This window comes from Streptomyces sp. CNQ329 (assembly GCF_000482585.1).
Window position 1 is genome coordinate 346030 of record NZ_AXVU01000001.1, and the last position, 229142, is coordinate 575171.

A 229142-nucleotide genomic window follows, 5' to 3' on the forward strand; every position below is an offset into this window, starting at 1 on the left:
ACGCGCAGTTCAAGCTGGCCATCCACCCGGCCGCCGAGATGCCGGCCACCGGAAGCTGAAGTCCCGGGCGGGCGGCGGCCGTACGCCCCGGCTCAGCCGGCGAGCCCCAGTACCGGCCGCAGCCCGCCCGGGCGTTCGCCGGGCGGCAGGTGGTCCACCGGGAAGTAGCCGCACCCCAGCGCCGTGGCGCCGCCGTCGGCGCGGCGGTCGTCGCCGGCCATCAGGACGTCCTGCGGCGTCCGGCGTAGCGCACGATCGCGGCCTCGTCGGCGTCGAGCCCCGCGGCCCGGAGCACGGCGCGCAGCCGGCGCTCCGCGGGCTCGATGCGAAACAGCGTCCCGGAGAAGTCGAAGAGCACGGCCCCGGGGCTCATGCGCGTACCTCCGCCGTCTCGTCGCGCACGGACGGCTCCACCGCGCCGTACGCCGCCGCCGTGATCACGGCGACCGCCGCGCCTATCAGGGTGCCGCCGACCACGTCGCTCATCCAGTGGACCCCGAGCCACACCCGGGTGAAGGACACGCCCACAGCCGAGACGACCGCCGCCGTCCACGCGGCGTACCGCCATCTCGCGGGCACACCGGCCGCGCGGCCGAGGCCCCACAGCAGCAGCCCGCAGACCAGCGCGACGGTCATGGCGTGCCCGGAGGGGAAGGCGGCGTGCGAGGCGGAGTCCACCGGGTCGCTCCACTCGGGCCGGTCACGGCCCACCGCGGCCTTCAGGCCGTACTGCAGCGCCCAGCCCACCGCGACCGCGCCGGCCAGCCACAGCGGGAGCAGGCGGGCACCGCGCCACAGCAGCCACAGGATCACGGCCAGGATCAGCAGGCGCATCGTCGAGGTGTCCCAGACCCAGTCCGTCAGCACCCGGTTCGCCCTGGTCCAGCCGGGGTGGGAGACGGCGGCGGAGTGCAGCCGCCGCGCGATCCGGCCGTCGGCGTCCGTCAGCGGCTGCCAGGAGACGGCCACCAGCACCGTGAGCAGGACGCTCAGCGCGGCGAGCACGACGGCGGTGAGGCGCAGGACGGGGGACGGGGGGCGCGGGGCGGCTGCTGTCACGCGGCGACCCTACGCGAGCGCGCTGAGCCCGGGGCCGAATGCGACGAGGAGGGGTACGGCAGGCGCCGCGAGCGCGGCGACGGTCAGCCGCAGCCGGCGGGCCGGGGTGAACCGCGGCGCCGCCGCCAGCAGCCGGTCGACGCGCTGCGGCAGGTGGGCGTGGTGGCCGTGACCGGGACCGAACACGCCGCGTTCCTCGTTGAGTTCGACCAGCGCGGTGGCGAACGTCATGCGCCCGAAGCGGCGCGAGGCGACGTCGTCCGCAGCCAGTTCGCACAGCCGGTGCACCTCGTCGCGGAAGGCCCGGAAGACCGGGATGCGCGGCACGCCCGCGAGGGCGCCCGCGCAGTGCTGCAGCCAGTGGTGGCGGGCCCGGCTGTGCCCCTGTTCGTGGGCGAGCACCGCGTCGAGCTGGCGCTTCTTCAGCCGGCGCAGCGCGGCCGTGGTGATGATGAGCTGGGCGGCCTGCCCGCCGGGCAGCCACCACGCGTCCGGCCGCTCGCCCTCCAGCACCACCAGCCGCTCGGTGCCGGTGTCCTCGCCGGGCAGCAGCGGCGCCCGCCGGCGCAGCTCCTCACGGCGCCGGCGGCGCTGCGCGCGGGCGGTGCAGACCTCGCGGACGAACATCACGGCCGTCCACAGTCCGCCCGCCGCCAGCGCCAGGGCGAGCACCGCGGCCCACGTGGCACCGGTCGTGTCGCCGTAGGCGTCGCGCACCGCGGCCGGCGCCGGGGCGAAGACCCCGCTGTGCACCTGCGCCCAGGCCACGGCGGCGCTCAGCGACATGGCGAGCCCGCAGCACAGCAGCACGGCGGCGACGACGCACTGCCACACCCACAGGGCGAGCACCGGCTCACGGTCCGCCCACGCGGCGCGGGTCAGCACCCGGGGCGCGACCGCGGCGGTGAGGGCGGCGAAGGCGAGCAGCGTGAGCGGGATCACCATGTGATCAGCGTACGGAGCCGGGCCGCCGGCCGGTACGTGTCCGCCCGTGAAGTGACGGACGACACCGGGGAGTCAGAGGGCGAGGAGCATCGCGACCATGCCCACCCCCATGCACACCCGGCACGCACCCGCCAGCTCCGGACGCACGGCCCAGCCGCCGCCGGCGCCCGCCCCGCCCACGACCGCTCCCGGCCGTCCCCCGGCCCCCGCGGCCAGAGGCCGCAGCCCTCCGTACAGCACGTAGAGCACGAAGTACGCCAGCAGCCCCGCGGTGACGGCCGGCAGCCCGGCGGCGGCGCCGTGCCCGCCGTGCTGCGCCGCACCCATGGCCACCGCCATGTACACCATCGCCAGCGCCCCGATCGCGTGGTGCAGGTGGTGCCCCGCGCTGCGCAGCGGCAGGACGGCCCGCACGAACGCGGCCCCGAAGACCACGGCGAACACCCCTGCCGTCCACGCGGCCGGCCCCGGGAGCCCGGCGGGCAGCGCCATCGCGGCCATCCCCAGGCCCATGAGCGCGTCCCCGGCGGCGGCGCGCCGCTCCTCGGCGGCGACGGCCCGCATCCGTAACAGACACAGCCCGGCGACGCCCGCGCCCAGCGCGGTCAGCAGCAGGCCGGCGAGCGGCGGTCCGTGCATCCGCGGGCCCTCTCGGACGACGACGGCGGCGGCCCCGCGTCACGACTGCGGAGTCCGGCCGGCGCCGGTCCGCGCGCAGAGCGCTGTGACGGAGGGCTGCCCGCGCCGCCGCGCCCGCACGCGAGCGCACAGGCGCAAGGGGTGGGCGCAGGGGAGCGCGCGCGGTGGCTCAGGCGGTGAAGCGCACCGAGTGCTTCATCCCGGGGAAGTCCGTCACCACGCCCTGCAGCCGGAGGCCGCGGGCGAGCTTCAGCTCCTCGGGGGTGTTGACGGTCCAGGCGATGACTTGTAGTCCCGCCTCGTGCGCCCGGTCGGCCAGCTCCAGCGTCAGCCGGCGGATGTTCAGCGACAGCATTCCCGCACCGGTCTCGTGGGCGCGTTCGACCACCCCGAGCCCGTAGTGGCTGGCGACCAGCACCCGCGGCACGTCGGGCAGCAACTGCCGCATCTCCACCAGCGCCTCGTCGTGGAACGACAGCACCTCGACGCGGCCGAGAAGGTCGTGCGCGGTCATGGCCTCGGCGAGGGCCTTCGCCGCGGCGACGTCCTTGATCTCGACCTGCAGCCGGCCCTTCACGGCCTTGACGACCTCATCGAAGGTCGGGACGCGCTCGCCCTGGCCGGCGTCGAGCTCGCGCAGCTCGGCGAGCGTGAAGTCCGCGATGGGGCCCTGGCCGTCCGTCGTGCGGTCCACGTCCGGGTCGTGCATGACGACCAGGTGGCCGTCCTTGCTCAGATGCAGGTCGAGCTCGATGGCGTCCATGCCCTCGCGATCCGCCCGAACGAAGGAGCGGATCGTGTTCTCCGGCTCGACGCCCATCAACCCGCGGTGACCGATGGTCAGAAATGACACTGCGCTCTCGCCCTCCGTCGGCGGTCCGTCACAGACTGGCGCAAAGCCTAGGCCAATTCGGGGAGATCGACACCGGTCGTGCGCGGTCCGCACGGCGGGTTCCGGCGGAGTGGCGGCCGGGGGCACCCGTACGTGGGAGGGCGTCACCGCGCGGCTGCACCGACCCCCGCAAGGCGGGGGGAACGGGAAGGGCCAGGGTCTAAACCATCCTCTGCCGGAGAATTTGCGCTCTATGCCCGTGGAGTGCGTAAGGTTTCCCGGCGCCCGCTTGAGAGAGACGGGTCGCCGACGATACGGTGGTCAAACGGGAAGTTCTCAACGTAGGAGTGGTCCATGACGGAAATTCTTGCTTCCGCGACCGCGGAAGGTGACGTTCTGTCCGCCGCGGACGCCCCGCGCGCAGTCGAGCACCCTGCCTGGGCGAGGCTGAAGGCCGCCGTCGAGGAGATCCGTCCCTGGCAGTCGAAGGACGGCTCGGTCGACTTCGAGGCCGAGGGCGCCCCGGCGCGTCCCGCCGCCGAGGACGCCGTCGAGCGGGTCGCCGCAGCGGTACGAGAGCTGTCCCCCCTGCTGCCGCACGACGCCGCCTACCACGATGCCGTCGTCGCCGACCTGCGCCGGTGGGCCGCCGACGGCTTCGGCGTGCCCGACTTCCTGGACTCGGTTCTCGCCTTCCATCCCGCGGACCACCGCGCCGACGGGCTGCAGCACCTCGTCGTCTTCCCCATGTACACGCAGAACGGCAACCCGGACCGCAACATCGAGGCCGTCGTCATCCGCGTGGTATGGCCCGACTGGCTCGCCGAGCTGGAGCGCACCCGCTACGACAACCCCATGTTCCTCGGTATCACGTTCGAGGACTTCACCTCCGGATACGACACGAACTCCGCCGTGCTCTTCCCCGAGACCATCGCCATGCGCGAGGTTCCGCCGCGCTTCACCTGGGGCGCCATCTTCTGCGACCGCGAGGCCGCCCGCTTCCGCCACGTCAGCGCCGCGGCCATCGGGGCCACCGGCCTGGAGCTGCCCGAAGAAGCCCGCGGACTGCTCACCGACCAGGAGCGCGCCCAGCAGACGTTCGTGCTGTGGGACATGATCCACGACCGCACGCACAGCCACGGCGACCTGCCGTTCGACCCCTTCATGATCAAGCAGCGGCAGCCGTTCTGGATGTACGGCATAGAGGAGCTGCGCTGCGACCTCACCGCCTTCCATGAGGCCGGCAAGCTCGCCGCCGACGGCTTCCCGCAGGGCCGCGACGTGCAGTACACGGTGCTGATGGACCGGCTGTTCCGCTTCCCCGTCACCGGCGAGCGCAACCGCAACTACGACGGCCTGGGCGGGCAGCTCCTCTTCGCGTACCTGCACAAGCACGACGCGCTGCGCTGGACCGACAACCGGCTGTCCGTCGACTGGGACCGGGCCCGCGAGGTCACCGGCCGGCTGCGCAACGAGATCGAGACGCTGTACCGCGAGGGCATCGACCGCCCGAAGCTGGTCCACTGGTTCAAGGCGTACGACCTGGTCTCCACCTACCTCGCCCCGCACCCCGGCTCCACCTGGGCCAAGGGTCCCGACGCGCTCGATCTGACCAAACCGCCGCGGAAGCTCGTGGACGACGTGCTGCCCGACGAGTTTCCCCTCAGCATGTTCTATGAGGCCCTTGCCAAGAAGCTGCGCAAGGTGATCGAGTCGACGCGGGGCATCACGGCCGGGAGCGCCGAGCTGGCGGACGCCGCGTGACGGACCCCGCGGTCGGCAGGACAGCCGAGGAGGAGATCGTCATGAGTCCCGGGGCACACGGCAGTAACCCGGACGGCCCGCTCGCCGGCGCCGTCGTGGCCGTCGCGGGCGCCGGCGGGCCGGCGGGACGGGCGGCGCTGTGCCGCCTCGCCCGCGCCGGCGCCACCGTCGTCGGCTGCGACGCGGATGCCGAGCGCCTGGCCGAGGCCGTCGCCGCGGCGCGGGCGGCGGGCGGCGGCACGGCGACGGTCACCGGCGACACCGTCGACCTTCTCGACCCGCAGGCCGCGCGGGTCTGGGCCGAGCGCATCGAGAAGGACCACGGCCGCGTCGACGGCCTGGTCCACCTCGTCGGCGGCTGGCGCGGCTCGCGATCCTTCGCCACCACCGATCTGGCCGACTGGGCGGCGCTGCACGACCTGCTTCTGCGTACGGTGCAGCACACCTCCCTCGCCTTCGACGAGCCGCTGCGCCGCAGCGACCGCGGCCGCTACGTCCTCGTCAGCGCCGCCGGCGCCAGCCAGCCCACCGCGGGCAACGCCGCGTACGCCGCCGCCAAGGCCGGTGCCGAGGCGTGGACCCTGGCCATGGCCGACGGCTTCCGCAAGGCCGGGGAGGCCGAAGGGCTGGACCGGCCCGCCGCGGCGGCCGTCATCCTGGTGGTCAAGGCGCTGGTGAACGACGCGATGCGGGAGGCGAAGCCGAACGCCAAGTTCGCGGGCTTCACCGACGTGGACGACCTTGCCGACACCATCGCGGAGGTCTGGGACAGGCCCGCGCAGGAACTGAACGGAACACGCCTGTGGCTCACCGCCCAGCCATGACCACGACGACCACACCGGCCGGGGAAGAGCCCGCCGGGCAGCCGCAGCGCACGGACGCCAAGCGCCGCCACGACCCGGCGGTGCGCGGCTTCGCCAGTGACAACTACGCCGGGGCGCACCCGGAGATCCTCGCCGCGCTCGCCCTCGCCAACGGCGGCCACCAGGTCAGCTACGGCGAGGACGACTACACCGCCCACCTGCAGCACGTCTTCCGCGGCCACTTCGGCATGGACGCCGAGGTCTACCCGGTCTTCAACGGCACCGGGGCCAACGTCGTCGCGCTGCAGGCCGTCACCGACCGCTGGGGCGCGGTGATCTGCGCGGACACCGCCCACATCCACGTCGACGAGTGCGGCGCCCCCGAGCGGGTCGGCGGGCTGAAGCTGCTGCCCGTGCCGACCCCCGACGGCAAACTCACGCCCGAGCTGATCGACCGCGAGGCGCGCGGCTGGGACGACGAGCACCGCGCCATGCCGCAGGTCGTCTCGATCACCCAGGCCACCGAGTACGGCACGGTCTACACCCCGGCGGAGATCCGCGCCATCTGCGACCACGCGCATCGCCACGGCATGCGCGTCCACCTGGACGGCGCCCGGATAGCCAACGCGGCGGCGGCTCTGGACGTGCCGATGCGTGCGTTCACCAACGTCGCCGGCGTCGACATCCTCTCCTTCGGCGGCACGAAGAACGGCATGCTCCTCGGCGAGGCCGTCGTCGTGCTCGACCCCGGCGCCGTACGCGCCATGAAGCACCTGCGCAAGCTGTCGATGCAACTCGCCTCCAAGATGCGCTTCGTCTCGGCCCAGTTCGAGGCGCTCCTCGCCAAGGACCTCTGGCTGCGCAACGCCCGCCACGCCAACGCGATGGCCCGCCGCCTCGCCGACGGCGTACGCGGCATCGACGGCGTGGAGGTGCTGCACCCCGTGCAGGCCAACGGAGTTTTCGCCCGGCTGCCGCACGATGTGTCCCTGGCGCTGCAGAAGGACTTCCGCTTCTACTTCTGGGACGAGGCGGACGGCGTGGTGCGATGGATGTGCTCCTTCGACACCACGGAGGAGGACGTCGACACCTTCGCCGCCGCCGTCGCGGAGGAAATGCGCAGGACGTAACCGCCGCATGCCTATACGCTCCTGCGCATGGAACTCCAGCAGGAGCGGCCCGATCTGTCCGCCTACCTCGCCGCCGACGCGGTCGTCGACCACGAGCACCCGCTCGTGGCCGGGACCGCGCACCGGCTGCGCGAGGTGGCGGAGGATCCGGAGGCGTACGCCAAGGGCGCCTACGAGTTCGTACGGGACACGATCCCGCACTCCAACGACGCCGGGGACCTGCGCGTCACCTGCCGCGCCTCGGACGTGCTGAAGGCCCGCACCGGGATCTGCTATGCCAAGGCCCACGCCCTCGTCGCCCTGCTGCGCGCCCAGGGCATCCCCGCCGGCTTCTGCTACCAGCACCTCGGCGTGCTGCACGGCCTGGTCGCGGTGCGGCTGCCCGGACGCGGATGGGCCCGCCAGGACCCGCGCGGCAACAAACCGGGAGTCGACGCCCAGTTCCGCCTCGACCGCGAGCAACTGGCCTTCGTCCCCGACCCGTCCGCCGGCGAGCGCGACGACCCGCTGGTCCGCGCGTCGCCCCACCCGGCTACCCTCGAAGCGCTCCGCACGGCCGCGGACCGCCGCCACCTGGACCGCATCCTCCCCACCGCCCCGCCGACGGGCCGAAGCCTCCCGCCGCCGAACCGCAGAAGGACCGCATGACCCTCCGCACCCACATCGCCGACGACGTACGCGCCCTCGCCCCCGGCTTCGCCCACGTCGCCGTCCTCGCCCGCGGCCTCGTCGGCGGCCCCAGCGACGCCGCCGGTGAGGCACTCCTCGACGACGCCGCCCGCCGCCTCGCCGCGCGCCTCGGCGACACCCCGCCGCAGCAGGACCCGCACATGCAGGCATGGCGGGCCGCGTACGCCGCCTTCGGCGCCAAGCCGTCCAAGTTCCGCAACTCCGCCGAGGCGCTGGCCCGCCGCGCCCTCACCGACGCCGGCCTGCCGCGCATCAACCGGCTGGTCGACATCTACAACGCCGTCAGCGTCGCCCACCTCGTCCCCGTCGGCGGCGAGGACACCGACCGCATCGACGGCGACATGCACCTCGTCCGCGCCACCGGCGAGGAGCGCTTCGACGGCGAGCACCCCGAACCCGGCGAGGTCGTCTGGTGCGACGGCACGGGCGTCACCTGCCGCCGCTGGAACTGGCGCCAGGGCGTGCGCACCCGGCTCACCGAGGAGTCCGAGAACGCGCTGTTCCTGCTGGAGCGGCAGGAGCCCATGTCGTACGGGGAGCTGACCGCGGCGGCGCAGGAACTGGCCGAGGCGCTGCAGAAGAGTTCGCCGGGCGCCGACATCGAGATCCGCGACCCGGCCTGAGGCCCGCCGCCGCCCCCGGCCACCCCGGCGCCGAGCCGAGGGCGAGGCGAGGCGGGGGTCACGGCGGTGCCGGGGGTACGTCTGCGGCCCGGCCCGCCCGCGCTCAGAACCCCGGCGCCGGCGCGCCGCCCAAGGGCGCGGGCTGCCACCAGTCGTCCTCCGGCCCGCGCGGGCGATCCGGGTACGCGCGCTGCGCGGCCTCCAGCAGCTCCTGTATCCGGTTCTTGAGCCGCTCCGTGAGCTTCTCCGCGTCCTCGTGCGCCCCGTCGGCGGGCGCGCCCGCCGCCCCGTCCACGGTCGGTACCGGCGCACCCAGGCGCATCGTGATCGGCAGGTGGTTCCGCCCGAAGTCGCGGGGCCGGCCCTTGGTCCAGATCCGCTGCGTCCCCCACACCGCCATCGGCAGCAGCGGCACCCCCGCCTGCTGCGCCAGCCGCGCGGCGCCCGACTTGAACGACTTCAGCCTGAACGACTGCGAGATCGTCGCCTCCGGGAAGACCCCGACGACCTCGCCGGCGCGCAGCGCCCGCAGCGCGTGCGAGAACGCCTGCGCGCCCTGGGCGCGGTCGACCGGAATGTGTTTCATCGCGCGCAGCAGCGGGCCGGCGACGCGGTGGCGGAAGACCGGCTCCTTGGTCATGAAGCGCACGAACCGCTTCGACGGCCGGGCCGCGTAGCCGCAGAAGACGAAGTCCAGATAGCTGATGTGGTTGCTCACCAGGACCGCGCCGCCGCGGCGGGGCACATGCTCCTGGCCCGTCATGTCGATGCGCAGGTCCATCGCCTTGAAGGCGGTCTTGCAGATGCCGACGACGGGCGGGTACACGAGGTCTGCCATGCCGGGGTGGTCCCTTCTCCGGCCCGGAGGGTCAGGGGCTCCCGGCGGAAGTGACGCGTGCGTAGGTACGAACTTCCCGATCGTGCCCGACGGGCGCGCCCCGCGCCAGACCCACCCCTTCGGCGTGACGGGATCTTGCCATCAACCCGCTGCGGTGCTGCATGCTGGGGAGCATGGCGGACGGCACGGCGGAGCAGGCGGCGGGACGGCCGGCGGAGCGGCTGACGGCGGCGGACCTGGACGGGGCGTCGCTGGGGGAGCGTGCCACGCTCGTGCAGTTCTCCAGCGCTTTCTGCCGCCCCTGCGCGGCCACCCGGCGGATCCTCGCGGACGTCGCCGGCATGGTCGCGGGCGTGGTGTACGCGGACGTCGACGCCGAGAGCCACCTCGGGCTCGTCCGGAGGCTGGCGGTCGAACGGACGCCGACCGTACTCGTGCTGGACGCGGACGGCCGGGTGGTGCGCCGCGCCGCGGGCCTGCCGCGCAAGGCCGACGTCATCGCTGCGATCGGCGCCGCGGTGCCGGGAGAGCCGGGAGAGCCCGGGCACGTGGCGCACGTAGGAAATGTCACAGCCGAGCGGCCTTGAACGAGGGTGCACGGACCGGTGTACTGGCGAGTAATAAACTGGACGGCGACCACCGGATCCGCCCGGTGGCAGCCGCCGATGGCGCCTATGCTGCCAGCACGGCAGTGTCTCGATACGAAGCGGTGGGAGAGCCGGCGTGACCCTGAGGATCGTTGTCTGTGTGAAGTACGTGCCCGACGCCACCGGCGACCGGCACTTCTCCGATGACCTGACCACCGACCGCGAGGCCGTGGACGGCCTGCTGTCGGAGCTGGACGAGTACGCGGTCGAACAGGCCCTGCAGATCTCCGAGGACGCGGACGACGCGGAGATCACGGTGCTGACCGTGGGCCCCGAGGACGCGCGCGACGCCCTGCGCAAGGGCCTGTCCATGGGCGCCGACAAGGCCGTGCACGTCGAGGACGACGATCTGCACGGGACCGATGTGATGGGCACCTCGCTGGTCCTCGCCAAGGCCGTCGAGCACGTCGGCTACGACCTCGTCGTCTGCGGCATGGCCTCCACCGACGGCACCATGGGCGTGCTGCCGGCGATCCTCGCCGAGCGCCTGGGCGTCCCCCAGGTCACCCAGCTCTCCACCGTCGCCGTCGCCGACGGCAAGGTCACCGGCCGCCGCGACGGCGACGCCGCCAGCGAGCAACTGGAGGCGGCGCTGCCGGCCGTCGTGTCCGTCACCGACCAGTCGGGCGAGGCCCGTTACCCCTCGTTCAAGGGCATCATGGCGGCGAAGAAGAAGCCGGTGGAGACGCTGGACCTGGACGACCTGGGCATCGACGCCGAGGAGGTCGGCCTGGCGGGCGCCTGGACGAAGGTCGAGGACGCCACGAAGCGCCCGCCGCGCACCGCCGGCACGATCGTCAAGGACGAGGGCGAGGGCGGCAGGCAGCTCGCCGAGTTCCTCGCGGGCCAGAAGTTCATCTGAGCGCCCGTCTCCCGTCCGCCGTCCCGCCTTTCGCCCTCGTATCGCAGGAGAACGAGATCCATGACTGAAGTCCTCGTCTACGTCGACCACGTCGACGGCGCCGTGCGCAAGCCGACGCTGGAGCTGCTGGCCCTCGCCCGCCGGATCGGCGAGCCGGTCGCCGTCCACCTGGGCGCCGGCGTCGACGCCGCCGCGCCCGTGCTCGCGGAGCACGGCGCGGTGCGCGTGCTGACCGCCGATGCCGCCGAGTTCGCCGACTACCTCGTCGTGCCGAAGGTCGACGCGCTGAAGGCCGCGTACGACGCCGTGCAGCCCGCCGCCGTGCTGCTGCCGTCGTCGGTGGAGTGCAAGGAGATCGGCGCCCGCCTCGCGGTGCGGATCGGCTCCGGCATCATCACCGACGCCGTGGACGTCGAGGCCGGCGACGACGGCCCGGTCACCACCCAGGCCGTGTTCGCCGCCGCGTTCACCACCCGCTCCCGCGTCTCGCGCGGCACCCCCGTCATCACCGTCAAGCCCAACTCCGCCGCTCCCGAGGCGGCCCCGGTCGAGAGCGCCGTGGAGCAGTTGACGTTCGGCTTCGGCGAGTCCGCGGCCGGTACGAAGGTCGTGGGCCGGACTCCGCGCGAGTCGACCGGCCGCCCGGAGCTGACCGAGGCGGCGATCGTCGTCTCCGGCGGCCGCGGCGTGAACGGCGCCGAGAACTTCCGCATCATCGAGGAACTGGCCGACTCCCTCGGCGCGGCCGTCGGCGCCTCCCGGGCGGCGGTGGACGCGGGCTGGTACCCACACTCGCACCAGGTCGGCCAGACCGGCAAGACCGTCTCGCCGCAGCTCTACATCGCGGCCGGCATCTCGGGCGCGATCCAGCACCGGGCCGGTATGCAGACGTCGAAGACGATCGTGGCCGTGAACAAGGACAGCGAGGCGCCGATCTTCGACCTCGTGGACTACGGCGTGGTCGGCGACCTGTTCGCGGTCGTCCCGCAGCTCACCGGGGAGGTCGAGGCCCGCAAGGGCTGAGCGGCGGGACGGCTCGACCCGCTCGCCGTATCTGCCGCCGTACCCACCGCCGTTCGGAAGGGCCCGCCGCGCCGCGGGCCCTTTCGTGTGCGCAGACACGCGGGCAGGCGGCGGGACGCACCCGGGGGGCCGGGGGCACGGCGCGGGACGCGCCGTGGTTGCGGGGCTGCGCCGCGTGGGAGGATGCGGCGCATGAGCGGGAGCGGTGGCACGAGTCCGTACGCCTGGCTGCCGCGGGACGCGCGGGAGTGGAGCCCGCCGCACAGCGGGCTGCCGAGCACCTGGCCGCGGTTCACGGTGGCGTACGCCCTGCTGGTGCTGTTGCGGATCACCGGGGGCGTGCCGGTGCCGTGGCTGCTCGGGGCGGCGGCGGTCGTGGGCGCGGCGAGCGTGGCGGGGTACTGGCTGCGCCGGCGCGGCCTCCGGCCGCGGGGCGGCAGGTGGGTGGTCGCGGGGCCGGGCGCCGTGTCGCTGGTGGTGCCGGGCGGTGCGGCGGGGGCGGCGGTGCGTACGACGGTTGCGCGCGGGGGCCGGATCCTCGGCGGGGCGGAGGCGGCGGCCGCGGTGCGCGGGGCGGAGGCGCTGCTGCGCGCGGCGGACCGGGATCCGGCGGCGCTGACGGCGGTCGGGCAGGGGCCGGAGCGGGACGGCGGGGTGCTGTACGTCGTGTACGACGAGGGCTCCGCGTTCGTGCTCCGTGCCGGCGCCGGCGGTGCGCCGCGCGCGGACCGGCCGGCCGGAAAGCCGGAACGGGGCACCGGCGGCCGGCAGCGCGCACTCCTCGCCGGCGTGGCCGGGGACCTGGGCACCGCGGTGCCGCCGGATGACGGCACGGGCGGCGCGGGTGACCCCGGTGACGTACCGGACGCGGCGACTCCGGCCGGGCGTGCCGCCGCATCCCTGGCGGCGTCGGCCGCCGCGGCGGCCGGGCCTCCGCTGCCCGGCACCGACCCCGGCGTACGCCCGCTGCCCTGGCCGTCGCGGCACACCACCGCCGCCGCGGCGGACAGTGCGCTGCTCCTGGTGACGTTCGCCGTGCCGGTCGCGCTCTGGCTCGCCCGGGCGGCGGGTGCCTGGTCCTGAGGCTCCGGGCCGGACGGGGTGCCGTCGGCGCGCCGGGGGCCGGGTTCGGCTTGCCGGGGTTCGCGGCCTGCCCGGTGCCGCCGGGTGTGACCGCTCGCCGTCCATTGACGCGCTCGGGACGCCCGGCTAGGTTCATTTCAACATTTTGTTGAATGCCGGGAGGGTGCATGGTGGCGCAGGACGACTCGGCCGCGACCTCGATCGGCGCCCCCGTGCGGGCCCGGATCGCCGTCTCCCTCGCGGCCGTCGACGCCGAACTCGCCCGCCGGTACCCCGGCGACCCCGGCACCCGTCAGCCCGTGCACACCGTCTATGTCCCCGCCGACGCCTTCGGCGCCCATACCGTGCGCGCATGGGGCCGGCAGGCCCTCGACGCGCTCGACGCGCACGCCCCCGACGCCGCCGCCCTCGCCGCCGCGCTGGGGCTGCCCGAGGGCGCGGCGGCGCAGGTGTACGACCGGGTGCGTGCCAAGCTCGCGCGCGAGCCGGTCGAGGACCTGCGCATCGACTTCGAGGACGGCTACGGCCCCCGCCCCGACGACGAGGAGGACGCCGCTGCCGTCGCCGCCGCCCGCGTCCTGGCGGACGCCGTCGCCGACGGCAGCGCGCCGCCGTACGCCGGCATCCGCGCCAAATGCCTGGAAGCCTCCGTCCGCGACCGCGGCATCCGCACGCTCGACCTCTTCCTCACCGCGCTGCTGCGGGCGTGCGGCGGGGTGCTGCCGGACGGCCTGGTGCTGACGCTGCCGAAGGTCACGTACCCCGAGCAGGTGAGCGCGATGGCCGCGCTGCTCGGGGAGTTCGAAAGGGTGCACGGACTCGCGGCCGGGCGGCTGGGCTTCGAGATCCAGATCGAGACGACGCAGGCGGTCCTCGGCGCGGACGGCCGCGCCACCGTCGCGCGGATGATCGACGCGGCCGGCGGCCGGGCGACCGGACTGCATTACGGGACGTTCGACTACAGCGCGGCGTGCGGGGTGAGTGCGGACCACCAGTCGCCGGACCACCCGGTGGCGGACCATGCGAAGGCCGTGATGCAGGTGGCCGCGGCGGGCACGGGCGTACGGCTGTCCGACGGGTCGACGAACGTGCTCCCCGTGGGCGGCACGGCGCAGGTGCACGCGGCCTGGCGGCTGCACTACGGGCTGGTGCGGCGGTCGCTGGCGCGCGCGTACTACCAGGGATGGGACATGCACCCGGCCCACCTGCCGACACGGTACGCGGCGGTGTACACGTTCTGCCGGGAGCCACTGGACACGGCGTGTGCCCGGCTGGCCGCCTACACGGGGCGCGCCGGCGCGGCCGGCGGCGTCCTCGACGAGCCGGCGACGGCGCGGGCCCTCGCCGGCCACCTGCTCCGTGGCCTGGACTGCGGGGCGGTCGACGAGGCGGAGGTCACCGGCCGGACGGGCCTGGGGCGTACGGAACTCGACGCGCTGGCAGGGCGCCCGCCGCAGCCGTGAGGTGACGTGACCGCCGGGCGGCGGGGACCGGGGCGGTCACGGGGTCGCCGCCCGGAGCAGGCCGCGGCGGGCGAAGCCGGCGTAGAGGTCCCGTATCCCCGCCTCCCACGGGGGCGCCTGCTCGCTGGTGGTGACGGTGTTGCGCAGGGTGCCCAGGAGCGGGGTGGAGATCTCCACCAGATCGCCCTCGCGGTGGGTGAAACCGCTGCCGGGGGCGCCGCGGTCGGCGGTGGGTGCGAAGAGCGTCCCGGTGAAGAGCACGACGCCGTCGGGGTACTGGTGGCGGCGGTTGACGGCCTGGGCGACCAGGGTCTCCAGCGGACGGCTGATGCGCGCCATGTCGGAGGAGTCGCTGAGGACGAAGCCGTCCTCACCCCGCACCGACAGGGCGATCGTCGCGTCCCGTACGGAGTCGGCGGTGAAGCCGTCCTCGGTGAGGCGGACGAACGGGCCGAGTGCGGTGGAGGCGTTGTTGTCCTTCGCCTGGGGCAGCAGCAGGGCGCTGCGGCCCTCGACGTCGCGGAGGTTCACGTCGTTGCCGAGGGTGATGCCGGCGATCCGGCCGTCGGAGGCGACGACGAGGACCAGCTCGGGCTCGGGGTTGTTCCACCGGGAGACCTCGGCCACGCCGACCCGTGCCCCGTATCCGACGGCGGAGAGCACCGGGCCCTTCGTGAAAATCTCTGCGTCGGGCCCGAGGCCGACCTCCAGGTACTGCGACCACAGACCCTGCTCGCGCAGCCACGCCAGCAGCTCGACGGCCTCCGGGCTGCCGGCCCGTACCGTCTCCAGCCGGGTGCCCAGCCGGGCGCCGATCCGCGCGCGGATCTCGTCCGCCGCGGCGGCGGCTCCGCCGGCGCGCTCTTCGATGACCCGCTCCATCATGCTGTCCGCGAACGTGACCCCGGCCGCCTTGAGGACCTGGAGGTCCACCGGCGCCAGCAGCCGCGCCTTGCCGGTGTCCTCGCCGGCGGTGGCGGCGAGGACGGCGGCGAGCGGCCAGCTCCGCGCGCCCGCCGCGCCGCGCACGCGGGCGGCGGCGTCGGGGTGCTCCAGCAGGTCCGAGACGGTCGGCCCGAGGTGGGTGACGTCGACGAGGTCGTCGCCGCGGACGGTGACCAGGCTCGGGCCGCCGTCCGCGGGATCGAGGAGGCGGCCGACCAGCAGGGCGGCGTCCGCGTCTGTGGGAAGGACGTCGGCGGGGGAGGAGGGGATTTCACGGGAGGCCATGGGGATGCGGCCTTTCTGTGCGCGTGGCGGCGTGCTCGTACTGACTTCGCATGATGATCGGAACAACGCCGCCGGGGAAGGGTGCGACCGCCCCGGGCGTCAGACCGCCGGCGGGCGTTCGCCCGAGCCGCGGGCTATCAGCCGGGTCGGCAGCACCAGCCGTTCCGGGTCGGCCGCGGCGCCGTCGAGTCGCTGGAAGAGCCGGGCCGCCGCGCGCCGCCCCAGCTCCGCGGGGTCCTGGGCGACGACGGTGATCCCGGGGGAGAGCAGGTCGGCCAGCTCGAAGTCGTCGAAGCCGACGAGCGCCGCCGACCGGCCGCCGGCCGTCAGCGTCCGCACGGCGGTGACGGTGACCCGGTTGTTGCCGGTGAACAGGGCGGTCACCGGATCGGGCCCCGAGGTCATCCGCACACACTCCGCCGCCACCCGCGCCGGCTCCGTGCTGCCCAGCGAGGTCCACGCCCCGGCCACCGGCAGTCCGGCGTCCTCCATCGCCGCCCGGTAGCCGCGCAGCCGCTCGGCGGCGGTGTGGATGCGGGGGTGGTCGCCGATGAAGCCGATCCGGCGGTGCCCGTATCCGGCGAGGTGCTCGACCGCCCGGCGGGCGCCGCCGTAGTTGTCGGACAGCACGGTGTCGGCGCTGATCAGCCCCGGCGGCCGGTCGACGAAGACGGTGGCCACCCCGGCGGCCAGTTCGGGTTCCAGATAGCGGTGGTCGGTGCTCGCGGGCACGACCACCAGCCCGTCCACGCGGCGCGCGCAGAGCGCGAGCACCAGCTCCTCCTCGCGCGCGGGGTCCTCGCCGCTGGAGCCGTGGACGAGCAGCGAGCCGTGCGCGCGGGCGACCTCCTCGACGGCCCCGCTGAGCGGCGCGTAGAACGGGTCGGCCAGGTCCTCCAGCACCAGCCCGACGGTGGCCGTGCGGCCCTTGCGCAGGATGCGGGCGCTGTCGTTGCGGCGGAAGCCGAGCGCGTCGATGGCCTCCCGTACCCGCCGCTCCGTCTCCTGCGTCACGCCCGGCTCGCCGTTGACCACCCGGGAGACGGTCTTGAGGCCGACGCCGGCGCGGGCGGCGACGTCCTTCATCGTGGGACGGCTGCCGTAGCGAGGCCGCTGCGGGCCGCGGAGGTGATCGGGCACGCGCCCGATGATAGGGGCTAGACAACGTTGTCACGATAGGGGCAGACTGACCGCGCACCGCATCCGCCGCCCGCCCCGGCCCCCAGGAGACGCCACGATGGTCGCCGCCCAGCCGACCGAGCTCGTCGCCGCCCTCGACATCGGCGGTACGAAGACGGCCGCGGCCCTGGTCGACGCCGGCGGGCGGCTTCTCGCGCGGACTCAGCGGCCCACGCCCGCCGCCGCGGACGGTGCGACGATCGCGGCAGCCGTGACCGGCGTGCTGCGCGACCTGGCCGCCGCCGACCCCGCAAGCTGGTTCCGCACGACCGCCGTGGGCATCGGCAGCGCCGGCCCCGTGGACGCCTCCGTGGGCACCGTCAGCCCCGTCAACATCCCCGGATGGCGCGACTACCCGCTGGTGGCCGCCGTGCGCGAGGCCGTCGGCGGGCTGCCCGTGGTGCTCGTCGGCGACGGCGTCGCCATGGCCGCCGGCGAGCACTGGCAGGGCGCCGCCCGCGGCCGGTCCGCGGCGTTGTGCATGGTCGTCTCCACCGGCGTCGGCGGCGGTCTCGTCCTCGACGGGCGCCCGTATCCGGGGCCCACGGGCAACTCCGGGCACATCGGCCACATATCGGTCGACCTCGACGGTGACCCGTGCCCCTGCGGCGGGCGCGGCTGCGTGGAGCGGATCGCCTCCGGGCCCAACATCGCCCGCCGTGCCCTCGCCGCCGGCTGGACCCCGGGCCCGGACGGCGACGACACCGCCGCCGGCGTCGCCGCGGCTGCCCGTGCCGGCGACCCCGTGGCCCTCGCCTCCTTCGACCGGGCCGCCAGGGCGCTGGCCGCGGGCATCGCCGCCACCGCGACGCTGGTCGAGATCGAGGCCGCGGTGATCGGCGGCGGCGTGGCGGCGGCCGGGGAGCTGCTCTTCGCCCCGGTACGGCAGCACCTGAAGGCGTACGCCGCGCTGTCGTACGCCTCCGGCGTGGCGGTGGTCCCGGCACATCTCGGTACGGACGCGGGTCTGATCGGCGCCGCCGCGGCGGCGGCGCAGGAGCTGGGCCTGCGGCGGTTCACCGCGACCGGCTGACGGCCGGGAGCGGTGCGGGGCAGCGGCCCGGCGCGTACGGCAGCGGGTGCTGCCGGGCCGGTGCCCCGTGGGCGGGTGCGGCGCCGCGTGCGTCAGGCGCGGCGGCGCACCCGCCCTCCTCCGGCGCGGTGGGCGGGCGGGGCGTCAGCAGGTGAACTGCGCGTCCGCCCAGTCGGCGTGGTCGTAGTCCACGCCGTCGCCGCCGTCCGTGACGACGAGCCGTACGGTCTCGGCCTCGGCGATGTCCGCGGACAGCGGCTGCGCCGGCTTGTCGTTCGTCAGCACGCCGGAGTCCGCGACCTTGGCGCCGTCCGCCCAGACCTCGAAGGACACCGAGCCGTTGGTCCCGGATTCGTCGTCCAGCCCGACCCGGGCACTGAACGTCTCGCACTCCTCACCGGCGTAGAACCCGACGTCGCTGGCGGCGTGCACGCCCAGGCCCTTGGCGAACGTCTCGCCGCCGATCGTCAGCGGCTTGCCGTCGCCGGCCTGCTGCTCGCCGACGCTGGTGTCCCGCTCCACCGGGCCCCAGCCGTTGCCGGCCTCCAGCCACTCCCAGTCGCTCGCATACGTCGTCCCCGCGGGCGGGCTCGCGACCACGTACGCGGCGCCCGCCGAGGTCAGCGACACCGCCTGGCCCGACGGCCCGGCGTAGTCGGCGGTCAGGGAGAACTCCTGGCGGCCCGTGCCGGCGTCCCCGGGCGCGGTGAGCCGCCACGTCGTGGTCAGCGTGCCGCCGGGCCCGAGCTTCTTCGCGGTGGTGGGGGAGCCGGTCTCCGCCTGCCAGCCGTCGGGGGCGTCGAGGGCCACGGTGACGTTCTTCGCCGGGGTGATGCCGGTGTTGCGGAACGTCGTGGTCACCTCGGCCTCGTCCCCCGCCTCGACGTACGGCGAGGAGTCGGCGCCGAACTCGGCGGCCGGCGGGTGGGAGCCGGCGCCGTCATCGGGCCAGACGCGGTAGAGCACGGTGCCGTGCGCGGGCACCGACGCGGAGATCCCGCCGCCGGTGTTGTAGTCCGCGTGCTGCCACAGGTCGCGCAACCGGTAGCCGTCCGCGGCCGGCAGTCCGACGGCCTCGGCGGTGGTGGAGATGCGCTGCGGCGCGTTCGACTCGTTGAACAGGGCCACGGCGCGGCTGCCGTCCGCCATCTCCTTGGCGACGACCCAGCGGCCGTCCTCGGAGGTGACCACGGCGCCCTGCCTGCCCAGCGGGTCCTGGTCGACGGCGATGACGTCCTTGTTGCCCAGGATCTCGAACGTCGCATCGTCGGCCGTGCGCAGATCGGAGCCGATGAGCAGCGGTGCCGCCATGACCGACCACATCGAGAAGTGCGTGCGGTATTCGGTGTCGGTCATGCCGCCGTTGCCGACCTCCAGCATGTCCGGGTCGTTCCAGTGGCCCGGGCCGGCGTACTCGGCGAGCGGCAGGTTCTGCTTCATGATCCCGAGCATGCTCGACCAGTTGTCGCTGATGTCACCGGTGGTACGCCACAGGTGGCCGACGTCCGCGGCCCACTCCCACGGCTTGTTCTGGCCCCATTCGCAGATGCTGTAGACGATGGGCCGGCCGGTGGTCTCGGAGGCGGCCTGCAGCGCGTCGCGCATCTTGGTGTAGCGCTCGACGGCGTCGACACCCTGGTTGTTGCAGTTGTCGTACTTGAGGTAGTCGATGCCCCACTCGGCGAACTGCATCGCGTCGCTCTCCTCGTGCCCGAGGGCACCGGGGAAGCCGGCGGTGTTGCAGGTCTTGGTGCCGGCGCTGGTGTAGATGCCGATCTTCAGGCCCTTGGAGTGGACGTAGTCGGCCACCGCCTTGATCCCGTCGGGGAAGCGCACCGGGTCGGGGACGAGCTTGCCGTTCGCGTCGCGCTCCGGGAGGGCCCAGCAGTCGTCGAGGTTCACGTACTCGTAGCCGGCGTCCTTCAGGCCCCGTTCGACGAAGATGTCGGCGATGCCCTTGACCATCTCGTGGTCGAACTCGGCCCGGCAGTGGGTGGAGTTCCAGTTGTTGAAGCCCATGGGCGGGGTCTTCGCCAGCCCGTCGGGCAGCCGGAGCTCCGGCTGTGCCGCCGGCTTCGCGGCGGAGGCCGCGTCCTGCGGCTGGGTTCCCGTGGGGGCCGCCGCGCTCGGCCCGGAGAGGGCCGCGCACAGCGCGGCGGCGCCCACGGCGCCGACCACCGCGCGCGCGTACGGTCTGGCGGCTCTTCGTGCGGATGACAGTTTCCGCATCGGATCCACTCCTCTGGCTGGGGGGTGTTGCGGACGTGTTGGGTCATGGACGCGTTACCCGAGCGTTTACGGTAGAGCTTGTTGGCTTCTGTCGGAAGAGATGCGGTAACAGTTGACCCGACAGTCGGTCAAAACCCTTGACAGTGCCGGTGGGTGGAGGTGTGATCCCACAATCTTCGTTCGGTTGTGTTTGGTTAACACTCCACGGAAGGGGAGCGATGAGCGCCTCATCTTCTGCCCGCAGGACTGCAGGCCGCCCCACCACCGCACCACCGATGACGCGCCGGAGTCTGCTGCGAGGAGCCGCTCTCGGCGCCGGCGCCGTCACCCTCCCGGCCCTGCTCGCCGCCTGCGGAAGCGGCCCGGGCGGGGACGGCAAGACCGTGACGCTGGGATCCAACGCCTCCGACGAGGTGCCCCGCAAGGCGTTCCAGGACGCGTTCGACCTTTTTGAGAAGAAATCGACGAAAAAGGTCGAGGTCAACACCGTCGACCACAACACGTTCCAGGAGAACATCAACCGCTATCTGCAGGGCCAGCCCGACGACGTGTTCATGTGGTTCGCCGGCTACCGCATGCAGTTCTTCGCCGAGCGCGGGCTGCTGACCGAGATCAGCGACCTGTGGAAGGGCTTCGACGGGTTCTCCGGCGCGCTGAAGGACCAGTCCACCGGCGCCGACGGCAAGCAGTACTTCGTGCCGTACTACTACTATCCGTGGGCGGTCTTCTACCGGAAGAGCGTCTTCGAGCAGAGCGGGTACGAGATACCGACGACGTTCGACCAGTACACCGCCCTGGCCAAGCAGATGCAGAAGGACGGCCTGGTCCCGTTCGCCTTCGGCGACAAGGACGGCTGGCCGGCCATGGGCACGTTCGACTACCTCAACATGCGCGCCAACGGATACGAGTTCCACAAGTCGCTGATGGCCGGCGAGGAGTCCTGGACCGACCCCCGGGTGCACGAGGTCTTCGACCTGTGGCGCGGCCTCATGCCGTACCACGACAAGGGCGCCAACGGCCGTACCTGGCAGGAGGCGGCGCAGTCGCTGGCGCAGAAGGAGACCGGCATGGCCGTCTTCGGCCTGCCGCAGCCCGGCCAGCAGTTCTCCGAGGCCGACCGCGAGGACCTCGACTTCTTCGCGTTCCCGGAGATAGCGCCCGAGCACGGCCAGGACGCGGTCGAGGCGCCCATCGACGGCTTCCTGATGTCCTCCAAGGTCAAGAACGAGGAGGGCGCGCGGGAGCTGCTGAAGTTCCTCGCCACCCCGGCCGCCGAGGATGCGTATCTGAAGTCGGATCCCAACAACGTCGCCGTGCACTCCGGCGCCGACACCTCCGCCTACACGACGCTGCAGAAGAAGGCGGCGGAGATGGTGGCGGACGCCAAACAGATCTCCCAGTTCCTCGACCGGGACACCCGCCCGGACTTCGCCTCGACGGTCATGATCAAGGCCCTGCAGGACTTCATCAACGACCCCGACGACATCGACGGCCTGCTCAAGGGCATCGAGAGCCAGAAGAAGACCATCTTCACCGAAGGCCAGGAGTAGCCCGCCGTGCCGCTCGTCACCCACGCGCGGCGCACCCGACGGCGGGGCCCGCGGCGGTTCACCGCCCGCGACCTCGCTGTCATCGGCGTGCTGCTGGGCTTCACCATCCTGCTGGACCTGTTCATCATCTGGGGGCCGACCGTCGCCTCCATCACCCTTTCCTTCTCCTCCTGGGACGGTCTGTCCGACCTGAGCTGGGTCGGCGGCGACAACTACGACACCCTCGCCGGCGGCGACTACCCGCCGTTCTGGCCCGCGGTGCGCAACAACCTGCTGTGGATCGCCTTCCTGGGGCTGGTGGCCACGCCCTTCGGGCTGCTGCTCGCGATCGTCATCGACCGCGGCGTGCGCTTCTCGCGCTTCTACCAGTCCACGATCTACCTGCCTGTGGTGCTCTCCCTCGCCGTCGTCGGCTTTATCGCCCAACTGATCTTCTCCCGCGACCAGGGCGCGCTGAACGCCATCCTGGGCAACGAGAACAACCCCACCGACTGGCTCGGCGACCGCGACCTGAACATCTGGATGGTGCTGCTGGCGGCCGGCTGGCGGCACACCGGCTACGTGATGATCCTCTATCTGGCCGGACTCAAGGCGGTGGCACCCGAACTGAAGGAGGCCGCCGCCATCGACGGGGCGAACGAGCGGCAGACCTTCCTGCGCGTGGTCTTCCCCACGATGCGGCCGGTGAATGTCGTCGTCCTCGTCATCACCGTCATCGAGGCACTCCGGGCCTTCGACATCGTCTACGCCATCAACAAGGGCAGAAACGGCCTGGAACTGCTCTCCGTGCTCGTCACCGACAACATCATCGGCGAGGCCAGCCGCATCGGCTTCGGCTCCGCCATCGCCGTGGTGCTGCTCACCGTCTCCCTGGGATTCATCGTGACGTATCTGGTGCAGGAGATGCGCGGGGAGGAGCACCGATGACCGCCGACGTGCCCACCTCGACCGCCCCGCGCCCCGCAGCCGCGCCGGCCCGGGAGCCGGACCGGGCCGCCGGGAGGCGGCCGCGCCGCGGCCGGTTCGGCGTGCACCTCTTCCTCGGCGGGGTCTCGCTGGCCTTCCTGGCACCGCTGCTGCTCGCGGTGTACGCCTCGCTGCGCCCGTACGAGGAGACCGCCGAGCACGGCTACTTCTCCCTTCCCCGCACGCTGTCCTTCGACTACTACCGGCAGGCGTTCTCCGACTCGGAGATGAGCAAGTACTTCGTCAACTCGCTCATCATCGCGGTGCCCGGCGTGCTCATCGTGCTGTTCCTGGCGTCGTTCGCCGCCTTCGTGCTGGCCCGGTTGCGCATCCGCGGCGGGTTCTTCCTGCTCATCCTCTTCACCGCGGGCAACCTGCTGCCACAGCAGGTCATCGTCACGCCGCTGTACGTGATGTTCAACCGCATCGAGCTGCCGTACTGGATGTCCGAGTCGATGACGATGTACGACTCGTACTGGGCGGTCATCTCCGTCAACGTCGGCTTCCAGCTCGGCTTCTGCATCTTCGTGCTGGCGAACTTCATGCGCGCGATGCCCACCGAGATCCTGGAGGCCGCCGTCGTCGACGGTGCCGGGGTGTGGACCCAGTACTGGCGGATCACCCTGCCCCTGTGCCGTCCGGCGCTGGCGGCGCTGGGGACGCTGCAGTTCACCTGGATGTACAACGACTTCCTGTGGGCGCTGGTCTTCATCTCCGACGGCGACAAGCTCCCGATCACCTCGGCGCTCAACAACCTGCGCGGGCAGTTCTTCACCGACTACAACCTGCTCGCCGCCGGATCCGTACTGGTCGCGCTGCCGACGGTCATCGTCTTCCTGCTGCTGCAGCGCCACTTCATCGCCGGGCTGACGCTCGGCTCCATGAAGGGGTGAGGCAACGGGACCCGGGACGGCGACCCGCCGGAGGGAGAGGCGACGGCGGCCCGGGGGGAGCCGTCGGTCAGCCCTTCTGACCTCCGGACCGGGCCGCCGAACCCGGCCCGCGTGAAGCGGGTAGGTGAGTGTCAGCCTGCCCGGGCGGGGGCGTGCGGTGGAGGGGCCGAACGGTCCCCTGCCGGACCCCGTACGGCCCGGTTGGACCGGGCCGTACAGGCGTACGCGCGCGCCGGCCACCGCTTCGTCCGCGACCCGGCGTGATTGCGCCGGGTCGCGGCGCTGTGACGTAGCCCGGTGGCCAAAGTCCTCGCACGGAGTTTCCCCGGGAGCAGGAAGCGGGCAACTCTCTGGGGGCGGCTGAGAGGGGGAACATGTGATCGTCTGGCTGAACGGCGCATGGGATACGGGTCTGCGCCGCGTCGCGCACGAGCTGGTGGAGCTGACGCCGGGGAGCATCCTCTACGACCCGGAGCTGACGGGCGGACACCTGCGCGCGCTGCTCCCGCAGAAGCGCCTGGACGAGGTCGGCGACGAGCGGGAGCTGCCGTCGTGGCGCCGGCTGGTGATGGAGACGGCGGCCGCGCTGATGGCGGAGGCGGACGGTCCGCTGGTGGTGCCGGCGGCGCTGCAACGCCAGGAGCACCGCGACGAGATCTTCGGAAGGCTGGCCTCGCGCGGCTTCGAAGTGCGGCATTTGCTGGTCTCGTTTGACGAAACGATCCTGCATGCCGACTCCTTCCCGAACTGGCTCACCTGCGACGCCCATCTCGTCGACGCCGCAGGTCACACGCCCCGCGAGGCCGCCGAGGAGATCGCGTCCCGCCTGCGTGCCGGGGCCGGATACTGCGACATCGTGCAGAACTCCGAACCCACCGGCGAGACGCTCGCCGCCGGGGTACTGCTCTTCGACGAGGACGACCGGGTGCTCCTCGTCGACCCCACGTACAAGCCGGGCTGGGAGTTCCCCGGCGGCGTGGTCGAGGCCGGCGAGGCGCCGGCGCGCGGCGGGGTCCGGGAGGTGGCGGAGGAGCTGGGGCTGAGCCTGCGGCGGGCGCCCCGGCTGCTGGTGGTGGACTGGGAACCGCCCCGCCCGCCCGAGTACGGCGGGCTGAGGCTGCTCTACGACGGCGGGCGGCTGGGTCCCGCGGAGGCGGCCGGCGTGCTGCTGCCGGGACCGGAACTGCGCGCCTGGCGGTTCGTCACGGAGGACGAGGCGGGCGGGCTGCTGCCGTCGGTGCGGTACAGCCGGCTGCGCTGGGCCCTGCGGGCCCGGCGGCGGGGGGCGGCGGTCTACCTGGAGGGCGGCGCGCCGGTCGCGGACGGGGCGTAGCGCGAGGGGGAGGCGCGGGACGCGACGGGAGACGGCGGCAACCCAATCGGCCCTGCTCGTGCCCCATTCGGCAGTCGGTGAGTGCGTGTCGGTGCCTCCGGCTGCATAGCGTCTCTGCTAGCGGCGGCCCACGTCGTCGCGTCCCCCCACGTCAGGAGCAGACGAGCCATGCGGATGATCACCACGGTGCTGGCCGCCGCGGCCGTCGGTGCCGTCGCCGCCGGTCTCACGGCGACGGTGGCGACGGCGCAGTCCCACGAGGACGACAACACCTCCTTCGGCTTCACCGTCAGCCCCAGGACCGTCACACCGGGCGGCAGGGTCGATCTGACCGTGACCGGGTGCGACAAGGAGGCCACGGCCTCGTCGGGAGTCTTCGACAAGACGACCCTCGGCATGGGCGGCGGCACCCAGAGCGCGCAGGTGAGGGTTGACCTGGACGCCAAGCCGGGCGCCGTCTTCGACGTGACGTTCACCTGCGGCGCCGAGTCCGGCACCGCGCCGCTGACGATCGTCGCCGGGGCGGCTGCCGGCGCCACGTCCGGGCCGTCGCAGGAGCCGGGCAAGGAGGCCGCCCCACCGGCCCGGCCGGCGCAGCCCGGCAAGGAGACCGTACGACCGGTCCGGCCGGCGCCGGTGAAGCCGACCCGGCCGGCCCGCGGCGGGCTGGGCGGCTCCCAGGAGGACCACACCGCGATGCTCTCCGGCGGCGCCGGTCTCACGGCCGCCGGAGCGTTCGGCGGTGTCCTGCTCCTGCGGCGCCGTGCGCTGCCCGGACGCGACTGACCCCGCGGCACGGACACCGATCCGCATCGCGCGTAACGACCCGGGGCCCCGGAACCGCGGGGCGGTACGCCGCAGGCCGCACCCCGGCCTTCCCGTACCCCGCGCGGTTGCCCACGCAGAAACGGTCCGCACCATGCCCGAGCAACGCCTCATCGACCCCTACGCGACGATGCCCTACGGCATGACTCCGCACGGCACGCCGCCGCACGACACGTCCGGCCGCGGGCCCGCCCCGAACGGCACCGCACCCGGCGGTCCGCCCCCGGACCCGGGCGAGGACGGGGGCGGTGGGAGCGTGGCCGCCGCCCTGCGCGACAGGTTCGCCGCGGGCTTCGTCATCTGCGTGATGCTTCTGGGCATCGGCATGATCCACACCGCGCTCACCGGCGGCTTCGGCCCGCCGCAGCCCTCGGCGAAGAGCGCCCTGGCCGGCGGCGGCCCGCGGGCGCACCCGCCGCTGCCCGCCTCGACGCCCACCGCGATCCGCATCCCCGCCATCGGCGTCGACGCCCGGCTGACCGGCGTGGGGCTGGACCCGGACGGCTGGCTCGCGGCGCCGCCCCCGGATGCGCGCAGCCTCGCCGGCTGGTACCGGGACGCGGCCACCCCGGGCGCCGCCGGCACCGCCGTCGTCACCGGGCACGTCGACGACGCGGCGGGACCGTCCGTCTTCTACCGCCTCGGGGGCCTGAAGCGCGGCGATGTCGTCGCGGTGGACCGCAAGGACGGCCGCACGGCGCAGTTCACCGTCTACGCCGTCGAGGTGTTCGACGCCGACGCCTTCCCCAGCCGGCGCGTCTACGGCGACACCGACCGCGCCGAACTGCGCGTGCTCACCTGCGGGGGCGGCTACCGTGACGCGGGCGGCAACCCCGGCTACCAGGGCAACGTCGTCGTCTTCGCCCGGCTCACGAACGGCGGCTGACGGCCGCACCCGGTCCGGCTCACCGCAACCGCCCTCCGGCCGGGCCGCGCCGGCCCGCGGACTCAGTCCGTGCGCCCGGCCGCGTACGTGTGCAGGAACAGCGCCTCGGCGAACGACAGCCGCTCCAGCTCCTCCGGCGACACGCTCTCGTTCACCGCGTGGATCTGCGCCTCCGGCTCGGAGAGCCCGATCAGCAGTATCTCCGCCCGCGGGTACAGCTCGGCCAGGGTGTTGCACAGCGGGATCGTGCCGCCCTGGCCGGCGACCTGCATCTCCTCTCCCGGGTACGCCGCGCGCATCGCCTCGGCCATCGCGCGGTACGCGGGGCTGGTGACGTCGGCGCGGAACGGTTCGCCCGAGCCGTACGGCTCGGTGGTCACCCGTACGCCCCAGGGCGCGTGTGCCTCGAAGTGCGCGGTCAGCCGCTCCGTGGCCTCCGTCGCGTCGTGGCCGGGCGGCAGCCGCAGGCTCACCAGGGCCGCGGCGGTGGCCTGCACCGACGGCGTGGCTTCGGCCACCGAGGGGACGTCCATGCCGACCACCGTCACCGCGGGGCTCGACCAGATGCGGTCCGCGACGCTTCCCGAGCCGATCAGCTCCACGCCGTCCAGCACCTTGGCGTCGCGGCGGAAGGTCTCCTCCTCATACGCCAGGCCGTCCCACCGGGTGCCGGGCGCCAGGCCGTCGACGGTGGTCGAGCCGTCGGGGCCGCGCAGGGAGTCGAGGATGCGGATGAGCGCGGCGAGGGCGTCGGGGGCGGCGCCGCCGAACTGGCCCGAGTGCAGGTTCCCCGCCAGCGCGTCGACCTGCACGCGGAGCATCGTCATGCCGCGCAGGGTGGCCGTGACGGTGGGCAGCCCGACGCGGAAGTTGCCGACGTCGCCGATGACGATCGTGTCGGCCGCCAGCAACTCCGGGTGCTGCTCGGCGTACTGCTGCAGACCGCCGGTGCCCTGCTCCTCCGAGCCCTCCACGATGACCTTGACCGAGACCGGCACGCCGCCGTTCTCGCGCAGTGCGCGCAGTGCGGTCAGGTGCATGAGGACGCCGCCCTTGCAGTCCGCGGCGCCGCGCCCGTACCACCGGCCGTCGCGCTCGGTCAGCTCGAAGGGCGGGCTGACCCACGCCGATTCGTCGAGCGGCGGCTGTACGTCGTAGTGGGCGTAGAGCAGCACGGTGGGGGCGCCGGCCGGGCCCGGGAGATACCCGTACACCGAACGGGTGCCGTCCGGGGTGTCGAGCAACCGGACGTCCGTGAAGCCTTCGGCGGTCAGCGCGTCCGCGACCCAACGCGCGGCGGCGTCGGACTCGCCCGGCGGGAAGCGCTCCGGATCGATGAGTGCGACCGAGCGGTAGGAGACCAGCTCGGCGAGCTCGGTACGGGCGCGCGGCAGCAGGCCGGCGACGGTGCCGGCGAGCCGATCGGTGTCCATGGGAACGCTCCTCGGGGCAACTGCGTTGTGTCCTGCGGTGTCGGGTCCCGGGATCGGGGCGAGCGGTGACGATCATCGCACAGCGGTGCGTCGTTCTAGGATGCGGCAGGTGGGCGCCCTCGGGTGGGGGCGGCCGGAAACAGGAGCAGAGAGCCAACGTGACCAGCGAGAACGAGGCGGGCAACGAAGCGGGCGAGGCGGCGGACGGCCGTTCGCCCGGCGACGCGCGGGACGCGGCGGGGGACGGGACGCCGGATCCGGCGCCGGAGGACGCCGCGGCCGGCGAAGCCGGTGCCGACGCCGGTGAAGAGACGGGTGCCGCGGCCGTGGAAGAGGGCGGCGGGCAGACCGGAGGCGAGGCCGGCGGGGACCCGGGCGTCTGGGACGTCGTCGTGATCGGCGCGGGGCCGGCCGGGGCCTCCGCGGCGTACGCCGCCGCCGGTCAGGGCCGGCGCGTCCTGCTCCTGGAACGCTCCGAACTGCCCCGGTACAAGACCTGTGGCGGCGGCATCATCGGGCTGTCCCGCGACGCGCTCCCGGACGGCGTCGAACTGCCCCTGCGCGATCGGGTCAACGCCGTGACGTTCACCCTGCGCGGACGGCTCGGCCGCACGCGCCGCTCCCGCCGCATCCTCTTCGGACTCGTCAACCGCGCCGAGCTGGACGCCCGGCTCGCCGAGGCCGCCCAGCGCGCCGGCGCGCGCCTGCGTACCGGCGTGACCGTCGCCCGCGTCGAACAGCACGGACCCGACGTGCCGGACCGGCGCACGGTCGCCGTGCATCTCGCGGGCGGTGAGAAGGTGCTGGCCCGCGCGGTGGTCGGCGCGGACGGCAGTGCGGGGCGGACCAGCAGCCACGTCGGGGTGGAGCTGGAGCAGGTCGACCTGGGGCTGGAGGCGGAGATCCCGGTGCCGCCGGAGGTCGCCGACGACTGGCGCGGCCGGGTGCTCCTCGACTGGGGCCCGTTGCCGGGGAGTTACGGGTGGGTCTTCCCCAAGGGCGACACGCTGACCGTCGGCGTGATCTCCGCACGCGGCGACGGCGCCGCGACGAAGCGGTATCTGGAGGAGTTCACGGCCCGGCTGGGGCTGGCGGGCTTCGAGCCGAGCCTGTCGTCGGGGCATCTCACGCGCTGCCGCGCGCACAATTCGCCGCTCTCCCGCGGCCGGGTCGTGGTCTGCGGCGACGCCGCCGGGCTGCTGGAGCCGTGGACCCGTGAGGGCATCTCGTACGCGCTGCGCTCCGGACGGCTCGCGGGGGAGTGGGCGGTGCGGATCGCCGAGGCGCAGGACGCGGTGGACGCCCGCCGCCAGGCGCTCAACTACGCCTTCGCCGTCAAGGCCGGCCTCGGCGTGGAGATGGCGGTCGGACGGCGCATGCTGGCGGCCTTCGAGCGGCACCCCGGGGTGTTCCACGCGGCGCTGACCGGATTCCGGCCGGCGTGGCACATGTTCACGAAGGTCACGCAGGGGACGACGACGCTCGGCGAGATCGTCCGCACCCACCCGGTGGCCCACCGGGCGCTGACGCTGCTGGACCGGAAGGGCGCGCTCAGCGGGTCTCGGTGAGGCGGAAGACCGGATGGTCGGGGGCGGCGGCGAGGAGTTCCTCGTCGGAGGAGGTGGCCGTCACGCCCTGGAAGTACTGGTTGACCTCCCAGCCCCAGCGCTGGAGATAACTGCGCAGCACGGGCACGGCGACGGCGGGCGGCAGCTCCTCGGCGGTGAAGGCGCGCACCTTGCGCCCCACGCGCAGCTCGCCGCCGCCGGCGGCGCGCATGTTTCGTACCCACTGGGAGTGGCCGCGGGCGGAGACGAGGTACTGGTCGCCGTCGTGCCGGTGGGGATTGACGGGCAGGCGCAGCATCCTGCCCGACTTGCGGCCGCGCACGGACAGCTCCGCGCTGCCCATGACGCTGACGCCGTGGCGCGCGAGCCAGCCCACCACCTTGTTGAACCGCGAGGCGAGGGGACCTGCCTTGAGGTAGTAGGGCTGTGTGGTCATCGGGACCTCCCGGTGTGAGCGCCGATCCGAACCGAGAGCAGTGCTCTCTCCAGGGCAAGTGTGCCTCAGGGGGTGGATCGATGCAAGAGCGCTGCTCTCGGTTCTGTGCATCGATCTCCTTTGTGTGCACTGCTCTCCCAATGGCAGACTGACGTTCATGACGAGGGTCACAGGAGCCAGGGAGCGCGCCCGCATCGAGATCGCGGAGAGCATCAGGGCCGAGGCCAGGCGCCAGCTCGCCGACGCGGGCGCCGCCCGCCTCTCGCTGCGCGCCGTCGCCCGCGAGCTGGGCATGGTCTCCTCCGCGCTCTACCGCTACTACCCCAGCCGTGACGACCTCCTCACCGCGCTGATCATCGACGCCTACGACGCCGTCGGCGCCGCCGCGGAGCGCGCCGTCGCCGCGGCGCCCGCCGCCGACCCGGTCGCCCGCTGGACCGCCGCCTGCCGGGCCGTACGCCGCTGGGCACTGGCCCACCCGCACGAGTACGCCCTCATCTACGGCTCCCCCGTCCCCGGCTACGCCGCCCCCGAGACCACGACCGACCCCGCCTCCCGCGTCGCCCGCGCCCTGATCGGCGTAGCGGAGGACGCCGCCGACGCCGGGCTGTTCGACCCCGCGACCGTTGAGTCCGCCGCCGTGCTCCGCGACGCCGAGCAGGTGATAGGCCGCCTGGGCATGCGGCTGCAACCCGCGGGGATGGCGCGCCTGATCGCCGCCTGGTCGCAGCTCTTCGGACTCGTCGGCTTCGAGGTGTTCGGCCAGTTCCACGACGTCGTCCACGCCCGCGAGGAGTTCTTCGACGGAGCCGCTGCGGACCTGGGCCGCGCCATCGGCCTGCGCACTCCCGCCGCGTAGCCGTCCCCCGCCCCGCCCCCGCCGCCCGCACGGTCCCGGACCGGCCCCGGGCCCGCGCCCTGCCGGCTCCCGTCCGCCGATCCCTCCACCACTGCCGGCCCCTCGCCCCGCTGAGCAGGTACTCCACCGGGAGTACGCCGGGTGTCCGCGTACGGCTGACGCCCGGGGGCGCCCCCGCCCGTTAGCGTTTCAGCCATGCGACGCGGAGGACGCCCGTGGTGGGGGCGGGACGAGGAGGCCGGCGGCCGGCGGTGGCCGCCGTTCGGCGGACCCCACGCCCTCCGCGGCGGCCCCGCCGGTCCGGACGACCTCGACGCCCCCGACGGCAGCCCGCTGCCGGGCATGCTCGGCCGGCTCTCCAGCCGCGACCGCCTGCCCTGGCGCTCCACGCTCTTCCTGACCTTCTTCATGGTCGCCGGCACCCGCGGCGCCGCCCAGGCCACCGACCGTGTCGATCCCTTCCCCGGCGCCCTCGGGTTCCTCTTCGCCGCCGCCGCCCTCCTTCTGCTGCGGCACCGCTACCCGCGCACCGCCGCCTTCGGCACCGTCGCCGTCTGTCTCGGCTACCTGGCCGCGGGCTTCCCCTACGGGCCGATCTTCCTCAGCGCCGCCGTCGCCTGCTTCGCGGCGATCTCGGCGGGGGAGCGGCACGCCGTCTGGGGGGCGCTCGCGCTGCTCTTCGCCGGCCACATCGCGTACACCTCGCTGCTCTACCGCTGGCTGCCGCCGGGCGACGACGGCGGCGGCCACTGGGGGCAGGTGCTGTTCGTCCTCGCCTGGGTGCTGGCGGTCGTCGCGGGCGGCGAGCTGATGCGTACGCGCCGCGAGCAGCGGGCCGCGCTACGGGCGGAGCGTGAGCAGGCCAGGCGCCGCCGCGCCGACGAGGAGCGGCTGCGCATCGCCCGCGAGCTGCACGACGTCCTGGCGCACAGCATCTCCGTGATCAACGTCCAGGCCGGTGTCGGCCTCGCGCTCCTCGACCAGCAGCCCGAGAAGGCCCGCGAGGCGCTCACCACCATCAAGTCCGCCAGCAAGGAGGCGCTCGGCGAGGTCCGCCAGGTGCTCGACGCGCTGCGCACCCCCGGGGGCGCGCCGCGCTCGCCCGCCCCCGGCCTGGACCGGCTCGGCGAGCTGAAGGAGCAGGCCGCCGCGGCCGGTCTGACCGTGGACGTCACCGTCGGGGGCGACCGCACCCCGCTGCCGCCGGGTACCGAACTGGCCGCGTTCCGCATCGTCCAGGAGGCGCTGACCAACGTCGTCCGCCACTCCGGCTCGCGCACCGCCCGGGTCCTGGTCCGCCACGGGCCCGGCGAGCTGGAGCTGTGCGTCGACGACGACGGCCCCGCCACCGCGAGCGGCCTCACCGGCGGCGGCAACGGCCTGGTCGGCATGCGCGAGCGCGCCTCCGCGCTCGGCGGGACCGTCGAGGCGGCCACCCGCCCCGACGGCGGCTTCCGGGTGCGGGCCCGCCTCCCGCTCCCGGCGGATACCGTGAACACCGGCCGCGGGACCCGCGACCGCGACACCCCGGAGGAGCGCTAGTGATCCGCGTGATGCTCGCCGACGACCAGGTGCTCGTACGGGCCGGCTTCAGCGCCCTGCTCAACGCCCAGGAGGACGTGGAGGTGTGCGGCGAGGCGGCCAACGGCGAACAGGCCGTGGCCCTCGTGCGCGAACAGCGCCCGGAGGTCGTCCTCATGGACATCCGGATGCCGGTCCTCGACGGCCTGGAGGCCACCCGCCGGATCACCGGCGACCCGGACCTGGCGGGCGTGAAGGTCGTCATGCTCACCACCTTCGAGCTGGACGAGTACGTCTTCGAGGCGATCCGCTCCGGCGCCTCCGGCTTCCTGGTCAAGGACACCGAGCCGGAGGAACTGGTGCGCGCGGTACGGGCCGTGGTCGACGGCGACGCGCTGCTCTCCCCGGGCGTCACCCGCCGGCTGATCTCCGAATTCGCCGCCCGTTCCAAGGAGCCCGCGGCGGCAGCGGCGCTGGACGGGCTGACCGAGCGGGAGCGGGAGGTCATGGCGCTGGTGGGCATGGGGCTGTCCAACGAGGAGATCGCCCGGAGGCTGGTGGTCAGCCCGCTGACCGCCAAGACGCACGTGAGCCGGACCATGGTCAAGCTGGGGGTACGCGACCGGGCGCAACTGGTGGTGCAGGCGTACGAATCGGGGCTGGTCCGCCCCGGCTGGCTCGGCTGAGCCCGCACCGGTCCCGCCCCACCCCCACCGCAGACGCCGCCCCTCTTTCCCGTCACGCCGGGGGCCCACCCCCGGCCCAGGCCGCGGGCCGGGCCGCCGCCGTGCCCAGCCCCGCCGGCGGCCCGCCCGGCAGCCCCGGCCCGCCCGCGTCCTCCGCCAGCTCCGCGGCCCCGTACCGCCGGACGTGCAGGTGCCAGTTGCGGATCCCCGCCATCCAGTTCCGCAGGTCCGCTACGTACTCCGCCACCGCCGTGCGCACCTCCTCCGGCGCCTCGAAGTCCGGGTACAGCACCGGCGGCCCGGCCGCCGCCACGTGCTCGAACTGCCGCAACCGCCCCGCCGCGAGGTCGTGCACGATCCGCACCGCCGCCGGGTAGCCGACGCCGAAGAAGTTCTCCACCACCAGCACCGCGTTGTGCACGTCGCCCTCGTACTCGATCTCCTTCTGGTAGGAGAACAGGTCGTTGAGCAGGCAGGCGTAGTCGGCGGCCGAGTCCTGCAGCGCGCGCAGCGGCCCGCTCGCGTGCACCTCGGGCGGCAGCGTCTCCGCGCGGCGCAGCCGGCACACCTCCATCGTCAGGGCGGCACCGAAGGTCTCCCGGCGCACCTCGACGTAGTCGACGGGGTCGGGGATGCGGTTCTGCACCCGGTTCGCCAGCTCCCACAGCCAGGAGTCGAGCATGGCGTCCACCGTGGCCCGGAAGGGCGCCCGACGCTCCGGCACCATGCGCGCGGCGGTCCGCCGCCACAGGTCGGCCAGCCCGCGCTCCAGCGCGTTGACGGGCGCGGGCGCCGGGGTTCGGTCGTCCAGCGGCATGCACAGCTTCAGCCGGTCGTTGGCGGCCCGCGCCCCGGCCAGGTCGCGGGCCCGGCCGAAGACGGCGGGGTAGTAGTCGTCCGCGTAGGTGCCCCAGGTCAGCCACTGGGTGACGACCACCAGATCCGCCTCGTCGGCGTCGGGGGCCAGCCCCGCGGCGCAGAGCGCGAAGTCGAAACCGCGCAGCCGCCGGGCGTCCCAGACGTGCGATCCCGGCACCCCCGGCTGGGGCTGGAGGAAACCCGTCCGGCGCGCCCATGCCCGCGTCCGGCTCCTGGCCGCGTCGAGGTGCGGGGACAGGCGCAGCCCGTACGGCATGGGCAGCTCCGGCACCAGGGACGGGCCGACCCGCCGGTGCGGCAGGTGCGCGTACGAGCGCAGCCGCATGGCCCCGGTCGCGTTGAGCGGCCCGCGCACGCCCGCCGCCGGCTCCGCGGGCGTGCCCGGCGCGGCGGCCCGGGCGCCTTCGTTCATGTACCGGCTGGAGCGCAGGTGCCACTCGTGGCCGCCGGACTGCCAGTCCTGCAACCCCTTGGCGTACGCCACCACACGCGCGCACTCCGCCGGCGTCACCTCCTCCTCGGCGAAGAGCGCGGGAAGTTCGGTGAGCGCGGTGTGCTCGAACTGCTGCATCCGCGAGGTCAGCAGGTCGTTGACGCGCTCGGCGGCCTCCTGGGTGCCGCAGCCGAGGAACGTCTCCAGCACCAGGACGCCGTTGCTCAGCTCTCCCTCGTCCTCGACCTCGCGCTGGTACGAGAAGAGGTCGTTGCGCAGGTGCACGGCGTCGGCGAAGGTGTCGCGCAGCACCCGCAGCGGCCGGGATGCGGCCACCCGGTCCGGCACCTCTGCCGCGGCGGCGTACTCCACCAGCCCCGCGGACCACGGCGCCCCACCGACCTTGCGCCGCATCTCGACGTACTCGACGGGGTTGGCCACCCGCCCTTCGTCGATGTTGGCCAGCTCCCACAGCGACTCGTCGAGCAGGTTGACCGTGCTCCGCGCGAACCGCCGCCGCCACCCCGCCGACATCGCGGGTACGGTCCGCGCCCACAGGTCCGCGAGCCCCGCCTCGACGGGGTTGCGCGGCTCCGGCATCTCCACGCCGGACGTCTCCACCGGCATGAACGCCGGCAGCCGGTCCAGATATGCCGTGGCGCCGGCCCGGTCGCGGTCGCGTTTGAAGACCTCCACGAAGTGGTCGTCGAAGAAGAACACCCACACGTACCAGTCCGTGACCAGCGACAGCACGTCCGCGGAGCACTCGGGGTGGGTGTATGCGCACAGCAGCGCGTAGTCGTGCGCGTCGAGGTCGGCGGTGTCCCAGATCCCCGAGCCCTCCAGCATCCCCATCCCGCGCGCCCACGCCCGCGCGTGCGTCCGCGCCTGCTCGACGTGCGGGTTGAGCCGTGCGGGCCACGGCAGGTAGAAGGTCGGCAGTTCGAACGGCTGCTTAGGCGGCATCCGCCCCTCCCCGGTCTCGTTCGCGTCCAGCGCCCGGGGCAGCACTACCCCCGGCGTCAGGGCGGCACCCCGGGATACACCCGCAGGGGTGATGCATCGGCCGCGCGTGCGGTCGGGTGCGAGCGGCGCACGCGGGCGTACGGGCCGCGCGTCGATCCCCGTGCCGTCGTGCGGGCCCGGACCGCTGCTCTTCGACCGCGAACCCGACCTGGTGTGGGGCCTGATCGCGTCGCTGTTCCCGGGGATGTTCCTGCCGCTGCCGACCAACCTGCCGCCAGCGCCGGTGTGGGCGAAGCCGCTGCGCATCCGGCCTGGCCAACGCCCCGTTCGGGGTCACGGTCCACGCCGTCATCGCGCTGATCCTGCTCCGGCCCTGGCCGGGCGGCTGGTCACCGGCGGCGCGGGACGAGCCCGACGCGGATCACGAACGTCATGGCCCCGGCCGGGCCCTCTCATGCGCCGGAGGGTAGACGTACGACCCCGTGTTCAATCCGTTGCACACCGGCCGTCACATGGCGCTCACGGGCTGGTACGGTGCCATGCCATGGCAACGGGGAGCGCCGAAGGCGCGGTCGTTTCTCAATGGCGGGAGATCCGCGCGGTGCACGCGCGGGCTGTGGGTGAGTTGGACCGTGAGCTGCATCGATACGGCATCGGGGCCAGCGACTTCGAGGTGCTGGACGTGCTGCTGGGCATGGCGGCCTCCGGGGACAGGGCGAGCCTGAGGGTCCAGGAGCTGGCGGACCGGGTGCACCTGAGCCAGAGCGCGCTGTCCCGGCTCGTGGGCAGGCTGGAGAAACACGGCCTGGTGACCCGCGGCATGTGCCCCGAGGACCGCAGGGGCGTGCAGGTGTGCGTCACCGACGCGGGCCGTACGCTGCACGCCGAGGCCCTGCCGGTGCAGCGGGCGGTGCTCGCCCGCACCGTCGGCGTCAGGTGACCGGCTGACCCGGTACGGCCCCTCAACTGCCGCGCGGGCTCCCGGTGCGCTGCACGGCCTGCATGGCGTACGCGATGAGCGCCGCCGCCCCGGCGAGCAGCGCGACCGTGCTCAGCGCGGTGCGCAGAGAGAACCAGTCGGCGAGGAAGCCGATCGCCGGCGGGCCGAGGAGCATGCCGCCGTAGCCGAGGGTGGACGCGGCGGCGACACCGTTCGGGCCCGCCAGTTCGCCGGCGCGGCCGATGGCGATGGGGAAGATGTTGGCCAGGCCGAGCCCGGTGAGGGCGAAGCCGGCCAGGGCCCCCCAGACGGACGGGGAGAAGGAGCCGAGCAGCATGCCGGCGCAGGCGGTCGCGCCGCCGGCCACCAAGGCGCGGTTCTGGCCGAGCCGTACCAGCAGCGCGGTGCCGGAGAGCCGGCCGGCGGTCATGGCGAGGGCGAAGACGGAGTAGCCGGCGGCGGCCAGAGCCGGGCCGGCGTCCAGCGACTCCTTGAGGTGCAGCGCGCTCCAGTCGGCCATGGCGCCTTCGCCGTACGCGGTGCACAGGGCGACGAGCCCGAGCACGGCGACGAGCAACCGGATGCGCCCGGCCGGCAGGTCCGCCGCGGCCGGGTCCGGACCGCGCGTCGCGCCGCGCCCGTCGGCGGAGTCCGGCGTGAGGGGTGGGGGCGGCGGCTTGGGGACCGGGAGGGCGAGGAGCGCGGGCCCGGCGAAGGCGGTGACGGCGAGCCCGAGAAGGGCGAGGAGCAGCAGGTGCCGGGTGGGGGAGAGGTGGCCGGCGAGGAGCGCGCCGAGTCCGGCGCCGAGCATCCCGCCGAGGCTGAACGCCGCGTGGAAGCTGGGCATCACCGGCCGCCGCAGGGCGGCCACCAGGTCGACCGCCGCGCTGTTCATGGCGACGTTGATGGAGCCGAACGCGGCGCCGAAGACCAGCAGGACCAGGCCGAGCGCGAGGGCGGAGCGGGTCAGCGGCGGCAGCGACACCCCGGCCGAGAGCAGCACGGCGGTGGCCACGGTGACGGCGTGGGCTCCGTAGCGGCGGATGAGCCCGCCGGTGAGCACCATGGTCGCCACCCCGCCCGCGGACACGCCCAGCAGGGCCAGGCCCAGGGCGCTGGGCGAGGCGCCGGTCTGGTCCTTGATGTCCGGGATACGGACGACCCAGCCGGCGAAGACGAAGCCGTCGAGGGCGAAGAAGACGGTCAGGACGGTACGGAGGCGGGCGAGCCGGCCTCCCGCGGGCCCGCCGGGCACGGGGGTGCCACGCAGGGACCGGGGGAGCGCCGCCCGTATTTTGTTTAGCGTCGGCACAAAGACAGAATAGGAGCGTGACGCCGACTCGTACAAGGCCCGCGCGACCCGAGAGAGGCCGGAGCGCGCTGGGGCCCGCGCTGGAGCTCGTCCACACCGGCCGGGCGCCCACCCGCGCCGTGCTCACCGCCGAGCTGGGCGTGACCCGCGCCACCGCGGGTGCTGTCGCGGCGGAGCTGGAGGCTCTGGGCCTCATCACCGTCGACTCCCGGCCCGCCGCCGCCGGGCACCAGGGCCGGCCCTCGCACGGGCTCTCGGTGAACCCCGAGGGCCCCGTGGTGCTCGCCGCGCAGGTGCACGCGGACGGCTTCCGCGCGGCTCTCGTCGGACTCGGCGGCCGCATCGTCGCCACCGCCCCCGGCTGCGGTACGGTCCCGGCCGACCCCGCGCACGTACTCGCGGCCGTCGTCGAGGAGGGCGCGAAGCTGCTGCGTGCCACCGGGCGGCCGTGCGTGGGCGCGGGCCTGGCCGTGCCGTCCGCGGTCGCCGAGCCGGACGGCGAAGCGCTCAACCCGCTGCACCTCGCCTGGCCCGCGGGCGCGCCCGTACGCCGCATCTTCCACGAGTGCCTGACCGGCTCCGGCATCGAATTCGCCGCCGCCCCCCGGGCGTTCACCGGCAACGACGTCAACCTCGCCGCCCTGGCCGAGCACCGCCACGGTGCCGGCCGCGGCTCCGCGCACCTGCTGTGCGTGGCCACCGGCCACCGCGGCGTCGGCGGGGCACTCGTCCTCGACGGGCGGCTGCACACCGGCAGCGCGGGACTCGCCCTGGAGGTCGGCCACCTGACCGTCAACCCCGACGAGGGCCTGCCCTGCCACTGCGGCAGCCGGGGCTGTCTCGACGTCGAGACCGACCCGCTGGCGCTGCTGACGGCCGCCGGCCGGGCCCCGGGCCCCGAGGTCTCGCTGCTGCAGCAGGCGCGCGAGCTGGTACGCGACGAGTACGCGGACCCAGCGGTCGCCGCGGCCGTCGCCCTGGTCGTGGACCGCCTCGGCCTCGGGCTCGCGGGCCTGGTCAACATCCTCAACCCCGACCGCATCATCCTCGGCGGACTGCACCAGGTCCTGCTGGGTGCGGCCCCCGAGCGGCTGCGCGCCGTGGTGGCGGACCGCAGCCTGTGGGGCCGCAGCGGGGGCGTACCGGTCCTGGAGTGCACGCTCGACCACAACAGCCTGGTCGGCGCGGCCGAACTCGCCTGGCAGCCGGTGCTCGACGACCCCCTCGGCGTGCTGGCGGGCTGAGCGCGGGCGGACCGCCGTTGCCGTGGACCGATGATGTCCGGGCCCGGCGCGGCGGCCCCACCGTCGGACTCGGCTCGGCGGCCGTACCACTGCGAGAGAAGGCCCCCCTGGCGAAGCTGCTGTACTCGGCCACCATGTCGCTCGACGCTCCAGCCGGATCCGGGCGCCGCCGGGGCGGTCGGAGAGCCGGACGCCGCCCCCGCCCCCGGTCGCGAGCGTCCGGGGGCCGGACCGCCGTCCGGTCCCCGGCGCCCGCGCCGGTGGGGGGGTGCCGCCCGCCCGGCCGGCCGGGTGCCGGGTCCGGCGCGGCCGGGCGGTGCGGCTACGGAACCGCCGCCAGGCTGCGGGGAAGCGAGCGGACCCGATGCCGCACAGTCAACTCGCCACCCCTGTCCACCGGGAGGGCGCACACGCCACGACTGCGGGCGCGCACTTCACACCCCGTGTGAAAGGCCCTCGGTTACGCTGGCGAACACCCTGCTCGCGGGAGGGCACATGGAGCCCAACACCCTGCTCGACGCGGCGCTCGACGAAGCCGGGATCTCCCACGCCGGGCTCGCCGCGCACGTCAACCGGGCCGGCGCGGCCCGCGGTCTGCGGCTGCGCTACGAGCACACCGCCGTCGCCCGCTGGCTCAAGGGCCAGCGACCACGCGGCCAGGTGCCCGACCTCATCTGCGAGGTGCTCGCCGAGCGGCTCGACCGCCCGGTCACCCTGGACGACATCGGCTTCGGCGCCGCCGGCGGCCCCTCGGCCGCCGCACCGCTCGCCCGCTTCGTCGAGCGGGCCACCGCGCTGTGGCGCTCCGACGAACAGCAGCACCCGCACGTCGTCGGCGCCCGCGCGCTCACCGGCACCCCGGCCGTCATCCCGGTCTGGGAGTGGGAGAACCCGCCGGAGGACGGGGACGTCTCCCGTACGGGCCCGGTGCACGTCAGCGAGGCCGACGTCACCACCCTCCAGGCCGCGCGCGTCCACTACGAGCAGATGTACCGCAAGGCCGGCGGCATGGCGACCCGCGCCCGCGTCGTGCGCTTCCTCAACTCCGAGGCGGCGCCGCTGCTGCGCGGCTCGTACGGCGACGGCCTCGGCCGCCGGCTGCACCGGGCCACCGGCGGCCTCGTCGCCGTCGCCGGCATCTGCGCGTACGACTCGGATGCCCTCGGTCTCTCCCAGCGCTACTTCCATCAGGCGCTGCGGCTGGCGAAGGCCAGCGGGGACCGGGGCTTCGGCGCGTACGTCATCGCCATGCTCGTCAACCAGTCGCTGTTCCTCAGGGAGTACCGCCAGGCGGTGGCGTTCGCGGAGGCCGCGCTGCGGGCCGCGGACGAGGACGTCAGCCCCGCGCTGGCGGCCGACCTCTACGCGATGCAGGCCAAGGCGTACGCCTTCCTCGGCGACCGCTCGGGCGCCCTGGCCTGCATCCGCCGCGCCGAATCCGCTGCCGGGCGGATCAGCACACGCCAGGAGCCGGCCGAGACGGACTACGTCCAGCCGGGGCTGGTCAACGTGCAGGTCGCCGAGGCACTGTTACGCATCGGGGACCTGCGTGCCGCCCGCGAACAGGCGGCGACCGCCGTGCACCGGCCCGCACACGACCGGGGGCGGGTGCACCGGCTGGCGATACTGAGCCACGTCGAGCTGCGCCAGGGGGACGCCGAGGAGGCGGCGCAGTCGGCGCTGGAAATGGCACGAGCGGCCAGAGGGATGGAATCGCAGCGGCTGCGGGACAGGTTGCGCGCGGTCCGTCGCCATCTGACCGAGACCGGCGGAGGGGGGACCGCCGAGGCGGCAGAGCTGATCGACGCAGCGTTGCGCGTTCCGCTCTGAGGCGGGGGCCGTCACCGCCACTGGACGGCGACAAGGGGGATGGTACGTGCGATGGAGGAATCTCAGGGAGCACACCGTGTACGAAAACCGCTGGTTCCGCGTCAACCTGGCCGACGTGGAACTCCCGGACGGGCGCCACCTTGACCACTATCTGATCCGCCTGCGACCCGTCGCCGTGGCGACCGCGGTCAACGAGGCGAACGAGGTGCTGCTGCTGTGGCGGCACCGTTTCATCACCGACGTCTACGGATGGGAGCTGGCCGCCGGGGTGGTGGAGGACGGGGAGGATCCCGCGGCCGCCGCCGCCCGCGAGATGGAGGAGGAGACCGGCTGGCGGCCCGGCCCGCTCACGCACCTGATGACCGTCGAGCCGTCCAACGGCCTGACGGACGCCCGGCACCTCATGTACTACGCCACGGAGGCGGTGCAGATCGGCGATCCCGAGGACGACTTCGAGTCCGACAGACGCGAGTGGGTGCCCCTGAAGGGGGTGCCCGACATGGTCGGCCGCGGGGAGGTGCCCGCGGCGAACATGGCCGCCGCGCTGCTGATGCTCCATCACCTCCGCCTCGGCGCCTGACCCGCTCACGCCCGTCCGCCGGTCCCGCCACGGCGGGACCGGCGGACGGTGCTCGATGGCCCGGTACGCCGCTCAGCGGCCCAGGGCCTGCCATAACGCCAGTGCCATCGCCGCCGCGCCGGTCAGCGCGGCGATCGACGGCAGTGGCCAGCGCGAGTGCTCCAGCGAGGTGACGCGTGCCGTCAGCTCGTCGATCTCCCGCTCCATCTGCTGACTGCGCTGCGACAGCAGCGCGAGCCGCCCGTCGATGCGGGCCAGGCCCACATCGAGGGAACGCCGGATCTCGGCGAGCTCGGACACGACCGCACTCGTGTCGGGTTCGGTGGCCACGGTCTGCTCTCCTTTGTCCCGTCCGTGCCCCCGCGTCCATCACCCATACAAACGCCACCAGGGGGGCGCGCGGCAGCGTGTGGAGGGTGCATGTGCACGTGCATCGGACGCGCCCCGTGTGAATTCGTCACGCACGGTGATGGCGAGGGCCGCACGAACCGGCCGTCACCCCCCGGAACCCGGCGGGAAGCAGCCGGAGACCGCCCGCGTACTCCGCCGGGAGCAGGCCAGGTGCCGCTGGCCGTACGACGACCAGGACCCCCTCGCGGCGGGAGTCTCGATGGCATCGGCACCACGGCAACCATCGAGGAGTTGAGACCGATGAACACGCTGGCGCACTGGGACGACGGCGGACCCGGACCCTGGATACTGCTCTTTCCGCTCATGTGGGCGCTGGTCATCGGCGGCCTGGTCTTCTTCGTCCGCCGCGTCGTCCGGGGTGGCCGGGGCGGCCCCTGGCAGCGGTTCCGGGGCGGCCCCGGCCACGGCGAGCAGTCGCCGATCGCGGTCCTCGGCCGGCGCTTCGCGGCCGGTGAGATCGACGAGGACGAGTACTGGCGCCGGCTGTCCGTGCTGAACGAGGAGTTCGGCCGCCACGCCGAGGGCAAGGGCGGTGCGGCATGACGCCCCCGGCCACCGCTCCCGTGCTCACCGGCTCGGCGGCCCGCGTCGTCGACGCGGTCAAGGTCTACGGCAGCGGTGACACCGAGGTCCGGGCGCTCGACGGCGTCGGCGTCACCTTCCCGGCCGGGCGGTTCACGGCCATCATGGGCCCCTCCGGGTCCGGGAAGTCGACGCTGATGCACTGCGCCGCCGGTCTCGACACGCTCACCGCGGGCGCCGCCTTCATCGGCGACACCGAGCTGGGCGCGCTCGACGACAAGCGGCTGACGATGCTGCGCCGCGACCGGATCGGCTTCGTCTTCCAGGCGTTCAACCTGCTGCCGACGCTGACCGTCGCGGAGAACATCACGCTGCCGATGGACCTCGCGGGACGCCGCGGCGACCCCGCCTGGGTCGGCTCGCTGATCGATGTGGTCGGCCTGCGCGACCGGCTGCACCACCGGCCCGCCGAGCTCTCCGGCGGCCAGCAGCAGCGCGTCGCCGTGGCCCGCGCCTTCGCCGGCCGGCCCGACGTGGTCTTCGCCGACGAGCCGACCGGGAACCTCGATTCGCGCTCCGGCGCCGAGGTCCTGGGCCTGCTCGCCGACACCGTGCGCGAACTGGGCCGCACCGTCGTCATGGTCACCCACGACCCGGTCGCCGCGGCCTACGCCGACGAGGTGGTCTTCCTCGCCGACGGCCGCCTCGTCGACCGCATGGCTTCGCCCACCGCGGACCGCGTGCTGGACCGCATGCAGCGCTTCGTGGGCGAGACCGCCCGTACGGACCGTTCGCCGGACACCACCGCGGAGAGGAGGAGCCCGTCATGAGCGGCACCCGCGCGTCGCTGCGGCTGAGCATGGCCGGACTGCGCATGCACAAGCGGCGGTTCGCCGGCACCTTCTTCGCCGTGCTCCTCGGCGTGGCGTTCCTCGGGGGCACCCTCGTCATGGGGGACACCCTCAGGTCCAGCTTCGACGCCATGTTCGGCCGCGCCACCGGCGGTACGGACGCGGTGGTGCGCGGCGACGACATGATCACCACCCCCGGCGAGTCCTTCGGCACCCGCCGGACCGTCCCGGCCCGGCTCGCGGACGAGATCGCACAGATGCCGGGCGTCGCCGCGGCCGAGCCCCGGATCGAGGGCCCCGGGCAACTCCTCGACAAGGACGGCGAGCCGGTGGGCGGCGGGGGCCCTCCGACCCTGGCCGGAAACTGGATCGCCGACGAGGACCTGAACTCGTATCAGATCGCCGAGGGCCGCGCCCCCGAGCGCTCCGGCGAGGCGGTCGTCAACCGGGGCGCGGCGAAGGACGCCGGCCTCGGGATCGGCGACACCACGACCGTGCGCACCCCCGACCCGCTGAAGGTGACGATCGTCGGCATCTCCACCTTCGGTGGTGAGGACGCCATGGGCCGGACCACCTTCACGGCGCTGACCCGGGCCGACGCGGAGAAGTATCTGACGGCCCAGCCCGGCCGGGCCACCGGCATCCAGGTGCGCGCGGGCCCGGGGGTGAGCCAGTCCGAGCTGGTCGCGTCCCTGTCGCCCGTCCTGCCCGACGGCATCGAGGCCGTCACCGGACAGGAGGTCACCGAGGAGAACCAGGACCAGATCGCCGGTCAGTTCCTCAGCGGCTTCACCGCCGGCCTGCTCGGCTTCGCGGGCGTGGCCATGCTGGTCGCGACGTTCAGCATCTACAACACCTTTGCGATCGTCGTCGCCCAGCGCACCCGGGACAACGCCCTGCTGCGGGCGCTCGGCGCCACCCGGCGCCAGGTCGTCGGCCAGACCATGGCCGAGGCACTGGCCGTCGCCGTGCTCGCCTCGCTCGTCGGCCTCGCCGGGGGCGTGGGGATCGCGGCCGGGCTGCAGGCGCTGTTCCCGGCGGTCGGCTTCCCGTTCCCCGACGGCGATCTGGTGATCAGCGGGCTGTCACTCGCGCTGCCGTTCGTCACCGGCGTCGTGGTGTGTCTGGCCTCCGCGCTGGCGCCCGCCGTCCGCGCCGGCCGCACCTCCCCGCTGGCGGCGCTGCGCGAGACGGCGGTGGACGACTCCGGCTCCTCGCGGGTGCGCGCCGTCGTCGGCGGCGCGCTCACCGCCGCGGGCGCCGCGCTGACGGTGTACGGAGCCTCCGCCGGTCCGTCGGTGGTGCTGACCGTCGCCGGCGCGCTGGTCACCCTCGCCGCGTTCGTGGTGCTGGGCCCGGTGGCGTCCTCGTACGCCGTACGGATCCTCGGCGCCCCGCTGCGCCGCATGAACGGCCGCCTGGCCCGCCGCAACGCGCTGCGCAGTCCGAAGCGCACGGCGGCCACCGCGACCGCACTGATGATCGGCGTCGCCGTGGTGTCCCTCTTCACCGTCTTCGGCGCCTCGCTGAAGTCCACGATGGACCAGACCGTCTCGCGCGCCTTCGCCGGCGACGTGGCGGTGCGGGTGCCGGCGTTCGGGCCGGAGAGCGGCGCGCTGAGCCCGAAGGTCGCCCCGGCGGTCGCGAAGCTGCCGGAGGTGGAGCACGCGCTCGGCCTGGGCACCGGCGTGGCCCGGGTGGCCGACGGGGGCGGCGCCCGGGCCGGGGGCCGCGGGGGAGGCCGTGCCCTGACCCTCACCGATCCCGCACGGATGGGCGACGTGCTGGACCTCGGTGCCGTCCGGGGCAGCCTGACGGACCTGGGCACGGACGGAGTCGCGGTCTCCGCGAGCGAGGCGGACGACCACGGCTGGAAGGTCGGCAGCACCGCGGACTTCACCTTCACCGACGGCGAGCGGCAGTCCTTCACCGTACGGGCCGTGTACGACCGGGCGGACCTGGCCGGCGACTACGTCCTCACCCGTGAGGCGTGGGAGCCGCACCGGATGCAGGACTCCGACTCCCTGGTGGCCGTCGCCTTCAAGGACGGCGTGGCCGAGGAGGACGGCAAGGCCGCGGTGGAGGCCGTCGCCGAGCGGTACGGCAACCCGGAGGTGCAGACGCGGGACGAGTTCGCCGAGTCCTCGGCGGCCGGCGTCGACATGATGCTGACGCTGGTGTACGCGCTGCTGGCACTCGCCGTGCTCATCGCCCTGCTGGGCATCGCCAACACCCTGACCCTCGCCGTGCACGAGCGGACCCGCGAACTGGGCCTGCTGCGCGCGGTCGGCCAGACCCGGGCGCAGCTTCGCGCGATGGTCCGCTGGGAGTCGGTGCTCGTGGCCGCCTTCGGCACGGCGGGCGGGCTGACGCTCGGCGCGTTCCTCGGCTGGGCCATGACGAAGGCCACGGACTCCTCCGGAGACGGGGTGTTCACGGTGCCGCCGGTGCAGTTGGCGATCGTGGCCCTGGTCGGCCTCACGGCAGGAGCCCTGGCGGCCTGGCGCCCGTCCCGGCGTGCGGCACGGCTGGACGTTCTGGGCGCGATCGCCACGGAGTGACCCGCGGCCGGCGTGATCCGGTGACCGGTGGCCCCGTCCGGCTCCCTGGGGAGCGGGGCGGGGCACGGCGCTGCGCGGGCGGCGGCCCGCACGGACCCGGTCCGGCGAGGACGGCGCAGGGTCGTGTCCCGCGGCACGAGGGCCCCGGGAACGGAGGCACCGGCACCGGGACGCGTCAGGGCGCGGCAGGTGCCGGTCAGACGCAGCATCGGCCCGCCGGGCCGGCCCCGGCTCCGCGGAGCGCGTGCCTCAGCCGAAGTTCGTCGTGCCGCGCGCGGCGCGTACCGCTTCGAGGAAGCGGCCCGCCGCCTTCGCGCCGGACTCCTCGTCCCTGCCCCGTTCGCCCGTCAGCGTCAGGACGTACTGCCTGCCGTTGACCGACGCCAGTGCCCGGTCGCCGCGGCCGAACCACGGCCGCGCCGCACGCACGTCCTTCACCGGGGCGCTGTCGATCTGGGTGCCGTAGCTGGTGAGCAACTCCAGCCGGCCGTCCTTGATATGCACCTGTCCCGCCCGGGTCAGCGAGCGCAACCAGCGCCCTATCCGCACCCCGCGAGCCGTGTACTCCGTCTCCGCCACGCCGACCCTCCTCGGCTCCCCCACAGCGCTCCCCCTGGAGCGATGAGCGCGCATGGGCGGCACCGCCTGCACGCGCGGGCGGCACCAGCACTCCTGCCAGTGTGCCCACGACCGGCCGAGGTGGCCAGAGGCCATGCATATGATCGGGGCGTGAGCGCCAGCGCACCACCCCCGGCCGCCGCGCCCGGCGGCGCCCGCCCGACCCTCGACGTCGACCGCAGCGACCCCGGCGCGCGCGCCTGGCTCAAGGAGGCCGTCCGCAAGGTGCAGGCCGACGCCAACCGCACCGCGGACACCCACCTGCTCCGGTTCCCGCTGCCCGAGAGCTGGGGCATCGACCTGTATCTCAAGGACGAGTCCACCCATCCGACCGGCAGTCTCAAGCACCGCCTCGCGCGCTCGCTCTTCCTCTACGGGCTGTGCAACGGCTGGATCCGCCGCGGCAAGCCCGTCATCGAGGCGTCCTCCGGCTCCACCGCCGTCTCCGAGGCGTACTTCGCCGACCTGATCGGCGTGCCCTTCATCGCCGTGATGCCGCGCACCACCAGCAGGGAGAAGACCCGCCTCATCGAGTTGCACGGCGGCACCTGCCACTTGGTGGACGACCCGCGGACGGTGTACGAGGAGTCCGCCCGGCTGGCCGAGGAGACCGGCGGCCACTACATGGACCAGTTCACCTACGCCGAGCGGGCGACGGACTGGCGTGGCAACAACAACATCGCCGAGTCGATCTACACCCAGCTCCGCCTGGAGCGCTACCCCGAGCCAGCCTGGATCGTCGCCACCGCGGGCACCGGCGGCACGTCGGCCACCATCGCCCGCTACGTGCGCTACCTCCAGTACGACACCCGCGTCTGCGTCGCCGATCCGGAGAACTCCTGTTTCTTCGACGGCTGGGAGAGCGGCGACCCGGGCGCCACCGCCGAGCACGGCTCACGCATCGAGGGCATCGGCCGCCCCCGCATGGAGCCCAGCTTCCTGCCCGCGGCCATCGACCGGATGATGAAGGTCCCCGACGCGGCCACCGTCGCGGCGGTACGCGCCCTGGAGCGGGCCGTCGGCCGCCGCGCGGGCGGCTCGACCGGCACCGGGCTGTGGAGCGCGCTGAAGATCGTCGGGGAGATGGTGGCGGAGGGCCGCCACGGCAGCGTCGTCACGCTGATCTGCGATCCGGGCGACCGCTACCTCGACAAGTACTACTCCGACGACTGGCTCGCCGGGCAGGGCCTGGACATCGGCCCGTACGCCGCGCACCTCGACGCCTTCCTCGCCACCGGCCGCTGGGCCTGCTGACGGCCCCGCCGCTCAGCCCTCCGCCGGCTCCTGCGGCTCGCCCGCGACCACGACCTCCGGCAGGTGCTCCGCCATCTCCGCGCGCGCCTGCGGGCGCACCCCCGGATCGGTGACCAGCGCGTCCACCGCGTCCAGCGAGGCGAAGGAACTCAGGCCCACCGTGCCCCACTTGGTGTGGTCCGCGACCACCACGACCCGCCGCGCGGCCCGCACCAGATGCCGGTTCGTCTCCGCCTCGGCCAGGTTCGGCGTCGAGAGCCCCGCCTGCACCGATATACCGTGCACCCCGATGAACAGCACGTCGAAGTGGAGCGTGCGGATCGCCTGGTCGGTCACCGGGCCGACCAGCGAGTCCGACGGCGTACGCACCCCGCCGGTCAGCACCACCGTCGCGCCGCGCGCCCCCGGCTGCTGCGCCGCGTAGAACACGTCGGCGACGCGCACCGAGTTGGTCACGACGGTCAGGTCCGGAACCTCCACCAGATGCCGGGCCAGTGCGAACGTCGTCGTCCCGCCGGAGAGCGCGATGGCCGCGCCCGGCGCCACCATCTGCGCCGCCGCGCGGGCGATCTCCTCCTTCGCGCCCGTCTCCCGGGACGACTTGGCCTCGAAGCCCGGCTCGTGCGTGCTCGCCTCGGCCAGCGGGACCGCACCGCCGTGCACCTTCTCCACGACCCCCTGGCGCGCGAGCGCGTCGAGGTCGCGCCTGATGGTCATGTCCGAGACGTTCAGCCGGCGCGTCAGCTCGTTCACCCGCACCCCGCCGCGGCGCCGGACCTCGTCCAGGATGAGGGCCCGGCGCTGCTCCGCGAGCAGGTTCTGGTTGTCGCTCACGCCGTCCGCCCTTCGTCCCGGGGTCGCCTGTCCCGGTCATCCTCCCATGCGTATACGACACGCGGCTGGGGGTGTTCGCCCACCGGGGCGCCGTCCGCGTCACGATTCTGCTTCGCCTCCCGCGCGGGAGGCTGCGCCGGACGGCCGATCCCTGGATGCTGGTCACCGGTACTCGACGCGGGACGGCACGGGGGGCGAGGGGCATGCAGCCGGAGGCGCTGAGCGCCAAGGGGCGCACACCGCAGGGCGGGACGGGCGGACCGGCCGGCGACGACCGTACGGCGCCGCAGCCGGCGCTGGAGTTACTGGTCCACGGCGTGGGCGGGGCGACTCCGCAGGAGATGCTGGGGGACCCGCGCACGGAGCTGGTCACCGGTGACGGTACGGCCGGCATCCACCGCCGTACGGACGACGTGCGGGCGGAGGAAGCGGCGGGGAAGGAGCGCGGGCAGAGCGGCGGATCCGGGGCGGAGCCGGTGCAGGAGGCGTACTGCTGGTCCAACCTCACCTCCGGCAACGGTGCTCGCGCGCTGTGGCTGGTCCTGCTCCCCTTCATGATCGCCAACCTCGTGCACTGGATGCGTCCCGCGGCCCCGTCCGGGCACCGCGCGCACCGCGCCTACGACGTGCTCGTGCGCATCTTCGCCCTCACCCTCACCGTGCAGCTCGTGCTGGCGGCCGGCGAGGTGACGCTCGATCTGCTGGCCTGGCAGTGCGCGGGCAGCGCGCACTGCGTCGCCGACAAGTCGTGGCTCGGCTTCATGTCCGCCGGCTCCGGCGGCTGGTTCGGGGCGCCCGGCCGGCGGCTCGCGCTGGGCGCGCTGGTGCCCGTGCTGCTGACGGCGTTGCTGTGGTGGCTGTCGCGGCGCACCTGGAGCATCTACGAGTCGGCCAAGCCCTCGCCGCGTACCGGCGGCGCCCCCGGTGCCGTCTCCGGCGAGCAGTCCGCGCTGGCGCTGCCCGGCTTCTGGTACGGGCGCCGGCTGGTGGCCCGGCTGCGCGCGGCGCACACCGCCACGGGCCTGCTCGCCGTCGCCTCCGCGCTCGTCGCCGTCACCGCCGCGGCCGACGAGGACGCCGGCGGCGGGCTGCGGGCCGCCGGCTGGGTGCTCGTCGCCCTGATCACGGCCGGCTGGATCGCCGTCGTCGCCCTGGTGTGCCGCTCGGGCCGGACCGAGGCGGAGCCGGACATGGGAGAGGACCGCCGCGCCGTACGGGCCCTGCCCCTCGGCTCGCTCGCCCTGCTGGCGGCGGTGCTCGTGCACACCGCCTGGTCCCGCCCCGACTGGACCTCCTCCGGCCGGCTGCCCGGCACGTCGGTCTTCGGCGGCCTGGCCGTGGCGCAGGGCGCGCTCGCCGCCGGGCTCGCGGTCACCGGATGGCTCCTCCAGCGGCGCGCCGCCGGGGAGCCGCCCGCGCTGCGCGGCCTCGCGGGCGCGTGCGTCGCGCTGCTGGCCAGCGCCGTGGCCGGGGTCTTCTCCGGGGGCGTCGCCCAGCGCGTCGCCGACTGGCTGGACCGCGGCGCCACCCCCGGCGAGAACGGCCCGCTCGCGGGCCCGCCCGTGGTGCTGTCCTGGCAGGCCACGGCGATACCGCTGATCGTCCTGCTCGTGCTGCTGCTGGCGCTGGCAGGCGCCTGGCGGACGTGGGTGCAGCGCCGCCGGATCACCACCGAGGTCGCCGGGCTCTACCCCACCGAGCACCGGTACACCGAGGACAACGACCCGCGCACCGGCCGCATCGCCGGCGCCATCGCCCGCGCCCGGCTCACCGACGACGCGCCCCCCGCGATCGGCGCCGCCGCGCTGGCCACCCTGGTCCTCGGCGCGGGCGCCGTACTCGGCGCCTGGCTCACCGGCGAGGTCCCCGGCGAGGCCGCCGCCGGCGCCCCCGACCCGCTGCCCGGACTGGCCCGGACCGGGCAGGCACTCGGTTCCTGGATGATGGGCGCCGGGGTCGTCCTGCTGCTGGCCATGGGCCGGCAGGCGTACCGGGACCCCAAGTCGCGCCGTACGATCGGGATCCTCTGGGACGTCGGCACCTTCTGGCCGCGCGCCGCCCACCCCTTCGCGCCCCCCTGCTACGCCGAGCGCGCCGTGCCCGACCTCGCCTGGCGGACCAGCACCTGGACCACCCGCACCGGCGGCTGCCTGGTCATCTCCGGGCACTCCCAGGGCAGCGTGCTCGCCGCCGCCGCGGTCTGGCAGCTCGACCCGGACATCCGCGGCCGGGTCGCGCTGCTGACGTACGGATCCCCGCTGCGCCGGCTCTACGGGCGCTGGTTCCCGGCGTACTTCGGCGACCGGGCGCTGGCCGGACTCGACGACCAGACGCACGCCTGGCGCAACCTGTGGCGGCTGACCGACCCGATCGGCGGCCCGGTGCGGCCCACGCCCCCCGACGGGCGGCCCAGCGACGTCGACCGCAAGCCGCTCAAGGACCCGCTGGCCTTCGAGCGCACGCCGGAACACCCGCTGCCCGCCGCGATCAACGCGCACTCCGACTACCAGGCCGACCCGGCCTTCGCCGTCGAACGCGCCGAACTGCTCGCCCGCGTCGCCGTCGTCCCGGCCCTACCCGCGGAGAAGTGGCCGCGGCAGGTGCCGCGGCCCGCGGGGGAGCCGGACGCGCGGACCGGTACGGGCGCGGCGGGTCAGGGCAGCGCCGGGATGTCGTCCGCGTAGAGGAGCGTCAGCTCGTCGGTCGTGGGGTCCGGAAGCTGGGCCACCCGGCCGGCGTGCCGCTCCACCATCGCCTCGAACGTCTGCCGCGCGGTACGGCCGTTGCCGAAGCCGGCGCCCTTGGGGATCACCGTGAAGTACTTCAGCAGCGCCTCGTCCGTGCCGTCGCCGAGGCGGTACTCGTGCTCCTCGGCCTGCTGCGTGACTATGCGCAGCAGTTCCTCCGCGGTGTAGTCGCCGAAGGTGATGGTGCGTGAGAAGCGCGAGGCGACCCCGGGGTTGACGGCGAGGAACCGCTCCATCTCCGTGGTGTAGCCGGCGGCGATGACCACGACCGACTCGCGGTGGTCCTCCATCAGCTTCACCAGCGTGTCGATGGCCTCGCGGCCGAAGTCGCGGCCGGAGTCCTCGGGCGCCAGCGCGTACGCCTCGTCGATGAACAGCACACCGCCGTGGGCCCGTTCGAACGCCTGCTGGGTGCGGATCGCCGTCGAGCCGATGTGCTCCCCGACCAGGTCCACCCTGGAGACCTCGACCAGATGCCCGCGCTCCAGCACGCCGAGCGAGGAGAGGATCTCGCCGTACATCCGCGCCACCGTCGTCTTGCCGGTGCCGGGAGAGCCGGTGAAGACCAGGTGGCGGCGGACCGACGCGGCCTTCAGGCCCGCCTGCCGGCGCCGCCGGCCGACCTCGATCATGTCGGTCAGGGCCCGTACCTCGCGCTTGACGTTCTCCAGCCCGACCAGCGCATCCAGCTCGGCCAGCACCTCCCGGGCGGGCCGGGCCACCGGCTGGACCTCGGCGGCCGGCCGCGCGGCACCCGCCGCACCCGCCGGCTGCGGCGCGAACGCGCCGAGCAGGCCGTCCGGTTCCGGCTCGGTGCGGGCGGCGGGCACGGTGGGGCGGGCGCTCGCCGTCTCCGCGCTCTCGTCGCTCGTGCAGTCCTCCACGACGGGGCCGCCGCCGGAGCCCTCCGGGGCGGAGGGGCCCGCGTCCGCGAACTCGTAACCGCCGCGCGCGCAGCGCTCCGTACGGCACCGGGTCAGGGCCGTACGGCAGCCGTCGATGACATGGAAGCCGTAACCGAGGCTGCCGGTGACCCGGCAGCCGGTGAAGGAACCGCGCCCCGCGGCCGAGACGTACACCCCGGCCTCGGTGGGCGAGGTGATCGTGCAGCCCTCGACGGCGGGGTCGGCGCCCTTGGTGACGATGATCCCCGAGGCGACGGAGTCGACCGTGGTGTCCCGCACCGTGCCGCCGCTGCCGTGGTCGCGGAACCACGCGCCCGTCGCCGCGTCCCGGATCCGGCACTGCTCCAGAGCCACCGTGGCGCCGTCGCTCACCGACACCGCCGTGCCGCGCACCTGCGCGAGGTCGGTGTCGCTCGCCTCCACCGCCGAGCCGCGGTCGAGCACGACCAGCGCGTCCGGCACGTCGTGGACCCGGCAGGACGTGAACGCCGCGGCGGCGCCGTCGCTCACCCAGACCGCGGGATAGTCGCCGGTGCTGTCGTGGACCTCGCACTGCGCCGCCTCGGCGCGCGTGCCCGCGTCCCACACCGACAGACCGTTGCGGCCGAACCGGCGCACCGTCACCCGGGTCAGCCGCGCCTGCGCGCGCGAGCGCAGGTCGACGGCGTTCTCCGGGACGTCGTGGACCTCGCAGTCGGTGAGCTTGACGACGGCCTCGGTGTCGAGCGAGACGCCGTCGCCGGACGTGCGGTGCACCGTACAGTCCGTCAGCTCACCGGAGGCCCGGGACGTCAACTGCACGCCCGCGCCTTTGATCTCGTAGACCTCGCAGCCCACCGCCTCGACCGTGCTGCCCTCGCCCGTGAGGAGCAGCCCGGCGCCGCCCGCGTGGTGGATGCGGCACTGCGACAGATGCGCGCTGGAACCGCCGCGCACCGCGACCCCGCTGCGCCCCGCGGCCAGCACCTCGCAGCCCTCCAGCACGCCGCCGGACCCGTCGGCGAACGTGACCCCCGTACCCGCCGGGTTGTCCACGGCGCACCGGCGGACCGTGGGCCGGGCGTCGCCGCGGACCTCTATGCCCGCGGCGGAGCGGGTGACGACCCGCAGCCCGGTCAGCTCCGGCCGGCCCGACTCGACGAGCACCGCCGCAACCGCCGCGTCCTCCCCCTCGACGTGCAGCCCTTCGATGACCGCGGACGCCCGGACGGTCAGCGCCACCCCGTCGGCCGGCGCGATGCGGACGGAGCCGACCGCGCCGCCCGGCCCGCGCAGCGTCACCGCCCGCTCCAGCACCACGTTTTCCCGGTACGTGCCCGGGGCCAGCGACAGCACGTCGCCGTCGCCGGCGGCCTCCAGGGCCGCGGCGAGCGACCCGTACTCCCCGGTGCGCCGGCGCCATCGTCCGGCCCTGACGGAACCGGTGTGCGTGACCTGGACGGAGCCCTGTGCCATGTCCTGCTCTGCCCCCACCTCGTGCGTCGGCTTGGCTGGGGCACCACCGTAGCGCGCGCGGAGAGGTGGGCCGGCCATTGTTCAGGCCCGGCCGGTGCTCAGTAGCGCTGTCCGTCCTGGTAGTACGGGCGGGCGTACTGGTCCGCGTACGTCTGCGGGGACGCCGGCCGGGCGGGCTGGGCCGGCTGCGGCGGCGTGGGCCGCGGGGCGACGGGGCGCATCGCCTCGTACCCGGGCGGCGCCGACTGCTGCTGCGGGCGCGGCTGTTGCGGCTGAGGGCGCTGCTGCTCGTACCCCTGGTCCCAGCGGGCCGGCTGCGCCTGCTGCGGGATGAACGGCTGCGGCGGGACCGGCTGCGGGGCGGGCTGGTGGCCGTAGACCGGGGGCTGCGGGCTGGGCGCGACGTGCGTCCCGTGCGGCGGGTGGGGGTGCGGCGCGGGCGCGGGCGCCGGCACCGGGGCGGGCGGCAGGGCGGCGCGGGGCGCGGGCAGGGCCGGCAGGTGGTGGCCGGCCTCGTACGAAGGGACCCGGATCGGGGCGATCTGGGGGGTACCCCGCTCTTCGACCAGACTGTCGTAGATCGGGGTGTCAGGGAAAGGCGACGCGGCGAAGTAGCCGCTGCCGTACGGGCGGGGGGAGGTCATACCCCATAAGTTAAGCCCACGATGTGGTCGTTGGGGAGACCGATAAGAGGGTTGTTTTGCGGGTTCGAAGTGACCGACCCTTATCAATGCGTGTCAACAAGGGTGAATCGGGCTTCTTGTCGCGTTGAGATTCGGTAAAGAGCAGGTGAACGGGAGGAGTTGGGCTACCCACGCGTAGCTCACGCGTAGGTCCGGCCCTTCCAGGCGGCGCCCTTGCCGCGGTGGTGCCGCAGGGCGGAGTCGAGCGTCATGAGCAGATAGAGCCCGGCGGTGAACGGCAGCAGGGCGGCGGCCCACGGCGGCTGCCCGTAGTACCGCAGCACGGGCAGATACGTCCCCGTCATCGCCCCCCACGCGAGCGTCCCCGCCACGGCGGCACCGGGCGCGCCGCCGAGGAGCCCGGCGGCCAGCGCCAGCGGCGGCACGAGGTACACGAGCGCGAGCCCGCCCACGGCGGCGGCCAGGAGCAGCGGACTGTGCCGTAGCTGGGCGTACGCGCTGCGCGAGACCATCCTCCACAGCCCGGCCAGCCGCGGGTACGGCCGTACGCTGTCGACCCGCTCGGCGAGTCCCAGCCAGATGCGCCCGCCGGTGCGCTTGACCTCACGGGCCACGGACACGTCGTCGATGAGCGCCCCGCGCACCGTCTCGGGGATCCCCGCCCTGCGGGCGGCGTCCGCCCTGAGCAGCACGCAGCCGCCGGCCGCGGCGGCGGTCCTGCCGCCGGCCCGGTTGACCCAGCGGAACGGGTAGAGCTGGGCGAAGAAGTACACGAAGGCGGGCACGACCAGCCGCTCCCAGCCGGTGGCGGTACGCAGCCGGGCCATCTGCGACACCAGGTCGTACCCGCCGGCCTCGGCGGCGGCGACCAGCTCCCGCAGGCTCCCCGGCCGGTGGGCGATGTCGGCGTCGGTGAGCAGCAGGTACTCGGCGTCGGCCCGGTACGCCCGCTCGATCCCGTGCCGCAGCGCCCAGAGCTTCCCGGTCCACCCGGGCGGGGGCTCACCGGGCGAGGAGACGGTGAGCGGCAGAGCGCCGTCCCCGGCTTCGGCGGCGAGCGTACGGGCGGTCGCCGCGGTGCCGTCGGTGCTGCCGTCGTCGACGAGGAACACCTGCGCCGCCCCCGGATACGACTGCGCCAGCAGCGAGGGCAGGCTGTCCGGCAGCACGGCGGCCTCGTCCCGCGCGGGCACGACCACGGCCACGGTTGGCCACTGCGCGGGCGGCGGGCGCAGCGGCAGCCGGACGTCGGTCCGCCAGTAGAGCCCTTGTCCGAGGAGCAGCCAGGCCCAGGCGAGAACGGAGAGCAGGGCGGCCCACGAGAGAAGAGTCACGCGCCAAGTCTCCCGTGCCGCCCCCGCCGGGCGCGAGCACCGCGGGGGTGGGTCGAGGGCCGGCGAGCGCTCAGGGCGGCGGGTGAGGTGCCTCACGCCGCGCCGTGCGCCGACGCCCTCGGGGTGCCGGGGCACAGGGCGGTGGCGCCGCTGCGGGAAACCACGCACCCGCCCCCGGGCCCCGCCGGGTCCCCGCGGGGCGGGTGAGGGGCGGTGACCTGCGGAGGCCGCGGGTCGGTGGCGGTGCGGCCCGTGCGGCGGTTCCGCCGCAGGCGCCTCCTGTCGCGGCCACGGGGTTCCGGGCGCCCCACGGCCGGCTGCCGGGGCCCCTCCACCGGCCACGGGAGTGCGTTCCCGGGCGGTGGGCGGCTCGCTGCGCGCTACCGCCGCGGCGGTAGCGCGCAGCCCGGTCCGGTGCCCTCCGGGGGCGTCGCTTCCCCGGCCCGGCCCCCCCGGGGCCCGGGGTCGCCCCGGGTGGCCGGGACGCGTACGGTCGCGGCCCGCCTGGTCCGGCCGGAAGCACTACAGTGACCGGCGTGAAGATCGCGCTTGTGGACTCCGGGCTGGGGCTCCTGCCCGCCGCCGCCGCGGTGCGGCGCTTGCGGCCCGATGCCCGGCTGGTGCTGTCCTCCGACCCCGACGGCATGCCCTGGGGGCCCCGGGAGCCCGCGGATCTGACGGAGCGGGTGCTTGCCTGCGCGCGGGCTGCCGCCGCGCACGGGCCGGACGCGCTCGTCGTCGCCTGCAACACCGCCTCCGTGCACGCCCTGCCCGCCCTGCGCGCCGAGCTGGAGCCCGCGCTGCCCGTCGTCGGCACCGTGCCCGCCGTCAAGCCCGCCGCCGCCGGCGGCGGGCCGCTGGCCGTCTGGGCCACGCCCGCCACCACCGGCAGCGACTACCAGCGCCGGCTGATCCGCGACTTCGCCGGCGGCGTCGCCGCCACCGAGGTGCCCTGCCCCGGCCTCGCCGACGCCGTCGAGCACGGCGACGAGGCCGCCGTGGACGCCGCCGTCGCCGCCGCGGCGGCCCGCACCCCCCGCGACGTCACCGCCGTCGTCCTCGGCTGTACCCACTACGAGCTGGTCGGCGCGCGCATCCGCGCCGCCGTCGGGCAGCCCGCCGCCCCGCCCCCGGCGCTGCACGGCTCCGCCGACGCGGTCGCCGGGCAGGTCCTGCGCCGCATCGGCGCCGTCCCGGAGCCCTCCGCGGCCCCCTCGGACGACCTCACCGTCCTCCTCGGCGGCCGGCCCGGCGCCCTGCCGCCCGCCGCCCTCGGCTACGCGGAGGGGCGCCTGCTGGCCGGGGCCCCGGCCCGCTCCGGCGCCGTTCCCGGTTAGCCGCCGGACTGCCGCGGCCGACCGACTGGCGTACTCTCGGGAGCATGAAGGACGACCGCCCCTGTGTGTGGACCGGGCGGGCCACGAGCCGTGTGCAGTGGCTGCTCGCCCTGATCGGCGCTGCCTGCGTAGCCCTCGGCATCGACCTGGCCGTCGCGGCGCCCTGGACGGGCGGGCTCGTTCCGCTGGTCATGTCGGTCGTCGGCTGCATCGCCGCCGGCCTGCTGGTGCTGGCCGGGACCCTGGCCTTCGTGCACGTGGCGGTCAGCGTCGACGACCACGCCCTGGAGATCCGCTGCGGCCATTTCGGGCTGCCGCGCCGCCGTATCCCGCTGAGCGACGTGCTCGCGGCCGAGTTCGAGCCCCGGGTGACCCCGCGGCACTGGGGCGGCTGGGGCTACCGCTGGCGCCCCGGCAAGGGCACCGCCGTGGTCGTCCGCCGCGGCGAGGGCCTGGTGCTGCGGCTCGCGAACGACCACGACTTCACGATCACCGTCGACGACGCGGACGAGGCGGTACGCGCCATCCGCGACCGGCTGCGCCACTCCCTCGGCGGGAGCGCCGCCGAGGCGTGATCCGCCGCTCACACCGCGTTCCCGGCCGCCGCCGGGCCCCGTTTACGCTTGCGCCCATGGCGACACCCGACTTCATCCGCGAGCTGCGCGCGACCGCAGGCCGGCAACTGCTCTTCCTCCCCGGCATCAGCGCCGTCGTCGTCGACGACGCGCGGGTGCTCCTCCACCGGCGCGCCGACACGGGCCGCTGGTCGATCGTCGGGGGCATCCCGGAGCCGGGGGAGCAGCCGGCGCAGGCGGCGGTCCGCGAGGTGCACGAGGAGACGGGGGTCGTGTGCGCGGTGGAGCGGGTCGTGGCGGTGGAAGGGCTGGACCCGACCGAGTACCCCAACGGCGACAAGTGCCAGTTCATGGACATCACGCTGCGGTGCCGCGCCACGGGCGGCGAGGCGCGGGTCAACGACGACGAGGGGCTGGAGGTCGGCTGGTTCGACCCGGAGGCCCTGCCGGAGGGCCTGGAGGAGTTCGCCCGCCACCGGATCCGGCTGGCCCTGGCGGACGGCCCGACGTGGTTCGCGGAGCCGGCGGCGGCAGCGGGCACGTAGGGTGCGGGGCGCGGAGGACCGGGAAGGCCCGCTTCGTACGGGCCGGGCCCCCACGCCCGCGGCGACGGGGCCGCCTGCCGGGCCGTACGCCTCAGGCGGGCGCCCGGCGCGGGGCGCCGGGCCTGCGCGCAGCGCGGGGCGGGCCGTCTCCGTCAGCCCGCCGCGTCGCGCTCCGCCGCCGCCGTCAGCTCCGCCAGCAGCTCCGCGCCACCCCACCGCCGCGCCTCGGCCGACTTCTGCGACTCCGCCTCCAGGACCAGCTCGGCCAGCCGCGCGTTCGCCGGCGCCCGCGTGCCGTGGAGCGCCGCCAGCACGGTCACCTCGCCCTGCAGGGTGTCGATCTCCGTCGGGCGGCCCCGCTCGAGGTCGTCCCACATCGAGGAGCGGGCCTGCGCGTCCACGCGCAGAGTCGCCGCAGCCAGCCGGCGGAAGAGCCAGTCCGGCAGCCGGAGCACCAGCGGCATGAGGCCCGGCGGTACCGGGCCCAGGCGGGCGGGGGCCACGTTCGCCGCGCGGAAGGCGGCCAGCGCCTCGCGCTGGCACAGCGCCAGGCACGCGCGGTACGAGCGCTGCCCCAACTGTTCCCGCAGCGGAAGCCCGGACAGCGCGTTGATCGCGTTGTTGAGGTTCATCAGCAGTTTCGCGTGCTGCACGTCGGGCATGTCGTCGCGCTGCTCCACCTCCAGCCCCGCCTGCGCCATCGCGACCACCAGCGGCGCCGAGCGCTCGCCCCCGTCGAGCATCAGCGAGCCCGCCGTGCCCTGGTGGTAGACGCCGGGCGCCGCCTGCACCACGTTGTACGGGACCATGCCGGTCACCACCGCCCGCCCCGGCAGCCCTTCGCGCAGCAGCGCGGGGTTGCGCAGCCCGTTCTGAAAGCTCACGACCGTCGCGCCGGGGGCGAGGTGCCCGGCCAGGTCACGGGCGGCCTGCACGGTGGCCGCCGACTTCACGGAGACCAGCACGTAGTCCGCTCCCGCGGCGGCCTGCGGCCCGGTCGCCAGACGTACCTCGTGCGGCGCCACACGGCGCTCCGCCCGGCCACCGCCGGTCAGCAGCAGGCCGCGGGAGCGCAGTACGTCCATCGCCGCAGGCCGGCCGACTAAGGTGACGTCGGCCACCTCCGCCAGCATGCCGCCCAGATGGCAGCCGATGCTGCCCGCGCCGAACACGGCTATCTTCACGGTGCCGCCCCTTCGTATCCGACGGCGCCTCCACGCGCCGCCCACTTCCGCGGCGCACGCCGGCGCCGCCCGTACCACCGACTGCCTTCCCCGCCGCAAGCGCTCCCACCCGAACCCGGCCGCCGGGATCTCACCGGGCACTCCCGTCCCGGACGCCCCGGAGAACCCCGCCGGCCCGGGTCCGGCCCGCCGGCGGGTGCTCACACCTTGCGGTAGCCGTACGCCTCCTGCGCAGCCGCCTCCACCGCGTCCAGCCCGGCTCCCGTCGAGGCCGTGACGACCGCCGCCACCGCGCCCTCCACGAACGGCGCGTCCAGCAGCCGTGCCTCCGGCGGCAACTCCTCGTCCTCCACCAGTGACTTCACGGTCAGGACGGCGCTGCCCAGGTCCACCAGCAACCCCACGCCCGCACCCTGATCCGCCGCCCGCGCCGCCGCCTTGATGCGGTCCGCGTCGGTGCCGAACCCACCGTCCGCCGTGCCGCCCGCGTGCTCGACGGTCACCGTGTCCACGCCCGCCAGCGCGACCGTCAGGCGCGCCACGGACTCGGCGACCGTGGCACTGTGCGAGACCAGCACGACGCCGACGAGCGGGCCCTCAGTCACCCGACACCGCTTCCGCGGTCCCGGCCAGCGCGCCGACCAGCAGCGCCGATGACGTCGCGCCCGGGTCCTGGTGCCCGATGCTGCGGTCGCCGAGGTACGAGGCCCGGCCTCTGCGCGCCCGCAGCGGAATGGTGTCCTCCGCCCCCTTCTCGGCCGCCGCCCGCGCCGCGTCGTACCCGTCGCCGAGCGCCGCCACGGCCGGCACCAGCGCGTCCAGCATGGTCTTGTCGCCCGGCGCCGCGCCGCCGAGCTTGGCGACCGCGCCCACCCCCTGGTCCAGGGCGGCGTGCAGCGCCGCGTCGGTGACCTCGGCGTCGTCGCCGAGTGCCTTGCCGGTACCGCGCAGCAGCGTGCCGTACAGCGGGCCCGAGGCGCCGCCGACCTTCGAGATCAACTGCCGCCCGGCGAGCACCAGCACCGCGCCCGGAGTCTGCGGCTCCTCCTCCTCCAGGGCCGTCCGCACGGCGGTGAAGCCGCGCTTCAGGTTCGCGCCGTGGTCGGCGTCGCCGATCGCCGAGTCGAGCTCGGTGAGGCGGTCGGCCTCCCGGTCGACGGCCGCCGCGGTGGTGAGCATCCAGCGGCGGAAGAATTCCGCGTCGAGCACGTGCTGCATCCCTTCTCGTACCTGCTTCCCCAGGCCCCCGCGGGCCTTCTGCACGGACGCCTCCCGCGATGCCGCGGGACGGCTCTCCTCACAGCCCCCAGCGCAGCCCCGGCGTGCGCACCGGCGCGTCCCAGAGCCGCAGCAGCTCCTCGTCCGCCTGGCACAGCGTGAGCGAGCACCCCGCCATGTCCAGCGACGTCACATAGTTTCCGACGAGCGTACGGGCCACGGACACCCCCCGCTCCGTCAGCGCCCGGTGCACCTCCGCGTTGAAGCCGTACAGTTCGATGAGCGGGGTGGCGCCCATGCCGTTGACCAGCGCCAGCACCGGACCCGACGGCCGCAGATCCTCCAGCACGGCATCCACCGACGCGTCCGCGATCTCGCGCGAGGTCATCATCGGCCGGCGCTCGCGGCCCGGCTCGCCGTGGATGCCGATGCCCAGCTCCAGCTCGCCGTCCGGCAGGTCGAACGTCGGGCTGCCCTTGGACGGCGTCGTGCACGCGCTCAGCGCCACGCCGAAGCTGCGTGAGGACTCCACCACCTTGCGGGCCAGCGCCTCCACCCGCTCCAGTGGCGCGCCCTCCTCGGCGGCGGCTCCGGCGATCTTTTCGACGAACAGCGTCGCGCCGACGCCGCGGCGGCCCGCCGTGTACAGGCTGTCGGTCACCGCCACGTCGTCGTCCACGAGCACCTTGGCGACCTGGATCCCCTCGTCCTGGGCGAGGTCGGCGGCCATGTCGAAGTTCAGCACGTCGCCGGTGTAGTTCTTGACGATGAACAGCACGCCCCGGCCGGCGTCCACGGCCGCCGCCGCGCGCGTCATCTGGTCCGGCACCGGCGAGGTGAAGATCTCCCCGGAGCACGCCGCGTCGAGCATCCCGCGGCCGACGAAGCCGCCGTGCAGCGGCTCGTGCCCCGAGCCACCGCCGGAGACGAGGCCGACCTTGTCGGTGACGGGCGCGTCCCGCCGCACCACCACCCGGTTCTCGACGTCCACGGTCAGGTCGGGGTGGGCGGCGGCCATGCCGCGCAGGGCGTCCGGAACCACGGTCTCCGGCACGTTGATGAGCATTCGCATGGGGTGTACCTCCGGTGACGTTCGCGCCCGGTGACGATCGGCTCTGGCTTGCCCAGTATCACGGCAGCGACGGCCCCGGTCACTCCCTGGGCGGGCGTCGGAGGTACGCACCTGAGTGAGGCCGGGCCTTCGCCACCCGAACGGCCCTCACGGCGGTGCCTCCCGTCGTCTCCGGCCCCTAGACTCTGCCGCCACCATCCGGCCCGTAACACCGGAATTCACCAGAGGTGCACCTTGCCGAGGAAGAATCTGACAGCAAATCGGACGGCCCTGACACACCGCGTCCGCTACGCCGCGCGCCACCCGGACCGTGTCCCCCGCTATCTCGCCCGCGCCGGCCGCGACGCCTGGCTGCGTCTGCGCCACCGCGACCACGTCGCGTACTACCGGGCGGTGATGCGCTCCGACTCCGCCGCCGACCCGGAGGCGGCCGTGGGCAGCAGGACGCACGACCGCTGGCTGGCGCTGGGAAAGATGCAGTTCGACTACCTCGTGGAGCACGGCCTGCGGCCCGGTGACCGCATGCTGGAGATCGGCTGCGGCAACCTGCGCGCCGGCTGGCGCTTCATCGACTATCTGGAAGGCGGCCACTACTACGGCCTCGACATCTCCCCGGACATCCTCTTCGCCGCCCAGGAAACCCTCGTGCGGCACGGGCTGCAGGACAAGCTGCCCCGCCTCACACCCGTACGGGACCTCACCTTCGCCTTCCTCCCGGACGACCACTTCGACGTCGTCCACGCGCACAGTGTCTTCTCCCACTCCCCGCTGCACGTCATCGACGAATGCCTGGCGCACGTCGGCAGGGTGCTGCGGCCCGACGGCTGGTTCGACTTCACCTTCGACCGCACGGAGGCGGAAGAACACCACGTGCTGCGGGAGGACTTCTATTACCGCACCGAGACCCTGGTGGCGCTGGCGGAGAAGCACGGGCTGCGGGCGGAGTTCATGGCCGACTGGGAGAAGCTGCCCCACGGCCAGTCCAAGATCCGCGTTCGGCTCCCCGCCGGCTCCTGACCCACACGGCCCTCGCCCGCACGGACCGGACGGCGCCCCGGGCCCCGGCGTGCACGCCCGGCGGGTGACAATGGACCCGGCGCACGGCGGGCGCCCGCGCGCCGTTGGAGAGGGGTCCGTATGGGCGTGCCCGAAGAGGAACCGGATCCGGGGCTGTTCGGGCCCGCGTCCGTGACCTGGCAGTTGCACAGCGACCCCGTCATGTGGATCGGCGGAGTCCGGGCGCTGTACCTCCAGGCCCTGCACCCGCGCGCCGTCCGCGGCGTCATGCAGAACTCCGACTTCCGTGCCGACGCCTGGGGCCGGCTCATGCGCACCGCCGCCTTCGTCGGCACCGTCACCTACGCCGCCGCCCCCGCCGCGGAACGCGCCGGGGCGCGCGTCCGCGGCATCCACCGCCGCCTGGGCGCCGTCGACCCCGCCACCGGCGCGCGCTACCGCGTGGACGAGCCCGCGCTGCTGCTCTGGGTGCACTGCGCGGAGATCGACTCCTACCTCCACGTCGCCCGCCGCTCCGGCCTGACGATCCCCGACGCGTACGCCGACGCGTACATACGCGAACAGCGCACCGCCGCCCGCCTCGTCGGCCTCGACCCCGCCGCCGTCCCCGGTGACACCGCCGCCCTCGCGGTGTACTTCGATCGGGTGGCTTCCGAGCTGGCCGCCACGCCCGAATCCGCCGACGTCGACGCCTTTCTGCGCCGCCCACCGGTCCACGCGCTCCTCGTCCCCGCCCGCCGCCTGCTCTGGCGCCGGATCGCCGGCCTCGCCTACGCCACCCTGCCGGAGTCAGCCCACCGCCTCTACGGCCGTCCCGCGCCCCCGGCCGCCGTGGTCGACCGCAGACTGCGCGCGACGGCCGCCCTTCTGCGGGCCGTACCGGCCGGGCTGCGGTGGCGGCTGCCGCCGCGAAACATCCTGAAAGCCATGGATCGCCTCGGCCCCTCCTCGCGGCCCTCGCCTTCCACGCTCGTACGAACGGCAGCCATACTGGACGAGTCGGGGGATAAGGCCACGGGTAACAGCCGAGAGTGACGACGAGGCGGCGACAACGGGGGCGGCAGGGGGAGATGGCGGAGACCAGGCTGATCCAGGGCCGCTACCGGCTCCTCGAACTTCTGGGCCGCGGCGGCATGGGCGAGGTCTGGCAGGCCCGCGACGAGTCGCTGGGCCGCCGTGTCGCCGTCAAGTGCCTCAAGCCCGCGGGGCCGCACCGCCAGGGACACCCTCTCTCCACGGCGATACAGGAACGCTTCCGCCGCGAGGCCCGCGTCGCGGCGCTGCTCCAGCACCGCGGCGTCACCGTCGTGCACGACTTCGGCGAGGACGAGGGCGTGCTGTACCTCGTCATGGAGCTGCTGCAGGGGCGCAACCTCAGCCAGTTGCTGGAGGCCGGCGGGCATCGGCCGCTGCCGGTCGAGGAGATCATCGACATCGCGGAGCAGGTCGCCGCCGCGCTCGCCTACACCCATGACCAGGGCGTCGTCCACCGCGACCTGAAGCCCGCGAACATCATGCGGCTCGGTGACGGCACCGTGAAGATCCTCGACTTCGGCATCGCCCGCCTCGCGCACGACATCGGCTTCACCTCCCGTCTCACCGGCGCGGGGGGCATGGCCATGGGCACCCCGCACTACATGTCGCCCGAGCAGATCTCCGGGGGCGGGGGCATCGACCACCGCAGCGACCTGTACTCGCTGGGCTGTGTGCTGTACGAACTCGCCACCGGCGTACCCCCGTTCGACATGGACGACGCCTGGGCGATCCTCGTCGGCCACCGGGACACCCCGCCGGAGCCGCTGCGTACGCACCGCCCGGAGATCCCGGAGCCGCTCGAACAGGTGGTCCTCGACCTGCTCGCCAAGGCTCCGGAGGACCGCCCCGCGGATGCGGGCGACGTCTCGGCCCGGCTGCGGGGGAGCCGCGCCGCGGCGCAGGCGGCGGGCCCGGGGCGCGGGAACGGCCCGGGACCGGGCCCGGCCGGCCAGGAGGCGGGACACGGGAACAGCGGCGAGAACCGCGAGAACCGGAAGAACGGGGAGAGCGGCGAGGCGGGACTCCCGGGGTGGGCGGCGGGTATGACGACGGGCGCCCGCTCCGTACGCGCCACCCGCACCACCCCGCCCGGCCGTCCGGAAGACGCGCTGCTGCGCACCTGGCCCCCGACCAACGGCACGGCACCCGCCACGACGACGGCAGCGCACGCGTGGCCGGAACGGGGCACGGGGCCCGGCGCGGCCGTGCCCGGCCCTCCCGCCGCCGCCCCCGGCGGCACGCCGGCGGTGGCCAACGCCTACGGCCCCGGCTCCGCCGGGGCGGCCCCCGGCGCCCCCCACACCGGGCACCATCCCTTCTCGCACGCGCCCCCCTCCTCCCACACCCCGCCCCACTCCACCCACCCGCCGCACCCCTACGCGCCCCCCACCTTTCCGCCCGGCCGGCCCGCCGCGCCCCAGCAGGTGCTCGACGCCTTCGCCGGACGGTACGACGCCGCCGTCAGCCTCGCCCGGCTCGGCCGCTGGGAAGAGGCCGCCGCCGCCCACCGCGCCCTCGCGGCAGAACGCGCCGCGGCGCTCGGCGGCGACCACCCCGACACCCTGGCCAGCCGCCACCAGACCGGCCTGTGCCTGGCCCGCCTCGGCCGCACCGCGGAGGCGCTGGAGGAGTTCCGTACCGCCGCGGCGGGCAGGGAGCGGCGCCTGGGCCGGGAGCACGTCGACACCCTCGCCGTCCGGCAGGAGACCGCGTACGCCCTCGGGCAACTGGGCCGGCACGCCGAGGCGCTGGAGGTCTACGGCGGCGTGCTCGCCGACCGCGAGCGCACCATGGGCTACGAGCACCCCGACACCCTGCGCTGCCGCCACAACCTCGCGTACACCCTCAGCCGCCTCGGCCGCTACGAGGAGTCCTACCGCGTCGCCGGCGAGGTCACCGCCGTGCGCACCCGCGTCCTGGGCGCCGACCACCCCGACACCCTCGTCACCCGCTACGAGGTCGGCCACGCCCTGGGCAGCCTCGGCCACTGGGAGCAGGCCCTCGCGACGTACCGCGAGGTCGCCGCCGCCCGCGCCGCCACCCTCGGCCCCGAGCACCCCGACACCCAGGCCGCGCGCTACGAGGCGGGCATCTGCCTGGGGCGCCTCGGCCGGCACGAGGAAGCCCTCGCCCACTACGAGGCGCTGATCGCCGACCGCACCCAGACCCTCGGCACCCGCCACCCCGAGACGCTGCGCGCCCGCCACATCCGCTGCGTCACCCTCGGCCGCCTCGGCCGCTGGCACGACGCGCTCACCGAGGCCCGCGAGGTCACCGCCGTACGCGAACGGGTCCTCGGCCCGGAACACGCCGACACCCTCGCCGGCCGTCGCGAGATCGCCGTCGCGCTGGGCTGGCTGAGCCGCTGGCCGGAGGCGCTGACGGTCCACCGCGAGGTGGCCCGTGCCCGCGAACGCACGCTGGGCGCCAGCCACTCGGAGACCCTGTCGAGCCGGCACGACGAGGCGCACTGCCTGGAGCAGATGGGCCGCACGGCGGAAGCGGCGGAGGTCTACCGCCTGGCGGCCTCCCGCAGGGCGTCGGGCTGAGGCGGACCCGCCGCCCGGCGGCCCCGCCGGGCACGCGCCGTCGCCCCGGCCCCACCGCAGACCCCGGCCACGCGACGGTGGTCACGCCCGGCCCCGGTCGCTGCCCGTGCCGCTCACGTGTCCCCTGGCCCGGAGCGATCTTCCGTGTTACCAAGAGCCATGTCCTTGCGCAGCAGCTACGACGCCGTCGTCGTCGGCGGCGGTCACAACGGCCTCGTCGCCGCCGCCTACCTCGCCCGTGCCGGACGGTCCGTACTCGTCCTGGAGCGGCTGGACCACACCGGCGGGGCCGCCGTCTCCGCCCGCACGTTCCCCGGTGTCGACGCCCGGCTCTCGCGCTACTCGTATCTCGTCAGCCTCCTTCCCCGCGCCATCGTCGACGACCTCGGGCTCGCCTTCGCCGTGCGCAAGCGCGCCGTCTCCTCCTACACCCCCGCCGTACGCGGCGGGCGTCCCACCGGCCTCCTCGTCGAGACCGACCCGGGCTCCGTCACCCGGGAGTCCTTCGCCGCCCTGACCGGCGGCGACCGCGAGTTCGACGCCTGGCAGCGGTTCTACGGCATGACGCAGCGCGTCGCCGAGCGCGTCTTCCCCACCCTCACCGAGCCGCTGCCGGACCGCGGCGAGCTGGAGGCCCGGATCGGCGACCCCGCCGCCTGGGGCGCGCTCTTCGAGCGCCCCCTCGGCGAGACCGTCGAGGAGACCTTCGCCGACGACCTCGTGCGCGGTGTCGTGCTCACCGACGGGCTCATCGGCACCTTCGCCTCCGCCCACGACCCGTCCCTCGCCCAGAACCGCTGTTTCCTCTACCACGTCATCGGCGGCGGCACCGGCGACTGGGACGTGCCCGTCGGCGGCATGGGCGCGTTCAGCGACGCCCTCGCGGACGCCGCCCGCTCCGCGGGCGCGCGGATCGCCACCGGTCACGAGGCCGTCGCCCTGCACACGGACGGCGAACGGGCGGAGGTCACCTACCGGACGGCGGACGGCGAGGGCAGCGTCGCCGCCCGCACCGTGCTCGTCGGCGCCTCGCCCGCCGCCCTCGCCGCGCTGCTCGGTGAGGAGCCGCCGCGGCCCGGCCCCGAGGGCGCGCAGCTCAAGGTGAACATGCTGCTGCGACGGCTCCCGCGGCTGCGTGACGAGCGTGTCGACCCCCGGCTGGCGTTCGCCGGTACGTTCCACATCGCCGAGGGCTACGCGGACCTGGAGACCGCCTACCGGGAAGCCGCCGCCGGCGCCCTGCCGCAGGCGCCGCCGTCCGAGATCTACTGCCACTCGCTGACCGATCCGTCGATCCTCGCCGACGACCTCGTCCGCGACGGCTACCAGACCCTCACCCTCTTCGGTCTCCACGCCCCGGCGCGGCTGTTCGCCGACGACAACGACGCCACCCGGGAAGCGCTGCTGCGCGCCACGGTCGCCCAGCTCGACGCCCACCTCGCCGAACCGCTCGCCGACTGCCTCGCCACCGACGCCGAAGGCCGCCCCTGCATCGAGGCGAAGTCCCCGCTCGATCTGGAGCACGACCTGCGGCTCCCGGGCGGCAACATCTTCCACCGCGAGCTGGCCTTCCCGTACGCGACGGAGGAGACGGGCCGCTGGGGCGTGGAGACGCGGCACGCGAACGTGCTGCTGTGCGGGGCCGGCGCGGTGCGGGGCGGGGGAGTGAGCGGGATCCCGGGCCACAACGCGGCGATGGCGGCGCTGGGAAGGTAGCGCGCCCGCGCGCTCAGTCCGCCGACGCCGTCCAGCCGTCCAGCTCCACCCGCTCCGCGTCCCCGCGGCGCCCGTCGTCGAACAGCACCCGGTGCCCGTCCGTCACCCGTACGTCGTCGACGTACACCCCGCGCCCCACGTACTGCCGGTCCGTCGCATAGCGCCACCGCAGCCGCACCGGCCGCCCGCGCCATCCGCCGAGCCCGGCCGACGCCCGGTGCCACATCCGCCCGGACCACCCGTCCGCCGTGCCGTCCGCGTGCTCGCGCACGTCTCCGCCGCCGCCCCCACCGCGCGGCCGGCGGCTTGTGAACGGCACCGGCTCCCACGTGCCGCCGTCGTCCGCCGACACCTCCAGGTGCACCTTGTCCCACTGCGGCTCGGTGTCCCACCAGAGGGCGAACTCCAGCGACGCCCGCGGATCGCGCACCGTCACCTCGGGCAGGGTGAGCGTCGACGTCTTCTGGTTCGCCATCCCGCCGAACCATGCCTTACGCCCGTCCTCCGGCCGTACCGCCACCGCTCGCGCCAGGTTCGTGCCCGCGGCCACCCGCGGGGCGCTGCCCGTACGCCAGTTGCGCACGGGATGCACCGAGTTGCCGAGGAGGACGAGGAAGGTGTCGGTCGTCGGGTCGACGACCAGCGCCGTGCCGGTGAAGCCGGTGTGCCCCGCGGACCCCGGGGTGGCCATGGCGCCCATGAACCAGTGCTGGTACAGCTCGAAGCCGAGCCCGTGCTCGTCACCCGGGAAGTCCGTGTTGAAATCGGTGAACATCAGCTCCACCGACTCCCGCTTCAGGATCCGAGTCCGCCCGTACGCCCCGCCGTTCAGCAGGGTGCGGCAGAGAATCGCCAGGTCCCACGCGGTGGAGAAGAGTCCGGCGTGGCCGGCGACCCCGCCGAAGGAGTACGCGTTCTCATCGTGCACCTCCCCGCGCACCATCCCGCGGTCCAGCCCCGACCACGGCCTGCGCGCGTCCTCGGTCGCGGCGATGCGCGGAAGCCACGTGGGGGGCGGGTTGTAGCGGGTGTGGCGCAGGCCGAGGGGTCCGGTGATCTCCTCGGCGAGGAGACGGTCCAGCGTCTTGCCGGTGATCTTCTCCAGCACGAGCTGGAGGCTGATCAGGTTGAGGTCGGAGTAGAGGTACGTGGTCCCCGGCGGGTTGACCGGCGCCTCCCGCCACAGCCGGGCGAGCTTGGCCTCCCACGTCGGCTCCGCGTACAGCGGAATCCAGGAGGTGAACCCGGAGGTGTGCGTGAGCAGTTGGAGGACGGTGACGTCCTGCTTGCCCGCCGCGCCGAACTCGGGGAGATAGGAGGCCACGGTCGCGTCGAGGGCGAGGGCTCCGCGCTCGATCTGCTGCACCGCCAGCAGAGAGGTGAAGAGCTTGGAGACCGACGCGAGGTCGAAGACGGTGTCCATCGACATGTCGACCTGCTCCTCCTGCGGCAGCTCGACACCCGTGTCGGTCGTCTCGTCGTACGCCTGGTAGCGCACGGCCTTCCCGATCGCCCGCTCCAGCGCGACGGTCCGCCCGCGGCCGGCGAGAATCACCGCGCCCGCGTACCACGGGTGCGTCGGCGAGGGACCGAGGAACGTCTCGGCGTCGGCGACCAGTTGCCGCAGATGCGGCTCCAGCAGCCCGGCCCGCGCGGCGCTGCCGCGCCGGAGCACGGGCGCACCGGCCGATGCCTCCGCGGCGTGAGCGGGAAGTCCGGTGGAGCCGGGGACCACGAAGAGCGCACCTCCGGTAGCGAGTGCACCGGCGGTGAAGCGCCGCCGGCCCAACTGATCCCATCCTCTGCCAGACGGTGCGTCCGCCATGATTCCGACCCCTCCTGAAAGAATCCTTCCGAGCGCCGCACGAACGGTGGAACTTTCTTCCAGGGCATTCCCGCTGTCAAGACCGCCGCACGACGGCGGCTGCCGGGAGCGGGTGGACGCCGGCGCGTCCACATCCGGGTTCCGCGCCCGCCCGATCGGCTTCATCCACGTGACTCCCACGCCTCATCCCGGGCCCGGAGAGATAGCCTGTGATCGGAAAGCCGGCCCGTCGTAGGGATGCGAACGCATGATCCGCGTCATGACCTGGAATCTCTGGTGGCGCTTCGGGCCGTGGCAGGAGCGGACCAAGGCCATCCTGCACACCCTCCGCGAGGAACGGCCCGACGTCGTCGGACTGCAGGAGGTCTGGGGCCGGGGCACCGACAACCTCGCCGGATGGCTCGCCAACGAGCTGGGCATGAACTGGGCCTGGGCTCCCTCGCCCCAGCCCGGACGGTGGCAGCGGCGTATCGACGACCCCACGATCGACGTCGGCAACGCCGTGCTGAGCCGCTGGCCGATCACCGAGCGGGAGACCGTCGTGCTGCCCGCGGGCGAGGAGGAACCGGACGGCCAGCAGGCGCTGTACGTGCGCGTGGCCGCGCCCGGCGGGGTGGAGGTGCCGTTCTTCACCACGCATCTGATCTCGTACGCCCACGCCTCCGCCACCCGCCTTGCGCAGGTCTCGGCGCTCGCCCGGTTCGTCGGTGAGCGGCGCGGCGACGGGGACTTCCCGCCCGTGGTCACCGGCGACTTCAACGCCGAGCCGGACTCCGACGAGATGCGGCGGCTGTCCGGTACGAAGACCGCACCCGCCGTGCGCGGGCAGGTGCTCTACGACGCCTGGCGCTACGCCCGCCCGGGGACCCCCGGACAGACGTGGGATCTGGCCAACCCGCATGCGGCGCGGATCCTGGAGTGGGATGCGCGGATCGACTACGTGCTGGTCGGGCCGCCGGGTCCGGTGGGGGAGGGGCACGTACGCCAGGTGCGGCGGGCCGGTGCCGCGCCGGTCGACGGGGTGTGGGCGTCGGACCACTGCGCCGTCGTCGCCGACCTCGCCGCCACCGCCGGCGAGGCCGGGGCCTGAACGGGGGCGCCCGGCCGCTGCCTGCCGTGTCCCCGGTCCCCCTATCGTGTCCTGTTCCGTCGCCCTCCGTCGTGGATACCCTGGCTTCGGACGACGCTCACCGGGAGGAGCAGGACGTGGCCAACAGCACCACTCAACAGCCGGCGGCGGGCAGCGGGAAACCGCAGCTCGATCTGACAGGCGCCACGTGGCAGTCGAGCAGCCAGGGGGTGGGGGACGTCGAGATCGCCTTCGTGGAGGGGTACATCGCCATGCGCGACGGGCGCAACCCGGAAGGGCCCGCGCTGATCTTCACCCCGGGGGAGTGGCGTGCCTTCGTCCTCGGCGCCCGTGACGGCGAGTTCGACCTGACCTGACCCGTCACGCCAGCACGGCACAGCCCCGCTCGCGCAAGGCCGCGAGCGGGGCTTCGGTCCCCTCGACCCCGTTCCAGCGCAGGTCCAGCTTTTCGAGCGCGGGCAGGTCCGCCAGCCACGGCGGCACGTCGCCGATCGCGTTGGCCCGCAGATCCAGGCGGCGCAGCAGCGGCAGCCCGGCCAGTGCGTCGGGCACGGCCCGCAGCGCGTTCTCGCGCAACTCCAGCTCGCGCAGTCCGTGCAGCCCCGCCAGGGAGCCGGGCAGCGCCGTGAGCGCGTTGCCGCGCAGCCACAGCTCGCGCAGCGAGGACAGCCGCCCCAGCGACTCCGGCAACCCGGTCAGCCTGCAGTGCTGCGCGCGCAGTTCCAGCAGGCCCGTCATCGCGCCCAGTTCCGCGGGCAGTGCTTCGAGGGGGTTCTCGCCGACGTTGAGGTAGGCCAGTTCGTGCAGGCGGCCGAGTGCGGCGGGCAGCCGGGTCAGCCGGTTGTCGTGCAGGTACAGGCAGCGGGAGAGGGCGGGCAGGGACCCGAGGGCCTCGGGCACCGCGGTGAGCGCGTTGTGCCCCAGGTCCAGGGTGTGCAGGCGGGTCAGGGCGGCGATACCGTCCGGGACGTGTGTCAGCTCGTTGTCGGCCAGGACGAGCACTTCGGCGTCCGTCTCCCGGCACACCTCCGGCGGTACGGCCGTGAGGCCGGACCGCCGGAGGTCCACGGTCCGGGTCACGGCCAGGGGCCCAGTTCGGGCAGCCTGCCGTCGAGCCGGTGGTGCGGCTGGCGGCCCGCCAGCCACGCGGTGAGGTCCGTGAGCCGGCCCCTGATCACCGGCGCACGGCCGGTGGGGTCCTCGCCGCCGGTCACGCCGCCGGCGGCGCCGAAGGTGTGCCGAACGGGCCCGTCCGATTCGACCAGTGTGAGCCCCGCGGGCGCTCGCGGCGCGAGGAACTCGAAGAGGTGCAGGCACAGCTCGCGCGGCCAGGCCGCCGAGCAGGTCGCCAGACGTGCGTCGGCGGTGTGCACCTCCAGCTCGCGCCACCAGCAGTGCAGGGCCCCTCGCAGGTCGCCGTCGCGGTAGCGCACCGGTTTGTCCCAGTCCGTGTCCGCCACCGACCCCCAGACGGCCTCCGCCTCCGCCAGGGTGGCCGTGACCGCCGCGGTCAACTCCGCGGCGCTTCGTACCGCACCCGCCTCGATGCCCGCGTCGCGGGCCGGCCGGCCGCCGTCGTACACCTCGATCAGCTCGCCCTTCAGGGCGTAGCGCGCCTGGCGGGTGAGCGCCCGGCCGATCCCTTCGACGTGCGACAGCACGTGCGCGCGTGTCCAGCCCGGCAGCCTGGACGATTCGCGCTCCTTTCCCTCGGTGAGCTCTGTCAGCGCGATGCGCAGGCGTTCGTGCCCGTCCAGCACGTACGCCCACACCTCCGGTCCCCGCAGCAAGCCCCCGGCCTCCGCCATCCGCCCCTCCTCTGTCATCGACGGGGAGACACTACTCGCGTAGCGGCCGGCGTATGCCGCTTCCGGCAATGCCCGGAGCTGCATGACGGCGGAGGCCGCCCCGGGGGCCGGCGGTGCCGCGGGACCCGTACGATTGGTGCATGGCATTTCTCCGCCGCCGCAGCAGCGCCGCCAAGCCCGCGGGCCCGGACTTCGACGTCCTGGCCATGGACCCGGGCGACTGGCCCGGCGACCTCGGCGCCGGCCTGCTGCCCGGGCCCGACGGAAGCTGCCAGGGGGTCTTTCTGCGGTACGACCTGTTCGGCGGCCGGGGCCCCGCAATGATCATCGGTAATCTGCCGGAAGGCTCGCCCGCGCGCGACGTGCCCGAGGGCCAGCCGCCCTTCGAGGTGGCGCAACTGCTCCTGGCGCTGGAGCACGAGGAGCCGGTGACCGTCACCGGGGTCGAGGACGCGCCCGTGATGCAGGGGGACAATCTGCTGATCGTGCGCCGCCTGAAGCTCTCCGAGGGCCGCGTCTCCTGCGTGCAGTTCGACCGCAGCGACCACGTGCTCGTCACCATCGCGGCGTGGGACCGGCCGATCTCCGAGGATCTGTACGCGCTGCTCAAGCCGCTGCCCGCCGAGTTGTTCCGGCAGGGCTGACGACCGCCCCCGCTCCGGCGCTCCTCCCGCACCACCCCCTCTCCGGCGCAAGTCCGGCGCTGCGCGATATCTTGTCACCCAGTCATCGGACCTCTAGCGTGACGCGGCATGACTGAGGGCATCTCGCGAAGAACCACTGTCAAGTCCGCTATCGGTGCCGCAGGCGCGATAGCTGTGGGACCGGCTGTCTTCTCCGGGGAGGCGGCTGCTTCCGATTCCAGTGACACCTCCGATGAATTGACCCTTTGGTACGGCAAGCCCGCCGCCGACTGGGAGCGCGAGTCGCTGCCCCTGGGCAACGGGGCGCTGGGCGTCGGGGTGTTCGGCACGCTCGCCTCCGAGCAGCTCACGCTCAACGAGAAGACGCTGTGGACCGGCGGCCCCGGCTCCTCCGGCTACGACTTCGGCAACTGGACGCAACCGCGGCCCGGCGCACTGGCCGCGGTGCAGGACCGGATCGACGCGGAGGGGCGGCTCGCCCCGGAGGCCGTCGCCGCGGAGCTGGGCCAGCCCAAGCACGGCTTCGGCGCCTACCAGGTGCTCGGCGACCTCAGGCTCGACCTGGCCGCCGCACCGGACGCCGCCGACGGCTCGTACCGCCGCGGGCTCGACCTGCGACGGGCCGTCGCCACCGTCGCGTACGAGCACGAGGGGGCCCGGCACCTGCGGGAGTTCTTCGTCTCGTACCCGGACGCGGTGGCCGTGGGCCGGCTGAGCGCGGACCGGCCGGAGCGGGTGTCGTTCACCCTGCGCTACACCTCGCCGCGCAACGACTTCCAGGCGACCGCGAGCGGCGACCGGTTGACGATCCGCGGTGCGCTGGAGGACAACGGGCTGGTCTTCGAGACGCAGATCCGCCTCCTCACGGACGGCGGCAGGGTCACGGCCGGAGACGGCACACTGACCGTGAGCGGAGCAGACGCGGCCTGGTTCGTCCTGGCCGCCGGTACGGACTACGCCGACACCTACCCCGACTACCGCGGCCCCGACCCGCACGAGAGCGTCAGGCGCGCCGTCGACCGGGCGGCCCGCTCGCCCTACGCCAAGCTGGTGCAGCGCCATGTCGCCGATCACCGCAGGCTTTTCGACCGGGTCGCGCTCGACGTCGGCGGGCAGGTGCCGGACGTGCCGACCGATGCTCTGCTGGCGGGGTACGGAAGCGGCTCGGCGGCGGACCGGGCGCTGGAGGCGCTGTTCTTCCAGTACGGGCGCTACCTGCTGATCGCCTCCTCACGGCCCGGGTCGACGCCGGCGAACCTCCAGGGCGTCTGGAACAACGTCACCAACCCGCCGTGGAGCGCCGACTACCACGTCAACATCAACCTGCAGATGAACTACTGGCCGGCCGAGATCACCAACCTCGCCGAGACCACCGCCCCGTACGACGACTTCGTCGAAGCCCTGCGCGCTCCCGGCCGGGTCACCGCGAAGGAGCTGTTCGGCAGCGACGGGTGGGTCGTGCACAACGAGACCAACCCGTACGGCTTCACCGGCGTGCACGACTGGGCGACCTCCTTCTGGTTCCCCGAGGCCGCCGCCTGGCTGACCCAGCAGATGTACGAGCACTACCGCTTCAGCGGCTCGACGGACTACCTGCGCACCACCGCGTACCCGGTGATGAAGGAGGCCGCCGAGTTCTGGCTCGCGAACCTGCGCACCGACCCGCGTGACGGCGCACTCGTCGTCACCCCCAGCTACTCCCCCGAGCAGGGCGACTTCACCGCCGGGGCGTCGATGTCCCAGCAGATCGTGTACGATCTGTTCACGTCCACCCTCGAAGCCGCCCGGACGCTGGGCGACGCCCGTGTGTTCCGCGAGCGGCTGGAGCAGGCCCTGGCCGATCTGGACCCGGGGCTGCGGATCGGTTCGTGGGGGCAGTTGCAGGAGTGGAAGGCGGACCTGGACGACCAGAACAACGACCACCGGCACGTCTCGCATCTCTTCGCCCTGCACCCGGGGCGGCAGATCGAAACCGGAAGCCGGTGGGCGGAGGCGGCGAAGGTGTCGCTGACCGCGCGCGGTGACGGCGGCACCGGCTGGAGCAAAGCCTGGAAGATCAACTTCTGGGCCCGGCTCACCGACGGCGACCACGCCCACAAGATGCTCAGCGAACAGCTCAAGTCCTCCACGCTGCCGAACCTGTGGGACACCCACCCGCCGTTCCAGATCGACGGCAACTTCGGCGCCACCTCCGGCATCGCGGAAATGCTGCTCCAGAGCCAGCACGGCCCCATCGACGTACTGCCCGCACTCCCCGGCGCCTGGCCCACCGGCTCGGTGACCGGCCTGCGCGCCCGCGGCGGCGCGACGCTCGACATCACCTGGGAAGACGGCCGGGCCACCCGGATCGTCCTGCACGCCTCCCAAACGCGCCAACTCACCCTGCGCAGCGACCTCCTCCCCGGCGGGGAGGAGACCCTGAACGCACGCGCGGGACGCACCTACACGTTCGGCTGACCGCCGCCCCGGGGCCGCACCACGGTCACCTCCGCCGCCTTCACGTACCCGATCCGGTGGCCCACCTGGATCTGGTGCCACAGAGTGCGGCCCCGGATCACGCGGCTCGCGGCGCCGGTTCCGCCGGTGAGGCCGGGGGCGTGGAAGTACTCACCGGGCAGGGTGCCGCCGAGGACGTAGTGCTGGCCGGGGCGCAGCACGTAGGGCAGAGGGCGGGGCCGCACCGGCTCCACGCCCTCGGGGTACGCGGACGCCTCGGGGAGCGCGAGGCCGTGGACCTGTACGGGGCCTGCGCCGGCACGCGGGGTGAGGGTGGCGCCGGCGCCCGCGATCGCCGTGGGGGCGGAGGCGGGGTTGTGGAACCAGGCCTTCCGGCCCCGGTACCAGATCGCCGTCCAGTCGCCGCGGCGGTCGGCGACGGCGAACTGCTGGCCCGTCGAGGCGCGGGCTCCGGTGTCGTTGACGCCGGTGGAGGAGGGGGCGCCGCCGTGCAGTCCGGGGTCGCCGACCAGCGGGGCGCCGGGCGCGGGCCGGGTGCGGAGGCGGACGGCTCCGGAGCCGTGGGGCGGGCAGGGGGCCGCGGCGTCCTGCGTACAGGCGGTGTAGGCGGGGCGGTGGGTGCGGTAGTCGGGGCGGATCGTCACGATCCGGCCGTCGCTCTGCGCGGCGGGCTCCAGCGGTGCGCCGAGCAGGTCGAAGTAGTGCGCCCAGTCCCAGTACGGGCCGGGGTCGGTGTGCATGCCGGGGAGGTGTTCCGGGTCGCGGGCGGGGACGTTGTCATGGCCGATGATGTGGTGCCGGTCCAGCGGTACGTCGTACGCCTGTGCCAGATGGCGCACCAGCCGCGCGGACGAGCGGTACATCGCCTCCGTGAACCAGGCGTCCGGGTCGGCGAGCCGCGCCTCGTGCTCCAGGCCGATGGACTGCGCGTTGACCTGCCAGTTGCCCGCGTGCCAGGCCACGTCCGAGGTGCGGACGTGCTGGGCGACATGGCCGTCCCACGAGCGCAGCGTGTAGTGCCAGGAGACGAACGCGGGGTCCTGCACGGCCTGGACGGAACCGTCGTAACCGCCCTCGGTGTCGTGCACGACGATGTAGCGGACGCGCTGGTCGTGGGGGCGGCGGGCCTTGTCGTGGTTGCCGTAGTCGGGCTTGCCGTCCTTCCCTTCGTAGACCTCGTACGGCGCGGGCAGCCACTCGCAGGCCAGCTCGGGCGGGCACTCGGCCCCTGCGGGGTCCGCCCGGTGGGCGGCGGGGGCGGCGGCGGTACGGGCGGCGGCGCCGGCCGGGAGCGTGACGGTCTCGCCCGAGTCGGTGGTACGGCGCGCGCCCGTGCGCAGCACCCCGTACACCTCGTCGGCGAACACCCGCGCCGTCGCCGCGTCCGGGGCCTGCGCGTACGCCGCCACCGCGGCGTACCACCCGGCCGCCCCGTCCCCCCGCTCCGCGCCCAGGCGGCGTCCGTGGTCGGCGAGCAGCGCCGCGCCGCCGCGCACGTTGGCGCCGGGGTCCGTACGGAGCCGCGCCGCCGGAATCCCGGACAGCCGCGCCGCGCGCTGCACCGTCTGCGTCCCCCGCCCGCCGTCCTTGCCCGCCGCCGCGCGCAGGTCCGTCAGGTGCATCGGCCCGTACCCGCCCGCCACGCTCGGCGCACCGCCGTGCGTCTCCCAGCGTGACTCCAGGTACGCCACCCCCAGCAGCACGTTCTCCGGCACCCCGTACTGCCGCGCTGCCTCGGCGAACGACGCCTGGAGCGAGCCCTTGCCGGCGTCCGCGCCGCTCGCCGCGGGTGCGCCCGCGGCGAGCAGCGACAGGAGGACGGCGGTGGCCGCGGTACGGCGCGCGAGGCGTCCTGGCACGGGGTCCTCCGGGGTGTGCAGGCGAACGATCACCCAGCACTACCGGCCGGCCTGACAGAGCGTCAATCATTTCGGTGGCGAGTCGCCGCACGTCGGGCCGTTGGCGCAGAGCCGCGGCGAGCGGGTCGGGGCGGCGGTGCCGCGGAGCGCCACCCCGCCGTGCTCACCGCGTTCCGACCGCCGCCCGCACCGCGCGGCGCGCCATCTGCACATCGTCGTGGAGCCTGCGCAGCAGCAGCCGGTGCTCCTCCCCGGCGGTCATCCCGCTGTGCACGCCCACCGGCGGCGCGGGGTCCTTCATCGCCCGCTGCACGGCGGCCTCGTAGGTACGGGCCTCCCGGACCAGTACGAGCATCAGGTTGACCAGGAACCCGTCCCGGTGAACCGTTCCGCCTGCCTGCGCGAGCTGGCTGATCTGCCTGCGCGCGGGCGAGCCCTCGCCCAGCACCGCCCAGAGCGTCGCGAGGTCGTACCCCGGGAGATACCAGCCGGCCTGTTCCCAGTCGACGAGAACCGGGCCCGCGGGGGACAGCAGCACGTTCGACAGCAGCGCGTCGCCGTGGCAGAACTGCAGGTGCCCGGGGCCGATGCCGTGCAGCAGCGTCTGCAGGTCGCCCATGTCGCGGTCCGTGAGCAGGCCGAGCTCGTGGTACCGGCCGAGCTGCGAGCCGTAGTCGAGCGGTGCGCCGAACGCGCCGGCGGGGGGGCGCCACATCCCGATCCGTACCAGCGCGGCGAGCGTCGCGCGCACGTCGGCGTGCGGCGGGACCTCCAGCGGGTGCCGCTGGAGCGCCGCCGCGCGGCCGGGGGTGCGTTCGATGACGAGCGTGCATTTCTCCGGGTCGGCGGCGATCAGCCGCGGCACCCGCACCGGCGGGCGGGCCCGGACGAACGTGCGGTAGGCGGCTATTTCGTGCCGGAGCCTCTCCACCCGCGCGGCTGACCGGTCGACCAGGCACTTCGCCACCGCCGTGGTCCGGCCCGTGGAGCCGACCAGCAGCACGGTGCGGCTGCTGCGGCGCAGCACCTGCACGGGATGGAAGTCCGGGACCACGCGGTGCACCGACTCGATGGCCGCGCGCAGCAGCGCCCCCTGCGGGCCGGTCAGGTCGAGCCGCCCGCTGACCGGGCGGCGTGCGGTGGCGGGAAGCTGTCGCAGGCGTGCGCCGGCTGCCGGTGCGCGGCCCGGGTCGAGGAACGGACCGCCGCCGGCGGCGGTCCGGTGCGGGCCCGGCGGGCGTACCGTACGGACGGGTGCGGACGCGGATGCCGATGCTGCGTACATGGGCGAGACAGATCCCTTCAGGCACGGGCCGGTTGCGCGCCGCCGTCGCCACCGTCCGCTGCCCTCCCCTCCCGGGTCACTCGTCCGGGTGACCGGCTGGGGCCCGGTCCCCGGCGGTGGAGCCCGGGATATTCGGGTGGACAGTGCGGCTGGCATGTGCCCCGGGTCCGGGGCCGGTTGGCGCAGTCATAGCCCACACCGCTATACGGGTGGCACACCATCTGGCGCACCCTGGCGAACCCTGGCGAATGCTCGCCGGGCCTTCGGCCCGTCGGTACTGTCAAGTGAGCCGAGACCCTGGGGGCTTGACGTGAGCAAGGGACCCAACACCAGGCTGGCCGACCTGTTCGGGATGACCGGCTGGTCGAAGGGCGAGCTGGCGAGGCTGGTCAATCGGCAGGCGGCGGCCACCGGCCACCCCCAGCTTGCGACCGACACCTCGCGGGTGCGGCGCTGGATCGAGACGGGCGAGATCCCGCGCGAGCCGGTGCCCAAGGTGCTGGCGGTCCTGTTCACCGAGCGACTCGGCCGTGTCGTGACCACCGAGGATCTCGGGTTCGACCGGGCCGGAGGGCCCGGGCGGGTCAGGCGGCAGTCCGATGACGCACTGCCCTGGGCACCCGAGCGGACGGCCGAGGTCCTCACCGAATTCACGGGAATGGACCTCATGCTCAATCGACGCGGCCTGGTGGGCGCGGGAACGGCGCTCGCGGCCGGCTCCGCCCTGACCAGTTCTCTCCACGAGTGGCTGCACTCCGATCCCGGGGCCCCGGGCACCGCCGAGGGGGGCGGCCCTCTCCACGCCGAACCCGCGCGCTACGGCAGGTACGAGGCGACGCCGGTCGGCGCACAGGAAGTCGAGGCGCTGGAACGTTCCGTCGAGGTGTTCCGCGCCTGGGACGCCGAGCGCGGCGGCGGTCTGCAGCGCAAGGCCGTGATCGGCCAGCTCAACGAGGTCGGCGGCATGCTCGCGTACCGGCACCCCGAGCCGCTGCAGAGCCGGCTGTGGGGCGTCGCGGCGAACCTCGCCGTGCTCGCCGGCTGGATGTCGCACGACGTGGGCCTGGAGCCCACCGCCCAGCGGTACTTCGTCATCGCGGCGCACGCCGCGCGCGAGGGCGGCGACCGGCCGCGCGCCGGGGAGGCGCTGTCCCGCGCCGCGCGGCAGATGATCCACCTGGGCCGGCCGGACGACGCGCTGGAGCTGGTCGGGCTGGCCAAGTCCGGGACGGGGCCGGGCACGCATGCGCGTACCCGCTCGATGCTCGCCACCGTGGAGGCGTGGGCGCAGGCGGCCAAGGGCCGGTCGGGCGCGGTGCAGCGCACGCTGGGGGAGGCGGAGGAGCTGTTCGCGGGCGACCGCGGGGACACGGCGGCGCCCACCTGGATGCAGCTCTTCGACGAGGCCGACCTCCACGGCATGCAGGCGCTGGCATACCGCACGCTCGCCGAGCACGACCCGTCCGCGGCGCCGCGCGCGCTGGAGCACGGGGAACTGGCCCTCGCCAAGCGGCCGGAGGGGCGCCAGCGCTCCCAGATCCTCGACTACGTGTCCCTTGCCGCGGCGGGCTTCCTCGCCGACGACCCGGACCGGGGCGGCGGATATACCCGGCTCGCGCTGGAGCGCGTCGGCGAGAACTCCTCGCACCGCACCTGGGACCGGCTGCGCGAGACCTACCGGCTGACTGCGCCGTACGCGGACGATCTCGCGGTCAGGGCGCTGCGCGAGGAGATGAGGAACACGCTGGTGAGGTCGCCCAAGGGGCGCACGAGCCCCATCTGACGACGGCCCCGGCCTGCACGAGGCCGTCGTACGGGGACGGGTGGGGAAGGACGGGCCGGGCCGCCGCCGCGCGGCGGCTCAGCCCGTCACCTTGGCCACGAGCACGCAGGCGTCGCCGCCGCGGCGCCCGCCGCCGAACTCTTCGACGACGGCGCGCAGGCACTCCTGCGCGCCCGGTGCGGTGGCGAACCGCGGAGCGAGGGCGAGCAGGCGCTCGCGGGCCGGATCCGGATCGCCGGCACCGAGCCCCGCGGTGTGCAGCAGGAGCAGGTCGCCGGGCCGTAACGGCTCGCCGACCTGGGCATACGGCGTGTCCGCGGTGGCACCCAGGAGCACGCCGTCGGGGGCGGCGAGGGCGCGGCCCACGCCGTCGCGGAACAGCAGCGGAGGGGTGTGCGCGGCCCGGGCCCAGTGCAGCGTGCGCCCGGCCGGGTCGTAGCGGCAGCAGACGGTGCCGACGAGCACCGGCTGCGCCGACACCTCCAGCAACTCGTTGGCCCGGCCCAGGAGCGCGGCGGGTTCCGCGCCGCCCAGCGCCATGCCGCGCAGGGCGCCGAGGAGCATCGTCATCCCCGCGGCGGCCGGCACGCCGCGGCCGGCGACGTCGCCGACGCCCAGGAGGGTGTGGCCGCCGGGCAGCGGCAGGGCGTCGTACCAGACGCCGCTGACAGGCGTGTCCGCGGCGGCCGGAAAGTGATGTCCGGCGACGGTCAGCGCGGCCGCGTCCCCGGCCGGCAGGTGCACGGCCCCGCGCCACGGCGGCAGCACCGACTCGTGCAGCTCCCGGGTGATGCGGTGCTCGGCGTGCGCGAGGAGCCGCTCGCGCCGGGACGCGGACTCCGACTCCCGCACCGCCTGCCGGCTGCGGCGCAGCTCGGTGACGTCGCGTACGACCGCCCACATCGACTCGGTCGCGCCGCGGGCGTCGAGGACCGGCTCGCCGACCACGTGCAGGGTGCGCGAGGCGCCGTCCGGGCGGCGGATGCGGAACTCGCCGTCGATCGGTTTGCCGTCGACCAGACAGTCCGTGACCATCGCGGTCAGCCGCGGCTGGTCGGCGGGGTCGAACCAGGACGGCAGGTCGTCCAGCGACAGCGGGCCGTCGCCGGGGTCCCTGCCGAAGATCTCGAAGAGGTCGTCCGACCAGTCGGCGTCGTCCGAAAGCAGATGCCACTCGGCGCTGCCGACCCGGGGCTGGGACCGGTCCCGCGGGTCCGCGGCGGTCGCCCCCTGCGGCCCTCCCGCCCCGTCGGGTTCCCTTCCGACCGGGTGCCCCTCGCGCAACTGCCCGAGCTGGACGGTCAGGTGGTCGAGTTGCCGCGCCGCGAGGTCGCACAGCGCGCGCTGCCAGCGCAGCTCGGCCTCCTCGGCGCCGCCCGCGGCGGCGACCGTCTCGCGCCGGACCGCCTCCAGGCTGCCGCGCAGCCGGGCGATCCGTGACAGCAGCGTGGCCACGGCACTGCGCTCGGGCTGCTGCGGGGCCCGCGTGTCCGCGGCGCGGGGGAGTCGTGAGGCGGCGGCCATGGCGTGATCTCCGATACCTTCCGGCCCGCGGCTCCGGCGTCGTTGCCGGCCTGCGGTGCGCCGTTACGACTGTGGCACAGCCGGCGACGCTGCGTAAGGCGTTTGGCGAGACCCGAGCAGATGCGTCTGGCATATGCCTTCCGGCCGGTTCCCGACCGCACTTCTCCCCGTCCCCGCACTCCAGTAAGCTGCCGCGGCAATGGAGCCGGCAGCCGGTCGGTGGCCCGGTCTGTCCGTTCCGCGGAAAATTCCGTTGCCAGCGGTCCCACCACCCCGGATGCTGACGTCATGTTCGAGCCAGCCATAGCGCCCAGCGGCACCCTCCTCGGCCTCCTCCAGCGAGGCCGGGGCGACGGGACCCTGCACGCACTCGCCGCGCCCAGGGCCGAAGCCCTCCAGGCGCTCTACGGGTGCGTGATCGACGACCCACGGCACGACTGGCAGGTGGAGAACCGCTCGCTCTACTACGCCCGGCTCTTCCTGGAGCTGGACGCCCCCGTGGACGCCCTCGCCGACCACCTCTTCGCCCCCGACGACGTGCTGCGCCCCGACGAGCAGCGCACCGGTCTCACCCTCTCCGTCCTCGGCCACCTCGCCTCGTACGGCCGCGACGACGCCCTGAAGCTGCTGCGCCGCTACGCCGCCGCCGGCGGCTGCTGGCAGTGGGCCCTCGACGAGCTGGCCCTGCGTGACGACGACGCCGGGCTGCGCGCCCTCGCCCCGCACGTGCTGGCCCGCTTCCCGCACACCCCCGAGGGGGACCGGGAGCTGGCCGGGGAGATGCGCGGCGCGTTCGAGCCCCGGCCCTGGCGGCTGTGGGCCGAGGACCCCGGGCTGGGTGCGCGGGTGCGTGCGGCGCAGGAGCAGGGTAATTTCGACCGCTGGCAGCGCCAGCTCGGCTCCCGCGGCCCGCGGCCCGGCTGGAGCGTCACCGAGATCCTCAACTGGGCGCAGGACGGCCTGGAGCAGTACCCGGCGCAGCCCCGGCACGCCGCCGCCGCCCGCTGCCTCGCGGCCGTCGCCGGGCCCGAGGACCGGCCGGAACTGCTCGCCGCGGCCCGCGGCACGCGCGAGGGCGCCCGGGCCGCCGCCGTCGCCCACCTCGCGGCGACCGGCGACCCGGAGACGTACGACCTCATCGAGGCCGCCGCCTGCGGCCCCTCCGAAACGCTCGCCGCCGCCGCGCTCGCCACCTTCGGCCGGATGTGCTCCACCGCCGCGCTCGCCACCGCCCGCCGCTGGGCCGCCCGCGAGGACGCGCTCGGCACCGCCGCGGGCGTGATGCTCGCCCGCCGCGGCGCCGCGCGCGACGCCCGCGCCGTACGCGCCGTGCTGCTGCGCTGCGTGCGCGACGAAGGGCCGGACGCACCGGAGCTGTGCGATCTGGTCGCCGGCGCGGGACGGCTGGTGATCTCCTCCACCGCGCCGGTGCTGCGGCACATCTACCGCGAGACGTGCAGCTCGCACCTGCGCGGCGTCACCGCCCGCTCGCTGTCCGCCACCGACCCCTCCTTCCCGGCCTCCTTCGCGGTCGAGTGCCTGTGGGACTGCGAGGACGCCACCCGGGAGATCGGCGCCCGGCACGCCGAGACCGCCGACGCCCGCGTCGTCGCCCGGCTGCGCAGCCTGGCCGCCGATCCCGCCGAGGACGGCGACGTGCAGAGCACCGTGCGCACCCGCATCACCCCGGACGGCGCCGCCGGCTGACGGCCGTCACGCGTCCTTCACATACGGTTGCTGCCTGCGACAATGAGCGCATGACGGCGCCCTGGCAGTTCTGGATCGACCGCGGCGGGACGTTCACGGACGTGGTGGGCAGACGACCGGACGGCACCCTTGTCGCCCGCAAGCTGCTCTCGCACGACCCGGGGCGTTACGGCGCCCACGACGACGCGGCCGTCGCGGGCGTGCGGCTGCTGCTCGGCCTCGGGCCGGACGAGCCGGTGCCCGCCGAGCGCGTCGAGGTGGTCAAGATGGGCACCACCGTCGCCACCAACGCCCTCCTGGAACGGAAGGGCGAGCCGACGGTGCTCGTCGTCACCGAAGGGTTCCGGGACGCGCTGCGGATCGCCTACCAGAACCGGCCGCTGCTCTTCGAGCGCCGGATCCTCAAACCCGAGGCGCTGTACGAGCGGGTGATCGAGGTGCCCGAGCGCGTCGGCGCCCGCGGCGAGGTCGTACGCGACCTCGACCTCGGCGCGGTGCGCACGGCGCTGGCGGACGCGTACCGCGACGGGTTCCGCAGCGCCGCCGTCGTCCTCATGCACGGCTACCGCCACGCGGCGCACGAGCGGGCCATCGCCGAGGAGGCGCGCCGGGCGGGCTTCACGCAGATCAGTTGCGGCCACGAGGTCAGCCCGCTGATGAAGCTCGTACCGCGCGGCGACACCACCGTCGTCGACGCCTATCTGTCACCGATCCTGCGCCGCTACGTCGACCGCGTCGCCGCCGAACTGCCGGGCATCCGGCTGCAGTTCATGCAGTCCAACGGCGGTCTGCGCGAGGCCACGCACTTCCGCGGCAAGGACGCCGTGCTCTCCGGGCCCGCGGGCGGGGTCGTCGGCATGGTCCGCTCGTCCGGGGAGGCGGGATACGACCGCGTCATCGGCTTCGACATGGGCGGCACCTCCACCGACGTGTCGCACTACGCGGGCGGGTTCGAGCGCGACTTCGACACGCAGGTGGCGGGCGTACGCATGCGTGCGCCGATGCTCAGCATCCATACCGTGGCCGCCGGCGGCGGCTCCGTTCTGCACTTCGACGGCCGCCGCTACCGCGTCGGCCCGGACTCGGCCGGCGCCGTCCCGGGTCCCGCCTGCTACCGCCGCGGCGGGCCGCTGACCGTCACCGACGCCAACGTCATGCTCGGCCGCGTCCAGCCCCGCCACTTCCCGGCCGTCTTCGGCCCCGGCGGCGACCAGCCGCTCGACGACGAGGCGGTGCGGCGGGCGTTCACCGAACTGGCCGAGACCTCCGCCGCGGCGACCGGCGACCGGCGCTCTCCGGAGGAGGTCGCGGCCGGGTTCCTCGACATCGCCGTGCTCAACATGGCCAACGCGGTCAAGAAGATCTCCGTGCAGCGCGGCCACGACGTCACCCGTTACGCGCTGACCAGCTTCGGTGGCGCCGGCGGCCAGCACGCCTGCGCCGTCGCCGACGTGCTCGGCATCTCCACCGTCGTCGTCCCGCCGCACCCGGGGGTGCTCTCCGCGTACGGCATCGGGGTCGCCGCCGCGACGGCGATGCGGGAGCAGGCCGTGGAGACGGAGCTGACGGAGGCGTCGATGCCGGTGATCCGGCAGGTCTGCGCGGAGCTGGCGGAGCGGGCCGCGGCGGACCTCACGGACGAGGGCATTCCGGCGGCTGCCGTGGGCACCTCGGCGCGGGTGCACCTGCGCTACGCGGGCACCGACTCGGCGATCGCCGTGCCGCTGGCCGGGGAGGCGGAGATGCGGGCGGAGTTCACGGCCGTGCACCTGAGGCGGTTCGCGTTCACGATGGACAAGCCGGTCGTCGCGGAGGCCGCCTCCGTCGAGGCCGCCGCCGAGCAGGCCGCGACCACGCGGGAGGAGGTCGGCCGGGCCGGTCGCGACGAGGGCGCGCCGGAACCCGCAGACCGGGTACGGATCTTCGCCGACGGGCGGTGGCGCGAGGCCGGCCTGTACCAGCGCGAAGACCTGCGCGCCGGCGACACCGTCACCGGCCCCGCGATCCTCGCCGAGGAGGGCGCCACCACCGTCGTCGACCCCGGCTGGCAGGCCGCCGTGCACCACCGCGGCCACCTCACGCTCACCCGCGTCCGCCCGCGGCCCGCCACACAGGCGGTCGGCACGGGCGTGGACCCCGTGATGCTGGAGGTCTTCAACAGTCTCTTCATGGCCATCGCCGAACAGATGGGCGTACGGCTGGAAAGCACCGCCCACTCCGTCAACATCAAGGAGCGGCTCGACTTCTCCTGCGCTCTGTTCGACGCCGAGGGCAATCTCATCTCCAACGCGCCCCACATGCCCGTGCATCTGGGGTCGATGGGGGAGTCCATCAAAGAGGTGCTGCGGCGCAACCGGGACAGCGCGCAGGGGCTGCGGCCCGGGGACGTGTACGCCATCAACGACCCGTACCACGGCGGTACCCACCTGCCGGACGTCACCGTCGTCACGCCCGTCTTCGACACCGTGCCCCCGGTGGCCGGCGGTGCGGGCGAGCAGCAACTGCTCTTCCTCGTCGCCTCCCGCGGCCACCACGCGGAGATCGGCGGCATCACCCCCGGCTCCATGCCCGCCTTCAGCCGCACCATCCAGGAAGAGGGCGTCCTCTTCGACAACTGGCTGCTCGTCCGCGACGGGAAGCTGCGCGAGGCCGAGACGCGTCGGCTGCTGACCTCCGGTCCGTACCCCTCGCGCGCGCCCGACGCCAACCTCGCCGACCTGCGCGCCCAGATCGCCGCCAACAACAAGGGCATCGACGAACTCCGCCGCATGATCGGCATGTTCGGCCTCGACGTCGTGCGCGCCTACATGGGGCACGTGCAGGACAACGCCGAGGAGTCCGTGCGCCGCGTCATCGCCGCTCTGGGGGACGGCTCGTACCGCTACGAGACGGACGCGGGCGCCGTCATCGAGGTCGCCGTCCGCGTCGACCGCGACGCGCGCAGCGCCGTCGTCGACTTCACCGGCACCTCGCCGCAGCAGCCCGGCAACGCCAACGCGCCCAGCTCGGTCGTCATGGCCGCGGTGCTCTACGTCTTCCGCACCCTGGTCGCCGAGGACATCCCCCTCAACAGCGGCTGCCTGAAGCCCCTGCACGTGCGCATCCCGCCCGGCTCCATGCTCGCGCCCGAGTTCCCGGCGGCCACCGTCGCGGGGAACGTCGAGACCTCCCAGGCAGTGACGGGCGCGCTGTACGCGGCGCTCGGCGTCCAGGCCGAGGGCTCCGGAACGATGAACAACGTCACCTTCGGCAACGACAAGGCGCAGTACTACGAAACCGTCGCCTCCGGCTCCGGCGCGGGCGACGGCTTCCCCGGCGCCGACGTCGTGCAGACCCACATGACCAACTCCCGCCTCACCGATCCCGAGGTGCTCGAGTGGCGCTACCCGGTCCGCGTCGAGGAGTTCGCCGTACGGGACGGCAGCGGCGGCCGGGGCCGCTGGGAGGGCGGGCGTGGCGCGGTGCGGCGCATCCGGTTCCTGGAGCCGATGACGGTGACCCTGCTGACCGGCCACCGGCGGGTGGCGCCCTACGGGATGGCGGGCGGCGGGCCGGGCGCGCTCGGCCGCAACGCCATGCAACGGGCCGACGGCACGGTGGAGCCGCTGGAGGGCTGCGACACCGCCGAGGCGGGGTCGGGGGACGTGCTGGTGGTCGAGACCCCGGGCGGCGGCGGGTACGGCGAGCCGCAGTGAACGGCGGGGGCGAAGGGCGGGGTGCGTCCGCCCGTCGCGCCGTCCGGCCGGAGGCCGGCGGTGCCGTTTCGGCCGATGTCGGTGACAGCGCCTAATCTGTCCGACGTGACTGCTGCGACCACCGCGACGCCGACCGCCGGCGCGCCCAGGCCCGCCCCGGGCCCGGCCGCCGACGAGGGCCTGGCCCGCCGCCTGCGCGCCCTGGCGTGCACGGCCCCGCTGCACGACCTGGACGCCCGCAAGTCGATGCTCGCGGGCGAGTTCGGGGTGTACGCGATGGCGGAGGTGGCCCTCTCCGCCATCGACCTGGTCACGCTGCAGATGGACTTCGACACCGGCGCCGAGCCCGACGAGGTCATCGCCCGGCTGCTGCCGCGCGTCGCCGCCCAGGCGCCGCTGCGCCCCCGCGCCGAGCACGAGCGGGTGGCGCACTGGGTGCTGGACAGCCTGGTCAACGTCGGCAGCGTCGACCGCGGTTTCCGCGCGGTGTACGGCACGTTCGGCCACGACGGCGCGTACGTACGCAGGGAGTACGACTTCAAGCTCCTCGAAGAAGTCCCCGGCCCCGGCGGCGCCGTCTATCTGCGCACCACCGACGAGGCGGTCAACGTGCTGGTGGGGGCGCTCGACACCGACGTCACCAGCGCGCAGATCGCCGCCGAGGTCAAGCTCGACGTCCTCATCAGCCGCGGCCGGCTCGCCGACGCCCAGCTCGCCGCCGAACAGGCCCGCTACCGCACCGTGCAGTACGCCGAGACGCTGCGCCGCGCCCTGGAGGCCACCCGGCGTAACGTCCGCGCGGTGGACTGGCTGCAGACCGTGCCGGCGATGATCGACGAGGCGCTGGACCACGTCGCCGACCGGTACCGGCACGAGAACGCCATCCTCACCAACATCCGCCGCGCCCGGGACGAAGCCGAGGATCCCGACCACAAGCGCCGCGCCGCCGAGCTGGTCGACATCGTCAAGGACTGCATCCGCCGCCACACCCAGCTCCAGACCCGGCTGCTGGACGCCGGCCCGCTGTTCCGCGCCGAGCAGGACCGGCAGGCGTTCGCTCCGCCCGCCGCCCGCACCGGCGTCGACCTCCACGGCCAGCTCCTCGCCCCCCTGCTGCCGCTGCCCGTCTCCGCGGCGCACCGCGTCACGGACGCCTTCTTCGCCCGCGGCACCGGCCTGCGCGCGCCGCATGCCGTCCGCCTCGCCGACCTCGCCGAGCTGCTGCTCACCCCGCCGCTGGAACGGGCCCATCTGGGCGCCGAGATGCCCGAGCCCGATCTTGTCGCCACCCCGGACGACAGCCGGTTCAGCGAGGAGCAGCTCGCCGCCGCGGGCGAGCTGCTCGACCTGCCCCCGGACGCCCCGCGCCGGCTGTCCGGGCTGCTCGCCGACGCCCGGCGCCGCGACCCCGAGCTGCCCTATCTCGTCGCTCTTCTCGCGGTGCACGCCGCGGGCCCGGCCGTGGGGACGGCGTACCGGCAGGGTGACGAGCGGCTGCTGTTCGCCGTGGACGACGGGACGCCGATGGAGGACGCCGAGTTCGGCGGCGCGGACCTCATCGTCGGCACGGCACTGCTGGACGCCGCCGGGATGGCGGCCGGCCGAACGGAGGCCGCCTCGTGACCGCCGATTCCGCGACCGTCTCCGGCGCCGGTCCGGCCGCCCCGGCCGAAGGCGCCGAGCACTCCCCGGGCGTCACGCCCGCGGACGCCGCCGACGCCGCCCGCCTGGTCTCCTTCGGCCTCCAGCCCAGGCTGCTGCCCGCCCGCGACCTGGAGTACGCCGAACTGCTCCGCCGCTACCGGGAAGAGCCGCCCTTCGCGCGCCTCGCCGACGCCGTCGCCGCCGGCCTCGGGCTTGTCGTGCTGGAGGTCTCGACCCGTACCGGCATGGCCGTCACCGCCGCCGAGGACTCCGTCTTCGCCGTCCGCATGGGCGACTACGCCCGCCGCGCCGCCACCGACTCCGCCGACCGCTTCCTGCACGGCCTGGCCCATCTCGCCGTCGCCGCCATGGCGTTCCCGCGCCCCGAGGACCTGGCCGACGACGGCTACATCGGCCGCGTCAGCGTCCACGGCGTCGACGCCTTCGTCCGCCAGGCATGCCGCCGCCTGGAAGAGCGCGCCGAGGAGGCGGGCGAGAACACCGACCCCGCCGAAGGGGAACGCGGCCTGGAGGCCGCCTGGCGGGTGTACGCGCGCCGCAGCGCCACCGGCGCCACGAAGGACGCCCGCCGGCTCGCCGGATCCACCACCGGCATCATCGGCAAGGCCATGGCGTTCCTCACGGACTCCGGCTTCCTCCAGCGCACGTCGGACGACGCCGGCGGGACGTACCGCACCACCGCCCGCTACCAGTTGCAGGTGCGGGACATGGCGGGCGGCGCGGCCATGTCCGAGCTGCTGGAACTGGGGGTCGTGCCCGTCGCCGACGGCAGCGCGACCCTGGTGCCCGCCGCCGACGACGGCGAGCCCGCCGGCGCCGCGCTGCCGTTCTTCCCCAGCCGGCAGGAGCGGGCCTGACGGCCGGTCCCGACGTCACGAGCGAAGGCCGCAATCGCATGTACGAGCTGTCCAGGATCCGCCTCTACTCCATCGGGCCCGCCGGTGCGCGGTACGCCGACACCGTGCTCGACCTGCGCGGCGTCGGCGGCGAGGTGCCCCGCCCGGCCCCCGCCCAGGGCGACTTCTTCGCCGCCGAGCCCACCGGCCCGCCGCGCCGGCCCGCGCCCGCGGGCGTGCTGTTCCTGGAGAACGGCGGCGGCAAGTCCGTCCTGCTGAAGCTGATCTTCTCCGTGATGCTGCCGGGCCACCGCAACACCCTGGGGGGCGCCAGCTCCGGCGTGCTCCGCAAGTTCCTGCTGGCCGACGACACCGGGCACGTCGCGCTGGAGTGGCAGCACACCGTGACCGGTGAGCAGATCGTCGTCGGCAAGGTGAGCGAGTGGCGCGGCCGGCAGGTCTCCGGCGACCCGCGGAAGTTCGCCGAGGCGTGGTACTCGTTCCGCCCCGGTCCGGGGATGAGCCTGGACGCGCTGCCGGTCGCCGAGTCCGCGGCGGTGCGCCCCGCCGCCGAGGGCGCCTCGGGCGCACGCGGGCGGCGCCGCACGATGAAGGGCTTCCGGGACGTACTGACCGAGGCCGGCAAGGCGTACCCGCACCTGGACGTGGTGTGGGAGGAGATCCACGAGCGGTGGAACGAGCACCTGGGGCGTCTCGGCCTCGACCCCGAACTCTTCCGCTACCAGCGGGAGATGAACGCGGACGAGGGCGAGGCAGCCGGGCTGTTCGCCGTGAAGAACGACTCCGACTTCACCCACCTGCTGCTCCGCGCCGTCACCGACACCCGCGACACCGACGGCCTGGCCGATCTCGTCCACGGCTTCGCGCACAAGCTGGGCCGCCGCGCCGAACTGACCGCGGAGCGCGACTTCACCGCAGGCTCCCTCGACCTGCTCTCGCACATCGTCACGGGTGCGGAGCAGCGCACCCGCGCCCGCGACGTCCTCGGCGGTGCGGAGCGCCGGGCCAGGGCACTGGCCGCACGGCTCACCGCGCGGGCCATCGCGGAGCGGGCCCGCGCGGCCGAGCTGGCCGGGCAGGAGCGGGCGGCGGCGGACCGGGCCACGGCCGCGGAGTCGTCCCGGCGCCGCGGCGAACTGATCGCCGCGGAGCTGTCCTACCGGCACGCCTCCCTGGCGCTCGCCGAAGCGGAGAAGAGTGCCGCGGCCAAGCGCCGCGAGCTCACCGACGCCCGTACGCTGCACGCCGCCTGGCAGGCCGCCGAGGCGGTGCTGCGGCACCGCGCCGCCGCCGACCGGGCGGCGCGCGTCTCCGTCGCCATCCGCGAGGCCGAGCGCGACGCCGCCCCGGCGCTGGCCGCCCGCGCGGCGGCCGCCACCGGACTCGTACGCGCGCTGCATGCCGCCGCCCGCGACGGCGAGACGTTGGCGGCGGAGCAGGAGGAGCGTTCGGCCGGGCTGCAGCGGGAGTCCGAGACGGCACACGCGGACGCGGTCGCCGCCGCCACCCGCGCACAGCGCGCCCGCAGCGACGCCGACCACCTGCGCCAGCGGCTCGCGGAGGTCGAGCAGGAGACCGCGGACGCGGTGCGGGCCGGCTGGCTCGACACCGGCTCCGCCGCCCCCGACACTGACCCGGCCCGCGCGGCTCTCGTCGCGGGCGACGCCGAGAAGGCGGCGGTCGCTGCTTGGGACGAGGCCCGCGAGTCCGCCCGTACGGCGACGGACCGCGCCCGGGAGACGGCATCGGCCCTCGCCCGCGCGGAGCTGGCGGCGGCCCGCGCCACGGACGCGGCGGAGGCCGCCCGGGCGGCGTACGACACGGAGCGCAGCGCGGCGCAGTCGTTGGCGGGGGAGCGGCGGCTGCTGGAACTGCTGGGGCTGCCGGAGCAGGCCGAAGGGACGCCGGAGGGCCCGGGCGGCGGGCAACGCGCGCTGAACGCCGCCGAGTTCGACCGCGCCGCCGACGAACTGCGGGTGCTGCTCGACGCGCGTGTCGCGGACGACGAGCGGCGGCTGTTCGACCTGCGCACCGCCGCCGGGGACGACGCCCGGATCCTCGCGGCGCTCGGCGACGGCGGGCTGCTGCCGCCCGGGCCCGACGTCCTGGCCGTCGTCGACTGCCTCGGCGAGCACGGTATCCCCGCGCTGCCCGGCTGGCGGTACCTTGCGCAGGCCGTCGACCCGGCCGACCACGCCGCCGTGCTCGACGCCCGCCCGGAGCTGGTCGACGGCGTCGTGATCACCGATCCGGACACGCACACCCGCGCCCGCGAGGTGCTGCGCGACGCCGCGCTGCTGCCCCGCTCGGCCCTCGCCGTGGGGACGGCCGCCGCCCTGCTCGCGCCGCCGCCGCCCACGGGGGAGAACGACGGCGGGGTGTTCCTCGTACCGCCCAACCCGGCCATGCATGACGAACGCGCGGCCGACGACGAGCGCCAGGCCCTGCGCGCCCGCGCCGCCGACCGCGACGAGCGGATCCGCGGCCTGGCCGCCCGCCTCGCGGCGGACCGGACGCTGGCGGCCCGGCTGGCCTCGTGGCGTACGGGCTGCCCCGCCGGCCGCCTGGCCGAGCTGGCCGCCGCCGCGGAGTCGGCCCGCACCGCGGCCGCCGCGGCAAACGAGGCGCTGACCCGCGCCCGCGCCGAGGCCGAGGACGCGGCAGCCGCCGCCGAGGAGACCGCGCGGGCCCGAGAGGAGCGCCAGGAGCAGGCCCAGCGCGCCCGCCGCAGCGCCGACGCCCTCGCGGGCCTGGCCCACCGGCTGCGCGAGCGGTCCGGCTGGCAGGCCCGTCTCCGCGAACTCGCCGATGAGGCTCTGGAGTACGAGGGCAGGGCCGCCGACTGCGTGGCCCGCGCCCGCGCCGCCGACGAGGACCGTCGCGACGCCCAGCGCGCCGCCGACGACGCCCGCCGCACGGCCCGCGCGCTGCGCGCGGAGCGGGCGGAGATCGCGGGGGTGGCGGAGGAACTGGAGGCGGAGGCGGAGGCCGCGGCGGAGCCCGCCGGGCCCCGCGAGACCGGGGTGGCCGGAGGCCCGGACGCGGCAGTGGCGGACGGCGGGCCCGGAGCGGGCGGCGAGCCGGACAGCCGGGCGGGCGCCGGACAGGGGGACGCCGGGACCACCCTCCCGGGCGGCGCCGGCGACGGGACCGTTTCCCGCCGCGCGAACGCCGCGGCGTCCCGCCCGGATGGCGCTCACGCCGACGCCCCCGGTGCCGCCGTGCCGCAAGCGGACGTTCCGCCCGAGGGCAACGCCCGCCGCCGGGCGCGCCTCGCCCAGGCCGCCGCCGCGGACGCGGCCCGTGCGTCGCTGCCCGCCCTCCGGGAGGCGTACCGGGCCGCCTCGCAGGTCTACGAGAAGGTCGGCGTCGGGGCCGATCTGCGGGCCGAGCAGGCGCGGGCCGAGAGTGAGGAGTCCGCGGCGCTGGCCGAGCTGAACCGGCTCAGCAACAAGGTCCGCACCCGCGCCGCCACGCTGCTCGCCGGACCCGACGGCGCCGACGCGCCGTCGCGGCAGGCCGCCGCCGCCCGCGCCGAGTCCGTCGTGCATCTGCTGGAGTCCCGTTCCGCCGCGGCCAGCGAGACCCTGGGGCGGCTGCGCGGTGAAGCCGAACGCCTCGCCCCCGAGGCCGGCGAGGCGCACACCGAGCTGCCCGGCGACCTCGTGCCCGACGGCGTCGAGCACGCCCAGGCGCTGCTGCGCTCCGCCGCCGCGACCGCCGCGGAGCGCGCCGACGAACTGGCCGCCGCCACCGCGGCGCACGCCGAGCTGCGCCGCGCCTGTACCGCGGCCGAGGACGCCGCCGGCGCCTTCGCCGAGACCGCCGCCATGCTGCGGGACCTGCTCCGCGGGCCCGCCGCCGGCGAGGACCGGGAGGACGCGGCCGAAGCGGATCCGTTCCCCGGCGGGCTGGACGCCGCCCGGCAGGCCGCCGCGGAGTCCCGCCGCTCGCTGCGCGGCTGCGCCGCGGACCTCGCCACCGCCGAGTCCGCCCTGCGCGACGCGTGCGACGTGCTCGTCCGGCACGCCAACTCCAGCCGCTACGAGCAGGTACGCACCCCCGCCCGGCAGCAGATCCGCGAACTGCCCGCCGCCGCCCTCCCGGAGCACGCGGCGGCCTGGGCCGCGGCCTTCGCGCCGCGGCTGCGCGTCCTGACCGACGAGCTGGCGCAGTTGGAGCGCAACCGCGACGGCATCGTCGACCGGCTGCGGGGCCTGGTGGAGTCCGGCCTCGCCACGCTGCGCGCCGCGCAGCGGCTGTCGCGGCTGCCGGAAGGGCTGGGGGAGTGGTCCGGGCAGGAGTTCCTGCGTATCCGCTTCGAGGATCCCGACCAGGCGACCCTGTCCGAGCGCCTGGGCGAGGTCATCGACGAGGCCACGCGCGCGGCCGTACGCAAGAACAGCGACCTGCGCCGGGACGGCATGACCCTGCTGCTGCGCGGCGTGGACGCCGCGATGGAGCCCAAGGGCGTGGCGGTGGAGATCCTCAAGCCCGATGCGGTGCTGCGCGCGGAGCGGGTGCCCGTCGGACAGATGGGCGACGTGTTCTCCGGCGGCCAGTTGCTCACCGCCGCCATCGCGCTGTATTGCACGATGGCCGCTCTCAGGGGCAACGACCGCGGCGACGACCGGCACCACCACGCGGGCACCCTCTTCCTGGACAACCCGATCGGCCGCGCCAACGCGACGTACCTGCTGGAGCTGCAACGCGCCGTCGCCGACGCCCTCGGCGTCCAGCTCCTCTACACCACGGGTCTGTTCGACACTACGGCGCTGGCGGAGTTCCCCCTGGTGATCCGGCTCCGCAACGACGCGGACCTGCGTGCGGGGCTGAAGTACATCACCGTCGAGGAACACCTGCGCCCCGGACTGCCGGCCCAGCGGGAGGGAGAGGAGCCGTCGGTCGGCGAGGTGACCGCGACCCGCATCTTCCGCCGCCCACCGGCCACGGCATCGTAAGCGCAGCAGCTCGGGGCGCGGTCCGTGACGGACGCACCCTGTACCGCGGGCCCGCTCAGACTCCGGCGGGCACCGGTCCGGGCGGCCGGTCGCGCTGTGTACGGCGCCCGCCGCGGCGCTCCCTGCGGGCGCGCCGCGCCGCGCTGCTGGGCCGGGACTCCACCCCGTACCGCTGCTTCCACACCTGCCGCGTCACCCACACGTCCAGCACGCCCCAGGTCGCGACCACGGTGCTGACGACCGTGCTCAGCAGCAGCGGAAAGGCGGCCCACGACCCGGACACGGTGAACAGCAGGGCCGCCATCGCCTGCGACAGCGTCACGGCCACGATGATCACGGCGCGTACGGCCGCCGTGCGCACCGGGTCCGGAAGCCTCGGTGTGCCGACGGGTTCCTCGACCCAGAGCGGCGATTCGAGGCGCCGCAGCTCCTCCTCCGCAGCCATCATTCCCTCTCCCGCTCGACAGCCGGATGCCCAGGGTGAATGCCCCGCACGCAGCGTGACCAAAGCCCGGAGTACCCATGTTCACACGTTCCGATGTGTCAACGTTCGAAGGGGGCTACGAGTTGCCGGGCCGACGGTAGTAGGCTGCGCCGACCGGGGAAGGGACGCGGGAATGGTTGTGCAGGGCGGGAACAGACGGCAGCCGGCGGGCCGGTTGAACTGGCTGCTCGACGATCTGGTGGGGCGGCTGGCGAGCGTGCGGATGGCGCTGGTGCTGTCCTCCGACGGGCTGCCGATGAGCGTGTCCGAGGACGTGAGCAGGGAGGACTCCGAGCATCTGGCGGCGGTCGCCTCCGGCATCCACGGCCTGGCCAAGGGCGTGGGCACCCACTTCGAGGCGGGCTCCGTACGGCAGACGCTGGTGGAGCTGGACGATGCGTTCCTCTTCGTCACCGCCGCGGGCGACGGCAGTTGCCTCGCGGTGATGGCGGCGTCGGACGCCGACATCGGGCAGATCGCGTACGAGATGACGCTGCTGGTCAAGCGGGTCGGCGAGCATCTGGCGGCGGCGCCGCGGGGCAGCCGGTCCTGACGGCGGACGGCCGCGCCGCGGCGCCGTGGCGTCAGGCGGTCCCGTCCTCCTGGTCGTCCTGCCAGCCGAAGCTGCGCTCGACGGCCTTGCGCCAGTTGCTGTACTCGCGATCCCGCGTGCGCTCGTCCATCTGCGGGCTCCACTCGGTGTCGCGCTTCCAGTGGGACCTCAGCTCGTCCTGGTCCTGCCACACGCCCGTGGCCAGGCCGGCGGCGTAGGCGGCGCCCAGGCAGGTGGTCTCGGAGATCACCGGACGCAGCACAGGGACCCCGAGGACGTCCGCCTGGTGCTGCATCAGCAGGCTGTTGGCGGTCATCCCCCCGTCCACCTTCAGGTCCGTCAGCCGTACCCCCGAGTCCTGGTACATCGCGTCCACGACCTCGCGGGTCTGCCAGCTCGTCGCCTCCAGCACGGCGCGCGCCAGGTGCGCCTTGGTGACGTACCGGGTCAGGCCGGTGATGACACCGCGCGCGTCGCCGCGCCAGTACGGGGCGAACAGCCCGGAGAACGCCGGGACGATGTACGCCCCGCCGTTGTCCTCGACGCTCGCCGCCAGGGTCTCGATCTCCTCGGCGGCGGAGATGATGCCGAGCTGGTCGCGGAACCACTGCACCAGCGCCCCGGTGATGGCGATGGACCCCTCCAGGCAGTAGACGGGCGCCTCGCCGCCGATCTGGTAGCCCATGGTGGTCAGCAGCCCGCTCTTCGACGGCACCGGCCGGGTACCGGTGTTGAGCAGCAGGAAGCTGCCCGTACCGTAGGTGTTCTTGGCCTCGCCGACGCCGTAGCAGGTCTGCCCGAAGATCGCCGCCTGCTGGTCGCCGAGCGCGGAGGCCACGGGCACGCCGTCGAGCCGGCCGGTGCAGGTGCCGTAGACCTCGGCCGAGGAGCGGATCTCCGGCAGCATCGCGGCCGGGATGTTCATGGCGTCGAGAATCGAGGGATCCCACTGGTGGGTCCCGATGTTCATGAGCATGGTGCGCGAGGCGTTGGTGACATCGGTGACGTGGACGCCGCCGTCCGCGCCCCCGGTGAGGTTGTAGATCAGCCAGGAGTCGACCGTGCCGAAGGCGATCTCGCCGTTCTCGGCGCGGCGGCGCAGTCCCGGCACGTTGTCGAGGAGCCAGGCGGCCTTGGGGCCGGAGAAGTAGCTGGCCAGGGGCAGCCCGGTGCGGTCGCGGAAGCGGTCCTGGCCGTCCGCGCCGCCGAGTTCATTGCACAGGGCCGCGGTGCGGGTGTCCTGCCAGACGATGGCGTTGTGCACCGGCTTACCGGTGGCCCGGTCCCACAGCACGGTCGTCTCGCGCTGGTTGGTGATGCCGACGGCGCTCAGCTCGTCGGCTCGTAACCCCGCTCCCGCCAGCGCGCCGGTGACCACGGCCTGGGTCTTGGCCCATATCTCGGCCGCGTCGTGCTCCACCCAGCCGGGCCTGGGGAAGATCTGGCGGTGCTCACGCTGGTCCGCCGCGACGATGGCGCCGTTCTGGTCGAAGATGATGCAGCGGCTCGATGTGGTGCCCTGGTCGATGGCGGCGACGTACTTGTCCGTCATGACGTCCCCTTGAGACTAGAAGGCGAGTTTGTAGATCAGCGCGCTGAGGACACCGCCGATCAGCGGGCCGGCCACGGGAATCCAGGCGTAGTTCCACTCGCTGGTGCCCTTGTTGGGAATGGGCAGCAGCGCGTGGACGATACGGGGCCCCAGGTCGCGGGCCGGGTTGATGGCGTAGCCCGTGGGGCCGCCGAGCGAGAGGCCGATGCCCACGACGAGCAGCGCGACGATGAGTACCTGGGTGCCGGACTCGCCCAGACCTTCGGTGAGGCCGAAGGCGAGGATCGGCAGCACGAGGCCGACGGTGGCGATGATCTCGGTGACGAGGTTCTGCCACGGCTGGTAGATCTCCGGGCGGGTGGAGAAGATACCGAGCGTCTCGACGGCCGTCTCACGGTTCGCGTTGCGCGCGAACTGGCCGTAGTAGACGAGCCAGGCGAGCACGGCGCCGATGAGCGCTCCCAGCATCTGGGAGGCGATGTACAGGGGGACCTTCCCCCAGTTCTCGTTGCTCTCGACGGCCACGCCGAGGGTCACGGCCGGGTTGATGTGCCCGCCGGACAGCGGCGCGGCGGTGTACGCGCCGGCCAGCACGGCGAAGCCCCACCCGAACGCGATGACGACCCAGCCGGATGCTTTTGCCTTCGATTTCTCCAGGGTGACGGCGGCGCAGACGCCCGCGCCGAACAGGATGAGAATGGCGGTGCCGATCACTTCACCGGCGAATATGTCCCCATTGGGATAGTCCACTGCTGCTCCTCGAGCCCAACCACCGGGATCACCGTCCCGGCCGAGACGAAGGGTGCGTTCTTCCCTGGCTGTTGCCATGACGTCGAGCGCCGGCGGAGGAGTGGAGCCCACACCCCGACCGGCGTCGCTGCGAGCACGCGTCAGCGTGGCGTATCGCCGGTGGGCGACAGGGCGGCGAAAGCCGTCGTGTGGCGATGCCCGACTGACATCCGGCAGTGTTCACCTGCACTGATGGGCCGTCAAGACACTGGACACAGCGGCCTCGAATGTATGCCGGATACGGCCGCTCCGGGGCGGCCGGGTGCCCGCTACGCCGGGCGGAGGAGCCTCGCGCCCTCGCCCAGCAGGCGGCCGGCCCCGTCGGCGGACAGGCTGCCGGCCAGCGGCTCCCAGAAGTCGCCGGCCGGCTCGGCCACCACCTCGATGCGGCTGCCGTCGCGCCAGGAGGCGTCGAAGCCCAGCCGCCAGGAATGCAGGTGCGTGCGGCGGCCCGCCGAGTCGGCGGTCTTGTCGAAGAGGGGATCACCCAGGATCGGGTGGCCGATCCAGGCGAGGTGCACGCGGATCTGATGCCGCCTGCCGGTGACCGGACGGGCGACGAGGACCGAGTGCGCGCCGTCGCTCCAGAGCGTCCGGAAACGGGTCGTCGACGGATAGCTCTTCACGTCCAGCAGGTCGTCCTCGGCGACCCACCAGCGGCCTTCCGCGTCGTCCGGGCGGTCCGCCCGGATCGCCTCGCGCGCCGCGGCGATGCGCACCCGGTTCTTGCGCCCGACGCTGAGCGGCAACTCGACCGTCCCCCGCTCGGGCAGCCCGGCGGTTCTGGTGACCACCAGGTATGCCTTGTCGACCGTCCGCTTGTTGAACTGCCGGGTGAGCCCGCCGTGCGTGGCGAGGTCCTTGGCGAAGAGGACGACCCCGGAGGTGACCTTGTCGACGCGGTGGGCCGGAAAGAGCTCTTCCCCGGCTTCCTGCGCCAGCCGTACGAGATCGGTACCGTGCCGCTCGCCCATCACGGAGATCCCGGGCGGTTTATCGAGCACCAGGACCTTGTCGTCCTCCAGCAGCACCGAGGAGCTGCGGACGTCCCGCCAGCGGGGAGCTGTCATCGGATCAGCCTTCGGGGTACTGCTTGCAGTATTCGTACAGGGCCATCGCCGTCGCGGTCGCGACGTTGTAGCTGTGGGGCATTCCCCAGACGGGAATCTCGACGCAGTCGTCGACGAATTGCAGCTCCTCCTCGGTGAGGCCGAGCCGTTCGTTTCCGATGGCGAGTGCCGTTTTCCGGGGAAAGCGGAAGTCGTGCAGACCGTGGGAGTTCGTCGTCTGTTCCAGGCCCACGACCCGGTAGCCCGCCGACCGCAGATCTTTGAGCACGGGCGGCAGCGTCCGGCGGACCTCGACGGTGACGTGGTCCAGGCTGTCCCGTGCGACGTCGGGGTCGACTTTTCCGTTACCGCAGGCGATGACCCGGCCGATTCCGCAGCACCCCGCGGTGCGCACGATGCTGGACAGATTCGCGCGGGTACGCAGAGGCGCGCACGCCAGCACGATTTCCCGCTCTCTGGTCAGCGTGGCCGGAGGCCGGTGCCGAACGTGATCGAACATGATCGGCTCAGTCTACAAGGGTGTGGCGGCGGCTAACCGCGCCCCTGTCCTGACAGCGAGCGGCGGTGGACGGGGAAGTCGAAGTAGGTCTCCGGGAACGGCTCGTTCGCGAGCCCGAAGTGCCACCACTCGTACGCGTAGTTCACGAAGCCCGCCGCCTCCAGCCCTTCCTTGAGCCGGAGCCGGTTGGCGCGCTGCTCGCCCTTGACGCGGTCGTCCAGGGTGTGACTGAGGGTGTCGAAGCAGTCGTAGCCGGTGGCCATGTCGATCGAGTTGTCGGGGAAGCGCTCCTTCTGCGGGGCGGCGCAGTCGACGAGCGGTTCGCCCGGCTCGTACGGGCGGGTGTGCCCGGCCGGCAGCTCGACCAGGGTCAGGTCCACGACGCTGCCGCGGCTGTGGCCGGAGCGTGCGGCGATGTAGCCGTCCTCGAAGAGCCGGGACTTGTCGACGCGGGGGTAGAACTCGTCCTTCATCCGCTCATCGTCCAGGTCCTCGGCCCACGCGACGAACCGGTCCACGGCGCGCTGCGGGCGGTAGCAGTCGTAGACCTTCAGGGAGTAGCCGTCCCGGCGGAAGGCCCGCTGGGCCTCCTTCAGCGCCCGCGCCGCGTCCTCGGTGAGGATGCACATCGGCTTGCGGTAGCCGTCGACGCGCTCGCCGGTGAAGTTGTGCGGGGTGACGTAGCGGATGTCGTGCAGGATCGTCGGGTCCACGTCGGAGAGCGCGACGAACTCCTCCGGGGCCTTCGGCTCCGGCTTCGCGGTGGCCGGGGGCGCCACGGTGGCCGTGACGGCCAGAGCCGCGGCGGCGGCCAGGAGGGTGAGCCGGGTCAAGGGACGCGCGAGGGCGGCGTTCTTTGGCATGACCCCTTCATTATCGTGCTCGCGGGCGCGTGGGAAGGGGGCAAGGGAACGGAACGGGGCCGTTCGGGTGGACGGAACGGCAGCCCGGCGCTCCCCGCCCGGGCTACTCGCCCCGCACCCGCACCGGCAGGTCCGGCTCCGTTCCGTCCTCGCGCTGCACCGTCGTACGTCCCGTCCACCGCGTCAGGTACCGGTCCAGCCGCGGCGCCTCCCAGCCGTCGCCGTCGTCCCGGACGACCACGCCGCCGCCCGTGACGCCGGGCGGCGGCGCCCAGACCTCCAGTTCCGTACCGCCGTCCGGGCCCGCCACCGGCAGCACCGCGCCCGCCCGGGCCAGCACCGGCACCCGGGCCGGCGGTGCGTCCAGCTCCACGGTGCCCGGGCCCTTCAGGGCGCGGCCCGTCGCCGTGTCGTACCAGCGCCCCGCCGGCAGCCGCACCGCCCGCCGCCGCACCCCCGCGGCGAGCACGGGCGCCACCAGCAGCGCGTCGCCGAGCAGAAAGGCGTCCCCCGTCTCGCGCAGCGCCCGGTCGGCGGGGTCGTACCACCACACGGGACGGACGAACGGCGCGCCCGTGCGCTCCGCGAGCCGGGCGAGCGTCGCGAGATACGGCCGCAGGCGTTCCCGCTCGCGCAGCGCCGTGCCGGCGTGCTCCAGCACCTCGGGCCCGAACTCCCACGGCTCGCGGCGCCCGGCGTCGAACGCGCAGTGCGTGCGGAACAGCGGCAGATACGAGCCGAGTTGCAGCCAGCGCAGATACAGCTCCGGGTCCGGCCGCCCGCCGAACCCGCCGATGTCAGGACCCGAGTACGGCACCCCGCACAGGCCGAGGCCGACGACGAGCGACAGCGACGCGGACAGGCCCGGCCAGCCGGTGGCCACGTCACCGGACCAGGTGCCGCCGTAGCGCTGCAGGCCGGCCCAGCCGGAGCGGGAGAACAGAAACGGGCGGCGGTCGGGCTGCAGGCCGGTCAGCGCCCCGTAGGCGGCACGGGCCATGAGCAGGGCGTAGACGTTGTGGGCCTCGCGGTGGTCGCCGCCGCGGCCCTCCAGGGCGTGCCGCGCGGAGCGGGGCAGGGTCTTCTCCCCGAAGGCGGCGAAGGACGCGGGCTCGTTCATGTCGTGCCAGAAGCCGGTGAAGCCCTGCTGCAGCCGCTCCGCGTAGAGCCCGCCCCACCACTTGCGCGCCCGCGGGTCGGTGAAGTCGGGGAAGACCGCGTCGCCCGGCCACACCACGCCGCGTACGGGCCGTCCGCGCGCGTCCCGCACGAACGCGTCCGCGGCCACGCCGGAGTCGTAGACCGGGTAGCCCGGCTCGGCCTTCACGCCCGGGTCGACGATCGAGACCAGCCGTATTCCCTCCGCGGCCAGCTCGCGCGCCAGCCGGGGCAGGTCGGGGAAGCGGTGGGGGTCGGCGGTGAAGACGCGGTGGCCGTCGTAGTGGTCGATGTCCAGGTGCACCGCGGCCAGCGGCAGACCGCGCTCGCGGTAGCCGCGCACCACGCGGCGCACGCCGGAGGCGCCGCCGAAGTCCCAGCGGGCGTGCTGGTAGCCCAGCGCCCAGCCCGGCGGGACGGCCGGGGCACCGGTGAGCGCGGTCCAGCTCTGCAGGACGCGGGCGGGGGTGCCGGCCATCACCCAGTAGCGCAGCGGGCCGCCGTCCATGCGTAGCTCGACGCGGCCGGGACGGTCATGGCCGGAGCCCGCGCCCTCCGTGCCGCGGCACAGCTCGACACTGCCGTCCCAGGGATTGTCGTGGAAGAGCAGATGGCAGCCGGCGTCGGCGACGACGAACTGCACGGGCATTGTCAGCGACAGGGGGTCGTCGCCGGGTGCGAAGGAGCCACCGGGATCGCTGTTCCACAGGCGGTAGCTGCCGTCGGGCAGGGACGGACCCGCGGAACGGCCGCCGAGGCCGAAGAACCGTGCGTCGGGGGCGATGTGCGCCCGCTGCACCCAGCGCCGCACGGCGTCGCCCCGCGGGACTTCGGAGCCGCCCGGCGACTCCCACCAGCGCGGCGGCTGCTCCCGGCGCAGCACCACGCCGGCCGGCGTACGCACCTCCACCGCCCCGCGCCGCGACACCGCCACCGTGACCCGTTCGGACACCACCCGCCAGCCGCCGCCCGCCGCGTCCGGCTCCAGCTCCACGCGCGCGTCCGTCTCCGGGCCCCGGGCGAGCGCGTACGACGGCTCCGGCCCCGCGCCGTCCCAGCCGCAGAACACCGCACCGGTCGTCGTCACCCGCAGTTCCAGCGCGGAGCGGGCGAAGCGGATCACGCCCCCGCCGGGCGCCGGCTCGGCCGCGACCGCGAGCCCCGGCACCCGGGCCCGCTCCACACGGCGGCGGGGGAGCGCGGCGGCGTCGGTCCGCCGGTTCCGCACGGCTGCGCGCAGCGCGCGGGCACGCCGGGTGAGCGCGGAGGGATCCATGCTGATCAGCCTGCCACCGCACACACCGGCGGGCGAGAGAGTTCAGCCGCTGTTCACCGGGAGTCCGGCCAGGCACCCCCCGGTGCACGCCGTACAACGGCGTAGCCGGGTCGTACTGGTGCCGCATTCGATCACGTGGCATCGTCTCACCGGAGCACCGGCCACCCTCGCCGGGTGCTCCGCGAGCGCCGCGGCGGCCCCACCGGGCCGGCGGCGGCGCAGACCCACATGCGGATGCCGTACCACGGGAGTCACGTCATGCCGAGCCAGCCGCCCACCGAACCGTCCGCGCCGCCCCCGGCTTCCGCTTCGCCCGGGCCGCCCGCGGCGCTGTGGCGCCCCGGGCCGGAGCGCATCGAGAAGGCGCAGCTCACCCGGTTCCACCGGTGGGCCGCCGGGAACCACGGCGCGCCGCAGCCCGTGCCCGGCGACCCGGAGGGCGCCTACGCGGCGCTGCACCGCTGGTCGGTGGCGCCGGACGGCGGCCTGGAGCGATTCTGGCGGGCGGCGGCCGAGTGGTTCGGCGTCCGGTTCTCCAGCCCGTACGAGACCGTCCTCGCGGACGCCGCCATGCCCGGCGCCCGCTGGTTCCCCGGCGCCCGGCTCAACTACGCCGAGCACGCGCTGCGCGACGCCGCCGCCGGACCGGCGCTGCTGCACGTCGCCGAGGGCGCCGGGCCGCGGGCCGTGAGCCGGGCGGAGCTGCGGGCGCAGGTCGGCTCGCTGGCGGCGGAGCTGCGCCGGCTGGGCGTACGGCCCGGGGACCGCGTGGGCGCGTATCTGCCGAACATCCCGCAGGCCGTCGTCGCGCTGCTGGCGACCGCCGCCGTCGGTGCCGTGTGGACCTCCTGCTCCCCGGACTTCGGCGCCCGCAGCGTCCTGGACCGCTTCCGCCAGGTGGAGCCGGTGGTCCTCGTCACCGTCGACGGCTACCGCTACGGCGGCAAGGAGCACGACCGCCGCGAGACCGTCGCGGAACTGCGCCGCGAACTGCCCACCCTGCGCGCCGTCGTGCACGTCCCCCTGCTCGGCACCCCGCCGCCCGACGGCGCCCTGGAGTGGGACGCGCTGGTGACCACCGGCGCCGAACCGGTCTTCGAGCAGGTGCCGTTCGACCACCCGCTGTGGGTGCTGTACTCCTCCGGCACCACCGGCCTGCCCAAGGCGATCGTCCAGTCCCAGGGCGGCATCCTGCTGGAGCATCTGAAGCAGCTCGCGCTGCACTGCGACCTCGGCCCGGGCGACCGCTTCTTCTGGTACACCTCCACCGGCTGGATGATGTGGAACTTCCTCGTCTCCGGCCTGCTGGTGGGCGCCACCGTGATCACGTACGACGGCAGCCCCGGCCACCCGGACGTCGCGGCGCAGTGGCGGGTCGCGGCGCGCACGGAGGCGACGTTCTTCGGCACTTCCGCGGCGTACGTCATGGCCTGCCGCAAGGCGGACCTGCACCCGGCCCGCGACCTGGACCTGACGCGGGTGCGCTGCGTGGCGACGACGGGCTCGCCGCTGCCACCGGACGGCTTCCGGTGGATCCACGACGAGTTCCACCGGACGGGGACGTCGGGGCCGGAGGACATGTGGATCGCGTCGGTCAGCGGCGGGACGGACGTGTGCAGTTGCTTCGCCGGCGCGGTGCCGACGCTGCCGGTGCACATCGGCGAGCTGCAGGCGGCGTGCCTGGCAACGGACCTCCAGGCGTGGGACCCCGCGGGCCGGCCGGTGATGGACGACGTGGGCGAGCTGGTGGTGACGCAGCCGATGCCGTCCATGCCCGTACGGTTCTGGAACGACCCGGACGGCGGGCGCTACCGCGACAGCTACTTCTCCACCTACCCCGGCGTCTGGCGCCACGGCGACTGGATCACGCTCACCTCCCGCGGGTCGGTCGTGATCCACGGCCGCTCCGACTCGACGCTGAACCGGCAGGGTGTGCGGATGGGGTCCGCGGACATCTACGAGGTGGTGGAGCGGCTGCCGGAGGTGCGGGAGTCGCTGGTCATCGGCGTGGAGCAGCCGGACGGCGGCTACTGGATGCCGCTCTTCGTCCACCTGGCCGAGGGCGCGCGGCTGGACGACGGACTGCGGACCCGGATCCGCGACGCGCTGCGCGCACAGCTCTCGCCACGGCACGTGCCGGATGAGGTGATCGAGGTCGAGGGCGTGCCGCACACGCTGACCGGCAAGCGTCTGGAGGTGCCGGTCAAGCGGATGCTGCAGGGCACGCCGCTCGAGAAGGCCGTCAATCCGGGGTCGGTGGACCGGGTGGAGCTGCTGAGGTTCTACGAGCGGCTGGGGCGGTCGCGGAGCTGACCGCGGCGATTGTCAGACCCCTCGATTACGGTGCGTAGCGATCGATTGCGTTCCGTAGAGGGGGAGTCATGGCGCGTACGAGGACGGATGCCCGGCTGCTGCGCCGGGAGATGCCGGGCACGGTGGGCCTGCTGGCGGATGCCGAGGACTTCGCGGCGATGCGGCGGTATGCGAGCTTCCCGTTCGACGACCACGCGGGGTATCTGCGCCAGGTGGAGGGCGTGCTGCGGGCCCGGGCGGCCCAGGGGGCGTACACGGCGGTGGCGCTCTTCGATCCGCCGGGCTTCGCGCGCTTCTGCGCGGAACGGGATCTGGAGCCGGACAGGCCGGCCAGCCGCTGCCGCTATGTCGCGGAGGCCGCTGCCCGCGGCCCCGCGGTGACGTACGGGGGAGAGCCGATGGACCGGCTGGTGCCCCTGCTGCTCGACGCGGCGGCCCGCAGCCGCTCCCGCGAGCGCGCGGCGGCGCTGCTCGCGGCGGCGGGCCGGTGCGAGGACTGCGGCGAGCACCGCGCGGACGCGGCGCTGGCCCGCGCGGGTCTGCTGGCCGACCGGCTGACGGAAGCCCTGGGCCCGGACGCGCAGCATGTGGTGGGGACGGTCCGCTCGGCGGGCTTCCCGCTCGTCGCGGTGGCACGCAGCGCGGAGACGGCCGGGGGCCCGCGCCTTCGGCCGCCGGACGCGGAGGGGCTGCGGCTGGTGCTGGCGGCGGGCATCGCCACGTCGGGGACGGGCGGGGTGGTGGCCCGCACGACCGGCCCGGACGGCAGTGAGCGGGTCCGCGGCTGGCGGCTGCGGGGCGGCTGGCTGGAGCCCCTGACGGAGAGGGAGGTCTACGCGGCGTACTGCACCGACGCCAGAACCGGAGCCCCCCTGCCTCCGGAACCCGGTGTCGCGTACTGCGCCGGCACCCCGCTGCCCCGCCCGGCGAGGGGGTGTCACCGGTGAGGCGGCGCCGCGCCGGCGGGGTCCGGGGCGGCAGCCCCGGTTCCGGACACGGGCGTGGGCCGGGGGCCCGCCCTTTATTCGCCCGACAGGACCGTTCGGGCCGCCTCCCTGGCCTCCTCCGCGGTGTCCGCCGCCCGGGCCGCCGACGCCGCGCGCTCGCACTGTGCCAGCGTGTACTTCGCCAGGGTCGCCCGGACGTACGGGATCGCCGCCGCGCCCATCGACAAAGACGTCACCCCCAGCCCGGTCAGCACGCATGCCAGCAGCGGATCCGACGCGGCCTCGCCGCACACGCCGCAGCTCCTGCCCTCCGCCCTGGCACCCTCCGCCGCGAAGGACACCAGGTCCAGCAGCGCCGGCTGCCACGGGTCCTGCAGCCGCGCGACCGCCCCGACCTCGCGGTCGGCCGCGAAGGTGTACTGCGCCAGATCGTTCGTGCCCAGCGAGAGGAAATCGACCTCCTGCAGGATCGCCCGCGCCCGCAGCGCCGCCGCGGGGACCTCCACCATGGCGCCCGCCTTCGCCGGCAGCCCCGCGTCGCGGCACGCGGCGGCGAAGTCCGCGGCGTCCCGGCGGTCCGCCACCATCGGCGCCATCACTTCGAGGTGGACCGGCAGCCCGGCCACCGCCTTGGACAGCGCGGTGAGCTGCGTGCGCAGGACGTCGGGGTGGGCCAGCAGCGAGCGCAGTCCGCGGACGCCCAGGGCCGGGTTCGGCTCGTCGGCCGGGGTGAGGAACTCCAGCGGCTTGTCGGCGCCCGCGTCCAGGACGCGCACGACGACCCGACCCTCCGGGAACGCCTCCAGCACCTGGCGGTAGGCCGAGATCTGCGCCTGCTCCGACGGCGCCGTCCGGCTGTCCTGAAGGAACAGGAACTCCGTGCGGAACAGGCCCACGCCCTCGGCGCCCGCCGCGACGGCCGCCTGCACGTCCCCCGGGCCGCCGATGTTGGCCATGAGCGGTACCTTGTGCCCGTCGGAGGTGGCCCCGGGGCCGGTGACCGCCGCGAGCGCCGCCTTGCGCTCGGCGGCCAGTTGCTCCATCTCGGCGCGCTTCTCAGCCCCCGGTTCGACGAAGACCTCCCCGGTCGAGCCGTCGACCGCGACGACCGTCCCCTCGGCCAGTTCCCCGGCGCCCGGCAACGCCACCACGGCCGGCACGCCCAGCGCGCGGGCGAGGATCGCGCTGTGGCTCGTCGGCCCGCCCTCCTCGGTGACGAAGCCGAGGACGAGCGCGGGGTCGAGCAGGGCGGTGTCGGCGGGTGCCAGGTCGCGGGCGATCAGCACGTAGGGATCGTCGCTGTCCGGCACCCCGGGCATCGGCACGCCCAGCAGCCGGGCCACGATCCGGTTGCGTACGTCGTCAAGATCGGCCACCCGTCCGGCCATGTACTCCCCGGCCCCGGCGAGCAGCTCGCGGTAGGCCGCGAAGGCGTCGTACACGGCGCGCTCGGCCGAGGAGCCGACCGCGATCCGCCGCTCCACGTCCGCCGCCAGCTCCGGGTCCTGCGCGATCATCGCCTGCGCCTCCAGCACGGCCTGCGCCTCGCCACCGGCCAGGTTCCCGCGGGCCACCAGGTCGGCGGCCACCGCCTCCGCGGCCTTGCGTACCCGCTCCTGTTCCCGCGGCGCCTCCGCCGCGGGAATCTGCTTCGCCGGCGGTTCGAGCACCGCCGTGCCCATGTGCCGTGCCTCGCCGATCGCCACGCCGTGGCTCACGCCGACGCCTCGCAGGGTCGTCTCCATGTCACCAGTCTTCCGCAAGTGCGCGGCGGCGTCCCGCCGCGGCTGCCGTACGCCCCGGGGTTGCCGCACCGGGCCCGCCGGACGGCCACCGCCGCCCGTCACTCCCAGGTGAACAGCGGCTCGCCGGCCCGGATCTCCCCCTCCGCCACCGCCGACAGCGCGTCCTTCCCGGCGTTCAGCGCCACCACCGGCGAGAAAGGCGACTTGCCGGCCTCCGCCACGGCCGCGGGATCCCAGCGGACCAGAGGCTGCCCGCGCCCGACCCGGTCGCCCTTGGCGACCAGCGGCTCGAAGCCCTCGCCGTTGAGCTGCACGGTGCCGATACCGAGATGGGTGAGCACACCGTGTCCCTCGTCGTCCACGACCACGAACGCATGCGGCTGCAGGGAGATCACCAGGCCCCCGATCGGGGCAACCGCCTCGGCGACCCCGCTCGCGGGGTCCACGGCGGTGCCCGGACCGACCGTCGCCCCCGAGAAGACCGCGTCGGGCACAGCGGCGAGCCCGATGGCGCGGCCGGTGAGCGGGGACGAGACTTGTGTCATGCCGGGGCCTCCAGAGCACAGCGGGAGATCGGCGCCGCCCGTGTCCGCGGGGGCCGCGCCGCTCCTGCAGCGTAACCAATCGGAATTGGCCATTCCGTGGCGGGCGGAGCCGGCCGGGCCGGCTCCCCTCCCGGCCCCCGGACCGTCCCCCGCACCGTCACCGCAACCGTGCCCCGTACCGCCCCCGGCACCCGAACCGGCCTGCGCGCGGGCCCGTTCCCGCCGACGGGTAAGGTCGGGACGCATCGTCGGCGCGTCTGGCGGGACCGGCGGGAACGGACGGGGAGGCAGGCGGGTGGAGGTCCAGGAGACGGCTGAACGGACGGACCGGATCTTCACCGTTCCCAACCTCCTCAGCATGTCCCGGCTGGTCCTGGTGCCCGTCTTCCTGTGGCTCATCCTCTGGCCCGAGTTCGGCGGCCCGAACGCCGACGGCTGGGCGCTGGCGATCCTCGCCTTCAGCGGCGTCAGCGACTACCTCGACGGCAAGCTCGCCCGGCGCTGGAACCAGGTCTCGAACCTGGGCCGCATCCTGGACCCGGCCGCCGACCGGCTCTACATCCTGGCCACGCTCGTCGGCCTGACCTGGCGGGAGATCCTGCCGCTGTGGCTGACCGTCCTGCTGCTGGCCCGCGACGCGGTCGTCGGCGTGGCGGTCTGGATGCTCGGCCGCCACGGCTACCCGCCGCCGCAGGTGAACTTCCTGGGCAAGTCCGCCACCTTCTGTCTGATGTACGCCTTCCCGTTGCTCCTCCTCAGTGACGCAAGTGGATGGGTGTCGTCACTCTCTGCTATTTTCGGGTGGGCGTTCGCCGGCTGGGGTACAGCGCTGTACTGGTGGGCCGGCGGCCTCTATCTCATCCAGGTGCGCCGTCTCATCCGAGAGGACGCCCGCGCGGATACCACCCCCGATTAGGCGGCAGCCGGCATCGCCGTCTCACGCCCAAGGAGGACGCTTCCGATATGAAGGCCGTCGTGATGGCTGGGGGCGAAGGCACCCGCCTGCGCCCCATGACCGCGAGCATGCCCAAGCCCCTGCTGCCGGTGGTGAACCGGCCGATCATGGAGCACGTCCTGCGGCTGCTCAAACGCCACGGGCTGACGGAGACGGTGGTGACCGTCCAGTTCCTCGCCTCACTGGTGCGGAACTACTTCGGGGACGGCGAGGAGCTGGGCATGGAGCTCACCTACGCCAACGAGGACCGTCCGCTGGGCACCGCGGGCAGCGTGAAGAACGCCGAGGAGGCACTGAAGGACGACTCGTTCCTGGTCATCTCCGGTGACGCCCTCACCGACTTCGACCTCACCGACCTGATCGCCTTCCACCGCGAGAAGGGCGCGCTCGTCACCGTCTGCCTCACCCGGGTGCCCAACCCGCTGGAGTTCGGCATCACCATCGTCGACGAGGAGGGCAAGGTCGAGCGGTTCCTGGAGAAGCCCACCTGGGGCCAGGTCTTCTCCGACACCGTCAACACCGGCATCTACGTGATGGAGCCCGAGGTCTTCGACTACGTCGAAGCGGACGCTTCGGTCGACTGGTCCGGTGACGTCTTCCCGCAGTTGATGAAGGACGGCAAGGCCATCTACGGCTACGTGGCGGAGGGTTACTGGGAGGACGTCGGCACCCATGAGAGCTACGTCAAGGCGCAGGCCGACGTGCTGGAGGGCAAGGTCGACCTCGATCTCGACGGCTTCGAGATCTCGCCCGGCGTCTGGATCGCCGAGGGCGCGGAGGTGCACCCCGACGCCGTGCTGCGCGGTCCGCTCTACATCGGCGACTACGCCAAGGTCGAGCAGGGCGCCGAGGTCCGCGAGCACTCGGTGCTCGGCTCCAACGTCGTCGTCAAGCAGGGTGCGTTCCTGCACCGCACCGTCATCCACGACAACGTCTACATCGGCGGCCACAGCAACCTCCGCGGCTGCGTCATCGGCAAGAACACCGACGTCATGCGCGCCGCGCGGATCGAGGACGGCGCGGTCATCGGCGACGAGTGCCTGATCGGCGAAGAATCGATCATCCAGGGCAATGTGCGGGTCTACCCCTTCAAGACCATCGAAGCGGGCGCATTCGTCAACACCTCGGTGATCTGGGAGTCGCGCGGTCAGGCCCACCTCTTCGGCGCCCGCGGCGTCTCGGGCATCCTCAACGTCGAGATCACCCCCGAGCTGGCCGTCCGGCTGGCCGGCGCGTACGCCACGACGCTGAAGAAGGGCTCCAGTGTCACCACCGCGCGCGACCACTCCCGCGGGGCCCGTGCGCTCAAGCGCGCGGTGATCTCCGCGCTCCAGGCCAGCGCCATAGACGTACGGGACCTGGAGAACGTGCCGCTGCCCGTGGCCCGGCAGCAGACCGCGCGCGGCAGCGCCGGCGGCATCATGATCCGGACCACTCCGGGCGTACAGGATTCCGTCGACATCATGTTCCTCGACGAGCGCGGGGCAGACCTCTCCCAGGCCGCGCAGCGCAAGCTCGACCGCGTCTACGCCCGCCAGGAGTACCGCCGCGCGTTCCCCGGTGAGATCGGCGACCTGAGCTTCCCCGCCAGCGTCTTCGACTCCTACACCGGCTCGCTGCTGCGCGCCGTGGACACCGCGGGCATCGCCGAGGCGGGCCTCAAGGTCGTCGTCGACGCCTCCCACGGCAGCGCCGGCCTGGTGCTCCCGAGCCTCCTCGGCCGCCTCGGCGTGGACGCGCTGACCATCAACCCGGGCCTGGACGAATCCCGCCCGACCGAGACGCCGCAGGCGCGCCGCGCCGGTCTCGTGCGCCTGGGCGAGATCGTCTCCTCCGCGCGGGCCGCCTTCGGCGTGCGTTTCGACCCGGTCGGCGAGCGCATCTCGCTGGTCGACGAGAAGGGCCGGATCGTCGAGGACGACCGGGCGCTGCTGGTCATGCTGGACCTGGTCGCGGCGGAGCGGCGCAGCGGCCGGGTGGCGATGCCGGTGACGACGACGCGCATCGCCGAGCAGGTGGCCGCGTACCACGGGACGCAGGTGGAGTGGACGACGACCTCGCCGGACGACCTCGCCCGGGTGGCGCGGATGGACGACACCGTCTTCGGCGGCGACGGCCGGGGCGGCTTCATCGTCCCGGAGTTCTCCTCCGTCTTCGACGGCGCCGCCGCCTTCGCGCGGCTCATCGGCCTGGTCGCACGCACGCAGCTCACCCTCAGCCAGATCGACGCGCGCATCCCGCAGGCCTACGTGCTCGGCCGTGACCTGGCCACGCCGTGGGCCGTCAAGGGCATGGTCATGCGCCGGGTGGTGGAGGCCGCGGGCTCCCGGGACGTCGACACCACCGACGGCGTCCGCGTCGTGGAGGCCGACGGCCGCTGGGTGCTGGTCCTGCCGGACCGCGCCGAGGCGGTCACGCACCTGTGGGCCGAGGGCCCCGACCAGGACTCCGCCGAGGCCCTGCTCGACGAGTGGGCCGCAGTTGTCGACGGGAGCGGCGACGGGAGCGGCGACTGACGCGGGCACAGCGGAGCGAGAGTTCACCCAACCCAGGGGTCGCGGCACCATAGGGGCTCCCGGCGTGCAACGATGTCCGGCATGCCGCAGCAGCCCCCCGAACGGAGCAGTGCACCGGCACGCCCCCGTCCGGACGCCTCCATGTCGCTGCTGACCCGGCTGATGGATCACAGCCTGGACGACGGGTATGCCGAGGCGGCCGCGCGCCACGGCGCCCGCCCGCGCGGCGAGCGGCTTCCGCAGCGCCTGCGCGGGCGGGCCTGGCTGGCCGCCGGCCTGGTGCTGACCGCGCTGGTGCTCACCGTCGGCGCCGCCGAGGCCCGGATCGAGGCGCCGGACCTCGCCCGTGAACGCGAGGAGCTGATCGAGCGGGTCGAGGACCGGACCGCCGCGGCGGACGACCTCGATAGGACGGTCGAGCAACTGCACGGCGAGGTGGCCGACCGGCAGCGCGAGGCGCTGGAGGAGGACGGGAGCGACCAGGCGGCCCTGCTGGCGCTGCTGGCCGGGGCGGCCGAGGCCGAGGGCCCCGGCGTACGCCTGGTGATCGACGACGCCGCCGACGCGGGCACCGGCGCGACCGGCGGCCCGCGCAGCTCCACGAGCTTCGCCGACGACGGCCGGGTCCGCGACCGCGATCTGCAGCGCATCGTCAACGGCCTCTGGCTCGCCGGTGCCGAGGCCGTCTCCGTCAACGGCCGCCGCCTCACCGCCCTGTCCGCGATCCGCGCCGCCGGCGACGCCATCCTCGTCGACAACCGCCCGCTGGCGCCGCCGTACACGGTGCTCGCCATCGGCGACGGCGAACGCCTCCTGGAGCGCTTCCGGGAGAACGCCGACGGCCACTACCTTGACGTGCTTCAGGACAACTACGGCATCAGGGCAGGCATCTCCGCACGCAACGACCTCAGGCTGCCGGCCGCCACCGGCCTGTCCCTACGCCACGCAGAACCGAAGGAGAACAACCCCTCGTGATCGCCGTACTGGGCCTCGTCGCGGGCATCGTCATGGGCCTCGTGGTCCAGCCCGTGGTGCCGGCGGGCCTGGAGCCGTACCTGCCCATCGCCGTCGTCGCCGCGCTCGACGCGGTCTTCGGCGCGCTGCGGGCCATGCTCGACGGGATCTTCGACGACAAGGTCTTCGTGGTGTCGTTCCTGTCGAACGTCGTCGTGGCCGCGCTGATCGTCTTCCTCGGCGACAAACTGGGCGTCGGCGCGCAGCTGTCCACGGGCGTCGTGGTCGTCCTCGGCATCCGGATCTTCTCCAACGCCGCCGCCATCCGGCGGCACGTCTTCCAGGCGTGATGTCCGTGTCCGACGAGACCTCGCCGAACAGCCCGCGCCCCGGCGACCCGCCCGCCGCCTACCCGCAGGGCACGCCGGGCGAACCGCCTACCACGCCGCGCCCGCCGGCGCCCAGGCACCAGCCGCCGCGCCACGCCTCCCGCGAGCAGCCGCCGCAACCGCCCAAGCCGCCGCGCCAGCAGCCCTCGCCGCCCCCGCAGGGGCCCGTGGGGTCGCAGCCGTCCGCAAGGCAGCCGCTGCGGAAACCCCCCGCACAGCGGCCTCCGGAGCAGCGACCGCCCTCCGCGCAGCGCCCCCCCGTGCAGCGGAAGCCGTCCGCGCCGCAGCTCCCCGGGCCCCCGCCGCCCGCGCGCCCGGCGCCCGTCGAGGGCTCCGTGCCCCCCGAGCAGCCCGCCCCCGGCGGCGGGCCGGGGCAGCCGCTGGGGGCCGGCCGGCGCCGCCTGGTCGATGCCGTGTGGCCGCTCCGAGTGACGCGCTCCCAGCTGATCGTCGCCCTGCTGCTGTTCGTGCTCGGCCTGGGCCTGGCCATCCAGGTCCGCTCCACCGGCGAGTCCAGCGCGCTGCGCGGCGCCCGGCAGGAGGATCTCGTACGGATCCTGGACGAGCTGGACGACCGCACCCAGCGTCTGGAGGACGAGCGCGAGCGGCTGGAGGACCAGAAGGCGGAGCTGGAGAACAGCTCCGACCAGGCCGAGGAGGCGCGCCGCCAGACAGAGGCCAAGGAGCGCCAGCTCGGCGTGCTGGCGGGCACCGTCGCCGCGGAGGGGCCGGGCATCGAGATCACCGTTCGTGGCCCCCGCGGCGCGGTCGAGGCGGACATGCTGCTCGACACGATCCAGGAGCTGCGCGCGGCCGGCGCGGAGGCGATCCAGATCAACGGCGTGCGCGTGGTCGCGGGTACGCACTTCGCCGATGCCGGCGAGAACGACGTGGCCATCGACGGCCGCAGGGTCTCCCAGCCGTACGTCTTCCGTGTGATCGGCCGCGCCGAGGATCTGGAGCCCGCGCTGAACATCCCCGGTGGGGTGGTTCAGACCATGGAGGAGGAGCAGGCTACGGTGTCCATCGAGCCCCGGGACACGGTCCTCGTGGACGCCTTGCGGCGGGAGAAGCGGCCTGACTACGCTCGGTCGTCGTCGTGACCTCAAGGTAACGGGGGGTCGACGCATCGGCTGTGGTCGCGTAAGGGAAACTGTCCGGGGGTTGTGGACGTTCAGTGAATGTCCGGTGCCGCTGATGCGCGTGTCGAGTGACCTGCTCGTACACGGGCCTGTCCGACGGTCAAGGGGAAATCGCCCGTGAAGTTGTTCGCTAAGTTGTTCGGGAGGGGCTCGGCGGATCGGCCGGGTCGGCACCGCGCCGCGTCCCAGGGCGGCGAGGGCGGCGAGCGCGCCTTGTACCGGGATCAGGCACCTCCGCCGCCCGGCGACATTCCGGGTGGTCAGGGCGAGTCCTATGTTGACCCCTCCGCGTCGGGCCGCATAGGTTTCGGGGAACCATCAACCTCAAGTGCGGGTGGAGGGTTCGCCCCCGGCTCGCATCCGCCCGACGCCGCTGCGGGCGTTCCGCAGCAGGAGGCACAGTCCATGGACCAGCCGGTGTGCAACAGGTGCGGGGCCCGTAACGCCCAGGCGAGCCGGTTCTGCTCCAACTGCGGCGCTCCGCTGCGGGCAGGTGTGGCCGAGCGGCCCTCGGAGACCACCACCACGATCTCCATCTCGGGCCTTGAGGCATACGAGGCCGAGGTCGCCAGCGGCGGGCAGACGCTGCCGCCGCTGTCGCCCGAGGCGCAGGCGGCCGTCGACGCGCTGCCGCCCGGTTCCGCGCTGCTCGTCGTCCGCCGCGGCCCCAACTCCGGCGCCCGCTTCCTGCTGGACAGCGAGCTGACCACGGTCGGGCGGCACCCGCAGAGCGACATCTTCCTGGACGATGTCACGGTCTCCCGGCGGCACGTGGAGTTCCGCCGGAACCCTGACGGCCGGTTCTCGGTCGCCGACGTCGGCAGCCTCAACGGCACCTACGTCAACCGCGAGCGGATCGACGAGATCGAGCTGACCAGCGGGGACGAGGTGCAGATCGGAAAGTTCCGGCTGGTCTTCTTCGCCAGCCGGCGCGCCGCCTGACGGCGGGAGCGGACGACCACTGGGACGGAAGCGATGGGCGACACCCCGAAGGGCGGCACCGCCGCCCCGGAAGCGGACCGGCCGGAGCGGCACCGGGGGCGCGACCGGCAGTTGAGCATCGGGGGCGTCCTCGCCGTACTCCGCGAGGAGTTTCCCGAGGTCACCATCTCCAAGATCCGCTTTCTGGAGTCGGAGGGCCTGGTGGAGCCGCAGCGCTCGCCGGGCGGCTATCGCAAGTTCGGCTCCGCGGACGTCGAGCGGCTGGCCCGGATCCTGCGGATGCAGCGGGATCACTACCTCCCGCTGAAGGTCATCCGTGAGCAGTTGGACGCGGAGCCCGTGCCCGGCGCATGCCCCGGGGTCTCCGCCGGCGCGGAGGCCCCCCGTGATCCCCGTATCGACCGCGCCACGCTGCTGCGCACGGCCGCCGTCGGCGAGGACGAGCTGGCGGCCTGGGAGGAATTCGGCCTCGTCGCGCCGGACGCCGACGGGCTCTACGACGCGGACGCCGCCGCCGTCGCCCGCCTCGTCGCCGAACTCGGCAGTTACGGGCTCCAGGCGCGCCACCTGCGTGGTCTCAAGGCCGCCGCCGACCGCGAGGCCGGCCTGGTCGAACAGGTCATCGGGCCGCTGCGCAGGCACCGCAGCCCGCAGACCCGGGCCCACGCGGAAACCACCGCCGAACGGCTGATCGAGCTGTCCTCGCGGCTGCACACGACCCTCGTACGGTCCTCACTGCGCGTTGCCGGCAACTGACCGGTCCCGTGCTCGACTACCCAAAACCGCCGGGGTCGGCCTAGGGTTGCTGTGTGAACGAGCTCGACGTTGTGGGTGTCCGGGTGGAAATGCCCTCGAACCAACCGATCGTTCTCCTGCGTGAAGTGGGCGGCGACCGGTACCTCCCCATCTGGATCGGTCCTGGGGAGGCGACGGCGATCGCCTTCGCGCAGCAGGGCATGACCCCCGCGCGCCCGCTGACCCATGACCTGTTCAAGAACGTGCTGGAAGCGGTCGGCCAGGAGCTGTCCGAGGTCCGGATCACGGACCTGCGGGAGGGCGTCTTCTACGCCGAGCTGGTCTTCTCCGGCGGCGCCGAGGTGAGCGCCCGCCCCTCCGACGCCATCGCGCTGGCCCTGCGCACCGGCACGCCGATCTACGGCAGCGAAGGAGTGCTCAACGACGCGGGTATCTCGATCCCGGACGAGCAGGAGGACGAGGTGGAGAAGTTCCGCGAGTTCCTCGACCAGATCACGCCCGAGGACTTCGGTACGAACCCCCAGTGACAGCCGCCCGCGGTGGCCCGCCCGGGCCTACCGCACGGGGGCCGTGGGCAAACCACCCGTAGGGTGATGAGCACCCGGCGTGCCCCGTGTGGCGTTCGTTGACGCGCCCGGGGCGACTGCCTACCGTCGGGAGGGCAGGTCAGGGAGCGGGAGGTCGGCGTGGTGGTCACGGGCGGCGGGAGAGCGGCCGGAGGGGGCGGACCTGTTCCGCTGTACGGTCACGGCGGGGAGCCCGCGAGGCAGCCGGAGGCGGCCTCCGCGGACCCGGACGAGGTCGGCTACCGGGGGCCCGCCGCGTGCGCCGCGGCCGGGATCACCTACCGCCAGCTCGACTACTGGGCCCGTACGGGCCTGGTGGAGCCCGGTGTGCGCGCCGCGCAGGGCTCGGGCGCCCAGCGGCTCTACGGCTTCCACGACGTCGTCGTACTCAGAATCGTCAAGCGGCTGCTGGACGCCGGTGTCTCGCTGCAGAGCATCCGGACGGCCGTACGGCACCTCCGCGCCGCCGACACGGCCGACCTGCGGCGGATGACGCTCATCAGCGACGGTGCCACGGTCTACGAGTGCACGTCCCCGGACGAGGTCGTCGACCTGCTCCAGGGCGGCCAGGGGATCTTCGGCATCGCCGTCGGCGTGGTCTGGAGCGACGTGCGGGCCGCCCTCGCCCAGTTGCACGCGGAGCGCATCGACACCGGCGAGACGCTGGTCGGGCAGAACGCCGCCGACGAGCTGGCGCGCCGCCGCAGCCGCGCCGGCTGACGCGCCTGCCGTACGCGGGCCCCGGCCCGTACGGCGCCGTCACGGCCGCCGTACGGGCGCTGCCGGGCCGATGTCGTACCCATGGGGGACCATCACCGTGTGAGAAGCGCGCCGTCGGTCCTGCACCTGGACATGGACGCGTTCTACGCCGCCGTCGAGCAGGCCGCCAAGCCGAGCCTGAAGGGCAAGGCCGTGATCGTCGGCGGCCTCGGGCCCCGCGGCGTGGTCGCCACCGCGTCGTACGAGGCACGGGTCTTCGGAGTGCACTCCGCGATGGCCATGGGCATGGCCCGCCGGCTCTGCCCGAACGCCGCGTTCCTCATCCCCCGCTTCCGGCTCTACCAGCAGGTCAGCGGCCAGGTCATGGCGCTGCTCGGGGAGCTGTCGCCGCTGGTGGAGCCGCTGAGCCTGGACGAGGCGTTCGTCGATCTCGAAGCCGGCGGCGTCCCCGCCGAGGAGGAGGCCCTGCGGGGCGTGGCGCGACGCCTGCGCGCCGGCATCCGGGCCGCCACGGGCCTGACCGGGTCCGTCGGGCTCGCCGCCTCCAAGATGCTGGCCAAGGTCGCCTCCGAGCTGGCCAAGCCGGACGGCCTCGTCGTGGTCCCGCCGGGCGGGGAGCGGGCGCTGCTGGGGCCGATGAGCGTGCGCACGCTGCCGGGCGTCGGCCCGGCCACGGCGGACGTGCTGCGCCGGGCCGGCATCACCACGGTCGGAGAGGTCACGGACGCGGGGGAGGACGAGATGGTGCGGCTGCTGGGCAAGGCGCACGGCACCGGGATCCACGTGATGGCGCTGGGGCTGGACGACCGGCCGGTGGTCGCGGACCGGGACGCCAAGTCCGTCTCGGTCGAGGACACCTTCGACGTCGACCTCACCGACCGTATCCGCATCCGTACGGAGGTGGAGCGGCTGGCGCGGCGGTGCGTGACGCGGCTGCGCGGCGCGGGGCGTTCCGGGCGCACGGTGGTCCTCAAGGTCCGGCGGTACGACTTCTCCACCCTCACCCGCTCCGAGACCCTGCGCGGGCCCACCGACGACCCGGCCGTGATCACCGAGGCGGCGCTGCGGCTGCTGGACAGCGTGGAGACGACCGCGGGCGTGCGGCTGCTGGGTGTCGGCGTGAGCGGCCTCGCGGACTTCACGCAGGAGGACCTGTTCGCGCAGGCAGGCCAGGCGCCGGACGTGCAGCACGGGCCGGTGGACCCCGACGGCCCGGTGGCGCCGCCGCCGCCCGAAACGGCCTCGCCGCCCGCCCCGGCCGAGCCGGGACCGGCAGCCGCGCGCTGGCTTCCGGGGCTGGACGTACGGCACGCCGAGTTCGGCCCCGGCTGGGTGCAGGGCAGCGGCGTCGGCAGGGTCACGGTGCGGTTCGAGGTGCCGGGCTCGGTGCCCGGGCGGGTGCGTACGTTCGCCGCGGACGACCCGGCGCTGGAGCCCGCCGACCCGCTGCCGCTGGTGCCCGGCGGCTGATCAGCCGTCGGAGCCGGCGACCTCGCCGAAGTCCCGGTCCGGCGGCGTGGGCGCCTGCCGGTGGGGTGTCTTGGCGACCTCCGGCGGCAGCGCCATGCCGTAGTGGTGGTAGAGCTGCAGCTCCTGGGCGGGAGAGAGGTGGCGGCCGACGCCGAAGTCCGGCGCGTCCTTGATCAGCGCCCGGTCGAAGGGCACGCGCAGCCCTTCGTCGGCCAGCTCGCTCGGGCCCAGCGGCACGAACGCGTCCCGGTGGAACAGGCCCGTGCGCAGCGCGGCCCACTGGGGGGCGCCGGTGGCGTCGTCGAGGTACACCTCGTCGACGGTCCCCAGCTTGTCGCCGTTGCTGTCGTACGCGCGCACTCCGATCAGGCTCCGGGGGTCGATGTCGGTCTGCACGGTGCCTCCCACGTCTCGTCACAGTCCGCTGTCTCCACGTAACGGCACAACGCGCCCGGCGGCCACTCGGCGGAGCCGCCCGGGCGCACCGCGGTGCCGCGCCTGCGCCGGGATGCGCGGAGGCGTGCGCTGGTACGCTGAGCGTGGCTGCAGACCCCGTGCGGGAGAGTCCTCCGTCCGCCAGCCGGAGGCGCCGAAGGAGCAACTCCTCCCCGGAATCTCTCAGGCCCCCGTACCGCACGGACGAGGTCACTCTGGAAAGCAGGGGCGGACCGCGGCGCGGTCCCTCCTCACCGACGGTGCAAGCCGGGCCGCGCCCCGTCAGGGCGTGACCGGTGAAGCTCTCAGGTCCGGATGACAGAGGGGGAGGCCGTACGGGTGCCCGCCCAGGGGCATCCGCGAAGGTCCGTGCGACCAGGAGGCCCCTTGTCCGAGACGAACGCCCACCGCATCCCGCTTTCCGATCTGGAGCGCGGCACCCCCTTCGAGCAGCGCCACATCGGCCCGGACGCCGGGGACCGGGCCAAGATGCTCGCCCAGGTCGGCTACGGCTCGCTGGACGAGCTGACCGAGGCCGCCGTACCCGGCTCGATCAAGGGCACCGGCGCCTTCACGCTGCCCGCGGCCCGCTCCGAGGCCGAGGTGCTGGCCGAGCTGCGCGGCCTGGCGGCGCGCAACGACGTGCTGACCTCCATGATCGGCCTCGGCTACCACGGCACCCACACGCCGCCGGTCATCCTGCGCAACGTCATGGAGAACCCGGCCTGGTACACGGCGTACACCCCGTACCAGCCGGAGATATCCCAGGGCCGGCTGGAGGCGCTGCTCAACTTCCAGACCGTCGTCTCCGACCTCACCGGACTGCCCACCGCCGGCGCTTCGCTGCTCGACGAGGGCACGGCCGCCGCCGAGGCGATGGCGCTGTCCCGCCGTGTCGGCAAGGTCAAGGACGGCGTCTTCCTGGTGGACGCCGACACCCTGCCGCAGACCGTCGCGGTGCTGCGCACCCGCGCCGAGCCGGCCGGCGTCGAGATCGTCGTCGCCGACCTCGCCGACGGCATCCCGGCCGGGACAGCGGAGCGCGGCGTCTTCGGCGTGCTCCTGCAGTACCCGGGCGCCTCCGGTGCCGTACGCGACCTCGCACCCGTGATCGAGCGGGCGCACGAACTGGGTGCCGTCGTCACCGTCGCCGCCGACCTCCTTGCGCTGACCCTGCTGACCTCGCCCGGCGCGCTCGGCGCCGACATCGCGGTCGGCTCCAGCCAGCGCTTCGGGGTCCCGATGGGCTTCGGCGGACCGCACGCCGGCTACATGTCGGTACGCGAGAAGTTCGCGCGCAGCCTGCCCGGGCGGCTCGTCGGCGTGTCCAGGGACGCGGACGGCGCGCAGGCGTACCGGCTGGCCCTCCAGACGCGCGAGCAGCACATCCGCCGCGAGAAGGCCACCAGCAACATCTGTACCGCGCAGGTACTGCTGGCGGTGATGGCCTCGATGTACGCCGTCTACCACGGTCCCGAGGGGCTGGCGGCCATCGCCCGGCGCACCCACCGTTACGCCGCGGTGCTCGCCGCGGGCCTCAGGGCCGGCGGCGCGGACGTGGTGCACGACGCGTTCTTCGACACCGTCACCGTCCGGGTCCCCGGCCGGGCCGCCGAGGTCACCGCCCGCGCCCGCAACGCGGGCGTCAACCTCCGCCTCACCGATGCCGACCACGTGGGCGTCTCCTGCGACGAGACCACCGTCCGCGACCATCTGGCCGTCGTCTGGGACGCCTTCGGCGTCCCCCGGCCGGACGTCGGGGATCTGGATGCCGCGACCGCCGACGCGCTGCCCGCCGGGCTGCTGCGCGCCGACGAGTACCTGACCCACCCCGTCTTCCACCGCCACCGCTCCGAGACCGCCCTGCTCCGGTATCTGCGCGCGCTCTCCGACCGGGACTACGCGCTGGACCGCGGCATGATCCCGCTCGGCTCCTGCACGATGAAGCTCAACGCCACCGCCGAGATGGAGGCCGTCACCTGGCCCGAGTTCGCCGGGCTGCACCCCTTCGCCCCCGCCGACCAGGCCGAGGGCTATCTGACCCTGATCCGCGAGCTGGAGGACGGCCTGGCCGCCGTCACCGGCTACGACAAGGTCTCCCTGCAGCCCAACGCCGGATCGCAGGGTGAGCTGGCGGGCCTGCTGGCGGTACGGGCGTACCACCGCGCCAACGGCGACGAGCGCCGCACGGTCTGCCTCATCCCGTCCTCCGCGCACGGCACCAACGCGGCCTCCGCGGTGATGGCAGGCATGAAGGTCGTGGTCGTGAAGACCGCGGAGAACGGCGAGGTCGACGCGGAGGACCTGCGGGCGAAGATCGAGCGGCACGGCGACGAGCTGGCCGTGCTCATGGTCACCTACCCCTCCACGCACGGCGTGTTCGAGGAGCACATCACGGAGATCTGCGACGCCGTGCACGCCGCCGGCGGCCAGGTGTACGTGGACGGCGCCAACCTCAACGCGCTCGTCGGTCTCGCCGGACCGGGGAAGTTCGGCGGCGACGTCTCGCACCTGAACCTGCACAAGACGTTCTGCATTCCGCACGGCGGCGGCGGTCCCGGTGTCGGCCCGGTCGCGGTCCGCGAGCACCTGGCCCCGTACCTGCCGAACCATCCCCTGCAGCCGGCCGCCGGTCCCGAGACGGGCGTCGGCCCGGTCTCGGCGGCGCCGTGGGGCTCGGCCGGGATCCTGCCGATCTCGTGGGCCTACATGAAGCTCATGGGCGACGGCGGCCTGCGCCGTGCCAGCCAGGTCGCGGTGCTCGGCGCCAACTACGTGGCCAAGCGGCTGGAGCCGCACTTCCCGGTGCTGTACGCGGGTCCCGGCGGGCTCGTCGCGCACGAGTGCATCGTCGACGTACGGCCGCTGACCAAGGCGACCGGGGTGTCCATCGACGACGTGGCCAAGCGGCTGATCGACTACGGCTTCCACGCCCCGACGATGTCGTTCCCGGTGGCGGGGACGCTGATGATCGAGCCGACGGAGAGCGAGGACCTGGGCGAGCTCGACCGGTTCTGCGAGGCGATGATCGCGATCCGGCGGGAGATCGAGCGGGTCGGCACGGGGGAGTGGGACAAGGACGACAACCCGCTGGTCGGTGCCCCGCACACCGCGGCGCAGATCGCGGGGGAGTGGCCGCACCCGTACGGGCGCGAGGAGGCCGTCTTCCCGGCCGGGGTGACGCCCGCGGACAAGTACTGGCCGCCGGTGCGCCGGATCGACGGCGCCTACGGCGACCGCAACCTGGTCTGCTCCTGTCCCCCGTTGGACGAGTACGACGCCTGACGTACGCCTGTACGCGTCTCGCACCCGGCCCGGCGTCCCGCGCCGGACCGGGTGCGCTGGACGGGCCGGCGGGCGCCGGCCGTCCGACGGGTACGCCGCTCAGGCCGCGGCGGTCACGTCCTCGGCGTTCGGCGGACGGTGCGGCGCGATGATCCGGCCGTCGGGCAGCAGCTCGCCCGTGTCCTCGAAGAGCAGCACGCCGTTGCAGAGCAGACTCCAGCCCTGTTCCGGATGGTTCGCCACCGGGCGCGCCGCCTCCCTGTCGGTGGACTGGGCGCTGGGACAGGGTGGCTGGTGCTGGCACATGGCTGGGTACTCTCGCTGTTTCGTGGTCTCGGTCCTGCGGTCTTCAGATGTCATCGCCGCCCCCGTGTCGACTCGTTCCTCATCCAGTGTTCCCCCGCGCGCAGCAGTTCGCAGGGATTTACCGGCAGGTGGTCTCCGGGGCAGAAGACGCATCACTCTCGCGGGCGGTTGCCCGGTGCCACACCATCCTTTCGGGGGGCGCACCTGCGGGAGTGGACTAGCCCACAGCGGTGACCAGACCGTGACCTCGCCGTGATCAGGCGGAGGAGCCGAGGAGCCGCGCTCCGGCCAGCCGGTCCCGCAGGGCGGGCAGCAGATCCCCGGCGCGGTGCGCCCGGTGGGCGCGGATGCCGGGCGGCGCGGGCGCCAGCGGCACCAGCAGATCGGCGGGGCCGACCGCGCCCGACTCGGCGGGGGCGCCGGTGTCGGCGCGCAGCCAGAGCGTCACCATGTACAGCTCCGGCACGGACAGCAGCCGCGGCTGCAGGAGGGCGGACTGCGACTCGGCCTGGCGCAGGGCGCGTTGGGTCGAGGCCACGTACGGGCCCTCGGAGAAGTGCGAGAACGCCCAGCCGTCCGGGGTGAGGCGCGCCTCTGCCGCGGCGACGACCCGGCCCTCGGCGGTGAGGTGGAACCGCCAGCCGGTGAGCGCCGCGTGCGGCGCGCCGTCGGCGGCGCCGACACCGTCCAGGACGTGGACGGGCAGCGGATCCGCGGCGTCCGCCAGGCCGGCCGCCGACGCCGGCGCGAGCGTACGGGTCCCGCGCACCGCCGTCGGGGACTTCAGCGCGGCGTTGACGCAGCGCAGAGCCGGGGAGGGGGGCGTAAGGACGCTGAGCGGCATAGGGGTCGCCTACCTTCGACAGACGTGGAGCAGAGCAGGGGGCAAAATGCGGACGGCGCTGTCTGCTAGCGGGGTCAGAGGGGACCGCATCCGTGCAAGGGGGCGCCAACTCTCTGCCTCGTCCGCGAATTTTATACGACTACCGGTGGGAGTCCTTCCGCCTTGCTGTCCGGGTGAATTCCGCAAGGGGATTCTCGGCCGAATATTCTCTGGACTTTCCGGAAGATCCGCGAGAATCGCCTGACGGGCGCGGTGGCGGTCGGCACCCCGGGTCGGCCATATCTCATCGGTGAGGGCGGCCATGCGGCGGGCGGTGCGGCGCGCGCCCGGCGGTGTGCAGTGGGAACGAGTTCCTCCGGCGCGGGCGGCCAGCGTAGCCGACGAACGGCGGCCACGGGCGTCAGGGTCCCCGCGCCTGGGCATCATCCCGGGCAGCCGAGCCGAGGAGGAACCTCGATGGGCGAGAAGGTCGTGGCCGGCGGGTTCGACCTGTCCGACCGCCACCGCTATCGGCAGCGGCTCCGCGAGTGTCTCGCGGCGCTGGAGCGACTGCTGGAGGAGAAGAGATTCGACCGGCCGCAGAACCTGATGGGGCTGGAGATCGAGTTGAATCTCGTGGGCGCGGACGGCATGCCGCGCATGATGAACACGGAAGTGCTGGAGCGCATCGCCAGCCCCGATTTCCAGACCGAGCTGGCCCAGTTCAACCTGGAGGTCAACATCGCGCCCCACCGGCTCGCCGGCCGGGTGCTCGACCAGCTCGCGGAGGAGCTGCGCACCGGGCTGTGGTACGCCGACCGGCAGGCGCGCGAGGTGGACGCCGGGATCGTGATGATCGGCATCCTGCCGACGCTGACCGGCGCGGATCTGGTCTCCGCCAACCTCTCCGAGGTGGACCGCTACCACCGGCTCAACGAGCAGATCCTCGCAGCCCGGGGAGAGGAGATCCACCTCGACATGCGCGGGGTGGAGGAGCTGACGTACACCACCGGCTCCATCGCCCCCGAGGCCGCGTGCACCTCCGTCCAGCTCCATCTCCAGGTCACCCCCGGGAGGTTCGCGGACGTCTGGAACGCCTCGCAGGCGGCGGCGGCCGTGCAGATCGCGCTCGGCGCCAACGCGCCGTTCGTCTTCGGCCGCGAGCTGCTGAGCGAGTCGCGGCCCGAGCTGTTCCTCCAGGCCACCGACACCCGGCCGCCGGAGCTGCGCGCGCAGGGCGTGCGCCCGCGGGCCTGGTTCGGGGAGCGCTGGGTCACCGAGCCGCTGGAGCTGTTCGAGGAGAACATCCGCTACTTCCCCTCGCTGCTGCCGCTGTGCTCCGCGGAGGATCCGCTGAGCGTACTGGACGGGGGCGGACTCCCGGAGCTGTCGGAACTGGTGCTGCACAACGGCACCGTCTACCGCTGGAACCGTCCGGTGTACGACATCGCCGGCGGCGTCCCGCACCTGCGGGTGGAGAACCGGGTGCTGCCCGCGGGCCCGACCGTCACCGACGTCGTCGCCAACGCCGCGTTCTACTACGGGCTGGTGCGCAGCCTCGCCGACGAGCAGCGGCCCGTCTGGGGCCGGATGCCCTTCGACGCAGCGGCGGCCAACTTCGCCGCCGCCTGCCGGGACGGCATCGACGCCACGCTCGTGTGGCCCGGCCGGCGGCGGCTCGGCGGGGTGGCGCGGGTACCGGTGGTCAAGCTCGTACGGGACGAACTGCTGCCCATGGCCGCCTCCGGGCTGGACGCCTGGGGCGTCGACCCCGCCGACCGGGACCGCTACCTCGGCGTCATCGAGGAGCGCTGCCGGCGCCGGGTCAACGGGGCGTCGTGGCAGTCGGCGGCGTTCCACCGGGCGCTGGGGCGCGGTCTCGACCGGGGCGCCGCGCTCGCGGAGATGACGCGGCGGTATGTGGAGCTGACCCGCACGGAGGAGCCGGTGCACCGCTGGCCGGCGGACTGACGGCGGGCACGGTGGCGGACCGGGCGGCACCGGTGCGCAGGGCCCGCGCCCCGGCCCGTACGGGTCCCGGGCCGCCCCGTACGGCTCAGGACAGCGCGGCCTGGGCGCCGGCGTCCGTCACCGCCCGCAGCAGCACCGCGTGGATCTCCTTGGGGTCCGTCACCCGGTACGAGGCGCCGCCGGCGGCCTTCGCGATCCGCCCGCACGCCTCGATATCGGCCTCCGGCCCGATGCCGATGGCGATCAGGCCCACGGGCCGGTCGGGGTCGGCGGCGTCGCGCAGCCGTGCGGCAAGGTCCTCGGCGGAGATGCTGCCCGGGTCCTCGTTGGCGCCGTCGGTGAGGAGCACGACGGCGTTGAAGCGGCCGGGGGCGTACTCCTTGACCTGCCGCTCGTAGGCGGCGAGCGCCGTGTCGTACAGGCCCGTCGCGCCGCCCGTCACCGGCTGGAGGCCGCCGAAGGCGTTGGCGAGGCGTTCGCGGTGGCTGGTGCCGTCGTCGGTGCGCTGCGCCAGCCGGGTGGTGCCGGCGACCTCCTCGAAGTCCTGCTCTCCCTGCAGCCGGGTGGAGAAGCGCCACAGGCCGATCTCGTCCTCGCCGGTGAACTGGGCGAGCGCCTGGATGAGCGCGTTCTTCGTGACGTCCATACGGGTCTGCCCCGGCTCGCCCGGCACCGGTTCGCCCATCGAGCCGGAGACGTCGACCACGGCGGTCAGCCGGGCGCTTTGGATGGTGACGGTCCACATGCCGAGGACCGAGGCCACTTCGTCGGGGACCGGCGGCTCCGCGCGCGGCGCGCCTAAGGGCTGCGGAGCGGCGCCGCCCGCGGCCATCGCCAGCTCCGCGTCGGGGTGTCCTTCGGGGGAGCGGAAGCCCTGGCGGCGCAGCAGTTCGGTGGCCTTGGCGCCGGTCACCAGGCGCTGGAAGCGGCTGGCGGCCCGGACCCGGTCCATCGCCATGGCGTCGTTGTTGACGATGGCGTAGGGGTAGTCGAGGGCGAACGTGCCGCCCTCGGGGTAGAACATGTTGAGCCGCCGGCCGGTCCCCGCGTCGGCGTTGTGGCGGAAGGCGGCCTGCTCGGAGAGGAAGAGCGCGTCGTTGTCCCGCGGGTCGTCCAGACCGGCGTCGGGGAGTGAGGCCAGCACCGCGGTGTCGCCGGGCTCGACGCGTTCGGCGAGCAGCTTGGCGGTGGCGGCGGTACGGGTGTTCGCGTCCTCGCCGCCGGCGCGGTGCATCGCGGTCAGCGCCAGCGCGCCCGTGGCGCTCGCGGCCGGGTCCGCGGTACCGAGGCGCAGGCCGGCGTCCTCGCCCATCGCGGCGTCCACCAGCTCGGCCCAGCCGTAGGTCTTCTCGGGCCAGCCGAGTGTGCGGGCGCCCTCCGGGAGGACGGCCATGCCCACGGGCGAACTGGCCAGCCGGGTCACCTCGTCGATGCTCGCGCCGTCGCCGGCGGCGGTGACCATGCCCGTCCAGACGCTGGAGTCGGGGATCCAGACCTGGAAGTCCGGCCGTGCGTCCTCGCGGCGCAGCGACTGGGCGACCTCGGCGGCGGGCCGCGCGGTCACCTCGACGTCCAGGCAGCGGCCGTCCGACTTCAGCTCCGCCTTGCGCGCGCGTTCCGCGGTCCTGCGGACGACGGGGGCGATGTCGGGCGAGGCGACGACGGCGAGTTCGAGGTCCGGCCCCCCGCACGGTTCGTCCTGGGGCAGCAGTCCGGTCTCGGCGGCGACCAGCGTCCCCGCCCCGATCGCCAGGACGAGGGCGGTCGTGATGACCACGGTGCGGCCCCGTACGCTGCGCCGCAGCACGGCGCCGTCCGTTCCGTACGCGTCGGGCAAGCTGTGTCGTCTCATGATCGTCCCCCCGGACAGCCGCATATTGGTCACATGTTTTTTCGGCGACCCTAGCGACACGGTCGGGCCCATGGGGAGGGATTGACCAATTGGAGGAGCGAGTGCAGGACCAGTCCCGTCGGCTGCTGAGCAGCGAAACGCTGCTGGTGCTGGCGCTGTCCCTGGGCGCGAGCGCGGTTTCGGCCCTGATCAGCTTCATCGGCTCGGTGACCCGGCCGGGCGGGCTGAAGGAGCAGCCGGCCAACCTCAACTCCTCGGCCGCGCCCGGCCGTCCGTGGCTGGACCTCGCGTGGCAGCTCTTCGGCATCACCACCGCGCTGGTACCGGTGGCGCTCGTGGCGTACCTGCTGGTGCGCGAGCGCGCGGGCGGGCTGGGTGCGCTGGGGTTCGACCACCGGCGGCCGGGCTTCGACCTGGGCTGGGGCGCAGCCGTGGCGGCGGTGGTCGGCGGCACGGGGCTGGCGTTCTACCTGGGCGCGCGGTCGGCGGGGTTCAACCTGACCGTCGTGCCGGAGTCGCTGCCGGACGTGTGGTGGAAGATCCCGGTGCTGATCCTCTCCGCGGTGCAGAACTCCGTGGTGGAGGAAGTCATCGTCGTCGGCTATCTGCTGCGCCGGCTGGACCAGTTGGGCTGGACCCCGGTGGCGGCGCTGGCGGCCAGCTCGCTGCTGCGCGGGTCGTACCACCTGTACCAGGGGATCGGCGGCTTCGTCGGCAACGCGGTGATGGGTGTGCTGTTCGTCCTGCTGTACCGGCGCTGGGGGCGGGTCGGGCCGCTGGTGGCGGCGCACGCCTTCATCGACATCGTGGCGTTCGTGGGGTACGCGCTGCTGGCGGGAAAGGTGGGGTGGCTGCCTACGGAATGAGCAGTTCCGGCCTTGCCCGCCGGGCGCAAGGCGGCGGTCTCCCTGGTCCACACCCTTGACGGTGGTCCGACAAAAGATAAAGTCTAGACCAATGCCCCCCCCATGCAGGGAGAGACAAGATGCGCAGTCTCAAAAAGCGTGTAGCGGTCGTCGCCGCGACCGTGGCTCCGATGGTGGTCCTCGCCCTCCCGGCTCCGCAGGCGAACGCGCACGGCTGGATCACCTCGCCGCCCAGCCGGCAGCAGCAGTGCAAGGCGGGCACCGTCTCGTGCGGTCAGATCCAGTGGGAGCCGCAGAGCGTCGAAGGGCCCAAGGGTCAGACGACCTGCCACGGCGGGAACAGCCGGTTCGCCGAACTGAACGACGACAGCAAGGGCTGGGCGGTCACGACGATCAACCGGACCCAGGCGTTCAACTGGCAGATCACCGCCAACCACCGCACGAGCACGTGGCAGTACTTCGTCGGCGGTCAGAAGGTCGCGGAGTTCAACGACGGCGGCGCCCAGCCGCCCTCGCAGTTCAGCCACACGGTCAACTTCGGCAACATCACCGGCCGGCAGAAGGTCCTCGCCGTCTGGAACGTGTACGACACCAGCAACGCCTTCTACGCCTGCATCGACGTCAACATCCAGTGACGCCGCGGCGGCCGTAGCGCAGGCACCGGCCCCCCGGGGGGCGAGCGGCTCCCCCGGGGGCTTCGTCGTGTGGCCTGTGCCGCTGATCGCTGATCGGATGCAGTATGTTCGGGCCCCCTGCCCGAAGGACGCGGCAGGTCACGGCGCCGAACGTGCTCCCGGCGCTGCCGTCGGAAGGCGTACCGACAACGCAGAGCGGTGCTTTGGTGAATCTGTCCTCGAATGTCCAGACCGGTCAGTCCAGCAGGGCGGTTGTGAACGTCTGACGGTGATCCACCAGCCAGGTCTGCATGCGGTCCCAGCGTTCCCATCCACCACGCTCGGCCAACACCCGGAGAGAGACGAGATCTCCGTCGGCCGCACGGCGGGCGACGAAGGCCCGGCAGACCTCCGTGGCCTGCTCGATGACGCCGGGCAACGCGGCACGGTCCCCTGCCGGGAGACCGTAGCCGTCGGCAAGAATCCGCAGCCGTACGGCCGCATCCAGCCCGTGGGGATGGAGGGCGGCCGCGGACTCGGGATCAAGCATGGGCACCCAGTAGCGGGCGGTCATGGCGACGTCCCAGAGGGCACGGCCCGGGGCCGCCGAGTCGAAATCGATCAGGGCCGCGGCACGACCGTCGCGGAAGACGACGTTCTCCGGGCACACGTCGTTGTGGCACAGCATCGTTCCCCCCTCCGGGTCGGCGAGGTCCGGGGGCCACTCGGCGCGGGTGTCGACCGTGACGGCCGCGCTGGTCTCATGGAGACGCCGCAGCAGGCTTCCCACCGATGCGAGGGCAGAACTTGTCATCGCCCAGTCCGGGAACGGCGGCAGAGCCACGTCGCCAGGGATGAAGGTCAGCTGCTCATGGCCGTCCGCGGTGAGGCCGACAGGGGCCGGCGCCGCGTCGAAGCCCTGCTCCTTCAGCGCAAGGAGGTGGGCATGCAGGGCGCGTGCGTTGCGCGGTGCCGGTCGCTCCACCAACTCCCCCCGGCGGAAGACCGCCCCCGCGTTCATCATCCCGCCGGCCAGCGCCTCGTCTTCAGCCGTCATGAGGTTCACGCTAGCGCCGGATCGACCCCGCGCGGGCCGGGCCGCGCTCGACGTGGACCCACGCGCGGCAGAACGCGCGACGCCGAATCCCACGTCGTCGACCTGGAAAGCCGGTGGTTGCGGCGAGGTCATCGTGGCCCGGCGCGGCGGCTTGTCCCGCAAGTGTTTCCGATATATCGTCGATGTGTCGCAACCGATCGTAGAAGAGTTCTGGAAGAGGTGATGACGCATGCGATCACATCGATACGGACACCGCTCGCGGGATGGGCGCCGCTCGGCCTTCGGCGGGTTCGGCCCGCCCTTCGGGCCGTCCTTCGGCCGCGGTCGCGGCGGCCCGCGGGGCCGCGCGCGCCGCGGTGACGTGCGGGCATCGATCCTGGCGCTGCTCAAGGACCGGCCCATGCACGGGTACGAGATGATCCAGGAGATCTCCGAGCGCAGCGGCGGCGCGTGGAAGCCGAGTCCCGGCTCGGTCTATCCCACGCTGCAACTGCTGGAGGACGAAGAGCTGATCGTCAGCGCCACGGAGGGCGGCAAGAAGCTCTTCTCGCTCACCGGTGCCGGGCGGGAGGAGGCCGAGTCCGGGCCCGAGGCGCCCTGGGAGGACGCCGGGCGCTCAGTCGACTGGGAGGCGCTGCAGGAGGTCCGGCAGTCGGGCTTCGCCCTCGCCGAGGCGTTCCGGCAGGTGTACACCACGGGCACTCCCGAGCAGCGCCAGGAGGCGCTGGCGATCGTCAACGACGCCCGCAAGAAGCTCTACCTGATCCTCGCCGAGGAGAACTGAGCCCCGGTGCCCGGTCCGGCCGTCCGGGCACCGCGGCTCAGCCGCGCGGGCACCGCCGCCGTCACCGCGCCGGGCCGTCACCCTCCGCCAGCGGCAGGGCCTCGATGCGGCCCGCGTCGCAGACCTCGCCGAGCCGCCACGCGGTGTCCGTGTGGTGGTACGTGTCGGGCGGGATGACCTGCAGCTCCGTCGGCTTCGGCCGGCAGGTGCCGTTCGCGTCGTCCGCGTCGCCGGCCACCACCGTCCAGTGCAGCCGGCTCCACGCCGAGGAGCCGGGGGTGAGGGTCTGCATCGACGGGGTGCGGCTGCGGTCCCGTACCACCTCGGTCGGAACGTCGCCGCCGTCGGCCCCGACCAGTTGCAGGCCGGTCCAGCCGCGGGTGCGGCACGTGGCGTCCGAGTCGTTGGTGAGGACGAGCGCCGCATAGCGGTTGCCCGCCGCCGGGTTGAGTGGGCGTACGGACGCCGACAGGTCGTCCGTACGGCACCAGGGGGCCGCGGCCGGATCACCGGCGGCCGTCTTCGGTTCCGCCTTGAGCGGCTCGGCGGCCGGGCCCTCGTCCCCGGTGCCGTCCCCGGCCGCCTTCTCGGGGGTTGCGCCGTCCCGGCCGGTCGCGTCCTGCCGGGCTCCGTCCCCGTGCTGCGCGCCGTCGTTCCCGTCGGCGCCCTGCGCCGGCCGGGGCGCGGAGTCGCCGGCGGCGTCCGTGCGCTCTCCGTCGGAGGTCGTGCCGCAGCCTGCGGCCAGCAGCCCCGCCGCCGCGAGGGCGGCGAGGGCGATGCGGGTGCGGGCGCGGCCGGGCTGTCGTGTCATGTCTGCCCCCTGGCTGCTCGAAGTGACCAGATCGTGGGGTGTCGGTCGTTGGACCCGCGCGGGGAGCGATCGGTTCCACCGAGTGGATGCCCGCGTCCGCGGGGGAGGATGCGCGGTCTGCTCCCGCACGCCTCCTGTCAGGAGCAACGCAGAGTGACACTCATGTACGGCGCTGACATAATCACCCGCATGCAGCAGTCATCCGACAGGCGCGCGGGGCTCGGGCTCGCGCTGGCCTCCGCGCTCGCGTTCGGCGGTTCCGGGGTGGCGGCCAAGCCGCTCATCGAGCAGGGCATGGAGTCCCTGCACGTGGTGTGGCTGCGTATCGCCGGGGCCGCCCTGGTGCTGCTGCCGCTCGCCTGGCGGCACCGTGCGCTGGTACGGCAACGGCCGGCGCTGCTCGCAGGGTTCGGTGTACTGGCCGTCGCCGGCGTGCAGGCGTTCTATTTCGAGGCCATCGCCCGGATCCCGGTCGGGGTGGGGCTGCTCATCGAGTACTTCGGCCCCGCGCTGGTGCTGGGGTGGGTGCGGTTCGTCCAGCGGCGGCCGGTGACCCGGCAGGCGGCCGTCGGCGTGCTCTTCGCGGTCACCGGGCTGGCGTGCGTGGTCGAAGTCTGGGCCGGTCTCGGCTTCGACGTGCTCGGACTGCTTTTCGCGTTCGGTGCGGCGTGCTGCCAGTGCGCGTACTTCGTGCTCGCCGGGCACGGCACCGACGCCGCGGACGGCGGGGCGCCGCACCCGCTGGGCGTCATCTCGTACGGGCTGATCGTGGGCGCCGTCGTGCTCACCCTCGTGTCCCGGCCCTGGAACCTGAGGTGGTCCCTGCTGGGCGAGCGCGCCGAACTCGGCGGCATCCGGCCGCCGGCCTGGACGTTGATCCTCTGGATCGTCCTGGTGACGACCGTGCTGGCGTACCTGTTCGGCGTTCTCGCGGTGCGCCGGCTCTCGCCGCCGGTGGCGGGCGTCGTCGCCTGTCTGGAGGCCGTCGTCGCGACCGTGCTGGCGTGGGTGCTGCTGGCCGAGCACCTGGGCGCGGCCCAGCTCGTGGGCGGCGCGCTGGTGCTCATCGGCGCGTTCACCGCGCAACTCGCGGTGCCCGGACCGGCGTCGGGTCCGGCGGAGCGCGCCGAGCCGGTCGCCGGGAACCTGCCGCCGGGGAGCAGGGCCGGGGGGCCGTCCGGCGACGGGCCGGCGACACCCGCCGCCGCGGACGTGCCGCCGCCGGGTCAGCCCGCGGGCAGGTAGCCGGGCGGCTCGATGCCCGGCGCCAGGTCGTCGGCCGGTACGGGCGCGCCGTACACGGGCGCGACCGGCACCACCCCCGTCCAGTACGGCAGTTCCAGGTCCTCCGGTTCGTCGTCGGGGCCGCCGGTGCGTATCTTGACGGAGACCTCCTCGACGGCCAGCCGCAGCACCGCCGTCTTGGCCAGCTCCTTGGCGTTCGCGCGCCGGGAGTCGTCGGCCCGGCCGGGGACGATGTGGTCGACGATCGCGTCCAGGGCCATGGTGCGCTCGTCGTGGTCGGTCACGGCGTACGCGTCGCCGTGCAGCACCGCGGAGCGGTAGTTGATCGAGTGGTGGAACGCGGAGCGGGCCAGCACCAGCCCGTCGACGTGGGTGACCGTCAGGCACACCGGCAGCCCGCTGTCCCCGGCCCGCCCGGCGGTGCGCAGCGGGCGGGAGCCGGTGGAGCCGTGCACGTACACCTGCTCGCCGACACGGGCGTAGAGCGTGGGCAGGACGACGGGTCGGCCGTCGCGGACGAAGCCGAGGTGGCAGACGTAGCCGGCGTCGAGCACGGAGTGCACCGCGGCGCGGTCGTACGACGCGCGCTCCCGGGAGCGCGTCGGCACGGTGCGGTCGGTGGCGCGGTAGGCGGCGGGGGGCGTGGTGGACACGGGCGGCTCCCTCGGTGCTCGGTGGTGCGTGCCGCCTGCGGGCGGCGATCGGCGACTTGCAATCCTTATTGCACTAGTGCAATATCTCCTTTGTGCTAGGAGAGTATCGGATCGAAGGCCGGGGTGCAGCGGAGATTTCTGCCAGCATCGAGCGCGGCATCGGCGCGGGCGCGCTGCCGCCCGGCGCCGCGCTGCCGCCGCTGCGCGCGCTGGCGGCGGAGTTGGCGGTCAACCCGAACACGGTGGCCGCCGCCTACCGCTTGCTGCGCGAGCGCGGCGTCGTCGAGACCGCCGGCCGGCGCGGCACCCGGGTGCGGGCCCGGCCCGCGACCGCCCCCCGCGAGCAGATCAGCGTCGCCGTGCCGCCCGGCGCCCGCGACCTGTCCACCGGCAACCCCGACCCCGCCCTCCTGCCCCCGCTCGCCGGGCCCCTCGCCGCCGCGGCCGAGCGCCACGCGGCCCGTCCCGTGCTCTACGGCGACGAGGGCGTCGCCCCCGAACTGTCCCGGCTGGCCCGCGCCGACTTCGACGCCGACGGCGTGCCGCCCGGAGCCGTGGCCGTCACCTCGGGCTCGCTCGACGCGATCGAGCGCGCACTGACCGCCCATCTGCGCCCCGGCGACGCGGTCGCGGTCGAGGACCCCGCCTGGGGGAGCCTGCTCGATCTGGTGCCCGCTCTCGGCATGCGCCCGGTGCCCGTGGAACTGGATGACGAGGGACCGCTGCCGGAGCGCGTGGCGGCGGCCCTGGCTGCCGGAGCGCGCGCCCTGGTCGTGACCTCCCGCGCGCAGAACCCGACCGGCGCCGCGCTCACTTCGGCGCGCGCCAACGACCTGCGCGCCGTCCTGGCCCGGCACCCGGAGGTGCTGCTGATCGAGGACGACCACGGTCACGCGATCGTCGACGTGGATTTCCAGTCGCTGGCCGGCGCTGCGCGGCACTGGCTCGCGGTGCGCTCCGCCGCCAAGGCGTACGGGCCGGACCTGCGGCTCGCGGTGCTCACCGGGGACCGGGTCACCGTCGACCGGATCGCGGGCCGCCAGCGCCTCGGTCCCGGCTGGGTCAGCCGGCTCCTCCAGGACACCGTCGCCCGTCTGCGCGGCAGCGGCGTCCACGACCCGGAGGCGGTCGCCCGCTCGTACGGCGAGCGGCGCGAGGCGCTGCTGACGGCGCTGCGGCGGCGCGGGGTCGAGGCCACCGGGCGCACCGGCATGAACGTCTGGCTGCCGGTGCCGGACGAGACCTCCGTGGTCACGCAACTCCTGCGGGCCGGCTGGGCGGTGGCCCCCGGCGCCCGCTTCCGTCTTGCCTCGCCGCCGGGCATCCGGCTGACCGTCTCGCCGCTGGGTGCCGGGGACGTGGAACCCCTGGCGGACGCGGTGGCGGCGGCGGTACGCCCCGCGCCCGGACGGCGGTGGGTCTGAGAGGGCGTGCGCGAAGCACAGGCAGTCACGCGGCGCCGGTACGGACCTCCCGTATCGGCGCCGCTATGTCCGATCCGCCCGCCGCCTGCCGCGCGACAGTGCCGCGCCCGCAAGGATCACCGCCGCGCCCACCGGCGTGTTCCAGGTCAGCTCCTCGCCCAGCAGGGCGACCCCCGCGGCCGTGGCGACGACCGGGATGACGTACGTGACCGTGTTCGCGGTCGTCGGCCCCACGTCGGCGACCAGCCCGTGCTGCACGAGCATCGCGAGCCCCGTGCCGAGTACGCCCAGCGTGACGACGGCCAGCAGCGGCCCGGCCGGGAACGCCGTCGGTGCCGAGGTGAAGAGCGCGGTGGCCACGGCCGACTGGGCGGTGCCGAGAAGTAGTTGGGCACCGGCCAGGGACAGGTGGGAGTGCCCGTTGCCGGTGAGCGTGCGGCGGACGTAGATCCAGCCGACGGCGTAGCAGGCCGCGGCGAGCAGCGCGAGGACGGTGCCCAGCGGGTCCTGGCCGGCGGAGCCCCGCCAGGCGCCGAGGACGATCAGCACCCCGGCGAACCCGACGCCCAGGCCCGCGACCCGGCGGCGCGTCGGCCGGTCCTCCCGCAGCGCGACGAGGGCGATCAGCATCGCCCACAGCGGCGACGTGGCGTTGCAGATCCCGGCGAGCGAGGAGCTGATGTGCAGCTCGGCGTAGGCGAAGAGGGAGAAGGGCAGCGCGTTGACGAAGAACGCGGCCACCGCGATGTGCGCCCACGTGCGGGTGCCGCGCGGCAGCCGCTCGTGGCGTACGGCGAGCGCGGCGACCAGGACGGCGGAGCCGAAGGCCATCCGGCCGAGCGTGACCTGCAACGGGGCGAAGCCGTCCGTGCCGACCTTGATGAGCAGGAAACTGAAGCCCCAGACAGTCCCGAGGGCGGCGAAGCGGACGCGCCAGTCGAGGAGGGCCCGCCGGGACGCGGGGGCCGGGGGCGTGGCCGGGTCGGTGGCTGCTGCCGGTGCCGTGGTCATGGAACTACGGTGAGCCACACCTTCCTCGTAGCACAAGCGAGACTTTATGGCGTCTATCTCGTAGCATCGCTTACATGTTGAACCTGGAGCGCCTGCGCACCCTGGCCGCCGTGGCCCGGCACGGCTCCGTGAGCGCCGCGGCCGACGCGCTGCACATCACCACCTCCGCCGTCTCCCAGCAACTCGCCAAGCTGGAGCGGGAGACCGGGCAGCAGCTCCTCGCCAAGAACGGCCGCGGCATCCGCCTCACCGACGCCGGCCGGCTGCTCTCCGAGCACGCCACCCGGATCCTGTCGCAGGTCGAGGCGGCGCAGTCCGAGCTGGAGGCGCACCGCGGCCGGCCCGTCGGGGAGCTGGGGCTCGCGGCCTTCCCGACCGCCGCCCGCGGGCTGTTCCCCGCCGCGCTCACGGCGCTGCGCCGGGACCACCCCGAGCTGCGCGTACGGCTGCGCGAACAGGAGCCGGACGAGACGGTGCCCGGTGTGATGCGCGGCGACCACGACCTCGGCATCGTCCTGGACTGGTACAACAAACCGCTGCCGCTGCCTCCCGGCCTCTCCCGGGCGCCGCTCCTCGACGACCTCGCGGACGTCGCCGTGCCCGCGGGCCACCCGCTGGCACAGCGTGCGGACGTCGTCCTGGAGGACTTCGCGGACGACGACTGGATCTCCTGGCCGGAGAGCGAGTTCTGCCACGACTGGCTGATGTTCACGCTGCGCGCCAAGGGCATCGAGCCGCGCATCGCCCACACCGCGGAGGAGCACCACACGCAGCTCGCGCTCATCGCCGCGGGCCTCGGCGTGGCCGTCGCGCCGCGGCTGGGGCGCGGGCCGGTGCCCCCGGGCGTACGCATCCTGCCCGTGCGCGGCGCGATGCACCGGCACATCTACGCGATCTGGCGCTCCGACGCCGACCGCCGGCCGTCGATCAGGGAGGCGGTACGCGCGCTCCAGGCGACGGGCCGCGCCCTGTGAGGAGCGCGGCCCGGTGCGAAGGGGGCACGGGGCCGGTGGCCCGGTCCGCTCGTGGCCGCCCGGCGCGTCCCGTCTCACGTACGCCCGTGCCGTATGCCCTGTGCGCGGTCAGCCCCGGCGCAGGGCGTTCCCGTCGACCTGTACGTCCTCCGCGGGCAGCGGCTGCGTTGCCGGCCCCTGGGCGACGCTGCCGTCCGCGATGGCGAACTTGCTGCCGTGGCACGAGCAGTTGATCGTGCCGTCCTCAACGCTGCTGACGATACAGCCCTGGTGCGTGCAGACCGCGGAGAACGCCTTGAACTCGCCCGGCTCCGGCTGCGTGACGACGACCTTCGCCTCCTTGAAGATCTTGCCGCCGCCCTCGGGTACCTCGCTCGTGGTACCGAGCTGCGCGCCGTCGTCTCCGCCGCCCTCCTCCGGCTTCACCTCGTCGGCGCCGGAGTCGCCCGGGCCGCCTTCCTCGCCCGGGTCGTCGCCGCAGGCGGCAAGTGCGGTGGTGAGGCCGCCGGCGCCGACGGCGGCCACGACGGTACGGCGGGCGGTGAGCCGGGCCGGGTTGCGGGATTGCGTCATGGTGGGGCCCTTTCCTGGTGCGCCGGTCGTCCGCCTTGGGCCGGCGGGCCCGGCGTTCTGATCGTGTGCCTCAGCGCCCTCATACGTACGCCGGAGGGCCGGCGTTCAGCTCCCGCCGCAGAAACGCCAGCTCGAACCAGAGGAGATTCTCGGCGATCGCGTCGTCGGAGATCATGTGCGACGCGCCGGGCACCGGCAGCACGCTGTGCGGCCGGCCCGCGGCCAGCAGCTCGGCGGACAGCCGCAGGGTGTGGGCCGCGACGACGTTGTCGTCGGCGAGGCCGTGGACGAACAGCAGGGGCCGGCGCAGCCGGTGGCCGAGGCCCACGAGGGACGACCGGTCGTAGTGCCCGGGATGCTTCTCGGGGTGCCCGAGGAAGCGCTCCTGGTAGTGCGTGTCGTACAGCCGCGCGTCGGTGACGGGCGCGCCCGCGATGGCGGCGTGGAAGACGTCCGGCCTGGTGAGCACCGCCGCCGCGGCGAGGAAACCGCCGAACGACCATCCGCGGATGCCGACCCGGTCCAGATCGAGGTCCGGGTGGCCGGCCGCCGCCGCCTGCAGCCCCCGTACCTGGTCGGCGACGGCCGTGTCCCGTTTGTCGCCGGTGTTCAGCCGCTCCCACGACGGCGCGCCGGGCGTGGCCCGCCCGTCGGTGACCAGCACCGCGAACCCCTGTTCCGCGAACCACTGCGAGACCAGCGTCCACCACCCGCGCGCCGGAACCGCCAGCCGCAGCCCCGGCCCGCCGTACGGGTCGAGCAGCACCGGCAGCGGGCCGTCGCCGGGGGTGTGCCACGAGGGCAGGAAAAGGTTGCTGCACAGCCCGTCGGGCCCGTCGAGCCGACGCGGGCGGGGCCGGATCGACGGTTCCTCGGCGTGGGAGACCAGCGCCGCCGCCGGCCGCCCCGCTGCCAGCACCCGCGTCGCCGGCCCGGCGGACGTCACGCTCTCCAGGACCGTCGTCCCGCCGCCGGCCGCCGCCGTGTGGTGCCCCGGCTCGTCGGTCAGCGGCGTGCAGCCGGCCCCCGGTTCGTACGACCACACATGCCGCTCCGTCGGGTTCTCCGCCGCCGTGAACAGCACCCGCTCTCCCGCGACCCCGAGCACGGCGCGCACCTGCAGCCCGGCGGGCGTGACGGGCTCGCCGTCGCGGACCAGGCGGTACGTGTCCGTGGCGGTGTCGTTCGTGACCCGCAGCAGCGCGCCCGACGCGGACCTGGCCGGGGCCCCCGGCACGAGCCGGGTCCAGTGCGCGTCGCGCGTCTCGGCCAGCACGCGGGTCTCCCCGGTGTCCGGGGCGGCGGCGAGCGTGAGCAGGGTGCGCTGGTCGCGGCTCTGCACACCGAGGAGCGGGCCGTGGGCGTCCCACCGGACGGTGGCCAGGTACTCGTACGCCGTCCGGTCCCACCGCACCTCGGTACGGCGGCCGGCCAGCGTGACCACGTGCAGGGAGACGTCCGCGTTGGCCGTGCCGGCGACGGGATAGCGCACGGTACGCGGCTCGGCCGCCGGGTCGGCGGGGTCGGCGAGGTGCCAGCGCTGCACGCCGGATTCGTCCACGCGTGCGACGAGCAGCGCCCCGCCGTCGGGGGCCCACCAGTGGCCGCGGTCGCGGTGCATCGACTCGGCGGCGACGTGCTCGGGCAGCCCGTAGGTCACGTCCGGACCCTCGGGCGCCGCGAGGAGCCGGTCTTCGCCGCCCTCGACGGAAACGGCGTGCAGTGCACCCCCGGTGACGTACGCGACGAAGGCACCGTCGGGAGAGACGCGCGGATCGACGGCGGGCCCGGCGGTGGGCAGCCGGAACGGTGCCGAGCCGTCGGTGCGTACCGCCCACACCTCGCCGGCCAGCGCGAACACCGCGAGCCGGACGGCGGAATCCGTGGCGTACGAGGTGACCCCCGCCGTCCGCGTCCGCGCCCGCTCCCGCCGCACCCGCTCCGCCTCCGGCTCCGCCCCGCCGCGCACCAGCCCGGCGGGATCCGCCAGCTCGCGCTCCACACCCCCCTCGTACAGCCACAGCCGCGCCACGGCGTCCGTACCGCTCCCGGTACGCAGGAACAGCACGCGCTCACCGTCGGGCGAGACGGTCGCGCCGTGGGGCAGGCCCAGCGTGAACTTGCGGGTACGGGCGAGGTGGCGGGGGAACTCGGGCGCGCGGTGTGCGTTCATGACCGAGACCATGCCCATAGATCGGCCGCCGCCGCCAGAGGGAGATCCCGGCGGCGGTCCGGAACGCGCCCGGCGGGCGCCGGGGCGGGCGCGTACCCGCCCTCAGGGCGGCGACGCCGGGCACGCCGCGCCGGTGCGCGTCAGGCGGCTGGGGCGGTACCACCCGCCGCCGCTGTCACCGGGGCAGGCGTCGTGGCCCACGACGCGGATGCAGCCGTTGCCGACGACGCCGTCGACCGTGCCGCAGTCGTTGCCGTTCTCCGGGTTGAACCGGGCGGACAGGCACACGATCTGCCCGTTCTGGATGCCGGACTCGCTCGTCCTTCTTGCCGCAGTGGCCGGCCGTGATCGCGAACTTCCGCTTCGGGTGGTCGTTCTCGTAGGCCGTGAAGCCGAGCGAGCAGCCGTTGCTGGGTCTCGTCACCGCGATGCCGCCGCGCAGCGGCTTGCTGCACGTGGCCCGCGAGCCGCAGACCTCGTCGACGACCGGGAGCCCAACGGGTCAGTGGTGCCGCGCGGCCTGAGCCGGAAGGTCTCCTGGAACGCCCGGACGGCCCCGAGTCGTCCCGCGGAGGTGCTCCTTCCGGCACTGTCCCCGCCGCCGTCGTCCCAGACGGCCGCACTGGCCGGCGTCAGGTACAGCGCGCCGCCGACGGTTCCCCCTGCCGCTGAAAGCACGAGGATCGTCCACCAAGTACCCCGCCTCCTGGCCATGCCGTCCCTGCCGTCCGGGCCCTCACCCGGGCCGCCACCCGGGCGTACGTCCGTCGGGGTGAGCCGGGCGCGCGCCTCCCCGGGCCCCGTGGCGCCGTGGGCTAGGCAGGCGGTGTGAACTTCCCTTCGGCAGGTAGATGTTCCCTCTTTCGCGGGAGGCGGCCTTGAGGCACACCACGCTGGGCAGGACCGGTATGAAGGTGTCCCGCGTGGCGTTCGGCACCTGGCAGCTCGGCGGGGACTGGGGCGGCTTCGCGGAGGAGGAGGCGACAGCCGCGATCCGCCGGGCACACGAGCAGGGGGTCACCTTCTTCGACACCGCCCAGGCTTACGGGTTCGGCGCGTCGGAACGACTTCTCGGCGACGCTCTGCGGACGGAGCTCGGCAGGAACCGCGACGAACTCGTGATCGCCACCAAGGGCGGGCTGCGCCGGACGGACACCGGCATCGCCCGCGACGCCCGCGCCGAGACGCTGCGCGCGGCCGTGGACGCCAGCCTGACGGCGCTCGGCGTCGACTACATCGACCTCTACCAGATGCACTGGCCCGACCCGAACGTGCCCGTCGCCGAGACCGCCGGTGCACTGGGGGAGATGGTCGACTCGGGCAAGATCCGGCATGTCGGTGTGTCCAACTACAGCACCGCGCAGATGTCCGCGTTCGCCGAGACCCTGCCGGTGGAGACATTGCAGCCGCCGTACCACCTGTTCCGCCGCGAGGCTGAGGACGCGCTCCTGCCCTACGCGCGCCGGAACGACATCGGCGTTCTGGTCTACGGGCCGCTTGCCCACGGCCTGCTGACCGGGACGCTCGACGAGAACACCGTCTTCCCCGCCGACGACTGGCGCAGCAGGAGCAGCGTGTTCCGCGGTGAGATCTACCGCCGCAACCTCGCCGTCGTACGGGAACTGCGGGAGTTCGCGACCGCCCGCGGCATGTCCGTCGGCCAACTGGCCCTCGCATGGACGCTGGCGCATCCGGCCGTGCACGTGGCCATCGTCGGCACCCGCAACCCCCGGCACGTCGACGAGAGCCTCGCGGCAGCCGACCTCTCCCTGAGCACGGACGACCTCGCCGGCATCGACAGGATCACCGCCGCGGCCACCCCGGTCCCGGGCCCTTCCCCCGAAGGAATGTGATGGCCGGCCGCGGGGCCGAGGCCGCCGTTCCGGGCACGGGTGACAGGTGAAGCGTGGCCGATCGCGAGGTTCCCCACCGTCCGCGAACCTTCCGGCCGGGATATCTGGCGGCGGCCGGTGTCTTCGCGGCGGGCATGCTCGGCACGACGTTGCCGACCCCGCTGTACGGGCTCTACCGGCAGCAGATCGGCTTCTCCGAGCTGATCGTCACGGTGGTCTACGCCGTCTACGCGCTGGGTGTCATCGTCGTCCTGCTGGCGGCCGGCGACTTCTCCGACATCCTGGGCCGGCGGCCGGTCCTGCTGTGTGCCGCGGGTCTGGCCGCGGGAAGCGCCCTGTGCTTCGTGTTCGAGGACGGGCTGCCTCTGCTCTTCGCCGGCCGGGTCCTCTCCGGCTTCTCCGCCGGCCTGTTCAGCGGCACGGCCACCGCGGCCGTCCTGGACCTCGCGCCGCCGGAGCGCCGCTCGCGCGCCGCCTTCGCGGCGACGGCCGCCAACATGGGCGGCCTCGGCCTCGGCCCCCTCGTCTCCGGCATCCTGGCCGAGTACGCCCCCGAGCCGCTGACGCTTCCGTTCCTCGTCCACCTGTCTCTCATGGCGGTCGCCGCCGCGGTCATCCGGATGCTTCCGGAGACGGTGCACCGCGCCCGTCCCCGGCCCGCCCTGCGCCCTCAGGGCATGACGATCCCTCCTGCCGTCCGCGGCGTGTTCGTGCCCTCCGCGCTGGCGGCCTTCGCCGGCTTCTCCGTGCTGGGGGTGTTCACCGCGGTCGCCCCGGACTTCATGGAGACGGTGCTGGGCGTACACGACCTCGCCGTGGTCGGCGCCGTCGTCTTCGCCGTCTTCTGCGCCTCGACCGGGGGGCAGTTGCTCATGGGGCGCGTCGGCCCGGTCAAGGCCCTCCCCCTGGGCTGCGTGGTGCTCGTCCTGGGACTCCTGGCCATCGGGGCCTCGCTGCTGGCGGAGTCGCTGCCGGTCCTCGTCGTCGGCGCCGTCACCGGCGGTGTGGGACAGGGCCTGTCCTTCCGCGCGGGACTGACCATGGTCGGCGCGGCGGCGCCGGAACTGCGGCGGAGCGCGACGCTCTCGGCGTTCTTCGTCTTCGCGTACGTGGGCATCTCGCTGCCGGTGGTCGGGGTCGGGGCCCTGACGCTGGAACTGGGGGTGCGCGACGCCGGGTTGGTGTTCGCCGGTTGCGTGATCCTCCTCGTCTCCGCGGTGGCCGCCTACCTGAGGCTGCGGCCTCCCGCGGTCGGCTGACCCGCCCGCCGGGGACGGCGGTGGGCCTCGTTCTCATGGTGGATTCAGGTACGTGCGGCAGACTCCCGCCATGCCAGCTCGCATCCTGGTCGCCGAGGACGATCGCAAACAGGCGGACCTGATCCGCCGCTACCTCGAACGCGACGGACACGAGGCCACCGTCGTGCACGACGGCAGGGCCGCCATCGACCGGGCCCGGCGATGCACGCCGGACATGCTGGTGCTCGACCTGATGCTCCCGGCGATCGGCGGTCTGGACGTGTGCCGGACCCTGCGGTCCGAACGGGACGTTCCGATCATCATGCTCACCGCGCGTGCCGGTGAGGACGACCTCTTACAGGGCCTGAGGCTGGGCGCGGACGACTACCTCACCAAGCCGTACCGGCCGCGCGAGCTGCTCGCCCGGATCCACGCGGTGCTGCGCCGCACCGCCCGGGCCGCTCGCGCGGAACCGGAGCGCTACCGGGTCGGCGGTCTGGTCATCGACCCCGTACGCCACCAGGTCGAGGTCGACGGCGTACCGGTGCACACGACGCCGGCCGAGTTCACCCTGCTCGCCAGTCTGGCCGCCGCGCCGGGACGGGCGTTCACCCGGCAGCTCCTTCTGGAGCGCGTCGGCGGGTTCGGCCGGGAGGTGACCGGCCGCACCATCGACATGCACGTGATGAATGTGCGCCGCAAGATCGAGCCGGCGCCCACCCGGCCGCGATACCTGCTCACCGTGTACGGCATCGGCTACAAGCTGGCCGACCTCCCACAGGGCGGGAGCGGGGATGCGCCGTAAGAAGCAGCGCGGTCTGCTGCTGAGGCTGCTCGGTCTCTCGCTCACGGTCGCGACGCTCGCCATCACCGCCACCGCGCTGCTCGTCACCTACGGCACGGGCGCCCAGACACGGGACGAACCGGCCGGCGGCACTTCCCTGCCGGCCACCGACGGCCACATCCTCGACGCGCTGTACACCTACGCCAACGAGCACCCCCGCTGGGACGGCGTCGATTCCCTCGTGCGCGACCTTGCGACGGACACCGGACGGCGTATCGCCCTCACCGATGCGGACGGCAGGACGATCGCGGACTCGGCGCTGCTCCTCGGCGGCCGGCGCGCCGGACTGCCACCGGCGCCCGCGGCCCGGATCGACGCATCCGCCGAGCCCGCCCCGGACATCACCGCGGTGGCCACGGTCGTCGCCAGGGGACCCGGAAGAGAGCTCGGGTTCTACGGCTGGCAGCTCACCGGGGAGGAGCGGCGACAGCGGCGGGCCCTCGCCGAGGAAGCGGTGGAATGCGCGCGCCGCACCGGCACGGGAGACGGACGCACCCTGCACCGTGCCGACGGCCCGGGCGGGGGCGGCCGGGGCGATGCAAAGGCTCCGGACCCGGCGGACCCGTGCGTCCCCGCGGCGCTGTTCGCGCCGTCGGCGGCCGACCGCCGCCTCCAGGCCGAGATCGCCGAGCGGGCCGCCGCCTGCCTCGACGAGCGCGACCTCCCGTACGTGGTCGAGGACGGCACCGTCCGGCCCGTCACCGCGAAGAGCCCGGAGTGGACAGAGTGTGCGGACACCGCACGGGCCGAGGCGAAGCGGCCCTACGTCGCCGCACCCGCCGATCTGTACCTCGGTGAGAGCGACCGGTTCGACCCGTTCTCCCGGGAGGGCCGGTGGCGGACGGCCACGACCGCCGCCACCGTGCTGCTCGTCACCGCCGCGGTCACGGCCCTGGCCGGCAGGCGCGTGGTCCGCCCGGTCCGCATGCTGACCCGTGCCGTCCGGCGGATGGCGGCGGGCGACCACACGGCCAGAGTCCCGCAGGTGCGCGGTAATGACGAGCTCACCCGGCTCGCGGACGCCTTCAACACCATGGCCGCCTCGATCGACACCGCCCACCGGCGGCACAGGACGATGGTGGGGGACGTCGCCCACGAACTGCGTACCCCTCTCGCGAACGTCCGCAGCCACCTCGAAGCGGCCCAGGACGGCGTCCTCCCGCTCGACCCCGGCCTCATCCGCTCCCTCATCGAGGAGTCCGCTCTGCTCGAACGGCTGGTCGCGGACCTGCAGGACCTCGCTCTCGCCGACGCCGGCATGCTGCGCATCCACCCCGAGGAGACCGACGCGACCGACATCGCCGGGCAGGCCGTCGCGGCACACCGCGCCGCCGCCCGGGCGTCCGGAGTGGACCTGCGCCTCACCGCGACCGGGCCCGTCCCCGTGCACGCCGATCCGGTCCGGCTGCGCCAGGCGCTGGGCAACCTCGTCTCCAATGCGGTCCGCCACACGCCCGGCGGATCGGTGGAGGTCACCGTGGACGGGCACGAGGACGACGGGCACCGGGACACGGTGACGCTCATCGTCGCCGACACCGGCTGCGGCATCGCCCCCGAGCACCTGCCCCACGTCTTCGACCGGCTCTACCGTGCCGACCCCTCCCGCAGCCGAACCACCGGCGGCGGCCTGGGCCTCGCCATCGTCACCCACCTGGTCGAGGCCCACCACGGCACCATCGAGGTCACCAGCACTCCCGGCACCGGCTCGGCGTTCACCATCCGGCTCCCGCGCAGGGCCGGCCCGTGTGCCTGACCCGGGGCCCGCGCCGGTGCCCGACCGTCAGGGAGGGGGCCACCGGCGCGGCCCACGGGCCGTCCCCGCGCACCGGCGCGTCGGCCGGCTTCGCACAGTACGGTCCCGCAGGCGGTCAGGCGGTGATGAGAGCGCGGGCCTTGTCGCTGACGGGTTCTGCCGAGTCGGCGTAGTTGCACAGCACCGCCGCGACCCAGCCGGACTCGGGGAACCACTCGATGTTGTTGCTCGCCCCCTGGAAGCCGCCGTTCTTCGCGTAGGACCACTGGCCGTTGGTGAGGCGGGCGGTCATCCCGTAGGCCGCGAACCTGTCGTTGTCCAGGGACAGCGGGAGCTTCGGGCCGGAGACGAGCCGGGCGCCGGCATGGTCGAGGAGCGTCCTGCCGTCCTGGAAGGCGTGCGCGAAGCGGATCATGTCCGGTGCGCTGGCGAACGCGCCGCCCGCCGGTGTGCCGATCAGGAGGTTGTCGTCGATGATGTCGACGTGTTCTCCGTCCCGCAGTGCGTAGGGGTGGGCGACGCGCCGGTCGGCGACGATCTCGGGCTGGGTGAAGAAGTCGCTGCTGTCCATGTGTGCCGCGGTGAAGAGGTGCTCACGCATGGAGTCGTAGTAGGACCGTCCGGTCACCTGCGCCACGATCGCGCCCAGGATGACGAAGCCCGCGTTGCTGTAGGTCTCCCCGGTGCCCGGCGTGAACTCCGGCTTCAGCGCCCGTACGGCCGCCATGACGCCGTCCCAGAACTCCTCGACCGTGTCCCAGTTCTTCGCCTCCTCGAAGAACTCGGGGGTGTGGAAGTCGCCGAGGCCGGAGGTGTGGGTGAGCAACTGATGGACGGTGACGTGCTGTGCGACCTCGTCCGGGAAGCCGTCGAGGTAGGAGCCGACCGTGCCGCCATAGGCCACGTCTCCCCGCGCGGCGAGCCGGGCGATCGCGACGGCGGTGAACGCCTTGGCGATGGAGCCGAGCACGAAGACGGTGTCCGGTCCGTTGGGGATCCGCCGTGCCTTGTCCGCCCAGCCGTGGGAGAGGGACAGCACCGTCGCGCTCCGGTGGGTCAGCAGGACGGTGCCGGAGAACCTGTCCTCCGCGGCCATCCGGGCGATGTACCGGTCGAGTTCGCCGCCCGGCCGCAGGGTGCGGGGTATCTCGCCCCAGCCGGACGAGCCGTCGGCGTGGGATGAGCCGGCCGCGGTCAGTACGCCGCCGGCGGCCAGCGGGGCGGTGCCCAGCGCGGCCAGAAGGGTGCGGCGGGTCGATGTGGGGTGTTCGGTCATGGAGTCGGCTCCCTTTCGGAGATCACGGTCGGCGGGGAGCCTGCCAGGGGCCGGTCAGGATCCGGTCAGGAAACCGGACCGCGCGGGAAGCGGCCGACGACCGCGCGGGACGTGCCGCTCGGGCACGGGCGCAGGCGGCGGCAGTCATTACGCTCGGTTACTATGCTCCCTTCATGCCGGAGGCCGGTAGCGCAGCCCTCCACTGTCGATTCCAAGGTTGAAGAGCTGGATGGCCTGAGAAATGCTGCAAAAAATCACTGCGACCCGCTATGTCACACCTCTGCGTGAAGGCGGGTCGCTCCCCGGCGTCGTCGAGGCGGACGACCTCGGCACGTACGTCATGAAGTTCACCGGTGCGGGGCAGGGCCGCAAGGCGCTGGTCGCCGAGGTGGTCAGCGGGGTTCTGGCGCGGCGGCTGGGGCTGAGGGTGCCGGATCTGGTCGGGCTCCAGCTCGATCCGGTCATCGGGCGCTCCGAGCCGGACGAGGAGGTGCAGGCGCTGCTCAAGGCCAGCGGAGGGCTCAACCTCGGCATGGACTTCCTGCCCGGCTCGCTGGGCTTCGACCCGCTGGCCTTCCGGGTCGACGCCCCGGAAGCCGGCCGGGTGGTGTGGTTCGACGCGCTGGTCGGCAACGTCGACCGGTCGTGGCGCAATCCCAACATGCTGGTCTGGCACGGTGATCTGTGGCTCATCGACCACGGCGCCACTGTGATCTGGCACCACAACTGGCCCTCCGCCCCGGCCGCCGCCGACAAGCCGTACGACGCCTCCGACCACGCGCTCGCCCCCTTCGGCCCGGATGTGGCCGCCGCGGCGGCGGAGCTGGCGCCGCGGGTGACGGCCGAGTTGCTGGCCGAGGCGGTCGCCGAGGTGCCGGACGAGTGGCTGGAGGATGAGCCGGGGTTCGGCTCGCCGGCGGAGGTGCGTGCCGCGTACGTCGAGACGCTGGCCGCCCGGGCGCCGCGGGTGCACGAGCGGATCGTCATCGGCGAGCGCAGTGCGGACAGGCCGTCGAAGGCGCCGGGGTGGCTCAAGGCCAAGCCGGGGCGGAGGGGGACGCGATGAGCGGGCGCGAGGTCTTCGAGTACGCGCTGCTGCGCGTCGTGCCGCGGATCGAACGCGGTGAGCAGATCAACGCCGGGGTGCTGGTGTACTGCCGGGCGCACTCGTACCTGTGCGCGCGCATCTACCTCGACGAGCGCCGTCTGCTCGCGCTCGACCCCGAGGCCGACGTCGTGGGCGTACGGGCCGCGCTCGGCGCGGTGGAGGAACTGGGCTGCGGCGGTACGCGGGCCGGACAGGCGGCCGGGGACGACGCGGGGCGGCGCTTCCGCTGGCTCGTCGCACCGCGCAGCACGGTGGTTCAGCCGGGGCCGGTGCACTCGGGGCTGACCGAGGACCCGGAGGCGGAGGCGGAGCGGCTGCTGGGGCTGCTGGTGCGCGAACTCGTGTGACCCGCGGTACGCGCCTGGGCGTACCCGCGCACGTGCACCCCGCCGCGGGCCCCGTTGACACGGCGGGGCCGGACTCCTAGCGTCACCTGCCGTACCTACTAAGCGGTTGCTCACCGATCGTCGGGCGGCATCCCGGCTCCAGCCAGCGCGAGGAGAACACCAGCATGTCCACCACCGGAAGGGTCGCGATCGTCACCGGCGCCGCGCGCGGCATCGGCGCCGCCACCGCCGTCCGCCTGGCCCGCGAGGGGCGGGCCGTCGCCGTGCTCGACCTCGACGAGGGCGCCTGCGCAACGACCGTCGCGGAGATCACCGCGGCCGGCGGCACCGCGCTGGCGGTCGGCTGCGACGTCTCCGACGCCGCCGCCGTCGAGGCCGCCGTCGAGCGCGTCGCCGCCGAGCTCGGCCCGCCCGTCGTCCTGGTCAACAACGCCGGGGTGCTCCGCGACAACCTGCTGTTCAAGATGAGCGACGACGACTGGGACACCGTCATGAGCGTGCACCTGCGCGGTGCGTTCCTGATGTCCCGGGCCTGCCAGAAGCACATGGTCGACGCCGGCTTCGGCCGGATCGTCAACCTCTCCAGCAGCTCCGCGCTCGGCAACCGCGGCCAGGCCAACTACTCCGCCGCCAAGGCGGGACTGCAGGGCTTCACCAAGACCCTCGCCCACGAGCTGGGGAAGTTCGGCGTCACCGCCAACGCGGTCGCGCCCGGCTTCATCGCCACCGACATGACCGCCCAGACCGCCGCCCGGGTCGGCATGGACTTCGACGACTTCCAGGCCGCGGCCGCCTCCCAGATCCCCGTGCGGCGCGTCGGCCGGCCCGACGACGTCGCCGGCGCCATCGCCTTCTTCACGGGTGAGGACGCCGGCTTCGTCTCCGGCCAGGTGCTGTACGTGGCCGGCGGGCCGCTCGACTGAGGCCGGGGGACGAGGACATGACGCAGCAGGAGAGCGCCGGCGCGCCGGAGGCCGCGGACAGCGGGCGGGTCGCCCTGGTCACCGGGGCCAGCCGGGGTATCGGCTACGGCATCGCGGAAGCCCTGGTGGCACGCGGCCACCGGGTGTGCATCACCGGCCGCGGCGAGGAGGCGCTGCAGGACGCCGTGGCGCGTCTCGGTGCCGGCCGCGCGATCGGCGTACCGGGCAAAGCCCACGACGAGGACCACCAGGCCGAGGCGGTGGCCCGCACCGTGGCGGCGTTCGGCCGGGTGGACTACCTGGTCAACAACGCCGGCACCAACCCCGTGTTCGGCCCCATCGCGGACGTCGACCTGAACGCCGTGCGCAAGGTCTACGAGACCAACGTGCTGTCCGCCCTGGGCTTCGCCCAGCAGACGTACAAGGCGTGGCAGCGCGACCACGGTGGCGCGATCGTCAACGTCTCCTCCGTCGCCGGGCTCTCGGCGTCGCCGTTCGTGGGTGCGTACGGTATGAGCAAGGCCGCGATGATCAACATGACCCTGCAGCTCGCGCACGAGTTCGCGCCGGCGGTGCGGGTCAACGCCATCGCGCCGGCCGTGGTGAAGACGAAGTTCGCGGTCGCGCTGTACGAGGGCCGCGAGGAGGAGGCCGCCGCCGGCTATCCGCTGGGCCGGCTCGGGGTGCCCGAGGACATCGGCGGCGCCGCCGCGTTCCTCCTCTCCGACGAGGCGGGCTGGATCACCGGGCAGACGCTCGCCATCGAGGGTGGGATTTTCCTCAACGCGGGGTGGAGCTGAACCGGGAGTCACCGACACCTCACGCGTTCCTCCGGGTCATAGCGCTGTCCCGGGGGATCCGTGATCCACCAACCGTGGGGTAGGGTCTGCGCACCCCATCGAACAGGTGCAAGGAGGGGGACAAGCACGTGTTCTTCCGGTCGGGCCCGCGGCGGATCGCCGCGGTGCTGATACCCGTCTCATTGCTGGTCGGCTGCGGCACTCTGTCGGCGTCCGGCGACGATGAGCGGCACATAGACGTGGGTACGACGAGCGCGCCCAGCACGCTCGACCCGGCAGCCGCCTGGGACGGAAGCTGGGAGCTGTACCGGAACGTCTACCAGACGCTCATGCACTACGCCGGCACCAGTACGGTCCCGCAGCCCGACGCGGCCAAGAGCTGCGGCTTCACCGGTGCCGACAGCCGCACGTACCGCTGCAGGCTGCGCGAGGGCCTCACGTTCTCCAACGGCAACCCGCTCGACGCCGCGGCCGTCAAGCACTCCTTCGACCGGGTCCTCGCCATCAACGCCGAGACCGGCCCCGCGGGACTGCTGGCGAGCCTGGAGAAGGTCGAGACCGAGGGCGACCGGACCGTCACCTTCCATCTCAAGCGGGCGGACGCCACCTTCCCCTTCATCCTGGCCGCACCGGCCACCTCGCTCGTCGACCCCGAGACGTATCCCGCGGACGAGCTGGCCGACGCCGGCACCCTCGTCGGCTCCGGTCCGTACACGCTCGCGTCGTACGAGAAGGGGTCGGTCGCCGAGCTGGAGCGCAACTCGGAGTACACGGGCGACGCGGAGTTGCGCAACGACTCCGTCAGCATCCACTACTTCGACGACTCCGACGCGATGACCGACGCCCTCAAGAAGGGCGACATCGACGTCACCTACCGCGGGCTGCCGCCGGACCGGGTGCCGGAGCTGGAGAAGACGGCCGACGAGAAGGGCACGATCGCCCTCAGCCGCGTGGTCATGCCGGAGATCCGCTACCTGGTCTTCAACCCCGAGCACGAGTACGCCGACAGCCTCGCCGTGCGGCAGGCCGTCGCCCAGGTGATCGACCGCGACGCGCTCGTACGCGAGGTCTACGGCCGCACGGCGGAGCCGCTGTACTCCATGATCCCGCGCGGCATCACCGGCCACACCACCCCGTTCTTCGACCGCTACGGCGATCCGGACCCCGAGGCCGCGGCGGCGACGCTGCAGACTGCGGGGGTCACCGAACCCGTGCCGCTGACGCTCTGGTACACCACCGACCGGTACGGCTCGGTGACGGCCCGGGAGTTCGAGGAGCTGGAGCAGCAGTTGGAGGAGACCGGCCTGTTCAAGGTCACGGTCAAGGGCCGCAAGTGGGAGCAGTTCGCCGCCGCGTACAACAAGGGCGAGTACCCGGTCTTCGGCCGCGGCTGGTCCCCCGACTTCCCCGATCCGGACAACTACATCGCCCCCTTCACCGGCGCGCAGAACGCCCTGGGCACGCCGTACGAGAACGCGGAGATCACCGACGAGCTGCTGCCGGCCTCGCGCAAGAAGGCGGACCGGGCCGGGGTGAACGAGCAGTTCTCGCGGGCGCAGGACATCCTCGCCGAGGACGCCCGGCTGCTGCCGCTGTGGCAGGCCCGGCAGTACATCGCCGCGGACGACGATGTCGCCGGGGTGGAGTGGAGCCTCGACGCCTCGACGATCATGCGGATGTGGGAGCTGTACAAGAAGACCAGTTGGTAGGGGCGTTGTCAGTGCCCGGCGGTACTCTCGGCTGCGCAACGACCCACTGAACGATCTTCTGCGCCGACCGGAGGTCCCTCACCCGTGTCCCCGATGCTGCCCCCGTCCTGGCAGGACGCCCTGGGCAAGGAGCTCGACAAGCCCTACTTCACGCGACTTGAGTCGTTCGTCGAGGAGGAGCGTGCCCGCGGGCCCGTCTACCCGCCGCGCGAGGAGGTCTTCGCGGCCCTCGACGCCACACCGTACGACAGCGTGAAGGTGCTCGTCCTCGGCCAGGACCCGTACCACGGGCCGGGGCAGGGACACGGGCTGTGCTTCTCCGTGCGGCCGGGGGTGCGCACTCCGCCTTCCCTGCGCAACATCTTCAAGGAGCTGCGCGACGACCTCGGCCACCCGGTCCCGGACAACGGGTATCTGATGCCGTGGGCGAAGCAGGGCGTGCTCCTGCTGAACGCGGTGCTGACGGTGCGCGAGGGCGAGGCGAACTCCCACAAGGGCCAGGGCTGGGAGGAGTTCACCGACGCGGTGATCCGCGCCGTGGCGGAGCGGTCCGACCCGGCGGTGTTCGTGCTGTGGGGGGCGTATGCGCGCAAGAAGCTGCCGCTCATCGACACCGCCCGGCACGTCGTGGTCCAGGGGGCGCACCCGTCGCCGCTGTCGGCCAAGAAGTTCTTCGGCTCGCGGCCGTTCTCGCAGATCGACGAGGCGGTGGCCGCGCAGGGGCACGCGCCGATCGACTGGCGCGTCCCGGATCTGGCGGCGGCCGGGGACTGAAGCCCGGCGGGGGACACCGCCGCGGGTGCGGGCCGGGGCCCGGGTACGGCCGGGCGTACGCCTAGCGCTCGAAGTAGTCCGCGCAGGCCGCCGCCTCCCGGCTGCCGGGTGCCCAGCGGCCGTAGTCCCCCGCGATCCCGCACACATCGACGGCCCCGCCGGCCCCCTCGGCCGGCGGCGGCGCGGCCGGCTGCGCGGTACGGGCCGGGCGGACCCGTTCTGGCTTCGGGGCCCGCGTCGGTGGCGCCGCGGGCGTCCCGTCCGGGGCCGTGACCTCCGGCTCCGCCGCGCCCGCGGATGATGCCGGCGCCGGCGTCACGTGCCGCCGCCGCGGTACCGGACCGATCGTCGACAGTTCCTCGCGCCCCGGCAGCGGCGACGCGGCGGGCCCGGACGCGGCAGGAGCGGCTTGGCCGGCACCCGGGCCGTGGCGGGTCCCGGTACCGGGGTCGGGGGAGACGGAGACGCAGCCGGTGACGGCGGCGAGTGTCGTGAGGCCGGTCAGCAGGGCACCGGCCGCGGGAGTGGAGTGCACCCGGCCACACTGGTGCGTCCGGCGCCGCTGCGGTACTCCCCGCAGGAGTGACGCGCGCCGCGCGAAGTTGCCGCGTGGGCCCGCCGGTCAGCCGCCGGGCATGCCGCGCAGCAGGCCGTCGAGGACGGCGTCCCCACCCACCACGCCGTCGCCGACCCCGCGGCCGTCATCGAGGCCCCGGCGCGCTGCACCCGCGATCGCCTGGCGCGCACCAGTGCCGCGGCGGTGCGCTCCGGCCGCTCCGGCCGGCGGATCAATCTGACCGGCCCGCTCGCCGTCCGCACCCGCAACGCCCCTGATTCGCGGTGCGGGGCTGCTGGGCCCCCGCACCGTGCTGCGCACGTTCGGCGGAAGCGCGGACCGGCAGCCGCCCGGCGACGGCGCCGGTCCGGGCGGCCCGTATGCTTCCCCCGCACAGGCGGTGCCCTGACGCGTGTTCTCCTGCGGCCAGGGCGGACCACGGGCCAACGGTGCGGACGGGAGCAGACATGACCACGGGTGCCATGCCCCTGAAGACCGGCGTGATCGGGCTCGGCGACATCGCGCAGAAGGCGTATGTGCCGGTGCTCGCCTCACTTCCCGGCGTCGAGCCCCACCTGTACACCCGCACCCCCGCCACCCTCGCCCGCGTCGCCGCCGCCCACCGCATCCCGCCCGCCCACCGCCACGGCGGCCTCGACTCGCTGCTCACCGCCGGCCTCGACGCCGCGTTCGTGCACGCGCCGACCTCCGTGCACGTCGAACTGGTCACCGCGCTGCTGGAGGCGGGCATACCCGTCTACGTCGACAAGCCGCTGGCGTACGACCTGGCGGGCGCCGAACGCCTCGTGCGCCTCGCCGGCGAGCGCCGCGTCTCGCTGATGACCGGCTTCAACCGCCGCCACGCGCCGGGCTACGTGCAGTGCCTGGAGCACCCGCGTGACCTGATCATCCTGCAGAAGCACCGGGCCGGGCTGCCCGAGGACCCCCGCACGATGGTCTTCGACGACTTCATCCACGTCGCGGACACGCTGCGCTTCCTGGCGCCCGGCCCCGCCGAGCACGTCGATGTGCGCTCCCGCGTCCGCGACGGGCTGCTGCACCACGTCGTCCTGCAGTTGTCCGGCGACGGCTTCACCGCCATCGGCGCGATGAACAGGCTGTCGGGCTCCGCCGAGGAGATCCTGGAGGTGTCCGGCCAGGACGCCAAGCGCGAGGTCCGCAACCTCGCCGAAGTGGTGGACCACAAGGGCCAGCCCAGCGTGCGGCGGCGCGGCGACTGGGTGCCGGTGGCCCGCCAGCGCGGCATCGAGCAGGCCGTGCTGGCGTTCTTGGACGCGGTGCGTACGGGGAAGCTGCTGAGCGCCGAGGACGCGCTCGCCACCCACGAGCTGTGCGAGCGGATCGTCCGCGCGGTGGTCCGGGCGGGTTGATTCCGCCACCCGTACGCATTACACCCCCGAGGTGTTAAGCAGAAAATCATAAGAAAAGCGGCAAGCTGGTTCCCGTTCGTGCTCCTACCGTACGAAGGGGGCGCCCATGCCCCGGCGCCGCATCCGGCTCTCCGTAGCCGCAGGCACCGCTTCCGTGCTCGCCGCCGCCGCGGCGCTGCTCGCCGCGGGCTGCACACCCGCCGAGCGGTCCGCCGCCACCGCCGCCGCGGGTCCCGAGCCCGGTACCCGCCCGTTCACGCTGCTGGCCACCGGCGACGTCATCCCCTACCCCTCGATCATGACGCAGGCGGCCGACGACGCGGGGGGAGAGGACTACGACTTCCGCCCCATGTTCGCCGCCGTCGCGCCCACCGTCGCCGCCGCGGACGTCGCGCTGTGCCATCTGGAGACCCCGCTCGGACCGCCGGAGGGCCCGTTCACCGGCTACCCGTCGTTCCAGTCCCCGCCCGGCCTCGCCGCCGCCCTGCGTGACGTCGGATACGACGGCTGCTCCACCGCCTCCAACCACGCGCTCGACTCCGGCACCGACGGCGTACGCCGCACCCTGGACGCCCTCGACGCGGCCGGTCTGCACTACGCCGGCACCGCCCGCACCCGCGCGGAGTCCAACCGCCCCGCCCTGCTGCGCGCGGGCGGCGCGCGGGTCGCCCACCTCTCGTACACCTACGGCAGCAACGCCGGCGTCCCCGCGGACGCACCCTGGTCCCTCCGCATCCTCGACCCCCGCCGCGTCGTCGCCGACGCCCGCGCCGCCCGCCGTGCCGGGGCCGACGTGGTCGTCGTCAGCGCGCACTGGGGGACCGAATGGCAGCAGGAGCCCGACCTCGCCCAGCGGCGGCTCGCCGACCGGCTGACCCGGTCGCGCAGCGGCGGGCGCAAGGACATCGACCTGATCATCGGCACGCACAACCACGTGCCGCAGCCGTACGAGAAGATCAACGGCACCTGGGTCGTCTACGGCCTCGGCGACCAGGTCGCCAGCTTCATCCCGTCGATGTACCGCGGGAACGAGGGCTCCGCCGCCCGCTTCACCTTCACCCCCGCCCGCGACGGCTGGCGGGTGACCCGCGCGGAGTTCCTGGCCCAGCACTCGGAGACCGGCCCGCCGTTCCGGGTGGTGCCCGCGGCTCCGGAGACCTACCCGGACGTCCACGCGCGGGTGCGCGCCGCCGTCCTCAGCCGCGGGGCGGCGGAGGACGGCCTGAGGGAGGCGTCGTTCTGACGGTCCCGGTACGGCTCCGGCCCCGGGCCGGGGGCGGCGCCGGCCGGGTCAGTGCGCCGTTTCGCCGGCGTCCGGCTCCAGGGCGCCGGCCGCGACCAGGGCGAAGATCAGGATGCCCAGCAGCACGCGGTAGATCACGAAGGGGGCGAAACTGCGGGTCGTGATGAACTTCATGAACCATGCGATGACGGCGTATCCGACGACGAAGGCGATGACCGTGGCGGCCACGGTTGCGCCCCAGTTCATGTGCGTCGCTCCCGGAACCTTCCGCAGCTCGAAGAGCCCGGAGGCGAGCACCGCGGGGATGGCGAGCAGGAACGAATACCGGGCCGCGGCCTCGCGGCTGTAGTTCAGGAACAGACCGCCGGTGATCGTCGCACCCGAGCGCGAGACGCCCGGCACCAGCGCGAGCGACTGGGCGAGGCCGAACAGCAGCCCGTCGCGGGTGTTGAGGTCCGCCAGTTCCTTGCGCTTCACCGCCGCGCGGTGCCGGCCGCCGCCGGTGGAGGCGCGCCAGTCGGCGAAGCCGAGGACCAGGCCCATCACGATGAGCGTGGTGGCGATCAGCCGCAGATCGCGGAACGGGCCCTCGATCGACTCCTGGAAGGTCAGCCCCAGCACCCCGATCGGGATCGAGCCGACGATGACCAGCCAGCCCATCTTGGCGTCGTGGTCGGATCGCATCGCCTTGTTCGTCAACGAGCGGCACCAGGCGGAGACGATGCGTGCGATGTCCTTGCGGAAATAGATCAGCACGGCGGTCTCCGTGCCGATCTGGGTGATCGCGGTGAAGGCCGCGCCCGGGTCCTTCCAGCCGGCGAAGGCCGCCGTCAGCCGGAGGTGGGCGCTGGAAGAGATCGGCAGAAATTCCGTCAGCCCCTGGACGAGTCCGAGGATGACTGCTTCGAACCAGCTCATACGGGGCTGCACATGTCCTTGAGTTCGCCGACGGGTTGCAGGAGATGTTAAGGCCCCGGCATGAGGCGCGTGGCCCCAGGGTCGGCTGCGGCCACAGCCGCGGTGCGCACGGTGGGATCTGCCGCGGGAACGGCGGAAGAGATCACTCCGCCCGGGGCCCGCCGGCGCCCGTACCGCCGGCGGCGGCGCATGGCGACCGCGGCCCCGCCCGCCATGCTGGCGACGATGAATCCGAGGGCGGCGAGGAAGACGGGGGAGAGCGGGTCGGAGGCGCGGCTGCCCGCGATCACGTACGCGGCGGTGTTCGGCACACAGCCCACCGCGGTGGCCACCAGGAACGGTGTCCAGTTCATCCGGGAGACGGCCGCGGCGTAGTTCACGCCCGCGAACGGCACACCGGGGAAGGTGCGCAGCACCAGCATCGAGCGGAAGCTGTGCCGGCTGAGCTGCCGGTCGGCCGCCGTCAGCAACCGCCCGCGCAGCAGGGGACGCAGCGCGTCCTGGCCGAGCAGCCGGCCGATCCCGAACGCGACGCCCGCGCCCAGTACCGTGCCCGACACCGAACCGGCCAGGCCCGCCTGGGCGCCGAAGAGCGTGCCGGAGGCGAGGTTGAGCAGCGGACGGGGTACGAGGGCCGCGGTGCACAGCCCGTACGCCACGGCGAAGACGAGCACCGCGGACAGGCCGGTGAACTGCGGTGGCAGACCGTCGGCCAGCAGCCGGTGCGGCCGCCACACGACGGCCACGGCCACCGCGGCGGCGAGGAGGGTGAGGAGCAGCCCGAGCCGGGTGCGCGGGGACAGCAGAACCCGGCCGCAGCGTACGGCGCGGCCGACGGCGGGCGCCTCGGCGGGTTCGGGCACGGTTGGAGCCTAACCGACGGGGCCGCACCTGCACCGTGACGTGCCCCTCAACTCCCGCCGCCGCTCCGGCGCTCACGGCACACCGGTCCCTCGCCGCCCCGTGGCCCCCACGACCCCGTTGTCGGACGGGCAGGCCGCCTCCGACCCGACGGGGGCGCCGGGGCCACGGGCGCCCGGCCGAAAACCGTTCGACGGGCGAGGGCTCCGTGCCCGATCATGGTGCACATGTTCCGGTACGCCTTCCTCGCGCACACGTCCGCAGCCGCGGACGCGCTGAAGGCTGTGCCGGCCGCACTCGCGGCAGGTGCGGCAACCGCAGCCGACGGCGCCCGAATCCGCCCCTTCCCGTGATCGCTCCAGCGGACCCCAGCGGGGGAGGGCCGGTCGGGCCCGGGGTCCGCGCAGCCACTGCGATCCGCGAGGAAGAACCATGCCCAAGCAGGCGTACGTGCGCACGAAGCCGCACGTCAACATCGGCACGATGGGGCACGTCGACCACGGCAAGACGACGCTGACGGCCGCGATCACCAAGGTGCTCAGCGAGCGCGGCACCGGCACCTTCGTCCCGTTCGAGCGCATCGACCGGGCGCCGGAGGAGGCGGTGCGCGGCATCACCATCACCATCGCGCACGTCGAGTACGAGACGGCGACCCGCCACTACGCGCACGTCGACATGCCCGGCCACGCCGATTTCGTGAAGAACATGGTCACGGGCGCGGCCCAGCTCGACGGCGCGATCCTGGTGATCTCCGCGGTCGAGGGCGTCATGCCGCAGACCGCGGAGCACGTGCTGCTCGCCAGGCAGGTGGGCGTCCGGCACGTGGTCGTCGCGCTCAACAAGGCCGACGCCGGCGACCCGGAGCTGACCGACCTCGTCGAGCTGGAGGTACGCGAGCTGCTGACCAAGCACGGCTACCCGGGAGAGGAGGCGCCCGTGGTCCGCGTCTCCGGGCTGCGTGCCCTCGCCGGCGACCCGGCGTGGACCGAGGCGATCGTGGACCTGCTCGACGCGGTCGACGCCTACGTGCCCATGCCCGAGCGGCACGTGGACGCGCCGTTCCTGCTGCCGGTGGAGAACGTGCTCACCATCACCGGCCGCGGGACGGTCGTCACCGGCGCCGTCGAGCGGGGCACGGTACGCGTCGGGGACCGGGTGCAGGTGCTCGGCGCGGACGTGGAGACGGTCGTCACCGGGCTGGAGACCTTCGGCAAGCCGATGGACTCCGCGCAGGCCGGCGACAACGTCGCGCTGCTGCTGCGCGGCGTCGCGCGTGACGCGGTGCGCCGCGGGCACGTCGTCGCCGCGCCGGGCAGCGTCGTCCCGCGACGGCGGTTCACCGCCGAGGTGTACGTGCTGTCCGCCGCCGAGGGCGGCCGGCGTACGGCCGTCTCGACCGGCTACCGGCCGCAGTTCTACATCAGGACCGCGGACGTCGTCGGCGATGTCGACCTCGGTGAGACCGCCGTCGCCCGGCCCGGTGACACCGTCGCGATGACGGTCGAGCTGGGCCGCGAGGTGCCGCTCGAAGTGGGGCTCGGCTTCGCGATCCGCGAAGGCGGCCGGACCGTCGGCGCGGGCACGGTCACCGCGCTTCACTGACGCGGTCCGGGCCGCACCAGGGCCCACCGCCGCCCGCCTTCCGTATCCGTGCATCGGCGCATCCGGGTACGGAAGGCGGGCCTCCTGCGTCAGAATGGCCGGTGTGGAGGAGCCCGTCCCCGTCGTCGCCGCCGTGGACGGCGGCACCGCGAGGCTGCTGCCGGACGTCGACCGCCCGCGCGCGTATCTGCTCACGGTCGAAGGCGCCCCGCAGTCGTACGTCGACCTCGACGACGCCACCTATCTGGAGTTCGAGTACGCCCGCCGCCTCGCGCACGTCGTGGACCTCGCCTTCCCGCCCGGCCGTCCGCTGGACACCCTGCACCTGGGCGGCGGCGCGCTGACCCTGCCCCGGTACGTGGCGGCGACCCGCCCCGGCTCCCGGCAGGAGGTCGCGGAGTCCGACCGCGGGATCATCGCCCTGGTCGCCGAGCACCTGCCGCTCCCGCCGGGCTCCGGCGTCGAGGTACGCGCCCTCGACGCCCGTGCCGCGCTGGAGCGGCGCCGTCCGGCGAGCTGCGACCTGGTCATCGCCGATGTGTACGGCGGCTCCCGGGTGCCGGCGCACGTCGCGTCACTGGAGTTCGCCGGCGCCGCCGCCCGTGCCCTGCGCCCGGACGGGGTGTACGTCGCCAACCTCGCCGACAGCGCCCCGTTCCGCTTCCTCGGCTCCCAACTGGCCACCGCCGCCGCCGTCTTCCCCGAGCTGTGCCTGATCGCCGAGCCCGCGGTGCTGCGGGGCCGCCGCTTCGGCAACATCCTCGTGGTCGCGGCGAAGCACGCCGCGGACGACTCCCCGCGGCTGCCGCTCACGGAGCTGGCCCGGCGCACCGCCGGCGACCCGTTCCCCGCACGCGTCGAGTACGGGCCGGCGCTGCGGCGGCTGACGGCGGGCGCTCAGCCGGTCACGGACGCCGACGCCGTGCCCTCGCCCGAGCCGCCGGACGGCGCCTTCACGATCGGCTGAGCCGTGCCCGCGGCGTCGCCCGCGCCGGAGGGGCCGGCCGCCGCGTGTTCCGTACGCCGCCGCAACCGCCGTACGTCCGGCACGCACAGCACCGCCGCGGTCAGCGCGACGACCAGCGCCGCGCAGCCCCACAGCGCCGCCGGCCGGCCCACCAGGTCCTGCAGCGGCCCGGCGAGCGCGGTCGCCACCGGGATCAGCGCGATCGAGCCGAGCCAGTCGTACGACGAGACCCGCGACAGCTTGTCCTCGGGGATCTCCTGGTGCAGCGCCAGCATCCAGGCCACCGCGAAGACCTCGACGCACAGGCCGGAGACGAACATCACCGCCGAGAGCCCCGCCACCGGCAGCGGCACCGCCAGCGCCGCGGCCGGCAGCGCGAGCGGGAAGACGCACAGCACCCCGGCGAGCAGGACCCGCCGCGGCTTCCACCGGGTCATCACCAGCGCACCGGCCAGCGTCCCGGCGGCGAAGGCACCCATCGCCAGTCCCCACGGCCCGGCGCCGCCGAGGTGCTCGCGGGCGACCAGCGGCCCGTAGACCGCCTCTGCCGCCCCCACCACCGCGTTGACGACCGCGAACTGGAGCACGATCGACCACAGCCAGGGCCGCCCGGTCACCTCCCGCCAGCCGACCTTCAGATCGTCGAGGATGCCGCCGCCGGGCTGCCGTTCGGGGATGCCGCTGACGTCGAGGAACGCCCGCAGCGCCGCGGCGACGGCGAACGCGCCCGCGTCCACTGCCAGCACCCACCCCGGCCCCGCCGCCGCGACCATGGCGCCGCCGAGCGCGGCCCCGCCGATGCCGGCGCCGTTGACGCCGACGCGGAACATGGCGAAGGCACGGCCCGCGTGCTCACCGGGAACCGACGAGAGCACCATGCCCTCGGCGGCGGGCGCGAAAAACGCGTGCCCCGTACCACCGACGGCGGAGAGCAGCACCATCTGCCACACGTGCGCCTCGCCGGCGATCACCAGTGCCGCGAAGACCCCCTGCGAGGCGCAGTTGACGGTGTTCGCGACGACCATCACCCGGTGCCGCGGTATCCGGTCGGCGACCGCGCCGCCGACGAGGACGAAAACGATGAGCGCCGTCGTCCGCGCGGCGGCCACCAGGCCGACGTCGGTGGCGGAGCCACCGGCTTCGAGCACTGCGAACGCCGAGGCGATGAGCGCGCCGGAGGCGCCGAGGTTGGTGATCACCGCGGCGAGGGAGAGCAGCGTGTAGTTGCGCCCCGCCCAGCGGCGGGGCGCCGGTACGGAAGCGGCTGCGGGGTCCCGTGCGGGATCCGGCGGGGAATCGGCGTCGGGTGCGGGTGGACGGGTCACCCGCGGACTATGCCGGGCCCGCCGGCCCGCTGCCAAACACATTCCGGGCGCTTACTCCTCCAGCGGGCGCAGGCTGTCCATGATCTTGGCGACGGTGTCGTCCGGAACCTCGTCCTTCACCCCGGTGTCGCTGTACAGGACCCAGGTGGCGAACTCGCCGTTGACGTCGGTGTAGGTGAAGGCGAAGATCTTGCCGTCCGCCGAGCACTTGGTCTCGCGCGGCACGCCGGTGACCGTCGCGGTGGCCATGTGCCCCTTCAGGCCGTGCTTGCTGCTGAAGGGCACCGGCTCGGTCTGCTTGACGGTCGCCTTCTTGCTGGTGTTGAAGGCGGCCTCGGCCCAGGCGCCCGCCTCGTTCTCGACGGCTTCCTTGGTGTTCTTCGCGCCGATGCCCCCCTTGGTGCCGGCGCCCGCGCGGCTGGCGTACTTGCAGATGCCGTCCTTGTAGAGCGCGGCACCCGTCATCGACACCAGCGGGCCGGAGTCGTCCTCGAAGCCGATGGTCATGGTCGGCGACTGCACCTCCCACTCCGGAGGCACGTCGTAGACGTTGTGACGCTTGGCGTTGTAGACGGCCTTCCAGCCGGAGACGACCGGTTCGATCTTCTGGTCGTCCGCGAGGCCCCGCGGGTTGTCGGCGTCGTCCTGCAGCACGGGCTTGTCCGACGGTGACGGAGAGGACGACGCGGAGGGTGAACCTCCGCCGCCGGGGCTCGCCTTGCTCCCGCCTCCGCCGTCGTCGTCGTCGAGGAGCGCTACGCCCGTCACGCCCGCCGCGGCGATCACGGCGACGGCGCCGATGACGGCGACGGCAGTGCGGGGGGTCATCCCGCTCTTCACGGGTACCGGAGCGCCGGGCGGCGCGGTTTGGCCCCACTGCTGCTGCTGTCCGTCGAAGCCCTGCGGGCCGTGCGGGGAGGGCTGTTGCTGGTGCGGGTTCGGCTGCTGCTGGTGCTGCTCGCCCCCGGGCTGCTGTCCTGGCCACATGCGGAACAACATAGCTGGCGAGAGGGAGTGGCCACACTTATTACCCGCTGGTAACGTGGTCACATGTCAGACACCATGCCGCCGCTGGGCGAGCTCCTTCAGGCATCGGTACCCATGGTCCGCACCCTCGGCCTCGTCTACGACGAGATCACCCCGGACGCCGCCACCCTCCGTCTCCCGGACCGGCCGGAGCACCGCAACCACGTCGGCGGCCCGCACGCCGGCGCGATGTTCACCCTCGCCGAGTCGGCGACGGGCGCCGTCGTACTCGCCGCGTTCGGCGACCAGATGGGGCGGGCCGTCCCGCTGCCGGTGCGGGCGGAGATCGACTTCCTGAAGATCGCCAGGGGCGAGGTGTCCGCCACGGCGCGGCTGGGCAGGCCCGTTGCCGACGTCGTGGCCGAACTCGACGCCGGCGAGCGGCCGGAGTTCCCGGTCGAGGTGGACATCGTCCGCGGTGACGGCGCCGTCAGCGGGCGGATGATGGTGCTGTGGACGCTGCGCCCCCACGACTGAGGCGCTGGACGGCCGACGGTCCGGCCGCCGCGGATGCGGTACGGCCGGCGGCCCGGGTTCGTACCGCGGGTGCGTCCCGGGAAGCCGCACGGCGCGAAGACGGGGCTCAGGAGGCGGCGCCGCCCAGGGACTCGCGGTGCACCTGCGTCAGGGCCACGTAGCCCGCGCCGTTGAGACGGATGTGCTCGCGCTCCTCGTCGGTCAGCGGCCGCTTGACCTTCGCCGGCACCCCGGCGACAAGGGAGCCGGGAGGCACCTGCATGCCCTGGGGCACCAGTGCCTGCGCGGCCACCAGCGAACCGGAACCGATCACGGCCCCGTTGAGCACCGTCGCGCCCATACCGACGAGCACGTCGTCGCCCACGGTGCACCCGTGCACGACGGCGTTGTGGCCGACGGTCACGCGGTCGCCTATGACGACGGGAAAGCCGGGGTCGGCGTGGACGGTGCAGTTGTCCTGCACGTTGCTGCCCGCGCCCAGGGAGACCGACTCGCAGTCGCCGCGCAGCACCGCCTGGTACCAGACGCTGGTGTCCGGGCCGAGGGTCACGTCGCCGACCACCACCGCGGTCGGGGCCACGTACGCCTGGGAGTCCACCGCGGGCTCGCGCCCGCCCACCGCCGCGATCAGCGGCTCCGGCCGTCCTGACATGTCGTCCGCTCCCGGTGCTCGCGGCGGCCCGCGCCGCCCGCCGTCGTACGTCCTGGTGAGCGGCGGGCGGCCCGTCGACGTCCGAGGGCTCGGCCGCGCTCGGTCAGAGCGTAGGCGAGAGGCGGGAGGGGTACGGTGACCGGGTGCCGAACCAGCAGCGCAACTCCGTGACGAGCCGGCTGCTCTCGCGCGCCGTGCACCGCGGCTGGCGGTGGGTGCGGACCACGGGGGCGGTGAGCGCCGGGCGCCCGGGCCCGTACCGTTTCCGCCGGATCGGCGAGGGTACTGTCCTTCCCTTCCCCCAGGGCACGATCTTCGGTGAGGGCCGGATCGAGCTGGGTGCGCACTGCATCATCGGTGAGCAGGTGACGCTCACCGTCGGCCTGGCTCCCGGTGCCCCGCTCGGCCCGGACGCCGCCATGCGGCTCGGCGACGGCGTCGTGCTGGGCCGGGGCAGCCATGTCATCGCCGACCTTCCCGTCGCCATCGGCGACAAGGTGTACTGCGGACCGTACGTGTACATCACCTCGATCAATCACAGCTACGCCGACCCGCACGAGCCGGTCGGTGAGCAGTGGCCGCGCTCGGAGCCGGTGGAGATCGGTTCGGGAAGCTGGCTGGGCGTGGGAGCGGTGATCCTGCCCGGCGCCCGGCTCGGCCGCAACGTGGTCGTCGCCGCCGGGTCCGTGGTGCGCGGTGAGGTGCCCGACCACGCGGTCGTCGCCGGTGCGCCCGCCCGGATCGTGCGCCGCTGGATCCCCGAGTCCGGCTGGCACCCGCCGCTGCGCCCGGTGCCGCCCGGCACACTGGAGACGGCGACATGACCGACCGTCCGTCCGTGAGGAGCGGTGCCGCATGATCACGAACCGTACGCTGCGCGTCGTCCTGGCCGTGGTGCTGTGCCTGCACGCCTTCGGACTGCTGCTCTACACGATCCGCAACCACTTCTGAGCCGCGCCCCGGCACCGCACACGGCTCACCCCGAGGCCAGCAGCACCGTCCCCGCCAGCGCCAGACCCGCGCCCGCCGCCTGCACCGCGCGCAGCTTCTCCCGCAGCACGCCCCGGGCCGCCAGCGCCGTGACCACCGGGTACAGCGAGGACAGCACGGCCGCCAGGGTCACCGGGCCGTGCTGCGCGGCTATCGCGTACGTCCCGTTGGCGGCGACGTCCGCCAGACCCACGAACACCAGCCCCGGCGCCGCCGCCCGTACCGTGCCCCAGCCGCCCTCCGGCAGCGCCGGGCCACCCCGGCGCACCGCCACGTACAGCGCGGCGCCGCCCACCGCCACGTTCACGGCGCGCTGCACGAACAGTGCGAGGAAGAGCCCCGTGACCGTCGTGGATGCCTCGGCGATGAAGGCGAAGACCGCGCCGAAGCCCGCCGCCGCGCCCAGCGTCAGCGCCAGCGTCCGCCGCGCCACCGGCGCCCCCCGCACCGGCCCGGACGCCAGCACCACGCCGGCCAGCGCGAGGGTCCCGCCCGCATACTGCACCGGGCCCGGCCGCTCCCCGTAGGCCGCGAGACCCACGCCGAACGGCACCAGGACGGCCAGCGAGGCCAGCGGGGAGACCACGCCCATCGGCCCGCGGGCCAGCGCGCTGTAAAAGCAGATCATCGCGACCGGCCCGGCGACGCCGGCCGCGACCGCGAACCACAGCAGCGGGCCGGCCTCGCTCCAGGCGCCGGTGGCCAGCACCACGGCGCCCAGCACCGCCGTCGCCGCGAGCTGCGAGAGCACGACCACGGTGAGAGCGGGCGTGCGCCGGCTCAGCACCCCGCCGCCGAAGTCGGCCAGCCCGTAGAGGATGCTGGTGGCCAGGGCGAAGAGTGCGGTCACGACGAAGCCCTCCGAGTACACTGTGGTGAACGCTGTGGTTCTCCGCAGTGTAGTTCACTGTACTGGACGGAAGCATCCAAAATATTGGACGGAGTTGGACGGAGCCTTGACGGATCTCGACGTCCTCACGCACGCGCTCGCCCGCAACCTCAAGCACTGGCGCAACGAGCGCGGCTTCACCCTGGACTCGCTGGCCGGCCGCGCGGGCGTCAGCCGGGGGATGATCATCCAGATAGAGCAGGCGCGGACGAACCCCAGCGTCGGCACGACGGTCAAGCTCGCCGACGCCCTCGGCATCAGCATCACGACGCTCCTCGACCACGAACACGGTCCCGAGGTGCAGCTCGTGCCGCCACACCGGGCCGTACGGATGTGGACGACCAAGCGGGGCAGTGCCAGCCGGCTGCTCGTCGGCACGCAGAGCCCCGGCCCGTTCGAGATGTGGTCCTGGCGGCTCATGCCCGGCGACGGCAGCAGCTCCGACCCGCACCCCGCGGGCACCACCGAACTGCTGCACGTCACCGCGGGCGAGCTGACGCTCCTCGTCGCCGGCACAACTCACCAGGTGCCGGCGGGCACGTCCGCCAGCTTCGAGGCGAGCACGCCGCACGCGTACCGCAACGAGGGTCAGGAGCCCGTGGAGCTGGTGATGGCGGTGGTCGTGCCACCCCCGCGCTGAGGCGGGTTAGGGTCACGGACATGCGCGCACCCATCGGAGACTTCGACGACGCCGCCCCCGCCACGGAACGCCTCGGCCTGCTCGCCGACCCGGTCGCCGCCGCCCTGCGCGGCTGGCACGGGGCCGTCCCCGCGGCCGAGCTGATCCACGTCGACTCCGACCCCGAGGTCGCCGACACCGCCGTCTTCTGCGAGACGTACGGGCAGGACCTGCTGGAGCGCTCCGCGAACTGCGTCGTCGTCGCCGGCAAGCGCGCGGACGACGTCACCCTCGCCGCCTGCGTCGTGCTGTCCACCACCCGCGTCGACGTCAACGGCACCGTCCGGCGCCACCTCGGCGTCCGCAAGGCGTCGTTCGCGCCCTCCGGCACCGCCACCGCCGAGACCGGCATGGAGTACGGCGGCATCACCCCGATCGGGCTGCCGGCGAGCTGGCCGGTGCTGGTGGACGCCCGGGTCGCGGACGCGCCGCACCTGGTCATCGGCAGCGGCCGGCGGCGCGGCAAGCTCATCGTGCCCGGCAAGGCGCTGGCCGGACTGCCCGGCGCCGTGGTCCTCGACGGCCTCGGCGCCTGACGGCCCGCCGCCCGCCCTCCGCTCAGCCGCCGAGCAGGGGGATCTCTATGGCCGGGCAGCGATTCATCACCATGTCGAGACCGGCCGCGCGCACCCGTTCGTACGCGCCTTCGTCGATCACGTCGAGCTGGAACCAGACCGCCTTGGCGCCGGCCGCGACCGCCTCGTCGGCCACTCCGCCGGCCAGGTCGCTGTTGACGAAGACGTCGACCACGTCGACGGGGAAGGGGATGTCCGCGAGCGAGGCGTACCCCTGCTCGCCGTGGACGGTCTCCGCCTTGGGGTGCACGGGCACGATCCGCTTGCCGTACCGCTGAAGGACGCGCGCCACACCGTAGGCCGCGCGTGAGGAGTTGTCGGACAGCCCGACCACCGCCCAGGTGTCGCCCGTCGCGGTCAGAATCCTGCGGATGGTCTCCTGGTCTGCGTACATGCCCCTGCAACGCCGGCGGCCGGGCCCCGATTCCCCGGGCGGCAGGTGCGGGCGCACCGGGAGCTAGGGTGGCCGGATGCGCGAGGGGTATCTGACCGTCGCCCGGGAGGGCGTGTACGAGAGCGAGGTGAACCGCTCCAGGTTCGTCTGCACGCTCGCCCCCGCCGCCACCGAAGCCGAGGCGCAGGCCGTCCTGGCCCGGGTGCGCGCCGCCTACCCCGACGCCACGCACCACTGCTTCGCCTACGTCATCGGTGCCGACGCGGGGGTGCAGAAGTCCGGGGACGACGGCGAACCCGGCGGCACGGCCGGGCTGCCCATGCTGCACCTGCTGCTCCGCCGCGAGCTGCGCTACGTCGTCGCCGTCGTCGCCCGCTACTTCGGCGGCACCAAGCTCGGCGCGGGCGGGCTCATCCGCGCCTACGGCGGTGCGGTCGGCGCCGCCGTGGACGCGGCCGGCACCGTGACGCGGCTGCGGATGCGGCTGGTCACCGTCACCGTCGACCACGGACGGGCCGGCAGGGTGCTCGGTCACCTGCACGCCGCCGGGCGCGACGTACTCGGCGTGACGTACGGCGAGAGCGCCGAGATCGAGGTCGCCGTACCCGCCGCCGAACTCGACGCCTTCGGCTCGTGGCTGGCCGACGCCACCGCCGGCTCCGCCGAACTCCGTCCCGGCGACGAGGTGTACGGCACCGGGTGAGCCTCCCGTGACGGCACGGGTTGTCGTACCCCGCCGCTACAGTCGGGCCTCATGCGCTTCCTGCACACCTCGGACTGGCACCTGGGCCGCTCGTTCCACCGGGTGAGCCTGCTCGACGCCCAGGCCGCGTTCCTCGACCACCTCGTCGCGGTCGTGGCCGAGCGCGGCGTCGAGGCCGTGTTCGTCGCCGGGGACGTCTACGACCGTGCGGTGCCCCCGCTGGCTGCCGTGGAGCTGTTCGACCGGGCGCTGCACCGGCTCGGGGCGCTCGGCGTGCCGGTCGTCATGATCTCCGGGAACCACGACTCGGCGCGCCGGCTCGGCGTCGGCGCCGGGCTGCTGGACCGCGCGGGTGTCCACCTGCGCACCGACCCGGCGGGCGTGGGCGAGCCGGTCCTGCTGCGGGACGCCGCCGGGGACGTGGCGTGCTACGGGCTGCCCTATCTCGAACCGGCGCTGGTCCGCGAGGAGTTCGCCGCTCCCCGCGGCGGCCACACGGCGGTGCTCTCCGCCGCCATGGACCGGGTACGTGCCGACCTCGGCGACCGCCCGGCAGGCACCCGCTCCGTCGTCCTCGCGCACGCCTTCGTCGCCGGCGGCCAGGCATCCGACAGCGAGCGGGACATCACCGTCGGCGGCGTCGCCTCCGTGCCCGCCTCGGTCTTCGCCGGCGTCGACTACGTCGCGCTGGGTCACCTGCACAACTCCCAGCGGATCACCGACCGCGTGCGTTACTCGGGCTCCCCGCTCGCGTACTCCTTCTCGGAGGCCGCCCACCGCAAGTCGATGTGGCTGGTGGACCTCGACGCCGCCGGGGACGTCACCGCCGAGCGCGTCGACACGCCCCTGCCACGGCCGTTGGCGCGGCTGCGCGGCCGGCTGGCGGACCTGCTCTCCGACCCGGACCTCACGCCGCACGAGGGATCCTGGGTGGAGGCCACCCTCACCGACGCCGCCCGTCCGCACGAACCGATGGCCCGTCTCGCCGAGCGCTTTCCGCACGTCGTCAGCCTCGTCTTCGCCCCCGATCCCGCGGACGGCACGGCCGGTCCCGCCGCCTCGTACGCCGACCGGCTCCGGGGTCGCGACGACCAGCAGATCGCCGAGGACTTCGTGGCGCACGTCAGACCCGGTGCGACGGCGACGGCGGACGAACGGGCCGTGCTGCACGCCGCGTTCGACGCCGTGCGCGCGGCCGGCGCGCGCGAGGAGACCGCCCGGTGAGGCTCCACCGGCTCGCCGTCACCGCCTTCGGCCCCTTCGCCGGCACGCAGGAAGTCGACTTCGACGCCCTGTCCGGCGCCGGAATCTTCCTGCTCCAGGGTGCCACCGGCGCCGGCAAGACCTCCGTCCTCGACGCCGTCTGCTACGCCCTGTACGGCGGCGTGCCCGGCGTCCGCCAGGGCGGCACCCTGCGCAGCCACCACGCCGAGCCGCTCACCCCGACCGAGGTCGTGCTCGACTTCACCGTCGCCGGCCGCCGGCTGGAGGTCACCCGCAGACCCGCCCGGCCCCGCCCCAAGCGCAACGGCAAGGGCGTCACCACGGAGCGGGCCACCAGCCTGCTGCGCGAGCGCGACGCGACCGCCGGTGAGTGGCGCGGCCTCAGCCGCTCGCACCAGGAGATCGGCGAGGAGATCGGCAGCCTGCTGGGCATGACCCGCGAGCAGTTCTGCCAGGTCGTCCTGCTCCCGCAGGGAGACTTCGCGCGCTTCCTGCGCGCCGACGCCGAGGCCCGGGCCAAGCTGCTGGGCCGCCTCTTCGACACCGGCCGCTTCGCCGCCGTCGAGGAGCACCTCGCCGAGCTGCGCCGCCGCTCCCAGGACGCCGTGCGCGACGGGGACGAGCGGCTGCTCCACCTCGCCCACCGCATCCGGCAGGCCGCCGGGCCGGCCGCCGCCGGCGCCCCGGACGGCTGGTCGCCCGACGACGCCAAGCCGGGCGACGCCGGCCTCGCCGAGGGCGTGCTCGGGTACGCCGCCGTCGCCCGCTCCACCGCCCGCGAGCTGGCGGACGCGGCCGACCTGCGGCTGCGCACCGCGGAGAGCGTCCAGTCCGCTGCGGAGGGCCACCTCCAGGAGGTACGCGAACTCGCCCGGCTGCAGCGGCTGCACGCCGACGCCCGGCAGCGGCAGCAGGCCCGGGCCGAACGCCGGCAGGAGTACGGGGCGCTGGAGGGGAAGCTGCGCCGCGCCCGCGCCGCCGCCGCCGTGGCACCCGCCCTGGAGCTGCGCGACCAGACCGCCGTGGCAGCCCGCACCGCTGCCGCGGCCGAGGAGGCGGCCCGCGCCGCGCTGCCGGGCACCGTCGCCGGCGGCGGCCCCGAGCAGCTCGACGCGCACGAGGCCCGCACCCGGCAGGAACTGGGCGCCCTGGACGCCGCCCGCGCCGCCGAGGCCCGCAGCGCCGCGATCACCCGCGAACTCGCCGCGCTCGACGAGGAGTCCCGCGCCGACGAGGACGTGCTGCGCGAAGCCGCGGGCTGGCTCGAAGACTGGGACGCCCTGCGCGGCGGCCTCCAGCGGCGCGTCGACGAGGCCCAGGGCGCGGCCACGCGCGCGGAACAGCTCGCCGCGGAGCACGAGGGTGCGCGCCGGCGCCTCGACGCCGCCGAGCGCCGCGACGAGCTGGCCCTCCGGGCGGACGAGGCACGGCGCGCGCACCTCGACGCCGCAGAGCGCGCCGGGCAGGCGCACGAGACCTGGCTGCGGCTGAAGGAGCGGCGCCTGGACGGCATGGCGGCGGAGCTGGCCGCCCGGCTGGCGGACGGCGAGCCGTGCCCCGTCTGCGGCTCCGCCGCCCACCCGGCCCCCGCCAGGGCCGACGGCGCACACGTCGGCGAGCGCGAGGAGGACGAGGCCCTGGACGCCTACCGGGCCGCCGAGTGCGGACGCGAAGAGGCGGCCTTGCGGCTGGACTCGCTGCGCCAAGCCCGCGACGTCGCCGCCGAGGTGGCCGGCGAGGAGAGCAGGGACGCGCTGGCAGCCGCCGTCGAGCGGGTGGCGGGGGATTGGGGCCGGGCCCGGGAGCTGGCCGCCGGAGCCCTCGCGCTGCGCGAGCAACTGGACCAGGCGCACGAGGAGCACGCCCGCCGCGTACGCGGCCGGCAGCAGGCCGAGAGCCGCGCCGCCGCCCGCGCCTCCCGCGCCGACGCGCTCACCGCCGAACGCGCGGCACGCGACGCCGAGGTGCGCGCCGCCCGCGGCGGCGCCGCGGGCGTCGAGGAGCGCGCGGCCCAACTGGCGTCGCTGGCGGACCGGCTCGCCACCGCCGCCCGCGCGGCCCGCGAGGCCGCTGCCGCCGCCGACCGCAGCAAGGCCGCCGACTCGCGTGCTTCCGACGCCGCCTACCGCGCGGGCTTCGAGAACCCCGAGGAGGCCGCCGCGGCGCTGCTCGACACCGCCGCGCTGCGGGACCTGGAGAAGCGGCTGGAGGCGTGGCAGGCGGAGGAGGCGGCCGTTGCCGAGGCCCTGGCCGAGCCGCGCGCCGCCGCCGCTGCCGCCCGGCCGCCCGCCGCCGTCGCCGGGGCCGAGGAGGCGTTCGCCGCCGCGGGGCGCCGGCTGCGTACCGCCGCGACCGCCCGTGACCAGGCGCGCGAGCGCTGCGACGCACTCCGCGCGCTCTCCGCGGAGGCCGCGGACCGGGTGCACAAGCTGGCCCCGGTGCGTACGCAGCACCACCGGGTGGCCCGGCTGGCCGCGCTCGCCGCGGGGACGTCCGCGGAGAACGAGCGCAAGATGCGGCTGGAGTCGTATGTGCTGGCCGCCCGGCTCGAACAGGTCGCCGCCGCCGCGACGGCCCGGCTGGTGCGGATGTCGTCCGGCCGGTTCACGCTGGTGCACTCCGACGAGCGTGCGAACGGCCGGGGCCGGCACGGCCTCGGGCTGCACGTCGTGGACGCCTGGACCGGCACCGAGCGGGATACCGCCACCCTCTCCGGCGGCGAGTCGTTCTTCGTCTCCCTCGCCCTGGCACTCGGCCTGTCCGACGTGGTGGCGGAGGAGGCCGGGGGCGTGCGGCTCGACACACTCTTCATCGACGAGGGCTTCGGCAGCCTGGACGAGCAGACCCTGGACGAGGTGCTCGACGTGCTCGACGCGCTGCGCGAGCGGGACCGCACGGTGGGCATCGTCAGCCACGTGCCGGAGCTGCGCCGGCGGATCCCGGCGCAGTTGGAGGTCGTCAAGGGCCGCTCGGGTTCGTACGTACGGCACCGCACGGCCGCGGACCGCTGACGGGAGGCCGGCCCCCGCCGGCCGGCCCTCCGCCCGCGGGCATCGGGAAGCGAACGGCCGCGACCCCGCCGGGGCCGCGGCCGTCACCTCACGGCCGGCTCACAGCGCCGCCAGCTCGGCCTCCAGGTCGTCCAGCCCGAGCGAGCCCTGTGAGAGCGCGGCCATGTGCCACGCCTTGGCGTCGAACTCCGCGCCGCGTGCCTTGCGCGCCGCGTCCCGGCCGCGCAGCCAGGCCCGTTCGCCGATCTTGTAGCCGATCGCCTGTCCCGGCATCGACAGATAGCGCGTCAGCTCACTCTCCACGAAGTCCGCGGGCCGCCCGCTGTGCATTCCGAAGAACTCCTGTGCCAGCGCCGGCGTCCACCGCTCGCCCGGGTGGAAGGGGGAGTGGTCCGGGACCGGCAGCTCCAGGTGCATGCCGATGTCGACGATCACGCGCGCGGCGCGCATCATCTGCGCGTCCAGATAGCCCAGCCGCCGCTCCGCGTCGGTGAGGAATCCCAGCTCGTCCATCAGGCGCTCCGCGTACAGCGCCCAGCCCTCGCAGTTGGCGCTGACCCAGCCGAGCGTCGACTGGTAGCGCGAGAGCTGGTCCTTGACGTACACCCACTGCGCGAGCTGCAGATGGTGGCCGGGCACGCCCTCGTGGTACCAGGTGGAGACCAGGTCGTAGACGGGGAAACGGGTCTCGCCCATCGTCGGCAGCCAGGTGCGCCCCGGGCGGGAGAAGTCCTCCGCGGGCGGCGTGTAATACGGGGCGGCGGCACCGCCGGGCGGCGCGATCCGGGATTCCACCCGGCGCACCGGTCCGGCCAGGTCGAAGTGCGTGCCGTCGAGCGCCTCGATGGCCTCGTCCATGATGCCCTGCAGCCAGTCGCGGACGGCATCTTCGCCCTCGATGTGGGTGCCGTGCTCGTCCAGGTGCTTCAGGGCCTCCCACGGGCTGGTGGCACCGGGGAGGATCTTCGCGGCCTCGGTCTTCATCTCGCCGAGCAGCCGGTGGTACTCCGACCAGCCGTACGCGTACGACTCGTCGAGGTCGAGGTCCGCGCCGTTGAAGAAGCGTGACCAGCGCGCGTAGCGCTCGCGCCCGGCGACGTCGGGCGAGCCGGCCGCGGCGGGTACGTACACGTCACGCATCCAGTTGCGCAGCGCACCCAGGGCGGCGGTGGCCTCGCCCGCCGCGGCGTCCAGCTCGCCGCGCAGCGACTCGGGACCGGCGGCAACCAGGTCGCCGAACCAGCCGCGTCCGCCGCCCGTCCACTCGGTGAGCTGCCCGACGAACGTCCCGGCCGCCCGCGGCGGGCCGAAGAGCCCCTTGTCCACGCCCGCGGCGAGCGACTGCCGGTAGCCGTCGAGCGCCGCCGGGACCGCGCGCAGCCGGGCCGCGATGTCCGACCAGTCGTCCTCGCTCGCGGTCGGCATCAGCGTGAAGCATTCGCGCACCATGTGCGCGGGGGAGTGGATGTTGCTGACGGCCCGCAGGCCCTCGTCGGCATCGTGGACGGCGAGTTCGGCGCTCAGCCGCTCCCGCAGGAGCCGCCCGCAGCGCCGCTCCGCGTCGCTGTCCGCACCGGGTTGCCGCTCGGCCTCATCGAGGGCCGCAAGGGTGGCGCGGCCCAGCTCGGCGACGGCCTGTTGGCCGTCAGGGGAGAAGTCGGGAAGAGTGCGGGAGCTCTCCGGCACCCCGAGCATGGTGCCGCTGATGGGGTCGAGGTCGATCAGGTCGTCGACGTAGGCGTCCGCCACCTGCCGGGGCAGTCGCTGGTTCGTGGAGTCGGGCATGCGGGCCATCCTCGTACACGGAGGCGGGCGGCGTCATCACCGAAACGGTGCCATGCCTAAGGAGGCAGCAGCGGCCCGCACTCCCAGTGCTGGAAGACCAGCCGCGTCTCCACCCGGGCGACCTCCCGGCGGGAGGTGAACTCGTCCAGGACCAGCCGCTGCAGGTCCGCGGCGTCATGCACGGCGACGTGCAGGAGGTAGTCGTCGGGCCCGGTGAGGTGGAACAGCGCCCGGGACTCGGGCAGTGAGCGGATCCGCTCGACGAACGGGCCGATCAGGTCGCGGCGGTGCGGGCGCACCTGCACCGACAACAGCGCCTCCAGCCCGCGGCCGAGCCGCGCCGGGTCGATCGCGAGCCGGTAGCCGGTGATCACGCCCGCGCGGCGGAGCCGCGCCACGCGGTCCAGACAGGTGGAGGGCGCGACACCGACGGCGGCGGCCAGATCGCGGTTGGTGGTCCGGGCGTCGTTCTGCAGCACCCGCAGAATCTCCAGGTCCACCGGATCGAGAGCAGGCGAATCGGGCATCGGCCGAACGTAGCACGGGGATCGTCCGTGCACGGCCGTATGACTTTCAGCATCGAGGCATGGAGATCCCGAAGCGTTCACTCGCCACCGAGGCCGTGCACGCCGGGCGCGAAGACCTCGCCGCCCGCGGTCTGCACGCCGTCCCGCTCGACCTGTCCACGACCTACCCGTCCTCCGACAGCAGGGGGGAGGCCGCCCGTATCGACGAGTTCGCCGCCACCGGCGCCCCGCTCGACGGGCCGCAGATCTACGGCCGGCTCGGCAATTCCACCGTCGCCCGCTTCGAGCAGGGACTCGCCCGGCTGGAAGGCACCGAGGCGGCGGTGGCGTTCGCCAGCGGGATGGCCGCGCTCAGCGCCTGCCTGCTGGTACGCGGCAGCCTCGGCCTGCGGCACGTGGTCGCCGTCCGGCCGCTCTACGGGTGCAGTGACCACCTCCTCGACAGCGGCCTGCTCGGTACCGACGTGACCTGGACCGACCCGGCGGGCGTCGCCGACGCCCTCCGCCCGGACACCGGCCTGGTGCTCGTCGAGACCCCCGCGAACCCCACGCTCGCCGAGACGGATCTCAGAACCGTCGCGTACTCCTGCGGCTCGGTCCCGCTGCTCGTCGACAACACCTTCGCCACCCCCGTTCTGCAGCGCCCCGCCGAGCACGGCGCCCGGCTCGTGCTGCACAGCGCCACCAAGTACCTCGGCGGGCACGGCGACGTGATGGGCGGCGTCGTCGCCTGCGACGAGGAACTGGCCGGAGCGCTGCGCCGGATCCGCTTCGCCACCGGCGGTGTGCTGCACCCCCTCGCCGGCTATCTGCTGCTGCGCGGCCTGTCGACCCTTCCTGTACGGGTACGGGCCCAGTCTCTGGCTGCCGCGGAACTGGCCCGCCGGCTCGGCGGTCACCCTGCGGTGACCCGGGTGCGCTATCCGCGGCTCGGCGGCGCGATGGTCGCCTTCGAGGTGCGCGGCGATCCTCACGCGGTCATCGCCGCCGTGCGGCTGATCACCCCGGCGGTGAGCCTCGGCAGCGTCGACACCCTCATCCAGCACCCGGGTTCGATCAGCCACCGGATCGTCGACCCGGCCGACCGCCGCTCGGGCGGCATCGGCGACCGGCTGCTTCGGATGTCGGTCGGGCTGGAGGACGTGGACGACCTGTGGGCGGACCTGAGCGCGGCGCTCGATGCCGCCGGCGATTCGCCGGGAGGGCTGGAGCGCACCGCCGTCAGCGGAGCCCGGCAGGACGCGCCGCGGGGATGAGCCGCTTGTTCAGGTGGGCGGTGACGACCAGCGTCGCGCCGTCCACCTGGTACTCCAGCGGCACACCCGCCTTGCGCACGGTGGCGGCCATGGCCGCGTCCAGCGCCCGGGTCACCACGTACACGCTGCCGTAGCCCATGCCCGCGGCCATCGCCAGCAGCCGGTGCAGCAGGTCCGTGCCGAGGCCGCGGCGCTGCCAGGCGTCCTCCACGAGCAGCGCCACCTCCGCCTCGTCGTCGTCCCACAGCAGGTGCCCGAGGGCCACGATCCGGCCGCCGGCCGTCCGCACCGCCAGGGTCCGGCCGAAGTGCGGGCTCAGCAGGTGCCGCAGATAAGCGTCGGCCTCGCCCGGCGGGCCCGGGTAGCGCATGGCCAGCGTCCGCCGGGAGCAGCGCCGGTGCATCGCCAGCGCGGCGTCGTGGTCCCCGGGCCCGGCCTCGTGGACCGTGAGGGGGCCGGCGGCGCGCGGCCGTGCCGCGTCGCGGCGGCGCGGCGGGCGTGCCCCTGGGCGGCAGTCCGGCGTGGGGTGGGCTCTGCCTGCCGTCCGGGCCGCGGCGGCGATCGGGTACGGACCGGGCGTCGCGGGCGCGCGCCGCGAGCACTTCTCCGCGGGTGCGGTGTGGTCGGCCATGAACTCCAGCTTTCCGGACGGGTATTGCGTGATCAAGAACGAGCTGTGACCGGATGGTAAAGGGTGAATCGGACCTAAGAGGTCGGTTTTCAGCCGACGTTCGCAAGCCGCCGCAGCACCCGGCCGCAGCGTCGTGCGTACGCGCGCTGGAAGACGCCGAGAAGCGGCCCCATGGTTGCCACCCACCGCGCGGCCGGGCGGCTGTACGCCGTGACGGTCAGCCAGACGGCGCCGTCGTCAGCCCACTCCACGACGAACGCCTCCTCACCCGTCTCCGGGTGCCCCGCCAGCGTTCCGTACCCGAAGCCGCCGCGCCGTTCGCCCTGCTCCGCCCACACCACGCGGCAGGGAGCCAGTATGCGCAGCGGGCGCCGGCCCAGACCGACGACGAGCCGCACGCCGGGTGTGGCGCGCGGCCCCTCCGCGTCGATGGTGACCCCGACCGCCCGGTGCATCCGGAACGTCAGCACCGCCTCGGTCGCCGCCCGGTACACCCGCGGGCCCGAGCCGACGCGGGTGCGTACCGCGAAGGCGTCGAAGCCCGCCGGCCTGTGGCCCTCACGGGTGGCGCCGACCGGGGCGTACGTGAAGTCGTCCACGACCCGCAGCGTACGCGTCGTGGCCGGCGCGCCGTCGCGGGGCGCCTCGTGGATGCTCCGGCTACTGCCCGACGAGCCCCGGCCGCAGCACCTTCGTGAACAGCACCGCACCGCCCTCCTCACGCAGCCGCACCGTCAGCTCGCGGCTGCCGCCGTCGATCTCCACCTCACCGTAGAACTGGAAGCCCTGGCTCGGCGCCACGTTGGCCGTCTGCGGCGCCTTCAAGAACACCCGCTCCGGCCCGAACGTGCCATCGAGCGCGCCGCCCGGGAACGCCCCCGCGTGCAGCGGACCCGTGACGAACTCCCAGAACGGCGCGAAGTCCTGGAACGCCGCCCGCGCCGGGTCGTAGTGCTGCGCGGAGGTGTGGTGCACATCCGTGGTCAGCCATACGGTGCCGGTGATCCGCCGCTGCCTGATGTGCCGCAGCACCTCGGCGATCTGCAGCTCCCGGCCCAGGGGCGCACCCGGATCACCTTGCGCGACCGCATCGACGGCCGCGCCGTCGGGCACGACCAGACCGAGCGGCATGTCGGAGGCGATGACCTTCCACTCCGCGCGGGAGCGCTCCAGTTCCCGCTTCAGCCAGGCCAGTTGCTCCGGGCCGAGGACGCCGTGGACGTCGTCGGGCGCGAGCCCGTCGGAGTTGGCCTTGCGGTACGTGCGCATGTCCAGCACGAAGACGTCGAGCAGCGGCCCGTACGCGACCCTGCGGTAGATCCGGCCGGCGCCGTCCGAGCCCAGCGTCGGCACCGGGAAGTACTCGGCGAACGCGCGCCGGGCGCGGGCCGCGAGCACGTCGGCGCGGCGCTCGGTGTAGCGCTCGTCGGTGAGGATCTCGCCCGGGTACCAGTTGTTGAGCACTTCGTGGTCGTCCCACTGCACCACGACGGGCACCTGCGCGTTGAAGCGGCGCAGGTTCGCGTCGAGGAGGTTGTAGCGGAAGTTGCCGCGGTACTCGGCGAGCGTCTCGGCGACCTTGGCCTTCTCCTCGGTGACCAGATTGCGCCACACCGTGCCGTCCGGCAGCGGCACTTCGGCGCTCAGCGGGCCGTCGGCGTATACCGTGTCGCCGCTGTGCAGGAAGAAGTCCGGGTCGAGCCGCTGCATCTCGGCGTACACGCGGTAGCCCCCGCGGTCGGGGTTGATGCCCCAGCCCTGGCCCGCGACGTCGCCGGACCAGACGAAGCGCACGTCCTCACGGCGCCCCGGGGCCGTACGGAACGTGCCGGTGACCGGCTCGCCGGAACGGCGCGGATCGTCCGCGTCCTCCAGCACGACCCGGTAGTGCACCTGCTCGCCGGGCGGCAGCCCGTGCAGCCGGACGGTGCCGGTGTAGTCGGTGCCCGGGCCGAGCAACGGGCCGCGGCGGCACTGCACTTCGCGGAACGAGTCCGTCGCGGAGGTCTCCACGACCATCCGCGCCGTGCGGTCGGCCCGCACCCACACGGTGCCCCCCTGGGCCGTCACATCGCCCACCTGTACGCCCCACGCGGCCTCCGGCCGGCCCCCGAGTGCCTGCGCGGGGGCGCCGCCGGACAGCGTGGGCACCGCCAGCGCCGCCGACGCGGCGAGGCCGCCGCGCAGCACCGACCGGCGTGCGGGCCCGCCGCTCGCTCTGTCTCCCGTGTTCACCTGGTCTCCCGTCGACGTGCGGATGTCGTTGCGCCGTCAGACCTACCGGCGTGTGTTGCCCATGACACGAACGACAAGTGAACAACCGGCCCTGCCGCGGGGGAAGTACGCCGAGCGGAGCGTCACCACGCGTGCACGGGATTGGACAGGCGGGTGCCTCATCAGGTGATATGGAGATGTGGCATACGGCACCGATCTCGACGTCTTCGAGGAGCACCGATCCGTCCTGATGGGCGTGGCGTACCGCATGCTCGGTGCGTTCGCCGACGCCGAGGACGTGGTGCAGGACACCTGGCTGCGCTGGTCGGCAGCGGACCGCGAGCGGGTCCGCGACCCGCGCGGCTATCTGGTACGCATCGCCGCCCGCCTGGCCCTCGACCGGCTGCGCCAGGCGCAGGCGCGACGGGAGGCGTACATAGGGTCCTGGCTCCCCGAGCCGCTGGCGACCGAGATACATGGCGACACGCTGCCGGACAGCTCGGAGCGGGCGATGCTCGACGAGTCGGTGACGCTGGCGATGCTCGTGGTGATGGAGTCGCTGTCGCCGCTGGAGAGGGCCGTCTTCGTGCTCCGGGAGGCGTTTGGTTTCCCCTACGGGGAGATAGGCGCGATGCTCGACCGCTCCGACGAGGCCGTACGCCAACTCGCCGGCCGTGCCCGGCGGCACGTCACGCAGCGCAAGCCGCGCTACGACGTGGACACCGCGCAGCAGCGCAACATCACGGAACGGTTCCTCGAAGCCGCCGCCGGCGGCGACATGGAGGGGCTGATGGCGCTGCTGGCACCGGACGTGGACGTGATCTCGGACGCCGGCGGCAAGGCGAAGGCGCCCCGGAACGTCGTCAACGGCGCCGAGAACACGGCCCGGCTCTTCATCGGCGGGGCGCGCGGCGCCGACGAGGTGCCGGAGCCGGAACTCCTGTTCCGCGAGATCAACGGCCAGTCCGGGCTGCTGCTCCTGTCGAAGGGTGAGCCGCACGCGGTCATAGCGCCGCAGTTGCGGGACAGCCGGATCGCCCGCGTCTTCGTCATCCGCAACCCCGACAAACTCAGCGGCGTCCGCGCGTAGCGCCCCTCCCGCGCACCGGGGCCCGCTTCCTCCACGCGCGCCGGACGTCCCGCCCGCCCCGGGCCCCGGCGCCACGGCTGCCGCGCCGCGGACCATCCCGGCGCCCGGCGGCGCCACGACGGCCCTCAGAGCCCGCCGGAGACCCGCAGCACCGCGCCCGTGGTGTACGACGCCTCCTCGGACAGCAGCCACGCCACCGCGCCCGCGATCTCCTCCGGCTCGCCGGGCCGGCGCATCGGCACCCGCTCCGGGTTGCGCCAGGGCCGCTCGGGGTCTCCCATGGCCGCGTGCATGTCGGTGACGGTCATCCCCGGCTGCACGGAGTTCACGCGTACCCCCTCGGGCCCCAGCTCCTTGGCCAGGCCGAGGGTCATGGTGTCCACGGCGGCCTTGCTCGCCGCGTAGTGCACGTACTCGCCGGGGCTGCCGAGGGTGGCCGCACCGGAGGAGATGGTGACGATCGCGCCGCCGCGGCCTCCGTGCCGGGTGGACATCTCGCGCACCGCGCGCCGGGTGCAGACGAACGTCCCCATCACGTTGACGTCCAGAACCCGGCGCATCACGTCGAGGGGCGTCTCGTCGAACCGGCCCAGCGGGCCCGTGACCCCGGCGTTGTTGACCAGCCCGGTCACCGGCCCCAGGCGCTCGCGGGCGGTGTCGAAGAGGGCGTCGACCTGTCCGGGGTCGCTGACGTCGGCCCGTAGGGCCACGCACGCCACCCCCTCGGCTCGCACCTCCGCCGCCACCCCCTCCGCGGCGGCCTCCGCCCGCTCGTAGGCCAGCGCGACGGCGTGACCGGCACGGGCCAGCCTGCGCACGATCGCCGCGCCGATGCCGCGGCTGCCCCCGGTAACCACCGTGACCTGGTCCATCGCTGCCTTCCCGCCGTCGTCGGATCGCCGGACGGACCGTACCCCAGGGCTATTGGTCTTGACCAAGTCCGGGTGGGGTCCTACTCTCGGCGAGAGATACTGCAACAACCTTTCATAAACAACCGCGCATAAAGGCGGCCAGGCCGACGGGGATTGCGAGGCTCAGGTGGGGACCACGCAGCCGGACACCGTGACCGAGCTGAAGTACTGGCATCTGAAGGGCGTGATCAGTGAGGCCCTGGAGTCGGAGTTCTCGGTAGGGGAGATCCTGCCCAACGAGCGCGAGCTGGCGGCTCGCTTCGGCGTCGCCCGTGCGACCCTGCGACAGGCGCTCGACCAGTTGGAGCTGGAGGGCCGGCTGCAGCGCAGGCGCGGCGTAGGGACGACCGTCGCGCCGCCCCGTGTCGGCGTGCCGGTGGGCTCCCCACGGCAGACGTGGCCGGGCGAGTCCGACGACGGCTGGGAGGCGGTCGACGCCACCGCGGTCCCGGCTCCCGCCGCCATCGCGCGCATGCTCGGGATCGACGCTACGGAACCGGTGCACCGGGTGCACCGCTCCCGTAGCCGCAACGGGCAGCCGGTCGCGGCCGAGCTGATCTACGTACCCGGCGTCTCCGCGCCCGGCTTCAGCCGCGGTGACACCTCCGCCGGCGCCGTCCGCGCCCGCGCCGTGCTGCACGAGCTGCACCGGCTGCCGCTGGAGGGCCAGGACCGCACCGTCGAGCTCGGCTCGGCGCGCGCGGAGGACGCCCGCGAGCTGGACCGGCTGCCGGGCGCCCCGGTGCTGGTGGTCACCACCCGCTACGTCTCCGGCGGGCGCACCGCCGCCGTCGCGGTCTCGACGTACCGCGCGGACACGTGCCGGCTGACCCTCGACGCAGACGCGGCGGTGCTGGCGAGCTGAGCCGCCGCCCACGGCGTACGGACCGCGGGTGGGACACGCCTGCCCCGGGCAGGACACCCTTGCCGGCAGGCCCGGCCGGGAGCGCACGCCCCGCCCGGCCCGCAGCTCACCGCCGGGCCGTGACCGTGCTCTCCACGGCGAACAGTTCTTCGTCGAGGTGGTCCAGGGCCAGCCGCAGCGCGCCCGTCGCCACCGCAGCCTCACCCAGAAGCGACAGCACGACCTCCGGGGGCCGCAGACAGTAGCGGGCCAGCTCGGCGTGGAGCGGCTCCAGCACGTCGTCGACGCCGGCCGCCCATCCGCCGATCACCACCAGCTCCGGATCCAGGGCCAGCACCAGCGCGGCGACGTCGTGCACCAGCCGCTGCATGAACCGGTCGACGGCCCGGCGCGCCCGCTTGTCGCCCCCCTGCGCCAGGGAGAAGACCTCCGCCACCGCCGGCTCGTCCAGCGGGTGCAGCGGCTCACCCGTGACGCTGAGCAGCTTCTCCGGCGTCGCCTCCCGGCCGAGCAGGTGCAGCGCCCCGATCTCGCCCGCCGCGCCGCCGAAGCCGCGGTGCAGCCGCCCGCCGATCAGCGAGCCCGCGCCCGGGCTCAGCCCGGCCCGGACGAAGACCACGTCCGCCGAGTGCCGCGCGGCGCCCTTCCAGTGCTCGGCGACGGCAGCGGTGTTCGCGTCGTTCTCCACCAGCACCGGGCAGCGGAACGAACGGCTCAGCCGCTCCGCGAGGTTGATGCCCGTCCAGCCGGGCAGCGCGGTGCTCAGCCGCACCATGCCGTCCGCCTCCACTATGCCGGGGCTGCCGACGCCCACCGCGCGCAGCGTGCTGCGCGCGACGCCGGTCCGCCGGAGCACCTCCTGCACCACGGTCCGTACGGCCGCCAGCCGGTCACCGGCCTCCGCGGCCTCGTCGACGGCGCGCGACGCCGAGCCGCGCAGCCGGCCGTCGAGGTCCGAGAGCAGGACCGAGACCCGGTGCGGGCCGATCTCGATGCCCAGCAGATGGCCCGACTCCGCGTGGAAGCGGAATGTACGCGCGGGCCGCCCCTGGCGCCGCGCCGTGCCCTCCTCGGCCGGGGCCTCCACCACCAGCCCGCTCGCGGCCAGACCCTCCAGCACCCCGTCCAGGGTGGGCCGCGACAGCCCGGTGGTGCGCACCAGTTCGGTCAGCGTCGCCGAGCCCGCGTCGCGCAGCGCGCGCAGGACGACGGCGGAGTTGATCCGCCGCAGCAGGGACGGGTCCCCACCGGTGAGCTGCGCCAACGTCAGCCTCCCAGAACGTCCTCCCGGATAGCGGATCGTATCCGCTATCCGGCCGCGCCGGGAGCGACGAAGCCCGACTCGTACGCCGTGATGACCGCCTGGGTGCGGTCCCGGGCCCCCAGCTTCGCCAGCAGCGCACTGACGTGCGATTTGACCGTCTCGGTGCCGAGCACCAGCTCCGCGGCGATTTCGGCGTTCGTCAGCCCGCGGGCGATCAGCCGCAGCACCTCGCCCTCCCGGTCGGTCAGCCGCGCCGCCGCCATGGCCGCACGCGCCTCCTCGTTGCCGCGGCCCGCCGCCAGCGACCGCAGCGCGGCCGGGAACAGCAGCGACTCGCCCTCGGCGACCAGGCGAACCGCGTGCACGATCTCCGCCGGCCGGGCCCGTTTGAGCAGGAAGCCGTCCGCGCCGGCACGCAGCGCCCCGTACACGTACTGGTCCTCCTCGAAGGTCGTCACGACGAGGATCTTCGGCGGCGCGGGGAAGGCGCGGAGTACCGCCCGGGTGGCCTCGATACCGTCCATCAGCGGCATCCGTACGTCCATCGCGACGACGTCCGGCGCCAGCCGGCGTACGAGCGGGATCACGGCGGCGCCGTCGGCGGCCTCGCCGGACACCTCGATGTCCGGCTGCGCCTCAAGGATCGCGCGCAATCCCGCACGGACCAGGGCGTCGTCGTCGACGAGGAGGACCGATACGGGCACGGCGTCACTGTATCGGCAGCCTGACCCGCACGCTCCACTCGCCGTCGTGCGGACCGGCGACGGCCTCGCCGCCGAGCAGCGCGGCGCGTTCACGGATGCCGCGCAGGCCGCTGCCGCCGGGCCCGGAGGACGCCGGGGCGCCGCCCGCGGGGGGCGCGGTCAGCTTGTTGCGCACGTGCAGCTCCAACTCGCCCGCCGAGGCCGCGATACGCACCGTGACCGGCACCGGCCCCGCGTGCCGCAGCACGTTCGTCAGGCATTCCTGCGCGATGCGGTAGCCCTCCCGCGACACCGGCCCCGGCACCGACTCCAGCGGACCCTCGATCTCCGCGCTGATCGCCGCGCCCGCACCCCGCGCGGAGGCCACCAGCCGCTCCGCCTCTTCCAGCCCAGGCCGCCGCGACGGCGGCGCGGCATCCTGCCGCAGCAGCCGCAGCACCCGCTCCAGGTCCTCCAGCGCCTCCCGGCCGGTGTCCTCGATCGCGCTCAGCGCCCGCTCGGTGAACTCCGGCGACCCCGCCGCCCGGGCGGCACCGGCCTGCACCACGGCGACGGTCAGGGCGTGCCCGACGGTGTCGTGCAGTTCGCGGGCCAGCCGGTTGTGCTCCAGCAGCCGTTCGGTGCGCTCCTCCAGCACGGCCAGCCGCTCGGCGGCCGACGGGCCGAGCAGCCGGGGCGCCAGCGCCGCGGCCAGCGCCCCGAAGCCCCAGCCGACCGCCAGCACGGCCGCCGCCGCGACCGGGACGAGCAGCGGGTACGCGCCGTGCCACCGGCCCGGGAGCGGCAGGACCTCCGAGTCGAACCCCCGCCACTGGGAGGCGGAGGCCAGCGCCACGACGAGGAGCATTCCCTGCACGGTGAGCATGGCGGCCAGGAACCCGAGCCAGAGCCGGAGCACCAGCCAGACGAAGACCCGGCCGCGGTCGGTCCACGAGACCGCCGGGGTGTCCGCCAGCCCCGGCTCCCGCCGCCCCTCTCCTGCCTGCGGCCCCGCGAACAGCAGCAGCCGGGCCTGCGCGGTCTCCAGGAGCCGGGTGGCCGGGACGGTCGCGGCGACGGCGAGCAGCGGCACCGGGGCGAGGACGAGGAAGCCGTAGCCGACCACGGGTGGCAGGTCGTCGGGTCCCCAGAGGAAGGCACCCAGCATGCCCAGCGTCGCGGCGATGAACAGATGCAGCCACCGCGTGTAGGTCACCGCCCGCAGCACCGGCCGCAGCGGACGCGGCAGGCGCCGGGAGAGCGACCGGGAAGCCAGGGGAGCGCGTGGCACGTGATCCATCGTGCCAGCTCCGCCCGGCGGACGGCTCCCCCGCGCGGGGGAGGGCCGACCCGCGCGCGGGGGAGGCCCCGGCGCCGTACCGACCGGCAGCGTTGTCCGCATGACAGCAGCAACAGCGATCGAGGTCCGCGAACTGACCAAGGACTACGGGGACGTCCGGGCGCTCGACGCCGTGACGTTCACCGTGCGGCCGGGCCGGGTCACCGGCTTCCTCGGCCCCAACGGCGCCGGCAAGTCCACCACCATGCGCCTCGTCCTCGGCCTGGACCGGGCCACCTCGGGCACCGCCACCGTCGGCGGCAGGCCGTATCCGGAGCTGGCCGACCCGCTCCGGCACGTCGGTGCCCTGCTCGACGCCCGGGCCGCGCACGGCTCGCGCACCGGCCGCGCCCACCTGCGGGCGCTGGCGGCGAGCAACGGCCTGCCGGACGCCCGTGTCACCGAGGTGCTGCGGCTGGCCGGGATCGAGTCCGCCGCGGGCCGGCGCGTACGGACGTACTCCCTCGGCATGCGCCAGCGGCTCGGACTGGCCGCCGCGCTCCTCGGCGACCCGCCCGTGCTCCTGCTGGACGAGCCGTCCAACGGGCTCGACCCCGAGGGCATCGTGTGGATCCGCGGTCTGCTGCGCCGGCTCGCCGGCGAGGGCCGCACCGTCCTCGTCTCCAGCCACCTCATGGCGGAGACCGCCGCCTTCGCCGACCACCTCGTGGTGCTCGGCCGCGGCCGGCTCCTCGCCGACTCCCCGCTGGCGGAGTTCGTCGAGGGCAGAGCCGGCCTGGAGGAGGCGTACCTCCGGCTGACCGCCGGCGCGGCGGAGTTCACCAGCGGAACCGGGGAGGTCTGAGACGATGACCGCCGCCGCTGTGCTCCGCGCCGAGTGGATCAAGATCACCACACTGCGCGGCACCGTCTGGTCGCTGGCCTGCGTGCTGCTCGCCACCGCCGGCTTCGGGATTCTCGCCAACGCCTCCCTGGGCGGCGCCGAGTTCGAGGACCGCGACTTCGACCCGCTGTTCTCCGTCCTCGTGGGCGTCGGCCCCGGGCAGATCGCCGCCATCGTCTTCGGCACGCTCGCGGTGTCGTCCGAGTACCAGAGCGGGCTGATACGCGCCACCCTGGCCGCCGTGCCGCGCCGCGGGCTGCTCTACGCCGCCAAGCTCGCACACGTCGGCGGGCTCGTGCTCGCCGTCGGGCTGGTGACGACCCTCGTGTCGTTCCTTGCCGGCGCCGCCGCCCTCGGCGACCGGGCCCCCGGCCTCGGTGACGACGGCACGCTGCGCGGCATCGTGGGCGGCGCGGTCTACCTGGCGCTCATGGCACTGCTCGCCGCCGGGCTCGCCGCCGTGCTGCGCAGCGGCGTCGCGGTGCTGGGCATCCTGATCCCGTTCGTGCTGGTGGTGTCCATGGTGCTCGGTGCCGGTTCGTCGGCGGGCGTGGCGGACTTCCTGCCGGACCGGGCGGGGCAGCAGGTCCTGTACGCCGACCCGCCGACGGGCCTCCCGCCGCTCGCCGGGCTGGCCGTGACCGCGCTGTGGGCGGGGGCCGCGGTGCTGGCCGGCTGGTGGACGCTGCGGCGGCGGGACGCGTAGGGGCGCAGAGGGCTACGGGGCCGGGGCGGGCGGCGTCACAGCGTCACAGGATCGCCCCGGGCGCGTACCCCGCCGCCTGCGGGTACCGCTTGACGACCTCTTCGACCCGCGCCGCCACGGCCGCCACCTGCTCCTCGGCCGCGCCGGTGAACGACAGCCGGTCGGCCATCAGCGCCTGGAGCCGGTCCCGGTCCAGCGGGATGCGGTCGTCGGCGGCGAGGAGATCGAGGAGTTCGTTGCGCGCGGCGCCGCGCTCGCGCATCGCCAGGGCCGCCGTGACCGCGTGCTCCTTGACGACCTCGTGGGCCTCCTCCCGGCCGACCCCGGCCCGTACCGCCGCCATCAGCACCTTGGTGGTGGCCAGGAACGGCAGATAGCGGTCCAGCTCGCGGGCGATCACCGCCGGGAAGGCGCCGAACTCGTCCAGCACCGTCAGGAACGTCTCCAGCAGCCCGTCGAGCGCGAAGAACGCGTCCGGCAGCGCCACGCGGCGTACCACCGAGCAGGAGACGTCGCCTTCGTTCCAGGTGTCGCCCGCCAGCTCCGCGGTCATCGAGGCGTACCCGCGCAGGATCACCATGAGACCGTTCACGCGCTCGCAGGAGCGGGTGTTCATCTTGTGCGGCATCGCGGACGAGCCGACCTGGCCCGGCTTGAAGCCCTCGGTGACCAGTTCGTGCCCGGCCATCAGCCGGATGGTCTTCGCCAGCGACGACGGCGCCGCGGCCACCTGCACCAGGGCCGCGACCACGTCGTAGTCCAGTGAACGCGGGTACACCTGGCCGACGGAGGTGAAGGCGTGGGCGAAGCCCAGGTGGCCGGCGACCCGGCGCTCCAGCTCCGCCAGCTTCGCGGCGCCCTCCTTGCCGCCGCCGAGGAGGTCGAGCATGTCCTGCGCGGTACCCACCGGGCCCTTGATGCCCCGCAGCGGGTAGCGCGCGAGCAGGTCCTCCACCCGGCCGAACGCGGTCAGCAACTCGTCGGCGGCGGTGGCGAACCGCTTGCCCAGCGTGGTGGCCTGCGCGGCGACGTTGTGCGAGCGGCCGGCCATCACCAGCCCCGCGTGCTCGCCCGCCAGCCCGCCCAGCCGGGCGAGCACCGCGACCGCGCGGTCGCGCACCAGCTCCAGCGACTGCCGCACCTGAAGCTGCTCCACGTTCTCGGTCAGGTCGCGGGAGGTCATCCCCTTGTGGATCTGCTCGTGCCCGGCGAGCGCGTTGAACTCCTCGATCCGGGCCTTCACATCGTGGCGCGTGACCTTCTCGCGCTCGGAGATGGAGGCGAGGTCGACGTTCTCCAGCACGCGCTCGTAGTCGGCCACGGCGCCCTCGGGCACCTCGATCCCCAGATCCCGCTGGGCGCGCAGCACGGCGAGCCACAGGCGCCGCTCCAGGACGACCTTGTGCTCGGGGGACCAGAGGGCGGCCAGTTCCGCGGAGGCGTAGCGGGCGGCCAGGACGTTGGGGATGCGCGGCTTGTTCACGTGGGGAGATTCTACGGGCCCCGCCGGCCGGGCCGGGGACGGCGGCCGGTGCGGGCGTACGGGGGACCGGCCCGGCCCGCGCGAGGGCGCGTGCGTCAGACGTCGTACGGGAGCAGGTCCGGACGCTTCGGGGCGCGGCCGTCACCGGAGGAGCGGCCGGTGAGCCGGCGGTGCACCCACGGCAGCAGGTGCGTACGGGCGAAGCGGACGTCCGCGCTACGGCGGGTGAGCCACGGCGGCCGCGGCGCCGGCGGCAGCGGGCCCGTCCAGTCGTCGGCGGGAGGGCCGCCGAGCGTCTGCCACACGGCCTCGGCGACCCGGCGGTGGCCCTCGGGCGTCAGGTGCAGCCGGTCGTCGTCCCACAGCCGTACGTCGCGCAGCACCTCGGCGCCGTAGAGGTCGACGACCAGGGCGCCGTGCCGCGCGGCGAGGTCGTCGACGTGCGCGAAGAGCCGCTCCATCCGCGGCCTGATCCGCTCCAGCACCCGGCCGTCGCGTCCCGGGCTGCGCATCAGCACGAGCTGCTTGCAGCTCGGCGCCAGCCGCGCCACCGCCTCTTCGAGCAGGCCGCACACCCGGTCCATGTCGCAGCGCGGCCGGATCGCGTCGTTGAGGCCGCCGACGAGAGTGATGACATCGGCCCCCATGGCGGCGGCCATGGCGGCTTGCTCGTCGAGGATCTGCTGAATGAGCTTGCCGCGGACGGCCAGGTTCGCGTACCGGAAGCCGGGCTGAGCCGCCGCGAAGCGGGCCGCGAGGAGGTCCGCCCAGCCGCGGTAGGAGCCGTCGGGCTGCAGGTCGGACATGCCTTCCGTGAAGGAGTCGCCGACCGCGACGAAACTGGTGTAACGGGCATTCACGTCCATGGCGCCGCCGATCCTACCCGCCGTCACGAGCCGCCCCCGCGGCGGCCGGGCCGCAGGTCACGACTCCGTGCCGACCAGCTCGCGGAGCACGTCCTCCATGGTCACCAGCCCGGTCACCCGGTCCTCCTCGCCGGTCACCGCAGCCAGGTGGGTGCGGCTGCGGCGCATGGCGGTCAGCACGTCGTCCAGCGGCGCGCTCGCGCGCACCCGCGCGATGCGGCGCATGGCCGAACGCGGGAAGGGCCTCTCGCGGTCGGCGGCGCCCAGGGCGTCCTTGACGTGCAGATAGCCCAGGATCCGGCCGCTGTCGTCCACCACGGGGAAGCGGGAGAAGCCGGAACCCGCGCCCAGGGCCTCCAGCGCCTCGGGGGTGACCCCGACGGGCGCGGTCACCACGTGCCCGGTGGGCACCACCACGTCGCCGACGGGGCGGCGGCCCAGCTCCAGCGCGTCGCGCAGCCGCTCGGCGGAGCGGTCGTCGAGCAGCGCGGCCTCGGCGGAGTCGGCGACCATGCGGGAGAGGTCGGCGTCGGAGAAGGACGCGGCGACCTCGTCGCGGGTCTGTACGCGCAGCAGCCGGAGCAGCGCGTTGGCGAAGGCGTTGACGGTGAAGACGACGGGGCGCAGCGCGCGGGTGAGTGCGACCAGCGGCGGGCCGAGCAGCAGCGCGGAGCGCACGGGGTCGGCCAGCGCCACGTTCTTCGGCACCATCTCGCCGAGCAGCATGTGCAGGTACGTCGCCACGGCCAGGGCGATGGCGAACGAGATCGGATGGACCAGCCCGTGCGGCACCCCCACCGCGTCGAAGAGCGGTTCCAGCAGGTGCGCGATGGCCGGCTCGGCGACGACGCCGAGGACCAGCGTGCACAGCGTGATGCCGAGCTGGGCCGACGCCATCAGCGTGGAGACGTGCTCCAGGCCCCAGAGCACGCGGCGCGCCCGGCGGTCGCCGTCCTGGGCGTACGGCTCGATCTGGCTGCGCCGTACCGAGATGAGCGCGAACTCCGCGCCCACGAAGAACGCGTTGAGCCCCAGCGTGAGCAGGCCGACGATCAACTGAACGGCGGTCATCCCGGCTCCCCCCTCCCGCCCCTCCCGGACGCCGCGGCGCCGCCGCCGTTGCCGTCCGTGCCGCCCGCGCCGCCGCCGTCACCCTCGTCGCCGGCTTCGCCCGGCGGCGGGGGGAGCAGCAGGACGCGCGCGGCGCGGCGCCCGGTGGTGTCCACGACGTCCAGCCGCCAGCCCCCGACGTCCAGCACGTCCCCGTCGACGGGGATGCGGCCCAGCTCGGTGGCGACGAGCCCGGCCAGCGTCTCGTACGGGCCCTCCGGCACCCGCAGGCCGATCTCCGCGAGCTGGTCGGGGCGCACCCCGCCGTCGGCGTCGAAGAGCATCCGGCCGTCCGGGGCCGCTCCGCTGGGCAGCAGGCCGGGCGTCTCCAGCGGGTCGTGCTCGTCCCGCACCTGGCCGATGACCTCCTCCACCACGTCCTCCATGGTGACCACGCCCGCGGTGCCGCCGTACTCGTCGATCACGACCGCCATGGAGTGCTCGTCGGTCAGCCGGTCCATCAGGTGGTCGACGGTCAGCGTCTCGGGCACCAGCACCGGTTCCCGCAGCAGGGGGGTCAGCGGGTGGCGGGCGCGGCTGTCCGCGGGGATGCCGAGGACGTCCTTGACGTGCACGTAGCCGAGGACGGTGTCCAGGTTGCCGCGGTAGACGGGGAAGCGGGACAGGCCGGTGGCACGCGAGGTGTCGACGACGTCTCCGACGGTCGCGTCCGACTCCAGCGCGACCACCTGCATCCGGGGCGTCATCACGTTCTCAGCGGTCAGATCCGCGAGCCCCAGGGTACGGACGAAGAGCTCGGCGGTGTCGGCCTCCAGCGAGCCCTTCTTCGCCGAGTGCCGGGCCAGTGCGGCGAGTTCCTTCGGACTGCGCGCGGAGGCCAGCTCCTCGGCCGGCTCCAGGCCCATCAGCCGCAGCACCCGGTTGGCGGTGTTGTTCAGATGGCCGATGAACGGGCGGAAGACGGCGCTGAACGTGCGCTGGAAGGCCGAGACGCGCTTGACCATGGTCAGCGGGCGGGAGATGGCCCAGTTCTTGGGTACCAGCTCGCCGACGACCATGAGCACCACGGTCGACAGCGCCGTGCCCAGGACGAGCGCGGCGCTGGAGGTGGCCGAGTCCGGTACGCCCGCCGCCCGCAGCGGGGCGTGGAGCAGGGTCGCGATGGACGGCTCGGCGAGCATGCCGACGACGAGGTTGGTGACGGTGATGCCGAGCTGCGCCCCGGAGAGCTGGAACGTCAGGCCGCGTACGGCCTGCAGCGCGCCGGCCGCGCCGCGCTCGCCGCGGTCCACGGCGCGCTCCAGCTCCGCCCGCTCCACCGTCGTCAGCGAGAACTCGGCGGCCACGAAGAGGCCGCAGGCAAGGCAGAGTGCCAGGGCCAGAACCAGCAGCAGCGCTTCGGTCATCGGGTCACCTCCGTCTCATGATCACGCAGGGTGGCGGTGGTCGCGCGGCGACCGCGGTCAGCCGGCGGCAAGCGGCTTGACCCAGCGGCTCCACTGCTCCTGGCGTTCGTAACCCCCGGCCTGCCAGGCGCGGTGTGCCCGCTCGTTACGGTCCAGCACCATCGCGTCCGCACGCCGGCCGCCGAAGGAGGCGAACCGCCGCTCCGCCGCGGCCAGCAGCGCCGTGCCGACACCGCGGCGCCGGTGGCCGGGGTGGACGGCGAGCCGGTACAGATGGCAGCGCCAGCCGTCGAACCCCGCGATGACGGTGCCCGCCAGCTCACCGCGGCGCTCGGCCAGCAGCAGCGCGCCCGGGTCCCGCTCCAGCAACCCGGTGACGCCCGCCTCGTCGTCGCTGACGGACGTGCCCTCCGCCGCCGCCTTCCAGAACGCGAGCACCGCCGGTACGTCCGCGGGCTCCGCGGCCCGGATGTAGAGATCGTCCATGTCCGGCATCCCATCACCGGGTACCCGCACGCGTCGACAGAATTCGGCTCGCGCCCCGGGCCCGGCCGTACGCACGCCCGGTCCCTGCGTGCGTGCCCCGGCCGTGCCGCGGTCACTCGTGCGCGATGGCCGCCAGGACGTTGAGCCGGGACGCCCGCAGCGCCGGCAGCAGGGCAGCCAGCAGGCCGACCAGCACCGACCCGATCACCACGGCGAGCTGGACCGTCCAGTCGATCGCGAAGGCGCGCATGCCCTCCAGCGCCAGCACCTCGTGCACCCCCGCCCCCCACGCCAGGCCCAGCACCAGACCGAGCAGCGCGCCGAAGACGGCGATCACGACGGACTCCAGCCGGATCATCCGCCGCGTCTGGCGTCTGGACAGCCCGATGGCCCGCAGCATGCCGATCTCCCGGGTCCGCTCCACCACCGACAGAGCCAGCGTGTTCACCACGCCCAGCACCGCGATGACGATCGCCAGCCCCAGCAGCGCGAAGACCAGGTAGAGCAGCACGACGATCTGGTCCCGGATCAGTTCCTTGAAATCGGCCTGGTCGCGCACCTTCACCTGCGGGAAGTCCTTGAGCCCGCTCTCCAGTGACGCACGCAGCCTGTCGACGTCGGTGCCGCTCGCGGCGTTGACGAAGACGACCGCCTCCTGTCCGCCCGGCAGGTACTCCTCCAGGGTCTCCATGCCCAGGAAGAAGCCGCCCGCCGCCCCGAAACCGCCGCTGGTCTCCTGCTTGGTGAGCGCGCCGACGGTCAGCTTCGCTCTCTTGCCGTTGGAGAACTCCACCTGGAGCGTGCTGCCGATGCGTATGCCGTGGTCACGGGCGAACTGCCGCTGCAGGCCCACGTGCCCGGACGCGAGCGCGGCGCCGGTGTCGCCCTGCGCGTACTCCAGCCGGCTGACCCGGTCCAGCTCCTTGTCGAAGGCGCCGGCGCTGGTGCTGGTCCTTTCTCCGTCGGGCAGGGTCACCCGCATCGGCGCGAACCGCTGGCGGACGACGAGACCCACGCCGTCCGCGTCCTCGACCCGCTCGGTGACCTCGCGGGGGAAGGGGCCGAAGCTGTCGCTCTGCACGAGGAAATCGGCGCCCAGCGTCCGGTCGATCTCCTCGTCGAAAGACTTCGTCATCGAGGCGGCGGCGACGGACATGCCGCCGACCAGTGCCAGGCCCACCATGAGTGCCACGGCCGTCGCACCGGTGCGCCGCGGGTTGCGCAGCGCGTTGCGCTGGCTGAGGGCGCCGACCGAGCCGAAGATCCGCGGGAACCAGCCGCCCAGCACCCGGATCACCGGGCGCACCAGCAGCGGTCCGGCCGCCACCACGGCGAGCATCGTCAGCACCACGCCGCCCACCAGGTAGACCGCCGAGTCCCGGGTCTGGTCCGCGGTGGCGCACAGGACGAAGGACACCGCCCCGACGACCCCGAGGACCGAGCCGAGCACCGCCCGCACCCGCATCGGCCTGCCGACCTCCGCGATCTCCAGATCGGCGAGCGCCGCCATGGGGGAGACCCGCGCCGCCCGCCGGGCCGGCAGGTACGCCGCGACGAACGTGACCCCCACGCCCACCGTGTACGCGAAGACCGGCGTGACCCAGCTCACGACCATCTCGGCCGCGTCCAGGTTCATCCCCAGCAGGCCCATCGTCTCGATGAGCCCCACGGCCAGGCCGATGCCGCTGAGCAGCCCGAGCGTGGAGCCCACCAGCCCGAGCAGCAGCGCCTCGGTGAGCACCGAGCGGCGGACCTGCCGGCGGTCCGCGCCCAGCGCGCGCATCAGCCCCAGCTCACGAGTGCGCTGCGCGATGAGCATCGAGAACGTGTTGACGATCAGGAAGATGCCGACCAGCACGGCGATCCCGGCGAAGCCGAGCATCACGTACTTGATGATGTCGAGGAACGTGCCCAGCTCCTCCGCCGCCGACTTCGCCTGCTCGTCGGCGGTCTGCACGGTGTACTTCCCGTCCAGCGCCTCCTTGACGCGCTTCTTCAGCACGGCGTCGGACACCCCCGGCGCCGCGTCCACGGACACCGAGGTGGCCAGCGCCGTGTCCCCGGGCAGCGGTTTCCCCTCGGCGGCCCCGGCCCGGGCGTCCCCGTCCTCCGCGGTCCCGGCCTCCGGGTTCTCCAGCAACTGGCGCTGCGCCGCCGCCGTCTCCAGGTAGACCACCGTCGCGCCGGGGTTGGTGGTCGTGAACTCGGCGATGCCGACGACCTCGACCTCGAACGTGCCGGGCTGTGCCAGGACGTTGAGCGTGTCCCCGATCTCGATGTTCTTGCGGTCGGCGGTGTCCTTGTCGAGCAGGGTCTCACCGGCGCCCGCCGGCTCGCGGCCGTCCGACAGCTTTACCGGGCTGCGGTCGCTGACGTACCAGTTGGTGGCGATCGTCGGAGGGCCGGTGGTCCGGCCGATCGGCTCGTTCTCCGCGTCGGTGACGGTGAGGTTCTCCACCTCGACGTCGAGATGGACGTTCTGCACCCCCGGCACCTTCGCCACGTCGTCCGCCACCGACGCGGGCAGCGTCGGCACCAGTCCGGAGCCGAAGCCGTGGTTCTGCTCGAACGCCTCCCTCGGGGAGACCGCGACGTCCGCGGCCGTGGAGGCGAAGAGCCGGTCGAACGTGCGGCTGACGGTGTCGGAGAAGATGAGGCTGCCGGAGACGAACGCCACCGACAGCACCACGGCCAGCGCCGAGAGCAGCATCCGCCCCTTGTGCGCGAGGAAGCTGCGCAGAGTCGCCTTGAGCACGCCGCCTCAGCTCTTCCTGACGCCGTCGAAGCGCTTCATGCGCTCCAGCACCGCCTCGGCCGTCGGCTGCGGCATCTCGTCGACGATCCGGCCGTCGGCCAGGAAGAGCACCAGGTCGGAGTGGGCGGCAGCGCCCGGATCGTGGGTCACCATCACCACCGTCTGCGCCAGGCGGTCGACCGCCTCGCGCAGGAACCCCAGCACTTCGAGACCGGAGCGCGAGTCGAGATTGCCCGTCGGTTCGTCGGCGAAGATCAGCTCGGGCCGGGAGGCCAGCGCCCGCGCGCACGCCACCCGCTGCTGCTGGCCGCCGGAGAGCTGCGAGGGCCGGTGGTCGAGCCGGTCGCGCAGGCCGAGCGTGTCGACCACCCGGTCCAGCCAGTCGGGGTCGGGTCTGCGGCCCGCGATGTCCATCGGCAGCGTGATGTTCTCCAGCGCGTTGAGCGTGGGCAGCAGGTTGAACGACTGGAACATGAAGCCGATCCGGTCGCGCCGCAGCCGCGTCAGCGCCCGCTCGCCCAGGCCCGTGATCTCCGTGTCGCCCAGCCAGACCTGCCCGGAGGTCACCGTGTCCAGGCCCGCGAGGCAGTGCATCAGCGTGGACTTGCCGGAGCCGGACGGGCCCATGACCGCCGTGAAGCGGGCACGGTGGATCTCCACGTCGACCGCGTCCAGCGCCACGACGGCTGTCTCGCCGCTGCCGTACCTCTTCGTCAGCCCGCCGGCGCGGGCCGCGACTCCGGCGGGCGGTCCCGCTTCGCGTCTGTCGAGTGCCGCCGGTGTGGACAATTCGGTTCCCCCATCGGACTGTGAGCCGGGCGCCGGGTGCGCGTTCCTGTCTTCCCGCCGTACGCCGTGCGCGTCCGGCGGGACGTGCTGCCGGGCTGCGCGACCGATCGGGTCCACGCCGCCTGCCAGCGAGACTAAGGCGCCGCGCAACCCCGCGCATCCCTCCCGGGTGGCACCTGTGGACAACCGACTACTCCCGCGGGAGGACCGTCCTCTCCCGTGCCCGGAAAGGGGGCTGTCAGCCGCGAAGCGCGGTGCCCAGGACGTGGTACGAAGCCGGGGTGGGCGGTCCCTGCTCCGGCACCCGCAGCCGCCGGTACGTCCCGAGCGTGAACCCCGCGGCGGTCAGCTCGCCGAGCACGTCGCGGCCGGAGTGGCAGCCGCCGAGCAGCAGCGGCCACACCGTACGGTCCGCCGCCCGCTGTACCGCCCGCATCACCCGCCCGCCGGCCCGTCCGTGCTCGAAGAACCGCAGCTCGCCCCCCGGCCGCAGCACCCGGCGCAGCTCGTCCAGAGCCCGCGGCACGTCCGCGACCGAGCACAGCACCAGCGAGGCGACGGCGGCGTCATACGAGCCGCTCTCGACCGGGACCGCCTCCGCCGTCCCCGGCATCACGTCCACCGGCACATGCGCCCGCAGCGCCGCCGCCGCGGCGAGCTGCCGCAGGTGACGCTCCGGCTCGACCGCGACCACCTCGGAGACGGCGGCCGGGTAGTGCGCGAAGTTCAGCCCGTTGCCCGCGCCGATCTCGACGACGCGGCCGGAGAGCCCGGACAGCAGCTCCTTGCGCAGCTCGGCGACCCCGCCGCGCTCGTCGGCGGTGACGCTGAGACGGGCGTAGTAGCGCGCGAAGTACGGGTGGTACACGGCGTCCTTCGCGGCGCGCGGCGGTGTCGGCATACCGGCCTCCTGGGGAACGGGGTCAGTGCGATTCTCCACTTCCGGACCCGCCGGGGGCGTACCGGGCGCGGAAGTCGCGGGCGTCCCAGTGCCCGCCGAGCGCCGGTGCCAGCCACCCGCGCGCCGCCGCGCCGAACGCCTCGGGACCGTACCCGCCGGCGCCCTCGGGCACCGCGCCCAGCAGCGGTACCCGTGCCGTGGCCGGCAGGTCCGCCAGGTTGCACCGGGCCGCCAGGTCCGGCGCCGCCGGCCATCTGCCCACCACCGCACCCGGGCACGCCAGGCCGCGGTGCCGCAGTGCTTCCGTGGTCAGCTCGGTGGCGTTCAGCGTGCCGAGCCCGGCGGCGGCCACGACCAGCACCGGCGCCGCCACCAGCCGCGCCACCTCCGCCAGCGTGCCGCCCGCGTCGTCCATCCGCACCAGCAGCCCGCCCGCGCCCTCCACGAGTACCAGGTCGTAGTCGTGCCCCAGCTTCTCCACCATCCCCGCCGCGTCCGCCGCCGTCAGCGGCGGCAGCCCCGCGCGCCGGGCGGCCGTCGCGGGCGCCAGCGGCTCGGGGAAGCGGGCCAGCTCCACGGCCTGTACGCCCGGGGCGAGGCGCGCCGCCTCATCGGCGTCCCCGGGCTCACCGGGCGCCACGCCCGTCTGTGCCGGTTTGAGCACGGCCACCGAGCGGCCCCGCGCCAGTGCCGCGGCGGCCACGGCGGCGGTGACGACCGTCTTGCCCACGCCGGTCGACGTGCCGGTGACCACGAGTACGCTGCCCATCGCCCCGCACCCCGCCCCTGTCAGCCGGCCGCCGCCGCGGCGCGCACGGCGGCGCAGACGCGGGCGACGTCGGCGTCCCCTGTCACGTACGGCGGCATGGTGTAGATCAGGTCCCGGAACGGGCGCAGCCACACCCCCGCCCCGACCGCGGCCCGGGTGGCGGCGGCCATGTCGACGTCGTGGTCCAGTTGTACGACGCCGATGGCGCCCAGCACCCGTACGTCCACCACCCCCGGCAGCTCCGCCGCCCCCGCCAGCCCTTCCCGCAGCCCGCTCTCGATGCGCTTGACGTCCTGCTGCCAGCCGCCGTCGGCGAGCAGGTCGAGCGAGGCCAGGGCGACGGCGGAAGCGAGCGGGTTGCCCATGAACGTCGGGCCGTGGGCGAGCACCGGAACCTCACCTGCCGAGATGCCGCCGGCCACCCGCGGGGTGCACAGCGTCGCGGCCATCGACAGATAGCCGCCCGTCAGCGCCTTGCCGACACACATCACATCCGGCGTGACGCCCGCGTGGTCCGCGGCGAAGAAGGCGCCGGTGCGGCCGAAGCCGGTGGCGATCTCGTCGAACACCAGCAGTACGCCGTGAGCGTCGCACGCCTCGCGCAGCACCCGCAGATAGTCCGGCGCGGTGAAGCGCATGCCGCCGGCGCCCTGCACGACCGGCTCCACGATCACCGCGGCCAGCTCGTCCGCGTGCCGCGCCACGAGATCACGCAGCTCACGCTCGTAGGCACCGTCCACCGGCGCGTCGAAGCCCGCTGGCGGCACCCCGGCGAACACCTGCCGTGGCAGCACGCCGGACCACAGCTCGTGCATCCCGCCGTCCGGGTCGCAGACGGACATCGGCTGCCAGGTGTCCCCGTGGTAGCCGCCGCGCCACGTCAGCAGCCGGCGCTTGCCCGGACGGCCGAGCGAACGCCAGTACTGCAGGCACATCTTGACCGCCACCTCGACGGACACCGAGCCGGAGTCGCTGAGGAACACGTGCCGCAGCGGCTCCGGCGTGACCTCCACCAGCCGCGCCGCAAGCCGTACCGCCGGCTCGTGGGTGAGCCCGCCGAACATCACGTGGCTCATCCGCTCCACCTGCCCGCGGACGGCCGCGTCGAGCACCGGGTGGCGGTACCCGTGGATCGCCGACCACCACGACGACATCCCGTCGACCAGCTCGTCCACACCCCATGCCGGTTCGGCCAGCCGCAGTCGCACCCCCGCGGCGGAGTCGACGACCAGCGGCTCCTGCCGGCCGGGCATGGGCCCGTACGGGTGCCAGACGTGCTCGCGGTCGAGGTCGAGCAGCCGCCGGGGCGGCAACGGCTCAGGCATTGGGCGGGAGTTCCGTGCCGGCCCCGCGGCGGCGTACGGCGACGAGGTCCGTACGCGCCTCCTGCACCGGCTCGTCCGGCCCGGCGGCGCCGGGCGCGGGCCGGCCATCCGGAGCGGAGCCGCCCGCCCGGTGCGGCGGCAGCGTCGTCGTCCCCGCCTCCTCCACCTCGAACCCGGCGTCCGCGATCATCTCCAGGTCCGCCTTGCCCGCCTGCCCCTCGCTGGTCAGGTAGTCGCCCAGGAACACCGAGTTGGCCAGGTGCAGCGCCAGCGGCTGGAGCGTCCGCAGATGGATCTCCCGGCCGGCCGCCAGCCGCACCTCCACGTCCGGGCAGACGAACCGCACCATGGCGAGGATCTTCAGACAGCGCTGCGGCGTGAGATCCCACTCGCCGGCGAGGGGTGTTCCCTCGAACGGGATGAGGAAGTTCACCGGCACCGAGTCCGGGTCCAGCGCGCGCAGCGCGAAGACCACGTCCACCAGGTCCTCGTCGCTCTCGCCCATCCCCGCGATCAGCCCGGAGCACGCCGACATCCCGGCCGCCTGCGCCTGCCGCACGGTCTGCACCCGGTCCTCGTAGCCGTGGGTGGTGCAGATGTCCGCATACGTCGCCTCGGAGGTGTTGAGGTTGTGGTTGTAGGCATCCGCGCCCGCCGACTTCAGCCGCTCCGCCTGTCCGTCGGAGAGCAGCCCCAGACAGGCGCACACCTCCACGTGCCCGTGCTTCTCCTTGATGGCGGCGATGGTCTCCGAGACCCGCTCGACATCCCGGTCCGTGGGCCCGCGACCGCTGGCGACCAGGCAGACCCGCTTGGCGCCGCCCGCCACGCCGGCCGCCGCGGCCTCGGTCGCCTGGTCGGCCTTGAGCCACGTGTACCTGAGGATTCCCGCCTCGGAGCCCAGCCGCTGCGAGCAGTACGAGCAGTCCTCGGGGCAGAGCCCCGACTTGAGGTTGACCAGGTAGTTGAGCTTCACCCGGCGGCCGAAGAACTCCCGGCGCACCTTCCCGGCCGCGGCGACGACGTCGAGGACGTCCTCGTCCGGGGTGCGCAGCACGGCCAGGGCCTCGTCACGGCTGGGCGCCTCGCGGCGCAGCCCTTTGTCCACCAGCGTCGAAAGCAGGTCCATGGCGCCGATCCTCGCCCACCGGACCCATCCGGGCCAATGGGGCATCGCACAACGGCCGCCCCCCTGTTCTGTGCTCATCGCCACACCTCGGCGCGCGTGCGTGCGCACTACGGTGCAGAAACAGCCCGCCGAGCCGAGGAACCGCATGCCCCGTCACGCCTTCGACTGGATCGACGCGCAGGCCGAGGAGCGGCGGCGCGCCGGTCTCGTACGCACCCTGCGCCCCCGCGCGCACGACGCCCCGCTGCTCGACCTGTGCGGCAACGACTACCTCGGCCTGGCCCGCCACCCCGAGGTCACCGCCGCCGCCGCAGCCGCGGCCCGCCGCTGGGGCGCGGGTGCCACGGGATCCCGGCTCGTCAGCGGCAGCACCGCACTGCACGCGGAGCTGGAGGCCGAACTCGCCGCCTTCTGCGGCTTCGAGGCCGCGCTTGTCTTCTCCTCCGGCTACGGCGCGAACCTCGCCGCCGTCACCACCTTGAGCGACCGCGGCACCCTGGTGGTCTCGGACGCGGCAAACCACGCCTCCCTCATCGACGGCTGCCGGCTCTCCCGGGCGCACGTCGCCGTCGTTCCGCACGCCGACGCCGACGCGGTGGCCAAGGCGCTCGACGGCTTCGCCGGGCGGTCGCTGGCGGTCTCCGACGGGGTCTTCTCCGTCGACGGCGACGCCGCGGACCTGCCCGCCCTCGCGGGGGCATGCCGCGCGTACGGGGCCGGACTGCTGGTGGACGACGCCCACGGGTTCGGCGTACTCGGGGCGGGCGGGCGCGGCTCGCTGCATGCCGCCGGCCTGGCGGGCGCCGACGACGTCGTCGCCACCGTCACCCTGTCGAAGGCCCTGGGCAGCCAGGGCGGCGCGGTGCTGGGCCCGGCGCGGGTGATCCGGCATCTGGTCAACACCGCGCGGACGTTCATCTTCGACACCGGCCTCGCCCCCGCCGCCGCCGGCGCCGCGCTCGCCGCGCTGCGCCTGCTGCGCGGCGAGCCACAGCGCGCCGCGGCGGCCCGGCGGGTGGCGGCGGCGCTGCACGGCGGGCTGACGGCCGCGGGGCTGACGGCGGTACGCCCCGACGCGGCGGTGGTGTCGGCACGGGCCCCGGCGCCGGAGGCGGCGGTGGCGTGGGCGGCTGCGTGCCGCGAGGCGGGCGTGGCGGTCGGCTGCTTCCGCCCCCCGTCGGTGCCCGACGGCATCTCGCGGCTGCGTCTGACCGCCCGCGCGGACCTGACCGACGAGCAGGTGGAGACCGCGATCGAGACCGTCGTGCGCACCGCGCCCGCGGGCCCGGCGGCGGCGCGCTAGGCGTGCGCGACGCGCACGCCGCCGGTGAACTCGCCGTCCTTGACCGCCGCGACGAAGGCGCGCCACGCCTCGGCCCGGAACAGCAGCGCCGGCCCCTCCACATGGGTGGAGTCCCGCACGGCCAGCAGTCCGGCGGATTCCGGTCCCACGGGACAGGCGGCCTCGACGCAGTTGTTCGCCCCCGTACTGTACGAACTGCGCCGCCAGCGGACGTCGTCGAGTGCCGTGCTGGAGGAGACGTACCGAGGCGGTGGGGTCATGGTGCCTCCTTTGCGTCCGCGGCGAGCGCGGCTATGAACGACAGGGACTCCTCGTACGAAAGGGCGGTCGCCTGCAGCGAAGCAAAGGCGCTCACATACGCCCGTAAGTCTTCTTTCCTTTCCAGGTGAAGGCTACTCATCAAATGGTCCACAACGACCACGTCGAGATCAGAACTGCGCGAATAAGAGAAGATAACGAAAGGCCCGGTGAGCCCCACATGCTCGCCCGCGGCAAAGGGCAGGATCTGGACGCGTACGTGCGGAAGCATGCCCATCCGCCGCAAGTGCCGCAACTGCTCCGCCATCACCCCCGGCCCGCCCACGGGCCGCCGCAGCACCGCCTCGTCGAGCACCGCGTGCAGCCGCAGCGGCCTGGTGGCGCGGAGCACCGCCTGCCGGGCTATCCGCACCTCCACCAGCGACTCCACCTCCCGCCTTCCGGCGCCGGCGACGGCCGCCCGGGTCACCGCCCGGGCGTATCGCCGGGTCTGCAGCAGTCCCGGGATCACCGACGTCTCCAAGGTGCGCACCCCGGACGCCTCCGCCTCCAGCCTGATGAAGTCCCGGTACGCGGCCGGCAGCAGGTCGCGGTACTCGCTCCACCAGCGGTCCTCGCGATCCCCGTGCGGCGCCGTGGCCAGTGTTTCCAGCAGCGTGCGCTGCCCGGGGTCGGTGACCCCGTACGCGTCCAGCAGCCGGCCGACGTCCGCGGCCTTGGCCGCGGACGTGCCGGTCTCTATCCGGCTGATCTTCGACTGGTGCCAGCCGACCAGCTTCGCGGCCCTGCCGCTGGTCAGCCCGGCCCTGCCGCGCAGCCTGCGCAGCTCCGCACCCAGCTTGGCGCGGCGTACCGCCGGCTCCTTGCGCATGACGACCCTCCCGGCCCGCTCAGCCGAACGCGTAACAACTGGCCAGTCTGCCGCCCACATACGGTCTCTCGCGGCACAGTTCACCGCTTCGAGCGACAGATATATGCATAACCTGGCGGAGGGCTCGCGCGCCGGGCACGATCGATGACACGGTGGCACGAACAACAACCTGAAGCGGTCCTCGACTTCACCAGGCACGCGTCGGAGTCCGGCACAGTCGTGCGAAAGAGACGGCGTCGCAATGGCAGACCAGCAGGAAGCATCCGTCACGCTGCCGAGTGAGGCTGCTTCGGTCACGCAGGCGCGTACATATGTCACTGACATTCTCGCGAAATGGGGCCTCCCGGAAGACGCGGACGAGACCGACACCGTCCGCCTCGTCGTCTCCGAACTGGCCACGAATGCCGTCCAGCACACCCGCGGGCTGTCGCCCACGTTCACCGTGCGCCTGGTGCTCGTACGGGAGCAGTTGCGCGTCGGCGTGAGCGACAGCCACCCCCGCCGGCCGCGCCGGCTTCCCGCCGCCGTCCAGCAGGACAACGGGCGCGGCATGGTCATCGTCCGGTGCCTGGTCGCGGAGTCCGGCGGACGGCTGTCCGTGACGCCGACGGCGGACGGCGGCAAGACCGTGTGGGTCACCCTGCCCTGGCGGCCCGCGCCTGTGGCCTGAGGCACACACCCCGCGGTCACGCCGGAGCACCGGGGTGGTCCACCCTGGAGACATGACCGACCAGCCCATCAGCCACGAGGACGTCCACGCCGCCGCGCAGCGCATCGCGGGAGGGGCACGCCCGGTTGCCGTCGCACCCGCGGGTGCCGGGGTGGTGCCGGACGCCGAGGTGTGGCTCGCGCTCGAGTTCCTCCAGCACACCGGCTCCTTCAAGGCGCGCGGGGCCCTGAACTTCACCGCCGCCCACGCCGCGGCCGGCGCCATGCCGGACGCCGGCGTGCTCATCGCCTCCGGCGGCAACGCCGGCCTCGCCTGCGCCTGGGCCGCCGCCCGCCACGACGTCCCCGCGCACGTCTTCCTTCCCGCCACCGCGCCGGACTTCAAGGTCGGGCGGCTGCGCGCGCTCGGCGCAGACGTACGACTGACGGGCCGTACGTACGGCGAGGCGCTGGCCGCCTCGCGCGCCATGGCCGCGGAGACCGGCGCGCTCGCCTCGCACGCCTACGACCACCCGCTGATCTCCGCGGGGGCCGGGACGCTGCTGCCGGAGATCGCCGCCGCCGTGCCCGGCGGCATCGACACCGTCGTCGTCGCTGTCGGCGGGGGCGGGCTGTACGCGGGCGTGGCCGCCGCCGCCGCGCACCGGGGGATTCACGTCGTCGCCGTCGAGCCCGAGAACTGCCGTGCGCTGAACGCCGCGCTGGCGGCGGGGGAGGTCGTGGACGTCCCGGTCGATTCCGTCGCCGCGGACTCCTTGGGCGCCTCCCGCACCTCGCGCGACGCGCTGGCCTGGGCGCGGCGGCCGGGAACCACCTCCGTGCTCGTCGCCGACGCCGACATCGTGGCGGCCCGGCGGCGGCTGTGGGACGACCACCGGCTCGTCGTCGAGCACGCCGCGGGCACGGCGCTGGCGGCGCTGACCACGGGCGCGTACAAGCCGCGGGCGGGGGAACGGGTGGCCGTCGTCCTCTGCGGCGCGAACACCGACCCCGGCACTCTCTGACGCCGGGCTCAGCGCCCTCGGTCGTCCGGCTTCGCCGCACGCGTGGCGAGGCTCCTGCTCAGGCCCCACGGGAGCGCCGCCCACAGCCCCGCGGTGAACACGAGCACGGAGGCGCCGGCAGCGATCCCCGCCGCGCGTCCCAGGACGACGTCCACCACGAGCAGCACGGCCCCGGACAGCGCGAACGCCAGCACCGCGAGCCCTCCCGCCGCCAACTGCGAGGAGACGTCGACGACGCGCCGCTTCGCCCGGCGCCGGAACAGCCCCCGGTGCACCGCCGCGGGCGCGGTGAGCAGCACCGCCGCCGCCACGGCCAGCAGCAGGGTCGCCACGTACGTGCCGCGCTGCACCGCGTCCAGATCGGTGAAGCGCTCGGTGAACGCGAGGGTCAGCAGGAAGGCGAAGAGGATCTGTACGCCCGTCTGCGTCACCCGCAGCTCCTGGAGCAACTCCACGAAGTTGCGGTCGTCCCGCTCCAGCGCGGTCTCGCGGCGCGCGTGAGGCCCGAACGCCTCCGGATCCTCCGCTCGCGCGGCCCGCGCGGCCGTGCCGCGCTCGTCTTCGTTCCGGTCTCGGTCCATGCCCTTCCCGGTTGCCCGATCGGCCCGTCCTACTCCTCGTTTACCACCAGCAGCGCCTCCGCGCCCACCGGACGGAACCCGGCGGCCAGGAACGCCCGTACGCTCGCCGCGTTGCCCGGCGCCACCTGTGCCCACAGCGGTTCGCCCTGCGGGACCAGGTGCCGGGCCGCCGTCGCCAGCCGGCGCCCCAGCCCGTGCCCGCGGGCGTCCGGCTCCACCTCGACGGCGGCCTCCCAGCGCCCGGCGACGCCGCGGCCGAGGAGCACGGTGGCGCCGGGGAGGGCCCAGGCCCGCACGTCGTCGCGGTGCCGCAGGGCGCGGCGCAGCCGGGGGTGGGTCTCGTCGTCGCCGTCCGCGAGCGGCAGCGGCGGCGGGCCGGGCAGGGAATCGGCGACCATCAGGACGTCGATGTTGTTCACCGTGCGGCCGAGGCGGGCGGTCAGGGCGGCGAGGAACGGCGGGTTGAGCGGGGCGGACAGGTCCCCGGCGGGCAGCAGGCCGCGTATCCACGCCGGATCCGCGTCCGCGAAGACGACGTGGCAGCCGGTGAGGGCGATGACGCCCGCGTCCCGCGGCGACGGCTGCGGGAGCACGGCGACCGCACCGTCCGGCGGTGGGAAGGAGCCGCGGGCGGCGGCGGACAGCAGCGCGGCGAGCCGGCCGCCGTCCGGGCCGCCTGCGTGCGCGAGCGTCGTCATGGACACGGGATCACCGGAGTGCGGACTCATGGCTGCTCGCTCCTCGAGCGCGGCGGGCGTCACGCGGCCAACCTATCCGGACCCGTCCCACCCGCCGGCGCCCGACCGTCACGGCGCCCCGTCGGGCTCCCGCGGCCCCGGCGGCACCGCCACCAGCCTGCTGCGCCGCTCCCCGTCGAGCACCCGCAGCGCGCGGGCCATCGTCGCGGCGTGGATCCGGGTCTCGCGCCGCTCGTGCATCAGCGCCAGCGCGTCGCGCAGCCCGACCGCGGTGCGCACCAGCGCCTGCGCCGCACGCAACCCCGAGTAGGTGTCCGCGCCGCGCGCGGGGTTGATCCGGCCCAACTGGTCGACGGCGTCGAGGTAGCGGTCGATCACCTCCGCCTCCGCGCGCGTGAGCGCGGGCAGAGGAGGCAGTTCGGGCGGCAGCACGGTCCGTCACCTCCCGTAGCGCGGCGTGCTGGTGCCCTTGCGGCTCTCGGTCATCCGGTCGGCCAGCCCGTACGCGATGGCCTGCTCGGCGTCGAGGATCTTGTCCCGCTCGATGTCCTCGCGGATCTGCTCGATGGGATTCCCCGAGTGCCTGGCGAGCAGCTCCTCCAGCAGCGCGCGGTGGCGCAGCAGCTCGCGCGCATGGATCTCCAGGTCGCTCGCCTGCCCCTGCACCGGCTCCGCGAACGACGGCTGGTGGATGAGCACCCGCGCCCCGGGCAGCACGAACCGCTTGCCGGGGGTCCCGGCGGCCAGCAGTACGGCGGCGGCGGAGCCGGCCTGCCCGAGGCAGACGGTCTCGATGTCGCTGGTGACGAACTGCATCGTGTCGTAGATCGCGGTCATCGCCGTGAACGAGCCGCCGGGTGAGTTGATGTACAGCGAGATGTCCTGGTCGGGCGCGGCGTGCTCCAGATGCATGAGCTGGGCCATCACGTCGTTCGCCGATGTGTCGTCGACCTGTGTGCCGAGGAAGACGATCCGCTCCTCCAGCAACTTCGAGTACGGATCCTGCGTGCGCACCCCGCTGCTCGTCCGCTCGGTGAACTCCGGCAGCACGTAGCGCGCCGTGGGGCTGTCCATGGCCGTCGGCACCTCCCTCTCTCGGTTTCATGATCCTCAGTGCAAAATGTACAGGACGTACATCCGGTTATGCTGGGAGCATGGCGTACGAAATTCCGGTGACGCAAGCCCGTGCAGAGCTGGCCGACCTGATCAACCGCGTGGTCTACGGCGGCGAGCGGGTCGTGGTCACGCGCCACGGCCGGCCCCTCGTGGCCCTCGTCTCCGCCGCCGACCTGGAGAAACTCGACGAGCTCGAGAACCCGCCGGCCGAGGAACAGGTGATCACCACGGTCTCGGGCGTCCGCCCCGCCCACCCCGCCGGATCTGCCACGGGCGAACGCCGCTTCGGTATCGCCGCAGAGCACCGCGCCCCCGACACCCGCGCCGGCGGCGAGGGTCCCGCCTAGCCCCGCCGGTGTTCCGGTACCGCCGGGCCTAGGTCTGCGGGCCCCGGCCCGGCGGCCGCCGGGGATCAGCCGGTTGCCGGATGCCGCGCCCGCGGCACCCGGGACACGATGCAGGCGGACCCCGGCGAAAGGAGCGCACCGATGTCGTACCCGGAGGACCTCGTCTACCCCGAGCCCCGCTACCACGGTGGGAGGGGCGAGGTGAACGCGACGTTCCGGCCCGCCGGCAGCCCGCCGGACCTCACCTCGCCCGGCGGTTTCACCCGCTACCTCGCCACGGAGGAGTCGACGGGCGGTGAGTTCGGGCTGTACGACGTGCAGCTCGGCCCGCGCTCACCCGGGGCGAAGACGCACTTCCACAAGACGATGTCGGAGTCCTTCTACGTGGTCTCCGGTGAACTTGAGCTGTACGACGGCGACAGATGGGTGACGGGACGCGGCGGGGACTTCCTGTACGTGCCCGTCGGCGGGCTGCACGGCTTCAGGAACACCACCGACGACCCCGTCCGCGTCCTCATGCTCTTCTCCCCGGGCGCCCCGCGCGAGGAGTACTTCGAGCGGGTGGCGGAGATGTCGCGGCGCGGCGGCGAGGAGCTGAAGCAGTTCCGCATCCGGCACGACAGCTTCTTCGTCGAGGACTTCCCAAGCGGCGGGGAAAGCGGCGGGGACGGCCCGGGGTAGCCCCCGGCCGGGGGCGTGTCCTGGTGCGGAGGCACCAGGACACGGCGGTGCCTGGTCCGGGTGCACCAGGCGAGGACGGCCACGGCGGACGATGCCCCGCCGGGCGCCGCCCGGGAGTGTGGGAAGCGCGCGAAATCTCGCGCTCTTCCCCCTCCCAACGGTGTCTGGAGTGATCGAGAAGTGGCGACTTTTCTCTACCGGATCGGACGGTGGGCCTTCCGCCGGCGCCGGCTCGTGGGCGGCACGTGGCTGGTCGCCCTGGTGCTGGCCGGGGTCGCCGCCGCCGTGGCGCCGGCCGGGGAGGAAGAGGACCTCTCCATGCCCGGCACCGAATCGCAGAAGGCGTTCGACCTGCTCGACGAGCGCTTCCCCGACGACAACGCCCAGGGCGCGGAGGCACGTCTGGTGTTCCAGGCGCCGGACGGGCAGCGGGTGACCGCGCGGGAGCACAAGGCGGCCGTCGCGGACGCGCTCGGCTCCCTGGACGGCGGCGGCCAGGTCGCGTCGGCCACCGACCCCTACGAGTCCGGTGACGTCAGCGAGGACGGCACCATCGCCTACTCCACGATCACCTACACCGCGGGTGCCGTGGACCTCACCGGGCCGACGAAGAGCGCCCTGGAGGACGCCGCTGACCAGGCCAGGGACGCGGGGCTGACGGTGGAGATCGGCGGTTCCGCCCTGGACGCGGAGGAGGAGCCGGGCGGGACGACGGAGATCCTCGGCGTGGCGGTGGCCGCGGTGGTGCTGGTCCTCGCCCTCGGCTCGCTCGTCGCCGCCGGGCTGTCCCTGCTGACCGCCTTCGCGGGGGTGGCCCTCGCCTTCGGCCTGGTCTCCGCGCTGGCCGTGCCGCTGGGCCTGACGTCCACCGTCGCCATCCTGGCGCTGATGCTGGGGCTGGCGGTCGGCATCGACTACGCGCTCTTCCTCACCTCCCGGTTCCGTGACGAACTCGTCCGCGGCAGCGAGCCGGCGGAGGCCGCGGGCCGTGCGGTGGGCACCGCCGGGTCCGCCGTGGTCTTCGCCGGCGCGACCGTCTTCATCGCCCTGGTCGGGCTGGGGGTCGTCGGCATCCCGGAACTGACCAGGATGGGCATGGGCGGTGCGGGCGCCGTGGCCCTCGCCGTGCTCGCCGCGCTCACCCTGGTCCCCGCGATGTTCGGCTTCGCCGGCCGGCGGGTGCTGTCCCGGGCCGCCCGCAAGGCCGCCCGGCGGGCCGGAGAGCGCCCGCACGCGGTGCCCGCCGCGGCCGGCCGACCCGGTCTCGGCGTCCGCTGGGCGCGGTTCGTCCTGCGGCGGCCGGTGGCCGTGCTGCTGGTCGCCGGACTCGGCCTCGGTGCCGTCGCCGCACCGGCGCTGAGCCTCGAACTCGGCCTGCCCGGGGACGAGTCCAAGTCGGTTGAGACCACCCAGCGGCGCGCCTACGACCTGCTGTCGGACGGCTTCGGCCCCGGCTTCAACGGCCCGCTGACCGTGGTGGTGGACACCTCGCAGTCCGCGGACACCGAGGCCGTCACCGACCTGGTCACCACGACCGTACGGGAGGTGGACGGCGTCGCGTCCGTCGGCGACCCGGTGCTCGACGAGGCCGGGGACACCGCCGTCCTCACCGCGGTCCCGGAGACCGCGCCGAACAGCGGCGAGACCAAGGACCTGGTGCACGCGCTCCGGGACGCCGCCGCAGGCATCGAGGCCGACACCGGCGCGGGCGTCCTGGTGACGGGCACCACCGCGATGAACATCGACATCTCCGAAGCCATGTCCGATGCCCTCCTGCCCTATCTGACCGTGGTCATCGGCCTGGCGGTCCTCCTGCTGACGGTGGTCTTCCGCTCGATCCTGGTCCCGCTCAAGGCCGCCCTCGGCTTCCTGCTCTCGGTCGGCGCCGCCTTCGGCGTCCTCGTCGCCGTCTTCCAGTGGGGCTGGGGTGCGGACCTGCTCGGCATCGAGCAGACCGGCCCCGTCATGTCGCTGATGCCGATCCTCATCATCGGCATCGTGTTCGGCCTGGCCATGGACTACGAGGTCTTCCTCCTCAGCCGGATGCGGGAGACCTACGTCCACGGCGCGTCCCCCGGCGAGGCGGTCGTCCAGGGGTTCCGGCACAGCGGCCGGGTGGTGGCCGCCGCGGCGATCATCATGATCAGCGTGTTCGCCGGGTTCATCGGGATGAGCAGCCCGACCATCCAGACGATGGGCGTGGGCCTGGCGGCCGCCGTCGCCTTCGACGCCTTCGTGGTCCGGATGGCGATCGTGCCCGCGGTCCTGGCGCTCCTCGGCCGCCGGGCCTGGTGGCTGCCTCGTATGCTGAACCGTGTGCTGCCGAACGTGGACATCGAGGGCGAGGCGCTGAGCAAGCGGGCGCCCGCGCCGGCGAGCGGGGCGGACACGGCGGTGTCCCGGCTCCCGGCCGGCCGGTACTGACCGGGATGCAGAACCCGGGCGACGGCGGCCGGCGCGCACGCCGCGCGTGGTGGCGGGAGGCGGCGGTCCTGGCGACGGCCTTCACGCTCTGCCTGCTCGGCGGCGTGGTGCAGGTCGACGACACGCTGTCGGCGCCGCCCCCCGCCGCCTATGTCATCGCCGTGGCGTCCTGTGCCGTACTGCCCGTACGGCACAGGGCGCCCCTGGCGGCCCTGGCGGCCACCACCGGGGCGGGCGTGCTGGCGCCGCCCCTGGGCCTCCTGCTGAGCCCGCCCCTCATGGCTCCCGCCGTGATCGCCGCCTACGCGTACGCGCTCCACGCCCGTACGGAGCGGCGCGCCGCGCTCGTGGTGTCGCTCGCCTCCGCGGCGCTGATGCTCGCCACCACCCCCTGGTTCGGGGACCTGTCGTGGAAGGACGCGAGCCGGATGGGCTCGGTGGCCGCGTTCGGGCTGGTCGCCGGCGTGCTCGGGCATTCGGCACACAACCGGCGGGCCTATCTTGCGGCCGTGGAGGAGCGGGCCCGCCGGGCGGAGAAGAGCCGGGAGAGCGAGGCACGCCGCCGGGTGGCCGAGGAACGGCTGCGTATCGCCCGCGAGTTGCACGACCTGGTCGCCCACCAGATCACCCTGGCCAACGCGCAGGCCACGGTCGCCGCCCACCTCTTCGACTCCCGCCCCGAGCAGACCCGCAAGAGCCTCGCGGAGCTCGTCCGGACCACCGGTGACGCGCTCGACGACCTGCGCGCCACGGTCGGGCTGCTGCGCCAGTCCGGGGACGCGGCCGAGCCCGCGGAACCGGCGCCCGGGCTGTCCCGGCTGCCCACGCTCCTCGACTCCTTCGCCCGCGCGGGCCTTCAGGTCTCACTGGAGCAGGAAGGCACGGCGAGACCGCTGCCGCCGGGGGTGGACCTCACCGCGTACCGCATCGTCCAGGAGGCACTGACCAACGTGACCAAGCACGCCGGCACCGGCACGGCGCGGGTGCGCCTCGTCTGGAACCGCGACCGCGTCACCCTCACCGTCGCCGACGACGGCGGGGGAACCCGTACGCCGCCGGGAGCCACCGCGTCCGAGCGCCCGCCGGGCTACGGCCTGATCGGGATGCGTGAACGCGCCACCGCGGTCGGTGGCCGCCTCTTTGCGGGCGACCGCCCGGAGGGAGGTTTCCTCGTCTCCACCGAACTGCCCCTCCCGGCGGTCAGGGAGACGACGCGCGGAACCGACGCGCGGGAGACGGGGGAGACGCGGTGACGCTACGGGTACTGCTCGCCGACGATCAGGCGCTGCTGCGCGGTGCGTTCCGGATGCTCCTCGACACCGCCGACGGCATCACCGTCGTCGGCGAGGCCGCGGACGGCAGGGAGGCGGTGAGCCTCACCCGCGAACTGCGCCCGGACGTCGTCGTCATGGACATCCGCATGCCGGAGGTCGACGGGCTCACCGCCACCTCGGAGATCGCCGCGGACCCGGAGCTGCGCGGCAGCCGCATCCTGATCCTCACCACGTACGAGACCGACGAGTACGTCGCGCAGGCGTTGCGCGCCGGGGCCGGCGGCTTCATCGGCAAGGGCATCGGGGCGGAGGAACTGGTGGAGGCGGTCCGTACGATCGCCGCGGGCGACACCCTGCTGTCGCCCGCCGCGACCCGCTCCCTGGTCGCCCGCTTCCTGGCCACCCCGGACGACGTCCCGCGGCACCATCCGGAACGGCTCTCCGTACTCACCCCGCGCGAACGCGAGATGGTCGCCCTGGTCGCCACCGGCCTGTCCAACCAGGAGATCGCCGAGCGGATATACCTCAGTCCCTTCACCGTCCGCGCCCACGTGCAGCGCGCGATGACGAAGCTGGAGGCCCGCGACCGGGCGCAGCTCGTCGTCATCGCGTACCGCACCGGGCTGGTGCACGCCGCCCCGGACGGTGACGGCGACCGCCGGCCGTGACGGTCAGGGCAAGGTTCCTGCCTCCGGCAGCGTCAGCGCCGAATAAGCCGGCTGCGGGGGCGCGGCGGGCATCCTGACGAGGCCGCGCAGCACGGCGTTGCGCCGTTCCAGGGCCCGGGCCGTGGTGGGGAAGAGCGTGGCGCCGCCGGCGTCGACCAGCGCCTGGTTCGCGGCGACGAAGTCGCGCACACCGTGCTCGTACGCGGCGAAGGCCGAGGCGTGGTCGCGGTGCGTGTCCAGGGCGTGGGCGAGCATGTACGCACCGGCCAGCGCCAGGCTGGTGCCCTGACCGGTCAGGAACGAGGGCGCGTAGGCGGCGTCGCCGACGAGCGCGGCCCGGCCGCGTGACCAGCGCGGCATGCGGATCTGGCTCGCGGTGTCGAAGAACGGGTCGTCCGCGTCGCGCATGGCGCCGAGGATCGCCGGGACCTCCCATCCCGCGTCCGCGAAGGCGTCCGCGACCAGCTTGCGCTGGCCGTCCGGGTGCCTGAGGCCGTCGAGCGGAGGGTGCGGCCGGTGGAAGGTGAGAAAGGCGTGCAGTTCGTCCGTCGTGCCGACCGCGTAGAGGGCGGCGGCCCTCCCCGGGGCGTTCCAGAGCACCACCTCGCGGGAGAGCCCGAAGACGTTCCGCATGGTGAAGAGGGCGAACCGGTAGCCGAGATAGCGGTGGAACCGTTTCTCAGGGCCGAACACCGACTCCCGGGTGCGTGAGTGCATCCCGTCCGCGCCGATCACCAGGTCGTACGTACGCCGCAGTCCACTGCGGAACGTCACGTCGGCCCCGCGGCCTGACTGGTCGAGGCGGTCGACGGAGTCGCCGAAGCGGAACTCCACGTCGTCCCGGACGAGCGCGTACAGGCTCGCCGCCAGGTCCCCCCGGCGTACCTCCAGGTCCCCGCCCTCCGCATCGCCGGTGACGGCCCGCGGGCTGACCACGGCCACTTCGCCGCCCCCGGCGTCGAGGAAGGTGAAGCGGCGCGAGTCGATGTGCGCGTCGCGCAGGCGCGGCAGTATGCCCATCCGCCGGACCACCTCGACCGCCGTGCCGCGGATGTCGATCGGGTAGCCGCCGTCCCGCACCGCGGCGGCCTTCTCCACCACCGTGACCTCGTGTCCGGACCGGTGCAGCCAGTACGCCAGCGCGGGGCCGGACACACTCGCCCCGGAGATCAGTACCCTGCGCTTCCCGGACGCGCTCATGGGTGGGCTCCCTTCTTCGTGATACGTACGGCGAGCAGCGACAGCGCGGCGACGAGCGCGACGACGGAGAAGCCGGTGACGAACGCCGATTCGGCCGGCGGACCCGCCGGACCGGCCCCGGCGTCGAGGATCGCGCCGGCGATCTGGATGCCCAGCGCGACGCCGATCACCCGTGTCACCACGAGCAGGCTCGTGGCGATCCCGGTGTCCCGGGGGTCGACGGCCGCCGCCGTGTGGGCGACCAGGGCCGTCGTGCCGAGGCCCGCGGCGAACGCCGTCAGCACCTTGGCGAGGACGAGGTGCCACGACGCGGTGTGCAGCACCGCCAGGGCGGTCATCGTGACCGCGGTGACGACGGCCCCGGCGAGGACCACGGCGCGGGGCCCGAACCGCCGCGCCGCGACCCCGCCGGCGGAGTCGCTCACCGCGCCCGCGACGGCGCCGGGCAGCAGATACCAGCCGATGCCGGTGGTGTCCGCCCCGAAGCCGTACGCGTCGGCCGGTACCGCGAACAACTGCGGGAGCAGGAAGACCACCATGCCGAAGCCGGTGGTGACGACGAACGTGAGCAGGCACGCCTGCCAGATGACGGGCCTCGCCAGCATGCGCAGATCGACCATCGGCGCCTTCGCCCGGCGTTCCACGGCGACCCATCCGGTGGCCAGAGCGGTCACGAGCAGGGCGAGGACGCCGATCGCGTACGGCGGCAGGCTGTGCCGCGTCATCGTCACGAGACCGACCATGAACGCGAGCAGGGTGCCGCTCAGCAGCACCGCTCCGGGCCAGTCGATCCGCTCCTCCGAGGAGACCGGCGGGTCGTGTGGCATCAGCCGGATGACGGCCGGCGTCGTCGCGACGATCACGATCGTCGGCAAGGCGAATATCCACCGCCACGACAGCGCGTCCGCGACCGGCCCGGCGAGCATCGTTCCCGCGATGCCGCCGCCGGTGAAGAGGGCGACGACGCATCCGATCGCGACCTGGGACTGCGCCGCCGGGAGGTGGGTGCGGACGAGGATGAAGGAGAGCGGGAGCGCCCCCACCATGACGCCCTGGAGCACCTGGCCGAGCAGGAGCACCGGCAGGTTCGGCGCCAGAGCGGCCAGCAGGCCGCCGGTCGCGACCAGGGCCGTCAGTCCGAGCAGCACCCGCTTTCCGCCGTAGCGGTCGCCGAGTTTGCCGGCGACGGGGGTGATGACGGCGCCGGTGACGAGTAACGCGTTGGCGACCAGCGCCCCTTCGGAGGGGCTGACCCCCCACTCGCGTTGCAGCAGCGGGAGCGCGGGCTCCACCACCGACTGGAGCGTGCCGAGGGCGAGGGCCAGTAAGCCGAGGGCGCCGATCGGCAGCCACCCGGCACGGGCAGGGAGAACCGCCACCTGTGGATCACTCCAGACACCGCGGGGAAGGGGAAGTGCGCCGGATGCGCGCGCCTTCCACACTCCCTTCCGGTGCCCGGCCGGGCATCGTCCGCCGTCACCGGTTCTCCCTGGTGCGCCCGGACCAGTGCGTCACCTTCCCTGGTGCTCACGCACCATGACCCGGTCGCTCAGCCGGTGCCGAACACCGCCTCGAACGCCGCGCGGTTCGCCGACCGCGGCTGCCGGTCCCACACGGCGAACACCAGCCGCGGGAACAGCCCTTCGAAGCGCCCGCCGGGCTCCAGGTGCGTACGGAACGCCGCCGCCACCTGCGCCGGGTCGTTGCGGAACACCCCGCAGCCCCACGCGCCCAGCACCAGCGCCGTCACCTCCGCGATCGCCGCCACCTCCAGCACCCGTTCCGCGCGCGCCGTGAGCGCGGCGGGGATGCGGTCCGTCTCCCGCGGTGTGCGCTGGGCGATGACGCCCGCGTTGGGGGCGGCGGAGGTGAGGAAGTCCACGGCGTACGGTTCGTCGAGGAGCGCGCCGGCGTCGTCGCGGAACACCGGGACGGCGGGGGAGTGGATGACGCGGTGGGTGTAGAAGGGGCTGCGGTCGGCGCGGTGGGCGGCGTAGAACTCCGGGGCGCGGAGCAGCGCCGGGTAGAGCGCGGAGGCCCGGCACAGCTCCTCCTCCTGCGCGCGGGCGCCGTTGACGTAGCCGCCGCCGGGGTTGCGGGCGGAGGAGAAGTTGAGCACGCCGACACGGCCGGCCCCGTCCGCGACCAGCCGCCGGGCGGCGGAGAGCGAGGTCTCCGCGGTCACCTCGGCGGGCCGGGACGGCGACCCGGCCGCGGGTGCCTTCCCCGCGCCCGTGACCGGCCCCGGCCCGTACATCCGGGTGCCGTCCGCCGCCCGCGCGGCGGCCTCGGCCAGCGGCACCCACCGGCCGGCGACCTCGTACCCGCCCTCGGCGAGGATCCGCTCGTTGTCCCGCGCCACCTGGCGCAGCCGCGCGCTCACCGGGCACCGCCCGGGCCGGTCCGGACCCTGCCGCAGGCCGCCGGGGCGGCGCTGTCCGCTGTCCTCGTCATGCCAGGACCGTACGCACCGGGGCCGGGCCACGACCACCGGGTTTCGGCGCGGTGGCCGGCGCCTCTCAGGCCGCGGCCGGCGGGTTCTTCTTCGCGGCTTCCTGCTCGGCCTTGACCTCGGGGGCGTAGCGGTCGACGTACTCCTGGTTCGACATGCCGAGGATCGCGTACATGATCTCGTCGGTGACGGCCCGCAGGACGGCCTTCTGGTCCTCCATCCCCTCGTACCGGGAAAACTCCAGCGGCTCGCCGAAGCGGATCGTGACCCGGCCGAGGCTGGGAATCTTCTGCCCGGGCGGCTGGACCTCGCGGGTGCCGATCATCGCGCACGGGATGACGGGCACGCGCGCCCTCAGCGCCATCGCCGCGACCCCCACCCGGCCCTTGTACAGCCGTCCGTCGTGCGAGCGGGTGCCCTCCGGATAGATGCCCAGCAACTCGCCCTTGGCCAGCACGCCCAAGCCCTCCTCGATCGCCGCCTGAGCCGCCTTGCGGCCCCGACGGTCGACCGGGATCTGGCCGATGCTGTGGAAGAACCCCGCGGTCAGCCGCCCCTTGAGGCCGGGTCCGTTGAAGTACTCGGCCTTGGCGAGGAACGTGATGCGCCGCTTCAGCATCACGGGCATGAGGAAGTGGTCGGCGAACGACAGGTGGTTGCCCGCGACGATCGCGGCTCCCTCCTGCGGTATGTGCTCCAGCCCTTCGATCCGCGGCCGGAACAGCGGCCGCAGCAGCGGCCCGAAGAACAGGTACTTGAGCAGGTGGTAGAACACCGCGGCCTCGCCTTTCCCCCCGGTCGGGTCTCGTGCGCTCGCAGAGTAGCCGCGCGCCGCCCGCCGGGGGGAGAGGGCGCGCGAACTCAGCGGATCGGGACGCCGGCCAGGGTACGGGCGATCACCAGCCGCTGGATCTCGCTCGTGCCCTCGAAGATGGTGTAGATCGCCGCGTCGCGGTGCATCCGCTCCACCGGATACTCGCGGGTGAAGCCGTTGCCGCCGAGGATCTGCATCGCCCGCGCGGTGACGTCCTTGGCCACCTCACCCGCGTACAGCTTCGACATCGACCCCTCCGCCGAGGTGAACCCCTTGCCGGTGGCGGCCATCCAGGAGGCCCGCCAGACCAGCAGCCGGGCCGCGTCGATCTGGGTGCGCATGTCGGCGAGCTGGAAGGCGACGCCCTGGTTGTCGATGATCGGACGGCCGAACTGGACGCGGGTCTTGGCGTACTCCAGCGCCGTTTCGTACGCCGCGCGCGCGATGCCCACCGCCTGCGCGCCCACCGCCGGGCGGGACGCCTCGAAGGTGGCCATCGCGGCGTTCTTGACCCGCTCGCCGCCCGTCTTCGCCCGCTCGCGGGCACGGGCCAGCCGCTCCTGCAGCTTCTCCCGGCCGCCGAGCAGGCAGGAGCCGGGTACGCGCACGTCCTCCAGCACCACCTCGGCGGTGTGCGAGGCGCGGATGCCGTGCTTCTTGAACTTCTGTCCCTGCGACAGGCCCGGCGTGCCCGGCGGGACGATGAAGGAGGCGTGCCCCTTCGTGCCCAGCTCCGGGTCGACGACGGCGACGACGACGTGCACGGCGGCGATGCCGCCGTTGGTGGCCCAGGTCTTGGTGCCGTTGAGCACCCACTCGTCCTTGGCCTCGTCGTAGACGGCGCGGGTGCGCATCGCCGAGACGTCGGAGCCCGCGTCCGGCTCGGAGGAGCAGAAGGCGGCCAGCTGGACGTTGTCCACGTCGCCGTACATCTGCGGGATCCAGGTGCCGATCTGCTCCTCGGTGCCGTTGGCCAGCACGCCGACGGCGGCGAGCCCCGTCCCGACGATCGACAGGGCGATGCCCGCGTCGCCCCAGAACAGCTCCTCCATGACCATGGGGATGCTCAGCCCGGTGGGGTCGAAGTACTGCTGGGCGTAGAAGTCCAGGGAGTACAGGCCGATCTTGGCCGCCTCCTGGATCACCGGCCAGGGCGTCTCCTCGCGCTCGTCCCACTCGGCGGCGGCCGGGCGGATGACGTCCGCGGCGAAGCCGTGCACCCACTCCTGGACGGACCTCTGGTCCTCGTTGAGCTCGAATGTGAACTCGGACATCGTGCCTCCGCAGCCCTCGCTAATCGTTACCCTCGGTAACCCCAGTCTGTTACCCGTGAGTAGACTATGTCAACTCCCGTACGCCCGCGGGGACCCCGTGACCGGGGTGCTAGGTTGCGCAGGCATTCGGGCAATCGACCAGGCAGGGGAGCGATTTCCATGGACGACCGGCGCGGCGAGAGGGAGCAGGCGACCGAGGACCGGCGCCGCGAACTGCTCGAAGCCGCGGACCGGGTGGTCCTGCGCGACGGGCCGGGAGCCTCGATGAACGCGATCGCCGCCGAGGCCGGCATCACCAAGCCGATCCTCTACCGCCACTTCGGTGACAAGGGCGGTCTGTACCGTGCCCTCGCCGTACGCCACACCGACGCCCTCCTCGCCGCCCTGCGGGCCGCGCTGGACGCCCCCACCGGCCGGCGCGAGCGCGTCGAGGCCACCCTCGATACGTATCTCACGGCCATCGAGGCGCGCCCGCAGGTCTACCGGTTCCTGATGCACCCCGCCGACGGCGGCGCCGCCGACTTCCCGGAGCCAGCCGCGTCCGCCGAGGCAGGCGAGCGCGGCTTCGAGGTCGGGCGCCACTCCGCGCCGCTGCTGCGCCGCCTGGGCGAGGAACTGGCCCAGGTCATAGCCGACCGCATCGACTTCGGCCCCGGCGGCGCCGTGACCGCCCGTGCCTGGGGCCACGGCATCGTCGGCATGATGCACGCCGCGGGGGACTGGTGGCTGCACGAACGGCCCTGCAGCCGCGCGGAGTTGGTGCAGAGCCTGGCGGATCTGCTCTGGGGCCGGCTCGCCGCCGCCGCGGACAAGGCCGGCGGACCCGGTCTCTAGGACCGCCACGGGACCGGCCCGGGAGCCCCGCGACGTGCCGCGATTCGGGGCCGGCCGCGGATCTCGATAGGCTGGCGGCTACCGCGCCGCGGCGCAGGCCGGGCAGCGGACGAAGGACACCGGAGCACCGCGGACGACGGCGTACGCGCGCGGGCACGCGAGGAGGAGCTACGACGATGGCAGGCAACACGGAACCGCTGTCGCCACGGTCCAAGCTGGCCGTCACGGCGGGCAGGGCGGCAGCAGCGGTCTCCCGCGCCGCGGGCAAGGGCAGCGGCTCCGTGATCGGCGGCAAGGTCGCGCTCAGGCTCGACCCCGACCTGCTCGGCCGGCTCGCCGGCCACCTCGACGTCGTCCTCGTCTCCGCCACCAACGGCAAGACGACCACCACCCGGCTGATCGCGGAGGCCCTGCGCGCCTCCGGGCCGGTCGTCTCCAACGCGCTCGGCGCCAACATGCCCGCCGGTATCACCTCGGCGCTCGCCGGCGGCTCCGACGCGCGCTACGGCGTCATCGAGGTCGACGAGAAGTACCTCGCCGGCGTCGCGCGCGACGTCACTCCCAAGGCCATCGCGCTGCTCAACCTCTCCCGCGACCAGCTCGACCGCGCCGCCGAGACCCGCATGCTCGCCGAGCACTGGCGCGAGGGCCTCGACGGCAACAAGGCCCTCGTCGTCGCCAACTGCGACGATCCTCTCGTCGTCTGGGCCGCCTCCTCCAGCCCGAACGTCGTCTGGGTCGCCGTCGGTCAGGAGTGGAAGGACGACGCCTGGTCCTGCCCCTCCTGCGGCGGCGTGCTCCAGCGGCCCGGCGAGGACTGGCTGTGCGCCGAGTGCGGCTTCCGCCGGCCCGTCCCCAGTTGGGCGCTCTCCGGCGAGCACGTGCTCGACCCGCACGGCGCCGCCTGGCCGATCCGCCTCCAGCTCCCCGGCCGGGCCAACCGGGCCAACGCCACCACCGCCGCCGCCGTGGCCGCCGCCTTCGGCGTGCACCCGCAGACCGCGCTGGAGCGCATGTGGGAGGTCACCGCGGTCGCCGGGCGGTACGACACGGTGCAGTTCGGCGGCCGTGACCTGCGGCTGCTGCTGGCGAAGAACCCGGCCGGCTGGCTGGAGACGTTCTCCCTCATCGACCCGCCGCCCACCCCCGTGGTGCTCTCCGTCAACGCCCGCGGCGCCGACGGAACCGACACGTCCTGGCTGTGGGACGTCGACTACACCCGGCTGACCGGCCACCCGCTGTACGTCATCGGCGACCGCAAGCTCGACCTCGCCGTCCGGCTGGAGGTGGCGAACCAGAGCTTCCGTGTCTGCGAGCACGTCGACGAGGCCGTCGCCGCCGCACCGCCCGGCCGGATCGAGGTCATCGCCAACTACACCGCGTTCCAGGACCTGCGCCGCCGTGTCGGCAACTGATCCCTACGAGACGCCAAGGAGCGACCGCATGAACGACAACAGCCTGCGCCTCGTCTGGGTCTACCCCGACCTGCTGTCCACCTACGGCGACCAGGGCAACGCCCTCGTCGTCGAGCGCCGCGCGCGGCAGCGGGGCTACGACGTCACCCGCGTCGACGTCCGCTCCGACCAGCCCGTGCCCGCCTCCGCCGACATCTACCTCATCGGCGGCGGCGAGGACCGCCCGCAGCGGCTCGCCGCCGAGCGGCTCCGCCGCGACGGCGGGCTGAACCGGGCCGCGGGCAACGGCGCGATCATCTTCTCCGTCTGCGCCGGCTACCAGATCCTCGGCCACGAGTTCATCAACGACCTCGACCGGCAGGAGCCGGGCCTCGGTCTGCTCGACGTCACCAGCGGGCGCGGCCAGGCCGGCCGCTGCGTCGGCGACGTGCTCGCCGACATCGACCCGGAGCTCGGCCTGCCCCAGCTCACCGGCTTCGAGAACCACCAGGGCGTCACCCACCTCGGCCCGACCGCCAGGCCGCTCGCCCGGGTCCGCTTCGGCCACGGCAACGGCACCGGCGACGGCACCGAGGGCGCGTGGAACGGCAACGTCTTCGGCACGTACATGCACGGCCCCGTGCTCGCCCGCAACCCGCAGATCGCCGACCTGCTGATCCGGCTCGCGCTCGAGTCCCCGGGCCTGCCGCCGGTCGACGACCGCTGGTACGAGGCCCTGCGCAACGAGCGCATCGCCGCCGCCAGCGCCTCCCGCTGACACCGCCGGTCCCGGCCCGCTCCCGCGGGGTACCCCGGCGAAGCGGCGGAACGGGCCGGGTCTAGCCTGAGTGAGGGCATCACCGGCACAAGGAGCAACACCGACATGGACCACGGCGGGCACGGCGGCCACCTGGACCTTCCGCCCTTCACCCTGGGGCGCGGGCTGGAGTGGACCGGCGAGCCGGTGTTCCTCGTCGGCTCCCTCGCGGCCCTCGCCCTCTACGGCTACGGGGTCTTCCGGCTGCGCCGCCGCGGGGACGACTGGCCGCTCGGGCGGACCGTGGCCTTCACCGTGGGTCTGCTGACCCTCGTCCTGGTCATGTGCACCGGCCTGAACGACTACGGCATGGTCATGTTCAGCGTGCACATGGTGCAGCACATGGTGATCAGCATGCTCTCGCCGATCCTGCTGCTCCTGGGCGCGCCCGTGACGCTGCTGCTGCGGGCCCTGCCGGCGGGCCGGCCCCGCTCCGCGGTGGTCTCGCTGCTGCACAGCCGCTATCTCATGGTGATCTCGCATCCCGTGTTCACGATCCCGCTGTTCATCGCGAGCCTGTACGCGCTGTACTTCACCCCGCTCTTCGACACCCTGATGGAGAGCAAGGCCGGACACGTCGGGATGATGATCCATTTCCTGGCGGTGGGCCTGGTCTTCTTCTGGCCCATCATGGGCGTCGACCCGGGGCCGAACCGGCCCACGTACGTGATGCGGATGCTGACGCTGTTCGCGGGGATGCCGTTCCACGCCTTCTTCGGCATCGCGCTGATGATGGGCAGCGAGCCCATGGTGGACGTCTACAGCACCCCGCCCGCCTCGCTCGGCATCGACGCCCTGGACGACCAGCAGGCCGCCGGCGGCATCGCCTGGGCGTTCAGCGAGATCCCCTCCGTGCTGGTCCTCATCGCGCTGGTCTACCAGTGGTACAACTCCGAGCAGCGACGCGCCAGGCGCGTCGACCGTACCGCCGACCGTGACGGCGATCAGGAGCTGGCGGCGTACAACGCCTATCTGGCCTCCCTCCAGGCTCGCGAACAGTAGCCGCGCGCACACCCGGCGCTCCTTCGACTATCGCGCCGGTTCCCGGCGAGGGACCATGGGGTGAAGGTTGCGTGCGGTCGCACGGGGACGGCCGCCGGCTGCTGGAGGCGGCATGGAAAAGCCCGGTTCTGCGAAGGTCATGGTCGTGACTACCGTGGCCGGTCTTGTGGTCATCACGGCTTACACGGTGTCGGTGGGCAGTAGCGGATGGCTCTGGTTCGGGTGGGTCATCCTGGGGCTGGCCGCGCTCGGTGTGGTGCTGACCGGAGGCTCCTGGAGATAGGCGCGTAGACCCGCGGGCCCGCTTCAGCCGGTGACCGGCGTGCCGCAGCGGGTGCAGCGGACCGGGGGTGCGGTGTCGGCCAGCCGCCCGCACTCCGGGCAGACGCGTTCCAGCCAGCACACCGGCTCCCCGCCCTCGGGTCCGGCCGCGCCGGTGGCGGCGGGCTCGGCCGTCGGCGCGGGCTCCTTCTCGTCCTCGGCTCCCATCGGCGCCCCCTCCCTGTTCCGTACGGGATCACCTGCCGGATCCCGCCTTCAGCCCCATTCACACCCGTCCCGGGGTAAGAGGCCGGATTTCGAGGCCGGTTTGACGTCAATTCGTTACGGTACCGTAATCTGAGAGCTTGTCTGCGACTGCATGCAACGACTCAGGTGCCGAACCCCGCTGCGTGACGCCGGGGTTCGACTGCGGCCCGGTCCGCGTCGGTGCGCAGAGCCCAGTGCGTCGGCGTGATGACAGGGGTGACGGATGGCGGCCGGCACAGCGACTCTGGAGCGACCCACCACCCCCTCGGCCCCGGCCGGTGACGCCGTCCCGGCGAGACCGGTCGAGCGCAGAGCCGTCTGGTGGGCCGCCTGTCTGATCTGCGGCGGACTCACGGGGCTGGTCCTCGCCGTCGCGGGCACCCTGCGCGGCGCGCGGCCGTCGCGGCGCAGGGTGCTGGTCGTCGTCTGGGGCACGGTGGTGCAGGCGGTGCTCGCGTGCGCCTTCGCCGTCCTCGGGCCCGGTGCCCAGATGCGGCCGTGCCCGGCGGCGGGGGAGGGCGGCGGACTGTGGCAGACGGCCCGTACGGTGCTCAACGCGCCCGTCTCCGGCGCCGCGCTGCTGTACGCCGCGGGGGAGGGCGGCGAGATGTACCACTGCGCGGCCGACGGCACGACGGCGGTCATCCTCGACGACGGGTTCGCCCGCGCGGGCACGATGTACGGCACCGTCTTCCTCACCGACCAGCGGGCGGAGACGCAGTCGCCGCGGATGCGGAAGCTGTCGGAGCACGAGGCGCGCCACTCCGACCAGTGGGCACTGGGGTCACTGCTGGCGGGTCCCGCCGCGTTTCCCGCGCTGTACGCGGCGGACGAGGTGTTCTTCCCCGGGGCGTACAACCACTTCGAGCGGGCGGCGGGCCTGGAGGACGGGGGCTACGACCCGCCGCCGGACAGCCCGCCGGCCGCCGGCCGGCTGGCGGTCCTGTCGGTGGGGGTCCTCGTCGGTTACACGCTCGCGGTGAGTCCCGGCCGCCGCAGGCCGGTCCCCGTCGTACGCGCCGGCGCGCTGCCGACCGCACTGCACGATCCCGGCGCCACGCGGGGGCCGGAGTCCGGGAAGGCCGCCGTCCGGGGATGACGGGACGGCCCTTCTTCCCTCCGAAAGTTTCGGTGATCCGGGGCGATGTCAGCGGGCGGGCGGGGGTGCCGTGCTGTTCCGGATGACCAGGCTCGTCGCCAGCTCCACCCGCCGCGTCACCGGCTCGTGGCCGCGGCCGAGGTCCAGCACCAGCCGGGCCGCAGCCTCGGCCATCTCCCTCAAGGGCTGCCGCACGGTCGTCAGCGGCGGGCCGATCCAGCGGGCCACCGGCAGATCGTCGAAGCCGACGACGCTGAGGTCGTCGGGAATGCGCAGGCCCAGTTCGCGGGCGGCTTCGTACATGCCGAGCGCCTGCAGGTCGTTGCCGGTGAAGACGGCGGTGGGGCGGTCGGGCAGGGCGAGCAGCTCGCGCCCGGCGGCGTAGCCCGCCTCGTGGTGGAAGTCGCCCTCCCGGATCAGCTCGGGATCCACCGGCAGCCCGGCGACGCCCAGCGCCGCGCGGTAGCCGTCGATCCGGGCCCGGCTGCACATCATCGACGGCGGCCCGCCCACGACGCCGATCCGGCGGTGTCCCAGGCCCACCAGGTGGCGCGTGGCTGCCAGCCCGCCCTGCCAGTTGGTGGCCCCGATGGACGGCACGTCCTCGGCGAGGTCACCGGCCGGGTCCAGCACCGCGAACGGGATGCCGCGCCCGGTGAACTGCGCCCACTGGTCGGCGGAGAGGTCCGAGAGCACCAGGATGACACCCGCCGGCCTGCGGGCGAGCACGTCCTCCACCCACGTCTGCCCCGGCGTCAGCCGCCCGGCGCTCTCCGAGAGGACCACGCCCAGCCGCTCCTCCCTGGCCACGTTCTCCACGCCCCGGATGACCTCCATCGCCCACGCGCTCTCCAGCTCGTGGAAGACGAGGTCGAGTAGCGGGGCCTGGCGCGCGCCGCCGCCGCGGCGCCGGTAACCGTGCTCGCGCAGCAGGTTCTGGACCCGGGCGCGGGTGCCGGGAGAGACGTCGGAGCGGCCGTTGAGGACCTTCGAAACCGTCGACGCCGACACCCCGGCGGCCTCCGCGATGGCCGCCAGCGTGGCGGTGGCCTGCGGCTCCTCGCCGGCCGCGGGGGCCTCTCCGTCGAACTGGACTCCAGCACCACTCATGCCGGGATGGTAGCCCCGCCGCCCGCCGCTGCGCGATGACTTGACCTGCCTGATGGCCTCACCCTAAGTTGCCAGAAATATTCGTGATGCTTTACGAAACATTGCCGCTTGCTCGGTGAAGAGAGGCCCGGCATGGACAGCAGCGACTCCCGGCATGACCCGTCCTCCCTGTCCGACCACCTGACCGGCGACGGTGTCAGCCGGCGCCGCGTCCTCGGTGCGGGCCTGGGCCTCGGCGTGCTCTCCGCCACCGCCGGCAATGTCCTCGCGCTGCCGGGCACGGCCGCCGCCGCGCCGCCGCCGGACGCGCCGCAGCCGACCGACCCCGGTGCCTACATTGCTCACGGCCCGGGCCGCGGCCGGTTCCCGCTCGTCGCCGACGGCCGGGCCGCGCCGCTGGTGGCCGACGGAGACGACTTCCCCGGCGTGCTGCGTGCCCTGGGCGACCTGCGCACGGACCTGGAGCGGGTCACGGGCGTACGCCCCGGCGTCACCCATGGCCGCGCTCCTGCCGGGAGCACCGCGGTGCTCGTCGGCACCATCGGGCGCAGCCCGCTGATCGACGGTCTGATCGCCGCCGGCAAGCTCGACGTCACCGGCGTCGAGGGCCGGTGGGAGACCTCGCTGCAGCAGGTCGTGGCCGACCCGGTGCCCGGCCTCGACAGCGCCTTCGTCATCGCCGGCAGCGACCAGCGCGGCACCATCTTCGGCATCTACGACGTCTCGCGCGGCATCGGCGTCTCCCCCTGGCACTTCTGGGCCGATGTCCCGCCCCGCCGCCACGACGCCCTCTACGTGCTCCCCGGCCGGTTCTCCCAGGGCACCCCAGCGGTGAAGTACCGCGGCATCTTCCTCAACGACGAGAACCCCGCCCTCGGCCGCTGGGCGCCCGGCTTCTTCGGCCCCGGCCACGCCGAGGGCCACCCCGGCGGCTTCAACAGCGACTTCTTCGCCAAGGTCTTCGAGGCCATGCTGCGGCTCAAGGCCAACTACCTGTGGCCGGCCGTCTGGGGCCGCGCCTTCGCCGAGGACGACCCCGCCAACCACGCCACCGCCACCGACTACGGCATCGTCATGGGCACCTCGCACGAGGCGCCCATGATGCGCGGCATCGAGGAGTGGAACCGGCACGCCGTCCCCGCCGTGCGCGACGAGAACGGGACCATCGTCACCGAGGGCCACGACCCGTACGGCGGCACGGGGGAGTGGAGCTTCGTACGCAACGAGGACGCTGTCCGCGCGTACTGGCGTGACGGCATCCGGCGCATGGCCGACGAGGGCTTCGAGGGCGTGGTGACCCTCGGGATGCGCGGCAACGGCGACACCTCCCTGCCCGACGGCGACGGCATCGAGCTGATGGAGCGCATCATCGCCGCGGAGCGCGGCATCCTCGCCGAGGAGCTGGGCGACGCGGCGGCGGTGCCGCAGGTGTGGACCATGTACAAGGAGGTCCAGCACTACTGGGACAGCGGCATGCAGGCGCCCGACGACGTCACCGTCGTCTTCACCGACGACAACTGGGGCAACCTGCGGCGCGTCCCCGACGCCTCGCTGCCGCCGCGCTCCGGCGGCTACGGGCTGTACTACCACTTCGACTACGTCGGCGGCGGCCGCAACTACAAGTGGGTCGACACCGCCAACCTCGCCGGCACCTGGGAGCAGTTGCACCAGACGTACGCGTACGGCATCCGGCACCTGTGGGTCGCCAACGTCGGCGACCTGAAGTCCAACGAGCTGCCGACCCAGTTCTTCCTGGACTACGCCTGGAACCCCGACCGCTGGCCGGTCGACGCCCTGCCCGAATGGGAACGCCGCTACGCCGCCGAGAACTTCGGCCCCGGGCACGCCGCCGAGATCGCCGAGGTCCTGCACGAGTACGGCCGCCTCCAGGCCCGGCGCAAGCCCGAGCTGCTCAACCGCCGCATCACCCTCGACCCGGCCAAGGACCCCGCCACCGACTCCAGCGCGGTCGTCTACGACGACCAGGCGACCCCCTTCAGCCTCGTCAACTACGGAGAGCTGGACCGGGTCACCGACGAGTGGCAGGAGCTGGCGCGTACGGCGGACCGCATCGAGGCCCGCCTCGATCCCGCCGACCGGGCGGCGTACTTCCAGCTCGTCCGCTACGCGGTGCGCGGCACCGCCGTCGTCTACGCTTTGCGCCGCGCCGAGTTCACCAACCTCCTCTACGCCGCGCAGGGCCGCGCAGCCGCCAACTCGCTCGCCGCCGAGACCGACGCCCTCTTCGCCGAGGACCAGGCACTCGCCGGCTACTACAACCACACGCTCTCCGGCGGGAAATGGCAGGGCTTCCAGACGCAGCCGAAGATCGGCTACGGCGACGTCGAGCGTTACGGCCCCAACGCCCCCTGGCAGCAGCCGGAGAAGGACAACGAGGCGCTGCCGGACGAGGTGTTCCCCGCGGTCAGGCGCGTCGACCCCGTCGCGGGCGCGCTGCTCGGGGTGGCGGTCGAAGGCTCCGAGCAGTGGTGGCCGGAGGCGGCCGGGCCCGCGGTGCTGCCGGTGGTCAGCCCGTACGACAGGGACCCCGCCCCGTACATCGAGGTCTTCAACCGGGGCCGCACCCCCTTCGGTTACGAGATCGAGCCCGGTGTGTCCTGGCTGCGCGTCGACCGCCCGCGCGGGCGTGTCACCACCCAGATCCGCGCCCGGCTGCGGGTCGACTTCGCCCGCGCCCCCCGCGGCCTCACCACCGTGCCCGTCCTCGTCCGCGGCGTCGGCCGCACCGTGGAGGTGCACGCCCGGGTACACCGCCCGTCCGTGCGCCATGCCGCACTCGCCGGCTCGATCGAGGCGGGCGGCTGTGTCTCCGTGGAGGCCGACCACCACACCCGCGCCGTCCCCGCGGGCGGGGTCGCCTGGCGCCGCATTCCCGACATCGGGCGCACCGGCAGCGGCATGGCGCCGTTCCCGGTCACGGCCGCACCGCGGCCGGCCGGCCAGGGGCCGCGGCTGGAGTACACGATGACGCTGTTCACCACCGGCACCCTGAGCGTGGCCGCGTACCTGTCGCCGCGCAACAGCGTCCTGACGCCCGACGGGCTGCGCTACGCCGTCGCCTTCGACGACGACTCCCCGCAGACGGTGAACGTCACGCGGGTCACGGGCGCGGACGACGGACTGATGAACCGCCAGTGGGAGCGCAACACCTCGGACAACGCCGCCGTCACCGTGACCCGGCACCGCGTGACCCGGCCGGGCGTGCACGTGCTGAAGCTGTGGATGGTGGACCCGACGGTGGTCGTGCAGAAGCTGGTGGTCGACACCGGTGGGGTACGCCACAGCTACCTCGGCCCGCCGCCCAGCCTCTTCGTCAAGCGCTGAGCCGGGACCCGGGCGGCAGGTGCCCGGCCGCTATCCGAGCCCGAGCATCGCCTCGGCGACCTCGCCCGTCGCCGCAGCGGGGATCGCGGTGGCGGCCTCGTCGAGGACGAGCAGCCGTGCCCCGGGAATCTCGCGCGCGATCGCCTCGCCGTTGCCGACCGGGAAGAACGGGTCGCGGCGGCCGTGGACCACGAGCGTGGGAACCGTGATCGCGCCCAGCCGTTCGCGCCAGCGGGGCGTGCAGTCCAGTCGGGAGAACACCATGCCCAACTGGTTGGCCATCTGGACCTCGGGTGCGGTGCCGGGCGTGCGGTCCCAGATGCGCGCGCTGGTGGCGTGTGCGGCGCCGGGGTCGTCCCCCAGAAGCTCCGCGCCCGCGGCGGCGAACCGCGCCACGGACTCCCGGTCGGTCCAGTCGGGCATGGCGTGCGCGAACATCCGGCTCATCGTCGCCTGATCGTGATCGGGAAGGTCGTCGTCGGGCGGGCCGGGCGCGACCGGGCGGGTGCCGACCAGGGTGAGCGCCGAGAACGCCTCCGGGTGGTCGAGCACGGCGACCTGGGCGACCATCCCGCCGACGCCGATCCCGGCGAGATGCGCCCGGCCGCCGCCGAGCGCGCCCACCAGGGCCGCCGCGTCGGCGGCGAGGTCGCGCAGGGTGTAGGCGGGCGCCTGCGGGTCCGCCGTCGTCGACTCGCCGCTGTCGCGCAGGTCGTAGCGCACCACGCGGCGCCCGCCGGCGGCGAGACGCTCGCAGAGCGCGTCCGGCCAGGAGAGCATCGTCGTCCCGCCCGCGAGCAGGACGAGTGGCGCGTCGTCGGCACCGAACGACTCGATGCCCAGCGTGACCCCGTTGAGATGCACCGTGGTCATCGGATCACCCGGAGAGGTCGTGGGTCAGGTGCGTCGCGGCCGTCGCGAGCGAGGGAGATATCGGCGATGATGCAAGTCATACCAGGCCAGACTCGATCAGCCGGGAAAACTCATCGCTCACGGATGAAGCAGAGGGCGGATGCCGCCTCGACGGCACGACGCCCCGGCACACGGCCGCCGGGTCAGGGCGCTGCCGGGGACTGCGGGGAGCCGGGGGTGATCAGCCCCGTCTCGTAGGCGGCGATGACGGCCTGGGCGCGGTCGCGGAGCTGGAGCTTGGCGAGGATACGGGCCACGTGCGTCTTCACCGTCGCCTCGCTGAGCCGGAACCGCGCGGCCAGCTCCGCGTTGCTGTGTCCCCGTGCCAGAGACTCCAGCACCTCCAGCTCGCGCCGGGTCAGCGTGGACAGGTCGCGGTGGACCGTCGCCGCGCGGTCGTCGCGGGTGGCGAAGCGCTCCACGAGGCGGCGGGTGATGGAGGGGGCGAGGAGCGCGTCGCCGGAGCGGACGAGACGGACCGCGGCGGCCAGATGCTCGGGGGTGACGTCTTTGAGCAGGAAGCCGCTGGCGCCGGCGGCGAGCGCCGCGTACACGTACTGATCGAGGTCGTACGTGGTGAGGATGATGACCCGCGGCGCGCCCGGCCCGGGCGCCGGGCCGCCTGCGCCGAGGAGGCGGCGGGTGGCCTCCAGGCCGTCCATGCCGGGCATCCGGATGTCCATCAGCACCACATCCGGCAGGCTGCGGCGCACGGCGGCCACCGCCTCCTCGCCGTCCGTCGCCTCGCCGACGATGTCGATGCCGTCCGCGGCGAGGATCATCCGGAAGCCCGTCCGCACCAGCGCCTGGTCGTCGGCGATCACCACCCGCGGTGGCCGGTCCGCCCCGCCGGGTCCTGTCTGCGTGCCCACGTCCCCTCCACGGCGATCCTCGCGGTTCTGCGGGCCCCGCCCGCGGCTCAGCGTACCGGTGCAGTGTGACAAGACGTCCGGCGCGGCGGATCGGCTGAGAGGCGCGATACGTCTCAACTTTCCGACTACACCGGAAGGATGATCCCGCGGCGCGCGGCCGGATTCCTTCCGCACGAAATCGGCCGTGCACCCCGCTTCACGGAATAGCGCGGGCCGCGCCGAGATGCCGTAAGAAGGTGAAATCTACTGCCATTGCCGCCTCTTGTGGCCCCCGGAGCGCCCTCCTACACTCGGGCCGACCCTTATCAGGGTTCGCGCAGTAGTGCTCGATTCTCACACCAAGAGGAGGGCTCCCCGCATGCTGCGAAAGCTGGGTATCGGCGTGATGGCCGCTGCCGCAATCGTCACTCTGTCCTCGGCCCCCGGGGCCACCGCCGCCCCCGCTCCGGCACCGGAGCGTACCGCTGCCACCACGCTGTACTACGACGACAGCCAGGCCGGCGAATTCAAGAGCGCCGTCGCCGCGGGCGCCGAGCAGTGGAATTCCACCGTGCAGAACGTCCAGTTGGCGAAGG

General features: G+C 74.1%; 204 protein-coding genes, 1 pseudogene and 1 riboswitch (2 of these 206 only partly in view). Of the genes and pseudogenes, 111 read left to right on the plus strand and 94 right to left on the minus strand.

Features of this window, described 5'->3' with window-relative positions; genetic code table 11:
- On the plus strand, positions 1 to 59 hold the end of the coding sequence (locus I003_RS0101520; RefSeq protein ID WP_027769863.1) for a hypothetical protein. It extends 439 nt beyond the left edge of the window; only the last 59 of its 498 coding nucleotides appear in the window; its start codon lies off the left edge, out of view; it ends in the stop codon at positions 57 to 59.
- Positions 60 to 92: 33 nt separating this feature from the next.
- Here I003_RS0101520 and I003_RS36650 read toward each other — a convergent pair.
- The 6 genes and pseudogenes from I003_RS36650 to I003_RS0101550 all read right to left on the minus strand — a co-directional run.
- Positions 93 to 242 (minus strand): annotated as a pseudogene (locus tag I003_RS36650) (hydrolase); the annotation flags it as partial.
- Entirely contained in the window at positions 221 to 373 is a 153-nt protein-coding gene (locus I003_RS36655) for a hypothetical protein (protein WP_486584046.1), read from the minus strand. The pseudogene I003_RS36650 and the gene I003_RS36655, both read right to left, overlap by 22 nt.
- Positions 370 to 1059 (minus strand): phosphatase PAP2 family protein, encoded by a 690-nt coding sequence (locus tag I003_RS0101535; RefSeq protein ID WP_027769864.1) that lies wholly within the window; start codon positions 1057 to 1059, stop codon positions 370 to 372. Before I003_RS0101535 ends, I003_RS36655 begins: the two co-directional genes overlap by 4 nt.
- A 9-nt stretch (positions 1060 to 1068) precedes the next feature.
- The gene (locus I003_RS0101540) at positions 1069 to 2004 is read right to left on the minus strand and encodes a M56 family metallopeptidase (protein ID WP_027769865.1); all 936 of its coding nucleotides are present in this window, start codon (positions 2002 to 2004) and stop codon (positions 1069 to 1071) included.
- 72 nt (positions 2005 to 2076) lie between these two features.
- On the minus strand, positions 2077 to 2643 hold the full coding sequence (locus tag I003_RS0101545; protein ID WP_027769866.1) for a DUF5134 domain-containing protein: 567 nt from the start codon (positions 2641 to 2643) through the stop codon (positions 2077 to 2079).
- Between the two features lie 169 nt (positions 2644 to 2812).
- Positions 2813 to 3496 (minus strand): glycerophosphodiester phosphodiesterase family protein, encoded by a 684-nt coding sequence (locus tag I003_RS0101550; protein WP_027769867.1) that lies wholly within the window; start codon positions 3494 to 3496, stop codon positions 2813 to 2815.
- 333 nt (positions 3497 to 3829) lie between these two features.
- Between I003_RS0101550 and I003_RS0101555 the strand changes: the two genes are divergently transcribed.
- From I003_RS0101555 to I003_RS0101575, 5 genes are read left to right on the plus strand one after another with little or no spacing between them, the layout of a single operon-like run.
- Entirely contained in the window at positions 3830 to 5239 is a 1410-nt protein-coding gene (locus I003_RS0101555) for a DUF6421 family protein (protein WP_027769868.1), read from the plus strand.
- A 41-nt stretch (positions 5240 to 5280) separates the two neighbouring features.
- Entirely contained in the window at positions 5281 to 6063 is a 783-nt protein-coding gene (locus I003_RS0101560) for an SDR family NAD(P)-dependent oxidoreductase (protein ID WP_027769869.1), read from the plus strand.
- Positions 6060 to 7172 carry a threonine aldolase family protein gene (locus I003_RS0101565; protein ID WP_027769870.1) on the plus strand — a complete coding sequence of 371 codons (1113 nt, stop codon included), beginning with the start codon at positions 6060 to 6062 and terminating at the stop codon, positions 7170 to 7172. The genes I003_RS0101560 and I003_RS0101565 overlap by 4 nt, the downstream gene beginning before the upstream one ends.
- 27 nt (positions 7173 to 7199) lie before the next feature.
- Complete coding sequence (locus I003_RS31310; protein WP_051368051.1) at positions 7200 to 7820, plus strand: transglutaminase-like domain-containing protein; 621 nt, start codon at positions 7200 to 7202, stop codon at positions 7818 to 7820.
- Positions 7817 to 8485, plus strand: coding sequence for a phenylalanine--tRNA ligase beta subunit-related protein (locus tag I003_RS0101575; protein ID WP_027769871.1), 669 nt, complete (start codon positions 7817 to 7819; stop codon positions 8483 to 8485). Before I003_RS31310 ends, I003_RS0101575 begins: the two co-directional genes overlap by 4 nt.
- Before the next feature lie 103 nt (positions 8486 to 8588).
- Here I003_RS0101575 and I003_RS0101580 read toward each other — a convergent pair whose 3' ends face one another.
- A complete protein-coding gene (locus tag I003_RS0101580) occupies positions 8589 to 9323 on the minus strand; it encodes a lysophospholipid acyltransferase family protein (RefSeq protein WP_027769872.1) in 735 nt (244 codons plus the stop codon).
- Positions 9324 to 9496: 173 nt separating this feature from the next.
- On the opposite strand from I003_RS0101580, the gene I003_RS0101585 reads away from it, so the two are divergent.
- The 5 genes from I003_RS0101585 to I003_RS0101605 all read left to right on the plus strand — a co-directional run bounded on the left by I003_RS0101585 (position 9497) and on the right by I003_RS0101605 (position 14401).
- Positions 9497 to 9910, plus strand: a complete 414-nt coding sequence (locus I003_RS0101585; RefSeq protein ID WP_027769873.1) for a thioredoxin family protein — start codon at positions 9497 to 9499, stop codon at positions 9908 to 9910.
- 136 nt (positions 9911 to 10046) lie between these two features.
- Entirely contained in the window at positions 10047 to 10832 is a 786-nt protein-coding gene (locus tag I003_RS0101590) for an electron transfer flavoprotein subunit beta/FixA family protein (protein WP_027769874.1), read from the plus strand.
- Between the two features lie 60 nt (positions 10833 to 10892).
- Complete coding sequence (locus I003_RS0101595) at positions 10893 to 11855, plus strand: electron transfer flavoprotein subunit alpha/FixB family protein (RefSeq protein WP_027769875.1); 963 nt, start codon at positions 10893 to 10895, stop codon at positions 11853 to 11855.
- A gap of 192 nt (positions 11856 to 12047) precedes the next feature.
- Positions 12048 to 12938: a hypothetical protein gene (locus I003_RS0101600; protein WP_027769876.1), complete on the plus strand. Its 891-nt coding sequence runs from the start codon at positions 12048 to 12050 to the stop codon at positions 12936 to 12938.
- Positions 12939 to 13105: 167 nt separating this feature from the next.
- On the plus strand, positions 13106 to 14401 hold the full coding sequence (locus tag I003_RS0101605; RefSeq protein WP_078563646.1) for a DUF6986 family protein: 1296 nt from the start codon (positions 13106 to 13108) through the stop codon (positions 14399 to 14401).
- Positions 14402 to 14437: 36 nt separating this feature from the next.
- Here I003_RS0101605 and I003_RS0101610 read toward each other — a convergent pair whose 3' ends face one another.
- Positions 14438 to 15631, minus strand: coding sequence for a fumarylacetoacetate hydrolase family protein (locus I003_RS0101610; RefSeq protein ID WP_027769878.1), 1194 nt, complete (start codon positions 15629 to 15631; stop codon positions 14438 to 14440).
- A gap of 99 nt (positions 15632 to 15730) precedes the next feature.
- Positions 15731 to 16717 (minus strand): LacI family DNA-binding transcriptional regulator, encoded by a 987-nt coding sequence (locus I003_RS0101615; protein WP_037719809.1) that lies wholly within the window; start codon positions 16715 to 16717, stop codon positions 15731 to 15733.
- Between the two features lie 151 nt (positions 16718 to 16868).
- On the opposite strand from I003_RS0101615, the gene I003_RS0101620 reads away from it, so the two are divergent.
- The gene (locus I003_RS0101620) at positions 16869 to 17843 is read left to right on the plus strand and encodes an ROK family protein (protein ID WP_027769880.1); all 975 of its coding nucleotides are present in this window, start codon (positions 16869 to 16871) and stop codon (positions 17841 to 17843) included.
- Positions 17844 to 17987: 144 nt separating this feature from the next.
- Here I003_RS0101620 and I003_RS0101625 read toward each other — a convergent pair whose 3' ends face one another.
- Positions 17988 to 20072 (minus strand): NPCBM/NEW2 domain-containing protein, encoded by a 2085-nt coding sequence (locus tag I003_RS0101625; RefSeq protein WP_027769881.1) that lies wholly within the window; start codon positions 20070 to 20072, stop codon positions 17988 to 17990.
- A 275-nt stretch (positions 20073 to 20347) separates the two neighbouring features.
- On the opposite strand from I003_RS0101625, the gene I003_RS0101630 reads away from it, so the two are divergent.
- The 6 genes from I003_RS0101630 to I003_RS0101655 all read left to right on the plus strand — a co-directional run bounded on the left by I003_RS0101630 (position 20348) and on the right by I003_RS0101655 (position 26525).
- Positions 20348 to 21622 carry an ABC transporter substrate-binding protein gene (locus I003_RS0101630; RefSeq protein WP_027769882.1) on the plus strand — a complete coding sequence of 425 codons (1275 nt, stop codon included), beginning with the start codon at positions 20348 to 20350 and terminating at the stop codon, positions 21620 to 21622.
- Between the two features lie 6 nt (positions 21623 to 21628).
- Complete coding sequence (locus I003_RS0101635) at positions 21629 to 22549, plus strand: carbohydrate ABC transporter permease (RefSeq protein WP_027769883.1); 921 nt, start codon at positions 21629 to 21631, stop codon at positions 22547 to 22549.
- Entirely contained in the window at positions 22546 to 23481 is a 936-nt protein-coding gene (locus tag I003_RS0101640) for a carbohydrate ABC transporter permease (RefSeq protein ID WP_027769884.1), read from the plus strand. The genes I003_RS0101635 and I003_RS0101640 overlap by 4 nt, the downstream gene beginning before the upstream one ends.
- A gap of 376 nt (positions 23482 to 23857) precedes the next feature.
- The gene (locus I003_RS0101645) at positions 23858 to 24814 is read left to right on the plus strand and encodes an NUDIX hydrolase (protein WP_027769885.1); all 957 of its coding nucleotides are present in this window, start codon (positions 23858 to 23860) and stop codon (positions 24812 to 24814) included.
- A 168-nt stretch (positions 24815 to 24982) separates the two neighbouring features.
- Entirely contained in the window at positions 24983 to 25600 is a 618-nt protein-coding gene (locus tag I003_RS0101650) for a hypothetical protein (RefSeq protein ID WP_027769886.1), read from the plus strand.
- A 133-nt stretch (positions 25601 to 25733) separates the two neighbouring features.
- Positions 25734 to 26525: a class F sortase gene (locus tag I003_RS0101655; RefSeq protein WP_027769887.1), complete on the plus strand. Its 792-nt coding sequence runs from the start codon at positions 25734 to 25736 to the stop codon at positions 26523 to 26525.
- 62 nt (positions 26526 to 26587) lie between these two features.
- Here the strand turns inward: I003_RS0101655 and I003_RS0101660 are convergent, their stop codons facing one another.
- Positions 26588 to 27958: a dipeptidase gene (locus I003_RS0101660; protein WP_027769888.1), complete on the minus strand. Its 1371-nt coding sequence runs from the start codon at positions 27956 to 27958 to the stop codon at positions 26588 to 26590.
- A 158-nt stretch (positions 27959 to 28116) separates the two neighbouring features.
- Here I003_RS0101660 and I003_RS0101665 point away from each other — a divergent pair, with 158 nt between their 5' ends.
- A complete protein-coding gene (locus tag I003_RS0101665; protein ID WP_078563648.1) occupies positions 28117 to 29526 on the plus strand; it encodes a geranylgeranyl reductase family protein in 1410 nt (469 codons plus the stop codon).
- Here the strand turns inward: I003_RS0101665 and I003_RS0101670 are convergent.
- Positions 29510 to 29962 carry a nitroreductase family deazaflavin-dependent oxidoreductase gene (locus I003_RS0101670; RefSeq protein ID WP_027769890.1) on the minus strand — a complete coding sequence of 151 codons (453 nt, stop codon included), beginning with the start codon at positions 29960 to 29962 and terminating at the stop codon, positions 29510 to 29512. The genes I003_RS0101665 and I003_RS0101670 overlap by 17 nt on opposite strands.
- Before the next feature lie 157 nt (positions 29963 to 30119).
- Between I003_RS0101670 and I003_RS0101675 the strand changes: the two genes are divergently transcribed.
- The 3 genes from I003_RS0101675 to I003_RS0101685 all read left to right on the plus strand — a co-directional run bounded on the left by I003_RS0101675 (position 30120) and on the right by I003_RS0101685 (position 33028).
- Entirely contained in the window at positions 30120 to 30821 is a 702-nt protein-coding gene (locus I003_RS0101675) for a TetR/AcrR family transcriptional regulator (RefSeq protein ID WP_027769891.1), read from the plus strand.
- A 195-nt stretch (positions 30822 to 31016) separates the two neighbouring features.
- Positions 31017 to 32363: a sensor histidine kinase gene (locus I003_RS0101680; protein ID WP_027769892.1), complete on the plus strand. Its 1347-nt coding sequence runs from the start codon at positions 31017 to 31019 to the stop codon at positions 32361 to 32363.
- Complete coding sequence (locus I003_RS0101685; RefSeq protein ID WP_027769893.1) at positions 32363 to 33028, plus strand: response regulator transcription factor; 666 nt, start codon at positions 32363 to 32365, stop codon at positions 33026 to 33028. The genes I003_RS0101680 and I003_RS0101685 overlap by 1 nt, the downstream gene beginning before the upstream one ends.
- Before the next feature lie 52 nt (positions 33029 to 33080).
- On the opposite strand, the gene I003_RS0101690 is transcribed toward I003_RS0101685, so the two are convergent.
- A complete protein-coding gene (locus I003_RS0101690) occupies positions 33081 to 35306 on the minus strand; it encodes a terpene synthase family protein (protein WP_486584047.1) in 2226 nt (741 codons plus the stop codon).
- Positions 35307 to 35850: 544 nt separating this feature from the next.
- On the opposite strand from I003_RS0101690, the gene I003_RS0101695 reads away from it, so the two are divergent.
- The gene (locus I003_RS0101695; RefSeq protein ID WP_027769895.1) at positions 35851 to 36246 is read left to right on the plus strand and encodes a MarR family transcriptional regulator; all 396 of its coding nucleotides are present in this window, start codon (positions 35851 to 35853) and stop codon (positions 36244 to 36246) included.
- Between the two features lie 22 nt (positions 36247 to 36268).
- Here I003_RS0101695 and I003_RS31320 read toward each other — a convergent pair whose 3' ends face one another.
- Positions 36269 to 37501 (minus strand): MFS transporter, encoded by a 1233-nt coding sequence (locus tag I003_RS31320; protein ID WP_037719814.1) that lies wholly within the window; start codon positions 37499 to 37501, stop codon positions 36269 to 36271.
- 74 nt (positions 37502 to 37575) lie between these two features.
- On the opposite strand from I003_RS31320, the gene I003_RS0101705 reads away from it, so the two are divergent.
- From I003_RS0101705 to I003_RS0101715, 3 genes are all read left to right on the plus strand, one after another.
- Complete coding sequence (locus I003_RS0101705) at positions 37576 to 38802, plus strand: ROK family protein (RefSeq protein ID WP_027769896.1); 1227 nt, start codon at positions 37576 to 37578, stop codon at positions 38800 to 38802.
- 495 nt (positions 38803 to 39297) lie between these two features.
- Positions 39298 to 40632 (plus strand): NsdA family TPR-like regulatory protein, encoded by a 1335-nt coding sequence (locus I003_RS0101710; RefSeq protein ID WP_027769897.1) that lies wholly within the window; start codon positions 39298 to 39300, stop codon positions 40630 to 40632.
- Between the two features lie 46 nt (positions 40633 to 40678).
- The gene (locus I003_RS0101715) at positions 40679 to 41212 is read left to right on the plus strand and encodes an NUDIX domain-containing protein (protein ID WP_026276246.1); all 534 of its coding nucleotides are present in this window, start codon (positions 40679 to 40681) and stop codon (positions 41210 to 41212) included.
- A gap of 72 nt (positions 41213 to 41284) precedes the next feature.
- Here the strand turns inward: I003_RS0101715 and I003_RS0101720 are convergent, their stop codons facing one another.
- A complete protein-coding gene (locus I003_RS0101720) occupies positions 41285 to 41542 on the minus strand; it encodes a hypothetical protein (RefSeq protein ID WP_027769898.1) in 258 nt (85 codons plus the stop codon).
- A gap of 321 nt (positions 41543 to 41863) precedes the next feature.
- On the opposite strand from I003_RS0101720, the gene I003_RS0101725 reads away from it, so the two are divergent.
- The 3 genes from I003_RS0101725 to I003_RS0101735 are packed head-to-tail and all read left to right on the plus strand — an operon-like array spanning position 41864 to position 45557.
- Complete coding sequence (locus I003_RS0101725; protein ID WP_027769899.1) at positions 41864 to 42166, plus strand: SHOCT domain-containing protein; 303 nt, start codon at positions 41864 to 41866, stop codon at positions 42164 to 42166.
- Positions 42163 to 42975 carry an ABC transporter ATP-binding protein gene (locus tag I003_RS0101730; protein WP_027769900.1) on the plus strand — a complete coding sequence of 271 codons (813 nt, stop codon included), beginning with the start codon at positions 42163 to 42165 and terminating at the stop codon, positions 42973 to 42975. The genes I003_RS0101725 and I003_RS0101730 overlap by 4 nt, the downstream gene beginning before the upstream one ends.
- Entirely contained in the window at positions 42972 to 45557 is a 2586-nt protein-coding gene (locus tag I003_RS0101735; RefSeq protein WP_027769901.1) for an ABC transporter permease, read from the plus strand. The genes I003_RS0101730 and I003_RS0101735 overlap by 4 nt, the downstream gene beginning before the upstream one ends.
- Before the next feature lie 249 nt (positions 45558 to 45806).
- On the opposite strand, the gene I003_RS0101740 is transcribed toward I003_RS0101735, so the two are convergent.
- Positions 45807 to 46136, minus strand: coding sequence for a hypothetical protein (locus I003_RS0101740; protein ID WP_027769902.1), 330 nt, complete (start codon positions 46134 to 46136; stop codon positions 45807 to 45809).
- Positions 46137 to 46286: 150 nt separating this feature from the next.
- On the opposite strand from I003_RS0101740, the gene cds1 reads away from it, so the two are divergent.
- The gene (gene cds1, locus I003_RS0101745) at positions 46287 to 47429 is read left to right on the plus strand and encodes an L-cysteine desulfhydrase Cds1 (protein WP_027769903.1); all 1143 of its coding nucleotides are present in this window, start codon (positions 46287 to 46289) and stop codon (positions 47427 to 47429) included.
- Positions 47430 to 47441: 12 nt separating this feature from the next.
- Here the strand turns inward: cds1 and I003_RS0101750 are convergent, their stop codons facing one another.
- The gene (locus I003_RS0101750; RefSeq protein WP_027769904.1) at positions 47442 to 48263 is read right to left on the minus strand and encodes a DeoR/GlpR family DNA-binding transcription regulator; all 822 of its coding nucleotides are present in this window, start codon (positions 48261 to 48263) and stop codon (positions 47442 to 47444) included.
- A 203-nt stretch (positions 48264 to 48466) separates the two neighbouring features.
- Here I003_RS0101750 and I003_RS0101755 point away from each other — a divergent pair, with 203 nt between their 5' ends.
- Entirely contained in the window at positions 48467 to 50947 is a 2481-nt protein-coding gene (locus I003_RS0101755) for a hypothetical protein (RefSeq protein WP_027769905.1), read from the plus strand.
- On the opposite strand, the gene I003_RS0101760 is transcribed toward I003_RS0101755, so the two are convergent.
- The 3 genes from I003_RS0101760 to I003_RS0101770 all read right to left on the minus strand — a co-directional run bounded on the left by I003_RS0101760 (position 50917) and on the right by I003_RS0101770 (position 55348).
- Positions 50917 to 53370: a right-handed parallel beta-helix repeat-containing protein gene (locus I003_RS0101760; protein ID WP_027769906.1), complete on the minus strand. Its 2454-nt coding sequence runs from the start codon at positions 53368 to 53370 to the stop codon at positions 50917 to 50919. The genes I003_RS0101755 and I003_RS0101760 overlap by 31 nt on opposite strands.
- 98 nt (positions 53371 to 53468) lie before the next feature.
- Positions 53469 to 54014 carry a DUF6643 family protein gene (locus I003_RS0101765; RefSeq protein WP_027769907.1) on the minus strand — a complete coding sequence of 182 codons (546 nt, stop codon included), beginning with the start codon at positions 54012 to 54014 and terminating at the stop codon, positions 53469 to 53471.
- A 179-nt stretch (positions 54015 to 54193) separates the two neighbouring features.
- The gene (locus I003_RS0101770) at positions 54194 to 55348 is read right to left on the minus strand and encodes a glycosyltransferase (RefSeq protein WP_027769908.1); all 1155 of its coding nucleotides are present in this window, start codon (positions 55346 to 55348) and stop codon (positions 54194 to 54196) included.
- Between the two features lie 536 nt (positions 55349 to 55884).
- Between I003_RS0101770 and I003_RS0101775 the strand changes: the two genes are divergently transcribed.
- The 3 genes from I003_RS0101775 to I003_RS0101785 are packed head-to-tail and all read left to right on the plus strand — an operon-like array spanning position 55885 to position 57805.
- Positions 55885 to 56685, plus strand: coding sequence for an aspartate/glutamate racemase family protein (locus I003_RS0101775; protein WP_027769909.1), 801 nt, complete (start codon positions 55885 to 55887; stop codon positions 56683 to 56685).
- A 44-nt stretch (positions 56686 to 56729) separates the two neighbouring features.
- Complete coding sequence (locus I003_RS0101780) at positions 56730 to 57260, plus strand: hypothetical protein (RefSeq protein ID WP_027769910.1); 531 nt, start codon at positions 56730 to 56732, stop codon at positions 57258 to 57260.
- Between the two features lie 56 nt (positions 57261 to 57316).
- The gene (locus I003_RS0101785; protein ID WP_027769911.1) at positions 57317 to 57805 is read left to right on the plus strand and encodes an NUDIX hydrolase; all 489 of its coding nucleotides are present in this window, start codon (positions 57317 to 57319) and stop codon (positions 57803 to 57805) included.
- A gap of 152 nt (positions 57806 to 57957) precedes the next feature.
- Here I003_RS0101785 and I003_RS0101790 read toward each other — a convergent pair whose 3' ends face one another.
- The 4 genes from I003_RS0101790 to dhaK all read right to left on the minus strand — a co-directional run bounded on the left by I003_RS0101790 (position 57958) and on the right by dhaK (position 61279).
- Positions 57958 to 58989 (minus strand): 2-dehydropantoate 2-reductase, encoded by a 1032-nt coding sequence (locus I003_RS0101790; RefSeq protein ID WP_486584048.1) that lies wholly within the window; start codon positions 58987 to 58989, stop codon positions 57958 to 57960.
- A gap of 200 nt (positions 58990 to 59189) precedes the next feature.
- The gene (locus I003_RS0101795) at positions 59190 to 59594 is read right to left on the minus strand and encodes a PTS sugar transporter subunit IIA domain-containing protein (RefSeq protein ID WP_027769913.1); all 405 of its coding nucleotides are present in this window, start codon (positions 59592 to 59594) and stop codon (positions 59190 to 59192) included.
- The gene (gene dhaL / locus I003_RS0101800; RefSeq protein ID WP_027769914.1) at positions 59587 to 60198 is read right to left on the minus strand and encodes a dihydroxyacetone kinase subunit DhaL; all 612 of its coding nucleotides are present in this window, start codon (positions 60196 to 60198) and stop codon (positions 59587 to 59589) included. Before dhaL ends, I003_RS0101795 begins: the two co-directional genes overlap by 8 nt.
- A gap of 88 nt (positions 60199 to 60286) precedes the next feature.
- The gene (gene dhaK / locus I003_RS0101805) at positions 60287 to 61279 is read right to left on the minus strand and encodes a dihydroxyacetone kinase subunit DhaK (RefSeq protein ID WP_027769915.1); all 993 of its coding nucleotides are present in this window, start codon (positions 61277 to 61279) and stop codon (positions 60287 to 60289) included.
- Positions 61280 to 61513: 234 nt separating this feature from the next.
- Between dhaK and I003_RS0101810 the strand changes: the two genes are divergently transcribed.
- From I003_RS0101810 to I003_RS0101825, 4 genes are all read left to right on the plus strand, one after another.
- On the plus strand, positions 61514 to 62296 hold the full coding sequence (locus I003_RS0101810) for a class I SAM-dependent methyltransferase (RefSeq protein ID WP_027769916.1): 783 nt from the start codon (positions 61514 to 61516) through the stop codon (positions 62294 to 62296).
- A gap of 120 nt (positions 62297 to 62416) precedes the next feature.
- Entirely contained in the window at positions 62417 to 63331 is a 915-nt protein-coding gene (locus tag I003_RS0101815; protein ID WP_027769917.1) for an oxygenase MpaB family protein, read from the plus strand.
- A 35-nt stretch (positions 63332 to 63366) separates the two neighbouring features.
- Positions 63367 to 65880 carry a protein kinase domain-containing protein gene (locus I003_RS0101820; RefSeq protein WP_027769918.1) on the plus strand — a complete coding sequence of 838 codons (2514 nt, stop codon included), beginning with the start codon at positions 63367 to 63369 and terminating at the stop codon, positions 65878 to 65880.
- A gap of 159 nt (positions 65881 to 66039) precedes the next feature.
- A complete protein-coding gene (locus I003_RS0101825; protein ID WP_027769919.1) occupies positions 66040 to 67596 on the plus strand; it encodes a phytoene desaturase family protein in 1557 nt (518 codons plus the stop codon).
- A 13-nt stretch (positions 67597 to 67609) separates the two neighbouring features.
- Here I003_RS0101825 and I003_RS0101830 read toward each other — a convergent pair whose 3' ends face one another.
- Positions 67610 to 69421, minus strand: a complete 1812-nt coding sequence (locus I003_RS0101830; RefSeq protein ID WP_027769920.1) for a serine hydrolase — start codon at positions 69419 to 69421, stop codon at positions 67610 to 67612.
- A gap of 247 nt (positions 69422 to 69668) precedes the next feature.
- On the opposite strand from I003_RS0101830, the gene I003_RS0101835 reads away from it, so the two are divergent.
- Positions 69669 to 70511, plus strand: coding sequence for an endonuclease/exonuclease/phosphatase family protein (locus tag I003_RS0101835; protein WP_037719823.1), 843 nt, complete (start codon positions 69669 to 69671; stop codon positions 70509 to 70511).
- 116 nt (positions 70512 to 70627) lie between these two features.
- Positions 70628 to 70867, plus strand: a complete 240-nt coding sequence (locus I003_RS0101840; protein WP_027757485.1) for a DUF397 domain-containing protein — start codon at positions 70628 to 70630, stop codon at positions 70865 to 70867.
- A 4-nt stretch (positions 70868 to 70871) separates the two neighbouring features.
- On the opposite strand, the gene I003_RS0101845 is transcribed toward I003_RS0101840, so the two are convergent.
- Both I003_RS0101845 and I003_RS0101850 read right to left on the minus strand, forming a co-directional pair.
- A complete protein-coding gene (locus I003_RS0101845) occupies positions 70872 to 71579 on the minus strand; it encodes a leucine-rich repeat domain-containing protein (protein WP_027769922.1) in 708 nt (235 codons plus the stop codon).
- 8 nt (positions 71580 to 71587) lie between these two features.
- Positions 71588 to 72319 carry a maleylpyruvate isomerase family mycothiol-dependent enzyme gene (locus I003_RS0101850; protein ID WP_027769923.1) on the minus strand — a complete coding sequence of 244 codons (732 nt, stop codon included), beginning with the start codon at positions 72317 to 72319 and terminating at the stop codon, positions 71588 to 71590.
- A gap of 140 nt (positions 72320 to 72459) precedes the next feature.
- Here I003_RS0101850 and I003_RS0101855 point away from each other — a divergent pair, with 140 nt between their 5' ends.
- Both I003_RS0101855 and I003_RS0101860 read left to right on the plus strand, forming a co-directional pair.
- Entirely contained in the window at positions 72460 to 72963 is a 504-nt protein-coding gene (locus I003_RS0101855) for a hypothetical protein (protein ID WP_027769924.1), read from the plus strand.
- A 108-nt stretch (positions 72964 to 73071) separates the two neighbouring features.
- Positions 73072 to 75420: a glycoside hydrolase family 95 protein gene (locus I003_RS0101860; protein ID WP_037719825.1), complete on the plus strand. Its 2349-nt coding sequence runs from the start codon at positions 73072 to 73074 to the stop codon at positions 75418 to 75420.
- Here the strand turns inward: I003_RS0101860 and I003_RS0101865 are convergent.
- Both I003_RS0101865 and I003_RS0101870 read right to left on the minus strand, forming a co-directional pair.
- Complete coding sequence (locus I003_RS0101865; RefSeq protein WP_027769926.1) at positions 75405 to 77279, minus strand: N-acetylmuramoyl-L-alanine amidase; 1875 nt, start codon at positions 77277 to 77279, stop codon at positions 75405 to 75407. The genes I003_RS0101860 and I003_RS0101865 overlap by 16 nt on opposite strands.
- 163 nt (positions 77280 to 77442) lie before the next feature.
- The gene (locus tag I003_RS0101870) at positions 77443 to 78564 is read right to left on the minus strand and encodes an aminoglycoside phosphotransferase family protein (protein ID WP_027769927.1); all 1122 of its coding nucleotides are present in this window, start codon (positions 78562 to 78564) and stop codon (positions 77443 to 77445) included.
- Positions 78565 to 78874: 310 nt separating this feature from the next.
- On the opposite strand from I003_RS0101870, the gene I003_RS0101875 reads away from it, so the two are divergent.
- The gene (locus I003_RS0101875) at positions 78875 to 80347 is read left to right on the plus strand and encodes a DNA-binding protein NsdB (RefSeq protein WP_027769928.1); all 1473 of its coding nucleotides are present in this window, start codon (positions 78875 to 78877) and stop codon (positions 80345 to 80347) included.
- 78 nt (positions 80348 to 80425) lie between these two features.
- Here the strand turns inward: I003_RS0101875 and I003_RS0101880 are convergent, their stop codons facing one another.
- Complete coding sequence (locus I003_RS0101880; RefSeq protein WP_027769929.1) at positions 80426 to 81871, minus strand: SpoIIE family protein phosphatase; 1446 nt, start codon at positions 81869 to 81871, stop codon at positions 80426 to 80428.
- A 288-nt stretch (positions 81872 to 82159) separates the two neighbouring features.
- On the opposite strand from I003_RS0101880, the gene I003_RS0101885 reads away from it, so the two are divergent.
- From I003_RS0101885 to I003_RS0101905, 5 genes are all read left to right on the plus strand, one after another.
- Positions 82160 to 83578, plus strand: coding sequence for a hypothetical protein (locus I003_RS0101885; RefSeq protein ID WP_027769930.1), 1419 nt, complete (start codon positions 82160 to 82162; stop codon positions 83576 to 83578).
- 50 nt (positions 83579 to 83628) lie between these two features.
- Positions 83629 to 87273, plus strand: coding sequence for a hydantoinase B/oxoprolinase family protein (locus I003_RS0101890; protein ID WP_027769931.1), 3645 nt, complete (start codon positions 83629 to 83631; stop codon positions 87271 to 87273).
- Positions 87274 to 87348: 75 nt separating this feature from the next.
- Positions 87349 to 88896, plus strand: a complete 1548-nt coding sequence (locus tag I003_RS0101895; protein ID WP_486584049.1) for a hypothetical protein — start codon at positions 87349 to 87351, stop codon at positions 88894 to 88896.
- On the plus strand, positions 88893 to 89795 hold the full coding sequence (locus I003_RS0101900) for a hypothetical protein (protein WP_027769933.1): 903 nt from the start codon (positions 88893 to 88895) through the stop codon (positions 89793 to 89795). The genes I003_RS0101895 and I003_RS0101900 overlap by 4 nt, the downstream gene beginning before the upstream one ends.
- A gap of 38 nt (positions 89796 to 89833) precedes the next feature.
- Positions 89834 to 94756 carry a hypothetical protein gene (locus I003_RS0101905; RefSeq protein WP_027769934.1) on the plus strand — a complete coding sequence of 1641 codons (4923 nt, stop codon included), beginning with the start codon at positions 89834 to 89836 and terminating at the stop codon, positions 94754 to 94756.
- 55 nt (positions 94757 to 94811) lie between these two features.
- Here I003_RS0101905 and I003_RS0101910 read toward each other — a convergent pair whose 3' ends face one another.
- On the minus strand, positions 94812 to 95204 hold the full coding sequence (locus I003_RS0101910) for a hypothetical protein (RefSeq protein WP_486584050.1): 393 nt from the start codon (positions 95202 to 95204) through the stop codon (positions 94812 to 94814).
- 169 nt (positions 95205 to 95373) lie between these two features.
- On the opposite strand from I003_RS0101910, the gene I003_RS0101915 reads away from it, so the two are divergent.
- On the plus strand, positions 95374 to 95793 hold the full coding sequence (locus tag I003_RS0101915) for a roadblock/LC7 domain-containing protein (protein ID WP_051368052.1): 420 nt from the start codon (positions 95374 to 95376) through the stop codon (positions 95791 to 95793).
- Between the two features lie 31 nt (positions 95794 to 95824).
- Here the strand turns inward: I003_RS0101915 and glpK are convergent, their stop codons facing one another.
- From glpK to I003_RS0101945, 6 genes are all read right to left on the minus strand, one after another.
- On the minus strand, positions 95825 to 97345 hold the full coding sequence (gene glpK, locus I003_RS0101920) for a glycerol kinase GlpK (protein WP_027769937.1): 1521 nt from the start codon (positions 97343 to 97345) through the stop codon (positions 95825 to 95827).
- Between the two features lie 15 nt (positions 97346 to 97360).
- A complete protein-coding gene (locus I003_RS0101925; RefSeq protein WP_027769938.1) occupies positions 97361 to 98095 on the minus strand; it encodes an MIP/aquaporin family protein in 735 nt (244 codons plus the stop codon).
- A gap of 308 nt (positions 98096 to 98403) precedes the next feature.
- Positions 98404 to 99204 carry a pseudouridine synthase family protein gene (locus I003_RS0101930; RefSeq protein ID WP_027769939.1) on the minus strand — a complete coding sequence of 267 codons (801 nt, stop codon included), beginning with the start codon at positions 99202 to 99204 and terminating at the stop codon, positions 98404 to 98406.
- Positions 99205 to 99208: 4 nt separating this feature from the next.
- On the minus strand, positions 99209 to 99703 hold the full coding sequence (locus I003_RS0101935; RefSeq protein ID WP_486584051.1) for a TrmH family RNA methyltransferase: 495 nt from the start codon (positions 99701 to 99703) through the stop codon (positions 99209 to 99211).
- A 32-nt stretch (positions 99704 to 99735) separates the two neighbouring features.
- Positions 99736 to 100566, minus strand: coding sequence for a M15 family metallopeptidase (locus tag I003_RS0101940; protein ID WP_027769941.1), 831 nt, complete (start codon positions 100564 to 100566; stop codon positions 99736 to 99738).
- Between the two features lie 103 nt (positions 100567 to 100669).
- A complete protein-coding gene (locus I003_RS0101945; protein ID WP_027769942.1) occupies positions 100670 to 103000 on the minus strand; it encodes a glycoside hydrolase family 31 protein in 2331 nt (776 codons plus the stop codon).
- 258 nt (positions 103001 to 103258) lie between these two features.
- On the opposite strand from I003_RS0101945, the gene I003_RS0101950 reads away from it, so the two are divergent.
- Together I003_RS0101950 and I003_RS0101955 are read left to right on the plus strand one after the other, a co-directional pair.
- Positions 103259 to 105313 (plus strand): acetoacetate--CoA ligase, encoded by a 2055-nt coding sequence (locus tag I003_RS0101950; RefSeq protein ID WP_027769943.1) that lies wholly within the window; start codon positions 103259 to 103261, stop codon positions 105311 to 105313.
- A gap of 68 nt (positions 105314 to 105381) precedes the next feature.
- Entirely contained in the window at positions 105382 to 106260 is an 879-nt protein-coding gene (locus I003_RS0101955) for a hypothetical protein (protein ID WP_027769944.1), read from the plus strand.
- A 74-nt stretch (positions 106261 to 106334) separates the two neighbouring features.
- Here the strand turns inward: I003_RS0101955 and ptsP are convergent, their stop codons facing one another.
- Both ptsP and I003_RS0101965 read right to left on the minus strand, forming a co-directional pair.
- Positions 106335 to 108005, minus strand: coding sequence for a phosphoenolpyruvate--protein phosphotransferase (gene ptsP / locus I003_RS0101960; RefSeq protein WP_027769945.1), 1671 nt, complete (start codon positions 108003 to 108005; stop codon positions 106335 to 106337).
- A 98-nt stretch (positions 108006 to 108103) separates the two neighbouring features.
- On the minus strand, positions 108104 to 108550 hold the full coding sequence (locus tag I003_RS0101965; RefSeq protein WP_027769946.1) for a PTS glucose transporter subunit IIA: 447 nt from the start codon (positions 108548 to 108550) through the stop codon (positions 108104 to 108106).
- 295 nt (positions 108551 to 108845) lie between these two features.
- Here I003_RS0101965 and clsA point away from each other — a divergent pair, with 295 nt between their 5' ends.
- From clsA to I003_RS0102015, 10 genes are all read left to right on the plus strand, one after another.
- Positions 108846 to 109466 carry a cardiolipin synthase ClsA gene (gene clsA / locus I003_RS0101970; RefSeq protein ID WP_027769947.1) on the plus strand — a complete coding sequence of 207 codons (621 nt, stop codon included), beginning with the start codon at positions 108846 to 108848 and terminating at the stop codon, positions 109464 to 109466.
- A 47-nt stretch (positions 109467 to 109513) separates the two neighbouring features.
- Positions 109514 to 112021, plus strand: a complete 2508-nt coding sequence (locus tag I003_RS0101975) for a mannose-1-phosphate guanyltransferase (protein WP_027769948.1) — start codon at positions 109514 to 109516, stop codon at positions 112019 to 112021.
- A gap of 81 nt (positions 112022 to 112102) precedes the next feature.
- Positions 112103 to 112996 (plus strand): DUF881 domain-containing protein, encoded by an 894-nt coding sequence (locus tag I003_RS0101980; RefSeq protein ID WP_486584052.1) that lies wholly within the window; start codon positions 112103 to 112105, stop codon positions 112994 to 112996.
- Entirely contained in the window at positions 112993 to 113325 is a 333-nt protein-coding gene (locus tag I003_RS0101985) for a small basic family protein (protein ID WP_027744874.1), read from the plus strand. The genes I003_RS0101980 and I003_RS0101985 overlap by 4 nt, the downstream gene beginning before the upstream one ends.
- A gap of 299 nt (positions 113326 to 113624) precedes the next feature.
- Entirely contained in the window at positions 113625 to 114467 is an 843-nt protein-coding gene (locus I003_RS0101990; protein WP_027769950.1) for a DUF881 domain-containing protein, read from the plus strand.
- A gap of 156 nt (positions 114468 to 114623) precedes the next feature.
- Positions 114624 to 115448, plus strand: a complete 825-nt coding sequence (locus tag I003_RS0101995) for a double zinc ribbon and FHA domain-containing protein (protein ID WP_078563650.1) — start codon at positions 114624 to 114626, stop codon at positions 115446 to 115448.
- Between the two features lie 33 nt (positions 115449 to 115481).
- A complete protein-coding gene (ftsR, locus tag I003_RS0102000; RefSeq protein WP_027769952.1) occupies positions 115482 to 116204 on the plus strand; it encodes a transcriptional regulator FtsR in 723 nt (240 codons plus the stop codon).
- 53 nt (positions 116205 to 116257) lie between these two features.
- Positions 116258 to 116731: a bifunctional nuclease family protein gene (locus tag I003_RS0102005; RefSeq protein WP_027769953.1), complete on the plus strand. Its 474-nt coding sequence runs from the start codon at positions 116258 to 116260 to the stop codon at positions 116729 to 116731.
- A 210-nt stretch (positions 116732 to 116941) separates the two neighbouring features.
- Positions 116942 to 117490, plus strand: a complete 549-nt coding sequence (locus I003_RS0102010; protein WP_078563668.1) for a MerR family transcriptional regulator — start codon at positions 116942 to 116944, stop codon at positions 117488 to 117490.
- A 99-nt stretch (positions 117491 to 117589) separates the two neighbouring features.
- Complete coding sequence (locus tag I003_RS0102015; protein WP_027769955.1) at positions 117590 to 118960, plus strand: DNA polymerase IV; 1371 nt, start codon at positions 117590 to 117592, stop codon at positions 118958 to 118960.
- Here I003_RS0102015 and I003_RS0102020 read toward each other — a convergent pair whose 3' ends face one another.
- Positions 118961 to 119368 carry a PRC-barrel domain-containing protein gene (locus I003_RS0102020; RefSeq protein ID WP_027769956.1) on the minus strand — a complete coding sequence of 136 codons (408 nt, stop codon included), beginning with the start codon at positions 119366 to 119368 and terminating at the stop codon, positions 118961 to 118963.
- Positions 119369 to 119507: 139 nt separating this feature from the next.
- A riboswitch (glycine riboswitch) is annotated at positions 119508 to 119604 on the plus strand.
- Positions 119605 to 119782: 178 nt separating this feature from the next.
- Here I003_RS0102020 and gcvP point away from each other — a divergent pair.
- Positions 119783 to 122680: an aminomethyl-transferring glycine dehydrogenase gene (gcvP, locus tag I003_RS0102025; RefSeq protein ID WP_027769957.1), complete on the plus strand. Its 2898-nt coding sequence runs from the start codon at positions 119783 to 119785 to the stop codon at positions 122678 to 122680.
- Between the two features lie 99 nt (positions 122681 to 122779).
- Here the strand turns inward: gcvP and I003_RS0102030 are convergent, their stop codons facing one another.
- Entirely contained in the window at positions 122780 to 122986 is a 207-nt protein-coding gene (locus tag I003_RS0102030) for a DUF5999 family protein (protein WP_027769958.1), read from the minus strand.
- A gap of 256 nt (positions 122987 to 123242) precedes the next feature.
- Entirely contained in the window at positions 123243 to 123830 is a 588-nt protein-coding gene (locus I003_RS0102035; RefSeq protein WP_027769959.1) for a hypothetical protein, read from the minus strand.
- A 456-nt stretch (positions 123831 to 124286) separates the two neighbouring features.
- Between I003_RS0102035 and I003_RS0102040 the strand changes: the two genes are divergently transcribed.
- Positions 124287 to 125780 (plus strand): glutamate-cysteine ligase family protein, encoded by a 1494-nt coding sequence (locus I003_RS0102040; RefSeq protein WP_027769960.1) that lies wholly within the window; start codon positions 124287 to 124289, stop codon positions 125778 to 125780.
- 85 nt (positions 125781 to 125865) lie between these two features.
- Here I003_RS0102040 and I003_RS0102045 read toward each other — a convergent pair whose 3' ends face one another.
- Positions 125866 to 127632, minus strand: a complete 1767-nt coding sequence (locus I003_RS0102045) for a substrate-binding and VWA domain-containing protein (protein WP_486584053.1) — start codon at positions 127630 to 127632, stop codon at positions 125866 to 125868.
- A gap of 101 nt (positions 127633 to 127733) precedes the next feature.
- Between I003_RS0102045 and I003_RS0102050 the strand changes: the two genes are divergently transcribed.
- Entirely contained in the window at positions 127734 to 128498 is a 765-nt protein-coding gene (locus tag I003_RS0102050; RefSeq protein WP_051368053.1) for a CPBP family intramembrane glutamic endopeptidase, read from the plus strand.
- Positions 128499 to 128617: 119 nt separating this feature from the next.
- Positions 128618 to 129133 carry a lytic polysaccharide monooxygenase gene (locus tag I003_RS0102055; RefSeq protein ID WP_027769963.1) on the plus strand — a complete coding sequence of 172 codons (516 nt, stop codon included), beginning with the start codon at positions 128618 to 128620 and terminating at the stop codon, positions 129131 to 129133.
- Positions 129134 to 129368: 235 nt separating this feature from the next.
- Here the strand turns inward: I003_RS0102055 and I003_RS0102060 are convergent, their stop codons facing one another.
- Positions 129369 to 130169: an aminoglycoside phosphotransferase family protein gene (locus I003_RS0102060; protein ID WP_027769964.1), complete on the minus strand. Its 801-nt coding sequence runs from the start codon at positions 130167 to 130169 to the stop codon at positions 129369 to 129371.
- 229 nt (positions 130170 to 130398) lie between these two features.
- On the opposite strand from I003_RS0102060, the gene I003_RS0102065 reads away from it, so the two are divergent.
- Positions 130399 to 130953 carry a PadR family transcriptional regulator gene (locus I003_RS0102065; protein ID WP_078563652.1) on the plus strand — a complete coding sequence of 185 codons (555 nt, stop codon included), beginning with the start codon at positions 130399 to 130401 and terminating at the stop codon, positions 130951 to 130953.
- Between the two features lie 61 nt (positions 130954 to 131014).
- On the opposite strand, the gene I003_RS0102070 is transcribed toward I003_RS0102065, so the two are convergent.
- The gene (locus I003_RS0102070) at positions 131015 to 131764 is read right to left on the minus strand and encodes a DUF4232 domain-containing protein (RefSeq protein ID WP_027769966.1); all 750 of its coding nucleotides are present in this window, start codon (positions 131762 to 131764) and stop codon (positions 131015 to 131017) included.
- Positions 131765 to 131953: 189 nt separating this feature from the next.
- Here I003_RS0102070 and I003_RS0102075 point away from each other — a divergent pair, with 189 nt between their 5' ends.
- The gene (locus I003_RS0102075; protein ID WP_486584054.1) at positions 131954 to 133009 is read left to right on the plus strand and encodes an EamA family transporter; all 1056 of its coding nucleotides are present in this window, start codon (positions 131954 to 131956) and stop codon (positions 133007 to 133009) included.
- On the opposite strand, the gene I003_RS0102080 is transcribed toward I003_RS0102075, so the two are convergent.
- A complete protein-coding gene (locus tag I003_RS0102080; RefSeq protein ID WP_027769968.1) occupies positions 132991 to 133662 on the minus strand; it encodes a pyridoxamine 5'-phosphate oxidase family protein in 672 nt (223 codons plus the stop codon). The two genes, I003_RS0102075 and I003_RS0102080, sit on opposite strands and share 19 nt — an antisense overlap.
- A gap of 92 nt (positions 133663 to 133754) precedes the next feature.
- Between I003_RS0102080 and I003_RS0102085 the strand changes: the two genes are divergently transcribed.
- Entirely contained in the window at positions 133755 to 135086 is a 1332-nt protein-coding gene (locus I003_RS0102085; RefSeq protein WP_027769969.1) for an aminotransferase class I/II-fold pyridoxal phosphate-dependent enzyme, read from the plus strand.
- Between the two features lie 63 nt (positions 135087 to 135149).
- Here the strand turns inward: I003_RS0102085 and I003_RS0102090 are convergent, their stop codons facing one another.
- Positions 135150 to 136097, minus strand: a complete 948-nt coding sequence (locus I003_RS0102090) for a DMT family transporter (protein WP_027769970.1) — start codon at positions 136095 to 136097, stop codon at positions 135150 to 135152.
- Between the two features lie 74 nt (positions 136098 to 136171).
- On the opposite strand from I003_RS0102090, the gene I003_RS0102095 reads away from it, so the two are divergent.
- Positions 136172 to 137071, plus strand: a complete 900-nt coding sequence (locus tag I003_RS0102095; RefSeq protein ID WP_027769971.1) for a LysR family transcriptional regulator — start codon at positions 136172 to 136174, stop codon at positions 137069 to 137071.
- A 108-nt stretch (positions 137072 to 137179) separates the two neighbouring features.
- Here I003_RS0102095 and I003_RS0102100 read toward each other — a convergent pair whose 3' ends face one another.
- From I003_RS0102100 to I003_RS0102110, 3 genes are all read right to left on the minus strand, one after another.
- Positions 137180 to 137644: a Rieske (2Fe-2S) protein gene (locus tag I003_RS0102100; protein WP_027769972.1), complete on the minus strand. Its 465-nt coding sequence runs from the start codon at positions 137642 to 137644 to the stop codon at positions 137180 to 137182.
- Between the two features lie 79 nt (positions 137645 to 137723).
- Entirely contained in the window at positions 137724 to 139835 is a 2112-nt protein-coding gene (locus I003_RS0102105; RefSeq protein WP_027769973.1) for a prolyl oligopeptidase family serine peptidase, read from the minus strand.
- 84 nt (positions 139836 to 139919) lie between these two features.
- Positions 139920 to 140105, minus strand: a complete 186-nt coding sequence (locus tag I003_RS0102110) for a hypothetical protein (protein ID WP_027769974.1) — start codon at positions 140103 to 140105, stop codon at positions 139920 to 139922.
- 590 nt (positions 140106 to 140695) lie between these two features.
- Between I003_RS0102110 and I003_RS0102115 the strand changes: the two genes are divergently transcribed.
- From I003_RS0102115 to I003_RS0102130, 4 genes are all read left to right on the plus strand, one after another.
- Positions 140696 to 141670, plus strand: a complete 975-nt coding sequence (locus I003_RS0102115) for an aldo/keto reductase (protein ID WP_027769975.1) — start codon at positions 140696 to 140698, stop codon at positions 141668 to 141670.
- A 134-nt stretch (positions 141671 to 141804) separates the two neighbouring features.
- Positions 141805 to 142929: an MFS transporter gene (locus I003_RS0102120; RefSeq protein ID WP_027769976.1), complete on the plus strand. Its 1125-nt coding sequence runs from the start codon at positions 141805 to 141807 to the stop codon at positions 142927 to 142929.
- Positions 142930 to 142999: 70 nt separating this feature from the next.
- The gene (locus I003_RS0102125; RefSeq protein WP_027769977.1) at positions 143000 to 143713 is read left to right on the plus strand and encodes a response regulator transcription factor; all 714 of its coding nucleotides are present in this window, start codon (positions 143000 to 143002) and stop codon (positions 143711 to 143713) included.
- Positions 143703 to 145505 carry a sensor histidine kinase gene (locus I003_RS0102130; RefSeq protein WP_027769978.1) on the plus strand — a complete coding sequence of 601 codons (1803 nt, stop codon included), beginning with the start codon at positions 143703 to 143705 and terminating at the stop codon, positions 145503 to 145505. The genes I003_RS0102125 and I003_RS0102130 overlap by 11 nt, the downstream gene beginning before the upstream one ends.
- 115 nt (positions 145506 to 145620) lie before the next feature.
- Here the strand turns inward: I003_RS0102130 and I003_RS0102135 are convergent, their stop codons facing one another.
- Positions 145621 to 146781: a serine hydrolase domain-containing protein gene (locus I003_RS0102135; RefSeq protein ID WP_027769979.1), complete on the minus strand. Its 1161-nt coding sequence runs from the start codon at positions 146779 to 146781 to the stop codon at positions 145621 to 145623.
- A 241-nt stretch (positions 146782 to 147022) separates the two neighbouring features.
- Here I003_RS0102135 and I003_RS0102140 point away from each other — a divergent pair, with 241 nt between their 5' ends.
- The 6 genes from I003_RS0102140 to ung all read left to right on the plus strand — a co-directional run bounded on the left by I003_RS0102140 (position 147023) and on the right by ung (position 152442).
- The gene (locus I003_RS0102140) at positions 147023 to 147847 is read left to right on the plus strand and encodes a HipA family kinase (protein WP_027769980.1); all 825 of its coding nucleotides are present in this window, start codon (positions 147023 to 147025) and stop codon (positions 147845 to 147847) included.
- On the plus strand, positions 147844 to 148236 hold the full coding sequence (locus I003_RS0102145) for a DUF3037 domain-containing protein (protein ID WP_027769981.1): 393 nt from the start codon (positions 147844 to 147846) through the stop codon (positions 148234 to 148236). The genes I003_RS0102140 and I003_RS0102145 overlap by 4 nt, the downstream gene beginning before the upstream one ends.
- Before the next feature lie 164 nt (positions 148237 to 148400).
- Complete coding sequence (gene fabG / locus I003_RS0102150) at positions 148401 to 149159, plus strand: 3-oxoacyl-ACP reductase FabG (RefSeq protein WP_027769982.1); 759 nt, start codon at positions 148401 to 148403, stop codon at positions 149157 to 149159.
- A gap of 17 nt (positions 149160 to 149176) precedes the next feature.
- Positions 149177 to 149959: an SDR family oxidoreductase gene (locus I003_RS0102155; protein ID WP_027769983.1), complete on the plus strand. Its 783-nt coding sequence runs from the start codon at positions 149177 to 149179 to the stop codon at positions 149957 to 149959.
- A gap of 128 nt (positions 149960 to 150087) precedes the next feature.
- Complete coding sequence (locus I003_RS0102160) at positions 150088 to 151668, plus strand: ABC transporter substrate-binding protein (RefSeq protein ID WP_027769984.1); 1581 nt, start codon at positions 150088 to 150090, stop codon at positions 151666 to 151668.
- Positions 151669 to 151761: 93 nt separating this feature from the next.
- Complete coding sequence (gene ung / locus I003_RS0102165) at positions 151762 to 152442, plus strand: uracil-DNA glycosylase (protein ID WP_027769985.1); 681 nt, start codon at positions 151762 to 151764, stop codon at positions 152440 to 152442.
- Between the two features lie 61 nt (positions 152443 to 152503).
- Here the strand turns inward: ung and I003_RS0102170 are convergent, their stop codons facing one another.
- Positions 152504 to 152977, minus strand: coding sequence for a hypothetical protein (locus tag I003_RS0102170; RefSeq protein WP_027769986.1), 474 nt, complete (start codon positions 152975 to 152977; stop codon positions 152504 to 152506).
- 509 nt (positions 152978 to 153486) lie between these two features.
- Between I003_RS0102170 and I003_RS0102175 the strand changes: the two genes are divergently transcribed.
- Entirely contained in the window at positions 153487 to 154389 is a 903-nt protein-coding gene (locus tag I003_RS0102175; RefSeq protein WP_027769987.1) for a Gfo/Idh/MocA family protein, read from the plus strand.
- 106 nt (positions 154390 to 154495) lie between these two features.
- Positions 154496 to 155632 (plus strand): CapA family protein, encoded by a 1137-nt coding sequence (locus I003_RS0102180; protein ID WP_027769988.1) that lies wholly within the window; start codon positions 154496 to 154498, stop codon positions 155630 to 155632.
- A 48-nt stretch (positions 155633 to 155680) separates the two neighbouring features.
- Here I003_RS0102180 and I003_RS0102185 read toward each other — a convergent pair whose 3' ends face one another.
- A complete protein-coding gene (locus I003_RS0102185; RefSeq protein WP_027769989.1) occupies positions 155681 to 156550 on the minus strand; it encodes an undecaprenyl-diphosphate phosphatase in 870 nt (289 codons plus the stop codon).
- A 47-nt stretch (positions 156551 to 156597) separates the two neighbouring features.
- Positions 156598 to 157413 (minus strand): VTT domain-containing protein, encoded by an 816-nt coding sequence (locus I003_RS0102190; RefSeq protein WP_027769990.1) that lies wholly within the window; start codon positions 157411 to 157413, stop codon positions 156598 to 156600.
- A gap of 430 nt (positions 157414 to 157843) precedes the next feature.
- Here I003_RS0102190 and tuf point away from each other — a divergent pair, with 430 nt between their 5' ends.
- Positions 157844 to 159013 carry an elongation factor Tu gene (tuf, locus tag I003_RS0102195; protein ID WP_027769991.1) on the plus strand — a complete coding sequence of 390 codons (1170 nt, stop codon included), beginning with the start codon at positions 157844 to 157846 and terminating at the stop codon, positions 159011 to 159013.
- 103 nt (positions 159014 to 159116) lie between these two features.
- Entirely contained in the window at positions 159117 to 159980 is an 864-nt protein-coding gene (locus I003_RS0102200; RefSeq protein WP_027769992.1) for a fused MFS/spermidine synthase, read from the plus strand.
- Here I003_RS0102200 and I003_RS0102205 read toward each other — a convergent pair.
- Together I003_RS0102205 and I003_RS0102210 are read right to left on the minus strand one after the other, a co-directional pair.
- Positions 159911 to 161305: an MFS transporter gene (locus I003_RS0102205; protein WP_027769993.1), complete on the minus strand. Its 1395-nt coding sequence runs from the start codon at positions 161303 to 161305 to the stop codon at positions 159911 to 159913. The genes I003_RS0102200 and I003_RS0102205 overlap by 70 nt on opposite strands.
- A gap of 51 nt (positions 161306 to 161356) precedes the next feature.
- Positions 161357 to 162292, minus strand: coding sequence for a DUF8017 domain-containing protein (locus tag I003_RS0102210; RefSeq protein WP_027769994.1), 936 nt, complete (start codon positions 162290 to 162292; stop codon positions 161357 to 161359).
- A 63-nt stretch (positions 162293 to 162355) separates the two neighbouring features.
- On the opposite strand from I003_RS0102210, the gene I003_RS0102215 reads away from it, so the two are divergent.
- Positions 162356 to 162808 carry a DUF4442 domain-containing protein gene (locus tag I003_RS0102215; protein WP_027769995.1) on the plus strand — a complete coding sequence of 151 codons (453 nt, stop codon included), beginning with the start codon at positions 162356 to 162358 and terminating at the stop codon, positions 162806 to 162808.
- A gap of 106 nt (positions 162809 to 162914) precedes the next feature.
- Here the strand turns inward: I003_RS0102215 and I003_RS0102220 are convergent, their stop codons facing one another.
- Positions 162915 to 163460, minus strand: a complete 546-nt coding sequence (locus I003_RS0102220) for a gamma carbonic anhydrase family protein (RefSeq protein WP_027769996.1) — start codon at positions 163458 to 163460, stop codon at positions 162915 to 162917.
- A 143-nt stretch (positions 163461 to 163603) separates the two neighbouring features.
- On the opposite strand from I003_RS0102220, the gene I003_RS0102225 reads away from it, so the two are divergent.
- Positions 163604 to 164284 (plus strand): acyltransferase, encoded by a 681-nt coding sequence (locus tag I003_RS0102225; protein WP_027769997.1) that lies wholly within the window; start codon positions 163604 to 163606, stop codon positions 164282 to 164284.
- 152 nt (positions 164285 to 164436) lie between these two features.
- Here the strand turns inward: I003_RS0102225 and I003_RS0102235 are convergent, their stop codons facing one another.
- Positions 164437 to 165300 (minus strand): EamA family transporter, encoded by an 864-nt coding sequence (locus tag I003_RS0102235; protein ID WP_027769998.1) that lies wholly within the window; start codon positions 165298 to 165300, stop codon positions 164437 to 164439.
- Positions 165301 to 165406: 106 nt separating this feature from the next.
- Here I003_RS0102235 and I003_RS0102240 point away from each other — a divergent pair, with 106 nt between their 5' ends.
- Complete coding sequence (locus tag I003_RS0102240; protein WP_027769999.1) at positions 165407 to 165979, plus strand: XRE family transcriptional regulator; 573 nt, start codon at positions 165407 to 165409, stop codon at positions 165977 to 165979.
- A 20-nt stretch (positions 165980 to 165999) separates the two neighbouring features.
- A complete protein-coding gene (locus I003_RS0102245) occupies positions 166000 to 166554 on the plus strand; it encodes a YbaK/EbsC family protein (RefSeq protein ID WP_027770000.1) in 555 nt (184 codons plus the stop codon).
- A 22-nt stretch (positions 166555 to 166576) separates the two neighbouring features.
- Here I003_RS0102245 and I003_RS0102250 read toward each other — a convergent pair whose 3' ends face one another.
- A complete protein-coding gene (locus I003_RS0102250) occupies positions 166577 to 166987 on the minus strand; it encodes a CoA-binding protein (protein ID WP_027770001.1) in 411 nt (136 codons plus the stop codon).
- A 76-nt stretch (positions 166988 to 167063) separates the two neighbouring features.
- On the opposite strand from I003_RS0102250, the gene I003_RS0102255 reads away from it, so the two are divergent.
- From I003_RS0102255 to I003_RS0102265, 3 genes are read left to right on the plus strand one after another with little or no spacing between them, the layout of a single operon-like run.
- Positions 167064 to 167690, plus strand: a complete 627-nt coding sequence (locus I003_RS0102255) for a YigZ family protein (protein ID WP_027770002.1) — start codon at positions 167064 to 167066, stop codon at positions 167688 to 167690.
- A 51-nt stretch (positions 167691 to 167741) separates the two neighbouring features.
- Complete coding sequence (locus I003_RS0102260) at positions 167742 to 168914, plus strand: exonuclease SbcCD subunit D (RefSeq protein WP_027770003.1); 1173 nt, start codon at positions 167742 to 167744, stop codon at positions 168912 to 168914.
- Complete coding sequence (locus I003_RS0102265) at positions 168911 to 171925, plus strand: AAA family ATPase (RefSeq protein WP_027770004.1); 3015 nt, start codon at positions 168911 to 168913, stop codon at positions 171923 to 171925. The genes I003_RS0102260 and I003_RS0102265 overlap by 4 nt, the downstream gene beginning before the upstream one ends.
- A gap of 99 nt (positions 171926 to 172024) precedes the next feature.
- Here the strand turns inward: I003_RS0102265 and I003_RS0102270 are convergent, their stop codons facing one another.
- Positions 172025 to 173710 carry a DUF885 domain-containing protein gene (locus I003_RS0102270; protein WP_027770005.1) on the minus strand — a complete coding sequence of 562 codons (1686 nt, stop codon included), beginning with the start codon at positions 173708 to 173710 and terminating at the stop codon, positions 172025 to 172027.
- A gap of 56 nt (positions 173711 to 173766) precedes the next feature.
- A complete protein-coding gene (locus tag I003_RS0102275; protein ID WP_027770006.1) occupies positions 173767 to 174237 on the minus strand; it encodes an Lrp/AsnC family transcriptional regulator in 471 nt (156 codons plus the stop codon).
- A 59-nt stretch (positions 174238 to 174296) separates the two neighbouring features.
- Between I003_RS0102275 and I003_RS0102280 the strand changes: the two genes are divergently transcribed.
- Positions 174297 to 175493: a PLP-dependent transferase gene (locus I003_RS0102280; protein WP_027770007.1), complete on the plus strand. Its 1197-nt coding sequence runs from the start codon at positions 174297 to 174299 to the stop codon at positions 175491 to 175493.
- Here I003_RS0102280 and I003_RS31325 read toward each other — a convergent pair.
- The 3 genes from I003_RS31325 to I003_RS0102295 form a co-directional block, all read right to left on the minus strand.
- Positions 175459 to 176160, minus strand: a complete 702-nt coding sequence (locus tag I003_RS31325) for a GNAT family N-acetyltransferase (protein WP_486584055.1) — start codon at positions 176158 to 176160, stop codon at positions 175459 to 175461. The genes I003_RS0102280 and I003_RS31325 overlap by 35 nt on opposite strands.
- A gap of 53 nt (positions 176161 to 176213) precedes the next feature.
- Positions 176214 to 176723: a DUF1990 domain-containing protein gene (locus I003_RS0102290; RefSeq protein WP_027770008.1), complete on the minus strand. Its 510-nt coding sequence runs from the start codon at positions 176721 to 176723 to the stop codon at positions 176214 to 176216.
- 61 nt (positions 176724 to 176784) lie between these two features.
- A complete protein-coding gene (locus I003_RS0102295) occupies positions 176785 to 178314 on the minus strand; it encodes an alkaline phosphatase D family protein (protein WP_027770009.1) in 1530 nt (509 codons plus the stop codon).
- A 274-nt stretch (positions 178315 to 178588) separates the two neighbouring features.
- Here I003_RS0102295 and sigJ point away from each other — a divergent pair, with 274 nt between their 5' ends.
- A complete protein-coding gene (sigJ, locus tag I003_RS0102300; RefSeq protein WP_486584061.1) occupies positions 178589 to 179428 on the plus strand; it encodes an RNA polymerase sigma factor SigJ in 840 nt (279 codons plus the stop codon).
- 125 nt (positions 179429 to 179553) lie between these two features.
- Here sigJ and I003_RS0102305 read toward each other — a convergent pair whose 3' ends face one another.
- Complete coding sequence (locus I003_RS0102305) at positions 179554 to 180300, minus strand: SDR family oxidoreductase (protein ID WP_027770011.1); 747 nt, start codon at positions 180298 to 180300, stop codon at positions 179554 to 179556.
- A 166-nt stretch (positions 180301 to 180466) separates the two neighbouring features.
- On the opposite strand from I003_RS0102305, the gene I003_RS0102310 reads away from it, so the two are divergent.
- Positions 180467 to 181204, plus strand: a complete 738-nt coding sequence (locus I003_RS0102310; protein ID WP_027770012.1) for a GntR family transcriptional regulator — start codon at positions 180467 to 180469, stop codon at positions 181202 to 181204.
- A gap of 106 nt (positions 181205 to 181310) precedes the next feature.
- Here the strand turns inward: I003_RS0102310 and I003_RS0102315 are convergent, their stop codons facing one another.
- The 3 genes from I003_RS0102315 to I003_RS0102325 are packed head-to-tail and all read right to left on the minus strand — an operon-like array spanning position 181311 to position 184400.
- Positions 181311 to 182468, minus strand: a complete 1158-nt coding sequence (locus I003_RS0102315) for an ROK family protein (RefSeq protein ID WP_027770013.1) — start codon at positions 182466 to 182468, stop codon at positions 181311 to 181313.
- A 44-nt stretch (positions 182469 to 182512) separates the two neighbouring features.
- Positions 182513 to 183172 carry a response regulator transcription factor gene (locus tag I003_RS0102320; RefSeq protein ID WP_027770014.1) on the minus strand — a complete coding sequence of 220 codons (660 nt, stop codon included), beginning with the start codon at positions 183170 to 183172 and terminating at the stop codon, positions 182513 to 182515.
- A gap of 4 nt (positions 183173 to 183176) precedes the next feature.
- Positions 183177 to 184400 (minus strand): histidine kinase, encoded by a 1224-nt coding sequence (locus I003_RS0102325; RefSeq protein WP_027770015.1) that lies wholly within the window; start codon positions 184398 to 184400, stop codon positions 183177 to 183179.
- Between the two features lie 151 nt (positions 184401 to 184551).
- Between I003_RS0102325 and I003_RS0102330 the strand changes: the two genes are divergently transcribed.
- The gene (locus I003_RS0102330; protein ID WP_027770016.1) at positions 184552 to 185295 is read left to right on the plus strand and encodes an ATP-binding cassette domain-containing protein; all 744 of its coding nucleotides are present in this window, start codon (positions 184552 to 184554) and stop codon (positions 185293 to 185295) included.
- 4 nt (positions 185296 to 185299) lie between these two features.
- Complete coding sequence (locus tag I003_RS0102335; RefSeq protein ID WP_027770017.1) at positions 185300 to 186040, plus strand: ABC transporter permease; 741 nt, start codon at positions 185300 to 185302, stop codon at positions 186038 to 186040.
- A 43-nt stretch (positions 186041 to 186083) separates the two neighbouring features.
- Here I003_RS0102335 and purB read toward each other — a convergent pair whose 3' ends face one another.
- The 11 genes from purB to bioB form a co-directional block, all read right to left on the minus strand.
- Positions 186084 to 187523: an adenylosuccinate lyase gene (purB, locus tag I003_RS0102340; protein WP_027770018.1), complete on the minus strand. Its 1440-nt coding sequence runs from the start codon at positions 187521 to 187523 to the stop codon at positions 186084 to 186086.
- 95 nt (positions 187524 to 187618) lie between these two features.
- Positions 187619 to 188389, minus strand: a complete 771-nt coding sequence (locus I003_RS0102345; protein WP_027770019.1) for an SGNH/GDSL hydrolase family protein — start codon at positions 188387 to 188389, stop codon at positions 187619 to 187621.
- A gap of 57 nt (positions 188390 to 188446) precedes the next feature.
- Complete coding sequence (locus I003_RS0102350) at positions 188447 to 189460, minus strand: hemolysin family protein (protein ID WP_027770020.1); 1014 nt, start codon at positions 189458 to 189460, stop codon at positions 188447 to 188449.
- On the minus strand, positions 189457 to 190866 hold the full coding sequence (locus tag I003_RS0102355) for a hemolysin family protein (protein WP_027770021.1): 1410 nt from the start codon (positions 190864 to 190866) through the stop codon (positions 189457 to 189459). Before I003_RS0102355 ends, I003_RS0102350 begins: the two co-directional genes overlap by 4 nt.
- A 57-nt stretch (positions 190867 to 190923) precedes the next feature.
- Complete coding sequence (locus I003_RS0102360; RefSeq protein ID WP_037719835.1) at positions 190924 to 191361, minus strand: GNAT family N-acetyltransferase; 438 nt, start codon at positions 191359 to 191361, stop codon at positions 190924 to 190926.
- A 103-nt stretch (positions 191362 to 191464) separates the two neighbouring features.
- Positions 191465 to 194107, minus strand: a complete 2643-nt coding sequence (locus I003_RS0102365) for an ABC transporter permease (protein ID WP_027770023.1) — start codon at positions 194105 to 194107, stop codon at positions 191465 to 191467.
- Between the two features lie 6 nt (positions 194108 to 194113).
- Positions 194114 to 194896: an ABC transporter ATP-binding protein gene (locus I003_RS0102370; RefSeq protein ID WP_027770024.1), complete on the minus strand. Its 783-nt coding sequence runs from the start codon at positions 194894 to 194896 to the stop codon at positions 194114 to 194116.
- A gap of 238 nt (positions 194897 to 195134) precedes the next feature.
- Positions 195135 to 195797, minus strand: a complete 663-nt coding sequence (locus tag I003_RS0102375; protein WP_027770025.1) for a class I SAM-dependent methyltransferase — start codon at positions 195795 to 195797, stop codon at positions 195135 to 195137.
- A gap of 22 nt (positions 195798 to 195819) precedes the next feature.
- On the minus strand, positions 195820 to 196566 hold the full coding sequence (gene bioD / locus I003_RS0102380) for a dethiobiotin synthase (protein WP_027770026.1): 747 nt from the start codon (positions 196564 to 196566) through the stop codon (positions 195820 to 195822).
- Between the two features lie 20 nt (positions 196567 to 196586).
- Complete coding sequence (locus tag I003_RS0102385) at positions 196587 to 197891, minus strand: adenosylmethionine--8-amino-7-oxononanoate transaminase (RefSeq protein ID WP_027770027.1); 1305 nt, start codon at positions 197889 to 197891, stop codon at positions 196587 to 196589.
- Positions 197884 to 199020 carry a biotin synthase BioB gene (gene bioB, locus I003_RS0102390; protein WP_027770028.1) on the minus strand — a complete coding sequence of 379 codons (1137 nt, stop codon included), beginning with the start codon at positions 199018 to 199020 and terminating at the stop codon, positions 197884 to 197886. The genes I003_RS0102385 and bioB overlap by 8 nt, the downstream gene beginning before the upstream one ends.
- A gap of 145 nt (positions 199021 to 199165) precedes the next feature.
- Here bioB and I003_RS0102395 point away from each other — a divergent pair, with 145 nt between their 5' ends.
- Entirely contained in the window at positions 199166 to 200323 is a 1158-nt protein-coding gene (locus tag I003_RS0102395; RefSeq protein WP_027770029.1) for an 8-amino-7-oxononanoate synthase, read from the plus strand.
- On the opposite strand, the gene I003_RS0102400 is transcribed toward I003_RS0102395, so the two are convergent.
- On the minus strand, positions 200320 to 200583 hold the full coding sequence (locus I003_RS0102400) for a DUF397 domain-containing protein (protein ID WP_027770030.1): 264 nt from the start codon (positions 200581 to 200583) through the stop codon (positions 200320 to 200322). The two genes, I003_RS0102395 and I003_RS0102400, sit on opposite strands and share 4 nt — an antisense overlap.
- On the minus strand, positions 200580 to 201452 hold the full coding sequence (locus I003_RS0102405) for a Scr1 family TA system antitoxin-like transcriptional regulator (RefSeq protein ID WP_027770031.1): 873 nt from the start codon (positions 201450 to 201452) through the stop codon (positions 200580 to 200582). Before I003_RS0102405 ends, I003_RS0102400 begins: the two co-directional genes overlap by 4 nt.
- A 241-nt stretch (positions 201453 to 201693) precedes the next feature.
- On the opposite strand from I003_RS0102405, the gene I003_RS0102410 reads away from it, so the two are divergent.
- A complete protein-coding gene (locus I003_RS0102410) occupies positions 201694 to 202122 on the plus strand; it encodes an ATP-binding protein (protein WP_027770032.1) in 429 nt (142 codons plus the stop codon).
- Between the two features lie 52 nt (positions 202123 to 202174).
- Positions 202175 to 203125, plus strand: a complete 951-nt coding sequence (locus I003_RS0102415; protein ID WP_027770033.1) for a serine/threonine dehydratase — start codon at positions 202175 to 202177, stop codon at positions 203123 to 203125.
- Between the two features lie 8 nt (positions 203126 to 203133).
- On the opposite strand, the gene I003_RS0102420 is transcribed toward I003_RS0102415, so the two are convergent.
- From I003_RS0102420 to I003_RS0102435, 4 genes are all read right to left on the minus strand, one after another.
- Entirely contained in the window at positions 203134 to 203706 is a 573-nt protein-coding gene (locus tag I003_RS0102420; protein WP_027770034.1) for a DUF6328 family protein, read from the minus strand.
- A 29-nt stretch (positions 203707 to 203735) separates the two neighbouring features.
- Positions 203736 to 204410, minus strand: coding sequence for a GNAT family N-acetyltransferase (locus I003_RS0102425; RefSeq protein ID WP_037719889.1), 675 nt, complete (start codon positions 204408 to 204410; stop codon positions 203736 to 203738).
- 102 nt (positions 204411 to 204512) lie between these two features.
- Complete coding sequence (locus I003_RS0102430) at positions 204513 to 204836, minus strand: hypothetical protein (protein ID WP_027770036.1); 324 nt, start codon at positions 204834 to 204836, stop codon at positions 204513 to 204515.
- A 6-nt stretch (positions 204837 to 204842) separates the two neighbouring features.
- Positions 204843 to 205478, minus strand: a complete 636-nt coding sequence (locus I003_RS0102435) for an ATP-dependent Clp protease proteolytic subunit (protein WP_027770037.1) — start codon at positions 205476 to 205478, stop codon at positions 204843 to 204845.
- Positions 205479 to 205558: 80 nt separating this feature from the next.
- On the opposite strand from I003_RS0102435, the gene I003_RS0102440 reads away from it, so the two are divergent.
- From I003_RS0102440 to I003_RS0102460, 5 genes are all read left to right on the plus strand, one after another.
- Positions 205559 to 205867 (plus strand): type II toxin-antitoxin system Phd/YefM family antitoxin, encoded by a 309-nt coding sequence (locus I003_RS0102440; RefSeq protein WP_027770038.1) that lies wholly within the window; start codon positions 205559 to 205561, stop codon positions 205865 to 205867.
- A gap of 141 nt (positions 205868 to 206008) precedes the next feature.
- Positions 206009 to 206548 (plus strand): cupin domain-containing protein, encoded by a 540-nt coding sequence (locus tag I003_RS0102445; protein ID WP_027770039.1) that lies wholly within the window; start codon positions 206009 to 206011, stop codon positions 206546 to 206548.
- Between the two features lie 180 nt (positions 206549 to 206728).
- Positions 206729 to 208972 carry an MMPL family transporter gene (locus I003_RS0102450; protein ID WP_027770040.1) on the plus strand — a complete coding sequence of 748 codons (2244 nt, stop codon included), beginning with the start codon at positions 206729 to 206731 and terminating at the stop codon, positions 208970 to 208972.
- A 5-nt stretch (positions 208973 to 208977) separates the two neighbouring features.
- The gene (locus tag I003_RS31330) at positions 208978 to 210225 is read left to right on the plus strand and encodes a sensor histidine kinase (protein WP_051368056.1); all 1248 of its coding nucleotides are present in this window, start codon (positions 208978 to 208980) and stop codon (positions 210223 to 210225) included.
- On the plus strand, positions 210222 to 210914 hold the full coding sequence (locus I003_RS0102460) for a response regulator transcription factor (RefSeq protein ID WP_027770041.1): 693 nt from the start codon (positions 210222 to 210224) through the stop codon (positions 210912 to 210914). The genes I003_RS31330 and I003_RS0102460 overlap by 4 nt, the downstream gene beginning before the upstream one ends.
- 3 nt (positions 210915 to 210917) lie before the next feature.
- Here I003_RS0102460 and I003_RS0102465 read toward each other — a convergent pair whose 3' ends face one another.
- From I003_RS0102465 to I003_RS0102485, 5 genes are all read right to left on the minus strand, one after another.
- On the minus strand, positions 210918 to 212114 hold the full coding sequence (locus tag I003_RS0102465; protein ID WP_027770042.1) for an FAD-dependent monooxygenase: 1197 nt from the start codon (positions 212112 to 212114) through the stop codon (positions 210918 to 210920).
- Positions 212111 to 213493, minus strand: a complete 1383-nt coding sequence (locus tag I003_RS31335) for an MFS transporter (RefSeq protein WP_037719839.1) — start codon at positions 213491 to 213493, stop codon at positions 212111 to 212113. The genes I003_RS0102465 and I003_RS31335 overlap by 4 nt, the downstream gene beginning before the upstream one ends.
- Positions 213494 to 213663: 170 nt before the next feature.
- Positions 213664 to 214605: a TIGR02452 family protein gene (locus I003_RS0102475; protein ID WP_037719841.1), complete on the minus strand. Its 942-nt coding sequence runs from the start codon at positions 214603 to 214605 to the stop codon at positions 213664 to 213666.
- Between the two features lie 28 nt (positions 214606 to 214633).
- Positions 214634 to 215341 (minus strand): lysophospholipid acyltransferase family protein, encoded by a 708-nt coding sequence (locus tag I003_RS0102480; RefSeq protein WP_027770044.1) that lies wholly within the window; start codon positions 215339 to 215341, stop codon positions 214634 to 214636.
- Positions 215342 to 215427: 86 nt separating this feature from the next.
- On the minus strand, positions 215428 to 216654 hold the full coding sequence (locus I003_RS0102485; RefSeq protein WP_027770045.1) for an acyl-CoA dehydrogenase family protein: 1227 nt from the start codon (positions 216652 to 216654) through the stop codon (positions 215428 to 215430).
- A 159-nt stretch (positions 216655 to 216813) separates the two neighbouring features.
- On the opposite strand from I003_RS0102485, the gene I003_RS0102490 reads away from it, so the two are divergent.
- The 5 genes from I003_RS0102490 (at position 216814) to I003_RS36345 (ending at position 220984) form a co-directional block, all read left to right on the plus strand.
- Positions 216814 to 217488 carry a TetR/AcrR family transcriptional regulator gene (locus tag I003_RS0102490; protein ID WP_027770046.1) on the plus strand — a complete coding sequence of 225 codons (675 nt, stop codon included), beginning with the start codon at positions 216814 to 216816 and terminating at the stop codon, positions 217486 to 217488.
- Between the two features lie 176 nt (positions 217489 to 217664).
- Positions 217665 to 218903, plus strand: a complete 1239-nt coding sequence (locus tag I003_RS0102495) for a MurT ligase domain-containing protein (protein ID WP_027770047.1) — start codon at positions 217665 to 217667, stop codon at positions 218901 to 218903.
- 28 nt (positions 218904 to 218931) lie between these two features.
- Complete coding sequence (locus tag I003_RS0102500; RefSeq protein ID WP_027770048.1) at positions 218932 to 219660, plus strand: glutamine amidotransferase; 729 nt, start codon at positions 218932 to 218934, stop codon at positions 219658 to 219660.
- Between the two features lie 105 nt (positions 219661 to 219765).
- The gene (locus I003_RS0102505; protein ID WP_027770049.1) at positions 219766 to 220701 is read left to right on the plus strand and encodes a cytochrome c oxidase assembly protein; all 936 of its coding nucleotides are present in this window, start codon (positions 219766 to 219768) and stop codon (positions 220699 to 220701) included.
- Positions 220702 to 220813: 112 nt separating this feature from the next.
- Positions 220814 to 220984, plus strand: coding sequence for a hypothetical protein (locus I003_RS36345; RefSeq protein WP_027770050.1), 171 nt, complete (start codon positions 220814 to 220816; stop codon positions 220982 to 220984).
- Positions 220985 to 221007: 23 nt separating this feature from the next.
- Here the strand turns inward: I003_RS36345 and I003_RS0102515 are convergent, their stop codons facing one another.
- The gene (locus tag I003_RS0102515) at positions 221008 to 221190 is read right to left on the minus strand and encodes a hypothetical protein (RefSeq protein ID WP_027770051.1); all 183 of its coding nucleotides are present in this window, start codon (positions 221188 to 221190) and stop codon (positions 221008 to 221010) included.
- Positions 221191 to 221452: 262 nt separating this feature from the next.
- Here I003_RS0102515 and I003_RS0102520 point away from each other — a divergent pair, with 262 nt between their 5' ends.
- Positions 221453 to 222328, plus strand: coding sequence for a hypothetical protein (locus I003_RS0102520; RefSeq protein ID WP_027770052.1), 876 nt, complete (start codon positions 221453 to 221455; stop codon positions 222326 to 222328).
- Positions 222329 to 222376: 48 nt separating this feature from the next.
- On the opposite strand, the gene I003_RS0102525 is transcribed toward I003_RS0102520, so the two are convergent.
- The gene (locus tag I003_RS0102525; RefSeq protein WP_027770053.1) at positions 222377 to 223438 is read right to left on the minus strand and encodes a LacI family DNA-binding transcriptional regulator; all 1062 of its coding nucleotides are present in this window, start codon (positions 223436 to 223438) and stop codon (positions 222377 to 222379) included.
- A 132-nt stretch (positions 223439 to 223570) separates the two neighbouring features.
- On the opposite strand from I003_RS0102525, the gene I003_RS0102530 reads away from it, so the two are divergent.
- Positions 223571 to 226783, plus strand: coding sequence for a glycosyl hydrolase 115 family protein (locus I003_RS0102530; RefSeq protein WP_027770054.1), 3213 nt, complete (start codon positions 223571 to 223573; stop codon positions 226781 to 226783).
- Between the two features lie 30 nt (positions 226784 to 226813).
- Here the strand turns inward: I003_RS0102530 and I003_RS0102535 are convergent, their stop codons facing one another.
- Positions 226814 to 227656, minus strand: a complete 843-nt coding sequence (locus I003_RS0102535; protein ID WP_027770055.1) for an alpha/beta fold hydrolase — start codon at positions 227654 to 227656, stop codon at positions 226814 to 226816.
- 182 nt (positions 227657 to 227838) lie between these two features.
- Complete coding sequence (locus I003_RS0102540) at positions 227839 to 228567, minus strand: response regulator transcription factor (protein ID WP_051368057.1); 729 nt, start codon at positions 228565 to 228567, stop codon at positions 227839 to 227841.
- Positions 228568 to 228925: 358 nt separating this feature from the next.
- Between I003_RS0102540 and I003_RS0102545 the strand changes: the two genes are divergently transcribed.
- Positions 228926 to 229142, plus strand: partial view of a snapalysin family zinc-dependent metalloprotease gene (locus tag I003_RS0102545; RefSeq protein WP_027770057.1) — the 5' portion only. The gene runs 353 nt beyond the window's last position; only the first 217 of its 570 coding nucleotides appear in the window; its start codon is at positions 228926 to 228928; its stop codon lies off the right edge, out of view.

Bases quoted from the DNA above. Each gene is read 5' to 3' on its own strand.
- I003_RS0102535 (WP_027770055.1), bottom strand. From the start codon at position 227,656: ATGACCACGGTGCATCTCAACGGGGTCACGCTGGGCATCGAGTCGTTC.
- I003_RS0101660 (WP_027769888.1), bottom strand. From the start codon at position 27,958: ATGGACACCGATCGGCTCGCCGGCACCGTCGCCGGCCTGCTGCCGCGC.
- I003_RS0101730 (WP_027769900.1), top strand. From the start codon at position 42,163: ATGACGCCCCCGGCCACCGCTCCCGTGCTCACCGGCTCGGCGGCCCGC.
- I003_RS0102105 (WP_027769973.1), bottom strand. From the start codon at position 139,835: ATGGGCATGGTCTCGGTCATGAACGCACACCGCGCGCCCGAGTTCCCC.
- I003_RS0102485 (WP_027770045.1), bottom strand. From the start codon at position 216,654: ATGTCCGAGTTCACATTCGAGCTCAACGAGGACCAGAGGTCCGTCCAG.
- I003_RS0101760 (WP_027769906.1), bottom strand. From the start codon at position 53,370: ATGGCACAGGGCTCCGTCCAGGTCACGCACACCGGTTCCGTCAGGGCC.
- bioB (WP_027770028.1), bottom strand. From the start codon at position 199,020: ATGGACCTGCTTTCGACGCTGGTGGACAAAGGGCTGCGCCGCGAGGCG.
- I003_RS0101980 (WP_486584052.1), top strand. From the start codon at position 112,103: ATGCCGCAGCAGCCCCCCGAACGGAGCAGTGCACCGGCACGCCCCCGT.
- I003_RS0102520 (WP_027770052.1), top strand. From the start codon at position 221,453: ATGGCGGCCGGCACAGCGACTCTGGAGCGACCCACCACCCCCTCGGCC.
- I003_RS0102355 (WP_027770021.1), bottom strand. From the start codon at position 190,866: ATGACCGAAGCGCTGCTGCTGGTTCTGGCCCTGGCACTCTGCCTTGCC.
- I003_RS0102220 (WP_027769996.1), bottom strand. From the start codon at position 163,460: ATGTCAGGACGGCCGGAGCCGCTGATCGCGGCGGTGGGCGGGCGCGAG.
- I003_RS0101565 (WP_027769870.1), top strand. From the start codon at position 6,060: ATGACCACGACGACCACACCGGCCGGGGAAGAGCCCGCCGGGCAGCCG.
- I003_RS0102330 (WP_027770016.1), top strand. From the start codon at position 184,552: ATGACAGCAGCAACAGCGATCGAGGTCCGCGAACTGACCAAGGACTAC.
- I003_RS0101545 (WP_027769866.1), bottom strand. From the start codon at position 2,643: ATGCACGGACCGCCGCTCGCCGGCCTGCTGCTGACCGCGCTGGGCGCG.
- I003_RS0101670 (WP_027769890.1), bottom strand. From the start codon at position 29,962: ATGACCACACAGCCCTACTACCTCAAGGCAGGTCCCCTCGCCTCGCGG.
- I003_RS0102270 (WP_027770005.1), bottom strand. From the start codon at position 173,710: ATGCCCGACTCCACGAACCAGCGACTGCCCCGGCAGGTGGCGGACGCC.
- I003_RS0101755 (WP_027769905.1), top strand. From the start codon at position 48,467: ATGCAGCCGGAGGCGCTGAGCGCCAAGGGGCGCACACCGCAGGGCGGG.
- I003_RS0102035 (WP_027769959.1), bottom strand. From the start codon at position 123,830: ATGCCGCTCAGCGTCCTTACGCCCCCCTCCCCGGCTCTGCGCTGCGTC.
- I003_RS0102070 (WP_027769966.1), bottom strand. From the start codon at position 131,764: ATGACACGACAGCCCGGCCGCGCCCGCACCCGCATCGCCCTCGCCGCC.
- I003_RS36655 (WP_486584046.1), bottom strand. From the start codon at position 373: ATGAGCCCCGGGGCCGTGCTCTTCGACTTCTCCGGGACGCTGTTTCGC.
- I003_RS0101605 (WP_078563646.1), top strand. From the start codon at position 13,106: ATGGTGGCGCAGGACGACTCGGCCGCGACCTCGATCGGCGCCCCCGTG.
- I003_RS0102090 (WP_027769970.1), bottom strand. From the start codon at position 136,097: ATGACCACGGCACCGGCAGCAGCCACCGACCCGGCCACGCCCCCGGCC.
- I003_RS0101540 (WP_027769865.1), bottom strand. From the start codon at position 2,004: ATGGTGATCCCGCTCACGCTGCTCGCCTTCGCCGCCCTCACCGCCGCG.
- I003_RS0102375 (WP_027770025.1), bottom strand. From the start codon at position 195,797: ATGCCGACACCGCCGCGCGCCGCGAAGGACGCCGTGTACCACCCGTAC.
- I003_RS0102055 (WP_027769963.1), top strand. From the start codon at position 128,618: ATGCGCAGTCTCAAAAAGCGTGTAGCGGTCGTCGCCGCGACCGTGGCT.
- I003_RS0101655 (WP_027769887.1), top strand. From the start codon at position 25,734: ATGCCCGAGCAACGCCTCATCGACCCCTACGCGACGATGCCCTACGGC.
- I003_RS0101580 (WP_027769872.1), bottom strand. From the start codon at position 9,323: ATGGCAGACCTCGTGTACCCGCCCGTCGTCGGCATCTGCAAGACCGCC.
- I003_RS0101910 (WP_486584050.1), bottom strand. From the start codon at position 95,204: ATGATGGCTGCGGAGGAGGAGCTGCGGCGCCTCGAATCGCCGCTCTGG.
- I003_RS0102410 (WP_027770032.1), top strand. From the start codon at position 201,694: ATGGCAGACCAGCAGGAAGCATCCGTCACGCTGCCGAGTGAGGCTGCT.
- I003_RS0101870 (WP_027769927.1), bottom strand. From the start codon at position 78,564: ATGTACGCAGCATCGGCATCCGCGTCCGCACCCGTCCGTACGGTACGC.
- I003_RS0101835 (WP_037719823.1), top strand. From the start codon at position 69,669: ATGATCCGCGTCATGACCTGGAATCTCTGGTGGCGCTTCGGGCCGTGG.
- I003_RS0102445 (WP_027770039.1), top strand. From the start codon at position 206,009: ATGTCGTACCCGGAGGACCTCGTCTACCCCGAGCCCCGCTACCACGGT.
- I003_RS0101815 (WP_027769917.1), top strand. From the start codon at position 62,417: ATGGGCGTGCCCGAAGAGGAACCGGATCCGGGGCTGTTCGGGCCCGCG.
- I003_RS0102185 (WP_027769989.1), bottom strand. From the start codon at position 156,550: ATGAGCTGGTTCGAAGCAGTCATCCTCGGACTCGTCCAGGGGCTGACG.
- I003_RS0102045 (WP_486584053.1), bottom strand. From the start codon at position 127,632: ATGAGACGACACAGCTTGCCCGACGCGTACGGAACGGACGGCGCCGTG.
- I003_RS0101560 (WP_027769869.1), top strand. From the start codon at position 5,281: ATGAGTCCCGGGGCACACGGCAGTAACCCGGACGGCCCGCTCGCCGGC.
- I003_RS0102075 (WP_486584054.1), top strand. From the start codon at position 131,954: ATGCAGCAGTCATCCGACAGGCGCGCGGGGCTCGGGCTCGCGCTGGCC.
- I003_RS0102215 (WP_027769995.1), top strand. From the start codon at position 162,356: ATGTCAGACACCATGCCGCCGCTGGGCGAGCTCCTTCAGGCATCGGTA.
- I003_RS0101860 (WP_037719825.1), top strand. From the start codon at position 73,072: ATGACTGAGGGCATCTCGCGAAGAACCACTGTCAAGTCCGCTATCGGT.
- I003_RS0102515 (WP_027770051.1), bottom strand. From the start codon at position 221,190: ATGGGAGCCGAGGACGAGAAGGAGCCCGCGCCGACGGCCGAGCCCGCC.
- I003_RS31310 (WP_051368051.1), top strand. From the start codon at position 7,200: ATGGAACTCCAGCAGGAGCGGCCCGATCTGTCCGCCTACCTCGCCGCC.
- I003_RS0101765 (WP_027769907.1), bottom strand. From the start codon at position 54,014: ATGACCTCCCCCCGCCCGTACGGCAGCGGCTACTTCGCCGCGTCGCCT.
- I003_RS0102505 (WP_027770049.1), top strand. From the start codon at position 219,766: ATGGACCACGGCGGGCACGGCGGCCACCTGGACCTTCCGCCCTTCACC.
- I003_RS0102280 (WP_027770007.1), top strand. From the start codon at position 174,297: ATGGAGATCCCGAAGCGTTCACTCGCCACCGAGGCCGTGCACGCCGGG.
- I003_RS0102065 (WP_078563652.1), top strand. From the start codon at position 130,399: ATGCGATCACATCGATACGGACACCGCTCGCGGGATGGGCGCCGCTCG.
- I003_RS0101915 (WP_051368052.1), top strand. From the start codon at position 95,374: ATGGTTGTGCAGGGCGGGAACAGACGGCAGCCGGCGGGCCGGTTGAAC.
- I003_RS0102180 (WP_027769988.1), top strand. From the start codon at position 154,496: ATGCCCCGGCGCCGCATCCGGCTCTCCGTAGCCGCAGGCACCGCTTCC.
- I003_RS0102155 (WP_027769983.1), top strand. From the start codon at position 149,177: ATGACGCAGCAGGAGAGCGCCGGCGCGCCGGAGGCCGCGGACAGCGGG.
- I003_RS0102495 (WP_027770047.1), top strand. From the start codon at position 217,665: ATGGCAGGCAACACGGAACCGCTGTCGCCACGGTCCAAGCTGGCCGTC.
- I003_RS0102440 (WP_027770038.1), top strand. From the start codon at position 205,559: ATGGCGTACGAAATTCCGGTGACGCAAGCCCGTGCAGAGCTGGCCGAC.
- I003_RS0101975 (WP_027769948.1), top strand. From the start codon at position 109,514: ATGAAGGCCGTCGTGATGGCTGGGGGCGAAGGCACCCGCCTGCGCCCC.
- I003_RS0101735 (WP_027769901.1), top strand. From the start codon at position 42,972: ATGAGCGGCACCCGCGCGTCGCTGCGGCTGAGCATGGCCGGACTGCGC.
- I003_RS0101630 (WP_027769882.1), top strand. From the start codon at position 20,348: ATGACGCGCCGGAGTCTGCTGCGAGGAGCCGCTCTCGGCGCCGGCGCC.
- I003_RS0101885 (WP_027769930.1), top strand. From the start codon at position 82,160: ATGTTCGAGCCAGCCATAGCGCCCAGCGGCACCCTCCTCGGCCTCCTC.
- sigJ (WP_486584061.1), top strand. From the start codon at position 178,589: ATGGGCGTGGCGTACCGCATGCTCGGTGCGTTCGCCGACGCCGAGGAC.
- I003_RS0101640 (WP_027769884.1), top strand. From the start codon at position 22,546: ATGACCGCCGACGTGCCCACCTCGACCGCCCCGCGCCCCGCAGCCGCG.
- I003_RS0102490 (WP_027770046.1), top strand. From the start codon at position 216,814: ATGGACGACCGGCGCGGCGAGAGGGAGCAGGCGACCGAGGACCGGCGC.
- I003_RS0102465 (WP_027770042.1), bottom strand. From the start codon at position 212,114: ATGAGCGCGTCCGGGAAGCGCAGGGTACTGATCTCCGGGGCGAGTGTG.
- I003_RS0101585 (WP_027769873.1), top strand. From the start codon at position 9,497: ATGGCGGACGGCACGGCGGAGCAGGCGGCGGGACGGCCGGCGGAGCGG.
- I003_RS0102530 (WP_027770054.1), top strand. From the start codon at position 223,571: ATGGACAGCAGCGACTCCCGGCATGACCCGTCCTCCCTGTCCGACCAC.
- I003_RS0101625 (WP_027769881.1), bottom strand. From the start codon at position 20,072: ATGCGGAAACTGTCATCCGCACGAAGAGCCGCCAGACCGTACGCGCGC.
- I003_RS0101615 (WP_037719809.1), bottom strand. From the start codon at position 16,717: ATGAAGGACGTCGCCGCCCGCGCCGGCGTCGGCCTCAAGACCGTCTCC.
- I003_RS0102395 (WP_027770029.1), top strand. From the start codon at position 199,166: ATGCCCCGTCACGCCTTCGACTGGATCGACGCGCAGGCCGAGGAGCGG.
- ung (WP_027769985.1), top strand. From the start codon at position 151,762: ATGCTGCCCCCGTCCTGGCAGGACGCCCTGGGCAAGGAGCTCGACAAG.
- I003_RS0102255 (WP_027770002.1), top strand. From the start codon at position 167,064: ATGCGCGAGGGGTATCTGACCGTCGCCCGGGAGGGCGTGTACGAGAGC.
- I003_RS0101850 (WP_027769923.1), bottom strand. From the start codon at position 72,319: ATGGCGGAGGCCGGGGGCTTGCTGCGGGGACCGGAGGTGTGGGCGTAC.
- I003_RS0102120 (WP_027769976.1), top strand. From the start codon at position 141,805: ATGCTCGGCACGACGTTGCCGACCCCGCTGTACGGGCTCTACCGGCAG.
- I003_RS0102135 (WP_027769979.1), bottom strand. From the start codon at position 146,781: ATGACCGAACACCCCACATCGACCCGCCGCACCCTTCTGGCCGCGCTG.
- I003_RS0102145 (WP_027769981.1), top strand. From the start codon at position 147,844: ATGAGCGGGCGCGAGGTCTTCGAGTACGCGCTGCTGCGCGTCGTGCCG.
- I003_RS0102060 (WP_027769964.1), bottom strand. From the start codon at position 130,169: ATGACGGCTGAAGACGAGGCGCTGGCCGGCGGGATGATGAACGCGGGG.
- I003_RS0102435 (WP_027770037.1), bottom strand. From the start codon at position 205,478: ATGGACAGCCCCACGGCGCGCTACGTGCTGCCGGAGTTCACCGAGCGG.
- I003_RS0101780 (WP_027769910.1), top strand. From the start codon at position 56,730: ATGAAGGACGACCGCCCCTGTGTGTGGACCGGGCGGGCCACGAGCCGT.
- I003_RS0102525 (WP_027770053.1), bottom strand. From the start codon at position 223,438: ATGAGTGGTGCTGGAGTCCAGTTCGACGGAGAGGCCCCCGCGGCCGGC.
- I003_RS0101650 (WP_027769886.1), top strand. From the start codon at position 24,983: ATGCGGATGATCACCACGGTGCTGGCCGCCGCGGCCGTCGGTGCCGTC.
- I003_RS0102345 (WP_027770019.1), bottom strand. From the start codon at position 188,389: ATGGACGTGAATGCCCGTTACACCAGTTTCGTCGCGGTCGGCGACTCC.
- I003_RS31330 (WP_051368056.1), top strand. From the start codon at position 208,978: ATGCAGAACCCGGGCGACGGCGGCCGGCGCGCACGCCGCGCGTGGTGG.
- I003_RS0102245 (WP_027770000.1), top strand. From the start codon at position 166,000: ATGCGCGCACCCATCGGAGACTTCGACGACGCCGCCCCCGCCACGGAA.
- ftsR (WP_027769952.1), top strand. From the start codon at position 115,482: ATGGGCGACACCCCGAAGGGCGGCACCGCCGCCCCGGAAGCGGACCGG.
- I003_RS0101820 (WP_027769918.1), top strand. From the start codon at position 63,367: ATGGCGGAGACCAGGCTGATCCAGGGCCGCTACCGGCTCCTCGAACTT.
- I003_RS0101695 (WP_027769895.1), top strand. From the start codon at position 35,851: ATGGCAACGGGGAGCGCCGAAGGCGCGGTCGTTTCTCAATGGCGGGAG.
- I003_RS0102385 (WP_027770027.1), bottom strand. From the start codon at position 197,891: ATGCCTGAGCCGTTGCCGCCCCGGCGGCTGCTCGACCTCGACCGCGAG.
- I003_RS0102040 (WP_027769960.1), top strand. From the start codon at position 124,287: ATGGGCGAGAAGGTCGTGGCCGGCGGGTTCGACCTGTCCGACCGCCAC.
- I003_RS0101575 (WP_027769871.1), top strand. From the start codon at position 7,817: ATGACCCTCCGCACCCACATCGCCGACGACGTACGCGCCCTCGCCCCC.
- I003_RS0102095 (WP_027769971.1), top strand. From the start codon at position 136,172: ATGTTGAACCTGGAGCGCCTGCGCACCCTGGCCGCCGTGGCCCGGCAC.
- ptsP (WP_027769945.1), bottom strand. From the start codon at position 108,005: ATGGAGACGACCCTGCGAGGCGTCGGCGTGAGCCACGGCGTGGCGATC.
- I003_RS0101940 (WP_027769941.1), bottom strand. From the start codon at position 100,566: ATGCCAAAGAACGCCGCCCTCGCGCGTCCCTTGACCCGGCTCACCCTC.
- glpK (WP_027769937.1), bottom strand. From the start codon at position 97,345: ATGACGGACAAGTACGTCGCCGCCATCGACCAGGGCACCACATCGAGC.
- I003_RS0101930 (WP_027769939.1), bottom strand. From the start codon at position 99,204: ATGACAGCTCCCCGCTGGCGGGACGTCCGCAGCTCCTCGGTGCTGCTG.
- I003_RS0101555 (WP_027769868.1), top strand. From the start codon at position 3,830: ATGACGGAAATTCTTGCTTCCGCGACCGCGGAAGGTGACGTTCTGTCC.
- dhaK (WP_027769915.1), bottom strand. From the start codon at position 61,279: ATGCGAATGCTCATCAACGTGCCGGAGACCGTGGTTCCGGACGCCCTG.
- I003_RS0102100 (WP_027769972.1), bottom strand. From the start codon at position 137,644: ATGACGCAATCCCGCAACCCGGCCCGGCTCACCGCCCGCCGTACCGTC.
- I003_RS0102260 (WP_027770003.1), top strand. From the start codon at position 167,742: ATGCGCTTCCTGCACACCTCGGACTGGCACCTGGGCCGCTCGTTCCAC.
- I003_RS0101935 (WP_486584051.1), bottom strand. From the start codon at position 99,703: ATGTTCGATCACGTTCGGCACCGGCCTCCGGCCACGCTGACCAGAGAG.
- I003_RS0101725 (WP_027769899.1), top strand. From the start codon at position 41,864: ATGAACACGCTGGCGCACTGGGACGACGGCGGACCCGGACCCTGGATA.
- tuf (WP_027769991.1), top strand. From the start codon at position 157,844: ATGCCCAAGCAGGCGTACGTGCGCACGAAGCCGCACGTCAACATCGGC.
- fabG (WP_027769982.1), top strand. From the start codon at position 148,401: ATGTCCACCACCGGAAGGGTCGCGATCGTCACCGGCGCCGCGCGCGGC.
- I003_RS0101965 (WP_027769946.1), bottom strand. From the start codon at position 108,550: ATGACACAAGTCTCGTCCCCGCTCACCGGCCGCGCCATCGGGCTCGCC.
- I003_RS0101830 (WP_027769920.1), bottom strand. From the start codon at position 69,421: ATGGCGGACGCACCGTCTGGCAGAGGATGGGATCAGTTGGGCCGGCGG.
- I003_RS0102420 (WP_027770034.1), bottom strand. From the start codon at position 203,706: ATGGACCGAGACCGGAACGAAGACGAGCGCGGCACGGCCGCGCGGGCC.
- I003_RS0102210 (WP_027769994.1), bottom strand. From the start codon at position 162,292: ATGTGGCCAGGACAGCAGCCCGGGGGCGAGCAGCACCAGCAGCAGCCG.
- I003_RS0101825 (WP_027769919.1), top strand. From the start codon at position 66,040: ATGTCCTTGCGCAGCAGCTACGACGCCGTCGTCGTCGGCGGCGGTCAC.
- I003_RS0101945 (WP_027769942.1), bottom strand. From the start codon at position 103,000: ATGGATCCCTCCGCGCTCACCCGGCGTGCCCGCGCGCTGCGCGCAGCC.
- I003_RS0101595 (WP_027769875.1), top strand. From the start codon at position 10,893: ATGACTGAAGTCCTCGTCTACGTCGACCACGTCGACGGCGCCGTGCGC.
- I003_RS0102130 (WP_027769978.1), top strand. From the start codon at position 143,703: ATGCGCCGTAAGAAGCAGCGCGGTCTGCTGCTGAGGCTGCTCGGTCTC.
- I003_RS0102335 (WP_027770017.1), top strand. From the start codon at position 185,300: ATGACCGCCGCCGCTGTGCTCCGCGCCGAGTGGATCAAGATCACCACA.
- I003_RS0102360 (WP_037719835.1), bottom strand. From the start codon at position 191,361: ATGCCGGACATGGACGATCTCTACATCCGGGCCGCGGAGCCCGCGGAC.
- I003_RS0102140 (WP_027769980.1), top strand. From the start codon at position 147,023: ATGCTGCAAAAAATCACTGCGACCCGCTATGTCACACCTCTGCGTGAA.
- I003_RS0102250 (WP_027770001.1), bottom strand. From the start codon at position 166,987: ATGTACGCAGACCAGGAGACCATCCGCAGGATTCTGACCGCGACGGGC.
- I003_RS0102350 (WP_027770020.1), bottom strand. From the start codon at position 189,460: ATGACCGCCGTTCAGTTGATCGTCGGCCTGCTCACGCTGGGGCTCAAC.
- I003_RS0102305 (WP_027770011.1), bottom strand. From the start codon at position 180,300: ATGGACCAGGTCACGGTGGTTACCGGGGGCAGCCGCGGCATCGGCGCG.
- I003_RS0102275 (WP_027770006.1), bottom strand. From the start codon at position 174,237: ATGCCCGATTCGCCTGCTCTCGATCCGGTGGACCTGGAGATTCTGCGG.
- I003_RS0101680 (WP_027769892.1), top strand. From the start codon at position 31,017: ATGCGACGCGGAGGACGCCCGTGGTGGGGGCGGGACGAGGAGGCCGGC.
- I003_RS0101675 (WP_027769891.1), top strand. From the start codon at position 30,120: ATGACGAGGGTCACAGGAGCCAGGGAGCGCGCCCGCATCGAGATCGCG.
- bioD (WP_027770026.1), bottom strand. From the start codon at position 196,566: ATGGGCAGCGTACTCGTGGTCACCGGCACGTCGACCGGCGTGGGCAAG.
- I003_RS0102030 (WP_027769958.1), bottom strand. From the start codon at position 122,986: ATGTGCCAGCACCAGCCACCCTGTCCCAGCGCCCAGTCCACCGACAGG.
- I003_RS0101690 (WP_486584047.1), bottom strand. From the start codon at position 35,306: ATGCCGCCTAAGCAGCCGTTCGAACTGCCGACCTTCTACCTGCCGTGG.
- I003_RS0102415 (WP_027770033.1), top strand. From the start codon at position 202,175: ATGACCGACCAGCCCATCAGCCACGAGGACGTCCACGCCGCCGCGCAG.
- I003_RS0101895 (WP_486584049.1), top strand. From the start codon at position 87,349: ATGTCGGTGACAGCGCCTAATCTGTCCGACGTGACTGCTGCGACCACC.
- I003_RS0101880 (WP_027769929.1), bottom strand. From the start codon at position 81,871: ATGGCCGCCGCCTCACGACTCCCCCGCGCCGCGGACACGCGGGCCCCG.
- I003_RS0101610 (WP_027769878.1), bottom strand. From the start codon at position 15,631: ATGGCCTCCCGTGAAATCCCCTCCTCCCCCGCCGACGTCCTTCCCACA.
- I003_RS0101855 (WP_027769924.1), top strand. From the start codon at position 72,460: ATGGCATTTCTCCGCCGCCGCAGCAGCGCCGCCAAGCCCGCGGGCCCG.
- I003_RS0101905 (WP_027769934.1), top strand. From the start codon at position 89,834: ATGTACGAGCTGTCCAGGATCCGCCTCTACTCCATCGGGCCCGCCGGT.
- I003_RS0101600 (WP_027769876.1), top strand. From the start codon at position 12,048: ATGAGCGGGAGCGGTGGCACGAGTCCGTACGCCTGGCTGCCGCGGGAC.
- I003_RS0102400 (WP_027770030.1), bottom strand. From the start codon at position 200,583: ATGACCCCACCGCCTCGGTACGTCTCCTCCAGCACGGCACTCGACGAC.
- I003_RS36345 (WP_027770050.1), top strand. From the start codon at position 220,814: ATGGAAAAGCCCGGTTCTGCGAAGGTCATGGTCGTGACTACCGTGGCC.
- I003_RS0101950 (WP_027769943.1), top strand. From the start codon at position 103,259: ATGCCGAGCCAGCCGCCCACCGAACCGTCCGCGCCGCCCCCGGCTTCC.
- I003_RS0101620 (WP_027769880.1), top strand. From the start codon at position 16,869: ATGGTCGCCGCCCAGCCGACCGAGCTCGTCGCCGCCCTCGACATCGGC.
- I003_RS0101710 (WP_027769897.1), top strand. From the start codon at position 39,298: ATGGAGCCCAACACCCTGCTCGACGCGGCGCTCGACGAAGCCGGGATC.
- I003_RS0102125 (WP_027769977.1), top strand. From the start codon at position 143,000: ATGCCAGCTCGCATCCTGGTCGCCGAGGACGATCGCAAACAGGCGGAC.
- I003_RS0102405 (WP_027770031.1), bottom strand. From the start codon at position 201,452: ATGCGCAAGGAGCCGGCGGTACGCCGCGCCAAGCTGGGTGCGGAGCTG.
- I003_RS0102500 (WP_027770048.1), top strand. From the start codon at position 218,932: ATGAACGACAACAGCCTGCGCCTCGTCTGGGTCTACCCCGACCTGCTG.
- I003_RS0101955 (WP_027769944.1), top strand. From the start codon at position 105,382: ATGGCGCGTACGAGGACGGATGCCCGGCTGCTGCGCCGGGAGATGCCG.
- I003_RS0101785 (WP_027769911.1), top strand. From the start codon at position 57,317: ATGGCGACACCCGACTTCATCCGCGAGCTGCGCGCGACCGCAGGCCGG.
- I003_RS0101890 (WP_027769931.1), top strand. From the start codon at position 83,629: ATGACGGCGCCCTGGCAGTTCTGGATCGACCGCGGCGGGACGTTCACG.